Raw genomic sequence first — 230,686 nt, 5'->3', positions numbered from 1 at the left:
AAAAGCTGCAGATCATCGAAGTAGCGAAAGATGCAGCGGGCGGTCAGATCCCAGTCATTGCGGGGGTGGCCGAATTCACCACTGCGTTTGCACAGAAGATGGCGAAAGAGGCAGAGCGCGTGGGCGTCGACGGTATTATGGTGATGCCTGCGCTGGTGTATTCCTCAAAACCGCATGAAACAGCGGCCCACTTCCGCAGTGTGGCTACGGCTACCGACCTGCCTATCATGGTGTACAACAACCCGCCGATTTACAAAAACGACGTGACGCCGGATATCCTGGCGACGCTTGCCGACTGCGACAACATCGTCTGCTTCAAAGACTCCTCCGGCGATACCCGCCGTTTTATCGACCTGCGTAACTCTGTTGGCGACCGCTTTGTGCTGTTCGCTGGGCTGGATGATGTGGTGGTCGAGAGCATTGCCGTTGGGGCGGAAGGCTGGATCTCCGGAATGTCGAACGCCTTCCCGCGTGAAGGGGAGACGTTGTTCCGCCTGGCGAAACAACAGCGTTATGAGGAAGCGATGGCGCTTTACCGCTGGTTTATGCCGTTGCTGCATCTGGATGCGCGCCCGGATCTGGTGCAGTGCATCAAGCTCTGTGAAGAATTGCTGGGGCGTGGCAGCGCCATTACCCGTCCACCGCGTCTGGCGCTGGAAGGGGATACCCGTGCGCAAGTGGTGGCGATTGTTGAGAAGGCGCTGGCGACCCGTCCACAGCTGCCGGATGTTGGCCTTTAAGTAAAGGAGTGATGATGACGCTACCTCTCTCTGTTTCGGGTCAGCAGTTTATCGCCGGACGCCGCGTGGCAAGCGGTGAGGCGACGCTGCCAAGCCTGCGTGCCGCTGACGGCAAGCTGACCGGATACTATTTTTACCCGGCCTCTCATGAGGAGGCCGCCGCCGCGGCGGAGGCGGCTGACCAGGCGTTTCCTGTCTATTCACAGACAGCGCCAGACGTGCGTGCCCGCTTTCTCGACACCCTTGCCGACGAGCTGGATTTGCTCGGCGAGGATTTTTTCGCCATAGCCCACCAGGAAACGGCACTGCCGCTGGCGCGGTTACAGGGAGAGCGCACCCGTACCAGTAATCAGCTGCGCATGTTTGCCGGGGTGCTGCGTCGGGGCGATGCCTTTGGCGTACGCATTGATACCGCACTCCCTGACCGCCAGCCCCTGCCACGTCCGGATCTGCGTCAGTATCTGACCGCGCTTGGCCCGGTGGCGGTGTTCGGGGCCAGCAATTTTCCGCTGGCCTTTTCTACGGCGGGAGGCGATACCGCATCCGCGCTGGCGGCGGGTTGTCCGGTGGTGGTGAAAGCCCATCCCGGACATATGGCGACGGCGGAATTGACTGCCCAGGCGATTGTGCGTGCGGTCACGGCATCTGGCCTGCCTGCGGGCGTTTTTAACATGATTTTCGGCACCGATATTGGCGCGGATCTGGTTCGCCATCCGGCAATTCAGGCGGTGGGTTTTACCGGTTCGCTGCGCGGCGGTAAGGCGCTCTGGCAGCTGGCGCAGCAGCGTCCGCAGCCGATCCCCGTCTTTGCGGAAATGTCGGCCATTAACCCGCTGATTATTCTGCCGCAGGCTGTCGCCACGCGGGCAGAAACGCTGGCCAATGAGCTGGTGTCCTCTTTCACTTTGGGGTGTGGGCAGTTTTGTACCAAGCCGGGGCTGATCCTTGTCTTACGCGGCGAGGGTATGTCCCGCTTCACGCAGGCGCTGAAGGTCGCGGTTGACCAGGCTCCGGCACAGATCATGCTGAATGCCCCGACGCTTGCCCATTATGAAGAGGGGGTCAGCGCGCTTGAGGCACATCCGCATATTCAGCGCTTGGCAGGGTCTGATGAATCGGTTATCGGCCGCGCGCAGGCCCGGTTGTATCAGGCTCCGGCTTCGCTGCTGCTGGCACAGGATCCACTGCTACAGCAGGAGGTGTTTGGCCCGCTGGCGGTGTTGGTCGAGGTGGCCGATGAGGCGGAGTTGCAGTCCATTTTGCGCGTGATTCCGGGCCAACTGACGGCTACTGTGCACGCCGAATCTGATGATGGGCCGCTGGCGCAGCGCCTGCTGCCAGCCCTCACTGAAAAAGCGGGACGCGTTTTGTTTAACGGTTATCCAACCGGTGTCGAGGTTTGTGATGCCATGGTGCACGGTGGTCCGTGGCCTGCCACCACCGATGCTCGCGGTACCTCGGTAGGGACGCAATCCATCGACCGTTTTTTACGCCCGGTATGCCTGCAAAATGTGCCTGCCGCGCTGCTTCCGCCTGCTGTCCAGGATGACAACCCTCTGAACCTGCTGCGCCTGATTAACGGGCAGTGGACCCGGGAAGCCATTTCCCCCTCTGTTGACTGAAGGGCATGACCATGACGATTCACTCTACGCACCAAACACAGGCCCGCGTTGCTGAGGTGGGTAAATTTAAAAAGCAGCTAACGCTGACCGACCTGACGTTTATTGGGCTTGGGGCTATCTTCGGTTCCGGCTGGCTGTTTGCCGCAAGCCATGTGGCATCGATTGCCGGACCTGCGGGCATTGCCTCGTGGGTCATCGGTGGGATTGCCGTTTTGCTGTTGGGGATTGTCTATTGTGAGCTGGGCGCGGCACTGCCTCGTGCCGGGGGGATTATCCGTTATCCGGTCTTTTCCCACGGTGAGTTGATGGGGTATCTGCTTGGATTTATTACGCTGATTGCGTTTTCAAGCCTCATCTCCATAGAGATTGTTGCTGCGCGGCAGTATGCGGCAGCATGGTTCCCGATGCTGACTCAAACTGGCTCAAGCGACCCAACGCTGCTGGGATGGGTGGTGCAGTTTTTGCTGCTGTGTTTGTTCTTCGGGCTGAATTACTACAGTGTAAAAACGTTTGCCCGTTCCAATAACATCATCAGTATTCTGAAATTTTTGGTGCCGCTAGCGGTCGTTGTGACGCTATTTACCTTTTTCAAACCTGAGAACCTGCACGTTCAGGGAATTGCACCCTTTGGTATGTCGGGCGTTGAGGCTGCGATTAGCGCCGGTGGGATCATCTTCGCCTACCTGGGGTTGACGCCAATTATTTCTGTGGCGAGTGAAGTAAAGAATCCACAGCGTACCATCCCGGTGGCGCTGATTTTATCCGTGGTGCTGTCGACGATTATTTATGTGCTGTTGCAGTTGGCATTTCTTGGCAGTATTCCGACCGATATGCTGGGTGGCGGCTGGGCGGAGATCAGCAAGCAATTCTCGCTGCCGTACCGGGATATCGCCATTACGCTCGGTATGGGCTGGCTGGCGTTTATGGTGGTGTGCGACGCGATTGTCTCCCCAAGTGGTACCGGCAATATCTACATGAACGCCACGCCGCGCGTGATTTATGGTTGGGCGAAAGCAGGCACCTTCTTTAAGACGTTTACCCACATCGATAAAGAGTCTGGCATTCCGCGTCCGGCGCTGTGGCTGACCTTTGCATTGTCTATCTTCTGGACATTGCCGTTCCCGTCATGGGAACAGCTGATAAGCGTGGTGTCGGCGGCGCTGGTACTGAGCTACGCCATTGCCCCGGTCACGGCGGCGGGGCTACGCCGTAATGCACCGGATTTGCCGCGCCCATTCCGCGTGCGTGCCTTCGGGATTATCGGTCCGGTGTCGTTTGTGATTTCGGCGCTGATTGTATTCTGGTCTGGCTGGGGCACGCTGTCATGGCTGCTGGGACTGCAGATTGTGATGTTTGTCGTCTATGTGCTTTGCAAATCAAAAGTGCCGGTACACACCGTAAGTCTGGCACAGCAGGTGAAATCGTCTCTGTGGCTTATCGCCTTCTACGCGCTGATTATGCTCTTCTCCTGGCTGGGCAGTTTTGGGGGCACAGGGGTGATTGGTCATCCGTGGGATACGGTGGTGGTAGCGGTGATGTCGCTGGGAATTTACTACTGGGGTGAGCGAACCTGTCTGCCGCGGGCTAACTTTACCGGTGATGAAGAAGAGTAAAGGAGTCGGTCATGGAGATGGTAAACCTCTCGTTAACAGAGGCTTATGCGCTGGCATATAAGGTGCTGCGCGGGAACGGATTCAGTGAAGCGCATGCCGTGGCGATCGCGACAAACGTGACCCACGGTGAGCGTGATGGCTGTGCCTCGCATGGTTTGTGGCGGTTGCTGGGGATTGTGGAGACGCGACGTAAAGGAAAGGTGTCACCTGACGCTGAGCCGGTTGTCACCGATACCGCGCCGGCCATTGTGAAGGTGGACGCCGGTGGGGCATTTTCCCTGCTGGCATTCGAGCGCGCGCTTCCACTGCTGATAGAAAAGGCGCGCCACAGCGGTATTGCAGCCCTGGCGATTAACCGCTGTGTGCACTTTTCGGCGCTGTTTGCCGACGTTGAACCGCTCACGGAGGCGGGGCTGGTGGCGCTGGCGACGACGCCCAGCCATGCGTGGGTTGCTCCCGCAGGCGGGACGCAGCCGCTTTTTGGCACTAACCCGATAGCATTTGGCTGGCCGCGTGAAGAAAAATCCCCGTTTATCTTCGACATGGCCACCAGTGCGGCGGCACGGGGAGAGATCCAACTCCATCAACGGGCGGGAAAAGCGGTGCCGGAAGGGTGGGGGATTGACGGTGACGGTCAGGCCACTACCGACGCGCAGGCGATCCTCGACGGCGCGATGTTGACGTTTGGCGGGCATAAAGGGTCGGCACTGGCGGCAATGGTGGAACTGCTTGCCGGACCGCTCATCGGCGATATGACCAGCGCGGAATCGCTGGCGTGGGATAAGGGGGCTGGCGGGTTGCCCTATGGTGGCGAGCTGATTCTGGCCCTGGACCCGGCCCGCTTTCTGGGACGGGAGGCTCCGCAGCATCTGGCACGTGCCGAGAGACTCTTTGCCGATATGCAGCGGCAAGGGGCTCGTTTGCCGGGCGAGCGTCGCTATCATTCCCGTATGCGTACAACTCGTGACGGTGTGGAAATAGCCCATTCGCTGTTCAAGGATATATCTGCGTTAGTGAAATAATTATTGGCATTATCGCGATAACAGGAGGGATGATGTCCCTCCTGTTATACGTTTATATAAATAGTTACTGTGATTAGCGATGCGCAGGTGTTGGCGCACCTTCGTATCGCGCTAATAAAACCCCTGTAAATTTCCCCAGTAATCTTCGGTAAGTCCAGATATAAATAAGATGAAATAAGCGCGAATAGCGCGCTTTCGGAATAAATAGAAAACACCTTTACCCCAATAAATCCGGTATTATTCATCGCATTTATTCATTATCTTTCACACGCCTGAATATCCCCACGCTCCAGAAAACAACACCTGTCGGCATCAGACCAAAAATGCGATCTAACTCACTGAAGCAAATAGCAAACTCTGAAACAACGCTTAATTGTACGCTTTTCTTTACACTTTTGGTGATGTGAATCACAAATATAAACCCGCGAAGTGATCCGACTCTCACAAATTGGGGTGTACTCATTGAGCAATACATTATGAGAACAGCCTGGAAAGTTAAGTTTTCAGTATTTTCCCTCTCCAGTGACATGCAACGGTGAAGGGCAAATCAACACGCAAAAAAAACTCGTTGAATATGAACGGGTAAAAAAATGACGTGTGATTTGCATCACTCATATTTACAGCTTTTTAAATTATTGCCAGTGATTAATGTTGACCGGGCTATTTCCATAATCAATCAAATCTTGCATAGTGCCTCCACATTATTTCTCCCCCTGGCTCAGGAGGCGAATAGTTATATTTCATCAGACTTTATTGATGAACCAGGTATGATTTACTTCACATTAATACGTACATGACCACTGTTACTGGAGAAACAAAATGAATTATCCGGCAGAACCCTTCCGTATTAAAAGCGTTGAAACTGTATCTATGATCCCGCGTGATGAGCGCCTTAAGAAAATGCAGGAAGCGGGTTACAATACTTTCCTGTTAAATTCGAAAGATATTTATATTGACCTGCTGACCGACAGTGGCACTAACGCAATGAGCGACAAGCAGTGGGCCGGAATGATGATGGGTGATGAAGCGTACGCGGGCAGCGAAAACTTCTATCATCTGGAAAGAACCGTGCAGGAACTGTTCGGCTTTAAACATATTGTTCCGACTCACCAGGGCCGCGGCGCAGAAAACCTGTTATCGCAACTGGCTATTAAACCAGGGCAATATGTTGCCGGGAATATGTATTTCACTACCACTCGTTATCACCAGGAAAAAAATGGTGCGGTGTTTGTCGATATCGTTCGTGACGAAGCGCACGATGCCGGTCTGAATATTGCGTTTAAAGGTGATATCGATCTTCAAAAATTACAAAAACTGATTGATGAAAAAGGCGCAGAGAATATTGCGTATATCTGCCTGGCGGTGACGGTTAACCTCGCGGGCGGGCAGCCGGTCTCGATGGCGAACATGCGTGCGGTGCGTGAACTGACGGCAGCGCACGGCATTAAAGTGTTCTACGACGCTACCCGCTGCGTAGAAAACGCCTACTTTATCAAAGAGCAAGAGCAGGGATTTGAGAACAAGAGCATCGCCGAGATCGTGCATGAGATGTTCAGCTACGCCGACGGTTGTACCATGAGTGGTAAAAAAGACTGTCTGGTGAACATCGGCGGTTTCCTGTGCATGAACGATGACGAAATGTTCTCTTCTGCCAAAGAGTTAGTCGTAGTTTACGAAGGTATGCCATCCTACGGCGGCCTGGCCGGACGCGACATGGAAGCGATGGCGATTGGCCTGCGCGAAGCCATGCAGTACGAGTACATCGAGCACCGCGTGAAGCAAGTTCGCTACCTGGGCGATAAGCTGAAAGCCGCTGGCGTACCGATTGTTGAACCGGTGGGTGGTCACGCGGTATTCCTCGATGCGCGTCGCTTCTGCGAGCATCTGACGCAGGATGAGTTCCCGGCACAAAGTCTGGCCGCCAGCATCTATGTGGAAACCGGCGTGCGCAGTATGGAGCGCGGAATTATCTCTGCGGGCCGTAATAACGTGACCGGTGAACACCACAGACCGAAACTGGAAACCGTGCGTCTGACTATTCCACGCCGTGTTTATACCTACGCGCATATGGATGTCGTGGCTGACGGTATTATTAAACTTTACCAGCACAAAGAAGATATTCGCGGGCTGAAGTTTATTTACGAGCCGAAGCAGTTGCGTTTCTTTACTGCACGCTTTGATTACATCTAAAAAATAGTTATGGCCCCATCACGTGATGGGGCTTTTTTGTATTCCTTTTCCATGAACAGGAAGCCTTTGCGGTGCCCGTTACCGTGACATAACTAAAAAAAGTAAACCCTGACTCCGACATTTTTATTATCCGCATGATGTACAAATGACAGCTGTAATTATAACGAATAGTCTACAGGAACATTTATCATGGATATTAATGCCATTGAGCGACAGAGTAGTACCCCCGGACTGATTAGCGGAACCATGTTGGTTATCGCGACCGTAGTGGGTGGCGGGATGTTCTCCCTGCCGATTGCGATGGCCGGCGTATGGTTCCCCGGTGCGTCTGTTATTCTTCTGTTTATCGCCATCATGATGTTATTAACCGGTCTGATGCTGGTTGAAGTCAACCTGCATTATGGCGCCGGTGCCAGTTTTAATACCTTTACTCAGGATTTATTAGGCCGTAAGTGGAATATCGTTGTCGGTATCGCTTTCGGCTTTGTGCTGTATATTCTGACTTATGCCTATATTTCCGGATCGTCAGCGGTGATGGCGCAAACCGTGTTCAAATACAGCGGCGTGCGCTTTCCGGCGAATATCTCGGTGGTGATCGTCAGTATGCTGGTCGGCGCGATTGCCTGGTACAGCTCCTTGCTGGTCGGACGCATCACTACCGTGTTGATTATCGGTAAGTTTATCGCGTTCTTTGCTACTTTCTCCGGGCTGGTTGGTCATATTGAAGTGGCGAAACTTGTCGACAGCGTGGCGGTGGCGCTGCCCAACTCACAGTACCTGCCTTACATTCTGATGACGCTGCCGTTCTGTATTATCTCGTTTGGTTTTCACGGTAACGTGCCGAGCCTGGTCAAGCTGTATGGCAAGAGTGGGGTCTCGAATATCACGCGTTCGATTATCATCGGTACGCTGTTTGCCTTGCTGCTGTACATCTTCTGGCTGGGCGTCACGATGGGTAACATCAGCCGTTCCGCGTTCCCGCCAATTATCGCCAAAGGCGGCAATATCGACGTGTTTGTTGAGGCCATCAGCGAGCTGTTCACCAGCCGCTATATGGATTTGATCCTGACCTTCTTCGGCAACTTCGCAGTAGCCAGTTCACTGTTGGCGGCGACGCTTGGCTTGTTCGATTACATCGCCGACCTGTTTCACTTCCCGGATGACGGCATGGGCCGACTGAAAACCGCGCTGGTGACCTACTTCCCGCCAGCCGCAGTGTGCTTCTTCTTCCCGAACGGTTTTGTGCACGCGATTGGCTATGCCGGTCTGGCCTTTACCATCTGGAGCGTGATCCTGCCGCCGTTCCTGGTGAAAGCCGCGCGGAAACGTTTTCCGACCGCCAGCTATACCGCGCCCTGTAATAACACCGTGCTTAACCTGGTGATTGTCTGTGGAGCGGTTGTCTATCTGACGGTTGTTCTGGACGTATTTGGTCTGCTGCCAACGTTTCGTTAGACGGAGTCAAAATGAAAAACGTGTTGTCTGTTCAGTCGTCAGTCGTTTATGGCTATGCCGGAAATAAAGCCGCTGTGTTGCCGATGCAGCTTTCGGGGATCGATGTCTGGCCGTTTTACACCGTACAGTTTTCCAACCACACCCAGTACGGGATGTGGCAGGGCATGGCGATGCCGCACGGCGAGCTGAGCGCCATCATCAGCGGGCTGGATGACCTGCAAAAGCTGGCGCAATGCGACGCTGTGCTGTCCGGGTATCTTGGAGATAAACGTCATTGTGAAGAGGTGATGCACGCGGTCACCACCATTCGTCAGCGTAATCCGCAGGCGCTCTATTTTTGCGATCCGGTGATGGGCGACCCGCAAAAAGGCTGCATTGTCGCGCAGGGCGTAGAGTCCTTTTTTGTCGATGATGCCATTCAACTGGCCGACATCATGGGACCGAATCTCTATGAGCTGGGCGTGCTGACGGGCAGACAACTGCGTGGTTTTGACGAGGTGGTGGAAGCTGCGCAGCAGCTGGTGTCGTGGGGTGTGAAGAAGGTGCTGGTGAAGCATCTCGGCGACTGTTCGCGGGACAAACAGGCGTTTGAAATGCTGCTGGTGACGCCGGAACAGACGTTACACATTGCCCGGCCGCTGTATACCTTTACCAAAATGCCGGTGGGCGTTGGGGATCTGATTTGCAGCGTGATGCTGGCCTCACTGCTCAATGGTTATGAGGACAAGCAGGCGCTGGAGCGGACCACCAGTGTCGTCGATGCTGTGATGCGACTGACAAAAGAGCATGATTCGTATGAACTGCGGCTGATAGATGCGCGTCACCAGATAATGGATCCGCAAATTCGCTATCGGGCAGCGGTACTGTAGCGCCACGAGGGGGCTCTATGTTTCTGACATTGCTGCGGCTTCAGCATCCTCTGGTCTACCGTTTCGCGTGGCTTCGTCTGTGGGTGGCGGTGTTAAGAGCATGCGGTCTGCGTAAGAGGAAGGGGTGAGCATTTTACGCTGCTGTCGCTGCCGGATGCGGCTCGCGCCTTATCCGGCCTACAAATGAGCGTGAAACGCAGGCCTACAAATGAGTGTGAAATGTAGGCCTGATAAGCGAAGCGCCATCAGGCATAAGTGCCAGGTATTACACGCGGAAGTAGCGTGGTGGAATCAACGCGGAAAAGGCGTCGAACTTCTTCACCATCTTTTTCCAGAACAACATAACAACAATCCTCGATTTGAAACATCGGCGCTATTTTAGTCAGCGCCGACAAATCGTAAAGCCTGTCGCCTTGTTCCGTTCCTGGGACGGTGTAAACCTTTTTGGTCACTGTGTCGTCAAATACGATTGCCGCGAATTTGACGGGGTTGACAATGGCTTACGCCATAAACCAGTAATAAAAGAGACCGACTTTCAGGCCGAGGATCACAATGTAGGCGCAGCAGTATTTCATGGTGCCAGACATAATCTGGTTGGCCTGACCGTCCATTTTGGTGGCAGAAACCGCGATGGCGATGCTTTGCGGCGAAATCATTTTCCCCCCCGTAGCGCCAGAGGTATTGGCCGCCGCCAGCCAGTTAGGATCGATATGCAACTTGCTGGCAGCAATGGTTTGCAGCTTGCCGAACAGAATGTTCGAGTTGGTATCGCTGCCGGTAACGAACGTGCCCAGCGCGCCAATCACCGGGGAGAGGAAGACGTACGAGCTGCCGGTCAGATCGACAATCGACTGCGCCAGCGTGGAGATAATCCCGCTGAGGTCCATCACCGTGGCCAGCGCGACGATCGCCATAATTGCGACGATAGAGTTTTTAAGCTGGAAAATGGTTTTGATAAATACTTCCAGCATCCCGCGTGCGGACGCCCCCTGAATAAAACCGCCGATAATGGTCGCAAAGATGATCAGCATCCCTGGTGTGGTCACCCATTCAACTTTCAGTGCCATCGTTTTACCGTCAGCCAACGTGAAATGCAGCACCGAAGCCAGTTGGGACGCCGCGCCTTTTATTGTCGGGAACAGCGGCGAACACAGCAGGATAAACACAAAAATAAACAGATAGATAGAGCCAACCCGGAACAGCACTTTTGCCGAGCGCGGCGTGGTTTCGCGGGTATGGCTGACCTCAATGCGCCACTCTGGATCGGTTTTCCCTTTGCGCAGGCGACTGACCATCGCCACGGCAAACAGGCTGACCAGGCTACCGGCAAAAGCGGGTAATTCCGCGCCAAGATGAATGGCGACAAAATATTGCGGAATCAGCGTGGAAATGCCGCAAATCAACGTGATCAGAAATACGCCACGAATGGCTTTCAGGCCGCCGCCAATAATGCAGACAATCACAAACGGCAGCAGGATATTAAACAGCGCGAGCTGCAAAATAATGGTTCCGCCTAAGGTATAAACCGGCAGATTAACCTGTTCAGCCAGAATAGAAACCGGGATCCCGACCGCGCCGAATGCGGTGGGAACGGTATTCGCCACGAGAGAAGCAATCGCTGCTTTCAGCGGGTTGAATCCCAGCGCAATGAGAATGCCGATCGGAATAGCGACCGCCGTGCCATAGCCCGCTGCGGCTTCAAGAAATCCACCAAAACACCATGAAATCAGCAGCACCTGAATACGCTTATCTTCGCTAATGCTGGCGAGAATATCGCGCAAAATATCCAGTGCTTTGGTCGCTTGCATGACGTTATAACTGAAAATAGCGCCGAGGATCACAATCACGATCGGCCATAGTCCCTTCAGTGCGCCATAGCCTATCGCGGCTTTCAGATTTTGTACGGGCATTTCCCAGAATATTGCCGATAGTGCAGCGGTGAATACCAAAGAAATCAGTACGGAATAATGGATGGGCATTTTTAATTTCAGTATTAAAAATACCATAAGTAGTAAAGGAGATAGTGCCAGGGCAAACATAAAATATTCGTTCATTGCTATTCCTGATTGGTTCATTAAACCTGATTTATATTTATGGCGGGAAGGCTACATTGCTGTGTAAATAAAATATGTAAACTGAATCGCTTCAGTGAATAAAGTAATTATGATTTATGGTTTTGTAACTATTGTAATCTTTTAATTAAAATTCAATGCCAGATAAATATACTTAAGAGCAAGGTAAATACCCATAAGTGGTTATTTAATAACATTTTTAATAATGGTAGTGACGAAGGTAGTAATCATTCGAAACTATTTAATAAGGTGTTAATAACACTGTCGTTTTCAATATAAAAATGTGAGCAAGTCCGAAATAAATAAACATGGGTATTGCATATGCATGTTGATTAGGGGATTATTTGATTTTGTCATACAAATGAAAATACAAACATTTGCGATTGTCCTGATATAAGAAGAGGAGAGTCGCTATCAAAGGAAAACGATCCGTGCATCATAATGAACCCAGACATTAGTAAAACAAGCAAATACAAAAACTGGGCGTGAAATACAGCTGAATCTTTGCTTGATATCGCGATATCAAGCGCAATAAACAGAAATGAAGCAATGGAGTAGTTATTGTGAATGTAAATTTCTTTGTTACCTGCATTGGTGACGCACTGAAATCACGGATGGCACGAGACTCCGTATTGCTGCTGGAAAAACTGGGTTGTCGCGTGAATTTCCCCGAGAAGCAAGGGTGTTGCGGTCAGCCAGCCATCAACAGCGGATACATCAAAGAGGCGATCCCCGGGATGAAAAACCTGATCGCCGCGCTGGAAGACAACGACGATCCGATTATCTCCCCGGCAGGCTCCTGCACCTACGCGGTAAAAAGCTACCCGACGTATCTGGCCGATGAACCGGAATGGGCGCTGCGTGCTGAGAAAGTTTCCGCGCGTATGCAGGATCTCACCTCCTTTATCGTCAACAAACTGGGCGTGGTGGACGTTGGTGCCAGCCTGCAGGGCCGCGCTGTGTATCATCCTTCCTGTAGCTTGACCCGCAAACTGGGAGTGAAGGAAGAGCCGCTTACGCTGCTGAAAAACGTGCGCGGACTGGAGCTGTTGACGTTTGCCGATCAGGATACCTGTTGCGGCTTTGGCGGGACGTTCTCGGTCAAGATGGCCGAGATATCCGGTGAGATGGTGAAAGAGAAAGTCTTACATCTGATGGATGCAAAGCCGGAATATTTGATTGGCGCAGACGTTAGCTGCCTGCTGAACATTGGCGGCCGACTGCAACGGGAAGGCCAGCCGGTCAAAGTGATGCATATTGCTGAAGTGCTGATGAGCCGCTGAGGGGAAAGAGATGTCGATAAAAACCAGCGATGTAGAATTTAAACTGCGTATTCGTCAGCAGATAGAAGATCCGATCATGCGCAAAGCCGTGGCTAATGCGCAGGAGCGTATCGGCGCGAATCGGCAAAAAATGGTCGATGAGTTAGGCCACTGGGAAGACTGGCGCGATCGTGCCAGCCAGATCCGCGATCACGTTCTGAGCAACCTCGACGCTTACCTGTACCAACTCTCCGAGAAAGTGACGGAAAACGGCGGACACGTCTATTTCGCCAAAACCAAAGAAGACGCCACTCGCTACATTTTGCAGGTCGCGCAGAGTAAAAATGCGAAGAAGGTGGTGAAGTCCAAGTCGATGGTGACCGAAGAAATCGGCGTCAACCACGTGCTGCAGGATGCCGGAATCCAGGTGATCGAAACCGATCTCGGGGAATATATTCTGCAGTTGGATCAGGATCCGCCTTCGCACGTCGTGGTTCCGGCGATTCATAAAGATCGCTACCAGATCCGCCGCGTGCTGAACGAACGTCTGGGGTACGACGGCCCGGAAACCCCGGAAGCTATGACCTTGTTCATTCGTCAGAAGATCCGCGAGGATTTCCTCAGTGCCGAAATCGGTATTACTGGCTGTAACTTTGCCGTGGCGGAAACCGGCTCGGTGTGTCTGGTGACCAACGAAGGCAATGCGCGCATGTGCACCACGCTGCCGAAAACGCACATTGCGGTGATGGGCATGGAGCGTATCGCGCCGACCTTTGCCGAGGTGGATGTGCTGATCACCATGCTGGCGCGCAGCGCCGTGGGTGCACGTCTGACGGGCTACAACACCTGGCTGACCGGCCCGCGTGAGGCGAATAACGTTGACGGACCGGAAGAGTTCCATCTGGTGATTGTCGATAACGGTCGCTCGCAGGTGCTGGGCTCAGAGTTTCGCGATGTGCTGCGCTGCATCCGCTGCGGAGCCTGTATGAACACCTGTCCGGCGTACCGCCACATCGGCGGACATGGCTATGGCTCTATCTATCCTGGACCCATCGGCGCGGTGATTTCTCCGCTGCTCGGCGGCTATAAAGATTTTAAAGACCTGCCGTACGCCTGTTCTTTATGCACGGCCTGTGACAGCGTCTGCCCGGTGCGTATTCCGTTGTCAAAACTGATCCTGCGTCATCGCCGGGTGATGGCCGAGGAGGGCATTACGCCGAAAGCCGAGCGACGGGCGATCAAGATGTTCGCCTATGCCAATAGCCATCCGGGGCTGTGGAAAGTCGGGATGATGGCGGGCGCGCATGCGGCGAGCTGGTTTATCAATGGCGGCAAAACCCCGCTCAAGGTTGGCGCGATTGGTGACTGGATGGAGGCGCGCGATCTGCCTGATGCTGACGGCGAGAGCTTCCGTAGCTGGTTTAAGAAACATCAGGCGCAGGAGAAAAAGAATGGATAACCGTACCGCGTTTTTAAACACCATCGCCCAGGCGCTGGGTCGCCCGCTGCGCTTCGAACCGCAAGCGGATGCCGCACCGGTTAACAACTATGCCAACGAGCGCCTGACCGAGCTTAGCCCCGAGCAGCGCTGCTCTGCGTTTATCCAGTTTGCCAGCGAAGTGATGCTGGCCCGCTGCGAACTGACCAGCGAGGACCAGGCCGCAGACGCGGCGCTGCGCCTGTGCGAAGAATTGGGTCAGCAGCCTGTGGTGCTGAGCGGCGACAGCCGGCTGGTGGAGCTGGGCATCACCGAACGCTTGCAGCAGGAATGCCACGCCGTGGTCTGGGATCCGGCGCGTGGTAGCGAAAATATTACCCAGGCCGAGCAGGCGAAAGTGGGCGTGGTGTATGCCGAGTATGGCCTGACCGAGTCCGGCGGCGTGGTACTGTTTTCCGCACCAGAGCGCGGGCGCTCCCTGAGCCTGTTGCCGGAGTCCTCGATTTTCGTGCTGCGTAAAAGCACCATCCTGCCGCGCGTGGCGCAACTGGCAGAAAAGCTGCATCAGAAAGCACAGGCCGGTGAGCGTATGCCATCATGCATTAATATCATCAGTGGACCCAGCTCGACGGCGGATATTGAGCTTATCAAGGTGGTTGGGGTGCATGGCCCGGTGAAAGCGGTGTATCTGATTATTGAGGATTGTTGAGGCAGGATGGAAAACCGCTCTGGCGCTATAGGCCAGAGCGGTATCGACGTTATGCAATCATGCTGATGATCAACACGATAATCAGGCCAACCACGGAGTTTACCAGCTCCAGCAGACCCCAGGTTTTCAGCGTATCCTTCACCGACAGGTCAAAGTAGCCTTTGAACAGCCAGAACGAAGCATCGTTGATATGGGTCAGGGTGTTGGAGCCGGCCGCTGTTGCCAGCACCAGCAACGCCGGGTCGACGCCCACCAGTTGACCGGTTGCCGGGTCGAGGATCGCTGCGCTAATAATCCCCGCCGCCGTCATGGCTGAGACCACGCCCTGACCCGTTGCCAGACGAATCAGCACGGTTATCAACCACGCCATGATGTAGGGAGAAATATTGCCGTGCGACATCAGCATGCCGATGGTATCGCCGATGCCGGTATCGATAATGGTTTGCTTCAGTACGCCGCCCGCGCCGATGATCAGGATCACCATGGCGATGCTTTTCACCGCGTTTTCAAAGGCGTTCATTACCCACTGCATGTCGTGACCGCGCGCGGTACCAAACAGCACGAAGGCGACAACCATGGCGATAAACATTGCAATCGGCGAGGAGCCTAAGAAGTTGACCACTTCCCACGCCTGCGTCCCTTTCACCAGCCAGATGTTGGCGATGGTGGTGGAGATCATGATGATCGCCGGGATCAGCGGCACCAGAATAGACACGCCGAAGGACGGCAGGTTGTTCTGGTCAACCGGTACGTCGGCCTTCATGAATGACGGCGTTGGACGATCGAGGTTGCCGAGGAATTTCGGCAGGATAAGTCCGGCGCAGATCACGCTCGGAATGGTCACCAGGATACCGTAGATGTAAACCATGCCCATGTCAGCGCCGTAGGCGTTAACCAGCGCGACCGGACCCGGCTGCGGTGGGAACAGTGAGTGAGCGGTGGTGGCGGCGGCAACCGCAGGAATCGCCAGCTTGAGGAACGGGATCTTCGCTTCCGCGGCAATGACGATCACCAGCGGTGCCAGCATAATAAACGCCACTTCATAGAACATCGCCAGGCCGAAGATCAGACCAATAATGATCACCGACAGCTGCACGTAACGTAGACCGAGTCGCGCCAGTAGCGTATGGGCAATCTGATGCGCCGCGCCGGAGTCAACCATCAGCTTACCGATGACTGCCCCGAATACCACGATAATCGCCAGCTCCCCCAGCGTGCTGCCAAAACCGGATTTCATGGTATGCAGCAGTTCCATTAAATCCATTCCCGCCAGCATACCGACCGAGAGTGCCGCCAGCAGCAGAGCGACCATCGAGTTTATTTTGAATCTTAAATTGAGCACTAGCATCAGGCCGATGCCGAATACAACCCACAGAATATTGAGAACGTGCATATAACGTCTACCTTACTTTGGTTGAACTATTATGATTTTGGTTGAGATGTTACATATATTGGTCAACCTATGATGCGATGGATGTCACATTGCGTTACATGTTTACATTAATACTGGGTTGTATGGCCGTTAATTAGCGGTATGGTCAGCAGATATCGTGATTTGGTTAACCAATTTATCGCTTCAGGTTGACATGTAATACCAAAAGGAGGAATTTATGTGCCATATCGTCGAGTCCATAACGTAAACGAGGAATAAAACATGGAACAGACATGGCGCTGGTATGGTCCTAACGATCCGGTCACCTTAGCGGATGTGCGTCAGGCGGGTGCAACGGGCGTTGTCACTGCCTTGCACCATATCCCGAACGGGGAAGTGTGGACGGTTGATGAGATCCTGAAACGCAAAGCCATTATTGAGCAGGCGGGCCTGGTATGGTCGGTCGTCGAAAGCGTACCGATCCACGAAGACATTAAAACCCGTTCCGGCAACTATCAGCAGTGGATTGCCAACTACCAGCAAAGCCTGCGTAACCTGGCCGAGTGCGGCATTCGTACCGTGTGCTACAACTTTATGCCGGTTCTCGACTGGACCCGTACCGACCTGGAATACGTCCTGCCGGACGGCTCCAAAGCGCTGCGTTTCGATCAAATTGAATTTGCCGCCTTTGAGCTGCATATCCTCAAACGACCGGGCGCGGAAGCGGACTACACCGCCGAAGAGATTGCGCAGGCGAATGAACGCTTCACCACCATGAGCGAAGAAGACAAAGCACGTCTGACCCGCAATATCATCGCCGGTTTGCCGGGCGCGGAAGAGGGCTACACGCTCGACCAGTTCCGCCAGCATCTTGAACGCTATAAGGATATCGATAAAGCTGCGCTGCGTGAGAATTTTGCCGTCTTCCTGAAGGCGATTATTCCGGTAGCAGAAGAGGTCGGTGTGCGTATGGCGGTACATCCTGACGATCCGCCGCGCCCAATCCTTGGCCTGCCACGCATTGTTTCCACCGTGGAAGACATGCAGTGGATGGTCGATACGGTCAACAGCATGGCGAACGGTTTCACCATGTGTACCGGCTCCTACGGCGTTCGTGCGGATAACGACCTGGTCGACATGATCAAACAGTTTGGCCCGCGCATTTACTTCACCCATTTGCGCTCCACGCTGCGTGAAGATAACCCGAAAACCTTCCATGAAGCGGCGCATCTAAATGGCGACGTTGACATGTACGAAGTGGTGAAAGCGATCGTTGAGGAAGAACAGCGCCGTAAAGCCGAGGGCAAAGAAGATCTGATCCCTATGCGCCCGGACCACGGTCACCAGATGCTTGACGACCTGAAAAAGAAAACCAACCCAGGTTACTCCGCGATTGGTCGCCTGAAAGGCCTGGCGGAAGTGCGTGGCGTTGAGATGGCTATCCAGCGCGCTTTCTTTAGCCGCTAAAGCAGTGTTGCCGGTCGCCTGTCTGGCCGGCTTTTTTCTTTTCTCACCGTTGGTCTTTCCGACGGGATCTGGAGTTCACGATGACAACGACAATTGCCAATAGCAACCTGCCGGTTGCGCGCCCCGCATGGGACAGCTCTCGTCTGCAATCCCGCATTGTTCACCTGGGATGCGGCGCTTTTCACCGCGCGCATCAGGCGCTGTACACCCACCATCTTCTGGAAACCACCGACAGCGACTGGGGTATCTGTGAAGTTAACCTGATGCCGGGTAATGACTGCATACTGATTGAAAACCTGCGCAAGCAGCAATTGCTGTATACCGTGGCGGAAAAAGGCGCGGACAACACCGTGCTGAAAGTGATCGGCTCGATGAAAGAAGCGCTGCACCCGGAGCTTGACGGCTGTGATGGTATTTTACAGGCCATGGCACGCCCGCAGACGGCAATTGTCTCGCTGACGGTCACGGAAAAAGGCTACTGCACCGATGCTGCCAGCGGCCAGTTAGATCTCAATAACCCGCTGATTAAACACGATCTGGCAAATCCAGCCGCGCCGAAATCGGCGATTGGTTACATCGTACAGGCGCTGCATCTGCGTCGTGAGCAGGGGCTGGCGGCCTTTACCGTGATGTCCTGCGATAACGTGCGTGAAAATGGGCATGTGGCGAAAGTCGCGGTGCTGGGCCTGGCGCAGGCGCGTGACCCGCAGCTGGCGCAGTGGATTGAAGCAAACGCCACTTTCCCGTGCACCATGGTAGACCGCATTGTTCCGGCGGCAACGCCAGAAACGTTGCAGGAGATTGCCGACCAGTTGGGCGTTTACGATCCGTGCGCTATCGCCTGCGAACCGTTCCGCCAGTGGGTGATTGAAGACAACTTTGTTAACGGTCGCCCTGACTGGGACAAAGTCGGCGCACAGTTTGTTGCCGACGTAGTACCGTTTGAAATGATGAAACTGCGCATGCTCAACGGCAGCCACTCTTTCCTCGCTTATCTGGGCTATCTTGGCGGTTATGAAACCATCGCTGACACCATGACCAATCCAGCGTACCGCAAAGCGGCGTTTGCGCTGATGATGCAGGAGCAAGCGCCGACGCTGTCGATGCCGGAAGGTACCGATCTCAACGCCTACGCGACGCTGCTGATCGAGCGTTTCAGCAACCCATCTCTGCGCCACCGTACCTGGCAGATTGCGATGGACGGCAGCCAGAAACTGCCGCAGCGCCTGCTGGATCCGGTGCGTCTGCATCTGCAAAACGGCAGCGGCTGGCGTCATCTGGCACTGGGCATCGCGGGCTGGATGCGCTACACCCACGGTGTGGATGAACAGGGGCAGGTCATTGATGTTGTCGACCCAATGCAGGCCGAATTCCAGCGCATTAACCAACAGTTCCAGGGAGCCGAACGCGTGACGGCTCTGCTGGGGTTGAGCGGCATTTTTGGTCATGATCTGGCGGAAAACGCCGACTTTGTTGCGACGGTTACCGCGGCGTATCAACAGCTGTGTGAACACGGCGCACGCGAGTGCGTTGCAGCGTTAAGCGCTGACGCATAACCTCCCAGGTATGACGGGTCAATCAAAATACTAATTTGGTTGACCCGTTTTCTGTTTTTGGCTTCCCGCAAATGCTATAGTTCAGGCGAAAAAACGTTATTGGTAGGCCGGATAAGGTGTGCGCAGTCATCCAGCCTCCGGATTCTGAATTGACGCATCTGACGGACATAACACGATGAAATCAAACACTTCTCAGCAAAGACCCTATCAGGAAGTGGGTGCAATGATCCGCGATCTGATTGTCCAGACGCCGTACCTGCCTGGTGAGCGCTTGCCGCCGGAGCGTGAAATCGCCGAGAGACTCAATGTCACTCGCACGGTGGTGCGCGAAGCGTTAATCATGCTGGAAATTAAAGGTCTGGTGGACGTGCGTCGTGGCGCCGGGATCTACGTGCTCGACAATGTAGAAGCTCAGACCATCGACAGTTCGGATGTGAATCATTGCAATGATGCAGGCCCGTTTGAGCTGCTCCAGGCGCGACAGCTGCTGGAAAGCAACATCGCCGAATTTGCCGCGCTGCAGGCCACCCGCGAAGATATCGTCAAAATGCGCCAGGCGTTGCAACTGGAAGAGCGGGAGCTGGCCTCCAGCGAACCGAACGGTTCTGAAAGCGGTGACATGCAGTTCCATCTCGCTATCGCCGAGGCCACGCATAACAGCATGCTGGTGGAGCTGTTCCGCCAGTCATGGCAGTGGCGCGAGAACAACCCGATGTGGATCCAGCTTCATAGCCATCTCGATGATACCCACTATCGTAAAGAGTGGATGGGTGACCACAAACAGATCCTGGCAGCGTTAATCAAAAAGGATGCCCGCGCGGCCAAGCTGGCGATGTGGCAGCATCTGGAAAACGTCAAACAGCGCCTGCTGGAGTTTTCAAATGTTGATGACATCGACTTCGATGGCTATCTGTTTGACTCCTGGCCGCTGGATAAAGTTAACGCCTGATTTTACCACCTCTCATGCGGGCTGTTCCGGCCCGCTCGGCATTGCATAGCAACCTTTCTTTTTACGTCTTAAACCTTATGTAAAAAATGGTTTCCATAGTCTTCAGTGATCATTTTTTTCGCCGCCCTGTGTAATGTAAATTGATTTTCATCAATTAAAAACAACTTATTTTTGCTTGCGAAAAAATGCGCTATTTACCTTATTTTTACCTTTTCGTGCGTATTTTTAGACAAAACTGGTCTGTATTAAGTGAGAATCAAAGTGATTTCCGCTGCGGTTAGGGCAGGGCCGCCTGGCATAGCAGCGCATAAAAACACGTGGTTTGCGTAAAAGTAGACATTAATAACTACATGTAACCTATTGGCTGCAATGATGTTTTGACTGTATATCATTATCCATGTGAATGATTCATGCTTTTTTAATCAAATGAATAAAAACGAATATATGTAAAGTTAAAATTACACATTATTCTATAAACAAGTTATCTTTCACTTGAAATATCGTTCCATTTTTCCGCTGTTTATTAACAGTTTTATTACGATTGTGAATGTTTTTTACCGTTGACATGTTTTTACACTGACTGCATATTTCATCGCCATAAGCGTCTTATTGCGTTCAGGAGATGATGACGATGCCCTCTCGAGATTACCCTGATATCCGAAAAGCCAGGGGAACCCGATCAAAAGATATGGTTCTATTAAGTGCCCGTGTCGATACTTCTCTATGGGAATATGTTCGGACGCTGGCATTTGAAACCCGTAAAAGTAAACAAGATATTATCGCTGAGGCGTTAATGTTACATCGCTCTATTAATGAGAGCACAAGCGAAGAATCTAAGTAATTACTCTCTGTTCGGGTTTTCTTTAAAACCCAAAATTGAAATAGGTCTTGCCACTTCATTATTGCCTTTATTGGTATATTTTTTCGGTGTGTTATTGGTGTTTCCCCTTATCTGGAGGGGACTTTTTTATGTGGGCATTCCGCCTTCATAACAAAGTTGATAGCAAAATTCACAATTAAAAGTGAGTAATAACATGAAAAAGTCAGTAGTGGCATTAGCTGTAATGGCATTAGGGGTAACCTCCGTTCATGCAGCGGAAATTTATAATAAAGATGGCAACAAACTGGATCTGTACGGCAAAGTCAAAGCGGTCCACTCCTGGACTGACGGCACCGATGCTGACGGCACCTACGCACGTCTGGGTTTTCGCGGTGAGACTCAAATCAACGATCAACTGACTGGCTATGGTCAGTTTGAAAGTCAGTTTGATGCCGCTAAAGCAGAAGGTTCTCAGAATGGTGTTAATACACGTCTGGCGTTTGCTGGTCTGGATTATGGCCATGACGTTAGCTTTGACTACGGTCGTAACTACGGTATCGCTTACGACGTGGGAGCTTACACTGACACTCTCTCAGAGTTCGGCGGTGACTCCTATGAAAATACTGACCGCTTCCTTACTACACGCACTTCTGGCGTTGCAACACTCCGCACCAAAAATCTGTTTGGTGCCGTTGATGGCTTGAGCCTGGGCGCGCAATATCAGGGTCAGGATGATTCCGATAAGGATCCGACGAAACAGCACGGCAATGGCTACGGCTTCTCCCTGGGCTACGACAATATCGCTGATTCCGGCGTATCTGCCATTGCAGCCTACACCAACAGTTCTGTGACTGCTCAGCAGAAACAAAATGGTTGGGATGGCGAAAACGCAGAATTCTGGGGTGCTGGCCTGAAATATGATGCAAACGCTATCTACGTTGCGACCATGTACGGTGAATCCCATAACCTGATTCAGGATGCGGACAAAGCGCAGCACTTTGAAGCGATGGCGGCCTATGTGTTTGATTTTGGTCTGCGTCCGAACGTGGCATACGTTCATGCACGTGACAACAACAATAACGATCTGACCGAATACGTTGCGCTGGGCACAGACTACTACTTCAACAAAAACATGGTTGCTGATGTGGGTTACAAAATTAACCTGCTCGATGGCAAAGACGGCGACAATCAGGTTGTTGCGGGTCTGACCTATCAGTTCTAAGTAGTTATACTAGTACGAAAAAGGCGTCTTGGTTAAGACGCCTTTTTTACATCTGTTGGAGTTTAAACCGGCTGACTTTCTTTCATCTGTACACCGCTAAACAGCCATTGCCAGATGCCCACTTTTACCCATGCGACCACGCAGAGGATCAGATAAAAAAGCGGATTATGGGTAATGGTAATGCGCATGACTTCCATTAAATCCACATGCAAATTTCCGGCAATTGCCATATTGATAACAAAAATGGAGGCTACCGCGCTGGCCAGTAAAATAAGTATGGCATGTAACTTTGTTATCTCTGGTAACTTGCCAGAGGCCCATTGCCATAAGAATGTTGTTGATAACAGGAAGATAATAAACAATCCCAGTGCGCCAAACAGGCCAAAGTCTTTATAATCCTTTAGCGTGCCAATTAAACCCGCAAAAATAATTAACCCCAGTAGTATTTTTTTAAACCACGACATGTGCCTTTCCCGAAGATGGTGTTGATGTTGAATTAATATGTCCATTTTTACGCATTTTAAATTGAGTTTATAAATGAACAGCCGGGAATTATAAATTGTCTGGCGGGTAATTGCCGATTATTTGCGATTTATTAAATGCTGACATTTAATTGCGGACTAATCCGAATATATCTTCTTTAGACGTTAGCCGGTTATACCCTTTTTGGCGAGGCGAAACGCTGTTTGTATAATTGCGTGAGGCTGATAAGTGCCGCAATAAACAACGCGACCGCGCCGCACACCGTGGCGTTAACGATCGCCTGTGCGCCGCTTCCCAGCAGGCTGGTTAATAGCGGACCAAGTATTTGCCCAATGCCGTAAGTCAGAGTGACCAGGCCCAGCAGATTAATATTGCGCGGTACGCTTAGTTGACGGGCAAGCGGCATCACCAGTGAGGTGGTTCCCATAAACGTTGCGCCAAACCCCATGCTGCTTATCACCAGCAGCGGCAAGGAGCCGCTGGCGAGCGTCATGACCACGCAGGCGCTTTGAATCAGCAAATTCGCCGTCAGGCATTGCAATACTCCCCAGCGTCGGGCGGCCCACAGCCAGGCGAAACACCCCGGAATTATCGATATGCCGACCAGCGACCAGAGATGGGCAGTCAGCAGCGGCGAACCGGCACTTTTCGCCATCAGCGGCAGGTAGGTGGCGACAATGATGTAGCCAAATCCGGCCAGCCCGTACAGTAGAGCCAGCAGCCACCAGGACATAGGCTGATGCTCTGTTTTTACCGGGGCCGCAGCGGGGAGCACGTGGTTGCGAGATGGCAGGAGTATAACCAGTAGCACAAAGAACAGAGCCGAGGCTGCCGCTGCGCCCAGCCAGAGCGTGTGCGATGAAAGCGCAAAATGCAGACCGCTAATAACATATTCATTGCCCAGCAAAATGCCTGCGCCAACGCCGGAGAACAATGCCGCGATCACGAAGGGATGCCGGGTATGATGCAGAACGATCATTGAGCCAAAGATCATCATACCTGCACTGGCGACGCCCGCCAGAAAGCGGATCAGCATCACCAGCGCGGGCTGCGTTAAGCTTGCCATCGCCAGAATCAGCCCTGCGGTAGCGAGCGCGGACGTTAGCAGCATCGGGCGTAAGCGTGAGGGAAGATGGAAGAGCCCGAAGGAGAAGAGCAGGCTTCCCGCCAGATACCCGGCGTAGTTGGCGCTGGCAATCCAGGAGAGTTGGTCAAATGTAAATTGACCTTCCGACAGCAGTACCGGCAGCATTGGTGTATACAGAAAGCGCCCAATTCCCATACCCAGTGTTAAGACCAGCATGCCAAAAAGCGCGACGCTGATGGCATGACGATTTGAATCTGGGCTTCCCTGGGACATACGGACTCTCATTTCGCGCTGTTAGCTGATAATTGTTATATTACATGTGTAAATGATAATGAAAAGTAAAATAAAAATAAGTCCCCTGGCACGTTCAGGAAGGAGGAAAAGTGGCAAGGCAGCGCCAGTCTCCGTTTTCAAGATGGTAGATAGATTTGGTATGACCCGGAATTATCCACTCATCCTCCTTGCCAGCAACACAGTCGATGTAAATGCACAGCCCGCAGCCACCGCGTAGCTCGCGGGGAATATCTGCCACCCGAAAGCACATACCCGCAGCCTGTAGCGCTTTACGCGTTTTGATGACGCCGAGGGTAGTATGAAACAAGAACAGTGTTTCCTTCACTCACGTTTCCCCTGACGCTGACCAATTAACGCGGCCCCAATCGCCCCAGCAAACTGCGCGTCGGGATGCGTGTGTACGGGAATGCCAATGTGGCCTTCAAGCATACGAGCAAAGGCGTGACAGTGGCTTACTCCCCCGGTAAATAACAGTGGAGCCTGCCCTGAAAGCCGTCCGATGAAATTCGCGCTGCGTCGGGCCATCGCGTTGATCACACCCGCTAAAATGGTCTCCGGCGCGACACCCGCAGAGCGCAGGCTGATAACCTCTGACTCGGCAAAAACCGTGCACATGCTGGTGATGGCATGTGGTTCGACGCCAGCGGTAATCGCATCTAACTGCTCTACGCTGGCGCCGAGCGTGCGTGAGATGACTTCCAGAAATCGTCCGGTCCCAGCCGCACATTTGTCGTTCATCAAGAAATCGCTGAGGTTACCATCATCATCTAGCTGGATGACTTTACTGTCCTGACCGCCGATATCAATCACTGTGCGGGTACCGGGAGCCAGCAAGCGTGCCCCCAGTCCGTGGCAGGAAATTTCAGTGACCTGTTTGTCAGCATAATCCACGAGCTGCCGTCCGTAGCCAGTGAGGGTTAAAAATGGTCTAACGTCCAGCCCCGCCTGCAGCGTTTCCCATGCCTGCGCGATTGCTTCGGCAGGGCGAAAAGGTGTTGGGCAGAGAAAGCGACGTCTGATGACGTTCCTTTCCAGCAAAATACCTTTAGTCGCTGTGGAGCCGGAATCTATCCCTATTGAGTATGTCATCCCTGTTCCTCACAACATTTCAATGAACGCGGCGACACGAGTGCTAAGCTGGCCGATATCCGCGCTGGAGTAGTCAGTTTCAATGGCGATGTAGGGAATGTTGTGCTGTTGGCGGACGTGGCGTTTGATGGCGAGTGATTCAACGGCGTAAGTGTGGCAAGCCTGTAAAATGACATCGACGACGCCGTCAGCCTGGTACTCTTCAACCATTTGGCTGAGCATTTTCAGACGTTGATCGTTAGGGGAAATACATGAGCAGCCGATGGCGAGGTATTTATCGGTCAGCGCGTCGTAGACGTCGCCAGTTTCCTCCACACACTGTTCAGTGGCTTTCGCCCCGGTGCAGTTTTCATAGCCCACCACCCAACCGCCGTTTTCTTCAATGGCACGAACCACTTTTTCTGCCGCGCCGCCGATGGGGCAGCCGGTTATCAGTATGCGTGGACGCGACGCCAGACGTTTCCCGGCCTGCCATTCCTGATGTACCCGCTCGGCCATGCTATTAAGCTCGTCGATAAGTGCTGCTTTATCAAAGCGGAAGGTTGCACCGTAGACGACTTTCAGAATGTCACTGCCGCTGAGTGCGGGTGGGTTGAGCTGACCAACGCGGTAGAAGTTTGCCAGTGCACGACGTTCCTGGTTTTTTAGAATAACAGCTTCACGTAGCGCAGTTTCGGTAATCGGGGTGCCAAAACGGGCTTCGATTACCTGCTGCAAACGCAGGATCTCGGCTTTCCACAGCGCCCGTGAAGCCGTATCACTGGTGCTGTTGGGCAGTTGCATCACATGTACCGCTTTAAATTCAGCCATGTACTCGTACATCTTCTTTTTACCATCGCAGGTCGTTTCGCCCACCACCAGGTCAGAGAAGTAGAAGTACGGACATTTATCCGTTTTACCAAACCCGTAGCTGCTTTTGATCAGCGGACACAGGTTACGTGGCAGATCTTTTTCGGCCTCTTCAATGGTTTCATCAGAGGTTGAGCATAGCGAAACGACGACCGCACCTGCCGCCATCGCTATCTCCTGTGGCATAAAGGTGCAATAGGTTCCAACGAGCGGGATACCCTGATCTTTAAGATCCATTACGGTGAGAAAACCTTTCTGACGAGCGTCGGAGAACTGGTTGAAAATGGCGGGTAAATCGGTGATTAGCGACATGATTTTCCTTCCCCGTAACACGGGAGACAGTAAAAAGACGTCGCATTATAACCATGCAATTTATCTGGCTTTATTGATGTACAACAATTGTGCGCTTACAGATTACGACTGTAGACCCGTGAGACTTCCCCCCACGGATGATAGCCCGGCCCGTCAAAGTAAAATCCCGCTTTCTCGTATAAGCCTTCCAGGTCAGTACACAAATGAAGCCGCATAAAGCCTAACTGTCTGGCCTGCTGCGCAATATGTTCAATCAGGCGAAACGCCAGACCGTGACCACGATAGCGAGGATCGATATAGAGTGCGCATAGCCACGGCCACAGTTCGCCGCGACTGATAAAATCATTGGTGATCAATCCGGCGCAGCCAACAATGCTGTCGCCGTCCTGCAGCCAGTACCACTGCGGTAGCGGGTTCTTTGCGCCAATACAACGATGCAGTGCATCCTCGTAAACTCTCATGGAGTCTTCTGAGGCCCATTGTTGCTGAAAGTAAGCGGTGACCTCGTGCAGTTTTTCCGGTGTTTCGCGCAGGGAAAAAATGCGGATGTTCATCGTCATTGAATTTTTCTCCTTAAAAATTCGCCAGCGTCAGCAGGGAAGGAATTTGCGACAACAGATATAACACCAGCCCAATAGAACCGCCAACCAGCGTGCCGTTGACGCGGATAAACTGCAAATCTTTACCGATGTTCAGCTCGATTTGCTGCGACATATCGCGTGCATCCCAGCTTTTCACCGTGTCGCTAATGTGGCGCGTCAGGAAGGTGGCGAACTCTGGCGCTACTTTATGTGCGGCCTGCTCAAGATGCCCATTCAGTGAGGCGCGCAGGGCGCTGTCGGCTACCAACGTTTCGCCGAACCACTGCCCGGCGCTGGCGATGTGCTGCTTCACGCGGGAATCATCGGCGTTAATGTCGGTTTTCACCCACTGACGCAGGTCTGCCCACAGCTCGCCAAGATAACGGTTGAAGGCTTCATCTTCCTTCAGATAGCTTTTCAGGCTTTCGGCCCGCACGGCCATCTCCGGATCGTGTTTGAGCTTATCGATGAGCTTAAACGTGGCGCGATCGAAGGCATGGCGGATCTGATGTGCGCGATCGTGGCTGATGTCATCCAGCAAGGAGTTAACGGCATCAGACACCAGCTCGGCGCTGTGCTCGCCCAGCCATTCGGTTGGCAGGATCTTCGCTTTCAGCGGATGTTCGGTTTCCAGCCAGTGCACGACCTGTCTGGCGATAAACACTCGCGAGCTGTCGCGCTGGAGCAGGGCGATCAGTTGGGCGATCAGCGTGTCGAGCAGCACCTGATGGCGATTGTTTTTGGTCATGCTTTCCAGCATTAGCGCGCTGGTACCGGAGAGATCGACCTTGTCGATGGCCTTGTGCACCGCCCGCTTGATCAGCCGTTGAATGCGCGAGTCGTCGGTCAGTTCGAGAAAACCACTCATGATCTGCAGCAGATGCTGGCCAATACGCTGGGCGTTTTCCGGCTGGCTGAACCAGTTGCCGATCAACAGCGCCGGTTCATGGCGGCGGATCAGCGCGACCAGCGACTGGGTATCGAGAAATTTTTCCTGCACAAACTGACCGAGGTTTTCGCCGATCCGATCCTTATTGCGCGGGATAATCGCCGTGTGCTGCGAGATAAACGGGATCGGCACCCGGCGAAAAAGCGCCACCACGGCAAACCAGTCCGCCAGCGCGCCCACCATCGCCGCTTCGGCGATCGCTTTGATCCCCAGTACCCAAAAGTTAGGCGGCAGAAACAGCGTGATGACGAAGGTGGCAGCGGCAATCAGCAGCAATGAGAGCGCCAGTCGCTTGGCGCGTTTGAGTTCAGCAATTTTATTCATAGGCTTAAGGATAGAGCCAGACGGGGGGATCGCGCAAAAAATGTGGAGCGCCTCCCATTTTCAGGTGGGCTGGGCTTACTCAGGGATCCAGTTGTCCCAGGCGGGCAAGGGGCCGAGTTCCGCCACCAGAAAATCGATAAACGATCGCACCTTCGGATTGCTGTACTTGCTGGGAAAGTACAGCGCATACAGGGCGTGAGTTTCACAGGTGATAGTGCCGTCGAGCATCAGCGGCGTTATCTCTTCTTTTTGAATATGATCGCCAATCAGATAGGTGGGCAAATACGCCACTCCCTGATCTTCTAATACTGACTTCAGCAATACCAGACTGCTGTTGGCCTGGATCGGCATATGCAGTTTCAACTGATGCAGACGATCCTGTTCATCCGCCACCTTGAGCACCGGTGTGAGGCCGGGATAAACCAGACAATCATGATCCACCAGATCGCTTCGACGCTGGGGCATGCCTTTTTTGGCGAGGTAGCCGGGTGAGGCACAGTACGCCCAGCGAACAGGCACCAGCTTGCGCATCGCATAGTTTTGCGGCGGTGCGGTGGAGATGCGCAGGGCGATGTCGAAATCTGTTTCGTTCAGATTCACAAAGTTATCGTTGAGATCGATATACAGATTCACATCCGGGAACTGGGAGCGATATTTATCCACCAGGTTCACCAGCCGGGAATAACCAAACGCAATTGAGCAGGTTATGCGTAATTCACCCTGCGGGCTGTGGTAATAACCGGAAGTGGTATTCAGCGTTTCATCGAATTCTTTCAAAAGCTTATTAGCGCGGTTGAAGAGATATTGCCCGGCGTCGGTCAGGGTAATACTGCGGGTGGTGCGTTTAATTAATGTCGTGCCCAGCGTGTCTTCCATCGCAGCCAGACTTTTGCTGACCGCAGACGGCGATACGTTGAGCTGTGCCGCGGCTTCTGACAATCCTCCGCAGTCGACGATTTTAGTAAAAAACTCCAGATGCTTGAGTGAAATTGGCGTACTCATAGTTTCCTTTAATTCACAAGTGATTTGCAAAAACGGTACGAATAGGCCGTTACATTCGCGTTTTAAACATGCAACTATTGAATCACAGGAAACAACTTGCTGGCAAAATGAAAAAATAACAACTTAGGTGAGTTACGTCACAAAATAAAAGGAGGCGAAACGGAAACTCATCACATTGTGAATTTAATCTCATTAATTATTATTCTAAAGGTACCGATTATGTGGTCACGACTCGAACCCTACAAATCGTCGATTATTTTATTAGTTGCTCTGGTGATTGGCGGCTTATTAGGTATTTATGCCCCATCGTTTGCAAGTAAACTCCAGCCAATAGGCCAGATATTCTTAAACCTGTTATTTATGATTATTGTGCCGCTGGTGGGGATCAGCGTTATGTCTTCGATCGCCAGTATGACCGACCTGAAAAGGCTGGGACGCATTATGGCGATTATCTTTATTGTTTCGATCGCCATGGCCTTTATTCCAGCCGCCGGGATCGTCGCGCTGGCGCTCTGGTATAACCCGGCGCAGGGCGTCACTATCGATCTCTCGCAGTCGGTGCAGGCGGGCAGCGGTAAGATGGATTTTGTCAGTATGATCACCACCAGCGACTTTATCGGACTGTTTTCTAAGTCCAATATTCTGGCGCTGATCGTAATGGCGATCATCGCCGGTGTCGCAATTGGCCAGTCGGATCAGGCCGGTAAACGTATTGCGTCGCTGCTGGAAGACGCCAATACCGTGATCATGAAGATCGTTTCGATCATTATGAAGGTCGCGCCGATTGGTCTGGGCTGCTACTTCGCCGCCACCATGGCCAGTCAGGACTCTGCACTACTGTTAACCTTTGCCCGCGCCATCGGCCTGTTTATGGTTGCTACGCTGGTCTACTTTGTCTTTGGCTCGATTCTCTATTCGTATATTGGCGGCGGTATTCCGGCGGTCAAAGCCTTTTGGCGTAACGCGATTGAACCGTCTGCGACCGCGCTGGGTACCTGCTCTTCACTGGGGACGCTCCCGGTGACGCTGCGTGCCGGTAAGGCGATGGGGATTAACCCGGAAATCGTTGATGTCTCCATTCCGCTGCTGGTTAACCTCAACAAGGGCGGCGTGGCGATGATTGCCGCGCTAAAAATTGTCTTTATCTATTCCGTGCTGGGCATGGAATTCACCACCGAAACCTTCTTCCTGACGATGCTGATTGCGGTGCTCTCCGCCATTATCGTTGGTGGCGTGCCGGGCGGGGCGTTCCTCGGTGAAATCTTTATCGTCACCACGCTGGGCCTGCCGATGGAAGCAATCCCTATGCTGGTGGTGCTGGGCACCATTACCGATGCGCCGGCCACACTGATTAACGTTATCCATGATTTGAATGCGGCGCAGATTGTTGAACGGTTCGCTGGAAAAAAGCAGACCAACGCTGAAATAAACTCTACTGCTGCGGTGGTATAGGTTTCACACGGATTAAGAACAGGAGATGTTATGAAAGACGCAATGAAGCTTGAAACGCACCTGGTTGTTGCTGGTCGCGACAAACGCTATACCCAGGGAGCGGTGAATCCGGTTATCCAACGCGCCTCTTCACTGGTATTTGATACCGTGAAGGACAAGAAATTTGCCACCGCCAATCGCGCGAACGGCGAGCTGTTTTATGGTCGTCGCGGAACCTATACCCACTTTGCCTTCCAGAAGGCAATGAGCGAACTGGAAGGCGGCGTTGGCTGTGCGCTGTACCCATGTGGTGCTGCGGCGGTGACCAATGCGATTCTGGCGTTTGTTCAGGGTGGCGATCATATTCTGATGACGGGTGCGGCCTATGAACCAACCCAGGATTTTTGCAATAAGATCCTGAGTAAATTCAACGTGGAAACAACGTATTACGATCCGCTGATTGGTGCAGGTATCGTCGATCTTCTGCGTCCGGAAACAAAGGTTGTATTCCTTGAGTCACCAAGTTCTATCACCATGGAAGTCCAGGACGTGCCGGGGATGGTGAAGGCTATCCGCGCGGTGAATCCGGAGATTGTCATTATGATCGACAACACTTGGGCGGCGGGCGTGCTGTTCAAAGCGCTGGATTATGGCGTGGATATTTCCATTCAGGCGGGAACGAAGTACACCATCGGCCATTCGGACGCCATGCTGGGCACGGCGGTGTCGAACGCCCGTTGTTGGGATCGTTTACGCGAAAACTCCTATCTGATGGGACAAACGCTGGATGCCGATACGGCCTACAACGGCAGCCGCGGATTGCGCACCCTGGCGGTACGCCTTAAGCAGCATCAGGAGAGCAGCATCCATATTGCCCGCTGGCTGTCGGCAAGGCCGGAAGTGGCACGGGTGAATCATCCGGCATTACCGGAATGTCCGGGCCATGAGTATTTTCAGCGTGATTTTATCGGAAGCTCAGGCCTGTTCTCGTTTGTGCTGAAAAAGAGACTGACCGACGAACAGATGGCGAATTTCCTCGATAACTTCTCGCTGTTCCATATGGCCTATTCGTGGGGCGGATTTGAGTCGCTCATTCTGGCGAACCAGCCGGAAGATCTGAACAGCATTCGTCCGGCTGGAGAGGTAGATTTCAGCGGCACGCTGGTCAGGGTGCATATTGGCCTTGAGGATATCGACGACCTGATTGCCGATCTGGAAGCGGGATTTGCACGCATTGCGTAAGGTGATGTGAGCGTAGCCGGATGCGGCGCAAGCGCCTTATCCGGCCTACATAGTTGTCGTAGGCCGGATTAGCGGGCAGGTTAGTTTTCAGTGGCTAACGTCGTTGCCTCATGCTGGCGTACCCGTTTGAGTAAACCTGCCAGCGTGAACACGACAGCTATCCCTGCCGCAACCGCCAGCAGATGAAACGAAATCCTGCCGCCGTTAAACCATAACCAGCGTCCAATTTCGACAGAAACCGCCATCACCGTCAGGATCACCATATTCAACGATGCGGAAACCGTACCCTTCGGTAAGTTGTTGGAAAACAGCGTAAAGCGGAACAGCGTCGGGAAGATCATCCCAATACCAAACGCATACAGGCTGGTCCCCAGCACCGACCACAGCCAGACGTGCGGCCACAGTAAATTGCCGACAATCAGCACTGCCAGCCCGCTCAGCTGTATAGGTGCGGCCCGCCAGATGAAGCGCGGTCGGGTCGGATCTTTCACGAAACGAACCACCACCATATTGGCGACGATCACTGCGCCGAACACCGGGGCCTGTGCCCAGGCAAACTCCGATGTGGTCATGCCGCCAGCATCGATCAGAATAACCGGCGAGACCGCTACCCAGCTCATCATCGGGATATAACTTAACGACAGCGTGGCTGCGCCAAACAGGAACACCCGGTTACGGAAAACGTCGCGGAAATCACGCACTACGCCGCGGGCACTGAACGGCACCGCGCCGCGCTGGACGGTTTCCGGCATGGCTAACATTAACCCAATCAGGGCGATAAGCCCCATGACGGCAATGATGGCAAACAGGATCTTCCAGTGTACAAAGTGCATTAGCGCCGCTCCGGAGAGCGGGCCGATAACCGGTGCAACCAACACAATGGAAGTGATTATCGCCATTAACTTAATGGCCTTCGTTTGCCCAAACGCCTCCTGCACCGTGACATAGCCAACGGTCGCGATAAAGCAGATGCTGGTGCCCTGCACAAATCGGGCTACCAGAAACTGCGTCATTGAGGTAGTGAACAGCGTGGCAGCGCAGGCGAGGGTAAAGATTAACGCCCCCGCAATCAGCACGGGTCGACGGCCAATTCGGTCGGAAAGCGGCCCCAGCAGCCATTGCAGCGCCATGCCGCCCGCCAGATAGAGGCTCACCGCAGCGGGTGCCAGGCTAACATCGGCGTTGAAATCACGCACCACATTGATGATGCCTGGCTGGATTAGGTCCGTCGACAGATAGGCGGCGAAGTCATATAAAATCAATGCGACAGGAAAAAATAGCGTTGTGGCGCGTTGGGAGAAAAACGCGAGAATCCGTTGCATAAAACAGCTCCTTGTCGGGAGAAAACCCTCAACGGGAATAGCGAAATTCAATACCGTCTTTGAGACGTCAGACCGATGACAGAAAAAAGCAGACTGCAAATGTACTGAATTTCATGTAATCAAAAACGCTGTCTGCGCGAAGCGCAAACAGAAGATACGCTCACTGACGCTGGGTCAGAAAACGTAACGATTACAGGTAACAATCAGCACATCGCACCTCAGGAAGAGTAAGTTGAACGGGTAATAACCATCCGCAGTTTAATGCGGATTGGATATTAATTAAACGAGTTTATCCTGTTTATGTGCAGAAAATCGCCCTGCAAATCAGACTGCGATGCTCTGCAAAAACCGCAGAGCGATGGCACAACCGAAGATAATCAATACACCGCCAGCGATACGTTCTACCCATAATATCCCTCTGGATAACCGTCTCTGGATCTGCGGTAAACCGATGAACATCACGATCAGCAGATCCCAGCACAGCACTACGCTGGTCATCCAGATCCCGCTCATGGTTTGTTGCAGCAGCGTCACCGACGGGCCGAGCAGGGCGGTCATTAGCGCCAGATAGAACAGCGCATTTTTTGGGTTGAGCAGTGACGAACCCAATCCCAGCAGTAGCTGTTTGCCAAATCCTGGACAGGTAGACTGAGCGTCTGTTCCGGTCAGCGTTTGCGGGCGGCTGCGTACCAGCAGGCTGCCAATCCACAATAAATAAAGCGCGCCCAGCAGCTCAATAACCGTAAACAACAGGGGAAGCTGGCGCAGGATCCCCCAACCGATAATTGCCAGCAGAACATACAGCCCGTTGCCGAAAGCGATCCCCACGCACAACCCGGCGCTGCCGCGCATCCGGTATCGTGCGGCGTAACCGACCAGTAAAAAGAAGTCCGGCCCGGGGCTAAGCAATGCGACGAAATGCGCCAGTGCCAGCGCGGGAAAAGCAGAAGGAAAAAGTACAGAAAGCAGCGACATAGCGACCTCAGAGAATGAATCTGAGATCACCGTACGCCTGACGCAGCGCTAATTATTGTCTGATATTGATCGTCCCAACGCGTACTGGCGCGGTGTGGCGGCGGTGTAGCGAACAAAGGTGCGATGGAAATGGCTCTGGTCGGCAAACCCGCTCTGGTAGCCGACATCGGCAATTTCGTCTCCGGCCCGCAGCCGCTGGCGAGCATAGTCAATCCGTATGATGTTCAGATAACTTCCTGGCGTCAGCCCGGTGTCCTGCTTAAAGGTACGGATCAGCGTCTCTTTACGCATATGACACTCATGTGCCAGCTCATCGAGTGAGGGCGGCGCGAGCAGGCTGGACTGCAACCGTTCGCGCAGATACTGGCTGGTGGCGCTTAGGTTTTCTGGTGTGACCGACTGCAACGGCAGCGTGTGCAGCAATGCTTGTGCGGCATCCGTTATTTGCGCGGTTTGGCGTTGCGGCATGATCGTCACAAGGTGCATATAACGCTGGAATAATTGCGCATCGCGGATAACGGGAGCAGGCGTGCAAAGCCGCTGATGGGTGTTCTGTGCAGGCAGATTAGCAAGACACCACTGGGCATCAAGATAAAGCATATGATAGCTGCGAAACTGTCCGTTAACAGGATTACAGCTGTGAGGTGCCAGCGGCGGTATCACAATCAGATCGCCCACCTGCAGATGGTATTCCTCGCCATCGCACAGACAGCACGTTTCCCCCTCGAGAATTGCCCCAATCGAGAGCTGAGAGTGGTGATGCCGCTTATAGGCCTGCTGGCTTTGCCAGGTGCTGCGCAGTTCCAGCCACGGCAACTGCTCATCACGCCAGAACGATTGTGGAATTTCTCGGGTATGCGTCACATCGTGTCCTCCCTGAAAGTGATGATTTGTTATAGCACAGGCCGAGTGGTGAAAAAGTGGGAATGCGCATTGAGATGGTGATTCTGCATGACGTGTTCCAGACAAATGTAGACGTTACATAAGGGCGTTGTTATCCCGGAAATCGTCTCGCAAAGAGAGAAAGTTGCAGGTGAGGATGTGGTTTTCCGGCGCTACAGTCATGGCATCTTATTTTCAGGTGAAGGATCGCCATGAACAAAGCTTCCGCTTCAACACCACATGATGCGGTTTTTAAAACGTTTTTGCGCCATCCTGAGACCGCTCGGGATTTCCTACAAATACATCTTCCCGCTTCGCTGCGCGAGCTTTGCGATCTTCAGACGCTTAAACTCGAGTCAGACAGTTTTATCGAAGAGAATTTACGTGCGTACTATTCCGATGTGCTGTGGTCGGTGAAAACGACGGATGGGGATGGATATATTTATGTGGTGATTGAACACCAAAGCACACCGGATGCGCATATGGCATTCAGACTGATGCGCTATGCGGTAGCGGCCATGCAGAAACATTTAGATGCCGGGCATCAGCAGTTGCCGCTGGTGGTGCCGATGCTGTTTTATCACGGCGCTAAAAGCCCGTACCCTTATTTGCTGTGCTGGCTGGATGAGTTTGCCAACCCGAAGCTGGCTCGTCAGCTGTATGCTGCGGCGTTTCCGCTGGTGGATATTACGGTTATTCCGGATGACGAAATTGTGCAGCATCGACGTATGGCGCTGCTGGAGTTAATCCAAAAACATATCCGTCAACGCGATCTTATGGGATTGGTCGAGCAAATTGTTTCCCTGCTACTTACCGGACTGACTAATGACAGCCAGATAAAGACGCTGTTTAATTATATTTTACGAACTGGCGATGCACCTCGATTCAGTGAGTTTATTCGCGGGGTTGCCGAACGTTCACCGCAGCACAAGGAGCAATTGATGACGATCGCGGACAGATTACATGAGGCAGGACTACAAAAAGGCAGGCTGGAAGGGCTTCGAGAGGGGCGACGTGATGAGGCACTGCGTATTGCCCGCACCATGCTGGCAGATGGCATCGATATCAGCACGGTACAAAAAATCACCCGACTTTCCGCTGAAGAGATTCAGGGTTTAAGCCATTAGAGATAGCTTAAACTGCCTAATTGCCTGCCCGGAAGCGCCGGGCAGCTCGATCTACTCTATTGCCGTTTTTACCGCCTCTCCGAGCTTCTGCATTACTTCCCGATGCTTGTCGTTTGGCGGCAATGCGCAGTTGATGCGCACACAGTTGCGATACTTCCCCGATGCGGAGAACAGAGAACCCGGTGCAACCTGGATTTTGAGGCGACAGAGCTGCTTAGCGACACAGACCATATCGACCTGGAGCGGCAGCTCGACCCACAGCATAAAGCCGCCTTTCGGTCGGGTGACGCAGATCCCGCAGGGGAAGTATTCCCGTACCCAGCAGGTGTAGATCTCCATATTGCGCTGATAAATCTGGCGCATACGCCGGATATGCCGATGATAATGACCTTCGCGCACAAAGGTTGCCGCCGCCAGTTGCGTAGCGGGAACGTTAGTGCCGATGACGGCGTACTTCATGTGCAGCAGCTTGTTGTAATAGCGACCGGGCACCACCCAACCCACTCGCAGTCCGGGGGCGACGGATTTGGTAAACGAACTGCAGAGTATTACCCGACCATCGCTGTCCCAGGAGTGGATCGTGCGCGGGCGTGGGTACTCCGTTGCCAGTTCGCCATACACATCGTCTTCAAAAATAACGATGTCGTGGCGCTGGGCGAGGGCGAGCACTGCCCGCTTACGCGCATCCGGCATAATGAATCCGAGAGGGTTGTTGCAGTTGGGAACCAGCAGCACACCTTTGATCGGCCACTGATCCAGCGCCAGCTCCAGCGCTTCAACACTGATCCCGGTATCCGGATCGGTTGGGATCTCAATAACTTTGATCCCTAAGCCGCGCAGTAGCTGCATCGTGCCGTAGTAGGCTGGTGATTCAACGGCGACAATATCGCCAGGCTGGCAAACCGTTAGCAGCGCCAGCGACATTCCGCTCTGACTGCCGCTGGTGATCACAATATCGTCTGCATTGACCACCGAACCGCCGTCCAGCATCAGCCGCGCAATCTGCTGACGCAGTTCACGGCATCCGGAGATTTCATCGTAGCCCAGTATCGCGCGCAGATTATGTTGTGCCACGCGGCTGAGCTCGCGCCACAGCGGCTTCAGGCTGGGTTGATTAATATCGGGCACGCCGCTGCTAAACGGGATTATCGATTTGTCCGCATGACCTGCCAGCATATCCAGCACCTGATCCCACTGGGTTATTTCGACCGGACGCTGTACCGGGCGCGACATTGGTGGCACGGGTGGCTGCGCTTTTTGTGGCGCGACAAAATAACCGGAACGTGGTTGGGGCGTGATCAGCTGGCGCTGTTCCAGCGTCTGATACGCCTGCTGGACGGTGCTGATGCTGACCCCATGCTCCTGGCTCAGGCTGCGAACCGAGGGCAGTTTTTCGCCATGGCGATACAGCCCCTGCTCAATGCGTTCGGCCAGCAGATTGGCCAGATGTTGGTAACGCGTCATGCTGTATCCCTCATGGGTACCATACAGATTAAAAAATCAGTACAGATTGGCGTGAAAAAAGCGATGCAGAACTCTTTTTAACCAATCTGTATGTTAAATAAAAGTACTTTGTGAGTCTGTATTGTTTTAGGCCAGATCCGTGAAGATAAAGCCTCTGGCAAGGTGGGGAGGCAAGGTATGGAATTTCACGAGAATAAAGCAAAACAGCCGTTTATTGGATTTGTTCTGATCTGGCGGGCATACAAGGCGTGGCGGCTGCGAGCGCAAACGCGGCGCCTATTGCAACAGATGAGCGATGAGCGGTTGCGGGACGTCGGGCTGCGACGCGATCAGGTGGAGTAATTATTTTCTATCGACCGAGGCCGGGTGTTAGCGCATCCGGCCTCTTTTACATTCACAATATTTATCAATTCATGCTTCTGGTTAGTCCGTTTCTTGATACTTATCCTGATAAGTATTATTTTCTTTTCAGCGATGAGGGGAAGTAAGATGACTGAAGATGAACTGTTTGCCCGCCGTCCGATGGGGATGCGCATGGCAATGGTGGTGCGCCAGTGGCGGGCCATTATTGATGCCGCCATCACCGATACTGGTTTGACACAGTCAAGCTGGACGGTACTGATGCAGCTGTATCAACTGGGAGACAACGTCTCAGTCAGTGAACTGGCACAAATGCAGGGCATTGAACTGCCGCCGCTGATGCGCACCCTCTCGCAGCTGGAAAAGCAGGGCTACCTGCTGCGTTCCACATCGCCTTATGACAAACGCATCCGACTGTTAACGCTGACCGCGCAAGGCCGCTCAAGGCTTGAAGAACTTAACCGGGTGATTGAGACATACCAACATCGCGTCACCTGTACCATTCCTGAAGCAGAGCTTGCCGCCTTTAGCACGACGTTAAATCAACTCGCCTGCAATTTGCGGACAATCCGCGAAGAAGACAATCAACACTAAAAAACTATGATGACCCCAGAACAAAAATTTGCCCGTTGGGTAAGGGTGAGTATTGCCGCTTTCCTGGTAATATTCGCCTGGTTTATCGTTGCCGATATCTGGATCCCGCTGACGCCGGACTCCACGGTGATGCGTGTGGTAACGCCCGTTTCCTCACGCGTTTCCGGCTACGTCTCGCAGGTGCATGTGCATAACAATAGCCAGGTGAAGAAGGGCGATTTGCTGTACGAACTGGATCCGACGCCATTTATCAATAAGGTCGAGGCTGCGCAAATTGCCCTTGAGCAGGCGAAGCTGAGTAACCAACAGCTGGATGCGCAGATCGCCTCTGCCCGTGCCAACCTGCGCACCGCGCAATTCAACGCCCGCAACGATAAGACCACCTTAGACCGCTATCAGCGCCTGAGCGCCATGCAGAACGTGTCGCAATCCGATCTCGACAAGGTGCGTACCGCCTGGCAAACCAGCGAGCAGTCGGTGGCGGCGCTGAATGCCAGTATTCAGAACCTGCTGATCCAGCGCGGAGAGCTCGATGACAAACGTAACGTAACGCTGCAAAAATACCGTAACACGCTGGAAGAGGCGCAGCTGAACCTCGGCTGGAGCAAAGTATATGCCCAGACCGACGGTACGGTGAGTAATCTCCAGCTTAGCCCAGGGCTTTACGCCACCGCGGCCACGCCGCTGCTGGCGCTGGTCAGCCATCAGACCGATATCGTGGCCGACTTTCGCGAGAAAAGTCTGCGCCACACTCGCGTGAATACCGATGCCGCCGTGGTGTTCGATGCCTTGCCGGGCAAGGTTTTCTCTGCCCGCGTCACCAGCAGCGATGCCGGTATTCTGGCGGGTCAGGAGCAGGTTAACGGCCAGCTGTCGCAGCCGGAACAGTCCACCCGCTGGGTGCGCGATGCCCAGCGTATGCGCATTCACGTCGCGCTGAACGAACCGCTCGACACGCCGTTACCGACCGGGGCGCGCGCCACGGTACAGCTGTATAACAGCGAGGGCGTGTTCGCCCGCACCTTTGCCGGGGCACAGATCCACCTCGTCAGCTGGCTGCACTATGTCTATTAACACGCTGGCCCACGTCTTTACGCCGCACGGGAATATTGTCTACACCGCCAATGATTTTCGCCAGACCCTGCGTATCTCCGTTGCCGGGACAATCGCGCTGAGTATTTCGACCTTCTACAACGTGCAGTACGGCGTGTTCTTTGTGGTTTATCCGCTGATGCTGCTGTCGCTGGTGCCAGTATTCAACCGCCATGTGGCAACACAGTTCGTGTTCAGCGCGGCGGTGAACTGCGTTGAAATGGTGCTGATCGTCGGTTATCTTTCACAGTGGCCGCTGGTTATGACACTGGTGGTGTTCGGCCTGTATGTGATGCGTTTTCGTTTTATGAGCAAAGGACCGCTGTTTCTGCTCGGTTCGATGGGCGTGGTGTGCCAGAGTACGATGCTCAACTTTATGAGCTATCCCACCACCAACTGGCATACGCTGATGTTCTCCAATATGGAAGCCTGCGTCATGGCGGTGGCGCTGAGCGCGCTGCTGCATTATCTGATCCCGGACGTGGAACCCCGCCAGCCACCGCCGCGCATTGAGAAAGATGCCGCCCGGGTGCGCCATGAATCGCTGCTTTCCGGCACGGTGGCGACGATGATTTTTGTGGTCTTCCAGATCTGCGATTTGAGTGATTCGCTGTCGGCGCTGATGGCAGGCATTTTGATCCTGTTTCCGATGCACTACCGCGGCGCGGTGATCAGCTCGATTTGGCGCGTGGTCGGCGTGGTGCTGGCCTGCCTGTATATTCTGCTGGTACAGCTGCTTATCTATGATTTCAGCAACCATATGGTGCTGATGATGCCGCTGATTGGCCTCGGGCTGGCGTTCAGCGCCCGCCTGCACGTAATGGAAAAAGTCGGCGCGGGCGTGGGTTTTGCCAGTATCACTACTATCGGCATTATGTTTGGCCAGAACCTTCATCCGGATCAGGACCTGGTATTCAGCGATCTGTACCGCATCACCTCCGTCACCGTCGCGCTGGTGGCAACGCTCACCATGGTATTTCTGGTGCACCGGGTTTTGAACTGCTTTGCCGCGACGCGGTTTGTGATTACCGAGTGAGTGGGGGCAAGTGCCGGATGGCGGCTGCGCCTTATCCGGCCTACGGGGAAGTGCTATTTCCATGCCCGGTAAGCGTAGCGCCACCGGGCAATTCAGCAGGGGATTACTTCTTCAATCCCGCAAACGCAGCTCTGATCTCGTCTTCCGGCAGGTTAATGCCGATAAACACCAGCAGGCTGTGCGGTGTTTCGTCGCCCCACGGGCGGTCCCAGTCGGCGCTGTACAGGCGCTGGACGCCCTGGAACAGCAGGCGGTTTGGCTCACCTTCAATCCACAGCATACCTTTGTAGCGCAGCAGCTTCTCGGCGGATTCCAGCAGCAGGTTTTCCATCACTCGCGATACGTCGCTGATGTTGACCGGGTAATCCAGCTCGACGACGATCGAGGAGATATCGTTTTGCTTGTCGGCAATAAAGTGGAAGCGCGGTTTGGCGCTGACCACGTTCTCTTCCAGCATAAAACCGTTGGTGTCGAACAGCAGGGAGAGGTCGATGTCGCCATGCGTGACGGTATACACCGGGGCGCGGGCGTTGATGCGCGCCAGGCGTTCACGAAGCTTTTCGCTTTCACCTGCGACGTCGGTTTTGGTCAGCAGGATCCGGTCTGCGTAGCCTACCTGCGACTGGGCGATGGTGAACTGGTTCATCTGCTCGTCGGCATGTACCGCGTCAACCAGCGCAATTACGCCGTCCAGCAGGTAGCGTTCGCAAATCACTTCATGGGAGAAAAAGGTCTGAATAATCGGGCCGGGGTCGGCCATGCCGGTGCACTCGATCACCAGACGGTCGAAATTGATGGTGCCTTTGTCGAGGTTGTCGAGCAGGTCTAACAGTGCGTCTTCCAGTTCACTGGAGCGGGTACAGCAAATGCAGCCGTTGGTCAGGGTTTTGATCTGCGTGGCGCGATCGCCAATCAGCTGATCGTCCACCGAGACTTCGCCGAATTCGTTTTCGATAACGGCAATCTTGTAACCGTGCTGCTCGTTGAGAATATGGCGCAGCAGGGTGGTTTTACCCGCGCCAAGAAAACCGGTGAGTAGGGTAACTGCAATCGGGGTCATTCACTTCTCCTTCTAACAGCAACTGCTTCCGCCGCTACCGTAGCGGGCTTCCTGGCGCTCGCGGAAGAATTCTTCGTAGGTCATGTACGGCTTATCGGGATGGTTGGTCTTCATGTGCTCGACGTAGTTGTCGTAGTCCGGAATGCCAATCAGCATCTTCGCCGCCTGACCGAGATATTTTTTTGCCTGACCTAAAGTACCAAACATGGAACGCCCTGTTAATGAATAAAGCCGGATGGCGGCTTGCGCCTGATCCGGCCTACGTTAACTTACTTTGTAGGCCGGGAGCGCTGTGCGCCACCCGGCTTCAGGTTAGTGGTGTGAAGAGGTCTTCACGCCGCCTTCCGGCACCGGTACATACGGTGTCTCTTTATCAGAGCGACCGTTGATGGCGCGGGCTTTCTGCCAGGTACGGAACCCGTAGAAGATGATGCTGTACACCACCACCAGGAACAGAATACTCAGACCTGCGTTGGTGTAGTTGTTGACGACGATGTGGTTCATGTTGGCAATCTGCTGAGCGGTCAGTTCGCCGCCGTTAGCAATCTTCTCTTTGTACTGATTCGCCATGAAGAAGAAGCCTTCCATCTGCGGGTTGGTGCTGAACAGTTTCAGACCCAGCGCCCAGGTGGTGCAGATAAGCAGCCATACTGCCGGAACAACGGTAACCCAGATGTATTTGGTGCGCTGCATTTTAACCAGTACCACGGTGCCGAGAACCAGTGCCACGGCAGCCAGCATCTGGTTAGAGATACCGAACAGCGGCCACAGGCTCTTAACGCCGCCCAGCGGGTCAACAACGCCTTGATACAGCAGGTAACCCCACAGACCTACGCAGCCCGCAGTACCGATGATACCCGCAACCAGGGAGTCGGTTTTCTTCAGGAACGGCACGAAGTTACCCAGTAAATCCTGCAGCATAAAGCGGCCAGAACGAGTACCGGCATCCAGTGCGGTCAGGATGAACAGCGCTTCGAACAGAATACCGAAGTGGTACCAGAAGCCCATATCAGCCATCGGCAGCACTTTGTGGAACACGTGAGCGATACCAACAGCCAGCGTCGGTGCGCCACCTGCGCGGTTCAGAACGGACGGTTCACCGATGTCTTTCGCGGTTTGCAGGATCTGCTCAGGCGAAATGACGAAGCCCCAGGAGCTGACGGTCGCTGCCGCATGTGCGGTGACGTCTTTCAACTGCGCCATAATCAGCGGTGCGTTTTCGCCGCTCATTTCATGCAGGTTCGGCATGGTGATGCCAAGGCCCGCAGGCGGGGTGTTCATCGCGAAGTACAGACCTGGTTCGATGATAGACGCGGCAACCAGCGCCATAATTGCGACGAAGGATTCCATCAGCATTGCGCCGTAACCGATAAAACGCGCATCGGTTTCACAGGCCAGCAGCTTCGGTGTGGTACCGGAAGCAATCAGCGCGTGGAAGCCAGATACCGCACCACACGCGATGGTGATGAACAGGAACGGGAACAGAGCGCCTTTCCACAGCGGGCCAGTACCATCAACGTACTGCGTCATTGCCGGCATTTTCAGTTCCGGGTTGAGGATAACAATCCCCACCGCCAGACCGACGATAACGCCGATTTTCAGGAAGGTAGCCAGATAGTCGCGCGGGGCGAGGATCAGCCATACCGGCAGCAGCGCAGAGATAAATGCGTAGCCGATCAGGGTAAAGGTAATGGTGGTGTCTTTAAAGGTCAGCGCCGGGCCCCAGTACGGGTCGTGCGCAATCACGCCGCCGAAGTAGATAGAGGCAACCAGCAGCACAATACCAATCACCGACACTTCGCCCACGCGTCCCGGTCGCAGGAATCGCATGTAGATCCCCATGAACAACGCGATAGGTACGGTTGAGCAGACGGTGAACACACCCCACGGGCTTTCTGCCAGTGCTTTCACTACGATCAACGCCAGTACTGCGAGGATGATGATCATGATTAAGAAGCAGCCGAACAGCGCAATGGTTCCCGGTATCGGGCCCATCTCTTCTTTGATCATCTCACCCAGAGATGCACCGTTACGGCGGGAAGAGATAAACAGCACCATGAAGTCCTGCACCGCACCGGCCAGCACGACGCCTGCCAGCAGCCACAGCGTACCAGGCAGGTAGCCCATCTGCGCAGCCAATACCGGCCCAACCAGCGGACCTGCACCTGCGATAGCGGCAAAGTGGTGACCAAACAAGACGTTACGGTTGGTTGGAACGTAGTTCAGACCGTCATTGTTGATGACCGCCGGCGTAGCACGCGTTGGGTCAAGTTTCATCACCTTTTGGGCGATGTACAGGCTGTAGTAACGATAGGCCACCAGATAAACAGAAACTGAGGCGACCACGATCCACAGGGCACTAATGTGTTCACCCCGACGTAATGCCACTACCGAGAGGCAGAATGCACCGATGATTCCGAGAATCACCCAGGGTATGTGCTTGAATATCTTTTTCGTATCCATAGTAAAACCTGGTATCTAATTAATAATTGGCCGAAGCCGCGTGGGTTTGATCTTGTGTTTGAGGAGGTAAATTGACTGCTATGTTGGGGGGATCTTGCCAGAGAATTACGCGCGTAAAGTAAGGTAAATAAGTGAGCGGTTGTATGTCAGCTTAAGCGGTCTCAAGTGTCAGTGAGTGGTAAACTGCGGGGGGAACGGGGAAATTTATGTGATTGAGATCACTAATAAACCCGCTTAGCGCTTTGGCAGACGGCGTGGATCGACGAATCGTCGATGCTGAGATCGATTCAACTAGCACAAATTTCATAAAGTTTTCCCTTTCCAGGCCGAAAATTCTGACATCTGTCTAGCGGAAAGAGAAAACATGTTAAAACGAATGAAGATTGTTACCAGCTTACTGCTGGTATTGGCGCTATTTGGCCTTTTACAGCTCGCCTCGGGCGGCTTGTTTTTTAACTCACTTAAGAATGACAAAGAGAACTTTACCGTTCTGCAAACCATTCGCCAGCAACAGTCTGCGCTGAACGCCACCTGGGTTGAGCTGCTGCAAACGCGTAACACCCTGAACCGGGCAGGCATTCGCTACATGATGGATCAGAGCAATATCGGCAGCGGCGCGACCGTTGCCGAGCTGATGCAGGTGGCGAGTACGGCGCTGAAACTGACGGAAAAAAACTGGGCGATTTACGAGTCGCTCCCGCGCGATCCGCGCCAAAGCGAAGCCGCTTTCCAGGAGATTAACCGCACCTATGACATCTATCATGGTGCGCTGGCGGAGCTGATCCAGTTACTGGGTGACGGGAAGATCAACGCATTCTTTGATCAACCGACACAGAGCTATCAGGATGGTTTTGAGAAGCAATATATCAACTACATGCAGCAGAACGATCGCCTGTATGACATCGCGGTGGCAGATAACAACAGCTCTTACAGCCAGGCGATGTGGGTGTTGGTTTGTGTGCTGATTACCGTACTGGCGGCGATTATTGCGGTGTGGTTTGGTATCAAGCTGACCCTTATCTCTCCAATGAACCGTCTGATCGACAGCATTCGTCATATCGCCAGCGGTGACCTGGTGAAACGTATTGAAGTGGAAGGGTCCAACGAGATTGGGCAACTGGCGGAAAGCCTGCGCCATATGCAGGGTGAGCTGATGAATACCGTGGGTGACGTGCGTAACGGTGCCAACGCGATTTACAGTGGGGCCAGCGAGATTGCGATGGGCAATAACGATCTCTCCTCGCGTACCGAGCAGCAGGCTGCATCTCTGGAAGAAACCGCAGCCAGCATGGAACAGCTGACGGCGACCGTGAAGCAGAACGCCGAAAACGCGCGTCAGGCCAGCCATCTGGCGCTGAGTGCTTCTGAAACCGCGCAGAAAGGCGGCAAAGTGGTGGATAACGTGGTGCAAACCATGCGTGACATCGCGTCCAGTTCGCAGAAAATCGCCGACATTATCAGCGTCATCGACGGCATTGCCTTCCAGACTAACATTCTGGCGCTCAACGCCGCGGTAGAAGCAGCACGTGCGGGTGAGCAGGGCCGTGGATTTGCGGTGGTTGCGGGTGAAGTGCGTAACCTGGCCCAGCGTAGTGCGCAGGCCGCGCGCGAGATCAAGAGCCTGATTGAAGACTCGGTCAGCCGAGTGGATGTCGGTTCAACCCTGGTAGAAAGCGCCGGTGAAACCATGGATGAGATCGTCAATGCGGTAACCCGCGTGACTGATATCATGGGTGAAATCGCCTCTGCTTCTGATGAACAGAGCCGCGGTATTGACCAGGTGGGTCTGGCCGTTGCCGAGATGGATCGCGTGACGCAGCAGAACGCCTCGCTGGTGGAAGAATCCGCCGCCGCCGCTGCGGCGCTGGAAGAGCAGGCCAGCCGCCTGACTCAGGCCGTTGCCGTGTTCCGTATTCAGCATGACCAACAGCGCGCGCGTGACGTTGCGGCCGCTAAACCGGTTTCAACGGTCCAGCCGCGCAAAGCCGCGGTAACGGATGCCGGGGATAACTGGGAAACGTTCTAAGCCTGTGATGCCGGATGGCGCTATCGCTTATCCGGCCTACGGGAAAGTTACGTGGTTGCCGGATGGCGCTGTCGCTTATCCGGCCTACGGGGAAAGTTACGTGGTTGCCGGATGGCGCTGTCGCTTATCCGGCCTACGGGGAAAGTTACGTGGTTGCCGGATGGCGCTGTCGCTTATCCGGCCTACGGGGAAAGATACGTGGTTGCCGGATGGCGCTGTCGCTTATCCGGCCTACGGGGAAAGTTACGTGGTTGCCGGATGGCGCTATCGCTTATCCGGCCTACGGGAAAGATACGTGGTTACCGGAAATGTTACGTAGGCCCGATAAGGCGTAGCCGCCATCGGGCAATTAGCGCAACATCAGGCGCATGGCGCAGCGCGATTCAAATGCCAGTCCATGCGCCGCTTCCTCTTCTCTTTTCTGGCGCAACTTTGCAGGTAGCGTCTCGTCAGCCAGCATTTCAAATCCCAGTCGCGCGTACCATGGCGCATTCCACGGCACATCGCGGAAGGTGGTCAGCGTGAGCGACGTATAACCTTTCGCGTGCGCCTGTTCGGCAACATACTCAATCAATCTGCGGCCAATTCCTTTTCCCTGCCACTCCAGATGCAGCGACAGTTCAGCAATAAACAGCGATGACCCCAGCGTTTCGGCAACCAAAAAACCGACCGGAAGCGCATCGACCTGCGCCAGCCAGCTCATGCCAGCGGCGGCAAAAGCCTGATGCTGAGCAGCGGATAACATCTGGTCTTCAGCAATCCACGCCAGTTCGGGGATGCGTAAAAAACGTTGCCCCGCAGATCGTTCGATGGCGGGAAGAGCGGCAGTGTCTGCCAGAGTAGTGGCGCGCAAGGTGATGTTCATACGAGGAGCATAACATGCCCGATAAACGTGGTGTTATCGGGCATCTGGAGGATTAATCTTTACGCGGATCGCTGATGGGTTGGCGAACCAGGAAGATGTAGGCGAGGGCACCCACCATGGTGACGCAGCCGCAGATGATCAGCGCCAGGCGGAAAGAGTTGGTGGTATCAACAATAAAACCGGTGACGATCGGTGCGAACGAGGCGCAGATAAAGCTGGCAAAGTTCTGGATACTACCCACGGAAGCGGTCATACGTGAGGCGACGGCGACGTGGATCAGACCCCAGCACGAGGTACCTGCGAAGTGGATACAGAACAGCGCCATACCGATCAGTAACACGGCGGTCATTGACGTTGTGGCCTGCGGCACGACGAAGGTGAAGGCTGCGGAGCAGAACATCCCGGCGATAATACAAATCTTACGGCTCTTAATCGGTGCCATACCGCCTTTCACCAGCCAGTCGGTGACAAAACCGTTAATCAGCATGCCGGCTGCGCCAAACAGGAACGGGATCGCCGCCATTAATCCGGTGCTTTTTAAATCCAGGTTGTAGGAGGTTTGCAGGTAGCCCGGCAGCCAGGCCAGGTATAACCATGCAGTGTAGTTGATGCCGCTAAAGCCCAGCATCATGCCCCACATGGTACGGTTGCGGAACAGGCTGCGCCATTCGGCAAAGCTCAGCGGATCGCGGCGGGCATTGACGCTACCGGCGTTCAGGTACGCTTGTTCCGTGGCGCTCAGCTCAATTTGCTCGCGGTTGCGATACAGCATGTACCAGCCGATGGCGAGGAAAATACCCAGCACGCCAATGGTGATGAACATCCAGCGCCAGCCCATTACCAGCATCATGGCAGCCAGAATCGGCGGGCTAATGGCAACCCCGATGGTGGAGGCGGCGTTGAATAATCCCATCGGGCGGCCGCGCTCTTTGATGTTAAACCAGTCGTTGATGACCTTTACGCCGCACGGGTTCATTGGCGCTTCGCCAATCCCCATCCCGATACGCACCAACACAAACTGGGTGAAGCTGTGCACCATGCCGGACAGCGCCTGAAACAGCGACCAGAAGAACATCCCCAATCCCAGCATAATGCGCGGACCTTTGCGATCCAGCAGCGGGCCGCAGGGCAGTTGCGCAATACCGTAAGCGAGAGAGAATACCGACAGCAGCACGCCGATTTGCGTGGCGCTCAGCCCCAGTTCTTCACGAATCGTTAAGTTGGCGACAGACAGTGAGCTGCGGTCGAGGTAATTAATCACCGCAGCAAAAAATAATAAAATCATTGCTGTGGTCTGGATACGTTTAATTCGGCTACTGCGTTGCACCATGCCCTCAGGCGGAACATTAATATCCGCAGATGACGACGTGCCAAACGAAGAACTTGGGTCGAGGGTAATATTATTTTTTTCCACGCCGGACTCCTGAACCTCAATAATTTATTTTTCACACAGCAGGACTGTGCAGTATTGAAAAAATACCAGTGATGAATCAATTTGCTCATCACCGCTCACAAAAGTTTTTAATGCAGTCGACTTAGCGTGAGCATAGGCAAGAGGTATTTTTCAGGCGTTTTTATTTTTATAAAATCGTGCTCCCGGTAATGATTTACTGTTTTTTATCGGTACTTAATGCGCGACGGTACGATCCTGGTTGATGGAGCGAATCATCGATTGTTTGGCTGAATTCAAATGGTTACAGAGCGCCAGGGTGGCATCCAGGTCGCTGCGACAGATCAGCGCGCTGAGGATGGTCATATGCTCATCAATGGCAATGATGTTACGCTGCTTGAGGTCGCTCTCATCCCACTGATAGTGGAAGTGGAAAATCACGGAAATGATTTCAAGTGATTGATTAAAAAATACATTATCGGCAGCAGAGAGTAGCAAAGCATGGAACTCACGATCTAACTGCGAGAACATGCGAAAGCTGCTGCCGATGCTGTCGCGCAGGATCCGATGGCGCTCCAGCAGCGTTTTAGCCTGCAACCAACGCGGGTCATCATCGGGCAGATTGAGGAAATGCTGCAGAGAATGCGTTTCCAGCATCTCTCTGAGTTCAAACAGCTGTTCAGCATAGGCCTGATCGAATTGCTTCATGCTCCACTGACCGCGTTTTTCGTTTTTAATCAGGTTGTAACGCTCGAATTTTAAAAGATATTCCCGCACTACCACCGGGCTGACGCCTGCGGCTCTGGCAAGCTGCAGTTCGGAGAAGCTCTCGCCTGCACGCAGCTGTCGCTGGTTGATCATGGTGAAAAACGCCTGCTCAAAAATCCGGTTTTGCTCGGTCATGGAGGCGGTGGTGCAGGCAAAACCGTCGTCATGGTCGGGTTTTCGCACGATGACATAGTGGCTGCCGACCTGGGTCAGCACGCCGCACTCGCCTAAGTGGCTCAGCATATGGCGCACGGTGGTGCGGCTGATGTTGTACATCTCCGCCAGTGCGCTTTGTGAGGGGAGTGGGGAAGGGATATGACCACGCGCCATATCATCGATTATCTGGTTAATCACATTGTGGCGTAAGTTCTGCGAACGGCTCATGGCTTCTCCTTTTTATCTATTAAAACCCGATTTAAAACATTTTTATGCGCTGGAATTCACAGATTGTGTTTCTGCTTTCTCCGTCCTTTTTATTTTCGTTGATATCTGAGGCAACAAAAAAACAGGAGAGCAGAATCATGTCTACGATGAATACGTTGATTTGCCAGGAACCTAAAAAATTAGTCTGGAAAGAGCGCGAAATACCTATTCCGGGTGAGGGTGAAGCATTAATTAAAATTAAGTCGGTAGGAATTTGTGGTACTGATATTCATGCCTGGGGTGGCAATCAACCTTTTTTCAGCTACCCGCGTGTATTAGGGCATGAAATATGTGGGGAAATTGTCGGTCTGGGTAAGAATATACAGAATCTGAAAAATGGTCAGCAGGTGGCGGTTATTCCTTACGTGGCCTGCCAGCAGTGTCCGGCATGCCTGAGCGGGCGCACCAACTGCTGCGAGAAGATTTCAGTGATTGGCGTGCACCAGGATGGCGGTTTCAGTGAATATTTGTCCGTTCCGGTGACCAACCTGTTGGACGCGCAGGGGATTGACCCGCAGGCGGCGGCGCTGATTGAGCCTTACGCCATCAGCGCGCATGCGGTACGCCGGGCGGCGGTGGCTCCGGGTGAGCAGGTGCTGGTGGTCGGCGCGGGTCCGATTGGTCTGGGGGCGGCAGCGATTGCCAAAGCCGATGGCGCACAGGTGGTGGTCGCCGATACCAGTCCAGCACGCCGGGAGCACGTGTCTTCCCGGTTGGGACTCCCGGTTATCGACCCATCCGCTGAAGATTTTGATACGCAGTTGCGTGACCAGTTTGGCGGTTCGTTGGCGCAAAAGGTTATTGATGCCACGGGGAATCAGCATGCGATGAACAACACGGTGAATCTGATTCGTCATGGCGGCAGCATCGTTTTCGTTGGGCTGTTCAAAGGCGATTTGCAGTTCTCTGACCCTGAGTTCCACAAGAAAGAGACCACCATGATGGGCAGCCGCAACGCCACGCCGGAAGATTTCGCCAAAGTGGGCCGTTTGATGTCGGAAGGCAAACTTACCGCCGACATGATGCTCACGCACCGTTACGCGTTTGCCACACTGGCAGAAATCTACGAACGGGATGTGATTAACAATCGTGAACTGATTAAAGGCGTGATCACGTTCTGAGAGGGGAAATGCGATGAAGACATTGAATCGACGTGATTTTCCGGGGGCCAGCTACCCAACGCGCGTGATCCAGTTTGGTGAAGGTAACTTCCTGCGGGCGTTTGTTGACTGGCAACTGGATATCCTCAACGAGCAAACCGATCTGAACGCTGGCGTGACCATCGTTCGCCCGATCAATACCGATTTTCCGCCGTCGCTGAATACCCAGGACGGGCTGTATACCACGCTTATTCGCGGGCTAAACGAGCAGGGTGAGGCAGTGAGTGAGGCACGGCTTATCCGTTCGGTGAATAACGAAATCAACCCGTATCAGGATTTCGCGGCGTATCTGGCGCTGGCGCACAATGCGGACATCCGTTTTGTGTTTTCGAATACCACCGAAGCCGGAATTAGCTATCACGCAGCTGACCGTGTGGATGATGAGCCGCCGGTGAGTTTTCCGGCCAAGCTGACACGCCTGCTGCTGGAGCGTTTTAACCACTTTGCGGGCGCGGTGGATAAGGGCTGGGTAATTATCCCGTGCGAGCTTATCGACTATAACGGTGAGGCGCTCAAAACGCTGGTGTTGCGGTATGCGCAGGAGTGGCAGCTTCCTCCGGCATTTGCCGACTGGGTGGAGACGGCAAACACGTTCTGTTCCACGCTGGTCGACCGCATTGTCACCGGCTACCCGCGCGAAGAAGCCGCTACGCTGGAGGCTACGCTTGGCTATCACGATGCGTTTCTCGATACCGCGGAGCATTTTTACCTGTTTGTGATCCAGGGGCCGCAGTGGCTGGCAGAGGAGCTGAAGCTGGCGCAGTGTCCGCTGAATATCCGTGTGGTGAGCGATATCAAACCGTACAAAGAGCGCAAGGTCGCTATCCTCAATGGTGCGCATACGGCTCTGGTGCCGGTCGCGTGGCTGTGCGGGCTGGAGACCGTTGGCGAGGCGATGCAGGATGCTGATGTCCGCCGCTTTGTCGAGCGGGCGATTAGTGAGGAGATTATTCCGGTGTTGGATCTCCCGGCGGACGAATTGCGTGAATTTGCCGATGCGGTGAGCGGGCGTTTTCAGAACCCCTACATTCGCCACCAGTTGCTTTCCATTGCGCTTAACGGGATGACCAAATTCCGCACCCGAATTTTGCCGCAGCTGCTGGCGGGTCAGCACAATGGGCGCTGGCCCGTGCGGTTAACGTTTGCCCTCGCTGCGCTGCTGGCGTTTTATCGTGCAGAGCGCGACGGGGAACGCTATCCGATACAGGATGATGAGCAGTGGGTAAGCCTCTATGCCAGCCTGTGGCCGCGAGTTGGCAACGATTTAACGTTGCGTGAACTGGTGGATGCCGTGCTTGGCGATGCGGCACACTGGGGAGAGGATTTGACGTTGTTACCTGGGCTTGCCGGGCAGGTGACGGCCAATCTGGAGATGATTCTGGTGCAGGGTATGCGCCAGGCGGTGAACGGTCTGGAATAAGGTTGCCATGCAGCGCCCGGTGTGGTGTTGGGCGCTGTTTTTTTTCAGACAATACATTCGGTTTACGATAGGCCTGATAGGCAAAGCGCTATCAGGCCTTTCATGTTACGAACCCTGAGCCACGACTTTGATTTCAACCATCCCGATCCCCAGCTTACGCGGTGAGTGACCGAGAATATTGCCCTCGTTGGTGGCGACCGGATCGGGTGGAACAATTACCAGCGTATCGGCATCCGCCGGGTTATCAAAATGTAAGGTGGTGGTGCTGACATCATGGCCTAACACCAGCGTCTGCTCCTCGTTGCCAACGCGCACGGGGATCGGACGATTGGCATTGTCACCGAAGGCTTTCGCGGTAATGACCAGATCGAATTTCTTCGGTAGCGGGGCTTTGTACTCAATCGTTACTTCTTCGCTGAGCTGCGCATTGGACCAGCGTCCCCAGGATTCGGGGCGTGAAATGCCGCTAAACTGTTTGACCTCTTCCGGCGCGCCCGCCACGTTGAAAACGAAGCTATCTGCTTTGTAGCGAATGTCGTTATCGACAATTTTCAGCGTATCGACGTTACCTTTATAGCGCTCCATGTCGATCACCGTGTCTTTAAATACGGTTTTACTTTTCCACTTGGCTTTATCGACGTGCTGTACGATTTGTTGTCCGCCCAGTTGCCCCTGTGATACGCACCAATCGGTAGAGAGTGCCAGCTCCGGCGCCCACAGTTGCGCCATTTTGTAGCAGCGATCGACCCAGACGAAGTTATCGCGTGGGGCGAAATCTGCCAGTTGGAAGCGCAGCGGGGCCGAGTATTCGCTTTCCGGCAGCGGCTCGACGCGTTTGTCCGATACGCGCAGCAGCAGCGGCAGGCGGAAATGACTGCCGGAGAAAGAGATCATATTTTTGTCCTGGTCGACGGTGAACTCTTTCATCTCTTTCGGGAAATTCCACAGGCGAATGATATCGGGCTTCCACGCCAGCATTTTTTCTTTGATGTTCAGGAACACTTCCGAGACGGATTCGCTCGACAAGCTGCTGCGGCCAAGGCCGATAAAGTTATCGCCGCCGAGAATATCCAGTACCGTTGCGCCGTTATCCATCGTGTTACGCTTTACCGCCAGCGTGTCCTGTTGCGGTTGATCGCTGCGCAGTACGAAGAACAGGTTGTTGCGGTCCTGCTTGTTCAGATACTTCCATGCGGTGTTGTTCATCGCCAGATGATCGGAAGACACCACGATAACGGTATCTTTAAACCACGGCGATGCTTTGATTTTATTGATAAATTCGGCAATGTTTTCCTGGCTGCAGCTGACCGCGCTGAACGATTGGTTGGCCTTCCCGTCGATGTCATAACGTTTACGGTTGCAGCTACGGGAGATAAATCCATCCGGATGATGGGTATCCACGGTCAGGGTAAACAGTGAAAAACGCTGGCCCGAGCGCGAAAGCTCTTCGAATTTTTTCCACGCTTCGTCCAGCACGGTATCGTCGTAGAAGCCCCAGTCGTTACGATAGGTCGGGTCCGCTACCACGCTTTTTAACTCTTCCGCACCATACAGATGGTCAAAGCCGTGAGATTTCAGGAACACGTCTTTGCCAGCAAAGCGCAGGTTGGCACCCTGCACAAAGTAGTTCTGATAGCCGGAGTTTTTCAGGATATCGCCCAGACAAATATTGTTAGGGAAGAAACTTGAAACCGACGCAGAGGCGTTGCCTTCAAACGGCGCAAACAGCGGAATACCGCACTGGGAGGCGACCATGCCCGCGATGGTGTAATCCGTACCCGGCAGCTGCATGGTATTGCTGAAATCCAGACCTTCGTTTTTCAACGCGCCGAGTTCCGGGGTCAGATCCGGGAACGCGTCGTTATTAAAATAGGTGCGTTCGAGGCTCTCACCGTAGATATACACCAGGTTCAGCTTCGGATTGGGAATGGTTTTCGATGGCTCTTTATAATACGTCGGGAAATCCGGGTCGCCATCGCGTGACTGCGACTTCACCAGTTCGGTTATCTGGTGAAACGCCGGGCTGGCGTCAACGGAGGCCAGCGCCAGCAGCAGGGCCAGCAGACTGTAACCCACATGATGTGGATGATGGCGACGGCGGCGTAGGATCCAGCCGAGAGCGACAAAAACGGTAGTCAGCGCCAGCGCGATCCCAACGCCCGGCAGGATATATTTGCCGATGCCTGCGCCGGTCAGGCTGTTGGTCAGCGTATAGAGAACCGCGTCATTGATCCCGTCGCCGGTGAAATAGTCACTGGCATAAAGCGTGATATTCAAGACAATAAAAATCCCCAGCACCGTTAACGTGGCGGCAAACCACCAGGTGTTGCGACCCGCTTTCCAGGCATAAATCAGCACTGAAGCGAGAAACAGAGTGATGGAGATTAATTCTGACAACGGTCGATCCTCAGTAAACCGGGCAATTGCCTGGCAGGCTAATCATTTGGTGAGAGAACAATGTAATAGCGTTGTTACATTGCTGCAATTGTAGTGACATTAAATTACGTTGTTATTCAGAATTGGTTTAGATATGCGCGTTTTTGTGGAGAAATACTGTTTATTTGGAATGTGAATGTATTGTCGAAAATAAATAGATGCCGCGCAGGTTATACGCGGCATGTCGTGCGTCAGGAAATGAAGTTCATGCCCTGTTTTAACACCAGATCGCAAGCCTTGGTTTTTACCTGCTGTGCCAGTGAGCTGTTACCGATCGTGCTCAGGTTCAGCTGTTGACCATCTTTGGCGTTGAGCAGACCCTGAATACCGTCCATATAGTTGGTATCTTGTTTCTGCTCTGGCGCGCTGAGTCCCAGTTTATCCAGCACCTGGTTTTTGACGTTTTGCGCGTCGGTGACCGAGGCCAGTTTCTGTTTAGCGCAGTATTCCAGGATCCCGGCGACGTTATTCATGCTGCTGGAGGTCAAAGACTGATTGCTGCCGTTCAGCAGGCTGGTCAGGGAAGAGAGCGACGAGCTGCTTTGCGAGCCGGAGCTTTGTTTGCTCAGCTCACTGGCCGCGCTGGAGAGCGAATCCTGCCAGGAGGCGGCGAAAACGCTGGTGGAGATGAGCGTGCTGGCGGCAAGCGCACAGCACAGCAGACGTTTGGTAGTTTTCATCATTATATGCAACTCGTGTTATGCCTTTTCAGCGCAGTATAGCGCTGGCAGTCTTAGGAGTGGCCCTAATACGTTAATACTCTTTACCGGTTACCCGACTACGGTAGCTTTCCCAGTTAAAAATGACCCACAGACTGTTGCCAAGGCGCATACGATCCATCACGCGCTCACCCAGCAGCTTGTTCATTTCATCCATATTGCTGTTAGTTAACATACCGGTCGGACGTTTTGAGGACGAACGGCGATCGACAATCTGATTAATGATCACTTTTTCATAGCGGGATTCGGTCTGCATGCCGATCTCGTCGATCACCAGCAGATCCACATTGCTCAGATCGTTGAGCAGCTGTTCTTCGCTGGTTTCACGATTACTGAACGTTTCTTTCATCGCCGACATGATATCGGCCACGGTAATGATCAACACCGACTTGCCGCGCAGCAGCAGTTCGTTGCAGATGGCGGCGGCTAAATGGTTTTTGCCGGTGCCGGGTTTGCCGGAGAAGATAAAGCTGGCGATGTTGCCGTCAAACTCTTCAACATACTGGCGGGCTTTGCTCAGGGCGTTCATCTGACCTTCGCACTCTACCCGATAGTTTTCGAACGAACAGTTCTGATGCAGCGGACGGATACCGGAACGGTTGAATGTGCGCTGCATTTTCATAGCCCGGTTTTCGCGGGCCAGCGCTGCGGCACGAATTTCACCTTGCTCTTTTTGCCATGCCAGCAGTTCTTCGCCCGTTTTAAAGGCGGGCTCGACATTAGGTGGCATCATTTTTTGCAGACGTTTCATCAGGTCGCCAACGTTTTTCATCGTTATCCTCTAAAACCCGGTGGAATGTGGCTGTCAGGTTCACTGACGCTGTTCACATCGCGCTTTGGCATTCCGCCATTGCTGGCCCTTCCAATCTGAATGCTGCGCGCCAGTTTTTGCTGCCACTGAATATGGTGAAAGACTTTTCCTTCAGCCTGCCAGTAGGCAACAAATGAGGCCAGCTCTTCAGCAGTAACCGGCTCTCTCAACGCTACGCCCCATAAAGCAGCCTGACGCTGAAAATCGGCATCAGGCTGCCAGGCAGCGTACATCGCAAATTTCCCCATTGGTACGGCAACGGGAGCGGCTTGCGGCTCTTCATAAAATTGATCATCTAATGTCACATCACTTCCCGGGCGTGACAGTTTCTCCTCAAGCGCCAACAACTCAGCCAGTCTCGCAGGCGTCACCGCGTAAAACGCTGGCGCATTGTTAGCGAATACGGCTACGGCGCCACCCGCAGACTTGGCCAGCACGGCGTGGTGATCGTGTAGTAAGGCGTCAATGCTAGTGACGTCTGGCGTCAAAATTTTGCAGGGCATAATGTTTCTCAATACTGAACAACAACCGAGAAGGGGACTGCTTTTATAGTAACACAGAGAAGAAGGAGAGCAGCAGATGAGGGGGAGATTCCCCTCTCTGCAGGGCATTAAAGAAAGTGCACCGTCAAACGCGTGGGCGTTTGCGATACAGCCATAACCCTGGCACGGATAGTCCGATGGAGAGCGCGCCGACGATCGATGAGGCTTTCAGGAAATTGGTCAGCAGGGTGATCATCAGCGCTTCGCTGTAGCCAAAATGACCGATTTTTACCGCCGAGATCATGGCGGTGTAGGCGGAGATCCCAGGGAACATCGGGATCACTGCCGCAACGGTAAAAACTTTCGGATGTGCCAGATACCAACGCGACCACTGGATCCCAATGCAGCCGACCAGCAGCGACGCCATAAAGGTCGACCATTCGATATTAAACCCTGCGCTCATCATCACCATTCGCGAACCGTGGCCGAGCGCGCCGAGTAACGCACACCAGGGGAGCGCCCGATGAGGGACATTAAATACCATGGCAAAGCCTACCGCCGGGATCGCCGACAGGATCATGTCCTGCATTAACGCCAATATGAAATCGATCACGCCCATCCGCGTAGCCCCCATAAGGTCATCGACATGACTACGCCAATGCAGGTCGCCAGTGTAAGCAAACTGGCAATTGCCCAGCGGGCGAGCCCGGTATTAATGTGTCCCTTAAACATATCCGCGACGGAGTTGATCAGCGGAAAGCCCGGAACCAGCAGCAGCACGCTGGCGGCCATGGCGATGGTCGGGGTGTGGTTAAACGTCGGTAGCGTCAGCAGCAGACCAGAAATCGTTGTCGCCACAAACGCGGTGATGCAAAAGTTAATTTGCGGGTGCAAATGCCGGGACGCCAGAATCTGGCGGATATACATTGCCACCATGCTGGCGAAAAAGGTGATCACCGCACCATCCCATCCGCCGTTATTGAGCTTACAAAAGCAGGCGCAGGACAAGCCGACCATGAAGGCGACCAGCCATCTTGGATAGCGTAGCGGCTTAATCTGGCTAAAGCGTTTCTCTACCCCTTTAATATCCAGCAGTTTATGTTCCGCCAAAATGACAATGTGCTGCACTTCCGTCACGACGTGCATATTAATGCCGCGATCCTGATTTTTTCGCGTTGATGTCAGGCATTGCCCGTCTTTAATAGTGGTCAGGACGATAGCGTTAGAGGAGATGGCGCTTTCTACGCTATCCATGCCAAGTGCCAGCCCGAGGCGGGTGGATAACTCGTCAACCAGAGCGCTTTCTGCCCCATGCTGAAGTAAAAAAAGTCCGCATTGAATACATAACCGTGTAACCGTTCGCTGTGACGACTGCTCTGTTTGCATGGCTCGCTCTGACTGAAAAGGATCTCTTTGAGTGACGAATGTCTTCTTTTTATCATGAAGCGTGAGCCCGCTGGCTCTGGCTAAGATCAATCTTTGTGTCGAAAAAAGACACAGGTGATACGGTTGTGGCATCTTAACGCTCCCGTTCGCTAAGTTACGAGGGGGGAGACATGATTGAAATGTAGCGTTATTTTCCCGGATGGCAAATACGTAAGCCATGCTAACGATCTATTGTAGTTATTATAATTGTACAGATAATGTATTTATACGTAATTGTGCAATAATAGCTTAGAATTTGGCACTATTTGGATGGTGCCGTCAATACTTTTTGAAATAAATACCAAGGATAACAATTCACCCCGCTTATTGTTCGGAGTATTTTCCTGTGAGTTAAGATTATTAATCCACCCGGGAGAATTTAATTAAGTACGATTGCGGACTGGTGAGTGTGGAGGGGATATGTTGCCAGGACGCTGCAAAAACGCAATTATTATTAGTAAATCACCGATTATACAAACTGGGCTTAAAGGTATAATGCAGGGAAAGTTCTCCGATTACGAACTTACCTACTGTCGTTCTGTTGAAGAACTGACGTTATTACAGCTACGGTGTGCTGATTTGGTAATTGCTGATTTAACCGGAGACTGCAATCATCCACGTGCAGTTTGCGAACAATATTATTCTTTATTATCTCAATACCGTGATATTCACTGGGTATTTCTCGTATCTCGTATCTTTTATCCTCTGGCGGTTGAACTACTGATGTGTCCTGTCAGCTCGCTGCTCTCTGACGCCGAGCCGATTGAAAGTTTAGTGAATGTCATTCACGCGGGAAATACACGAGCAGAGAGGATAAGCAAGGCGCTGCTCTCTCCGCCTGCTATGCCGCAATTGTTAGACCATAGCGCACGATCTATCGTTCTCACTCTCTCTGAAAGAAAAGTATTGCGCCTCCTTGGGAAAGGATGGGGGATTAACCAGATTGCGGCGTTGCTGAAAAAAAGCAATAAAACAATCAGTGCCCAAAAGAATAGCGCTATGCGTCGCTTGTCGATAAATAGCAATGCAGAAATGTATGCCTGGATAAATAGTTCTCAAGGATCGCGAGAACTTAATTTACCTTCAGTTTATGGAGAAACCACGGAATGGAAAGCAGAATCATCAAAAGAAACGTTGCACTGGTAGAAAAGTGCACGATGAGCAGCGTGGGTATTAAGAGTTTATTTAATACCATGCCGGATGACCAATATAAACTTCATCTCTTTTCAAACCAGCCCGCTTTTAGCCAGGCAATGTTAAAGATGTCGTTTTCGGCAGTTATTTTTTCCCTCTCTGCAATCAGAACCGATCGAAGAGCAGGGTTGACCTATTTAACGGAGCTGGCGATAAATTATCCGCGGATTCGCCGTGTGGTGATTGCCGATGATGACGCTGAAGCGCGTTTAATTGGTTCCCTGTCCCCCTTGCCGTTAGATGGCGTTGTGAGTAAAGCTTCTTCGTTAACGGTGTTGCAGGACGCGTTATTTACGGCGTTAAGCAGCCCTGGCCGGGGAACCGAAGGCACGAAAAACCATTGGTATATTAATCAAAGCCGTATGCTCAGCCCGACAGAACGAGAAATACTGCGCTTTATGTCGAATGGTTATTCGATGCCACAGATTGCTGTTCAGCTTGAACGGAACATCAAAACCATTCGGGCACACAAATTTAATGTGATGTCCAAACTGGGGGTCAGCTCGGATGCCGGGTTATTGGATGCCGCCGACATCCTGTTGTATCTGCGTGCCGGCGAGCCAGCGCCTTTTATGCAGGCGGTTTCGTGACGGGCAACGTTGACGTGTTTCTTGCCGGGCTTGGCAGCCGGTTTAGCGCGTGAAACATTACTGACACACGTCAACCCAGGTGGCAGAAGTCAGTTCAACCATCCTTTCAGGCGTGATGCGAACCGCGCTGTGGATGGCACCTGCGGCAGGCAGCACTTCAGCGTAGTGTTTCAGAGAAACATCACAGTACACTGATATCGGTGTTTCTAATCCGAAGGGGCAAACGCCGCCAACGGGGTGCCCCGTCGCGTTCACGACCTCATCACTACTTAACATTCGGGCTTTGGCACCGAACGTACTCTTAAGCTTTTTATTATCCAGTCGGGCATCGCCTTTTGCCACGACCAGGATGATATCGTTCTTCACCTTTAGCGAAAGTGTTTTCGCTATTTGGCCAGGTTCAACGTTATGGGCTTTTGCTGCCAGATCAACGGTTGCTGTGCTCTGGTTTAATTCGATTATCTCGATATCTGGTGCATGTTGCGCCAGGAATTGGCGTACTGATTGCAAACTCATTCTTCTCTCCCTATCGCTTACAGATAGCCCTGCACAGCAGAAAACTGCAGGATGTAATTTGTCATAGGGGCAACCACACTGTAAATATTTTATTGTAACAACATAGCAACATTAGCAGTTTTTCGATCGTCTTCACAATCAAAGAAACCGGTTACAGTAACCGGTTGCAGAATGCTGAAATGACGATTAATACTGAAGTTGTCACTTCCTCTGTATCACATAATAAGAGCCATCTATGAAACTTAACTCGAAAAGCGGTAGCGCTGGTGTTCCTCCCGGCACGGTTGCGAAAAGTGGTAATGGGCTTTACGTGGTGGCGGTGTTGATGCCAGCACGGTTGCAGGGTTTTGCACAACGGGAGAACGGCTATGTCTACTAACCATGCTGTGTTTAACGTGATTTTCCGCTTTGTTGAAAATTACGTCAGCCCTGTTGCCGGGCGCATCTCTTCACAACGACATGTAATGGCCATTCGCGACGGTTTTATTTCGGCGATGCCTTTTATGATTGTAGGCTCTTTTCTGCTGGTTTTTGCCTACCCGCCTTTTTCTCCGGATACCACTTGGGGATTTGCTCGCGCGTGGCTGGATCTGGCAAAACAGTTTGAAGGCCAAATCCTCACACCGTTTGATATGACGATGGGGATTATGTCGGTCTACATATGTGCGGCTATTGCTTATAACCTGGGCAAGCACTATGTGAAGTCGCATCAGTTAGATCCGTTTATGTGTGCGATGCTATCAATCATGGCTTTTTTGCTGATTGCCGCGCCAAAAACCAAAGGCACAATGCCGGTTGATAGCCTGGGAGGAACGGGGATTTTCACCGCCATCCTGGTGGCCATTTACTGTGTTGAAATGATGCGCTTCCTGAAGGCGCACAACATCGGCATCCGTTTACCCGATCAGGTGCCGCCGATGATCAAAAACTCTTTCGATCTGCTGATCCCGGTGCTGGTGGTAGTACTGACGCTGTACCCGCTGAGTCTGGTGATACAGTCGCAGTTTGACATGCTGATCCCGCAGGCCATTATGGCCATTTTTAAACCATTGGTGTCGGCTGCAGATTCTCTCCCGGCGATACTTCTGGCGGTATTGATTGGACATCTATTGTGGTTTGCGGGTATTCACGGCGCGGCAATTGTGTCGGGAATGCTGCAAATGTTCTGGCTAACTAATCTTGGGATGAACCAGTCGGCGCTGGCGCAGGGCGCGCCGTTACCGCATATCTTTATGGAAGCGTTCTGGACGTTCTTTATTGTGGTCGGAGGGTCAGGTGCAACAATGGGGTTGGTGATTTGCTATCTGCGTAGTCGTTCGGCTCATCTACGCTCGATTGGGCGTCTGAGCGTAGTCCCCAGCATTTTTAATATTAACGAACCGGTGATTTTTGGTACGCCGATTGTCATGAACCCGGTGTTTTTTATCCCCTTCCTGCTGGCCCCGATGGTTAATGCGGTACTGGCCTGGGCGGCGATGAAACTGGATTTAATTGGGCGGGTCATTTCAGTGGTTCCCTGGACCGCACCGGCACCGGTTGGAGCTGCATGGGCATTAGGCTGGGATTATCGTGCGGCTATTCTGGTGGTGCTGTTGGCGCTGGTGTCGGCCGTGATCTACTTCCCGTTCTTTAAGGTCTACGAAAAGCAGCTATTGGCGCAGGAAAAAGAAGAGGCGCAGCGTATGGAAGAGGAAAACCAGCAGGTTGCATAAATATCTGGCGAGGGGCTACGGCTCCTCGCTTACTTCAGCGTGCAGTCTCCGCATTGCTGAACGTCAGGCAGGCGATAGCGTTGGCAGCAGGTTTTGCGTACTAACAGCCCCTCACGCGGAACAACGGTTCGCCACAGAGGGTTATCCTGACCGCAGGAGAGTTGTTTCTCAAAAAAGCAGGTCTGGCGCAGCGTGGTCAGCAGTTCCTCACCTAGCAACGGCTTCATTTCCGTTAGATACCAGTGAATTAAATATCCGGTGTTGCTCCAGATAAGCTTCGCGTTGATCTCGCCCGTCGCTTCCAGCGCCTGCACAACCGGCGTCAGCGCTGAGAGAATCAGCGTTTCCATGCGTTGTTGAGGGGACAGAGCTGTTGCCTGGTGATCCTGATGGACGTCGATCCAGAAGCAGGCCGCACGGCCCGTTTCGTGAAACTCTACGCGCATATGTTCAGGAGAGACGTCGATAGCCTCTTTTTGCGTCAGTAGGGCCACCATTAACGGAGGCATCATCAGGCCGATATACCATTGCGCCCAAAGAGAAATCAGGGGCTTATTTTCGCGGGGTAGCGTGGGTTGGTTGCGATAGATATGGTCTGAATAAACGGCCAGCAGTGAGCTAAGCGTCGCCGGTTGCGTCCATTCATGCAGCGTCATTGCACCTGGCACAGGTGTTTCGTCAAGACGAATGAAGTCCAGCAGGTGCTCGCGAGTTTTGGCTATCGTTGCGCGTACGGCAGCAGCCAGCGAGGGCATCTCTGAGGGGAGATGGCTACGCCAGATGACATCTTCAACGATCGGTGCGGAACGATAAGCCATGTCGATATAAGGATGTTAATCTTAATGATAATGATTGCTAATCCTATAATTGACATTGAGCGATGGCAAGATCTTTGTCGCCATCCCGAGCGGCAGCGCACAGAAAGCTCAGGTAGAGGGGCAGTTTACCCGCAGCTCATCGCTGACCAGGGTATTGTTACGCCCAAGATTCTTGGCCTCGTAAAGGGCTTTATCCGCTTTGGCGATAGCAGCATCAATATCCTGTTCTACCAGAGGTGCAATGCCGATACTGACGGTTACGTTGGTTGCCACGCTCTCATTAAACATGTGAGGGATTTTAAGGTCGTACACTTTCTGGCGGATACGTTCGGCGGCAGCCTGGGCCTGCTGTGGATCGACCGCAGTCAGCAAAATCATAAATTCTTCACCGCCAAAACGCGCCACCACGTCCCGGGAGCGTACGGAGTCTCGGATGGCGGCAGAAACACGGATCAACGCCTGGTCGCCCATCATATGTCCGTAATGATCGTTATAGGATTTGAAATGGTCGATATCCAGCAGCAGAACGAAGTGCCTCGAATTACTCAGAGCCAACAGCGTATCGAGCCGGTGTTGCAGCCCCCGGCGATTATACAAACCGGTTAGCGGGTCGAGCATGCTGAGCCCGTTCAGGGTTTCCCTTTCCTCCAGCAGTTTGTACATCAGTTGCTGAGCGAATCCATCGTAGCGCTTTTGTATCACATGCTGGATGGCGATACCGGCCATAGGCAGCGCCATAAAATAGAAAATCCGCAAACCATGTTCGCTGCCGTTAAGCCATAAACAAACGGCGACGGAGGGGAGTGAGTGGAGCGTAAACGCGATGATATTATTGGCAAAAGCGATAGAGCCAATAAACAGTACGCTGAGCAGCGCTATTAACAGGAAATAATAATCATTCTGACCTAGAGCGTTATATTTCAAGAATATATGTAACGCCCATAACAAGCCAAAAACGATTGAAATAAAAGGGAGATTAATTCTTTTATCCGCGTATTTCCCATGCCATACCAGCAGCAGTGTACTCATCACCAGCATCAGCAACGCCGGTACTGATAAGGCTTTGACCGCAAACAGTGGGAAAAAAAGCGTAAACAGCGCGGAGACTGCGTTGAGCAGCAGAAACAGTCGTAAAGAGAGTTGGTATTTTTTTGTGCGCAGAGTTCGCCAGGATTGTACTGTCATAGGTAAATATTGTTTGTTATCTGCAATGTACGAAGGTGTGTTGGTAAATAAAACAAATAACGAACGGGGTATCATTCGCAGAGGTTTTTATTGTTTTTAGTTGAAGAGCTAACCGGTGAGCAATTTATCACCTTGGATTATTCATGTCATCAATCGTTAAGTAAAACTCATATAATTGATAGTGCTTCACGGCTGACAAATGAGAAATTTTATCATATGATATTGGTTATCATTATCAATGTCATAGGTGAAATCATGTTGCAACGTACGCTGGGCAGTGGATGGGGTGTTCTGCTGCCGGGAATGCTGATTGCCGGGATGGCATATAGCGACCTGTCGGTCTACGTATGGAAGGTGATGATTGTATTAGGATTACTGCTGACTTCGCTCATGCTGTACCACAAACGTTTACGGCACTTTGTTTTGTTACCTTCATGCGCGGCACTGATTGGTGGCATTGTTTTGGTAATGATGAACTGGAATCAGGGATGAATAAAACAGAGAAGGAAATCGAGAGGGAAATAAGATAATTGGTGCGAGGGGGGGGACTCGAACCCCCACATCCTAAGGACACTAACACCTGAAGCTAGCGCGTCTACCAATTCCGCCACCTTCGCACAGTCATCTTATTTTTTTGATATCGCCTCGTTGGTGCGAGGGGGGGGACTCGAACCCCCACATCCTAAGGACACTAACACCTGAAGCTAGCGCGTCTACCAATTCCGCCACCTTCGCCCAGTGCGAGCAATATCAACGTGGATTATGGTGCGAGGGGGGGGACTTGAACCCCCACGTCCGAAAGGACACTAACACCTGAAGCTAGCGCGTCTACCAATTCCGCCACCTTCGCATACCATCGACACTCAAAAAGTATCGTTACCACGGGGGCGAATTCTAGAGATTTTATGCAGGGCGTCAACAGTTAATTTTCGAACTTAACGTGATTGCCGAAAAAAAAGGCGTTTCTTCGGTTTTTGGCGTTTTATGTAGGCCGGATAAGCGATAGCGCCATCCGGCGTTGCTCGGTGTCACGCCGGATGGCGGCGTAAACGCCTTATCTGGCCTACAGCCGTTAGGCTTTTTTCGCCTGGCGCGTCATCACGGTGCGATAGACCTTGAAACGTCCGGTCTGCGCGATAACTTCATGGAAGCCAAACACTTCATCCAGTACCTTCGGATAAGGCAGGAAGGCGTTCGCCACAATACGCAGTTCACCACCGCTGTTGAGATGACGCACTGCGCCACGAATCAGCGTTTGTGCGGCATCAAGGCTGGTCTGCATACCGTCGTGGAACGGCGGGTTGGAGATGATCATATCAAAACGACCCGTTACGTCAGAAAAGACGTTACTGGCGATGACGTCACCTTCAATGCCGTTGGCTGCAAGCGTTGCGCGGCTGGCTTCAACGGCGGCGGCGCTAACATCGCACAGGGTTAAGCGCACTTTCGGCGAGTGGCTGGCTAAGGCGACGGAGAGAACGCCTGCGCCACAGCCGACATCCAGCACTTTGCCTTTGGTGTGCGGCGTCAGCGTGGAGAGCAGCAGTTGGCTGCCAACATCCAGACCGTCACGGCTGAAGACGCCCGGCAGCGTTTTGATGGTCAGATTTTCTGTCTGGTATTCATCCCAGTATTTTTCTGCATCAAAGACCGGCTGTTTTTCCAGACGACCGTGGTACAGGCCACAGCGACGTGCGCTGTCGACTTTGTTTAACGGTGCGTATTCGGCAAGCATCTGCTCTGCGCTACGTACGCCGCTGCGATTCTCGCCGACAACAAAAATATCGGTGCCCACCGGTAACAGCGACAGAATGTTCATCAACTGGAACTGGGCTTCCGGCTTATTCTTCGGCCAGTAGTAGATCAGCGTATCGCTATCGGCAACGTCATCGGCCTGCGCGACGAGGCTGAAGCGGACGTTGTCGCCCATCTGGCGGTTAAGCACCTGCCAGTGGTGAAGTTGCTGGGTGTGCGCACGGTTGGCGGCGCTTTCAAAATGGGCAGGCAGGTCATCCTGCAAATCACCGGCAAACAGAATACGGCTTTGTTCGAAATCATCACTGTGGCGCAGCAAGACTTCACTTGCCGGGGTAAAAGCAGACATGGAATGCTCCTTAAATTGTACAGCGGGGGATTATAGTTGTTTGATGGCACGGATTCGACAAATTTGCTATATTTGCGCCCCTGATAGACAGGAGTGTTTCGCTATGACATCCCGACGAGACTGGCAGTTACAGCAACTGGGCATTACGCAGTGGTCGTTGCGTCGTCCTGGCGCACTGCAGGGCGAGATCGCGATTTCCATTCCTGCGCATGTCCGTTTGGTGATGGTTGCTGCACAGTTACCCGCGCTAACCGAACCGTTGATCAGCGATATTTTACGCGCATTAACCGTTAGCCCGGATCAGGTTTTACAACTGACGCCTGACCGTGTCGCCATGCTGCCGCAAGGCAGTCGCTGTAATAGCTGGCGGCTGGGAACCGAAGAGCCGCTGCTGCTGGAGGGCGCTCAGGTCGAGAGTCCTGCGTTTAATGAATTACGGGAAAACCCAGCGGCACGCGCCGCGTTATGGCAACAAATCTGCGCATATGAACACGATTTCTTCCCTCGAGCCGACTGATTTACCCGCAGCATTTCAGATTGAAAAACGCGCCCACGCTTTTCCGTGGAGTGAAAAAACATTTGCCAGCAACCAGGGCGATCGCTACCTCAATTTTCAGTTGAGGGTTGACGACGTGATGGCCGCCTTTGCAATTACGCAGGTCGTACTGGATGAAGCGACGTTGTTCAATATCGCCGTCGATCCTGACTTTCAGCGCCGGGGCCTGGGACGTGAGCTGCTGGAGCATCTGATCGATGAGCTGGAAAAGCGTGGCATTTTGACCCTGTGGCTTGAAGTGCGCGCCTCGAATGCGGCCGCTATCGCGCTGTACGAAAGCTTAGGCTTTAACGAGGCGACGATCCGTCGCAACTACTATCCAACGGCCGATGGTCACGAAGACGCCATCATCATGGCGTTGCCAATCAGCATGTAAGATAAGGTGTAATGATGAAGAAGTGGGACTGGATTTTCTTTGATGCCGACGAAACGCTGTTTACGTTTGACTCGTTTACCGGCTTACAGCGGATGTTTCTCGACTATAGCATTACCTTTACCGCTGAAGATTTTCAGGACTACCAGGCCGTGAATAAACCGCTGTGGGTGGATTACCAAAACGGCGCGATTACCTCATTACAACTGCAGCATGCCCGTTTTCAGAGCTGGGCCGAACGCCTGAAGGTTGAACCGGGCCAGCTTAATGACGCATTCATCAATGCGATGGCGGAGATCTGCTCACCGTTGCCGGGGGCAGTTTCTCTGCTCAATGCGATTCGTGATAAAACGAAAATCGGCATCATTACTAACGGTTTTACCGCGTTGCAGCAAATCCGCCTTGAGCGGACGGGGCTGCGCGACTATTTCGACCTGCTGGTGATTTCTGAGCAGGTTGGGGTGGCAAAACCCGACCCCCGTATTTTTGACCATGCGCTGGAGCAGGCGGGGAATCCGGACCGTTCTCGCGTGCTGATGGTGGGTGACACCGCAGAGTCCGATATTCTTGGCGGCATTAACGCCGGGCTATCCACCTGCTGGCTAAATACGCACCACCGCGAGCAGCCAGCGGGCATTCAGCCGACCTGGACCGTAGCGTCATTAAGCGAACTGGAGCAGCTCCTGTGTAAACACTGATTGCCTCCCCCCCGTTGATGGGTAAAATAGCCGCAATTTTTCGTATTCAACTTGCCCGGCCCGTTGCCGTGCTTACCTAAGAAGATTTGACTATGACGTTGTCTCCTTATTTGCAAGAGGTGGCCAAACGCCGCACTTTTGCCATTATTTCTCACCCGGATGCCGGTAAAACGACAATTACTGAAAAGGTACTGTTATTCGGACAGGCCATTCAGACCGCCGGTACGGTAAAAGGCCGTGGCTCCAGCCAGCATGCAAAATCTGACTGGATGGAAATGGAAAAGCAGCGTGGTATCTCCATTACCACCTCTGTGATGCAGTTTCCGTATCATGACTGCCTGGTGAACCTGCTGGACACCCCGGGGCACGAAGACTTCTCCGAAGATACCTATCGTACTCTGACGGCGGTGGACTGCTGCCTGATGGTTATCGATGCTGCAAAAGGCGTCGAAGATCGTACCCGTAAGCTGATGGAAGTTACCCGTCTGCGCGATACGCCGATCCTGACCTTTATGAACAAACTCGACCGTGACATCCGCGATCCGATGGAGCTGCTGGATGAAGTCGAGAACGAACTGAAAATCGGCTGTGCGCCAATCACCTGGCCGATTGGCTGCGGTAAGTTGTTCAAAGGTGTCTATCACCTTTATAAAGATGAAACTTACCTGTATCAGACCGGTAAAGGACACACCATTCAGGAAGTGCGTGTTGTTAAAGGTCTGAACAACCCGGAACTTGATGCTGCCGTGGGTGAAGACCTGGCGCAGCAGCTGCGCGACGAGCTGGAGCTGGTGCAGGGCGCGTCCAACGAGTTCGACCATGAGCTGTTCCTCGCGGGAGAAATCACCCCGGTCTTCTTCGGTACCGCGCTGGGTAACTTCGGCGTTGACCATATGCTGGACGGCTTAGTGGAGTGGGCGCCTGCGCCGATGCCGCGTAAAACCGACACCCGCGTCGTTGAAGCCTCAGAAGAGAAGTTCACCGGTTTCGTGTTTAAAATTCAGGCCAACATGGACCCGAAACACCGTGACCGCGTGGCGTTCATGCGTGTGGTATCCGGCAAGTATGAGAAAGGCATGAAAATGCGCCAGGTGCGCATTGGTAAAGACGTGGTGATCTCCGACGCACTCACCTTTATGGCCGGTGACCGTTCTCATGTGGAAGAAGCGTATCCGGGCGATATTCTCGGTCTGCATAACCACGGCACTATCCAGATCGGCGATACCTTTACACAGGGCGAAATGATGAAGTTCACCGGTATTCCGAACTTCGCACCGGAGCTGTTCCGTCGTATTCGCCTGAAGGATCCATTGAAGCAGAAACAGCTGCTGAAAGGGCTGGTTCAGCTGTCAGAAGAGGGCGCAGTGCAGGTATTCCGTCCGATCGCCAATAACGATTTGATCGTGGGCGCTGTCGGTGTGCTGCAGTTTGACGTGGTGGTTTCACGTCTGAAGAGCGAGTACAACGTTGAAGCGATTTATGAATCCGTCAACGTGGCGACTGCGCGCTGGGTAGAATGTTCTGACGTGAAGAAATTCGAAGAGTTTAAGCGTAAGAACGAAATTCAGCTGGCGCTGGATGGCGGCGATAACCTCACCTATATCGCACCAACCATGGTTAACCTGAATCTCACCCAGGAACGTTACCCGGACGTTCAGTTCCGTAAAACACGCGAACACTAATCGACCTTCCAGGGCACGGTATCCGCCGTGTCCTGCAACTTTTCCTGTCTTTTAAATCCCTTGCGGAATGTTCTTAAAACCTCGCGTTTTTCTTTTGTTTGCCTATTTTTTAATCAATTCTGACTGCGATCACGAAATCGTGAACTATATTTAACAATGTGATGACATAAATATCGGCGTTTAATGCTTTTTAGGCTGCCTGTTGCAGCGTCTATTGCTGATATTTATTCCACTTACAAGATTAGTTGCTGGTTCAGGCCGTGTAACGGCAGAGCATAGCTTTTAGCAAAACATACAGGAATACATCGATGACAATGACAGGACTTAAGATTTCTAAAACGCTGCTGGCCGTGATGCTGACCTCCGCTGTTGCAACGGGTTCTGCTTATGCAGAAAACGCCACGATGGATAAAGCGCAATCCGGCGTCGAAAGTGCGGGGCAGAAAGTCGATAGCTCTATGAACAAAGTCGGTAATTTCATGGATGACAGCACCATCACCGCGAAAGTAAAAGCCGCGCTGGTGGACCACGAAAGTATTAAGAGCACCGATATTTCCGTCAAAACAGATCAAAAGGTGGTGACACTAAGCGGGTTTGTTGAAAGCCAGGCACAGGCCGAAGAAGCGGTGAAAGTGGCGAAAGGCGTTGAGGGTGTGACCTCCGTTAGCGACAAACTGCACGTGCGCGATAGCAAAGACACCTCTGTAAAAGGTTATGCGGGCGATACGGCAATCACCAGTGAGGTAAAAGCCAAGCTGCTGGCCGATGATATCGTCCCTTCCCGCAAGGTGAAAGTTGAGACCATCGATGGCGTTGTGCAACTTTCAGGCACCGTCGATTCACAGGCTCAAAGCGATCGTGCTGAGAGCATCGCCAAAGCGATTGATGGCGTGAAAAGCGTCAAAAACGATCTCAAAACTCAGTAATTAGACTTAATTCGTCCTCCTGACGTTTGTCGGGAGGCGTGTTGTGCACCACACTGAAAATATCGCCGATGGGCAGCCTGAGCGCTCATATCAAGCGGTGAAATTAACTATGGTAAAGGAGAAGCATATGTTTCGATGGGGCATCATATTTCTGGTTATCGCGTTAATTGCCGCCGCACTCGGTTTTGGTGGACTGGCGGGTACTGCAGCCGGCGCAGCGAAAATTGTGTTTGTGGTGGGGATCATTCTGTTTTTGGTCAGCCTGTTTACCGGGCGTAAACGACCCTAGCCCATCCCCATTATTCTTCAAGCTACAGGTGCGTTGGCTGCGCGCGCTCACCCGAATCACTTACCAGAGTAAGCTCATCGGGACTCACGCACTTGCCGTCTTCCTGTAACTCGAATTATTTTGGGGATTAACCGTAAAGATATCTTGCTACTAAGCCAGTCCATTGGACTGGCTTTTACGGTTTTAGCGTCAGGCAATTTGCGTTACTTTGTTGCTCTATTACAAAAACAACAGGAAGGCAGAGGTGGGGCAGAGAATACCCGTCACGCTCGGTAATATTGCGCCGTTATCGTTACGTCCATTTCAACCAGGCAGTGTGGCGCTGGTGTGCGAGGGCGGGGGACAAAGAGGCATTTTCACCGCTGGCGTACTGGATGAATTCATGCGTGCGCAGTTCAATCCCTTTGATCTCTACTATGGGACGTCCGCCGGCGCGCAAAACCTTTCAGCCTATCTGTGTAACCAGCCTGGTTATGGCCGTAAAGTCATTATGCGTTACACCACCCGACGCGAATTTTTTGACCCGGTGCGCTTTGTGCGCGGGGGAAACTTAATCGATCTCGACTGGCTGGTGGATTCGACTGCGTCCCAGATGCCGCTGGCAATGGATAACGCCGAGCGTCTGTTTGCCGCAGGGAAAGCGTTTTATATGTGCGCCTGTCGGGGCGATGATTACACGCCCGGCTATTTTTCGCCGAACCGGCAAAACTGGCTCGACCTCATTCGAGCCTCCAGCGCGATTCCCGGGTTCTACCGCACAGGGGTTGTATTGGACGGTGTGAACTATCTGGATGGAGGAGTTAGCGATGCCATACCTGTGCAGGAGGCAGCGAAGCAGGGGGCAAAAACGTTGGTAGTGATTCGCACTGTACCTTCGCAAATGTACTACACCCCGCAGTGGTTCAAACGTATGGAGCGCTGGTTGGGTGAAAGTAGCCTGCAACCGTTTCTGAATCTGGTGCAGCATCATGAGACCAGCTATCGTGCTATCCAGAGTTTTATTGAGAAGCCGCCGGGCAAGCTGCGTATTTTTGAGATCTATCCGCCAAAACCACTCCATAGCATGGCGTTGGGCAGCCGTATTCCGGCACTGAGGGAAGATTACAAAACCGGACGCCTGTGCGGTCGTTACTTTCTGGCGACAGTCGGCAAACTGCTGGCGAAAAATGCGCCCTTGCCTCGTCAGACGCCGAAGATTGTGGTGCCGGGACCGGTGGTAGTTCCTCCCGCACCGGTGGCCAACGATGCCCATGTGCCAGTGGTGACCGATGCGCCTCAGGCGAACGACACGACGTTTGATAATGAGGATTTGGCGTGAGTTATCGTTTTATCGATACGCATTGTCACTTTGATTTCCCGCCGTTTACCGGCGATGAATCTGCCAGCATTCAGCGCGCGGCGGAGGTTGGTGTACAGAGCATTATCGTTCCGGCCACCCAGGCGGCGAATTTTCCCCGCGTACTGGCGTTAGCGGAAAATTATCCTCCATTGTTTGCCGCGCTTGGTCTGCATCCCATTGTTATTGAACAACATAGCGATGACTGCCTGGACCAGTTGCAACAGGAGCTGGATAAGCGCCCACAAAAGCTGGTGGCGCTAGGCGAGATTGGATTGGATCTGTATCGGGACGATCCGCAATTCGATAAGCAAGAGCGGGTGCTGGAAGCGCAGCTAAAGCTGGCGAAGCGGTATGAATTGCCGGTGATCCTGCATTCGCGGCGCACCCATGACAAGCTGGCGATGCGCTTGAAACGTCATGCTTTGCCGCGAACTGGCGTGGTGCATGGTTTTTCCGGGAGCGTGCAGCAGGCAGAGCGCTTTGTGCAACTGGGATACAAAATTGGCGTGGGAGGCACCATTACCTATCCGCGCGCCAGTAAAACCCGCGAGGTAATAGCGCAACTGCCGCTGGAATCGCTGTTGCTGGAAACCGACGCGCCGGATATGCCGCTCAACGGCTTTCAGGGGCAGCCTAACCGCCCGGAGCAGGTAGTCAGAGTCTTCGACGTCTTATGCGAACTGCGCCCGGAACCTGCGGACGTGATCGCTGACGCGCTGTATCGTAATACCACGGCGCTGTTTAACATGTGATTGGATGGCGTAGCCAGCCGACAAAAGTGTCCGCTTCGTAGACCTGATAAGCGAAGCGCATCAGGCATATTTTTGCCGGATGGCAGCTGCGCCTAATCCGGCCTACAAAAGTGTGCGCTTCGTAGGGCTGATAAGCAAAGCGCATCAGGCATAACTTCGCCGGATCGCGGCTGCGTCTTATCCGGCCTACAAAAGTGTGTGTTTCGTAGGCCTGATAAGCAAAGCGCATCAGGCATATTTTTGCCGGATGGCGGCTGCGTCTTATCCGGCCTACAAAAGTGTGTGCTTCGTAGGCCTGATAAGCAAAGCGCATCAGGCATATTTTTGCCGGATGGCGGCTGCGTCTTATCCGGCCTACAAAAGTGTGTGTTTCGTAGGCCTGATAAGCAAAGCGCATCAGGCATAACTTTTCCGGATGGCGGCTGTGTTTTTTCCGGCCTGCAAATGATGTAGCCGCATCCGGCAATCACAGGTACAGCGCCGGGAAGATCAAATTATCCACTCTGCGCTCGCGCAATCTTTGCGCCAGGTGTTCCACATCCTTCGGCGTGGCGCTCGGCCAGTCCTTCGCTTCGCCATACACCCCGTGCGCATGAAAGGCATTCAGCCGTACCGGTACGTCACCGGTGCGTTTGATAAACGCCGCCAGCGCATCGATATGCTGTAGATAATCTTCCTGACCAGGAATTACCAGTAGGCGGAGTTCCGCCAGTTTTCTCTGCCCGGACAAAAAGGTAATGCTTTGTTTAATCAGCGTGTTATCGCGGCCGGTAAGCTGCCGATGACACGTGCTGTCCCAAGCTTTTAAATCCAGCATTACGCCGTCGCACACCGGCAGCAGCTTCTGCCAGCCGGTTTCGCTCAGCATGCCGTTGCTGTCGACCATGCAGGTCAGGTGTTGCAACTGCGGATCGGTTTTTATCGCGGTAAATAGCGCCACAATAAAGGGGAGCTGGGTAGTCGCTTCACCGCCACTAACGGTTATCCCTTCGATAAACAGTGACGCTTTACGAATATGTTGCAGCACTTCATCAACGCTCATACTCTGCGCCATCGGCGTGGCCTGCTGGGGGCACATGTGCAGGCAGGTGTCACACTGCTGACACACATCGGACTGCCACCACACTTTCCCCGCGCTCAGGTTCAGCGCCTCATGCGGGCAATGCAGCACACACTCCCCGCAGTCGTTGCAGCGTCCCATCGTCCACGGATTGTGGCAATTTTTACAGCGCAGATTACATCCTTGCAGAAACAGAGCCAGACGACTGCCCGGCCCATCAACGCAGGAGAAAGGAATCAGCCTACTGACTAAAGCGCATCTGCTGTTCATGGCTAATCACGCGAGGTTGTCGTTCCAGAATGCGCGTATTGCGCGCGGCTTCTTCGCCAAGCCAGGTGGTGTTGGTTCGTGACCCTTCGGCGCGATACTTTTCCAGATCCGATAGACGCACCATGTAACCCGTAACGCGAATCAGATCGTTGCCGCTCACGTTGGCGGTAAACTCGCGCATTCCGGCTTTAAACGCCCCGAGGCACAACTGCACCAGCGCCTGAGGATTACGCTTGATGGTTTCATCCAGAGTGAGAATGTCGCTGATCCCGGCGTGATAAAACGCGTGATGTGGCGCGACGGTTTGCAGATGGGTGATCGGGTCCGGCTCATCGCCGTAAGGCAGGCGTGCCCCTGGCGTGGTGCCGATGTCAGAACTGATGCCCGACTGTGCATGCAGCATCGCGCGCTGCTTCCAGCCATATTTCACCGGGGTGTTTTCGACAAACTCAGCCAGGTAGGCGCTAATACGATAGCCGAGCTGATTGGCGAACTCATCTTTCCCATAGCGCGCATTCTGTCCCGCCTTATCGCACAGCAGGTTAACCGCCTCCGCCAGACCATACATCCCGAACATAGGCACAAAACGTTTGGGATCAATCAACCCTTCCTGCACGAGGAAGCTATTCTCAAAGAAATGTGATTTCTCATAGAGAAATTCACATCGTGAATCAATGATGGCGATTTGCTGCTGGCAGTAGTGCGGTAGGGTGCGAGTAAAGAAGTCATCGACAGAGGTGCTGCGCTCTGCGATGGCTTTCAGATTAAGCCTGACCAGCGTGCTTCCACCCCCGGCGAGCGGCAAAGAGTTGTAACAACTGACGACGCCATACTGACATTTTGTGAAAATTTTATCATTTTCAGGGCCGTTGGAAATATGCGGCTTACTGCACTCGCAGATATTTTGCGCCACGTTGAGCAGCAGATCGTCAGGTGTGATTTGCGGGTCATAAATGAATGTCAGATTAGGCGAAACCTGCTTTAACTCTGCATCTGCGCGTAAAATTGCACGGGTGACTGGTGTATCGGCGGGGCCGATATTGGCATGCATAAACGCGTCTGGCAGGGTTCTGTCGAGATAACGCCAGAAACGTTTTATTCGAATATCGATCTCGTCTTGTGTTAGAATTCTAACATACGGTTGCAGCAGGGCATCGAGCTGGCCGAGATAAACCGGCATCGACGTCACTGACGGAACATGGTGGTAAAGAATAGTGAGTAAGGATAACGCGTCATCAAGATCCCTGGCGCCTTCCAGCTCCAGCCACGATGAGCCATTGGCCAGAAAACGCGCGTAATCGGGTAAAACATAGCGCGGTTTGAACGGGGCATGACCTTCGTACATATCGCAGATTACCCCATCATCCAGCGCCTGACGTGCCTGTGCAGGCAGTTGCGGGTAAGGCAGCGCGTTTTCAGCTTCCAGCGCCAGAAAGTGGCGTTTCTGCTCAGGGCTGAGCACTGGGCTGGTCACGATTTGTTGGCAACGCTGTTGCAGCGCGAGTTCGCTTGAAGTGGGCATCGTTGATTCCTTTTTATCCCGAAGGTGTAACGCCATTGTAGAAAGCAATGCCGCCGCAACCTTTGATCCGGATGCGCCTGATGCCACCGCATCCCTTTAGAAAAGGTGATTTATTTGAAGTAGATCTCATTAGAGTAATGCAAATCTGTATGTGGTTTTCATTAACTGTGATGTATATCGAAGTGTAATAGCGAGCGGATGTTAGAATACTAACAAACTCGCAAGGTGAAATTTTATACGGCGATGCCGTTGGAGAATGTTATGACCGATTTAACAGCAAGCAGCCTGCGTGCACTGAAACTGATGGACCTGACCACCCTGAATGACGACGACACCAATGAAAAAGTGATCGCGCTGTGTCATCAGGCGAAGACCCCGGTTGGCAACACTGCCGCAATCTGTATCTATCCGCGTTTCATCCCTATTGCGCGTAAGACCCTGAAAGAGCAGGGCACGCCGGACATCCGCATTGCAACCGTAACCAACTTCCCGCATGGCAACGACGACATCGAGATTGCGCTGGCTGAAACCCGCGCGGCGATTGCTTACGGCGCAGATGAAGTTGACGTGGTGTTCCCGTACCGTGCACTGATCGCCGGTAACGAGCAGATTGGTTTCGATCTGGTTAAAGCCTGCAAAGACGCGTGTGCGGCGGCAAACGTGCTGCTGAAAGTCATCATCGAAACCGGTGAGCTGAAAGAAGAAGCACTGATTCGCAAAGCGTCTGAAATCTCCATTAAAGCCGGTGCTGATTTCATCAAAACCTCTACCGGTAAAGTGCCGGTCAATGCGACGCCGGAAAGCGCACGCATCATGATGGAAGTGATCCGCGACATGGGTGTTTCTAAAACTGTAGGTTTCAAACCGGCTGGTGGCGTGCGCACTGCAGAAGATGCACAGCAGTTCCTGGCGATTGCCGATGAACTGTTTGGCGCTGACTGGGCTGATTCTCGTCACTACCGTTTTGGCGCATCCAGCCTGCTGGCGAGCCTGCTGAAAGCGCTGGGTCACGGCGACGGCAAGAGCGCAAGCAGCTACTAAGCCTTATATTGCCGGAGCTGTAGCGACGTAGGCCGGATAAGGCGTAGCCGCCATCCGGCATTAAGACGACTGCCGGGTGGCGCGTTGCTTACCCGGCCTACAACGGCCTTCTACTCTTTTCCCCTGGGGGTTACCGTGTTTCTCGCACAAGAAATTATTCGTAAAAAACGTGATGGTCATGCGCTGAGCGATGAAGAAATTCGTTTCTTTATCAATGGTATTCGCGACAACACCATCTCTGAAGGGCAAATCGCCGCCCTGGCGATGACCATTTTCTTCCACGATATGACAATGCCTGAGCGAGTTTCGCTGACCATGGCAATGCGTGATTCAGGAACCGTGCTGGACTGGAAAAGCCTGCAGCTGAACGGCCCGATTGTGGATAAACACTCTACCGGCGGTGTAGGTGACGTAACGTCACTGATGTTAGGCCCGATGGTCGCAGCGTGCGGCGGCTATATTCCGATGATCTCCGGGCGTGGCCTGGGGCATACCGGCGGTACGCTCGATAAACTGGAAGCGATTCCTGGATTTGACATCTTCCCGGACGACGCGCGCTTCCGTGAAATTATTAAAGACGTGGGTGTGGCGATTATTGGGCAAACCAGCTCGCTCGCACCGGCGGATAAACGTTTTTATGCCACCCGCGATATTACCGCGACGGTGGATTCCATCCCGCTGATTACCGGTTCCATTCTGGCGAAAAAACTGGCGGAAGGGCTGGATGCGCTAGTGATGGATGTGAAAGTGGGCAGCGGCGCCTTTATGCCGACCTACGAGCTTTCTGAAGCTCTTGCTGAAGCGATTGTCGGTGTGGCAAACGGTGCGGGTGTACGTACCACCGCGCTGTTAACCGATATGAATCAGGTGCTGGCCTCCAGCGCAGGTAACGCGGTCGAAGTTCGCGAAGCGGTGCAGTTCCTGACCGGTGAATACCGCAATCCACGTCTGTTAGACGTCACCATGGCGCTGTGCGTGGAAATGCTGATCTCCGGTAATCTGGCGAAAGATGACGCCGAAGCCCGTGCGAAATTGCAGACCGTGCTGGACAACGGTAAAGCGGCAGAGATTTTTGGTCGCATGGTTGCGGCGCAAAAAGGCCCGACCGATTTCGTCGAAAATTATGCGAAGTACCTGCCGACGGCAATGCTCAGCAAAGCGGTATATGCTGATACCGAAGGCTTTGTCAGCGCGATGGATACCCGCGCGCTGGGGATGGCGGTCGTTTCCATGGGCGGCGGTCGTCGTCAGGCTTCGGACACCATTGATTACAGCGTTGGCTTTAGCGATATGGCGCGTCTGGGCGACAGCGTAGACGGACAACGCCCGCTGGCGGTGATCCACGCGAAAGACGAAGCCAGCTGGCAGGAAGCGGCGAAAGCGGTCAAAGCGGCAATTAGCCTTGACGATAAAGCGCCAGAAATTACACCGACAGTCTATCGTCGTATTACCGAATAACTGTATACTGATCTGATCGCTTTTTTGCGGCGCAGATGTATGGAGAACAAGATGAAACGTGCATTTATTATGGTGCTGGACTCCTTTGGTATTGGTGCGACTGAAGATGCGGATCGCTTTGGCGACGTAGGTTCAGACACTATGGGACACATTGCAGAAGCCTGTGCGAAAGGTGAGGCTGACAATGGTCGCAAAGGTCCACTGAATCTGCCTAACCTGACCCGTCTGGGCCTGGTGAAAGCTCACGAAGGTTCTACCGGTAAAATTGCTGCTGGTATGGACGGTAACGCGGAAGTGATTGGTGCCTACGCATGGGCGCATGAACTTTCTTCCGGGAAAGACACGCCGTCTGGCCACTGGGAAATCGCGGGTGTCCCGGTTCTGTTTGATTGGGGTTATTTCTCCGATCATGAAAACAGCTTCCCGCAGGAACTGCTGGATAAACTGGTAAAACGTGCCAACCTGCCAGGCTACCTCGGCAACTGCCACTCTTCCGGTACCGTGATCCTGGATCAACTGGGTGAAGAGCATATGAAAACCGGCAAGCCGATTTTCTATACCTCCGCTGACTCCGTGTTCCAGATTGCCTGCCACGAAGAGACGTTTGGCCTGGATAAACTCTACGAGCTGTGCGAAATCGCACGTGAAGAGCTGACCGAAGGTGGTTACAACATCGGTCGTGTTATCGCACGTCCGTTCATCGGTGATAAAGCCGGTAACTTCCAGCGTACCGGTAACCGTCACGACCTGGCCGTTGAGCCGCCAGCACCGACCGTGCTGCAGAAACTGGTCGACGAAAAAGACGGTCACGTGGTTTCCGTCGGTAAAATTGCGGATATCTACGCTAACTGCGGCATCACCAAAAAAGTGAAAGCCACCGGTCTGGACGCGCTGTTCGACGCCACCATCAAAGAGATGAAAGAAGCAGGTGATAAGACCATCGTCTTCACCAACTTCGTTGATTTCGACTCTTCCTGGGGACATCGTCGCGATATCGCCGGTTATGCTGCGGGCCTGGAACTGTTCGACCGCCGTCTGCCTGAGCTGATGGAGCTGGTGGGTGAAGATGACATTCTGATCCTGACCGCTGACCACGGCTGCGACCCAAGCTGGACCGGCACTGACCACACCCGTGAACACATCCCGGTACTGGTCTACGGCCCGAAAGTGAAACCAGGTTCTTTAGGTCACCGTGAAACCTTCGCGGATATTGGTCAGACGCTGGCGAGCTACTTTGGTACGTCACCGATGGACTACGGTAAAAACATGCTGTAATACCCGTTGTCTTTCGCGCTGTAGATGCGTTGACTTCATTCGCTCACCCCGGTCACATAGTGAATCTATGCTCCCGGGGATTCACGAATTCGTCGCCTTTCTACAACGCGAAATCCTTAGGGTATTTCACTGTTTTGCATACGTTTTGTAGGCCTGATAAGGCGTGGCCGCCATCAGGCAATAACAACGAAATAAGGACAAAAAATGGCAACTCCACATATTAATGCAGAAATGGGTGATTTCGCTGACGTCGTATTGATGCCGGGCGACCCGCTGCGTGCAAAGCATATTGCTGAAACTTTCCTCGAAGATGTTCGTGAAGTGAACAACGTTCGCGGCATGTTAGGTTTCACCGGTACTTACAAAGGCCGTAAGATCTCCGTTATGGGTCACGGTATGGGTATCCCGTCCTGCTCCATCTACACCAAAGAGCTGATCACCGATTTCGGCGTGAAGAAAATCATTCGCGTAGGCTCCTGCGGCGCTGTGCGTATGGACGTTAAACTGCGTGACGTGGTTATCGGTATGGGCGCTTGCACCGACTCCAAAGTTAACCGTATCCGTTTTAAAGATCATGACTTCGCTGCTATCGCTGACTTCGACATGGTGCGTAACGCGGTTGATGCGGCAAAAGCACTGGGTGTAGACGCGCGCGTGGGCAACCTGTTCTCTGCTGACCTGTTCTACTCTCCGGACGGTGAAATGTTCGACGTGATGGAAAAATACGGCGTGCTGGGCGTGGAAATGGAAGCGGCGGGCATCTACGGTGTTGCTGCGGAATTTGGTGCAAAAGCGCTGACCATCTGCACCGTTTCCGACCATATCCGTACTCACGAGCAGACCACTGCCGCTGAACGTCAGACGACCTTCAACGACATGATCAAAATCGCGCTGGAATCCGTTCTGCTGGGCGATAAAGAGTAAGGGTTGTTGTGGCCCGGTGGCGCTGCGCTGGCCGGGCCTATGGGAATGCCGCTATTAATGCCTGATGGCGATTCGCTTATCAGGCCTACAGGAGCGGTCTTGTAGGCCGGATAAGGCGCAGCCGCCATCCGGCAATTCGCCACTAATCGCTTAACGCACGGCCTTCGCCACCCACGCCGCCAGTTCACGCAGCTCGTTTTCCTGATCCGGATATTCCGTAACCAGCGCTTTGCAAGTCTGCTGTAAAACATCGGCGCGATACTGGCAGCCCTGTAGCCGCTCCGCCAGCGCTTCTAACGGCGCGGGATTGAGACTGTCGGTAAACACCTGTGTGCGCGTGATATGACCTTTTTCGACGTCGAAATGCAGCTCAACGCCACCCCAGGTGAAACGCTCGTCCAGCAGATGCGAGAAAGCAGGTGCCTGACCAAAATTCCATTCCCAACTGCTCTGGCGGGCAAAGGTTTCGGCAAAATTTGGCAGGTCCGGCGTTTTATCTGGTGAGATCACTTCCGCTTCAACGCGTTCGCCATAATGAGCAAAAAAGGCTTCCGTGATGGCCTGACAGACCTGTTCATGGGTGATGCCCGGTAACAGCTCCGTCAAATTCGCCACCCGTGAGCGGACAGAGGTGATCCCCTTTGCCGCGAGTTTCTTTTTGTCGGGATTGAGATAATTTGCCAGGCGGCTGAGATCGGCATTTAGCAGCAGCGTGCCGTGGTGGAATCCGCGATCTTTCGTTTCCCGATAAGCAGAGCCTGAAACCTTGCGATCGCCGTCTGGCGTTTTCACAACCAGATCGTTACGCCCGGAGGCATCTGCCGTCACACCCAGAGAATTCAATGCGTTGAGGACAATCGCGGTGGAAATGGTTTTGTCGTATTCCGGTTTACCGGCCATAAAGGTAAAGCAGGTATTGCCTAAGTCATGGAACACCGCGCCGCCGCCGCTGCTACGGCGGGCGAGCCGCACGTTGTCTTCCTCCATACGGCGGGTATTACACTCTTTCCACGGGTTTTGCGCCCGGCCAATCACCACCGTATCGGCGTTACGCCACAAGAACAGGACGCGCTGCGTGGCGGGCATCTGGCGAAAAATGCACTCTTCGACCGCGAGGTTAAACCACGGATCGTAAGAGTCTGAGATAAGCAGGCGTAGTGTAGTCATGGTTGATTTCCCTTCTGTTTTACAGTTTTTACTGCTTTTACTCTTTTTTCTCGTTGTCTTCTTCCTGCACCGGTTTGTTGGCGGTCAGCAGGAAAGGGGATTGCTGCCAGCGGGTACGCTTGCCTTGCAATAAGGTACGGGTGAGCACGACGCCAATCGCCAGCGCCAGCAGCAGCATCAGGCGTAAGATATTGGTGGTGTTATCTACCTGCTTCGCCTCGGTGGCGAGGGTGTGGGTATCCAGCGTCAGACGCAAATAGCCCAGCGGACCATTTTTCCCCTGAATGGGTTCGACAATCTGCTGGTTAAAATAACCCCCGGCTTTTTTGCCGTTGAGCGCCAGTCGGTCACGAACGTTGACGCTCTCGCCGGTGCGCGTAATCAGGTCTCCCTGTTCATCGTATACGCCAGCGTCCAGAATACGGCTACTTTCCGTCAGCTGTGTGAGTACCGCTTTGATGCGTTTTTCATCCGGCGTTTCGGTACGCATTAGCGGAGCAACATTTAGCGCCACCTGGCGGGCCAGCGTACGGGCCAGCTCTTCGAGCTGCGGATTACGCTGCTGCTGGTGACTTTGACTAAACCAGGATGCGCCCTGCATCAGGGCGACGAGCAGCGCAAGACAGAACAATACAATCACTGCACGATGAAGTCGGAATTTCAGTTTTGCGCGAGCCATATTCCACCTGCTGAAAATTTGAGACTTAATGTTGCCAGAAGCGCTGGTTACAGGGTAGCCTCATGCGTTATTTTCCCCTGATGATTCCGACCCGAACGATTTTACAGGAGCTTTAATGCCTAACATAACCTGGTGCGATCTACCTGAAGATGTTTCTCTGTGGCCAGGTCTGCCTCTCTCTTTAAGTGGCGATGAAGTCATGCCGCTGGACTACCACGCGGGCCGCAGTGGCTGGCTGCTGTACGGTCGTGGGCTGGATAAACAACGTTTAACGCAATACCAGAGCAAACTGGGTGCAGCGATGGTGATTGTTGCTGCCTGGTGCGTCGAGGATTATCAGGTGATTCGCCTGGCGGGTTCGTTAACGCCGCGCGCGGCAAAACTGGCGCATGATGCCAAACTGGATGTTGCCCCGTTAGGCAAAATTCCGCATCTGCGCACACCGGGTTTACTGGTGATGGACATGGACTCAACGGCAATCCAGATCGAATGCATTGATGAAATTGCTAAACTGGCTGGAACCGGTGAGATGGTTGCGGAAGTCACGGAACGCGCAATGCGCGGCGAACTGGACTTTACCGCCAGCCTGCGTAGTCGCGTGGCGACGCTGAAGGGTGCTGATGCCAATATTCTGCACCAGGTGCGCGAAACGCTACCGCTGATGCCAGGCCTGACACAACTGGTGTTAAAACTGGAGACGCTCGGCTGGAAAGTGGCTATTGCCTCTGGCGGCTTTACCTTCTTTGCCGATTACCTGCGTAATAAACTGCGTCTGACGGCGGCTGTGGCAAACGAGCTGGAGATCATGGACGGTAAATTTACCGGCAACGTGATCGGCGATATCGTCGATGCCCAGTACAAAGCCAATACCCTGACCCGCCTGGCACAAGAATATGAGATCCCGATGGCGCAGACGGTGGCGATCGGCGACGGTGCTAACGATCTGCCGATGATCAAAACGGCCGGGCTGGGTATTGCGTATCATGCTAAACCGAAAGTGAATGAAAAGACGGAGATTACTATCCGCCACGCTGACCTGATGGGCGTGTTCTGCATTCTCTCCGGCAGCATGAACCAGAAATGATTAAATTGCCTGATGGCAGGGTGTCCGTATGCCGGATAAGCGCCTGCGCCATCCGGCAAAAGCGTTAACGAAAGAGGTAAAACGTGGCCAAAGCTCCAAAACGCGCCTTTGTTTGTAATGAATGCGGGGCCGATTACCCGCGCTGGCAGGGGCAATGCAGCGCCTGTCAGGCCTGGAATACCATTACCGAGGTGCGCCTTGCCGCATCGCCAACGGTGGCGCGTAACGAGCGGCTCAGTGGCTATGCCGGGAATGCGGGCGTGGCAAAAGTGCAGAAGCTGTCTGACATCAGCCTTGAAGAACTGCCGCGTTTTTCCACTGGATTTAAAGAGTTTGACCGCGTGCTGGGCGGTGGTGTGGTACCCGGCAGCGCTATTCTGATTGGCGGTAACCCCGGCGCGGGGAAATCAACGCTGCTGCTGCAAACGCTGTGCAAGCTCGCTGAGCAGATGAAAACTCTGTACGTCACCGGTGAAGAGTCACTGCAGCAGGTGGCGATGCGTGCGCACCGGCTCGGTTTGCCGACAGCGAATCTGAATATGCTGTCGGAAACCAGTATCGAACAAATTTGCCTGATTGCCGAAGAAGAACAGCCGAAGCTGATGGTGATCGACTCCATTCAGGTAATGCACATGGCGGATATTCAGTCTTCGCCGGGCAGCGTGGCGCAGGTGCGTGAAACGGCGGCTTACCTGACGCGCTTTGCCAAAACGCGCGGCGTGGCGATTGTCATGGTCGGCCACGTCACCAAAGACGGCTCGCTGGCCGGGCCGAAGGTGCTCGAACACTGTATTGACTGTTCGGTACTGCTCGACGGTGACGCCGATTCCCGTTTCCGTACTCTGCGTAGCCATAAAAACCGCTTTGGCGCGGTGAACGAACTGGGCGTCTTTGCTATGACCGAACAGGGCCTGCGTGAAGTCAGCAACCCTTCCGCTATCTTCTTAAGCCGTGGCGACGAGGTCACCTCCGGCAGTTCGGTGATGGTGGTCTGGGAAGGTACGCGCCCGCTGCTGGTAGAGATTCAGGCGCTGGTCGATCACTCAATGATGGCGAACCCGCGTCGCGTGGCGGTCGGTCTGGAACAGAACCGTCTGGCTATTCTGCTGGCGGTGCTGCATCGTCACGGTGGCTTGCAGATGGCGGATCAGGACGTGTTCGTTAACGTAGTCGGCGGCGTAAAAGTCACCGAAACCAGCGCCGACCTGGCGTTGCTGCTGGCAATGGTTTCCAGTCTGCGCGACAGGCCGCTGCCGCAGGATTTAGTGGTCTTTGGCGAAGTGGGGCTGGCGGGCGAAATCCGTCCGGTACCCAGCGGCCAGGAGCGTATTTCGGAAGCGGCGAAGCACGGCTTTCGCCGGGCGATTGTCCCTGCCGCTAACGTACCGAAAAAAGTACCGGAAGGCATGCAGGTCTTTGGCGTTAAGAAGCTTGCGGATGCGTTAAGCGTGTTTGACGACCTATAATCAAATACCCGTACATACTGATTTTGTAGGCCTGATAAGCGAAGCGCCATCAGGCAGTGTTACGCGATTTTTCCAGCAGGAGGCTCTTGTGTCATTTGAATATCTGAAAACCGCCATAAAGCAAAAGGGCTGTACCCTGCAACAGGTGGCGGATGCCAGTGGCATGACCAAGGGATACCTAAGCCAACTGCTGAATGCCAAAATCAAAAGCCCCAGCGCGCAGAAACTGGAGGCGTTGCACCGCTTTCTCGGTCTGGAGTTTCCGCGCCAGCAGAAAAATATCGGTGTGGTATTCGGCAAGTTTTATCCGCTGCACACCGGCCATATCTATCTTATCCAGCGCGCCTGTAGTCAGGTCGATGAACTGCATATCATCATGGGTTATGACGACACGCGCGATCGCAGCCTGTTTGAAGACAGTGCCATGTCGCAACAGCCTACGGTGCCCGATCGTTTACGCTGGCTGCTGCAAACCTTTAAGTATCAGAAAAATATCCGTATTCATGCCTTCAACGAAGAAGGCATGGAGCCGTATCCGCACGGCTGGGACGTGTGGAGCAACGGGATCAAAACGTTTATGCAGGAGAAAGGGATCCAGCCAAACTGGATCTACACCTCTGAAGAATCAGATGCCCCGCAGTATCTCGAACATTTGGGGATCGAAACCGTGCTGGTGGATCCTAAGCGGACGTTCATGAGCATCAGCGGCGGGCAAATCCGTGAAAACCCGTTTCGCTACTGGGAGTATATTCCGACCGAAGTGAAGCCGTTTTTCGTGCGCACCGTGGCGATCCTCGGCGGGGAGTCGAGCGGTAAATCGACGCTGGTGAACAAGCTCGCCAATATTTTTAATACCACCAGTGCGTGGGAATACGGGCGTGATTATGTCTTCTCCCATTTGGGCGGCGATGAGATGGCGTTGCAGTATTCTGACTACGATAAAATCGCCTTAGGACAAGCGCAATACATTGACTTTGCTGTTAAGTACGCCAATAAAGTGGCGTTCATCGACACCGATTTCGTAACCACTCAGGCCTTCTGTAAAAAGTATGAAGGGCGCGAACATCCGTTTGTGCAAGCGCTTATTGATGAGTATCGCTTCGACCTTGTGATCCTGTTGGAAAACAACACCCCGTGGGTGGCGGATGGCTTACGCAGCCTTGGAAGCTCAGTTGACAGAAAAGCGTTTCAGACGCTGCTGGTCGAGATGCTGCAGGAAAACAATATCAATTTTGTGCACGTTCAGGAGCCTGACTACGACGGCCGCTTCCTGCGCTGCGTGGAGTTGGTGAAAGAGTTGATGGGCGAGCAGAGGTAGGTTTTAATGCCGGATGCGCTGCGCTTATCCGGCCTACAAGTCGCACTAACCTCGTAGGCCGGATAAGGCGTAACGCCGCCATCCGGCACTTAACGCTAATTACTTAGAAATACGCTTGTACTTAATACGTTTCGGCTCCAGCGCATCGGCGCCCAGCGTACGTTTTTTGTACTCTTCGTATTCGGTAAAGTTACCTTCGAAGAACTCAACCTTACCTTCATCCTGGTAATCCAGAATGTGGGTGGCGATACGGTCGAGGAACCAACGGTCGTGCGAGATAACCATCGCGCAGCCCGGGAATTCCAGCAGGGCGTTTTCCAGCGCGCGCAGGGTTTCGATATCCAGGTCGTTGGTTGGTTCATCGAGCAGCAGCATGTTGCCGCCAACCTGCAGCAGCTTCGCCAGGTGCAGACGACCACGCTCACCACCGGACAGCTCGCCGACGCGTTTGCCCTGATCCACACCTTTGAAGTTGAAGCGGCCCACGTAGGCACGGCTTGGCATCTCGGTGTTGCCGATTCGCATGATATCCAGCCCGCCGGAAACTTCTTCCCACACGGTTTTGCTGTTGTCCATGGCGTCACGGAACTGGTCAACGGAGGCCAGTTTGACGGTTTCACCCAGCGTGATGGTGCCGCTGTCAGGCTGTTCCTGACCGGACATCATACGGAACAGGGTAGATTTACCCGCGCCGTTCGGACCGATGATGCCGACAATTGCGCCTTTCGGTACGGAGAAACTCAGATCGTCGATCAGAACGCGATCGCCGTAGGATTTACGCAGATTGGTGACTTCAACGACTTTATCGCCCAGACGTGCCCCAGGTGGAATAAACAGTTCGTTGGTTTCGTTACGTTTCTGGTATTCGGTGTTGTTCAGCTCTTCAAAGCGTGCCAGACGGGCTTTACCCTTAGACTGACGACCTTTAGCGCCCTGACGCACCCACTCCAGCTCTTTCTCAATGGATTTACGGCGAGCCGCTTCCTGAGAAGCTTCCTGGGCCAGACGCTGATCTTTCTGTTCCAGCCAGGAAGAGTAGTTACCTTCCCACGGAATACCTTCACCACGGTCCAGCTCCAGGATCCAGCCCGCAACGTTGTCGAGGAAGTAACGGTCGTGGGTAATCGCCACTACGGTGCCTTCGAAATCGTGCAGGAAGCGTTCCAGCCACGCGACGGATTCCGCATCCAGGTGGTTGGTCGGTTCGTCGAGCAGCAGCATATCTGGTTTTTCCAGCAACAGGCGGCACAGCGCAACGCGGCGGCGTTCACCACCGGAGAGATTCTCAATTTTAGCGTCCCAGTCCGGCAGACGCAGGGCGTCAGCGGCACGCTCAAGCTGCACGTTCAGGTTATGGCCGTCGTGCGCCTGGATAATTTCTTCAAACTTGCCCTGTTGTGCGGCCAGTTTATCGAAGTCGGCGTCCGGCTCGGCGTACTTGGCGTAAACTTCATCCAGACCTTTCAGTGCACTAACCACTTCGGCAACCGCTTCTTCAACGGATTCACGAACGGTATGTTCTGGGTTCAGTTTTGGTTCCTGCGGCAGGTAACCGATTTTAATGCCTGGCTGTGGGCGAGCTTCACCTTCGATATCGGTATCAATACCGGCCATGATGCGCAGCAGGGTAGATTTACCCGCACCGTTCAGACCGAGAACACCGATTTTGGCGCCAGGGAAGAAGCTCAGTGAGATGTTTTTAAGAATATGACGTTTCGGCGGAACGACCTTGCCGACACGATGCATGGTATAAACGAATTGGGCCACGTTGGACTCGCCTCTATGTTTATCCCGTCATACTTCAAGCCGCAGATGCGTTGGCTGTGTCGTTCACCCCAGTCACGTACTTTTGTACGCTCAGGGGATTCACTTCCTCGCCGCCTTGCTGCAACTTGAATTATTTAGGGCTAATTATTGGTAAATAGTTATCAAAGGCGAAGTGTAGCCTTTTTCATTGCCCAATCCCAGCCAGCAGATCCCACTCGCAACAAAAGTAAAAAAGTGTCCGTGACGTGGCGCATTCTGCAATGTCTGGTTAGCATGAATTAATTAAGCGGCATGATGCTGCACAGACGTAACATGAGAAGAGGAAGAGCTTGTGGACAAAGCCAATCAATTTACCTGGCGCCTGCTGGCAGCCAGCGTATGTCTGCTGACGGTAAGTCAGGTGGCGCGAGCCGACTCCCTGGATGAGCAGCGCAATCGTTATGCGCAAATCAAGCAAGCCTGGGACAACCGACAGATGGATGTCGTAGAGCAGATGATGCCCGGCCTGAAGAACTATCCTCTGTACCCGTATCTGGAATATCGTCAGATCACTGACGATCTGATGAATCAGCCCACCATTACCGTTACCAATTTTGTGCGTGCCAATCCGACACTGCCCCCTGCGCGTACGCTGCAATCGCGTTTCGTGAATGAACTGGCGCGCCGCGAAGACTGGCGCGGACTGCTGGCGTTCAGCCCGGAAAAACCGGGTACCACGGAAGCGCAATGTAACTATTACTTCGCGAAATGGAGTACCGGGCAAACCGAAGAAGCCTGGCAGGGCGCGAAAGAGCTGTGGTTGACCGGGAAAAGTCAGCCGAATGCCTGTGACAAATTATTTGGCGTATGGCGCGCCTCAGGCACTCAGGATCCGCTGGCGTATCTGGAGCGTATTCGTCTGGCGATGAAAGCCGGGAATACCGGTCTGGTGACGGCGCTGGCTGGACAGATGCCCGCGCAATACCAAACCATTGCCTCTGCGATCATCTCGCTGGCCAACGATCCGAATTCGGTGATGACTTTTGCACGCACCACCGGCGCCACGGATTTCACCCGACAGATGGCGGCGGTCGCCTTTGCCAGCGTGGCGCGTCAGGATGTGGAAAACGCCCGCCTGATGATCCCGCCCCTGGTGCAGGCGCAACAGCTTAATGACGAGCAAACCCAGGAGCTACGCGATATTGTTGCCTGGCGTCTGATGGGCAATGACGTCACTGACGAGCAGGCCAAATGGCGTGATGATGCGATTATGCGCTCTAATTCCACCTCGCTTGTGGAGCGTCGCGTGCGCATGGCGCTGGGAACCGGCGATCGTCGTGGCCTGAATACCTGGCTGGCACGTCTGCCAATGGAAGCAAAAGAAAAAGACGAGTGGCGCTACTGGCAGGCTGATCTGCTGCTGGAGCGCGGACGTGATGCGGAAGCCAAAGAGATCCTGCACCAGCTCATGCAGCAGCGTGGTTTCTATCCGATGGTGGCGGCACAGCGGCTGGGCGAAGAGTACGAGCTGAAAGTGGATAAAGCGCCAGCGAACGTTGATTCTGCGCTGACTCAGGGGCCAGAAATGGCACGCGTACGCGAGCTAATGTACTGGAACATGGATAATACCGCGCGCAGTGAATGGGCGAATCTGGTTACCAGCCGTACCAAGTCCGAGCAGGCTCAGTTGGCGCGTTACGCGTTCAACAATCACTGGTGGGATCTGAGCGTTCAGGCGACGATCGCCGGTAAGCTGTGGGATCATCTGGAAGAGCGCTTCCCATTGGCCTATAAAGATCTGTTTACCCGTTACACCAGCGGCAAGGATATTCAGCCAAGCTATGCGATGGCGATAGCGCGTCAGGAAAGCGCCTGGAACCCGAAAGTGAAATCACCGGTCGGCGCCAGCGGGCTGATGCAGATTATGCCGGGCACGGCGACGCATACGGTGAAAATGTTCTCGATTCCAGGTTACAGCAGTCCGAGCCAGCTACTGGATCCTGATACCAACATCAACATTGGTACCAGCTATTTGCAGTACGTATATCAGCAATTCGGCAATAACCGCATCTTTGCGTCGGCAGCCTATAACGCCGGTCCGGGGCGCGTTCGCACCTGGCTTGGCAATAGCGCTGGCCGCATTGATGCTGTGGCGTTTGTCGAAAGTATTCCATTCTCAGAGACGCGTGGTTACGTGAAGAATGTGCTGGCTTATGATGCGTACTATCGCTATTTCCTCGGCGATAAACCGGATTTGATGAGCGACGCAGAATGGCAACGTCGTTACTGATCGTGTCGATTGTGTTATGCTATCGTACTCGTTAAAGAGTACAAAAGGGGGAAGCAAGCACGCTTCCCCCGCAACGATGGCGATATCTTATGACTCAGCAATCACCCTATTCAGCAGAGATGGCAGAACAACGTCACCAGGAGTGGTTACGTTTTGTCGATCTGCTTAAACACGCCTACGAACAAGATTTACACCTGCCACTGCTCAATTTGATGTTAACGCCGGATGAGCGTGAAGCGTTGGGCACGCGTGTGCGTATCATTGAAGAGCTGCTGCGCGGCGAGATGAGCCAGCGTGAGCTTAAAAACGAGCTCGGGGCGGGAATTGCCACTATTACGCGGGGGTCGAACAGCCTCAAATCCGCACCGGTGGATTTGCGTCAGTGGCTGGAGCAGGTGTTGCTCGGGAAACATTGATCCGCCGGATGCGGCTTTGCCTTATCCGGCCTACGATTGAACATCCGGCACAATGCTATAAATACACCGCGTTATGAAACGGGCTGAGCGCCAGAATCACCGCCTGGTGATAGACGCTTGAGCGCGTCAGCTTGCCCGCGGTAAAAACGCCGATTGCGCCTTCTTTACGGCCAATTTCATCAATACCCGCATAGTCCGACATCACCGGGCCGAGTGCTTCACCTTTACGGACTCTGTCGAGAATGACAGTAGGCAATGGCAGCGTGGCTGAACGAGCTTCACCGCGCTGAACGCCGTTATCAATCACCACCCAACTAAAGGTGGCGTCATCGTCAATTCCTGCTTCAATGGCGACCCAGAAATCAGCCTGCGGGTGCAGGCGGCGAGCGTTATCAACGCGATTTCGTGCGCCAGTGCGCGTTTCCTGGTTTCCGAAAGGTTGTTCCGGCACGCCACTCTCGACGGCGACGGGTTCAATATGGCAGGATCCTTCCCCGAAAATCTCTTCAAATGCCCGCAGAATTGCCTGAATTTTGGCAGGATTGGTGGTCGCAGAGATAACCTTGTGCATAATTAAGCTCAGTTTGAAAATTCATCGCATCGCAGTATAACGGAAAAAAAGCATGTTACAGGTATACCTTGTTCGCCATGGCGAAACGCAGTGGAACGCCGAGCGACGTATTCAAGGCCAGTCAGACAGCCCACTGACCGCTAAAGGTGAACAGCAAGCCATGCAGGTGGGAGAACGCGCCCGCTCGTTTGGTATTACGCATGTCATCAGTAGCGATCTTGGTCGTACACGACGCACCGCAGAAATCATCGCCCAGGCCTGCGGCTGTGATATCACCTATGATTCTCGTCTGCGTGAGCTGAATATGGGGGTGCTGGAAAAACGTCACATCGATACGCTGACGCCAGAGGAAGAGGGCTGGCGTCGCCAGTTGGTGAACGGCACGGTGGATGGTCGTATTCCGGAAGGGGAATCGATGCAGGAGCTGAGCGATCGCGTCAATGCGGCGCTGGCATCCTGTCTGGAGCTGCCGCCGGGAAGTCGTCCACTGCTGGTCAGCCACGGTATCGCGCTGGGTTGCCTGGTGAGCACAATTCTGGGATTACCGGCATGGGCTGAACGTCGCTTGCGTCTGCGCAACTGTTCAATTTCTCGCGTTGATTACCAGGAAAGCTTATGGCTGGCGCCGGGATGGGTCGTTGAAACGGCAGGGGACATCTCACATCTGGACGCCCCTGCGTTGGATGAACTACAGCGCTAGCGGCGAATCGGAATCAGGAATTCGCAGCGCAGGTTGATCGGGCGATCTCCCGCTTTGGCATCTTCTGCCGGGTAGTATCGCTCGATATCCTGTCCTTTACGGCGCGTCAGGTTCAGCATCGGCATGCATGTGCCGTAAACCGTCAGGATAAACTCTTGCACGCCGGTTCCCAGCCCTTCGTAGGTAAACATCACGTACTCGCCACCCTGTAACAGGATAGGCTGCGCCGACGGCACGTAGCCATTGGCCTGTTCCGGCGTCAGTGCTGTGGTGTAAAACACTTCCTGTTCGTCATCTTTTTCAATGCTCGGACGCGTTTCGTTAAGCCCGTACAGCACTGGCGGGATCGCCGGAGCCTGAGCAAGGAAGTCGCGCCAGAACTGAATACGCATTTCATGACGGAAATCTGAAATCTGTTCCAGCGAGCAGGAATAGCTTTGCGTGGTGCCGAGCAGTTGCGTATCTTCCAGGGTGACAAACTCGTGCGCAGGCATCGTAAATTCACCCAGTCGCATTGGCGGGCGAATACCGAATGCACTCCATTCCGGTGAACGGCGATACAGCGCTGGTGTCTGCGAAAATTGTTTCTTGAATGCGCGAGTAAAAGTTTGTTGAGAGTCGAAGCGATATTGCAGCGCAATATCCAAAATTGGACGCGCAGTCAGGCGCAGCGCCACTGCGGATTTCGATAAACGACGGGCGCGGATATAGGCGCCAATAGCATGGCCCGTCACGTCCTTAAACATTCTCTGCAGGTGCCACTTGGAATAGCCCGCTTTTGCCGCCACATTGTCAAGCGACAAAGGCTGATCCAGATGACCTTCCAGCCAGATTAATAGGTCGCGAATAATGCCAGCCTGATCCATAAAATATCCTCATCCTTTCAACAACGAGTACCTGACGTCAGGTATGAGGATAATAGCATTTTTTGCTGTTTTAGCATTCAGTGTTTTTTTTGCTCATAAGTGCTTTTTTCGGACATACGAAAGCGTGATTATTGTAATCCTGTGATCTGTATACATTTTATCTTAGAATGTTTAATAATTACGCAGAACAACTTTTAAGAATGGTAACAATATGAAATATAAGAGCTTAGTCATTTCCTCAATTCTGCTGATGTTGGCGCAGGTCGCCCATGCGGAGCAGATTGGATCTGTCGATACGGTGTTCAAAATGTTTGGGCCGGATCATAAAATTGTGGTCGAAGCGTTTGACGATCCGGATGTTACCAATGTGACCTGTTACGTGAGTCGTGCGAAGACCGGCGGCATCAAAGGTGGACTGGGGCTGGCGGAAGATACCTCCGATGCCGCCATCTCTTGCCAGCAGGTTGGGCCGGTAGAACTGAGCGACAGAATCAAGAACGGTAAAGCTCAAGGCGAAGTGGTATTTAAGAAACGTACCTCGCTGGTGTTTAAATCTTTACAGGTCGTGCGTTTTTACGATGCGAAACGTAATGCGCTGGCCTATCTGGCCTATTCAGATAAAGTGGTCGATGGATCGCCCAAAAATGCCATCAGCGCGGTACCCATCATGCCGTGGCGGCAATAACAAGGAAGCACAATGCAACAGCCGTTGATCTGGTTGGTTGAGGATGAGCAGGGAATCGCTGATACGCTTATCTACATGCTGCAACAAGAAGGGTTTAGCGTAGAGGCGTTTGAGCGCGGATTTCCCGTGCAGGAGAAATCTCGCCAGCAATGCCCTGATGCCATCATTCTGGATGTCGGGCTACCGGATATCAGCGGTTTTGAACTGTGCCGACGTTTACTGGAACGCCACCCGGCGTTGCCGATCCTCTTTCTGACCGCGCGCAGCGATGAAGTGGATCGCCTGTTGGGGCTGGAAATTGGCGCAGATGACTATGTTGCCAAGCCTTTCTCGCCGCGTGAGGTGTGCGCTCGTGTGCGTACGCTGCTGCGGCGGGTGCAAAAATTCTCCACGCCTTCATCGACGACACGCTGTGGGGATTTTGAACTTAATGAGCTGGCCGCGCAGATTACCTGGTTCAGCATGCCGTTGAACCTGACGCGTTATGAATTCCTGCTGCTGAAAACATTGCTGATGTCGCCGGGACGTATTTACTCTCGCCAGCAGCTGATGGATTTAGTCTGGGCAGACGCGCAGGATACCTTTGACAGAACGGTTGATACTCACATCAAAACGCTGCGCGCCAAGCTGCGGGCTATCAATCCGGAACTTTCCCCCATCAATACACATCGCGGTATGGGATACAGCCTGAGGAATTGCTGATGCGCATTGGCATGCGTTTGCTGCTCGGCTATTTTCTGATTGTCGCGGTCGCCGCCTGGTTTGTTCTGTCTATCTTTGTGCAGGAAATTAAGCCAGGCGTTCGTCGGGCGACCGAAGGTACTCTAATTGATACCGCCACGCTGCTGGCTGCACTGGCGCGTGATGACGTGCTCTCTGACTCACCGGCTAACGGCAAGCTGGCGCAGGCATTTGCGCAGCTGCATAACCGCCCATTTAATGCCAACATCAGCGGCATTAACAAAGTGCGTAATGAATACCATGTCTACATGACGGACGCGCAGGGCAAGGTGTTGTTTGATTCAGCTAACCAGGCCGTCGGTCAGGACTACTCCCGCTGGAACGATGTGTGGTTAACGCTGCGTGGGCAGTATGGCGCCCGCAGCACGCCGCAAAACCCGAACGATCCGGAAAGCTCGGTGATGTACGTTGCCGCGCCGATCGTAGACGGTGGGCGTATTATCGGCGTGCTCAGTGTCGGCAAACCAAATGCGGCGATGGCACCGGTGATTAAACGCAGTGAACGGCGAATGCTGTGGGCCAGCGCCGTATTGCTGGGCATTGCCCTGGTGATTGGCTTCGGGATGGTATGGTGGATAAACCGATCCATTGCCCGACTGGCGCGTTATGCCGACTCCGTTACCGAGAATCGCCCCGTCCCACTGCCTGATTTAGGCAGCAGCGAGTTACGCAAACTGGCGCAGGCGCTGGAAAGTATGCGTCTGAAGCTCGAAGGCAAGAACTACATTGAGCAGTATGTCTACGCGTTAACGCATGAGCTGAAAAGTCCGCTGGCGGCCATTCGTGGCGCGGCAGAGATATTGCGCGAAGGCCCGCCGCCAAACGTGGTAGCGCGTTTTACCGATAATATTCTGACGCAAAATGCGCGTATGCAGGCGCTGGTCGAAACTTTGCTGCGCCAGGCGCGACTGGAGAATCGACAGGACATTACGTTGACGGCGGTGGAGGTAGATACGCTTTTTGCTCAGCTCAAAGAGGCGCGTAGCGTGCAGCTGACGGCAAAAAACATTACGCTGACCATTCTGCCTTCATCGCTTAGCGTCGCTGCCGATCCCGCGTTACTGGAGCAGGCATTGGGGAACTTGCTCGACAACGCTATCGACTTCACGCCACAGGGCGGGACGATTACGTTGAGCGCGCATCAGCAGGAGGAGCTGGTCACATTGCAGGTTACCGACAGCGGTAGCGGGATCCCTGATTTTGCGTTGCCGCGTATTTTTGAGCGCTTCTACTCGCTGCCCCGCGAGAATGGACACAAGAGCAGCGGTTTGGGGCTGGCGTTTGTCAGTGAAGTTGCACGACTGCATGAAGGTACGGTGACATTATCTAACCGACCAGAGGGCGGTGCACAGGCCTCGTTTACGCTTCACCGTCACTTCACATAACTTCAAATTCTCCGCACATAGCTGTTCTACCTTGCTGATATTGCAAAGGAGAACGCTATGTTTAAATCACCCCTGTTTTGGAAAATCGTCACCTTAGGCGGCGCAATATTACTGCTGTTAATTCCACTGACGATGGTCAGGCAGATAATCGTTGAGCGATCGGATTATCGTGATGAAGTCGAAGATGCTATTCGTCAGAGCACCAGCGGGCCGCAAAAGATGGTCGGGCCGCTGATTGCCGTCCCGGTGACGGAACTGTATATCGAGCTGGAAGGCGACAAACAGATCCAGCGTAAGCGCAGCTATATCCATTTCTGGCTGCCGGAGTCGCTGGTGGTTGAGGGGAATCAGAACGTTGAAGCGCGTAAAATCGGTATTTACGAAGGCCAGGTCTGGCACAATGACCTCTCGGTGAAGGCTGAGTTTAACGCCGAACGCTTGCGCGATTTAAACCATCCCAATGTCAGCGTCGGCAAACCGTTTATCGTGGTTGGCGTGGGGGATGCGCGCGGGATTGGTGTGGTGCAAGCGCCGCAGGTCAATGGGGAATCGCTGGCCGTTGAGCCAGGGACGGGGCTGGATGGGGGAGCTCAAGGGATCCACATACCGCTACCTGACGCGAGCTGGGCGGAGCAAAACCTGAGCATGGTGTTGTCGTTGAATTTGAGCGGAACCGGAGATTTCTCCGTTGTTCCGGTTGGCCGTAACAGTGAAATGACTTTAACCAGCAACTGGCCGCATCCCAACTTTCTTGGGGATTTCCTCCCGGCGAAGCGCGAAATCAGCGAATCAGGATTTAAGGCCCAGTGGCAGAGCAGCTGGTTCGCGAATAACCTCGGCGAACGCTTTGATGGCGAAAAGATTGGCTGGAAGGGAATGCCTGCATTTAGCGTTGCCGTCGCCACGCCAGCGGATCAGTATCAGTTAACGGACAGGGCTACCAAGTATGCCATCCTGCTGATTGTACTGACCTTTATGTCTTTCTTCGTGCTTGAAAGTATGACCAGCCTGCGTCTGCACCCGATGCAGTATCTGCTGGTGGGGCTATCGCTGGTGATGTTTTATCTGCTGCTGCTGGCATTGTCTGAGCACATTGGGTTTACGGCGGCGTGGATTACGGCAAGCCTGGTAGGCGCGTTAATGAACGGGGTGTATCTGCAGGCGATATTACAGAGTTGGCGGAACAGTATTTTATTCACCGTGGCGCTGCTGGGGTTGGATGGGGTGATGTGGGTGCTGCTACGTTCACAGGACAGCTCTTTACTGCTGGGAACCGGCGTGCTGTTGGTCGCGTTGTGTGGCGTGATGTTCCTGACGCGTCATCTTGACTGGCACTCGCTGGCACAGCCAAAACCAAAGCCGACAGAAATTCCGGAGCCTCTGCCTGCGCAGAGTGACGAGTTTCGCTTATGGAAATAGGGCGGTGGGGAAATGAAAAACGGCGCATAATGCGCCGTTTTTTTACCTGTAAGGATTGAATTAATCCTGCAGGTCGCCGCAGAAACGGTAGCCTTCACCGTGAATGGTGGCGATGATTTCTGGCGTATCCGGCGTAGATTCGAAATGTTTACGAATGCGGCGGATAGTCACGTCAACGGTACGGTCATGCGGCTTCAGTTCGCGACCGGTCATTTTTTTCAGCAGTTCTGCGCGAGACTGGATTTTGCCCGGATTCTCACAGAAGTGAAGCATTGCACGGAATTCGCTGCGTGGCAGTTTATACTGCTCGCCGTCAGGACCAATCAGAGAGCGGCTGTTGATGTCCAGCTCCCAGCCGTTGAACTTGTAGCTTTCGACGCTACGGCGTTCTTCGCTGACAGTACCCAGGTTCATGGTACGGGACAGCAGGTTACGAGCACGGATAGTCAGTTCGCGCGGGTTAAACGGCTTGGTGATGTAATCGTCTGCGCCGATTTCGAGGCCGAGAATTTTATCGACTTCGTTATCACGGCCCGTCAGGAACATCAGCGCAACGTTAGCTTGTTCGCGAAGTTCGCGCGCTAACAGGAGGCCATTTTTCCCAGGCAGATTGATATCCATAATCACAAGGTTGATGTCATATTCAGAGAGAATCTGATGCATTTCCGCGCCATCTGTCGCTTCGAATACATCATAGCCTTCTGCTTCGAAAATGCTTTTCAACGTGTTGCGTGTTACTAACTCGTCTTCAACGATAAGAATGTGCGGGGTCTGCATGTTTGCTACCTAAATTGCCAACTAAATCGAAACAGGAAGTACAAAAGTCCCTGACCTGCCTGATGCATGCCGTAAATTAACATGATCGGCGTAACATGACTAAAGTACGTAATTGCGTTCTTGATGCACTTTCCATCAACGTCAACAACATCATTAGCTTGGTCGTGGGTAGTTTCCCTCTGGACCCGACAGTGTCAAAAACGGCTGTCATCCTAACCATTTTAACAGCAACATAACAGGCTAAGACATGCCGGACACCCAATAAAACTACGCTTCGTTGACATATATCAAGTTCAATTGTAGCACGTTAACAGTTTGATGAAATCAACGTATCCAAATGTTTGCTTTCATCACAAAATTGCAATATTACAACTAGTTGCACGAGCTAATTAATAAATGTAATGAATCCAACCAATGCGATCCATTTTAAAATAAATTATCATGGATAAACAGAGGGATATACAACTTTTGTTAACATAAAAAGCAATAGTACAGTTTGGAAATAGTTTAGCATTTTTTACCGGATGCGAAATCCTTTTTCAGTGACTTCTGTTAAAAAAATGTAAATTTGCGCTGCGTAATATGTTGACGTGCGTCACATTATTACTTGCAGACTGACCAAAAAGAGTATCGAAATGCGTTTAACAATTATTCTGGTTGCCCCTGCCAGAGCGGAAAATATTGGTGCGGCTGCCCGTGCGATGAAGACCATGGGATTCACTCAATTACGTATCGTTGACAGCGAGGCGCACCTGGAACCCGCCACGCGATGGGTCGCGCATGGATCGGGCGACATTATTGATAATATTAACGTTTTTCCAACGTTAGCCGATGCGCTTCACGACGTTGATTTTACCGTTGCGACCACCGCGCGTAGCCGGGCGAAGTTCCATTATTACGCCACCCCGGTCGAACTGGTTCCCCTGTTACAGGAGAAATCCACGTGGATGGAACATGCAGCGCTGGTGTTTGGTCGTGAAGATTCGGGGCTGACCAATGAAGAATTAGCGCTGGCAGATGTACTCACTGGTGTACCGATGGTCGCTGACTATCCTTCACTCAATTTGGGGCAGGCGGTGATGGTGTATTGCTATCAATTAGCAGGTTTAATACAACAACCGGCCAAAAACGTTGAGGTGACGGATGAGCTTCAGCTGCAGGCATTGCGCGCACGCGTTTTGCGTTTATTAGCCACGCTGAACGTTTCTGACGACATCAAGCTGACGGACTGGTTGCAACAGCGAATGGGTCTGTTGGGGCAGCGAGACACGGCAATGTTGCACCGTTTTTTACATGATATTGAAAAAAACATCACAAAATAAAATGTTGAACAATTTTTGTTGTGTAGTGTTTTGTTCTTGGTTCAAGTGGGCTCGACATGCTGTATTGGTTGAAAGTAAAAGGGCAAGCAGTTGCTCATGAACAAGTTTCGGAATGTGATCAATTTAAAAATTTATTGACTTAGGTCAGCAGATACTTTAACCCTAAAAGAATACAGGACAGATAATAAATAATTACAGAGCACACAACATCATGAAACGCATCAGCATCACCATTACTACAACCATCACCATTACCACAGGTAACGGTGCGGGCTGACGCGTACAGGAAACACAAGAAAAAGCCCGCACCTAAACAGTGCGGGCTTTTTTTTCGACCAAAGGCAATGAGGTAAACCATGCGAGTGTTGAAGTTCGGCGGTACATCAGTGGCAAATGCAGAGCGCTTTCTGCGGGTTGCCGATATTCTGGAAAGCAATGCCAGGCAGGGGCAGGTCGCGACCGTTCTCTCTGCCCCCGCAAAAATTACCAACCATCTGGTGGCAATGATTGAGAAGACCATCGGTGGTCAGGATGCTTTAGCTAATATCAGCGACGCCGAACGCATTTTCTCCGAGCTGCTGGTGGGTCTTGCCGCCGAGCAACCAGGTTTTCCGCTGGCGCAGCTCAAAGCCTTTGTTGAACAAGAATTTGCCCAGATTAAGCACGTCCTGCACGGCATCAGCCTGCTGGGACAGTGCCCGGACAGTATCAATGCCGCGCTTATCTGCCGTGGTGAAAAAATGTCGATTGCTATCATGGCCGGCCTGTTGGAAGCACGCGGGCATAACGTAACGGTCATCGACCCGGTGGAGAAATTGCTGGCTGTCGGCCATTACCTCGAATCTACCGTTGATATCGCCGAATCTACGCGCCGCATCGCCGCCAGCCGTATTCCTGCGGACCACATGATTCTGATGGCAGGGTTTACCGCTGGAAATGAAAAAGGTGAGTTAGTGGTGTTGGGGCGTAATGGCTCTGACTACTCTGCCGCCGTACTGGCCGCCTGTTTGCGTGCCGATTGTTGTGAAATCTGGACCGATGTCGACGGTGTATATACTTGCGATCCGCGTCAGGTACCCGACGCCCGACTGCTTAAGTCGATGTCTTATCAGGAAGCGATGGAGCTTTCTTACTTCGGCGCTAAAGTGCTGCACCCGCGCACCATTACCCCTATTGCCCAGTTCCAGATCCCGTGCCTGATTAAAAATACCGGCAATCCGCAAGCGCCCGGTACGCTGATCGGTGCCAGCAGTGATGACGATGATTTGCCGGTAAAAGGTATTTCTAACCTCAATAACATGGCGATGTTTAGCGTTTCCGGCCCTGGAATGAAAGGCATGGTGGGCATGGCGGCGCGCGTTTTTGCCGCCATGTCGCGTGCGGGCATCTCGGTAGTGCTGATCACCCAATCCTCTTCTGAATACAGTATCAGTTTCTGCGTCCCACAGGGCGACTGCGCGCGTGCACAACGCGCTATGCAGGATGAATTCTACCTCGAGCTGAAAGAAGGCCTGCTGGAGCCGCTGGCGGTGACTGAGCGTCTGGCCATCATCTCTGTTGTTGGTGATGGTATGCGCACCCTGCGCGGCATCTCGGCGAAGTTCTTTGCCGCGCTGGCTCGGGCGAACATCAATATTGTAGCGATCGCCCAGGGCTCGTCTGAGCGTTCTATTTCGGTGGTGGTGAATAACGATGACGCGACCACCGGCGTGCGCGTGACCCATCAGATGCTGTTCAACACCGACCAGGTGATTGAAGTGTTTGTGATTGGCGTAGGTGGCGTGGGCGGTGCACTGCTGGAGCAGCTTAAACGTCAGCAAACCTGGCTCAAAAAGAAGCATATCGATCTGCGCGTGTGCGGCGTGGCGAACTCGAAGGCTCTGCTGACCAACGTCCACGGTCTGAATCTGGAAAACTGGCAGTCGGAGCTGGAGAGCGCGAAAGAGCCTTTCAACCTTGGGCGCTTAATTCGTCTGGTGAAAGAATACCATCTGCTCAATCCGGTGATTGTCGACTGTACGTCAAGCCAGGCGGTAGCAGACCAATATGCCGACTTCTTGCGTGAAGGCTTCCACGTGGTTACACCGAACAAAAAGGCCAACACGTCGTCGATGGATTACTATCATCAGTTGCGTTTTGCCGCCGCGAAGTCTCGTCGTAAATTCCTGTACGACACCAACGTGGGCGCGGGCTTGCCGGTTATTGAAAACCTGCAAAATCTGCTCAGCGCAGGTGATGAACTGCAACGTTTTTCAGGCATCCTTTCTGGCTCACTGTCGTTTATTTTCGGCAAGCTGGATGAAGGCATGAGCTTCTCGCAGGCCACCACCCTGGCGCGTGAGATGGGCTATACCGAACCCGATCCGCGTGACGATCTTTCCGGTACGGACGTGGCGCGTAAGCTGCTGATCCTGGCCCGTGAAACTGGTCGTGAGCTGGAGCTTTCTGACATTGTCATTGAGCCGGTCCTGCCAAAAGAGTTTGATGACTCCGGTGATGTTTCCGCGTTTATGGCGAAATTGTCGCAGCTGGATGACGTCTTTGCCGCGCGCGTGGCGAAAGCCCGTGATGAGGGAAAAGTATTGCGCTATGTTGGCAATATCGAAGAGGACGGTGTTTGTCGCGTGAAAATTGATGCAGTAGATGGCAACGATCCGCTGTTTAAAGTGAAAAACGGTGAAAACGCGCTGGCGTTCTATAGCCACTATTATCAGCCGTTACCGTTGGTTCTGCGCGGATATGGCGCGGGTAACGATGTGACGGCGGCGGGCGTCTTTGCCGACCTGCTACGCACCCTTTCATGGAAGTTAGGAGTCTGACATGGTGAGAGTTTATGCCCCGGCTTCCAGTGCCAATATGAGCGTCGGGTTTGATGTGCTCGGTGCAGCGGTAACGCCGGTGGACGGTTCGCTGTTGGGTGATGTGGTGTCCGTTGAGGCGGCTGACCAGTTCAGCCTGAACAACCTTGGGCGCTTTGCCAACAAACTGCCGCCTGAGCCGCGAGAAAACATTGTCTACCAGTGCTGGGAGCGATTCTGTCAGGAGCTGGGTAAAAGCGTTCCGGTGGCGATGACGCTGGAAAAAAATATGCCGATTGGCTCCGGGTTAGGCTCCAGCGCCTGTTCCGTCGTGGCGGCGCTGGTCGCTATGAACGAACATTGCGGTAAGCCGCTCAACGATACGCGCCTGTTAGCGATAATGGGCGAACTTGAAGGGCGTATCTCCGGCAGTATTCATTACGATAACGTCGCCCCGTGCTTTTTGGGCGGTATGCAGTTAATGATTGAAGAAAACGGCATTATTAGCCAGCAGGTGCCAGGCTTTGATGAGTGGCTGTGGGTACTGGCGTATCCAGGGATTAAAGTGTCGACGGCTGAAGCGCGGGCGATTCTCCCAGCGCAGTATCGCCGTCAGGACTGTATCGCTCACGGGCGGCATCTGGCTGGATTCATCCATGCCTGCTATTCCCGTCAGCCTCTTCTGGCCGCGAAGCTGATGAAAGATGTCATTGCTGAGCCGTATCGTACCCGCTTGCTGCCAGGCTTTAGCCTGGCGCGTCAGGCGGTCGCAGAAATTGGCGCGCTGGCCAGCGGTATATCTGGGTCTGGGCCGACGCTGTTCGCTTTGTGCGATAAGCCGGATACGGCACAGCGCGTAGCAGATTGGCTGGGTAAAAATTACCTACAAAATCAGGAAGGCTTTGTTCATATTTGCCGGCTGGACACGGCGGGCGCACGGGTACTGGGATAATCAATGAAACTGTATAATCTGAAAGATCACAACGAACAGGTCAGCTTTGCACAGGCTGTTACGCAAGGACTAGGCAAGAATCAGGGATTGTTTTTTCCGCACGATCTACCGGAATTCAATCTGACAGAAGTGGATGAGATGCTGAACCAGGACTTCGTTAGCCGCAGCGCGAAGATCCTGTCCGCATTTATTGGTGATGAGATCCCTCAGGAAATTCTGGAAGAGCGCGTGCGTGCGGCATTTGCCTTTCCGGCTCCGGTTGCCCAGGTTGCCGCGGATGTCGGCTGTCTGGAACTGTTCCACGGCCCTACGCTTGCATTTAAAGACTTTGGCGGGCGCTTTATGGCGCAGATGCTGACGCACATCAGTGGCGACAAACCGGTAACGATTCTGACGGCGACCTCCGGAGACACCGGGGCGGCGGTTGCGCATGCCTTTTATGGCCTGAAAAATGTGCGCGTGGTGATCCTCTATCCGAACGGCAAGATCAGCCCATTACAGGAAAAACTGTTCTGTACGCTGGGCGGTAACATTGAAACTGTGGCGATTGATGGCGATTTTGATGCCTGCCAGGCGCTGGTGAAACAGGCGTTTGATGACGAAGAGCTGAAGGTGGCTCTGGGACTGAACTCGGCTAACTCAATTAACATCAGCCGTCTGTTGGCGCAAATCTGTTACTACTTTGAGGCTGTGGCCCAACTGCCGCAAGAGGCGCGTAATCAACTGGTGATTTCCGTTCCCAGCGGTAACTTTGGCGATCTGACCGCCGGGCTGCTGGCGAAATCACTGGGCTTGCCGGTGAAGCGTTTTATCGCGGCGACGAACGTTAACGATACGGTTCCGCGTTTCCTTGCAGAAGGTGAGTGGGCGCCGAAAGCGACCCAGGCAACGTTGTCGAATGCGATGGATGTCAGCCAGCCGAACAACTGGCCGCGCGTGGAAGAACTGTTCCGCCGTAAAATCTGGCGTCTGAATGAGCTGGGTTATGCCGCTGTTGACGATGCGACGACTCAGGACACGATGCGTGAGTTACATGAGATAGGCTACACCTCAGAACCGCATGCGGCGGTGGCTTACCGAGCGCTGCGTGACCAACTGAATCCTGGCGAGTACGGCCTGTTCCTTGGTACTGCGCATCCGGCGAAGTTTAAAGAAAGCGTTGAAGAGATTCTTGACCTGACGCTGGCGTTGCCAAAAGAACTGGCGGAACGCGCGGACCTGCCGCTGCTTTCTCATCACCTGCCAGCTGATTTTGCTGAACTGCGCAAGCTGATGATGACCCGCGGTTAACGGTTGTGCCCGCTGGCGCTTTGCATAGCGGGCCGACAAAACCTGTAGGCCGGATAAGGCGTTAGCCGTCATCCGGCCTTTTTACTATTGCTCGTGGCGTTTAAACACCAGTTCGCCGTTTCCTGATGCTTCTTCATCAAAGAAGTAGCCTTCGCTGTTAAATGCGGTCAGCTGTTCCGGCTGCGTTAAGCGGTTCTCAATAATGTAGCGACTCATCAGGCCGCGCGCTTTTTTGGCATAGAAGCTGATGACTTTAAACTTACCGTTCTTTTCGTCGAGGAAGACCGGTTTGATAAGCTCAGCGTTGAGTTTTTTCGGCTTCACGGATTTAAAATACTCATCCGAGGCGAGGTTGATCACCACACTGTCGCCTTGCGCTTCCAGCGCTTCGTTTAGTTTATCGGTGATGGTATCTCCCCAGAACTGATAGAGATCTTTACCCTTCGCATTGGCCAGACGAATGCCCATCTCCAGACGGTAAGGCTGCATCAAATCCAGCGGACGCAAAACGCCGTACAACCCGGACAGCATCCGTAAATGCTGTTGAGCGAAGTCGAAATCCGCCTCGCTGAAGGTTTCAGCCTGCAACCCTGTATAGACGTCGCCTTTAAACGCCAGAATGGCCTGACGTGCATTGTCCGGCGTGAAGTCAGGCTGCCAGTCATGGAAACGGGTGGCGTTCAGATCCGCCAGCTTGTCGCTAATCCCCATCAGCTTGCCAATCTGCGGTGCAGAGAGCTGGCGTGCCACGTGAATAAGCTGCTGAGAGTGATCCAGCAACTCGGGCAGCGTATGACGTGTCGTTGCCAGCGGGCTTTGGTAGTCGAGCGTTTTTGCAGGTGAAATCAGAATCAGCATATCCAGTCCTTGCAGGAAATTTACTGCGACTTTAGCAAAAAAAACGACTGAATTGATCGATGGTTGCGATTGCCGCGCTATTCGCGCGGCGTTTCATCCCAGCTATCGGGCGCAAGCTGTTGTCTGATATCAGGATAACGGCGCGGATCGAATTCCGGGCGCACCCCGAGTTTTCGCTGGCGCAGATAATCGCTGGCGATGGTATGGACAACCGGAGAAAGCAGAAGAATCGCCGTCAGGTTAGTAATGGCCATACAGGCCATGATGATGTCGGCAAGTTGCCAGACCAGCGGAAAACTGATTAACGTACCGCCAATGACGGTGCAAACGGTGGCAATACGTAATAACCAGATAACCCGGATGTTGTCCAGTTTCAGGAAAATGAGGTTGTTTTCCGCATAAATGTAGTTGGCGACGATAGAGCTAAAGGCAAACAGAATCACTATTAAGGCAACGAATCCGGCCCCCCATTCACCCGTCAGCGAGACCATGGCTCGTTGCAGCAACTGGATGCCTTCCATTGGCACATAAGTGGTGCCATTACCCGCCAGTAAAATGATCATTGCGCTGGCCGTACAAAGAATTAGCGTATCGCCCAATACACCAATCATTTGCACAATGCCTTGTGCTGCAGGGTGTGGCGGCCAGGATGCTGCCGAGGCGGCTGCGTTCGGGGTAGAGCCCATTCCGGCTTCATTAGAGAACATACCGCGCTGAAAACCGCTGGCAATGGCCTGGCTTAGCGTATACCCGGCTGCACCGGCCGCGGCTTCCTGCCAGCCAAAGGCGCTTTTTATGATGGTCATGATAATGCCGGGGAGCTGTCCGAAATGCCAAAGGCAGATGACGAGGCTACAACCGATCCACAGCAGCGCCATCATCGGAACAAACCATTGCATCAGGCGGGCAACGCCTTTAATGCCGCCGACGATGACCAGTAATGACACTATTGCCAGTGCGATACCGGAGAAGAGGGGAGGGATGTCAAAAGCAAAGGTCAACGCACGAGAGACTGAGTTTGCCTGCACGCTGTTAAAAATCAGGCCATAGGCAATGAGTAAAAAGATGGCAAACAGCACGCCCATCCAGCGCATGCCCAATCCACGGGCCATATACCATGCAGGACCGCCGCGAAACTGTCCCTTGCTGTCGCGCTCTTTATACAGCTGGGCAAGGGAACATTCGGCGAATGAGGTTGCCATACCAATGACCGCCGAGACCCACATCCAGAAAATGGCTCCCGCGCCGCCGGCAGCGATCGCCAACGCCACACCCGCCAGATTTCCGCTACCGACGCGCGCGGCAAGACTGGTGCACAGAGCCTGAAAAGAAGTTAAACCGCCCGGCTGCGGGCTGATGCTGTTTTTAAGACTTTTGCCAAACTGGCGAATATAGCGGAACTGCACGAACCCTGTACGCCAGGTGAACCAACATCCTGCGCCAAGCAGGAGGTAGATCATCACCGATCCCCAGAGTATTTCATTAATAAATGAGAAAAAATCAGGCATTAACATCCCTCTTGTTGATGCCGGTAAGCGCGAATAATCCCGTGTAAGCGCTACCAATTATCGACCAGTATATACCTTATAAGGTGATTGATTGCGGGAGTTTACCATAACAATGGGTATATCATTAATTGCGCATCACGAGCTGCGAGATGCGTAATCAGGGCTGAGCGGCGGGTCGGACAATCCAGGCGGTTGCGCTGAGAGTGCGTCGTGCTATCATCAGGGAAGATCGGTTACATCCCCCTAACAAGCTGTTTAAAGAGAATCGCTATCATGACGGACAAATTGACCTCCCTTCGTCAGTTCACCACAGTAGTGGCCGACACCGGAGACATCGCGGCAATGAAGCTGTATCAGCCTCAGGATGCCACAACTAACCCTTCTCTCATTCTTAACGCAGCGCAGATCCCAGAATACCGCAAGCTGATTGATGACGCTGTAGCCTGGGCTAAGCAGCAGAGCAACGACCGCGCACAGCAGATCGTCGACGCGACCGACAAACTGGCAGTAAATATCGGTCTGGAGATCCTGAAACTGGTCCCGGGCCGTATCTCTACTGAAGTTGACGCTCGTCTGTCTTACGATACCGACGCGTCCATCGCGAAAGCAAAACGTCTGATCAAAATGTACAACGATGCTGGCATCAGCAACGATCGCATTCTGATCAAACTGGCTTCAACCTGGCAGGGCATCCGTGCCGCTGAGCAGCTGGAAAAAGAAGGTATCAACTGTAACCTGACTCTGCTGTTCTCCTTCGCGCAGGCGCGCGCATGTGCAGAAGCTGGCGTATATCTGATTTCTCCGTTTGTTGGTCGTATTCTGGACTGGTACAAAGCCAACACTGACAAGAAAGAGTATGCACCGGCAGAAGATCCGGGTGTGGTTTCCGTAACGGAAATCTATGAGTACTACAAACAGCACGGTTACGAAACCGTGGTGATGGGTGCGAGCTTCCGTAACGTCGGCGAAATCATTGAGCTGGCAGGCTGCGATCGTCTGACTATTGCTCCGGCACTGCTGAAAGAACTGGCGGAAAGCGAAGGCACTATCGAACGTAAACTGTCCTTCTCTGGCGAAGTGAAAGCGCGCCCTGCACGCATCACCGAAGCTGAGTTCCTGTGGCAGCACAACCAGGATCCGATGGCTGTAGACAAACTGGCGGACGGTATCCGTAAGTTTGCTGTAGACCAGGGTAAACTGGAAAAAATGATCGGCGATCTGCTGTAATCATTAATGCGTGGCCCTGATATGGGTCACGCTACCTCTTCTGAAACCTGTCTGTCCTTCCCTTCGCAGTGTATCATTCTGTTTAACGAGACTGTTTAAACGGAATAATCATGAATACTTTACGCATTGGCCTGGTTTCCATTTCTGACCGTGCTTCCAGCGGCGTTTACCAGGATAAAGGTATCCCGGCCCTTGAAGAGTGGCTGGCATCTGCCCTTACCACCCCTTTTGAGCTGCAAACGCGACTGATCCCGGATGAACAGGCGATCATCGAACAGACCTTATGTGAGCTGGTGGATGAAATGAGCTGTCATCTGGTGCTGACTACCGGCGGAACGGGTCCGGCCCGCCGCGATGTAACGCCTGATGCCACGCTGGCCGTAGCCGACCGCCAGATGCCGGGCTTTGGCGAGCAGATGCGCCAGATAAGCCTGCACTTTGTGCCAACGGCTATTCTCTCCCGTCAGGTTGGTGTGATTCGCAAACAGGCGTTGATTCTGAATCTGCCAGGGCAGCCGAAATCGATCAAAGAAACGCTGGAAGGCGTGAAAGATGCCGACGGTAAGGTTATCGTGCCGGGTATTTTTGCAAGTGTACCGTATTGTATACAGTTACTGGATGGGCCGTATGTGGAAACCGCACCGGCTGTTGTAGCATCTTTTCGTCCTAAAAGCGCAATCCGCGATACAAACGCCTGAAAGTAGCCCGATCGTGACATAAGTGCCAATGACAGTGGAGTATTGAATTGTTTACGATATAGTAATTTTTGCTTTACATATATCGACAGACAGATTCAATAACTCCACTGACTCATGGTTTGCTATGTCACAACACACTCGACCGCTGAATCGCCAGGATTATAAAACTCTTACGCTTGCTGCCCTCGGCGGTGCGCTTGAGTTTTATGATTTCATTATCTTCGTCTTCTTTGCCGCTGTTGTTGGCGAACTCTTCTTCCCGGCAGACATTCCTGAATGGCTACGTCAGGTGCAAACCTTCGGCATTTTTGCCGCCGGATATCTGGCGCGTCCACTGGGTGGCATCATCATGGCGCACTTTGGCGATCTGGTCGGGCGTAAGAAAATGTTCACCCTGAGCATTTTGCTGATGGCGATACCGACGCTGGCGATTGGTCTTTTGCCTACCTACGCCTCAATGGGGATCCTCGCGCCGCTGCTGTTACTGATGATGCGTATTTTGCAAGGTGCTGCCATCGGCGGAGAAGTGCCGGGCGCGTGGGTGTTCGTGGCGGAGCACGTACCGGAGCGCCGCATCGGCATTGCCTGTGGCACGCTGACCGCCGGGCTGACTGTGGGGATTCTGCTGGGATCGGTGGTTGCGACGCTGGTGAATACCAGCCTGACGCAGCAGGCGGTGCATGACTACGGCTGGCGTATCCCGTTCCTGCTGGGTGGCGTGTTTGGGTTGGTGGCGATGTACCTGCGTCGCTGGTTGCAGGAAACGCCCATCTTCCTCGAAATGCAGCAGCGTAAAGCGCTGGCGCAAGAGCTACCGGTGAAGTCGGTGGTGAGCAAACATAAAAAAGCGGTGGTCATTTCCATGCTGCTGACCTGGCTGTTATCGGCCGGGATTGTGGTGGTGATCCTGATGTCGCCAGTCTGGTTGCAGAAGCAGTATGGTTTTGCACCGGCGTTGACGTTACAAGCCAACAGTGTCGCGACCATTATGCTGTGCGTCGGCTGTCTGCTGGCCGGGTTTATTGTCGACCGGGTCGGCGCCAGCAAAACCTTTATTGTCGGCAGCCTGCTGCTGGCCTGTTCAAGCTGGTTTTTCTATCATCTGACCGGCAGCCATCCTCAGCACTTGTTCTTGCTATACGGGCTGGTAGGGTTGTGCGTTGGCGTGGTGGGGGCTGTGCCTTATGTGATGGTGCGGGCGTTTCCGGCGGAGGTCCGCTTTACCGGAATCTCCTTTTCTTACAACGTGTCGTACGCCATTTTTGGTGGTCTGACACCAATCGCCGTGACGATGTTAATGAGCGTGTCGCCAATGGCTCCGGCCTGGTATGTGCTGGCGTTATCGCTGGTGGGATTAGGTCTGGGGGTTTGGCTGCGACAGGATATTTATCATCGCGATACGAGCGTGCAGGGAGAGTTACAGCGCTTGTAAGGAATATCCCCCCGTTCGGGGGGATAGCGTCAGATTAGTGCGCTTCACCAATCGGCAGGATGGTACGGCCAAACTGTTCGTTCAGCACTTCACCCATCGCCAGGTAAATGGCGCTTGCGCCACACACTAAGCCAATCCAGCCAGCAACGTGAATGATCGCTTCGTTACCTGCAATGTTGCCGACCGCCAGCAGTGCGAACAGCACTGTCAGGCTCAGGAAGACAAACTGCAACGCGCGGTTAGCTTTCAGCGTGCCGAAGAACATGAACAGTGTAAACACGCCCCACAGACCCAGGTATACGCCCAGGAACTGACCATTGGTTGCATCCGCCAGGCCCATTTTCGGCATGATTAGGATTGCAACCAGCGTCAGCCAGAACGAACCGTAGGAGGTAAAGGCGGTTAAACCGAAGGTATTGCCCTTTTTATATTCCAGCAGACCGGCAAATATTTGCGCGATACCGCCGTAGAAAATGCCCATCGCCAGAATAATAACGTCAAAGGCGAAGAAACCCGCGTTGTGCAGGTTAAGCAGAATGGTGGTCATGCCAAAGCCCATCAGGCCCAGCGGTGCCGGATTAGCCAACTTAGTGTTGCCCATAATTCCTCAAAATCATCATTGATTGAATGGTGAAATAGTTTCCCCAAATAACGATCACTGTCTTCGGGGCGCGGCATGATAATCAGGGGAGAGGGCACTGTCTATGATCTAACGAAGGGAAAATGAATTATTTTCCCTGTGATGGCCATCACGCTTATGCATGGTTGAACATTTTGCTAAGACAGACGATTTGAAGTACCACCGGGAACTGAGGGATTTGGTGGACGATCTGGTGAGAAATACCCATCGCCAGATGGCGCTGCGTCATGGGCGCGGCAGTGGTTATTCCAGTTCAAAGGCTTTCGCATCAACCGCGTGTCGGCCCCGCATGTTTTCTATGGCTTCTGAATCAAAATGTGCAGAATTAATCGTCGCCAATAACTTTCAGCGTTGCCATGTCAGAGGAGTTTACTGACTGGCCTGAGAAGGTGATTTTAGACACGCAACGTTTATTGTCGTTATCGCTATTAATAGTGATCCAATTAGTCGTTTGTCCCTCTTTAATGGATGACGGGACGTTCAGGCTTTGGCTGGAAGTGCGTACTGCTTTGAAGTAGACGGATGCGCCGTTAAGTTTAATATCACCGCGATCGGCGGTGAGCTGAATGCGCCTCACCACCCGGCAAACGGGAATTCTCAGCGTGAGGTCGTTGGTTGCATTGCGGGGCATCGCAATCATACCCAGAACTTTATGATCGTTAGCGTGCGCGGCGCTGCTCAGCAGCAGGCCCATAAGCAGGCTGGTGGAAAGGGTTAACACGGATTTCATGGAATTTCTCTTTGACGGCTGTAAAAGTGTGTGACATCAGACCATCTTACCGCCGACGGGAAACCGTTTCATGGTCGTAATATTTTCTTTTTATTACAATTTTCACATGAATGACCGTGCTGGTTTTGATTTGTTTTGTGAATTGATTTTGATTGGAAACTATTCGTTTTTTTGCCTTTCTGCCTTTTTACCTTAATTTTATCGCCACTGTGCTAAAAAAAATTTTCATGCCCCCCTTGATGACGTGGGTTACGACCCCATCTTGTAGACAACCGCAGTGGTGAGTCTGAAAAAAAACGATTCAGGGTAGTTGAAACCGCACGTTTCGCCCTTATTACAGATTCACAACCACATGATGACCGAATTTTTAGTGGAGACGTTTAGATGGGTAAAATTATTGGTATCGACCTGGGTACTACCAACTCTTGTGTAGCGATTATGGATGGCACTACTGCACGTGTGCTGGAGAACGCCGAGGGCGATCGCACCACGCCTTCTATCATTGCTTATACCCAGGATGGTGAAACTCTGGTTGGTCAGCCGGCTAAACGTCAGGCAGTGACAAACCCGCAAAACACCCTGTTTGCGATTAAACGCCTGATTGGCCGCCGCTTCCAGGACGAAGAAGTACAGCGTGATGAAGCCATCATGCCGTACAAAATCATCGGTGCTGACAACGGTGATGCATGGATTGACGTAAAAGGTCAGAAAATGGCACCGCCGCAGATTTCTGCTGAAGTGCTGAAAAAAATGAAGAAAACGGCTGAAGATTACCTGGGCGAACCGGTAACTGAAGCGGTTATCACCGTACCTGCATACTTCAACGATGCTCAGCGTCAGGCAACCAAAGATGCTGGCCGTATCGCAGGTCTGGAAGTAAAACGTATCATCAACGAACCGACCGCAGCGGCACTGGCTTACGGTCTGGATAAAGAAGTCGGCAACCGTACTATCGCGGTTTATGACCTCGGTGGTGGTACTTTCGATATCTCTATTATCGAAATCGACGAAGTTGACGGCGAAAAAACTTTCGAAGTTCTGGCAACCAACGGTGATACCCACCTGGGTGGTGAAGACTTCGACAGCCGTATGATCAACTACCTGGTTGACGAATTTAAGAAAGATCAGGGTATCGATCTGCGTAATGACCCGCTGGCGATGCAGCGTCTGAAAGAAGCCGCTGAGAAAGCGAAGATCGAACTGTCTTCCGCTCAGCAGACCGACGTGAACCTGCCGTACATTACTGCAGACGCGACTGGTCCGAAACACATGAACATCAAAGTGACCCGTGCGAAACTGGAAAGCCTGGTTGAAGACCTGGTTAACCGTTCTATCGAGCCGCTGAAAGTTGCTCTGCAGGATGCTGGTCTGTCTGTTTCCGACGTTCAGGACGTTATCCTGGTCGGTGGTCAGACTCGTATGCCGATGGTACAGAAGAAAGTTGCTGAGTTCTTCGGTAAAGAGCCGCGTAAAGACGTTAACCCGGACGAAGCAGTGGCAATCGGTGCTGCCGTTCAGGGGGGTGTATTGACTGGTGATGTGAAAGACGTGCTGCTGCTGGACGTTACCCCGCTGTCTCTGGGTATCGAAACCATGGGTGGCGTGATGACTCCACTGATCGCGAAAAACACCACTATCCCGACCAAGCACAGCCAGGTGTTCTCTACCGCTGAAGACAACCAGTCTGCGGTAACCATCCACGTGCTGCAGGGTGAACGTAAACGCGCCGCTGATAACAAAGATCTGGGTCAATTTAACCTGGATGGTATCAGCCCGGCTCCGCGCGGTATGCCGCAGATCGAAGTTACTTTTGACATCGATGCCGACGGTATCCTGCACGTTTCCGCGAAAGACAAAAACAGCGGTAAAGAGCAGAAGATCACCATCAAGGCTTCTTCTGGTCTGAACGAAGAAGAAATTCAGAAAATGGTTCGCGAAGCAGAAGCGAACGCAGAATCTGACCGTAAGTTTGAAGAGCTGGTTCAGACTCGTAACCAGGGTGACCATCTGCTGCACAGCACTCGTAAGCAGGTTGAAGAAGCAGGCGACAAACTGCCAGCTGACGACAAAACTGCCATCGAGTCTGCACTGACCGCGCTGGAAACTTCTCTGAAAGGCGAAGACAAAGCGGATATCGAAGCGAAAATGCAGGCGCTGGCACAGGTTTCCCAGAAACTGATGGAAATCGCTCAGCAGCAGCACGCACAGCAGCAGGCTGGTGCAGCAGGCGCTGATGCTTCTGCAAACAACGCTAAAGATGACGACGTTGTCGATGCCGAGTTTGAAGAAGTGAAAGACAAAAAATAATCGCCCTTTGAACGGGTAATTACTGGCACGGGCGAAGAGGTTTCCTCTCCGCCCGTGCACGCATGTTAGGGGCAGATAAAAAGAGATGGCTAAGCAAGACTATTACGAGATTTTAGGCGTTTCCAAGTCAGCGGAAGAGCGTGAAATCAAAAAGGCCTACAAGCGCCTGGCCATGAAATTTCACCCGGACCGCAACCAGGGTGATAAAGAGGCCGAAGCCAAGTTTAAAGAGATCAAAGAAGCGTACGAGATCCTGACCGATGCGCAAAAACGTGCGGCTTACGATCAGTACGGTCATGCTGCGTTTGAGCAAGGCGGCATGGGCGGCGGCGGCGGTTTTGGCGGCGGGGCTGACTTCAGCGATATCTTTGGTGACGTGTTTGGCGATATCTTTGGCGGCGGTCGTGGTCGTCAGCGCGCCTCACGTGGTGCTGATTTACGTTACAACATGGATCTCACTCTGGAAGAAGCCGTGCGTGGCGTCACCAAAGAGATCCGTATTCCGACTCTGGAAGAGTGTGACGTCTGCCACGGTAGCGGTGCGAAGGCAGGTACTCAGCCACAGACCTGCCCAACCTGTCACGGTTCTGGTCAGGTACAGATGCGTCAGGGCTTTTTTGCCGTACAGCAGACCTGTCCACACTGTCAGGGCCGCGGTACGCTGATCAAAGATCCGTGCAACAAATGCCACGGTCATGGTCGTGTTGAGAAAAGCAAAACGCTGTCCGTTAAGATCCCGGCAGGGGTTGATACCGGCGACCGCATTCGTTTAGCGGGCGAAGGTGAAGCCGGTGAACATGGTGCGCCAGCAGGTGATTTGTACGTTCAGGTGCAGGTAAAACAGCACCCAATTTTCGAACGTGAAGGCAATAACCTGTACTGCGAAGTACCGATTAACTTTGCGATGGCTGCGCTGGGCGGCGAGATTGAAGTCCCAACGCTGGACGGTCGCGTGAAGCTAAAAATTCCGGGCGAAACGCAAACTGGCAAACTTTTCCGCATGCGTGGAAAGGGCGTCAAGTCTGTACGCGGTGGCGCTCAGGGCGACCTGCTGTGCCGCGTGGTGGTTGAAACCCCAGTGGGCCTGAACGACAAGCAGAAGCAACTGCTCAAAGATCTGCAGGACAGCTTTGGCGGCCCGACCGGCGAACAAAACAGTCCGCGCTCCAAAAGTTTCTTCGACGGTGTGAAGAAGTTCTTTGACGATCTGACTCGCTAATTCGCAGTTTTATCTCGAATAAAAAGCCTGGGACTGAAAAGTCTCAGGCTTTTTTATTTCTGTTTTCCGCTCGGAAAATCTTTATCGACTTACTCTGTATAGATCGTAAAAACCGATTTATCCATCATGAATAATCTAATTTTAACGAGCTTTTTGAGGGTGTAAGATAGTATTTACGAAGTATTCACCCAATAGAGAGAATAAAAGTGAAACATCTGCATCGTTTTTTTAGTAGTGACGCCTCGGGGGGCATCATTCTGATCATCGCAGCCGTGGTCGCTATGCTGATGGCAAATATCGGGGTTACCAGTGGATGGTACCACGCCTTTTTGGAAACGCCCGTTCAACTGCGGGTTGGCGCGCTTGAGATCAACAAAAATATGCTGCTGTGGATCAACGACGCGTTGATGGCGGTGTTCTTCCTGTTGATTGGTCTGGAAGTAAAGCGCGAGTTAATGCAAGGTTCGCTGGCCAGTCTGCGTCAGGCGGCGTTCCCGATCATTGCTGCTATCGGGGGCATGATTGTCCCGGCACTGCTGTACCTGGCATTCAACTATGCCGATCCCATCACCCGTGAAGGGTGGGCGATCCCGGCGGCAACGGATATCGCTTTTGCGTTAGGTGTGCTGGCGTTGTTGGGCAGTCGTGTACCACTGGCGTTGAAAATCTTCCTGATGGCGCTGGCGATTATTGATGACCTCGGCGCTATCGTAATCATCGCACTGTTCTATACCAGCGATCTCTCGCTGCTGTCGCTGGGCGTTGCCGCGTGCGCAATCCTTGTTCTGGCAGGATTGAATCTGTGCGGAGTGAGACGCACCGGTATTTATATTCTGGTCGGCGTAGTGCTGTGGACTGCCGTACTGAAGTCTGGCGTGCATGCAACGCTGGCGGGCGTGATCGTGGGCTTCTTCATTCCATTGAAGGAAAAACACGGGCGTTCACCGGCTAAGCGACTGGAGCATGTTCTGCATCCATGGGTGGCATACCTGATCCTGCCACTGTTTGCTTTCGCCAACGCGGGCGTTTCACTGCAGGGCGTCACTATTGATGGACTGACCTCGATATTACCGCTGGGGATCATTGCGGGTTTGTTGATCGGTAAGCCGTTGGGTATCAGTCTGTTTTGCTGGCTGGCGTTACGCCTCAAGGTGGCGCAATTGCCGGAAGGAACGAATTTCCAGCAGATTATGGCGGTCGGTATTCTTTGCGGTATTGGCTTTACGATGTCGATTTTTATTGCCAGCCTGGCGTTTGGCAACGTCGATCCTGAGCTGATTAACTGGGCAAAACTGGGGATCCTGATCGGCTCCTTGTTGTCGGCAGTGATAGGTTACTGCTGGTTACGTGCCCGGTTGAACGCATCAGCCTGACGGGATAACCCTTTCGTGACAATTTTCAGGGAGAGAGTATGTCTCATATAAATTACAACCATCTGTACTACTTTTGGCATGTCTATAAAGAAGGGTCAGTGGTTGGTGCAGCAGAAGCGCTTTATCTGACACCGCAGACCATTACCGGGCAGATTAAAGCGCTTGAGGAACGCTTACAGGGAAAATTGTTTAAGCGGAAGGGGCGTGGGCTGGAGCCCAGTGAGTTAGGCGAATTGGTTTTTCGTTACGCGGATAAGATGTTCACCTTAAGCCAGGAAATGCTGGATATCGTGAACTACCGCAAAGAGTCTAATTTGCTGTTCGATGTCGGCGTGGCGGATGCGCTATCGAAGCAGTTGGTCAGCAGCGTACTGGATGCCGCTGTGGTTGAAGATGAACAAATCCATCTGCGTTGTTTTGAGTCAACGCACGAGATGCTGTTGGATCAACTCAGCCAGCATAAGCTGGATATGATTATCTCCGACTGTCCGATTGATTCTACGCAGCAGGAAGGGTTGTTCTCAGTGCGGATAGGCGAGTGCAGCGTGAGTTTTTGGTGCACCAAACCGCTGCCTGAAAAACCATTCCCGGCCTGCCTTGAGGAACGTCGGTTGCTGATCCCTGGACGTCGTTCGATGCTCGGACGTAAGCTGCTGAACTGGATCAACTCACAAGGATTGAATGTCGAAATCCTCGGCGAATTTGATGACGCTGCGCTGATGAAAGCGTTTGGGGCAACGCATAATGCTATTTTTGTTGCACCTACTCTGTATTCGCACAATTTCTATGCTGATGATTCTATTGTTGAAATTGGACGCGTAGAAAATGTGATGGAAGAGTATCACGCCATATTTGCGGAAAGAATGATCCAGCATCCGGCGGTGCAGCGTATTTGCAATGCGGACTACTCGGCATTGTTCAAGCCACAGTAGACATACTTACCGTAATACTTCCGGCTGCGGTACTCACCCGCAGCCGGTTTCATGCTATAGCCTCAATAAGCTACGATACTGCCCACCTTCGCGGATAAATACCGGAATTCTGTTCAATGGCGCGGCATAGTGCAACGTTTGCCCTCCCGAATAACTCTCGCCGGTCGTAAGATCCGTCCATGTTTCCCCTTCCGGTAGCCAGATATCACGTTCGCGCATACCTTCATGCATTACGGGGGCAATCAGCAGGTCAGGACCAAAACAGTACTGGTCAGTGATTGCCCAACTTGTTTCCTGTTCGGGGAAATCAAAAAACAGGGGGCGCATCACTGGCGTATTGTGCTTATGGGTTTCCTCCATCAGCGCTTTGATATAGGGCTTCAGTTTCTCTCGCAACGCCAGGCAACCCGTCAGTACGTCGCACACGTCCTCACCGTAGCTCCAGACTTCGTTCGGTGCACCGGTAGGACACTGGGCGATACCATCCCGGTACGGTTGTTCCGGTAAAATCTGCGGATCGCGGTTGCCGTGCAGACGCATCACCGGGCTAAATACGCCCCACTGGAACCAGCGGATCAGCAGTTCATGGAAATGTGGGTCGTGAATATTACCGCCATGAAAACCACCGATATCCGTCGTCCACCACGGTATCCCCGCGATTCCCATATTGAGTCCGGCGGCAAACTGGTTGCGTAGCGATCTAAACGAGGAGTGAATATCACCTGACCAGACCAGTGCGCCATACTTTTGACTGCCGGCCCAGGCGCAGCGTAGCAGGTTGATAACCTTGTCTTCACCATCGGCTTTCATGCCATCAAAAAAGGTTTTGGCGTACATTCGCGGGTAGATATTGCCCACTTCCAGTACCGGCCCGGCATGGTAGCGATAGTTGTCATAGTCATAAACGCTGAACTCAGGTTCGGCTTCGTCTAACCAGAATAGCTTCACGCCTTTATCATAATAGTTGCGTTTGGCTTTGCCCCAGACGTAGTCCCGCGCACCCGGATGGGTAGCATCAAAGAAAGTGGTGTTGCCGAGGAAATCCATATTGATCGGCAAGCCACGTTCCGTTTGTACCAGCCAGCCGTTTTCGCGCATCTCCCGATAGCTTTCGGTGCGGTTATCCACCGTCGGCCAGATGGAGACCATCAGCTCAATTCCCAGCGATTTCAGCTCGGCAATCATGGCATCAGGGTCGGGCCAGTCGCGCGCATCGAACATCCAGTCACCCTGATTCGGCCAGTGAAAGAAGTCGATAACGATCACCGAGATGGGCAGATTGCGGCGCTTATATTCGCGGGCAACCTCCAGCAGCTCTGCCTGCGTACGATAGCGGAGTTTGCACTGCCAGAAGCCCATGGCGTAGTCCGGCATCATCGGCGGTGTGCCGGTAGCCAGCGCGTAAGCCCGGCTAATTTCTGCCGGGGTATCGCCAGCCGTGATCCAGTAGTCCAGCTGTTCACTGACCTGTGCTTCCCATTCGGTAACGTTGTGGGCAAAGGTTACGCGCCCGACTGCCGGGTTGTTCCATAAAAATCCGTAGCCCAGACTGGAGAGCATAAACGGTACTGAGGCCTGGGAGTTACGTTGCGCCAGCTCAAGAACGCATCCTTTGAGATCCAGGTTAGCCTGTTGATACTGCCCCATACCATAAATTTTTTCCCCTTCGGTGGCTTCGAAGCGGGCTTTAAGTGAATATTTTCCACCCTGAATAGGGCGGAATTCGCGCCCTTCAAGGTTGAGTGCGCTGACGTACTGGCCGTGGGAAGATTCATCCTCGCCAATTTCGCCCCGCAGGCGCCAGAACTCCTGCAACAGAGGTTTGTGTGGATGGCGGTAAAAGGTAACTTGTCCTTTTTGATTGACGATAGCGATAATTTTGCCGTTGGTCAGCGTCGCCTGGTGGTGCTCGTAATCAATGTGGCAGTGGCTTTCTGCGACTGGCTCAGTCAATGCCCAGTCTTCATTTCTCATTACCGGCAGATGACGGCCACTGCGTACGCGCAGGCTGTTCTCGCCCCAGGGTTCAATCCATAAATAGCGATCGTTTTGCTGCCAGACCAGGCGACGCGGGTCATGTTGCATAAATGGCATGGTGGTGCCTCCCATATTTCGAGGGTGAAGGTAAAGATCGTTTTTAGTTGATGGTTTCCAGATCGTGGCGAATCTTCTCTTCCATCGCTTCGTATTTACGAAAGAAAAGTAGTGGGATCGCTGCGAGCGCGAAGAGTAGGGCGGGTGCCCAGATAAAGGCCCAGGTAATTCCCTCCAGACCCGCAGCGCTCTGGGCATGGTTGGGGACATAGCCAAAACTGTTCATGATCCAGGCAGCGAAAGCGGTACCGAGGCCACTACCCATCTTGATGCAGAAGGTGCTGCCGAAGGCGATAAGAATGCCGGTAGCCTTAATACCCGTCTTCCATGCGCCGAAGTCGACTGCGAAGCCCAGCATGGCAAACGGCATTGAGCAGGCGATACCGCTGCCGATATTGCCGAGTACCCAGGCGGCGATGAGAAAAGGAATGTTGTCCGCTGCCAGCCACATCATGATGCCGCCAAGCGTGGCGACCAGCAGACCGCCTACCCATATCCACGTTTTAGCCAGGTATTTGCTAAAGAAGGGGATAGCGATGATAAACAGGATCTGAATTGTCGCCAGGCTGTTAATCAGCGGAACCAGATCTTTGCGGTCGAGGTTGTAGGTCAGATAGTAAACAATCGTTGTGGAGCGTTGTTGTAGGGCAATCCAGAAGATCAGGTTTGCCAGCACCATCAGGATCCATGGCCAGTTGCCTTTCATTGCCGCAAAACTCTTTTTCATCGGCAATTTAGGTTCTTGTTGAATTTTATCCGTATTCATTTCTCGGATATTTTTAAAGGCGAAAAGCGTTAACGAACAGGATATTACGGCAAATATAATCGCCGTATAAATAAAACCCGCATGATCATTTCCGTTACCTAAAAAAGCAACTAACGGCAGTGCAGTCGCATTCATTAATAAAACCCCAATCTGCCCACCGGTCATTCGCCAGGAATTTAAAACCAGTCTTTCCTTAGGAGATAAGGTCATCAGGGGTAATATTGCACTGAGCGGTGTATTAAGTCCGGTAAATAGAATGCTGGCAATCATATAAGATATTGCTGCATAGATAGCTTTTCCGGTCATACTGATATCAGGAGACCAAAATGACAGGGCGCTGAATACGGCAAAAGGTAATGGCAACCATAAAAACCAGGGGCGGCATTTACCATAACGCGAACGCGTTTTATCGATGATGATCCCCCATATGGGGGCGTCTATGCCATCGACAATACGTGCCAGCAGCAGGATGACGCCTGCTACGGCGAGGCTAATACCTGCAACGTCTGTGTAGAAATATAAAATGTAAGTTGAACCGAAACAATACAGCAGATTACCCGCCACATCCAAAGAGCCGTAGCTAATACGCTGTAGTAAAGATAATGATGTTGACCCGCATGACTGGGTATCCTCAATAACAGAACTCATAATAATAACTCCGATACTGGAACGATACGCCCAGAAAAACAGCTTCTACTTTCCAAGCAAGTTTTAAATATTATTTTTATGTCGTTACTGAATTTAACCTCAGATTAAAATGAGTGAGTAAGGTGTACATGAAAAGTAGTTAACCCTACCGCAGCAATCAATTATCAAATCTTACATCAGGATTGCGTTTATTCGTTTTTGAATGAACGATGTTTCTATTTGCTAAGGTGGTCACAGTTTTTTTAATAATGAAATAAAAAAAGGAAAACAGTGAAAGAAAATAACTTTCACGTATTACGCGACGCGACTGAGGAAGGGATAGCTGAAAAAACAGGCTGGTCAGGAAGAGTGTGAACGAGCGAGAACAACATCAGTGGCTAAAGAGAAAAACGTCAGATAGCAGGCATAAAAAAACCCGCTTGCGCGGGTTTTTTCACAAAGCGACAACAAGCAGGCGATTAAGCCAGTTTGTTGATCTGTGCAGTCAGGTTTGCTTTATGACGTGCAGCTTTGTTTTTGTGGATCAGACCTTTAGCAGCCTGACGGTCCACGATTGGTTGCATTTCGTTAAATGCTTTCAGTGCAGTAGCTTTGTCGCCAGCTTCGATAGCTGCGTATACTTTCTTGATGAAAGTACGCATCATAGAGCGACGGCTAGCGTTGTGCTTGCGGGCCTTTTCAGACTGAACGGCGCGCTTCTTAGCTGATTTGATATTAGCCAAGGTCCAACTCCCAAATGTGTTCTATATGGACAATTCAAAGGCCGAGGAATATGCCCTTTTAGCCTTCTTTTGTCAATGGATTTGTGCAAATAAGCGCCGTTTAAATTGCAGCACTCGTTGCGTAGTGATGGCGCAGGATTCTACCAGCTTGCGTGGCGTGAATACAGCTTTTCCACGAGAAAAATTGCATTGGCGTGCCCATGAAGGTCTGCAATTTGTTTCATAACAATGAAAACAATCCTCTTTCTGTTTCGTAGAAACAATCGCCGGTTAACGTTGACCGCGGTACAGGGTATACTTTCACGATTTTCACTGTTTTGAGCCAGACATGAAGCTGATACGAGGCATACATAATCTCAGTCAGGCCCCGCATGGGTGTGTGCTGACTATTGGTAATTTCGACGGCGTGCACCGTGGCCACCGTGCGTTGCTGCAGGGTTTACGGGAAGAAGGGCGCAAACGCAATTTACCGGTGATGGTGATGATTTTCGAGCCGCAGCCGCTGGAGCTGTTTGCGACCGACAAGTCACCTGCGCGCCTCACTCGCCTGCGCGAAAAACTGCGTTATCTGGCGGAATGCGGCGTGGACTACGTGCTGTGCGTGCGTTTTGACAGGCGCTTTGCGGCATTAACGGCGCAGACCTTCATCAGCGATCTGCTGGTTAAGCGCCTTGGTGTACAATTTCTTGCCGTTGGTGATGATTTCCGCTTTGGCGCTAGCCGTGCGGGCGATTTCTTGTTATTACAGGAAGCGGGCGCTGAGTATGGTTTTGATATCACCAGCACCCAAACCTTCTGCGAAGGCGGTGTGCGCATTAGCAGCACCGCGGTACGTCAGGCGCTGGCAGAAGATAACCTGCAACTGGCCGAAAGCCTGCTTGGGCATCCTTTTACTATCTCAGGACGTGTCGTTCACGGTGATGAATTAGGGCGCACCATCGGTTTTCCGACGGCAAACTTACCGCTGCGTCGCCAGGTTTCTCCGGTGAAAGGGGTTTATGCGGTTGAAGTGATGGGACTGGGCGATAAACCGTTGCCCGGCGTCGCCAATATCGGCACCCGCCCGACGGTAGCAGGCGTACGCCAACAGTTGGAAGTGCATCTATTGGACGTTGTAATGGACCTGTATGGTCGCCATATAGATGTAGTACTGCGTAAAAAAATACGCAGCGAACAGCGATTTGCCTCGCTGGATGAGCTAAAAGCGCAGATTGCGCGTGATGAGTTGACTGCCCGTGAATTTTTTGGGCTAACAAAACCGGCTTAATGCCTATACGAGTTTTAAATACGGAACCGAGAATCTGATGAGTGACTATAAATCAACCCTGAATTTGCCGGAAACAGGGTTCCCGATGCGCGGCGATCTCGCCAAGCGCGAACCGGGAATGCTGGCGCGTTGGACTGATGATGACCTGTACGGCATCATTCGTGCGGCCAAAAAAGGCAAAAAAACCTTCATTCTGCATGATGGCCCTCCTTATGCGAATGGCAGCATTCATATTGGTCACTCGGTTAACAAGATTCTGAAAGACATTATCGTGAAGTCCAAAGGACTCACGGGTTATGACTCGCCTTACGTTCCGGGCTGGGACTGCCACGGTCTGCCGATCGAGCTGAAAGTAGAGCAGGAATACGGCAAACCGGGCGAGAAGTTTACCGCCGCTGAGTTCCGTGCCAAGTGCCGCGAATACGCAGCGACCCAGGTTGACGGTCAGCGTAAAGACTTTATCCGTCTTGGCGTACTGGGCGACTGGTCGCATCCGTACCTGACCATGGACTTCAAAACCGAAGCCAACATCATTCGTGCGCTGGGTAAAATCATCGGTAACGGTCACCTGCACAAAGGTGCGAAGCCGGTGCACTGGTGCGTTGACTGCCGTTCCGCGCTGGCGGAAGCGGAAGTTGAGTATTATGACAAAACCTCCCCGTCCATCGACGTGGCGTTCCACGCCGCCGATCAGGATGCGGTGAAAGCGAAATTTGGCGTTTCTGACGTCAACGGCCCGATCTCTCTGGTTATCTGGACCACTACCCCGTGGACGTTACCGGCGAACCGCGCAATCTCTCTGGCACCTGATTTTGACTATGCGCTGGTGCAGATTGACGGCCAGGCTGTGATTCTGGCGAAAGATCTGGTTGAAAGTGTTATGCAGCGTATTGGCGCGGCTGAATACACCATTCTCGGCACCGTTAAAGGCGCTGAGCTGGAACTGCTGCGCTTTACCCATCCGTTTATGGGCTTTGATGTGCCAGCTATCCTTGGCGATCACGTTACGCTGGATGCGGGTACCGGTGCGGTTCATACCGCTGGCGGTCACGGTCCGGATGACTACGTCATCAGCCAGAAATACGGTCTGGAAATCGCTAACCCGGTTGGCCCGGACGGCGCATACCTGGCGGGTACCTATCCGGATCTGGACGGCGTGAACGTCTTTAAAGCCAACGACAAAATCGTTGCGCTGCTTAGCGAAAAAGGTGCGCTGCTGCACGTTGAGAAGATGCAGCACAGCTACCCATGCTGCTGGCGTCACAAGTCACCGATCATTTTCCGCGCAACCCCACAGTGGTTCGTCAGCATGGATCAAAAAGGCCTGCGCGCACAGTCGCTGAAAGAGATCAAAGGCGTGCAGTGGATCCCGGACTGGGGCCAGGCGCGTATTGAATCGATGGTTGCTAACCGTCCTGACTGGTGTATTTCCCGTCAGCGTACGTGGGGTGTGCCGATGTCTCTGTTTGTTCACAAAGACACCGAAGAGCTGCATCCGCGCGCTATCGAACTGATGGAAGAAGTGGCTAAACGCGTTGAAGTTGACGGCATCCAGGCGTGGTGGGATCTCGATCCGAAAGATATCCTCGGCGACGAAGCTGACCAGTATGTCAAAGTCCCGGATACGCTGGACGTGTGGTTCGACTCTGGTTCAACCCACTCCTCCGTCGTAGACGTACGTCCTGAGTTTGCAGGCCATGCGGCAGATATGTATCTGGAAGGCTCTGACCAGCACCGTGGCTGGTTCATGTCATCTCTGATGATCTCCACCGCCATGAAAGGCAAAGCACCTTATCGCCAGGTACTGACCCACGGTTTCACCGTTGATGGTCAGGGCCGTAAGATGTCCAAGTCTATCGGTAACACCGTTTCTCCGCAGGATGTGATGAACAAACTGGGCGCGGATATTCTGCGTCTGTGGGTGGCTTCAACCGACTATACCGGTGAAATGGCCGTTTCTGACGAAATTCTGAAACGTGCTGCCGACAGCTATCGTCGTATCCGTAACACCGCGCGCTTCCTGCTGGCGAACCTGAACGGGTTCGATCCGGTTAAAGACATGGTGAAACCGGAAGAGATGGTGGTGCTGGACAGGTGGGCGGTAGGTTGTGCGCAAGCGGCGCAGGACGAAATCCTGAAAGCCTATGAAGCCTATGACTTCCACGAAGTGGTACAGCGCCTGATGCGCTTCTGCTCCGTCGAAATGGGTTCGTTCTACCTCGACATCATCAAAGACCGTCAGTACACCGCGAAAGCGGACAGCGTGGCGCGTCGTAGCTGCCAGACTGCGCTGTTCCATATCGCTGAAGCGCTGGTTCGTTGGATGGCGCCGATCATGTCCTTCACCGCCGATGAAATCTGGGGCTACCTGCCGGGCGATCGTGAGAAGTATGTCTTTACCGGTGAATGGTACGAAGGTCTGTTTGGCCTAGGCGAAACCGAGGCGATGAACGATGCCTTCTGGGACGAGCTGCTGAAAGTGCGTGGCGAAGTGAACAAAGTCATCGAACAGGCGCGTGCGGATAAGAAAGTCGGTGGTTCTCTGGAGGCTTCAGTCACCCTGTACGCTGAACCTGAGCTGGCGGCGAAACTGACCGCGCTGGGCGAAGAGTTGCGTTTTGTACTGCTGACCTCTGGTGCGACGGTTGCGGATTATGCAGCGGCTCCTGCTGATGCTCAGCAGAGCGAACTGCTCAAAGGTCTGAAAATCGTACTGAGCAAAGCCGAAGGTGAGAAATGCCCGCGCTGCTGGCATTACACTACCGACGTCGGCCAGGTGGCGGAACATGCAGATATCTGCGGACGCTGTGTCAGCAACATCGCCGGTGATGGCGAACAACGTAAGTTTGCCTGATGAGTAAGCCTCTTTGTTCAACAGGACTACGCTGGCTGTGGCTGGTGGTAGTCGTGCTGATTATCGATTTAGGCAGCAAATACCTGATCCTCCAGAACTTTGCTCTGGGGGATACGGTGTCGCTGTTTCCGTCGCTTAATCTGCATTACGCGCGTAACTATGGTGCGGCGTTTAGCTTCTTAGCCGACAGCGGCGGCTGGCAACGTTGGTTCTTTGCCGGCATCGCCATCGGTATTTGCGTCATCCTGATGGTGATGATGTATCGCTCGAAGGCGACGCAGAAGCTGAACAACATCGCGTATGCGTTAATCATTGGCGGTGCGCTGGGCAACTTGTTCGACCGCCTGTGGCACGGCTTCGTGGTTGATATGATTGACTTTTACGTCGGCGACTGGCATTTCGCGACCTTCAATCTGGCCGATACTGCTATCTGTATCGGCGCGGCATTGATTGTTCTCGAAGGCTTCCTGCCGTCGAAAGAGAAAAAAGCCGCATAAAAAAATGCCGGATGGCGCTATGCTAATCCGGCCTACAATATACTGCGATCCTTGTTTGCCCGGTAAGCGTATCGCCACCGGGCAAACAGGCGGCAGCAATTTTAAAGAGCAACCTGCATGTCTAAATCAGTACAGAGTAACAGTGCGGTGCTGGTGCACTTCACCCTTAAGCTCGACGATGGCTCAACCGCAGAGTCAACCCGCAATAACGGCAAGCCTGCGCTGTTTCGCCTGGGCGACGGTTCTCTGTCTGAAGGACTTGAACAACACCTGCTGGGGCTAAAAGAAGGTGATAAAACCACTTTTGCTCTGGAACCGGATGCCGCCTTTGGCGTGTCAAGTCCGGACTTAATTCAGTATTTCTCGCGTCGGGAGTTTATGGACGCGGGCGAGCCAGAAATTGGCGCTATCATGCTCTTTACCGCAATGGACGGCAGTGAGATGCCTGGCGTGATCCGCGAAATCAACGGTGATTCGATCACGGTTGATTTCAACCATCCGCTGGCCGGGCATACCGTTCATTTTGATATTGAAGTGCTGGAAGTCGAACCGGCACTGGAGGCGTAAAATGCAGATCCTGTTGGCCAACCCGCGCGGTTTTTGCGCTGGCGTAGACCGCGCTATCAGCATTGTGGAAAACGCGCTGGCTATTTATGGCGCGCCGATTTATGTCCGTCACGAGGTGGTGCATAACCGCTATGTGGTGGATAGCCTGCGCGAGCGCGGCGCTATTTTTATCGAGCAAATCAGCGAAGTGCCGGATGGCGCGATCCTGATTTTCTCCGCTCATGGCGTATCTCAGGCGGTGCGTAACGAAGCCAAAGGCCGTGACCTCACGGTTTTTGATGCGACCTGCCCGCTGGTAACGAAAGTGCATATGGAAGTTGCCCGCGCCAGTCGTCGTGGCGAAGAATCCATTCTGATTGGTCACGCCGGGCACCCGGAAGTCGAAGGCACGATGGGCCAGTACAGCAACCCGCAAGGGGGAATGTATCTGGTTGAATCACCGGATGATGTGCTGAAACTGAATGTGAAAAATGAAGGAAAATTATCCTTCATGACGCAGACAACGCTTTCCGTTGACGACACTTCTGACGTTATTGATGCGCTGCGTCAACGCTTCCCGAAAATTGTCGGGCCGCGCAAAGACGATATCTGTTATGCCACCACCAACCGTCAGGAAGCGGTTCGCGCGCTGGCGGAACAGGCTGATGTTGTGCTGGTGGTCGGCTCTAAGAACTCCTCTAACTCCAACCGTCTGGCTGAACTGGCCCAGCGAATGGGGAAAGCGGCGTATTTGATTGACGATGCGACCGACATTCAGGAAGCGTGGGTGAAAGAAGCGAAGTGTGTGGGCGTGACGGCCGGAGCCTCGGCGCCGGATATCCTGGTGCAAAACGTGATTGCTCGCCTGCAAGAGCTTGGTGGTGGGGAAGCGATCCCACTGGAAGGCCGCGAAGAGAACATCGTTTTCGAAGTGCCGAAAGAGCTGCGTGTGGATGTTCGTGAAGTAGAGTAAGTCTTTCCGGTTACGATTATGAGAAGATGCCAGACTTAACGTCTGGCATTTTTTTATGGAGAAACCATGCGCTTACCGATCATTCTTGATACCGATCCCGGCATTGATGATGCCGCCGCCATTGCCGCCGCGCTGTTTGCCCCTGAGCTGGATCTGCAACTGATGACCACGGTAGCAGGCAATGTGTCGGTGGAGAAAACCACCCGTAATGCGTTGCAACTGCTGCACTTCTGGAATGCGGATGTTCCGCTGGCGCAGGGAGCATCAATGCCGCTGGTGCGGCCACTGCGTGATGCCGCTTCCGTGCACGGCGAGTCCGGTATGGAAGGGTATGAATTTGTCGAACACGACCGCCAGGCGATGGCAAAACCCGCCTTCCAGGCGATTCGCGATGCGCTGATGCATGCCCCGCAGCCCGTGACGCTGGTGGCGATTGGCCCGCTGACCAACATTGCGCTGCTGCTGACCCATTATCCTGAATGCGTATTTAACATTCACCGTCTGGTGATTATGGGCGGCTCTGCCGGGCGCGGGAACTTCACACCCAACGCCGAGTTTAATATTGCTATCGATCCCGAGGCCGCAGCGAAAGTCTTCCAGAGTGGGCTGGAGATTGTGATGTGTGGGCTGGATGTCACTAATCAGGCTATGCTCGCCCCGGACTATCTGGCGACGCTCCCCCAACTTAACCAGACGGGGAAAATGCTGCATGCGCTGTTTAGCCATTACCGTAGCGGCAGTATGAATACGGGGCTGCGAATGCACGATCTGTGTGCCATTGCCTGGCTGGTGCGCCCGGAACTGTTTATCCTGCAGTCGTGTTTCGTGGCGGTTGAAACCCAGGGCGAATATACCTCGGGTACGACTGTAGTGGACATTGAAGGACGCTTGGGGCATCCGGCAAATGCGCAGGTTGCGCTGGATCTTGACGTTGAGGGATTCCAGCAGTGGGTGGCAGAGGTGCTGGCACTGGCCCCTTGAGGTTGTGATCCGGCCCGCAATATGCAGACAGAATTAGCAGGTTAATCGATTAATCTGCTAATCTGATCCTGTTGTTCTCCTCGGGCCGGAGACACATATGAACCTTTCTTTTATCCAGCCACCGCAGGTGGCGTGGGCAAGCGGCGCTTTGGCCGATGGCCCGTTATTGCGCAAATCTACCCGTATTCAGGATCTTACTGACGTTTTTGCCGATGAAAACGCCCGTCAGCAGTTGGCTGGCGAGCATGTCGTGTATGACGTTGAGATGCTGGATACGTCTTCCGCTGAAGGTGAACTCTACACCGGCGTTACCCATCTTTATCCTGGCCGGGTCGGCTGCGAGTATTTTATGACCCGCGGGCATTTCCATGCGCGTCGCGAACAGGGGGAAGTCTATTTTGGTCTGCGTGGCACCGGTTTGCTGCTGTTGCAAACCGAACAGGGCGACGCGAGGCTGGAAAAGGTATTCGCCGGATCCGTCCACATTATCCCCGGCTTTACCGCGCACCGGTTAATCAATACCGGGGAAGAGGTGCTGTCGGCGCTCGCCGTATGGCCAGGGATTGCGGGACATGATTATGCGGCGCTCGCCAGGGGCTTCAGAATAAGGGTCATTGAGGAAAATAAGAGGGTTCAGGCGAAGGAGGTACAGAATGGCTGACTTAGCGCATTCGTACGGCCTCGATATGACGGTTCATCATCACCCGCTTGGTTTTAGCTATGGGGATGAGGTTACCGGGCCGATGCCGGAAATTCGGCAACTCGATGACATTCGCACCTCACTGCGCGATCCGCATTGTGAGGGGCCGCAAGAGGTGTATGCCATTGCGATGGATGTGGCGCGAATGCAGGATCGCGAAGAGTTGAAAAAGCGGATGCTGTTATTTGGCGTGGTGACCTATGCGGCGGGACGGTTGGGTGAAGAGCCGGTGCGTAGTCAGGGACATATTCATCGTATCAGCCAGCACAGCGGCTGGTCCCCGCCGGAGCTGTACGAAATCTGGCAGGGAAAAGCGATAATCTATATGCAGGAGTATGTTGAGGACGACCCAGGCCGCTATTTTGCTGTAATCGCCGGACCCGGTGAGAAAGTGTTGGTACCACCCGGTTGGGGGCATGCGACCATATCCGCAGATCCGGATGTCCCGTTAACCTTTGGCGCGTGGTGCGATCGTGAATATGGTTTTGAGTACGATGCCGTGCGTGCGCATAAAGGGTTGGCGTGGTACCCGTTACTGCAGGGAAACAACGTTATCTGGCAGCATAATCCGCGTTACATTCCCGGACGACTGCAGGCCATTACGCCCCGACAATATACGGAGTTCTCGATTACTTCCGCACCTGTTTACCAGCAATTCGTTGAGGAACCGGCGCGTTTTCAATTTATCTCGCGCCCGGACAAGCATCCCGAGCTGTGGCAAAACTTTCACCCATAAAGAGCCGGGGCCATAGCCCCGGTACTGATTTTGTCTGGCCTACAAACTGAAAAACGCGGCACAGTACAGTAGGCCGGATAAGCGTACGTGCCATCCGGCAAATGACAGGCACTACCCCGCAAACAGGCCCGTGGCGACGCCGAGGGCGGCCAGTATCAACAGTAAAATCATCGCTTTCACTGGCGACACACCACGCTTGGCCATCAGATACCAGGTGCCAAGTACCACAATCAGCGGCAGTAACTGCGGGAAGATACCGTCCAGCATCTGTTGAACATGGATATTCACCCCATCCTTGGTGATAAATTCCAGCCCGGTGCCAAGTTTAACGTAACTTGCCGCCACGCCCCCCATGACAAACACGCCCAGCAGCGATAACGCTTCACGCAGACGGGCAGACTTGCTGCTCACCAGCATTTCCACCGAGCCGGAACCCATCTTGTAGCCTTTCAGGAACAGGAACCACGAGCCGGGAATAATGATTGCCAGCCAGGCAACGGTATAAAACAGCGGCCCCAGAATATTACCGCCGGCCGCCAGGGCCATACCGATGCTGAGCAGGATAGGGATCAACATGCCAGGGATCATTGAATCGCCGATCCCGGCAATAGGGCCCATCAGACCAACTTTCAGGGTATTGATGGTCTCCCCATCGATCGGCTCACCGTTCGCTTTTTTCTCTTCCAGCCCCAGTACCATGCCATTTACGATCGCGCCTATCTGGGGTTCCGTATTATAAAACGAGGCGTGGCGGCGCAGCATTTCAGTACGTTGGGCTGCGTCGGGATAGAGCTTTTTCGCCACCGGAAGCATGCTCAGGCAAAAGCCAAAAGATTCCAGACGTTCAAAGCTCATCGATGACAAGTTGTGCATCATCCATGCGCGCCAACAGCGGCGAAGATCTTTACGCGTAAGTGTACGTTCTTCCATCAGAATTCATCCTCATCATCATCGGCTACCGACTTTGCATTCGCGGCCTGCGGCGGTTCCGGTTTGTAATTGTAATGGATCAACGCCAGCAGTGAACCGACGATCACCAGCGCGACCATGTTGAGTTTTAAAAAGACGATGCAGACAAAACCGACGAGGAAGTAGATCAACATGGTGTAGTTTTTGATGATCTGCTTGAGCAAAATCGCGATCCCGACGGCGGGTAAAATGCCGCCCAGTACGTTCATCGTCGACAGAACAATTTTCGGCAAACTGTCCATAAAGCCGCTGATGTATTGCGCCCCGAAGTAGACCGCAACAAAGGTCGGAACAAAACGCAGGACAAAGTTTGTCACCTGTGGCCAGACGGCGCTGTTCAGGTAAATACCGCGTTCATCGCCCCGTTCCAGCGCCACATCTGCCCGGTGGTTCCAGAAAGAGTTCAGTACCATCATCGCGTTAAACAAAATGGTTCCGGCGATACCGATGGTGGCCGCCAGCGCGACCGCGACCTCGGGCCCTTTACCGGAAAGGATCCCTAAAGCAATTGCCGGGTAAGCGACAAAGTTGAGGTCGGCGGGCATTGAACCGCCGGGCGTGACCATCGCGATATACACCGCCTGAACCGCAACGCCAATCATGATCCCGGTTTTAATGTCGCCGAGAATAATCCCGACCAGCATTCCGGAAATCAGCGGGCGGGTGATCAGGTACCAGCCGCCGGTCAGTCCCAGCAGCCAGGGACTGCTGAGGGCGCCGAGATAGCAAAGTATGCCAATCAACGTAGCTTCGATAATCATCGTGCGCTCCTTATTTCAGCTTCTGACGTGCGTCCTGCCAGCTGTAGCAACTGGCATCAGGCACCAGGCGAAACTCAACCAAGTGCCCATGCTGCGTTAGCCAGTCAAAAGCGGCAATTTCATCCCCGTTGACCGACTGATTCGGGCCGATGGTGGTGGTATCAGCACGAGCACTCATTGGACCCACATTAATCTTGCCGTTGGCATTTTTCAGGCTGATACCCGCTTCTTCAATGCGTTTGAGCGTCACGGGGGATTTACCAATGACAAAATAACGCTTCTCGCTGGCAATGACTTTTGGCAGTTTTTCAATCGCGGTGGCCGTATCAAACAACCAGACTTTGGTGTCCTGTACAGCGCCTTTCATCACCGAAGAGAGCAGAGGGTCGGCCGCGACGGCGTCGTCTATAGCGACAATTCCGTCACAGGGCAGCTCTTTGGCCCAACGTGTCACGAGCTGCCCATGGATTACGCGGTCATCGATACGTACAAAAGAAATACTCATAGTGGTTTCCTTTAAAAATCGTCGGACTGAACGGATAAAACCGGGGCGGCTTTAATCAGCGTGGGTACCGTCAACGCCAGCAGCTCGACGGCTGCGGCATGAACGTCCGTTAAATGGCAGATCTCTTCGCTTTGTAACAACATTGGGAAATTGACTCCCGCCACAACGGCAACGGGAGGAACCGTTTGTGCAGAAAACGCATGATGGCAGGCGACATTCCACGGTGTACCGCTTTGCATGTCACACAGCACCAGAACGCCGTCAGCGTCTTTCCCGGCAATTGCGAGAACCTGAGAGAACGTCTGTTTAAACCCTTCGATACCTGACTGTTCACTCAGCGTGACGGGATAAATATGCGGTAATTCTCCGTAAACCATACGACCGCTGGCGAGAAGCGCTTCCGCCAGGGGACCATGGGTGGCAACAATAACGTTAATCATGCGCTTATCCTCTGACCCAGGCTTTAATCGTGGCGAGCTGTTGACCGATGCCTTTGCCAAACGGCGAAATGCGGTACTCCCCAACGGCGGCTGGAATGATAAAGGTCTCTGCATAGTTGACGACAAACGGGGCAAACGCGCCGCTCGGGCTTTCAACAACGGCCTGAGCTCCTTCGACCAGGTTCAGGACGTTTACGCCGCCATGGGTATGGTGAGTGACCGGTGCCGTAAACCAGTGGCGACGCGTTTCGATAAACTCGCGTTCGTGCATTCCGGTTCTTTCTTCTCGCCAACCTTCTCCTTCAGCGATAGGTTCAATACGGTTGACCAGGTTGTCGTGCACCCATTGCGTGTCACGCTGCCAGTCAATAACCTGCTGACCGTGATCCAGATGCACCGGACGCGGTAAGCCGTCTAACCCTAAGCGACCCCAGTCCCACAGTTTGAAGGTGAAAATATACGGCGTTGCGCTGATCTCCAGCACCATGGTGCCAGCTCCCGAACAGTGGACGGTTCCGGCGGGGATCAGGAAGTGATCGTGTTTATGCGCAGGGATCTGATTCACGAATCGTTCATCATCAAACGTTTTTTCACCACGCCCTGCGGCCCGGAGATCGTCGAGCATATCCTGCGGCGCGATCCCGGTTTTGGTGCCGAGATACACTACGGCATCCGGCTCGGCTTCGAGAATGTAATAGCTCTCATCCTGGGTATAGTGCATGCCAAACTGCTGCTGAATGTATTCGGTGAGCGGATGAACCTGAAAGCTCAAATTCTGGCCGCCAATAGTGTCGAGGAAATCAAAACGGATCGGGAATTCCGCGCCAAAGCGCGCGTGAACTTTTTCGCCCAGCAGGGGACGGGGACAGGTCAGCACCAGATCCTGAGAGGGGATCTCGATCCGCACGTTGCCAAAACGCAGTAACAGGCTGTTTTCCTCGGGCACGCAATCAAAACACCACGCGTAATTGGGGGCTGAGGGATCGAGATCGAAGTGTTGTTTCATCCATTGCCCGCCCCAGACGCCTGGGTCAAAGAAAGGGGCAACGCGAAACGGTTGTTGGGTGGTTTGTTGCAGACCGGCGCGTAGCGCGTCGCCGCTGACCATCGCGGGACTATTTTCTACCGTGGTATCGAGCAAATAATCGGCGCGTTTGAGTAACGGCGTTTTGTGTTTGTCGAATACCCGCCATTCAATGAAAAAAGCACGTTTGTAACGACGAAGAATATCTTCATCCTGGTTTTCCGCTCCCCAGTTACCCAGCCCGTCATGGCGCATGCGCTGCTGAATTTCCCAGCGCGGAAGGTCAGCATAAACCAGCACGTCACCCGGGTGTGCCAATACAGCGCCAGAGCCGTATACCACGACCAGCCCTTCACTAACGGCATCAATCTGTTGGCGGAGCAGGCTGAGTTTGTCGCTATCAAAAAATTCATCCAGGTGATGACAGGAAAGCACGCCGAATACGCGATCGTCGGTCAGGTTACGCGCCAGTAAATCATGCAGGGCCTGCTCATCGCGGCGGGCGGATTCAATATTCAACACCAGTGCGGCATCTAATGTCGTCACGAGCTGTTGCTCCAACTCTTCAAGCCGCACGCCCGGATAGCAATCCACGATCAATACGGTTTTGGTTGCGCCAGAAATCCTGGTGTTAATCACTGAATGGATCGACGACCAACCCTGCCAGGCGTGGTTGTCATAGCCCTGAACGTTAACCTCAGGGAATTTATTATAGGTTGTATGCATTTTCTGTCTCCGTGTTGGCTTATTTAAGATTAATCGATTAACCTTATTTTCATAGAGTGGTTAACGCGATTAACCCGCCATAATCAGAATCCCGTGCGGTGAAAAGCGCGTTAGCGTGATGTGAATCACACGTAAAAAGACAAGATTTCGGTTATTCGATTAACCTTCGTAATAAATCAGGAGAAGTCATGACAACAGTCACGTTGGCGCAGGTAGCGGAACGCGCGGGAGTCTCCACGGCAACCGTTTCAATGGTATTGCGTAACCGGGGGCGTATTTCTCAGGCCACGCGTGACCGCGTGCTCAAAGCGCTGGACGATGCCGGCTACGTTTATAATCAAACCGCCGCCAACCTGCGTAACCGGAGCAGTAATCAGGTCGGATTGTTGTTACACGATATCACTAACCCTTTTTACGGTGAGATGACGGCAGGGCTGAGCCATGAGATGGAGCGGCATGACCTGCTGCTGTTTCTGGCAAACAGCGAAGAATCAGGAGAACGGCAGCAAAAATTTGTCGACTCGTTGATGCGCAATAATGCCTGCGGCATGGTGCTCTGCGCGGCGCGCGAAACGCCGACCTCCTTCTTTGAAGCGCTGAAAAGGCGCAATATTCCCGCCATCATGGTGGTTCGTCCCCTTAGCGATCCTGATTTTGATTTTGTGGGCACTGATAACTTTCTCGGTACGCAAATGGCTACTACCCATTTAGTCAAAATGGGGCACAAGAATATTGCGTTTATTGGGGGGAGCCCAAGTTCCGGGAGCCGGGCGCAGCGTATCGGTGGATTCACCAGCACGTTGCTGGAGTACGGAATATCGCCGAATCCGGAATGGATAGTGGCGACGCAGGCCAGCCAAATTGACGGCGCAAAAGTGGCGGAGTCGCTTCTTCTGCGCTTCCCGCAAATTACCGCCGCCGTTTGTTACCAGGATATCGTGGCGCTTGGGGTCATGCAGGCATTACGTAAAATGGGGCGCGAACCTGGGCATGATTTTGCGCTGGTGGGGTTCGACGACATCACTGAAGCGGCGCTAGTTCAACCTGCGCTCACCACCGTGTCGGTGGCGGCAAAAGAGATAGGTCGCAAGGCCGGGGAACTGCTTTATAGTCGCATTCAGGGAAATGACGAACCACCGAAACGTATTATTCTGCCGCCTGCGCTGGTGGTCAGAGAATCATGTGGTTTTAGCTGATCGTCATGCCTTTTACTGATATCTCTGCCTGTTTATCATTAAATTCTAATTATCGACGTTTTCGGCTGGCGGCGCAGCGTTGTGCTGGTTAATCTGAAAACGATTTACGTAAAATTAACAAAAGAGAATAGCTATGCATGATGCACAAATCCGCGTTGCCATCGCGGGAGCCGGAGGACGCATGGGGCGTCAGTTGATTCAGGCCACTCTCGGCATGGAAGGCGTACAGCTTGGTGCGGCGTTAGAGCGCGAAGGCTCGTCCTTACTGGGAAGCGATGCCGGAGAATTAGCGGGGGCCGGAAAAACGGGCGTTACCGTGCAAAGCAGCCTTGACGCGGTGAAAGATGATTTCGATGTTTTCATCGATTTTACCCGCCCGGAAGGCACGCTGGCGCATCTGGCGTTTTGCCGCCAGCACGGTAAAGGGATGGTGATTGGCACCACCGGCTTTGATGATGCCGGTAAACAGGCTATTCGTGATGCCGCGCAGGAGATTGCGATCGTTTTCGCCGCGAACTTTAGCGTCGGCGTGAACGTTATGCTTAAGCTGCTGGAGAAGGCGGCGAAAGTGATGGGCGATTACACCGATATTGAGATTATTGAAGCTCACCACCGCCATAAAGTTGATGCGCCGTCAGGCACTGCGCTGGCGATGGGCGAGGCGATTGCCGGGGCGCTGGATAAAGATTTAAAAGAGTGTGCCGTCTATTCGCGTGAAGGTTACACCGGCGAGCGCGTACCGGGCACGATCGGTTTTGCCACGGTGCGGGCGGGGGATATCGTCGGTGAGCATACCGCGATGTTTGCTGATATTGGCGAGCGTATTGAGATCACGCATAAAGCGTCCAGCCGCATGACTTTTGCCAATGGCGCAGTGCGTTCGGCAATTTGGCTAAAATCAAAGTCAAATGGTCTTTTTGACATGAAAGATGTGCTTGATTTACGCAGTTTATAGCTTTCATTACCCTTCGTGATGTGGTTATTGTAATCATAATCATTTGATTACATAGGGCAATATTTTATTGCCCTTTTATTTTTAGCTTCTGAGTGTGATTTTTCTTTTAATTGATTATTTTTCCGTGTTTTGTTGGGTTGTTTTGTTATCTCAATGTAAATTTTGACCAAATGGTCCACTTTTTTCTCTCCTGCATTCTGTTTTTACACTCTTTGCCTGCCGCAAGCGTTTTCCACCCTGAGTTAGCTGATCTTTTTGCCTGTTAAATCGTGTGTTTTATCCCAGTGGCGCAAAATAATAATAAAAAAAGCCCTTTTGGGTAGACTTTTGTGTGAGCTATCTCTAGAATGCCGCCGTTTGCCAGAAATCCATAGGTAAGCAAATTTGCATTGATTCATGAGGTGTTAATGAATTAATATGCAAATAAAGTGAGTGAATATTCTCTGGAGGGTGTTTTGATTAAGTCAGCGCTATTGGTTCTGGAAGACGGAACCCAGTTTCACGGTCGGGCCATAGGGGCAACAGGTTCGGCGGTTGGGGAAGTCGTTTTCAATACTTCAATGACCGGTTATCAAGAAATCCTCACTGATCCTTCCTATTCCCGCCAAATCGTCACTCTTACTTATCCTCATATCGGTAATGTCGGCACCAATGAAGCCGATGCAGAATCTTCTCAGGTACATGCGCAAGGCCTGGTCATCCGCGACCTGCCGCTGATTGCCAGCAACTTCCGCGATACTGAAGACCTCTCTTCTTACCTCAAGCGCCATAACATTGTGGCGATTGCTGATATCGATACCCGTAAGCTGACGCGTTTGCTGCGTGAAAAGGGCGCACAGAACGGCTGCATCATCGCGGGCGATAACCCGGATGCGGCGCTGGCACTGGAAAAAGCAAAAGCTTTCCCAGGCCTGAACGGTATGGATCTGGCGAAAGAAGTGACCACCGCGGAGCCTTATAGTTGGACGCAGGGGAGCTGGACGCTAGCCGGTGACCTGCCGGAAGCGAAATCTGCCGATGAAATGCCGTTCCACGTTGTGGCTTACGATTTCGGCGCCAAACGTAACATTCTGCGTATGTTAGCGGACCGCGGCTGCCGCCTGACGGTTGTACCGGCGAAAACCTCAGCAGAAGACGTTCTGAAGATGAATCCGGACGGTATTTTCCTGTCCAACGGCCCTGGCGACCCGGCGCCGTGCGACTACGCAATTACCGCGATTCAGAAATTCCTCGAAACCGATATTCCGGTATTTGGCATCTGCCTCGGCCATCAGCTGCTGGCGCTGGCGAGCGGTGCGAAGACCATTAAGATGAAGTTTGGCCACCACGGCGGTAACCATCCGGTAAAAGATATTGATAACAATACCGTGATGATCACCGCACAGAACCACGGTTTTGCCGTAGATGAAGCCTCCATGCCTGCCAACCTGCGCGTGACCTACAAGTCACTGTTCGACGGCACCTTGCAGGGGATTCATCGTACCGACAAACCGGCGTTCAGCTTCCAGGGGCACCCTGAAGCGAGTCCGGGTCCGCACGACGCTGCACCGTTGTTCGACCACTTTATCGAGTTAATTGAGCAATACCGTCAGTCCGCGAAATAATCAGGAGTAAAAGAGCCATGCCAAAACGTACAGACATAAAAAGTATCCTGATTCTGGGCGCGGGTCCGATTGTTATCGGTCAGGCGTGTGAGTTTGACTATTCCGGCGCGCAGGCGTGTAAAGCCCTGCGTGAAGAGGGTTACCGCGTTATTCTGGTGAACTCCAACCCGGCAACCATCATGACCGACCCGGAAATGGCCGATGCCACTTACATCGAGCCGATTCACTGGGAAGTGGTACGCAAAATTATTGAGAAAGAACGCCCGGATGCAGTGCTGCCAACCATGGGCGGTCAGACAGCGCTGAACTGTGCGCTGGAACTGGAACGCCAGGGCGTACTGGCTGAGTTCGGCGTGACCATGATTGGTGCAACGGCGGATGCCATTGATAAAGCAGAAGACCGTCGTCGCTTCGATATCGCGATGAAGAAGATTGGTCTCGACACCGCGCGTTCAGGCATCGCTCACACCATGGAAGAAGCGCTGGCGGTTGCAGCTGACGTTGGCTTCCCGTGCATTATCCGCCCTAGCTTCACCATGGGCGGTACCGGTGGCGGTATCGCCTATAACCGCGAAGAGTTCGAAGAAATCTGCGAACGCGGTCTGGATCTTTCCCCAACCAACGAGCTGCTGATTGATGAATCACTGATTGGCTGGAAAGAGTACGAGATGGAAGTGGTGCGTGATAAAAACGACAACTGCATCATCGTCTGCTCCATCGAAAACTTCGACGCGATGGGCATCCATACCGGTGACTCCATCACCGTAGCACCTGCCCAGACGCTGACCGACAAAGAATATCAAATCATGCGTAACGCCTCGATGGCGGTACTGCGTGAAATCGGCGTAGAAACCGGCGGTTCTAACGTCCAGTTTGCGGTAAACCCGAAAAACGGTCGCCTGATTGTCATCGAGATGAACCCGCGCGTATCCCGTTCTTCTGCGCTGGCATCCAAAGCTACCGGCTTCCCGATTGCGAAAGTCGCTGCCAAGCTGGCCGTAGGTTACACCCTCGACGAACTGATGAACGACATCACCGGTGGCCGTACTCCGGCCTCGTTTGAGCCGTCCATCGACTACGTTGTGACGAAAATTCCACGCTTCAACTTCGAGAAATTCGTTGGCGCTAATGACCGTCTGACCACGCAGATGAAATCTGTCGGTGAAGTGATGGCGATTGGCCGCACCCAGCAGGAATCGCTGCAGAAAGCGCTGCGCGGTCTGGAAGTGGGCGCGACCGGCTTCGACCCGAAAGTAAGCCTCGACGATCCGGAAGCATTGACCAAAATCCGCCGCGAGCTGAAAGACGCGGGCGCTGAGCGTATCTGGTACATCGCCGATGCCTTCCGTGCTGGCCTGTCCGTCGATGGCGTGTTCAATCTGACCAACATCGACCGCTGGTTCCTGGTGCAGATTGAAGAGCTGGTACGTCTGGAAGAAAAAGTCACCGACCTTGGCATCAACGGCCTCGACGCTGACTTCCTGCGCGTACTGAAGCGCAAAGGCTTCGCCGATGCGCGTCTGGCGAAACTGGCCGGCGTTCGCGAAGCGGAAATCCGCAAACTGCGCGACCAGTACAATCTGCACCCGGTCTACAAACGCGTGGATACCTGTGCGGCAGAATTTGCCACCGACACCGCTTACATGTACTCCACCTATGAAGATGAGTGCGAAGCGAACCCGTCCGTTGACCGCGATAAAATCATGGTGCTGGGCGGTGGTCCAAACCGTATCGGTCAGGGTATTGAGTTTGACTACTGCTGCGTACACGCCTCGCTGGCGCTGCGCGAAGACGGTTACGAGACCATCATGGTCAACTGTAACCCGGAAACCGTTTCAACTGATTACGACACCTCTGACCGCCTGTACTTCGAACCGGTCACGCTGGAAGACGTACTGGAAATCGTTCGTATCGAGAAGCCGAAAGGCGTCATCGTACAGTACGGTGGACAGACCCCGCTGAAGCTGGCGCGTGCGCTGGAAGCGGCAGGTGTACCGGTTATCGGTACCAGCCCGGATGCCATCGACCGCGCGGAAGACCGCGAGCGTTTCCAGCAGGCGGTTGACCGTCTGAAGCTGAAACAACCGGCGAATGCTACCGTAACGGCTATCGAACAGGCTGTTGAGAAGGCGAAAGAGATTGGCTACCCGCTGGTAGTGCGTCCGTCGTATGTTCTCGGTGGTCGCGCGATGGAAATCGTCTACGACGAAGCCGACCTGCGTCGCTACTTCCAGACCGCAGTCAGCGTTTCTAACGATGCGCCGGTACTGCTGGACCGTTTCCTTGATGACGCGGTTGAAGTGGACGTGGACGCTATCTGCGACGGTGAAATGGTGCTGATTGGCGGCATCATGGAGCACATCGAACAGGCGGGCGTGCACTCCGGTGACTCCGCATGTTCTCTGCCTGCTTACACCCTGAGCCAGGAAATTCAGGATGTGATGCGCCAACAGGTGCAGAAACTGGCCTTCGAACTGCAGGTTCGCGGTCTGATGAACGTCCAGTTTGCGGTGAAGAATAACGAAGTTTACCTGATTGAAGTGAACCCGCGTGCGGCACGTACCGTTCCGTTCGTCTCCAAGGCAACTGGTGTACCGCTGGCGAAAGTCGCGGCGCGCGTGATGGCCGGGAAAACGCTGGCACAGCAGGGCGTAACCAAAGAAGTTATCCCGCCGTATTACTCGGTAAAAGAAGTGGTGCTGCCGTTCAACAAATTCCCGGGCGTTGACCCGCTGTTAGGGCCAGAAATGCGCTCTACCGGGGAAGTGATGGGCGTGGGCCGTACCTTCGCGGAAGCGTTCGCCAAGGCACAGCTGGGCAGCAGCTCCACCATGAAAAAACAGGGTCGTGCACTGCTCTCCGTTCGCGAAGGCGATAAAGAGCGCGTGGTTGACCTGGCAGCGAAACTGCTGAAGTTTGGCTTCGAGCTGGATGCGACGCACGGGACCGCGATTGTGCTGGGTGAAGCGGGTATCAATCCACGTCTGGTGAACAAGGTGCATGAAGGTCGTCCGCACATTCAGGACCGTATCAAGAATGGCGAGTACACCTATATCATCAACACCACCGAAGGTCGTCAGGCGATTGAAGACTCCAAGCTGATTCGCCGCAGCGCGCTGCAGTACAAAGTGCATTATGACACTACGCTGAACGGCGGTTTCGCCACAGCGATGGCGTTGAATGCCGATGCCACCGAGAAGGTAACCTCGGTGCAGGAAATGCACGCGCAGATCAAAAAGTAATAAACAAAAGGTCCGGTGAATATTGCTCTAACCGGACCTGTAATATAATTTTGAAAGGGTTTCTGTAAAGAAACCCTTTTTTTGTCTTGCGTAAGGTCATTCCTGGACAAGTCCGTTTCCGTAACCACATTTTCAATGTAATAAGCACGATATTGCTCACACTAATCAACATTCAAGTCGCATACTATCCTTTATATCCACAATTTTAATATGGCTTAGTTTTTATTAATTTGGACAGGCCGTAGCCAGATTTTTAATTTGTGAAAATGGTGTGCTTATGTGTGAAAAATATGTTGAAAGACCGCTTTATTTGTTAATTGCTGACTGGATGATGGCCGAGGATCGTTGGATCACCGCAAAGGAAATTTCCCGCCATTTTGATATCGAGCACTGCAAAGCAATTAATACGCTCTCTTATATTCTGTCGGAAGTGGGAGAAATTGTTTGTGAAGTTAAGATGATCCCTAATCAGATTGCCGGTCGAGGTTGTCAGTGCCAGCGTCTGGTGAAAGTCGTGAGTATTGACTCTCATCTCTATAGCCGACTGAATCACAATTTGCAGGAGAAAAAGGTGAGCATGGCGAAAACGCCACGCCTGTCTGCCGTTCCTCCAACAGAGCTCAACCGTGAGCAGAAATGGCAGATGATGCTCTCCAAGAGTATGCGTCGCTAATAATCAGTTTGCCTGATGGCGGCATAAACGGTGATTGACGCGTAGGCCGGATAAGCGTGAGCGCATCCGGCATCAATTACTGTGCTGATTTGGGTTTTACGTCCGTTGTGCCTTTCAGGCGTGGCCGGTTTTCTTCGACCCGCGTTAAGGGCAGTGTTTCGTGTAGACCTGTGTGGCAGCGAGTTGCAAGATCCTGATACTCTTTGGTGTTTAGCCGTTTCCAGTGCAGTTCCTGGTCCGTGACTTTACGCAATACGCGAGCGGGTGAGCCAACCAGCATCTGCCTTGCCTCTCCCTGAAATCCGGCTTTGACAAAGCTCATGGCGGCGACAATGCTCTCTTCGCCAATCGCTGCGCCGTCCATAATGACGCTGTTCATGCCGATCAGCGCATCTCTGCCCACCACGCAACCGTGCAGGATTGCGCCATGGCCGATGTGTCCGTTCTCATGCACGATGGTGTCGGTGTCGCAGTAGCCGTGCATGATGCAGCCATCCTGCAAATTAGAACCAGCCTCCAGGATCAAGCGACCATAGTCACCGCGCAATGACGCGTGCGGGCCAATATAAACTCCGGCACCCACTATGACATCGCCAATCAGCACGGCGCTGGGATGGACAAAGGCATCCGGATGTACCACCGGAATCAGGCCCTCAAAGGCGTAGTAGCTCATCGTTTTATCTCGGTTTTATTGCCGGATAAGCGAATCGCTATCCGGCATCGGCTTATTAACGACCTTTCCACACCGGGTCGCGTTTTTCGGCAAACGCCTGCGGACCTTCAAGCGCATCTTCCGAATGCAGTACAGATGGATAGTGCTTCAGCACGCCGCTGCGGATGTAGCGGTAGCCTTCTTCCACCGGCATTTCGCTGGTGGTGCGATAGATCTCTTTCAGTGCGGCGATAGCCAGCGGGGCGCTATTGACCAACTGCTGCGCCAGTTCACGCGCGCTATCCATCAGTTCGCCCTGGCTGACAACGCGGTTGACGATACCCCAACGCAGCGCTTCTTCGGCGCTCATTCGTCTGCCGGTCATCACCATTTCGTTGACGATTGCCGGTGGCAGCAGCTTAGGCAGACGCAGTACGCCGCCGCTGTCAGGCACGATCCCGAGCTTGGCTTCCGGCAGTGCGAAGCTGGCATTTTCCGCGCAGACAATAAAATCCGCTGCCAGCGCCAATTCAAAACCACCGCCAAACGCATAGCCGTTTACCGCAGCGATGACCGGCTTATCGAGATCGAAAATTTCGGTTAAACCGGCGAAGCCGCCTGGGCCAAAATCGGCATCTGGCGCTTCACCTTCAGCTGCCGCTTTTAAGTCCCAGCCTGCAGAAAAGAATTTCTCACCGCCGCCGGTGATAATCGCTACGCGTAATTCCGGGTCGTCACGAAAATTAAGAAACGCTTCACCCATGGCAAAGCTGGTTTTGGCGTCAATGGCATTGGCTTTAGGCCGGTCGAGGGTAATTTCCAGGATCGGGCCGTTACGGGTCAGATGTAATGAATCACTCATAGTTCATCTCCAGATAAATAGATTTCCCGGCAGGAGGAGTTCCTGTCGGAAGGGTTATTTCAGATTTTTTTTGATTATTTTTCCTGAACAATTGCGCGGCAGGTCGGTTCTTATCTCCATAAAAGAGGGAACCTTGAATTTCGCCATATTGTTTTCGCAGAAGCTGAAGAACTCGGCTTCGCTTAATGTTTCACCTTCATTAAGGACGATAAACGCTTTAATGGCTTCATCACGGATCGAATCTTTAATACCGACAACCACAATGTCCTGAATTTTGGGATGCGCAGAAATAATATTTTCCAGCTCGACGCAGGAGACATTTTCTCCGCCGCGTTTAATCATGTTGCAGCGCCTGTCGACGAAATAAAAATAGCCATCCTCATCCTGATAGCCCGAATCACCGGTATGCAACCAGCCCTCAGGTTCCAGCGCTTTGGCGGTAGCCTCCGGCTGCGCGTAGTACTCTTTGAAGATTGTTTTGCCCGGCACGCCTTTAATACAGATTTCGCCAATTTCTCCGGCGGGCAGGGGACGGTTATGATCGTCGCGGATTTCGGCTTCATAGCTAAATCCCACGCGGCCAATGGAGGGCCAGCGTCGTTTGTCACCGGGACGGTCGCCGATAATACCGACGATGGTTTCAGTCATACCGTAGGAGGTCAGCAGCCTGACGCCAAAGCGTTCGGTAAAATCGTCTTTTTCCTGCTCGGATAAATTGAGGTAGAACATCACTTCGCGCAGGTGATGCTGTCTGTCGGTTGGTGCAGCGGGCTGCACCATTAGCGTTCTGATCATCATCGGAATGCATTCGGTAACCGTCGCCTTATATCTATGCACCTGATTCCAGAACGCCCTGGCACTGTACTTCTCTAGCAGCACAAAGGTGCTGCCAGCGGAGAATGCGGGCATTGCGGCGGTACACTGACAGTCGATATGAAACGCGGGCATCACCGTCATGTAGACGTCATCATCGCGCAGGGCGATTTGCCAGGCAGAGTAGTAGCCTGCAAAACGCAGGTTGTAGTGGGTAATTACCACCCCTTTAGGCCGTGAGGTGGTGCCTGAGGTAAACAGAATTTCCGCCGTATCGTCAGTGGATAACGCGGGCGTATAGCACAGCGTGGCGGACTGGCGGGATTGCAGTTGGGCAAAGTGACTCACGCCGTCGTCAGCCGGAAGCTGTTCGCCAATCAGACAGATATGATTAAGCGGGGTGCTATTTTCCAGCCGTATCTGGCGGTACATAGGATAAAACTGGGCGCTGGTGACCAGCAGACTTACCTGGCTGTTTTGCAGGATCCAGGCACTTTCTTCACCCAGCAAGCGGGCATTAATCGGTACCATAATGGCGCCAATTTTTGCCAGTCCAAACCAGCAAAAAATGAATTCCGGACAGTTATCCAGATGCAATGCGACCTTATCGCCCTTGCGGATCCCTAAGGAATGGAACAGGTTTGCCGTGCGGTTAATCTCTTCATTGAGCGAGGCATAGCTAAACTGCCGAACGATTCCTTCGCAGGATTCGAAAATTAACGCCGTTTTATCTCCGTACACCCCGGCCAGGTCGTCCCACATCTGACGTAAGTTTTGTCCGCCAACGATATCCATATTGCTTTATCCACTGAAATCAGGCGTGAGCGCTAACCATCGAGGGGTCAGCGCGTCGCGTTTATTCCTCAACTCTGGCCAGGCCTTTGCCGACCAGCTCATTTATGTCTGCTTCGCTATAACCAATATTTTTCAGAATGGCGGCAGTATCCATGCCATGTGACGGCATGCCACGCCAGATTTTCCCCGGGTTGTTTTTAAATTTCGGCATGATGTTTGGCCCTTTGCAGGTGCGGCCATCCATTGTTTGCCACTGCGTAATAGATTCACGGGCAACGTACTGCGGGTTGCCTTCCAGTTCAGGAATAGTCAGCACCTTCGCGCAGGCGATGTTCAGCTCAGCAAAGCGCGCCTGGACTTCGGCGATGGTGTGCGTTGCCAGCCAGGCGTCCAGTTTCTCTTCCACAAGCGGGCCGTAAGGGCATTCCACACGATGGATAAGCTGGGTGCCTTCCGGGACTTCCGGTGTGCCAAGAATGTGGGCGAGGCCAATATCCTTGAAGCATTCGTTGATTTGCGTGATGCCGACCAGCTCCATGACGATATAGCCATCGGCGCATTTATACAGGCCGCAGCCAGCGTAATACGGGTCTTTGCCTTTGGTCATGCGTGGGCAAATTTCTCCGCCGTTGAAGTAATCCATCATGAAATACTGACCCATGCGCAGCATCACTTCGTACATAGCGATATCGATGCTTTCACCTTTACCCGTTTCGCGCACTTTGTGCAGGGCCGCCAGCGCTGCTGTCGTTGCGGTCATCCCGGAGAAGTAATCGGCGGTGTACGGGAAGGCGGGCATTGGCTGATCCACGTCGCCGTTTTGGATCAGATAGCCGCTGAACGCTTGCGCGATGGTGTTATACGCCGGAAGATTGGTGTACTCCTCGGTACCAAACTGGCCGAAGCCGGAAAGGTGGGCGATAACCAGTTTCGGGTTATGTTCCCACAGCACTTCATCGGTAATACCTCGGCGGGCAAAGGCCGGACCTTTACTGGCTTCAATGAAAATATCGGTGGTTTCCATCAGCTTCAGAAACGCTTCCCGGCCTTCATCTTTGAAAATATTCAGCGACAGGGCGTGCAGGTTACGGCGTGAGAGCTGCGGATAGTTAGGCTGTACGCGGATGGTATCGGCCCATGCGACGTTTTCAATCCAGATAACCTCAGCGCCCCATTCGGCGAACATCTGTCCGGCGAACGGACCGGCAATTTCGATCCCTGAAAAGACAACGCGTACCCCGGAAAGCGGGCCGAAGGCTGGCATTGGTAAATGATTCATCATTTTTCTCCTGGCATTTATGGGTGTCCATGTAGGCCGGATAAGGCGCTAGCGCCGCCATCCGGCATTGATTGCCTGATGGCAACGCTAAGGCGTCTTATCAGGCCTACAGGTTGCGTCGTTCTATCGGTATTGCTTGAGTACCGCACGACCCAACGTCAGGATCTGCATTTCGTCAGAACCACCAGAAACACGGTCAACGCGCAGGTCACGCCAGAAACGTGTGATGCGGTGGTTGCCCGCGATACCAACACCTCCCAGTACCTGCATGGCGGTGTCTACCACTTCAAACGCGGCGTTGGCGCAGAAGTATTTGCACATTGCTGCGTCGCCGGAGGTAATGGTGCCGTTATCCGCTTTCCATGCGGCTTCCAACAGCATGTTTTTCATGGAGTTCAGTTTGATCGCCATGTGCGCGAACTTCTCCTGGATCAGCTGGAAACGGCCGATCGTTTCGCCAAACTGCACGCGTTGGTTGGCGTAACGCGCGGCGTCTTCAAAAGCGCACATTGCCGTACCGTAGTTGGTCAGCGCGACGAGGAAGCGTTCATGGTCAAACTCTTCTTTCACACGGTTGAAGCCATTACCTTCCCGACCGAACATGTCTTTCTCGTCCAGTTCAACGTCATCAAAGGTGATTTCACAGCAGCTATCCATGCGCAGACCGAGTTTCTCCAGTTTGTTGACCTTGATACCCGCTTTGCTCATGTCAACAAACCACTCGGTATAAACAGGTTTATCCGGCGATGCACCATCTCTCGCCATCACTACGATGTACGGGGTATAGGCGCTACTGGTGATAAAGCACTTACTGCCATTAAGATAAACCTTACCATTTTTGCGTGTATAAGTGGTTTTCAGACTGCCAACATCCGATCCCGCTCCCGGTTCGGTGATAGCAGAGTTCCACATCTGCTTACCGGTGCCCTGGAACGCCATGATTTTATCAATTTGCTCTTGGGTACCTTCACGCAGAAAAGTGTTAAAACCGCCTGGTAATTGGTACAACACGTAAGTCGGTGCGCCAAGACGTCCGAGTTCCATCCAGACGGCGGCAACGGTGACAAAACCGGCTTCCAGGCCGCCGTGTTCTTCTGGGATCAACAGGCTATCGATGCCCATATCCGCCAGCGCTTTTACAAAACGCTCAGGGTAGACGCTGTCGCGATCGCACTCGGCAAAATAAGCTTCCCAGTTCTCACTGGCCATCAGTTCACGAATACCGGCGACAAACAGTTCCTGCTCGTCATTTAAGTTGAAATCCATCTTTCAGCCTCTTGATCAATTGGGTTAATAAGAATTACTTGTCTTTCCAGTGCACTTTGGCGTCTTTAATAAAGGACAGCGTCACCATGATGTTGACGAAGAACAGCGGACATCCCCCGGCGATAATTGCGGTCTGAATAGGCTTCAGCCCACCCAGCGCCAGCAGAACGATGCCGATGACGCCGACCAGAACGGACCAACCGATACGCACCAACAGCGGCGGTTCTTCACCATCACGAACTTCGCGACAGGTGGACATCGCCAGGGTGTAGGAGCAGGCGTTAATCAGCGTGACGGTGGCAATAAAGCAGAGGATAAAGAATCCCCACATGGTGGCGGTGCTGAGCGGTAAAGCAGCCCAGGTTTCGATAATGGCACGCGCCACGCCGTGTTGTTCAATCAGTTGCGGGATGTTGAGAATGTTTTTATCCATCAGCAGCAGCGTGTTGCTGCCAAGGACGGTCCACAGGATCCAGGTGGAAGCGGTCAGGCCCAGTACCATCCCGAAACACAGTTCACGTACGGTACGACCCCGAGAAATACGTGCCAGGAAGATACTCATCTGGATAGCGTAAATAACCCACCACGCCCAGTAGAAAACAGTCCAGCCCTGCGGGAAGCCGCCTTTGCCGATGGCATCGGTATAGAACAGCATGCGCGGCAGATGCATCAGCAGCATGCCGACCGAGTCGGTGAAGTAGTTCATGATGAAGCTGGCGCCGCTGACGATAAACACCCAGCCGAGCATCAGGAAGCTCAGATAACTACGTACGTCGCTGGCGATCTTGACCCCTTTTTGCAGGCCGCAGGCCACGCAAATGGCGTTCAATATGATCCAGCAGGTAATGATGATGGCGTCGAGTTGCAGCGTATGTGGAATACCGAACAGCCATTGCATACACTCGGTTACCAGCGGGGTAGCGAGACCGAGGCTGGTGCCCATCGCGAAGATCAGCGCCACCAGATAGAAGTTATCGACGATGGTGCCGAACAAGCCCTTAGCATGCTTCTCGCCAACTAACGGTACCAGCGTGGAACTGGGGCGGATAACGTCCATTTTGCGTACAAAGAAGAAGTAGGCGAACGCGACTGAAAGGAAGCTGTAGGTCGCCCACGGCAGCGGTCCCCAGTGGAACAAGCTGTACGCCAGAGCTATCTCTTTTGCGCCAACGGAGTTGGGGGCGAGAGCAAACGGCGGGGTAGAGATATAGTAGTAGATCTCGATGGAACCCCAGAACAGCACCGCGGCGGATGTACAGGAAGCGAACATCATAAAAATCCAGCTGGCGGTACTAAACTCAGGTTTTTCGTCGCCTAATTTCTTTTTCGAATACGGGCCAAAGACCAACCAGAACCAGCCGAAGAGCATGACGACCATATACCATTCGAATGCCCAACCCCAGACGTTGGTGACATAACTGAATACCGCATTAATAACGACGTTAGCGGCATCAAGATCTCTTACTGTTAACCAACAAAGTATCCCAACAATTATTAATGGCGGAAAAAAAACCTTCGGTTCAATTCCCGACTTTCTCTTTTCATTTTTCATAAGTGAATTCCAGTGTGAAAACGAAATTTATTTAGCGTGCCCGTATGTGATCGTTTGTTTATTTATTATTAATGGTTTGTTGATAACTTTTTAACCTCTGGGGCGCCTCAGTGAGTAACTCATAATGGGTATTCATTTCCGGCTATTCTGTTATCTGTGTCACACTTTCTTATGCTGGTTATTTTGTCTGAAAATACAAATAATTCCTTTATTAATCATAATGTTGATGTTGCTTTTTTAACTTTTTTAAGTGACTGACGTTCAATATTGTTGAACCAGCAAACAATATTGAAAATTTTCGTATTTGACATGTTTCTTTCAATATTGGTGAGGTGCATAACACTATTGAAAGTTACGAATATCAATGTGTGACATTTTCAATATTGGTGATTAATGTTTTATTTCCGAATTAAAGAGCGTGATATCTGTATTTAACACCGCCGATATAAATACGTTTCCTTCATGATTTCTGGAGATGCAATGAAGATAATTACTTGCTACAAATGCGTACCTGATGAGCAGGATATTGCGATTAATAATGCTGATGGAACACTCGATTTCAGCAAAGCAGATGGCAAAATCAGCCAATATGATCTGAATGCGATCGAAGCGGCTTGCCAGTTAAAACAGCAGGTGGGAGAGGCTCAGGTTGTGGCCATGAGCGTCGGCGGCAAAGCGCTGACCAATGCAAAAGGGCGCAAAGATGTGCTCTCCCGTGGCCCTGATGAACTGATTGTTGTCATTGACGATCAATTTGAACAGGCGCTGCCGCAACAAACCGCCACTGCGCTGGCTGCCGCCGCACAAAAATCAGGTTTTGATCTGCTTATTTGCGGCGACGGTTCTTCCGATCTTTATGCACAGCAGGTTGGTCTGCTGGTGGGCGAAATGCTGAACGTGCCGGCGATTAACGGCGTGAGTAAAATCCTCTCTCTTACCGACAGCACGCTGACGGTAGAGCGTGAACTGGAAGATGAAGTTGAAACCCTGAGTATCCCGCTTCCGGCGGTGATCGCGGTCTCTACCGACATCAACACCCCTCAAATCCCTTCCATGAAAGCCATTCTTGGTGCAGCGAAAAAACCGGTCCAGGTCTGGTCGTCTGCGGACATTGGGCTGAACGGCGCGCAAGCGTATTCCGAACAACAGGTTGCCGCACCGAAGCAGCGCGAGCGTCAGCGCGTTGTGATTGAAGGTGACGGTGAAGAACAGATTGCCGCGTTTGTCGAGAATCTTCGCAAAATCATTTAATTATCAGGGGATGTTATGAACAAATTTTCCAGTGTCTGGGTATTCAGCGATACCCCTTCTCGTCTGCCGGAACTGATGAATGGTGCGCAGGCTTTAGGTGAAAACGTTAACACGTTTGTGCTCAGCGATGAGGACAGCGCGGCGGCATGCCATTTAGGTGCGGATCATGTCTGGCTGCTCAGCGGCAAACCAGAAGATCGTATGGTTGAAGACTACGCCGATGCGATGGCCGAAACCATTCGTCAGCACAGCGAGGGCGGCGCGGTGCTGCTGCCGAATACGCGTCGGGGCAAGCTGTTAGCGGCAAAGCTGGGCTTTCGCTTGTCGGCTGCAGTCTCAAACGACGCCAGCGCAGTCGCGGTGCAGGACGGAAAAGCGGCGGTCAAACATATGGTCTACGGCGGCCTGGCGATGGGAGCAGAAACAATCGCTTCACCGTTTGCCGTGATCACTCTCAGTAGCGGAACGTTTGACGCGCAGCAACCGGATACCGCCCGCAGCGGCGAGGTGCACACCGTCCAGTGGCAGGCTCCGACTATCGCCGTGACCCGTACGGCAACGCAGGCGCGTCAGAGCAACAGTGTCGATCTCGACAAAGCCCGTCTGGTGGTCAGCGTGGGACGCGGTATTGGTAGCAAAGAAAATATCTCGCTGGCCGAAGCGCTGTGCCAGGCGATTGGCGCTGAGCTGGCCTGTTCACGTCCGGTGGCGGAAAACGAGAAGTGGATGGAGCACGAACGCTACGTCGGCATTTCCAACCTGATGCTCAAACCAGAACTGTACCTGGCCGTGGGGATCTCCGGGCAGATCCAACATATGGTCGGCGCCAACGGCGCGCAGACGATTTTCGCCATCAACAAAGATAAAAATGCGCCGATCTTCCAGTACGCAGATTTTGGCATCGTTGGCGATGCGCTGAAGATCCTGCCTGCGCTGACGGCTGCTCTGGCGCGTTAAACCATTCGGGCAGGGTGCGAAAGTATCCTGCCACTGACAGGAGTACGTATGTCCGAAGATATCTTTGATGCCATCATCGTGGGTGCAGGTCTGGCCGGTTCGGTTGCGGCGCTGGTGCTGGCTCGGGAAGGTGCACAGGTGCTGGTCATCGAGCGCGGCAATTCTGCTGGCGCGAAGAATGTCACCGGTGGGCGCATGTATGCACATAGCCTGGAACGCATCATTCCCGGCTTTGCTGAGCAGGCCCCCATTGAACGCATAATCACCCACGAAAAACTCGCCTTTATGACCGACAAAGGGGCGATGACCATCGACTATTGCAATGGTGAAGAGGCTGCATCGTCGCAGGTTTCTTATTCCGTCTTACGCAGCAAATTTGACGCCTGGCTGATGGAGCAGGCCGAGGAGGCGGGAGCCCAGCTTATCACCGGTATTCGGGTGGATAACGTTGTGCAGCGCGAAGGCAAAGTCGTGGGCGTGGAAGCCGACGGCGATATTCTGGAAGCCAAAGTGGTGATCCTCGCTGACGGGGTGAATTCTTTGTTGGCAGAAAAACTGGGCATGGCAAAGCGCGTTGAGGCATCGCATGTTGCCGTTGGCGTAAAAGAGCTGATCGAATTGCCAAAATCGGTGATTGAAGATCGTTTCCAGTTACAGGGGAACGAAGGTGCAGCTTGCCTGTTTGCCGGTTCTCCAACTGATGGGTTGATGGGCGGGGGCTTCCTCTATACTAATGAAACGACCCTTTCTCTGGGGCTGGTCTGCGGTCTTCATCATCTGAAAGATGCTAAAAAATCGGTCCCACAAATGCTGGAAGATTTCAAACAGCATCCGGCGGTTGCCCCACTGATCGCCGGTGGCAAGCTGGTGGAATATGCCGCGCACGTCGTACCGGAGGCCGGTATGAATATGCAGCCTGATCTGGTGGGTGACGGTGTGCTGATTGCCGGTGATGCTGCCGGAATGTGTATGAACCTCGGCTTTACCATCCGCGGTATGGATCTCGCCATATCCGCAGGCGAAGCGGCCGCGAAAACGGTGCTTTCCGCGATGAAGCGCGACGACTTCAGCAAACAGTCGCTGGGCGAATACCGTCAGCATCTCGATGATGGTCCAATGCGCGATATGCGCATGTATCAGAAGCTTCCCGCTTTCCTTGATAACCCACGCATGTTTACCGCCTATCCTGAAATGGCGGTCAGCATCGCGCGCGACCTGTTCACCGTGGATGGCTCTGCTCCGGTGCCAATGCGCAAAAAAATCCTGCGTCATGCGAAGAAAGTGGGCTTCATCAACCTGATGAAAGATGGCCTGAAAGGAGTGACCGTATTATGACATCTCCCGTCAATGTGGACGTCAAACTGGGCGTCAATAAGTTCAATGTGGATGAAGACAGCCCGCACATCATTCTCAAAACCGATCCTGATAAACAGGCGCTGGAAGTACTGATTAAAGCTTGTCCAGCCGGACTGTATAAAAAGCAGGACGACGGCAGCGTCCGTTTTGATTACGCCGGATGCCTGGAGTGCGGAACGTGCCGCATTCTCGGACTTGATACAGCGTTGGAAAAATGGGAATACCCGCGCGGGACATTTGGCGTGGAGTTTCGCTACGGCTAATAAGTACGAGGTTGTGCACCCGTAAGTCGGATAAGACGTGGTAGCGTCGCCATCCGGCAATCATGTGGCGCCAATGCCGGATGGCGGCCTAAACGCCTTATCCGGCCTACAGATGACGCTTTGCCCGTGTTGAAACAGGAAGTCGCTATGCAGCAGCCCAGGAACTTTGATGACATCAAATTTACCTCTATTCACCGCCGGATAATGCTGTGGGGAAGCGGTGGGCCATTTCTGGATGGTTATGTGCTGGTGATGATTGGCGTGGCGCTGGAACAGCTCACGCCAGCATTGAAACTGGACGCACAGTGGATTGGTCTGCTGGGCGCCGGCACGCTCGCTGGTCTGTTTGTCGGGACGTCGCTGTTTGGCTACATTTCCGATAAGGTCGGGCGGCGCAAAATGTTCATCATCGATATTATCGCCATTGGCGTGATATCGGCGGCAACCATGTTTGTTTCCTCGCCCGTTGAGCTGTTGGTGATGCGCGTGCTGATAGGCATTGTAATTGGCGCTGATTACCCGATTGCTACCTCGATGATTACCGAGTTCTCTAATACCCGCCAGCGCGCTTTCTCCATCGGTTTTATCGCCGCGATGTGGTATGTCGGCGCTACCTGTGCCGATCTGGTCGGTTACTGGCTGTATGATGTTGAGGGAGGATGGCGCTGGATGCTGGGCAGCGCGGTGATCCCCTGTATTTTGATCCTGATTGGGCGCTTTGATCTTCCTGAATCGCCGCGCTGGCTGCTGCGTAAAGGTCGGGTGAAAGAGTGTGAAGCGATGATGATCAAACTGTTCGGTGAACCGGTGGTGTTCGACGAAGAGGCACCGCAGGAGACGCGCTTCCTGCAGCTGTTTAACCGCCGTCATTTCTCGTTTGTCCTGTTTGTCGCCGCTATCTGGACCTGTCAGGTGATCCCGATGTTCGCCATTTATACCTTTGGTCCGCAGATTGTTGGACTGTTGGGGCTTGGTGCCGGGAAAAGCGCGGCGTTGGGCAATGTGGTGATAAGCCTGTGCTTTATGCTGGGGTGCATTCCACCCATGTTCTGGCTCAATAGCGCGGGCCGTCGGCCATTGTTAATTGGCAGCTTTATTATGATGACGCTGGCGCTGGCCGTGCTGGGGTTAATTCCTGATATGGGAGCGTGGCTGGTGGTGCTGGCGTTTGCCGTGTACGCCTTTTTCTCGGGGGGACCGGGAAATCTTCAGTGGCTGTACCCAAATGAACTGTTCCCTACCGACATTCGCGCATCTGCCGTCGGGGTGATTATGTCCTTAAGCCGCATTGGCACCATTGTTTCAACCTGGGCGCTGCCGGTGTTCATTACCAAATACGGGATCAGCAATGTCATGCTGATGGGCGCAGGAATTTCGCTGATTGGCCTGCTGGTGTCCATCGCTTTCGCCCCGGAAACGCGAGGTCTGACGCTGGCGCAAACCAGTCAAATGACGATTCGCAGTAAGCCCGTGACCAGAGCGAGTTATTAGGAGTGTTCTGTATTTTCCCTGCAACTCAGTCAGTTAGCCTACAGTTAACTGGGTATATCACAGAAAACAACTGAAAAGCAGGGAGAACACCATGCAAAAACATATCCTGATCACCTCAATTTTTACCGCAGCAGCACTGTTTACCGTGGCCGGTTGTTCCTCAAACCAGGCGGTTAAAACCACCGATGGTAAAACAATCGTCACTGACGGCAAACCGCAAGTCGATGATGATACTGGCCTGGTGTCGTATAAAAATGCGCAAACGGGTAAGACGGAACAGATTAACCGCGATCAGGTTAAAGATATGAGTGAACTGGATAACTAGTTCAGTTTTCTCCATTCAGCCACTCAATAATATTGACTGTTAGCCTGTGGATTAAGTGACTAAACTCACTGTTATTACAATAATGCAGTGAAACAGGCTAATCATGATCCTCATCATTTATGCGCACCCCTATCCGCAGCACTCGCATGCGAATAAGCGGATGCTTGAACAGGCAAGGACGCTGGAGGGCGTGGAGATCCGCTCGCTCTACCAGCTCTACCCCGACTTCAATATCGATATTGCCGCTGAACAGGATGCGCTGGCACGCGCTGATTTGATCATCTGGCAGCATCCGATGCAGTGGTACAGCACACCTCCATTACTCAAGCTGTGGATGGATAAAGTCCTTTCGCACGGCTGGGCGTATGGCCATGGCGGTACTGCGCTGCACGGTAAACATCTGCTGTGGGCGGTGACGACCGGCGGCGGTGAAAACCACTTCGATATTGGCTCCCATCCCGGATTTGATGTGCTTTCTCAACCCTTACAGGCGACGGCACTTTATTGTGGCCTCAAATGGCTACCGCCGTTTGCGATGCACTGTACGTTTATCTGTGATGATGAAACCCTGCAAGCGCAGGCGCGTCACTACAAACAGCGTCTGATGGAATGGCAGGAGGCACACCATGGATAGCCATACGCTGATACAGGCGCTGATTTATCTCGGATCGGCGGCACTGATTGTCCCCATCGCCGTACGGCTGGGGCTCGGGTCGGTACTGGGGTATCTCATCGCCGGGTGCATTATCGGCCCATGGGGCCTGAGGCTGGTGACGGACGCCGAATCCATCCTGCATTTTGCGGAGATCGGTGTGGTGCTGATGCTGTTTGTCATTGGTCTGGAGCTGGATCCTCAACGTTTGTGGAAACTGCGAGCCTCGGTGTTCGGCGGCGGCGCATTGCAAATGGTGGTCTGCGGAGGCCTGATTGGTGTGTTCTGTATGTTCCTCGGCCTGCGCTGGCAGGTAGCGGAGCTGATCGGCATGACGCTGGCGCTTTCCTCTACGGCTATCGCTATGCAGGCAATGAATGAACGCAACCTGATGGTTTCGCAAATGGGCCGCAGCGCGTTTGCCGTGCTGCTGTTCCAGGATATCGCTGCTATTCCACTGGTGGCGATGATCCCATTACTGGCAGCGAGTGGCGCATCAACAACGCTTGGGGCGTTTGCATTGTCTGCCCTTAAGGTAGCGGGCGCACTGGTGCTGGTGGTGCTGTTAGGTCGTTATGTCACACGTCCTGCCTTGCGTTTTGTCGCCCGTTCGGGCCTGCGGGAAGTGTTCAGTGCCGTTGCGCTGTTCCTCGTGTTTGGCTTCGGTCTGCTGTTGGAAGAGGTTGGATTGTCGATGGCGATGGGGGCATTCCTGGCCGGGGTGCTGCTGGCAAGCTCTGAGTATCGCCACGCGTTGGAAAGCGACATTGAGCCATTTAAAGGACTGCTGCTGGGGCTGTTCTTCATCGGTGTAGGGATGTCTATCGACTTTGGTACGCTGATTGATAATCCCTTGCGCATTATCATTTTGCTGGTCGGTTTCCTGGTTATCAAAACCGTCATGCTGTGGTTGATAGCGAAACCGTTGCAGGTGCCGAACAAGCAGCGTCGCTGGTTTGCCGTATTATTAGGGCAGGGCAGTGAGTTTGCCTTTGTGGTGTTTGGCGCGGCGCAAATGGCAAATGTGCTCGATCCTGACTGGGCGAAATCGCTGACGCTGGCGGTGGCGTTGTCGATGGCGGCTACACCGATTTTGCTGGTGATTTTGACGCGTCTGGAAAAATCGGCGACTGAGGAAGAGCGCGAAGCCGATGAAATCGATGAGGAGCAACCGCGGGTGATCATCGCCGGGTTTGGGCGATTTGGCCAGATAACCGGTCGTTTGCTGTTGTCGAGCGGGGTCAAAATGGTGGTTCTTGATCATGACCCGGACCATATCGAAACGCTGCGTAAATTCGGGATGAAGGTTTTCTATGGCGACGCGACCCGGATGGATCTGCTGGAGTCTGCCGGGGCGGCGAAAGCTGAAGTTATTATTAATGCCATTGACGATCCGCAAACCAGCCTGCAATTAACCGAAATGGTGAAAGAGCATTTCCCGCATCTGCAAATTATTGCCCGCGCGCGCGACGTGGATCATTACATCCGCCTGCGCCAGGCGGGCGTGGATATGCCGGAACGTGAAACCTTTGAAGGTGCACTGAAGACCGGACGTCTGGCGCTGGAAGGTCTCGGGCTAGGGCGCTATGAGGCACGTGAGCGGGCTGACGTATTCCGCCGATTCAATACCATGATGGTAGAGGAGATGGTGAAAGGGGAAAATGACGCGACTTCCCGCGCGGCCGTTTATAAACGCACCAGCGCAATGCTGAGTGAAATTATTGCGGAAGATCGTCAGCACTTATCGTTAATTCAGCGCCATGGCTGGCAAGGCACGGATGAAGGTAAGCATACGGGCGACGTCGCCGATGAGCCGGAAGTGAAACCGTCAGCATAGGGTAAAAAATGTGATGTTCTGCAAACTTTACTGCTAATTGGCTGTTTTTGAACTACTGTAATGCTGGCGTACCACCTTAAATAGGTCGGTTCGCCAGCAGAACGGAAAATTTTCCTGTTCATCCTCTTTCCGCCAGTCGACGAAAGATTGCGCTTTCCGTATAGTGGCGACAATTTTTTTGTATCCGGGAAATATTCAATGATCAGTCTGATTGCGGCGTTAGCGGTAGATCGCGTCATCGGTATGGAGAACGCCATGCCGTGGAACCTCCCTGCCGATCTCGCCTGGTTTAAACGTAATACCTTAAACAAGCCGGTTGTCATGGGACGCCACACCTGGGAATCCATCGGGCGACCGTTACCTGGGCGTAAAAATATCGTCATCAGCAGTAAGCCTGGCACCGACGATCGCGTGCAGTGGGTGAAGTCTGTGGATGAAGCAATTGCGGCCTGCGGCGATGAACCTGAAATTATGGTAATTGGCGGTGGGCGTGTGTATGAGCAGTTCCTGCCAAAAGCACAGAAACTGTATCTGACGCACATTGATGCGGAAGTGGAAGGGGATACGCATTTCCCGGACTACGAACCGGATGACTGGGAATCGGTGTTCAGTGAATTCCACGATGCCGACGCGCAAAACTCTCACAGCTACTGCTTCGAGATTCTGGAACGTCGTTAATACTGTAAGTGCCGGATGGCGGCGAAACGCCTTATCATCCAGCTAATGTAGGCCGGATAAGGTGCGAGCACCGCATCCGGCAAACGACTATCAGGCGTTGACCGCTTCGCCAGGATCCAGATTCAGATGGCGATTTGACGGCTGCACGAAGTACTGTTTGTCTTCCCAGCGCAGACAGGTGAGATCGCCTCCCCAGCAACACCCCGTATCCAGCGCGTAAATACCTTCTGGCGTGCCTTTACCCTCCAGCGATGCCCAGTGCCCGAATGCAATGCTGTATGCTTCACTGACAGGTCCAGGAATGGCAAACCAGGGCTTCAGCGGGGCAGGTGCGTCTTCTGGTGACTCTTTGCTGTACATATCCAACTGACCGTTAGGGAAGCAGTAACGCATGCGGGTAAAGGCGTTGGTAATAAAACGCAGGCGTGCCAGCCCGGTCAGTTCCGGGGTCCAGTTATTGGGCATGTCGCCGTACATCGCATCAAGGAAGAAGGGATACGAGTCGCTCGACAACACGGCTTCAACATCGCGAGCACAGTCTTTTGCCGTCTGCAGGTCCCACTGTGGGGTAATACCGGCATGCGCCATCACCAGCTTCTTCTCTTCGTCTACCTGCAACAGCGGTTGACGGCGGAGCCAGTTAAGTAATTCGTCGGCATCCGGTGCTTCGAGCAGCGATGTGACCCTGTCTTTAGGTTTATTACGACTGATACCAGCAAATACGGCCAGCAGGTGTAAATCGTGATTACCCAATACTAACCGCACGCTGTCGCCCAGTGATTTCACGTAGCGCAAAACGTCCAGCGAGCCCGGTCCACGAGCGACCAGATCGCCGGTGAGCCATAGGGTGTCTTTTTCGGAATTAAAGTCTACCTGATGCAGCAAGGCTACCAGTTCATCGTAACAACCGTGAACGTCGCCAATAAGGTATGTCGCCATAGTTATTGTTTTAATGAATGAGTGTTGGAACGGCGAGTCGGAATACGGGAATATCGATGGTAAAGGCGATGCCTTGTTCATCGATCATTTCGTAATGACCCTGCATGGTGCCCAGCGGTGTTTCAATCACCGCACCGCTGGTGTACTGGTACTCTTCGCCGGGTTCGATGTGGGGCTGGACGCCAACCACGCCTTCACCCTGAACTTCGGTTTCGCGGCCATGGCCATTAGTAATCAACCAATAACGCCCCAACAGCTGCACAGGCGCTCGCCCCAAATTGCGGATAGTTACGGTGTAAGCAAAAACGTAACGTTCATCATCAGGTGAGGATTGCGCCTCAATGTAGACGCTTTGTACCTGAATGCACACTCGGGGCGAATTGATCATGTTTAACTCTCCTTCGATGGCGCGTTTTCTGACAGATAGTTAGCCATCCGGCAGTATTGCGCGACAGAGATATTTTCCGCTCGCATCGCCGGATCAATGCCCAGCTCTGTCAGTACTTCAACGCTAAACAGGTTGCCGAGACTGTTACGTACCGTTTTACGGCGCTGATTAAACGCTTCAGTGGTAATACGGCTCAGCACACGAACATCTTTAACCGGGTACGGCATCGTCGTATGAGGGACCAGACGCACAACGGCTGAATCAACTTTAGGCGCTGGCGTAAATGCGGAAGGCGGTACTTCAAGTACCGGGATCACATTGCAGTAATACTGCGCCATGACGCTTAATCGACCATACGCTTTACTGTTTGGCCCTGCAACCAGACGATTCACCACCTCTTTTTGCAACATGAAATGCATGTCGGCAATGGCATCAGTATAGGAAAAAAGATGGAACATGAGCGGCGTGGAGATGTTGTACGGCAGGTTGCCGAATACGCGCAGCGGCTGTCCCATCGTTTGTGCCAGTTCGCCGAAGTTCATGGTCATGGCATCTTGCTGATAAATCGTCAGCTTAGGCCCTAAAAACGGGTGTGTCTGTAGGCGTGCTGCCAGATCGCGGTCGAGTTCAATGACCGTGAGCTTGTCCAGACGTTCGCCTACTGGTTCGGTCAATGCCGCCAGGCCTGGGCCGATTTCGACCATAGCCTGACCTTTCTGCGGGTTGATAGCAGAGACAATACTTTCGATCACAAACTGATCGTTGAGGAAGTTCTGCCCGAAACGTTTACGGGCTAAATGGCCCTGATGGACTCGATTATTCATTGGTATTAACAATCATTTTGATGGCGAGATTAAGCGCCGTAATAAAACTGCCGACATCTGCTTGCCCACGACCCGCGAGTTCAAGTGCGGTGCCGTGATCGACGGATGTGCGAATAAAGGGCAGGCCCAGCGTGATATTCACACCGCGACCAAATCCCTGGTATTTTAGCACGGGGAGACCCTGATCGTGGTACATTGCCAGCACGGCATCCGCGTGGTCGAGATATTTGGGCTGAAACAGCGTATCTGCGGGCAGCGGACCGTTTAATTTCATTCCCTGCGCACGCAGTTCATCGAGTACCGGAATGATGGTGTCTATCTCTTCCGTTCCCATATGTCCGCCTTCACCAGCATGCGGGTTTAGACCGCACACCAGAATATGCGGATCGGCAATGCCGAATTTGGTGCGTAAATCATGATGCAAAATGCCGATCACTTCCTGAAGCAGGGCGGGCGTAATGGCGTCGGCAACGGCTCTGAGCGGCAAATGCGTGGTTGCCAGGGCAACGCGCAGCTCTTCGGTCGCCAGCATCATAACAACTTTCTTTGCCTGTGAGCGCTCTTCAAAAAACTCGGTATGTCCGGTAAACGGGACGCCAGCGTCATTGATAACGCCCTTGTGAACCGGGCCGGTAATCAGCGCCGCAAACTCACTTTGCAGACAGCCATCGCAGGCGCGAGCCAGCGTATCCACCACATATTGCCCGTTTTCTACCGCCAACTGACCCGCGACAACAGGTGCCCGCAGCGCAATCGGTAACAGCGTCAATGTGCCTGCTGATTGCGGTCTGGCTGGGGTATCTGGAGAGTAGGGGAGGAGTGAAAGCGGTAAACCGAGCATCGCTGCCCGGTCACTGAGGAGTGCTGCATCCGCACAGACAACGAGTTCTACAGGCCACGCGCGCTGGGCGAGCTGAACCACCAGGTCCGGGCCAATCCCGGCGGGTTCGCCGGGAGTGATAACAACGCGTTGAGCACGAGTCATTAGTTGCTCAGAACTTTAACGTAAGCGCTGGCGCGCTGTTCCTGCATCCAGGTTGCTGCTTCTTCCGAGAATTTACGGTTCATCAGCATACGGTAAGCTCTGTCTTTCTGCGCTGCGTCAGTTTTATCAACGTTACGCGTATCCAGCAGTTCGATCAGATGCCAACCGAAAGAGGAGTGCACCGGGGCGCTCATCTGGCCTTTGTTAAGTTTGGTCAGCGCATCGCGGAAAGCAGGGTCGAAAATATCTGCTGCAGCCCAGCCCAGATCGCCGCCCTGGTTGGCAGAGCCTGGATCCTGAGAAAACTCTTTAGCGGCTGCCGCGAAGGTCGTTTTACCGCTCTTAATATCTGCCGCGATTTGTTCCAGCTTCAGACGCGCCTGCTGATCGGTCATGATCGGCGACGGCTTAAGCAGAATGTGGCGAGCGTGAACTTCAGTCACGGAGATGCTCTGGCTTTGGCCACGCATATCGTTGACTTTCAGGATGTGGAAGCCGACACCGGAACGAATTGGGCCAATGATATCGCCTTTTTTCGCAGTGCTTAACGCCTGGGCAAAGATACCCGGCAGCTCCTGAATACGTCCCCAGCCCATCTGGCCGCCTTTCAGCGCTTGCTGGTCAGCGGAATAAGTAATAGCCAGTTTGCCGAAATCACTACCGTTACGCGCTTCATCAACAACAGAGCGCGCCTGGCTTTCAGCCGCGTTAACCTGGTCGGACGTTGGGTTTTCTGGTAATGGGATCAGAATGTGGCTCAGGTTCAGCTCGGTGCTGGCATCGTTTTGGTTGCCTACCTGCTGCGCCAGGGCATCCACTTCCTGAGGCAGGATAGTGACGCGACGGCGAACTTCGTTGTTACGCACTTCGGAGATGGTCATCTCTTTGCGGATCTGGCTACGATAGGTTGAATAGCTTAAGCCATCCTGTGCCAGACGGCTGCGCATCTGATCCAGCGTCATGTTGTTCTGCTTGGCGATGTTGGCAATAGCCTGATCCAACTGCTCGTCAGAGATTTTCACCCCCATCTTCTGACCCATTTGCAGGAGGATTTGATCCATGATCAAACGTTCCAGGATCTGATGACGCAGCGTAGCGTCATCCGGTAATTGCTGACCTGCCTGACCTGCATTCAGTTTTACTGACTGCATTAAGCCATCGACGTCGCTTTCCAGAACGACGCCGTTATTGACGACGGCTGCAACTTTATCGACTACCTGTGGGGCAGCGAAACTGGTATTCGCGATCATGGCGATACCGAGAAGCAGCGTTTTCCAGTTCTTCATACTTTTTCCATTTCAATTAACCGCAATGCGGATTACGTTGTAAATCAATCAGATCATAAAGAGCTTTGATACGGCAAAATGTTCGAACGCAGCATTTGGTTGGTGCCGAGACCGTAGTTGGAGCTCAGACCGCGCAGTTCGATATTAAAGCCGATCGTGTTGTCATAAATCGCGTGTTGCTGGGTATTATCCCAACCGTTCAGCTTACGCTCGTAGCCGAAGCGAATGGCGTAACAGCAGGAGTTGTACTGTAAGCCCAGCATTGAATCTGCTTCTTTGTTCACGTTGGTATCGAAGTAGTAAGCGCCAACAATCGACCAACGCTCAGCAATTGGGAAGCTTGCCACCGCGCCCACCTGCGAAATCCCGTTTTTATACTGATCTGCCGTAGAGTAGTAAGACGGTAGAGTCGCCTGGATATATTCCGGGCTGGCGTAACGGTAATTCAACTGCAGCATCCGGTTTTCATCGCGACGGTATTCGATACTGCTGCTGCTGTTGGCGATACTATCCAGACGCGTGTCGTACTGGATCCCACTGCGTAAACCCCAGCGATCGGAGATACGCCAGTAGGTGTCGCCCGCCCATACCAGTGAACCCGTTTTGTCGTCATTCTCCCATTTAATGTTGTCATCGCCGGTGCGAGACTCGGTGAAATAGTAGATTTGACCCACAGAAATATTAAAACGTTCAACGGCAGCGTCATCATAAACGCGAGATGTGACCCCGGTCGTCACCTGGTTGGCAGAAGCAATACGGTCCAGACCGCCATAAGTACGGTCACGGAACAGGCCGCTGTAGTCAGATTGCAGCAAGGATGAGTCATAGTTATAGATATGACTTTGGTCGCGATACGGTACGTACAGGTACTGCGCGCGTGGCTCCAGCGTCTGGGTATAGCCCGGTGCCAGCATTTGCATGTCGCGCTCGAATACCATTTTGCCGTCAACTTTAAACTGCGGCATGACGCGGTTGGCTGACTCGTCGAGCTTGTTAACGTTACTCGGGTTGTTGTTGTACCAATCCAGATTGGTCTGCTGATAGTGTGTCGCCAGCAGCTTCGCTTCGGTATTGATACTACCCCAGTTATTCGACAACGGCAGATTGATCGTCGGTTCCAGGTGAACACGCGTTGCTTCCGGCATGTTGTCATTGGTATTGACGAAATGGACCGCCTGGCCATAAATACGGGTATCAAACGGACCAACGTCATTCTGGTAATAGTTGACGTCTAACTGCGGCTGGGCAGAGTAACTGTTACTGTTTTGTGCGTCGAAGACCTGGAACTGCTTGGTCGATACCGTAGCGTCAAAGTTTTGTACCGCGTAACCGACGCTGAATTTCTGCGTGGCGTAGCCGTCGGTACTGGAACCGTATTTATTATCGAAATCGTTAAAGTAGCTGGTGTCGCTGACCTTGGTGTAGTCGACGTTGAAACGCCACACCTGGTCCAGTACACCGGCGTGCTGCCAGTAGAACAGCCAGCGGCGTGAATTGTCATCCTTCGGATGTTCGTCCTCGTACACTTTATCGGAATTCAGATAGTCGAACTCCATCAAGCCCGCACCCGCCTGGGTGAGGTAGCGGAATTCGTTCTCCCACATGATCCCGCCACGACGGTGCATATAATGTGGCGTGATAGTGGCGTCCATATTGGGCGCAATGTTCCAGTAATACGGGAGGTAGAACTCAAAATAGTTATTGGAGGAATATTTTGCGTTCGGGATCAGGAAACCGGAACGGCGCTTATCGCCGACGGGTAACTGTAAATAAGGGCTGTAAAAGACCGGAACCGGACCCAGTTTAAAACGGGCGTTCCAGATCTCCGCGACCTGTTCTTCACGGTCGTGGATAACTTCGCTACCGACGACGCTCCAGGTATCGGAACCTGGCAGACAGGAGGTAAAGCTACCGTTTTCCAGAATGGTATAACGGTTTTCCCCACGCTGTTTCATCAGGTCGGCTTTCCCGCGCCCCTGACGGCCCACCATCTGGTAATCACCTTCCCAGATGTTGGTATCTTTGGTATTCAGATTGGACCAACCCTTTGGCCCCTTCAGAATAACCTGATTGTCGTCATAATGGACATTGCCCAACGCATCGACGGTACGTACTGGCTCCGGCTGGCCTTCAGCCTGCTTCTGATGAAGCTGTACTTCGTCGGCCTGCAGGCGGCTGTTACCCTGTGCGATATCCACGTTGCCGGTAAACACCGCGTCATCGGGATAATTCCCTTTTGCGTTGTCGGCATTGATGGTGACGGGTAACTCATTAGTCTCGCCCTGTACCAGAGGACGGTCATAGCTCGGCACGCCCAGCATACACTGTGAGGCGAGATCGGCTGCCAGGCCCTGATGGCTATAGAGGGCGCTGGCAATCATGGTGGCCAGAAGAGTGGGAATACGTTTTTTCATACGTTGTATTTATTGTTCCATCATCAGTAGCGTCGCGCGTGACAAACGGTCACAGCCTAACTTATCTCATCTTCACTTCGCTAGTATTAATCCTGCCCATTTTATACCCGCCACCTTTCAAGCTGCATCTTCGTTGTCTTCCTCGTTCACCCCAGTCACTTACATGGGTAAGCTCCAGGGGACTCACTACGTTGCCGCCTTGCTGCAACTTGAAATCCAACGGGTATAGCGTTTGTGGTGTTAGGCACGGCATTGAATGACAGGTATGATAATGCAAATTATAGGCGATGTCCCACAATTGACCGCAGCCGTAAATCGGTAAAAGCACCTTATATTGTGGGACATAGCCTGGCTGAGAGCGGAAAGATTTGGGGAGTCTATGCAGTATTGGGGAAAGATAATTGGTGTAGCCGTGGCCTTAATGATGGGCGGCGGCTTCTGGGGTGTGGTTCTGGGGCTGTTAGTTGGCCACATGTTCGACAAAGCCCGCATGCGCAAAATGGCGTGGTTTGCCAACCAACGTGAACGCCAGGCGCTGTTTTTTGCCACCACTTTTGAGGTGATGGGACATCTGACCAAATCCAAAGGTCGCGTCACGGAAGCCGATATACATATCGCCAGCCAGTTGATGGATCGGATGAATTTGCACGGTGACTCGCGAACGGCTGCACAACATGCCTTCCGGGTAGGAAAATCGGATAATTACCCATTACGTGAAAAGATGCGTCAGTTTCGCAGCGTCTGTTTTGGTCGATTCGATCTGATCCGCATGTTTCTGGAGATTCAGATCCAGGCGGCATTTGCCGATGGGTCGTTGCATCCTAACGAACGTGAAGTGCTGTATGTGATTGCTGAAGAGTTGGGGATCTCACGCACCCAATTTGATCAGTTCCTGCGCATGATGCAGGGCGGCGCACAGTTTGGCGGCGGATATCAGCAGCAGTCTGGCGGCGGTGGCTGGCAGCAGGCGCAACGCGGCCCGACGCTGGAAGACGCCTGTAATGTGCTGGGTGTGAAAACGACCGACGATGCGACCACCATCAAGCGGGCTTACCGTAAGCTGATGAGCGAGCACCATCCGGACAAACTGGTCGCGAAAGGTCTGCCGCCAGAGATGATGGAAATGGCGAAACAAAAAGCGCAGGAAATCCAAAAGGCTTACGAGCTGATTAAGGATCAAAAAGGATTCAAGTGATTGAATTGCTGGATGCGGCTAGCGCCTTATCCGGCCTACGTTAATGAATGTATGCCGGGTAAGCGAAGCGCCCCCGGCATAAATTGGCTCAGAATTTAAAAATCCGCCGGGACTTTAAACGTCATACTGTTGCCGTATTCGGGATGCGTGATGGTTAACATCTCTGCATGCAGCAACAGGCGCGGCGCTAACGCCAGAGCTTCCGGCGGAGCATAGAAGCGGTCGCCCAGGATAGGATGCCCTAAAGCCAGCATATGCACACGCAGCTGGTGGGAGCGTCCGGTAATGGGCTTGAGCACTACCCGGGCGGTGTTATCCGCCGCGAACTCCACAACTTCATACTCGGTCTGCGCCGATTTCCCGGTCTCATAACACACTTTTTGCTTTGGCCTGTTTGGCCAGTCGCAAATCAGCGGTAAATCAACCAGACCCTCGGCCGGAGCAGGATGCCCCCAGACGCGTGCGACATACTGTTTTTTCGGTTCGCGCTCGCGAAACTGGCGTTTTAGCTCGCGCTCTGCCGCTTTGGTTAGCGCGACTACAATCACGCCGCTGGTTGCCATATCCAGACGATGCACGGATTCAGCCTGCGGATAATCGCGCTGAATACGCGTCATCACGCTGTCTTTGTGCTCATCCAGACGACCTGGCACAGACAACAAGCCGCTCGGCTTGTTGACCACCATAATGTGCTCATCCTGATACAGGATGACCAGCCAGGGTTCCTGCGGCGGATTGTAGTTTTCCATCCCCATGTATGGCTCCGTTACTGATGCGTCACGACGATCAGGCGCAGGGCATCGAGACGCCAGCCCGCCTGATCCAGGCTTTCCATCACCTGCTGACGGTTGCTTTCAATTGCGCTAAGTTCGTCATCACGGATGTTCGGGTTAACGGCACGCAGCGCTTCGAGACGGGAAAGTTCTGCCGTCAGCTTCTCGTCAGCTTCTTTACGCGCTGCGTCGATCAGCGCGCGGGCTGATTTTTCCACCTGCGCTTCACCGAGTTGCAGAATGGCATGAACATCCTGCTGCACGGCGTTGACCAGTTTGCTGCCGGTGTGGCGGTTAACGGCGCTGAGCTGGCGGTTAAAGGTTTCGAACTCAACCTGTGCAGCAAGGTTATTGCCGTTTTTATCCAGCAGCATGCGTACCGGCGTTGGTGGCAGGAAGCGGTTTAGCTGCAGTTGTTTCGGCGCTTGCGCTTCAACAACATAGACCAGCTCAACCAGCAGTGTACCAACAGGTAATGCTTTGTTTTTCAACAACGAAATAGTGCTGCTTCCGGTGTCGCCGGAGAGGATCAGATCCAGACCATTGCGGATCAGCGGATGCTCCCAGGTAATGAACTGGGCATCTTCACGCGACAGGGCGACATCGCGCTCGAACGTAATGGTGCAGCCATCTTCCGGCAGCCCAGGGAAATCCGGCACCAGCATATGATCGGACGGCGTCAGTACGATCAAATTGTCGCCACGGTCATCCTGATTAATACCGACGATATCAAACAGGTTCATGGCGAAGGCGATCAGGCTGGTATCGTCGTCCTGTTCTTCAATACTCTCAGCCAACGCCAGTGCTTTTTCGCCGCCGTTAGAGTGGATCTCCAGCAGGCGATCGCGACCTTGCTCTAGCTGTGCTTTCAGCGCGTCATGCTGTTCGCGGCAGGTTTTGATCAGATCGTCAAAGCCCTCGGTATTTTCTGGTTCAGCCAGGTAGCCGATCAGATTGTTATAGACCGTGTCATAGATGGTACGGCCGGTCGGGCAGGTGTGTTCGAACGCATCCAGACCTTCGTGGTACCAGCGCACCAGCACAGATTGCGCGGTTTTTTCCAGGTACGGAACGTGAATCTGAATATCATGCGCCTGACCAATACGGTCCAGACGGCCAATACGCTGTTCCAGCAGATCCGGGTTGAACGGCAGGTCAAACATCACCAGATTGCTGGCGAACTGGAAGTTACGCCCTTCGGAGCCGATTTCAGAACACAGCATTACCTGGGCGCCGCTATCTTCTTCGCTAAACCATGCTGCGGCGCGGTCACGTTCAATGATCGACATCCCTTCATGGAATACGGCGGCGCGGATGCCTTCGCGCTCGCGCAGTACCTGCTCCAGCTGAAGCGCGGTAGTGGCTTTCGCGCAGATGACCAGCACTTTTTGTGAGCGGTGGCTGGTCAGGTAGCCCATCAGCCATTCCACGCGCGGGTCAAAGTTCCACCAGGTGCCGGTGTCGCCTTCGAATTCCTGATAAATCTGTTCCGGGTAGAGCATGTCGCGCGCCCGGTCTTCTGCACTTTTACGCGCGCCCATAATGCCGGAGACTTTAATCGCCGTCTGGTATTGGGTCGGCAGCGGCAGCTTGATGGTATGCAGCTCGCGTTTCGGGAAGCCTTTCACACCGTTACGGGTGTTACGGAACAGCACACGGCTGGTGCCATGGCGGTCCATCAGCATCGAAACCAGCTCCTGACGCGCGCTCTGGGCGTCTTCGCTGTCGCTGTTTGCCGCCTGCAATAGCGGCTCAATGTCCTGCTCGCCAATCATGTCGCCTAACATGTTCAGCTCATTGTTACTCAGCTTGTTACCAGCCAGCAGCATGGCGACGGCGTCGGCGACCGGACGATAATTTTTTTGCTCTTCAACAAACTGGGCGAAATCGTGGAAACGGCTCGGGTCCAGCAGGCGCAGGCGTGCAAAGTGACTTTCCATGCCCAGCTGCTCCGGTGTAGCGGTTAGCAGCAGGATGCCCGGCACACGTTCTGCCAGTTGTTCAATGGCCATATATTCGCGGCTGGGAGCGTCTTCGCTCCACACCAGGTGATGGGCTTCATCGACAATCAGCAGATCCCACTCGGCGTCACACAGGTGCTCCAGACGTTGTTTATTACGACGGGCAAAGTCCAGCGAGCAGATGACCAGTTGTTCGGTTTCAAACGGGTTGTAGGCGTCGTGCTGCGCTTCTGCATAACGCTCATCATCAAACAGTGCAAAACGCAGGTTGAAGCGGCGCAGCATTTCGACCAGCCACTGGTGCTGTAATGTCTCTGGGACGATGATCAGCACGCGCTCTGCGGCGCCGGACAGCAGTTGCTGATGCAGGATCATCCCGGCTTCAATGGTTTTACCTAAACCCACTTCGTCTGCCAGTAAAACGCGAGGAGCATGACGACGGCCAACATCATGGGCAATGTTAAGCTGGTGAGGAATCAGGCTGGTACGTTGGCCACGCAAACCACTCCACGGCATACGGTATTGTTCGCTCTGAAATTTACGGGCGCGATAGCGCAGAGCAAAGCGATCCATGCGGTCAATCTGGCCGGCAAACAGGCGATCTTGCGGTTTGCTGAATACCAGTTTGCTGTCGAGCAGTACTTCACGCAGCATGACACCGGTTTCTTCGGTATCCAGGCGGGTTCCGATATAGGCAAGCAGGCCGTTTTCTTCTTTTACTTCATCGACATGCAGTTGCCAGCCTTCATGGCTTGTTATCGTATCGCCAGGATTGAACATCACGCGGGTCACGGGGGAATCACTGCGCGCATACAGACGGTTTTCGCCCGTCGATGAGAAAAGTAAAGTGACGGTTCGCGCATCCATGGCGACAACAGTACCAAGTCCCAATTCGCTTTCTGTATCGCTGATCCAGCGTTGACCAAGTGTAAAAGGCATATATGTTCGGCTCTATATCTTTAATTGCAGGCAATACTCGTCATTTTCCGGGCTAATCCCCGTTATTGAGAGCATACGACCCCGCTACCAGGCTAATAAATCAGTGGTAGTGGTGTTAAATGGGTCCAGGAATGGAAAGGGCGCTATGGTACTGGATGGCGGCGGTTTCGTCACGCGTCAAAATAACCCCAGTTGTCCTGTGAGTAGTGTAGCAAAATTATCGTCAATAAAGGGAAGAATTCCCTCAGCAACAGGTTGGATCTGGCGGGTCAGATAATGCTCGTAATCGAGCGAAGATAGCTGATAATCAACAGGTTCTGGGCCATTGACCGTCCAGACATATTTTATGGTTCCGCGATTCTGATACTGCGGTGGACGCCCCAGTTTTACATTCTGCTCATCGGCAAGTCGCGCGGCACGAACGTGTGGTGGAACATTTCGCTGGTATTCGCTTAACGGGCGGCGCAGGCGCTTGCGGTACACCAGTTGTTCATCCATTTCACCGGCCATCAGACGGGCAATAGTCTCGCGAACAAACTCCTGATAAGGTTCGTTACGAAAAATTCGCAGGTATAGCTCCTGCTGAAACTGTTGGGCCAGCGGCGTCCAGTCGGTTCGTACTGTTTCCAGTCCCTTAAACACCATACGTTGCTCTGCACCGTCCTGAATCATCCCTGCATAGCGTTTTTTACTGCCGGTATCTGCACCGCGAATGGTCGGCATCAGAAAGCGACAAAAATGGGTTTCAAATTCCAGCTCCAGCGCGCTGGTCAGATTTTGTTGCTTCAGCGATTGCGCCCACCAGGTGTTGACATAGCTCACAAGTTCCCGACCAATTCGGGCTGCATCGTCTTCTGAGTGCGCCTTTTTCAGCCAGACAAAGGTGGAATCGGTATCGCCATAAATGACATCGTAACCCTGAGCCTCAATTAACGCTTTGGTCTGGCGCATGATCGCATGGCCGCGCATGGTAATGGACGAGGCCAGTCTCGGGTCGAAAAAGCGACAGGCGGTGGTGCCCAGCACGCCGTAAAATGCGTTCATGATGATTTTCAACGCCTGCGAGAGTGGCTTATTGCCGCGGCGTTTTGCTTCTTCGCGCCCGTGCCAGATCTGAGTAACGATTTCAGGCAGGCAGTGCTTTTCGCGTGAAAACCAGGCGTCAAGGAAACCTTCGGTGCTGTGTTCCGGATCCGGCTGCGCCATCCCTTCGATAAGCCCCACCGGATCGATTAAAAAAGTACGAATTATTGAGGGATACAGGCTTTTGTAATCCAGCACCAGTACGGAGTCGTACAATCCCGGGCGCGAGTCCATCACATAGCCGCCGGGACTGGCGTGCGCGGGGACTTCACCCAGATTCGGCGCCACATAACCCGCCCGGTGCATGCGCGGAAGGTAGAGGTGGCCGAAGGCGGCAACCGAACCACCGTGACGGTCGACCGGCAGACCGTTGACCGTCGAGCGCTCCAGCAGAAATGGCATGATCTCGGTTTTATGAAAAATACGCGTGACCAGCTCACAGTCTTTGAGATTGTAGGTGGCGAGCGCGGGTTTATCCTGGGCAAACCGACGGTCGATTTCGTCCATTCTGTCCCACGGATTATCAATCGACTTCCCTTCGCCAAGCAGCTCTTGCGATACCGTTTCCAGTGAAAATGACGAGAAATTCCAGAACGCGGATTTTAGCGCCTCAATACCGTCGATAATCAGGCGCCCCTTAGCCTGAGCGAAGAATACGCCGTTCTTGAAGCCATGCTCGCGCCACTCAAGCTCGCTGCTATCGCGACCAAAACGCAGGGGAATGCGGTAACGTTCGGCGTGCTTTTGCAGGACGCGTAAATCGAATTGCACGACGTTCCAGCCGATTATCACATCAGGATCGTGACGGGCAATCCAGTCATTGAGTTTTTCCAGCAACTGCGGGCGGCTTGCTACGTACTCAAGTTCAAAATCAAGCGTAGAGGCGTCGCCGTTTGCCGGGCCGAGCATATAGACAATACGCTGCCCGCAGCCTTCAAGACCGATGCAATAGAGTTCGCCGTGGCGCGTGGTTTCAATATCCAGCGATACCCATTTTAGCGGTGGTCGATAGTCAGGGTTCGGCTTCAGGCGGGCATTCACCAGCATGTCATTATGTCTGTCGCCTTCGACCCAAACAGGGGAGGTGATAAAGCGCTCCATCAGATACCGCTCAGGTGGGCGTACATCGCCCTCATAGACGGTGACTGCGTTTTCGCGCAGCAGTTTTTCCAACCGCATGAGCTGGCGATGTGAGCGGCAATACAGGCCGGAAACAGGATTGCGGTGGAAGTCTTGCAATTGCAGCGATTTCAGGCGATAGCCGTTTTCAGTGCGTAATAATGACATTACGCGAGGAACCTGACTGGTGGGAATAAACGCGACCGACTCCTGAGGCGCGAGCGTGACCTGCAGCGGCCCATCGTCTGTAGCCAGCCAGAATGAGACCTCAGTTCCCTGCGGGGTGTCCCGCCAGTGCCGGGTTAAAATAAAACCTGCTTGCGCCACGCTGCGTATCCGTCAAAAAACCAGGCATTATTATAGCCTGGTTCTGATAGATTGGCTGTGATTTTATACAGTTGTCATGCTCAGAAGAGGTTACTGCCCGAAATACGCTTTCCTGAGTAAAATAATTATTCCTACCTGACAATGTTATCTTCATATGCAATATATGAATCAAATAGCTTTGATAGGCTACAGATAGATATGTTATAGCTGGTATTTGTACATTAGTTTCCATTAATTACGTTGTTTATGTTTTAATTGTTAATTACAAGTTCGTTTTCATACTTTTTCTGTTTTTTAGGAATAGTGCTCATTTGATTTTGCTACATATTTCTCGGATTAGTAAAAAAATTATATTTTTATTTGTTTTTATTAGCTGTTAGTGTAAAACTTTCATTCGAAATGTTTGGGCCATCATCTTAAATATAATATATTTAAATAGGATTGTTATTGCTCTGAATAAGCAGTTTTAATTCAATTTCGTCGGGAAATTCTCTGTGAATATAATTTTATTTTTTCGATGGCTTGTGCATTTTTTTGTCCTTTTGATATTAATTTTGAAAAAATGGAGTTTTTATGAACGTTCTTTCCAAACATCAGCTTGGCATTAAATATCAGAACTATATGTTTGTTAACACAATGATTTCTAATCCAGCCATTAAAACTGTGAGCAAGTATATTTTATATAAAACATGGGACGGTAAGTTGTGGAATGCTGAAATTATTGAAAATGGTAGCGCTTTTTTTCACTGGCAGGGTAATGACAAAAGTAAGGGGCACAAAGATACAGTGATTAATTATCTGCTGAACGGGCAGAAGTGGCAGGCGACCATTACAGATTATGTCTTTTTCCATTGTCTGGAAGGAAATAAGGCTCATGGACACTATGATAATGTAATTGATTATATCTGTTCAAATGATTGTGTATACCAAGGTTCATTCGCCGAATATTATAGCGAATAACTATAAAGGAGCGCGTAGATTATCTGCGCGCTTATTTTTTTACTGCCCGTAATACGCTTTTGCACCGTGTTTGCGCAGGTAGTGTTTATCTAGCAGGGTTTGCTGCATATCCGGTAACTGCGGCGCGAGCTGGCGACAGAAGATCCCCATATAGGCGACTTCTTCCAGCACGATGGCGTTATGCACCGCATCTTCGGCATTTTTTCCCCAGGCAAATGGACCGTGAGAGTGCACCAGCACGCCAGGCATCTGTGCGGCGTCAATACCTTGTTTTTCAAAGGTTTCAACGATTACGTTACCGGTTTCCCATTCATATTCGCCGTTGATTTCTTCGTCGGTCATTTTGCGTGTGCAGGGAATCGAACCGTAGAAATAGTCCGCATGGGTGGTCCCCGTTGCCGGAATCGACTGACCCGCCTGTGCCCAGATGGTTGCATGGCGCGAATGGGTGTGAACAATGCCGCCAATGGTCGGGAACGCCTGATACAGCAAACGGTGTGTTGGGGTATCTGAGGAAGGTTTCTTCGTACCTTCTACAACTTCACCCGTGGCGATACTGACTACCACCATATCGTCGGCGGTCATTACGCTGTAATCGACTCCCGAAGGTTTAATCACAAACACGCCGCGCTCGCGATCGACGGCGCTGACGTTCCCCCAGGTCAGGGTGACCAGATTGTGCTTAGGCAACGCCAGATTGGCTTCCAGTACCTGACGTTTGAGATCTTCTAACATGATGCTCTCCGATGAATCTTGCCGGATGGCGCTACGCTTATCCGGCCTACAAATCGCACATTCTTGTAGGCCGGATAAGGTGTTTACGCCGTCATCCGGCAGTTGTTAACGTTTGAAGCCGTAATACACTTCGTTCCAGCGCAGCGCGTCCTTAAAGGCTGGCAGGCGGGTATCGTTATCGATCACCGCGATCTCGATATCGTGCATTTCAGCGAACTGACGCATGTCGTTCAGATCCAGCGCGTGGCTGAACACGGTGTGGTGCGCGCCACCGGCCAGGATCCAAGCTTCAGAAGCGGTTGGCAGATCCGGTTGAGCTTTCCATAGCGCGTTAGCGACAGGCAGTTTTGGCAGGGAATGCGGCGTTTGTACCGTGTCGATGCAGTTAACCAGCAGGCGATAGCGATCGCCGAGATCGATCAGGCTGGCAACCACTGCCGGGCCGGTTTTGGTGTTGAAGATCAGACGGGCAGGATCGTCTTTACCACCAATGCCGAGGTGCTGTACGTCGAGGATCGGTTTCTCTTCCACCGCGATGGACGGGCACACTTCCAGCATGTGCGAGCCGAGCACCAGATCGTTGCCTTTCTCGAAGTGGTAGGTGTAATCCTCCATAAATGAGGTGCCGCCCTGCAGACCGGTTGACATCACCTTCATGATGCGAAGCAGAGCGGCGGTTTTCCAGTCGCCTTCGCCCGCAAAACCGTAGCCTTGCTGCATCAGACGCTGTACGGCCAGACCAGGGAGCTGTTTCAGGCCGTGTAAATCTTCAAATGTGGTGGTGAAGGCGTGGAATCCGCCCTGTTCCAGGAAGCGCTTCATCCCCAGTTCAATACGGGCCGCTTCCAGGACATTCTGACGTTTTTCACCGTGGACTTGCGTCGCCGCCGTCATGGTATAGGTGCTTTCGTACTCATCGATTAGCGCGTTGATTTCACCGTCGCTAATTGCGTTCACTACCTGCACCAGATCGCCCACGGCCCAGGTGTTTACCGAGAAGCCGAACTTGATCTGCGCAGCGACTTTATCGCCATCGGTGACCGCAACTTCACGCATGTTGTCGCCAAAACGGCAGACCTTCAGATGGCGGGTATCCTGTTTGGACACGGCCTGGCGCATCCAGGAGCCAATGCGTTCGTGCGCTTGTTTATCCTGCCAGTGACCGGTGACCACGGCATGCTGCTGACGCATACGCGCGCCGATGAAGCCGAACTCACGACCGCCGTGCGCAGTCTGGTTCAGGTTCATAAAGTCCATATCAATGCTGTCCCACGGCAGGGCGGCATTGAACTGGGTGTGGAACTGCATCAGCGGCTTGTTGAGGATAGTCAGACCGTTAATCCACATTTTGGCCGGGGAGAAGGTATGCAGCCAGACCACCATCCCTGCACAGCGATCGTCGTAGTTCGCGTCACGACAGATAGCGGTAATCTCATCAGGGGAAGTGCCCAGCGGTTTTAATACCAGCTTGCAGGGCAGTTTGGCTTCAGTATTCAGTGCGTTAACGACGTGCTCGGCATGTTGGGTTACCTGACGCAGGGTTTCAGGGCCATACAGATGCTGGCTACCAATCACAAACCACACTTCATAGTTATCAAAAATCGTCATTGTCGTGTCCTTAATGTGTCAGGGGTGCCAGGTCTACCGGGGCTTGTTGCGCCGGAGCGGCAGTCGGAAGGTATTGCTGTTCAGCGCTTACTGCCCACTGCTGATAGCGGCGGTAAAGCTGTTCAAAACGTTGAGCCTGCTCTGGGCGAGGTTGCAGCGTGTTTTCCACGGCGCTTGCCATCTGCTGCTGAGCGGCAGGGATATCGGCGTGTACTTTCGCGGCAACGGCGGCGAAGATAGCCGCACCGAGTGCGCAGCACTGGTCTGAAGCGACAATCTGTAGCGGACGGTTCAGCACGTCACAGCAGGCCTGCATGATGACCGGGTTCTTGCGCGCGATACCGCCAAGCGCCATCACGTTGTTAACCGCAATGCCTTGTTCGGTGAAGGATTCCATAATGGCGCGCGCGCCAAAGGCGGTGGCGGCAATCAGGCCACCGAACAGCGCTGGCGCGTCGGTTGCCAGGTTCAGATCGGTAATCACCCCTTTCAAACGCTGGTTGGCATTGGGCGTACGGCGACCGTTGAACCAGTCGAGCACGACCGGCAGATGCTCCAGTGATGGATTTTTCGCCCAGGCTTCGGTGAGTGCAGGCAGCAGCTGTTTTTGACTGGCTTTAATCTGGGTCTGCAGTTCCGGATGCTGTGCGGCAAGCTGTTCCAGCGGCCAGCTCAGCACGCGGCTAAACCAGGCATAGATATCGCCGAATGCAGACTGACCAGCTTCGAGGCCAATAAAATTAGGCACCACGCTGCCATCAACCTGGCCGCAAATGCCTTTCACCGCACGCTCGCCAACGCTTTGCTTGTCGGCAATCAGAATGTCGCAGGTTGACGTGCCGATGACTTTTACCAGCGTGTTAGGCTGTGCACCTGCGCCGACCGCGCCCATATGGCAGTCAAAAGCGCCGCCTGCAATCACCACACTCTCCGTTAGCCCCAGACGCTGTGCCCACTCGGCGCACAGGGTGCCAACCGGCAGATCCGCGGTGAAGGTATCGGTAAACATTGGGTATTGCAGATGGCGGTTGAGGATGGGGTCGAGTTCGTCAAAGAAACTGGCTGGCGGCAGACCACCCCAGCTTTCATGCCACAGAGATTTATGCCCGGCGCTGCAGCGACCGCGACGAATATCCTGTGGGCGTACGGTGTTGGAGAGCAGGGCCGGAACCCAGTCGCATAGCTCAATCCACGAAACCGCAGCTTCGGCAACTGCGTGGTCCTGACGAGTTACATGCAGGATTTTGGCCCAGAACCATTCGCTGGAATAAATGCCGCCAATATAGCGGGAGTAATCGATCTTGCCCGGTGTATGGCACAGGCGGGTGATTTCTTCGGCTTCTTCTACTGAGGTGTGATCTTTCCACAGGACGAACATCGCATTCGGGTTTTCCGCGAACTCCGGACGCAGCGCCAGTACATTACCGTCTGCATCGATGGGTGCCGGGGTTGAGCCGGTACTGTCAACGCCAATCCCGACTACTTCCGCGCGTTGTTCTGCGCTCAGCTCGGCCAGGACGGTTTTCAGCGCCGCTTCCATGGACTCAATGTAGTCGCGCGGATGATGGCGAAACTGGTTGTTTGGGCCATCGCAATACTGCCCTTCCTGCCAACGTGGGTACCACTCAACGCTGGTGGCGATCTCTTCGCCGGTGGCACATTCCACCGCCAAAGCGCGTACTGAATCACTACCAAAATCGAGGCCAATTGCAATCGCCATCGTCTTACTCCATCCAAAAATACGGGTATGGATAAACAGTAGTGAGTAGCGATAAAAAACGTCAGGCAGGATCCGCTAATCTTATGGACTAAAATGCTGTGACATCACAAAGTGTGACGCTGTGCAAATAATCAATGTGGACATTTCTGCCGTAGTTATAGACACTTTTGTTAGCCGATTTTGACGTTGGCGTAGTACATGTTTTTTACAAAGAGCTTTTCACAAGCGGGGTTGGTGGTCCATTGCCGCAAATACAGCGGCCCGCAGGGGCGACAGCGATGATGTCTGGCGTAATATGGACAAATTGTTTCTTGGCAGGACGTAGGGAGTATTGAAATTATGGCTGAAACGCAAAACGATCCCCTGTTGCCAGGTTATTCGTTTAACGCGCATTTGGTGGCCGGATTAACCCCCATTGAGGCGAACGGATACCTGGATTTTTTTATCGACAGGCCGCTGGGTATGAAGGGTTATATCCTCAATCTCACCATCCGTGGCGAAGGGGTTATCAATAATCAGGGCAAGCAGTTTGTCTGCCGGCCTGGCGATATTCTGTTGTTTCCACCTGGAGAAATTCACCACTACGGGCGCCATCCTGATGCCAGCGAGTGGTATCACCAGTGGGTTTACTTTCGTCCGCGCGCCTACTGGCAGGAGTGGCTGACCTGGCCGGCCATTTTTGGCCAGACCGGTTTTTTCCGCCCGGATGAAGCACATCAGCCGCATTTTAACGAACTGTTTGGGCAGATAATTAACGCCGGGCAGGGAGAAGGTCGTTATTCCGAACTGCTGGCGATTAATTTACTGGAGCAGTTGTTGCTCCGACGTATGGAAGCCATCAATGAATCGCTACACCCGCCCATGGACAACCGCGTCCGCGATGCCTGCCAGTACATCAGCGATCACCTGGCGGACAGCAATTTTGATATCGCCAGCGTCGCGCAACACGTCTGCCTGTCGCCTTCCCGTTTGTCGCATCTGTTCCGTCAGCAGTTGGGGATCAGCGTATTAAGCTGGCGCGAGGACCAGCGCATCAGCCAGGCGAAGCTACTGCTGAGTACCACACGTATGCCTATCGCCACCGTGGGTCGCAATGTTGGTTTTGACGACCAGCTCTATTTCTCTCGTGTTTTCAAAAAATGTACCGGTGCCAGTCCGAGTGAGTTTCGCGCTGGATGTGAATAAAAAGTGAATGATGTATCCTGAAAGTTGTCATAACTCGCAATCTATTCAGACAATTGATGGCTTGACGAAGTTGAGAGGGGTTATCAAAATCCCTGCTTCGTAAATTTGACGGACACATTATGCAAGCATTGCTGGAACACTTTATTCTCCAGTCCGCCCTGTACTCTCTGATCGCCGTACTTCTGGTGGCTTTTTTGGAGTCGCTGGCGCTGGTTGGTCTGATTCTGCCCGGGACCGTGATGATGGCGGGGTTGGGCGCGCTGATTGGCAGCGGCGAACTGAACTTCTGGCATGCCTGGCTTGCGGGCATCGTCGGCTGCCTGTTGGGGGACTGGATCTCCTTCTGGTTGGGCTGGCGCTTTAAAAAGCCATTGCACCGTTGGTCGTTCATGAAAAAGAACAAAGCGTTGCTGGATAAAACCGAGCACGCCCTGCATCAGCACAGCATGTTTACTATTCTGGTGGGGCGTTTTGTCGGACCGACGCGCCCGCTGGTGCCGATGGTAGCAGGCATGCTGGATCTGCCTGTCGCTAAATTTATCGTCCCGAATATTATTGGCTGCGTGCTGTGGCCACCGTTCTACTTCCTGCCGGGGATCCTGGCGGGAGCGGCAATTGATATCCCTTCTGATATGCAGAGCGGGGATTTTAAATGGTTGCTGCTGGCGACGGCGGTGTTGCTCTGGGTGGGCGGCTGGTTTTGCTGGCGGCTATGGCGCAGTGGCAAAGCGGCTGTTGATCGCTTAACGGCGTATTTCCCCCGCAGCCGTTTGCTGTATCTGGCGCCGTTAACGCTCGGGATCGGCGTGGTCGCGCTGGTGGCGTTACTGCGCCATCCGCTGATGCCGGTGTATATCGACATTCTGCGTAAGGTTGTAGGTTACTGACGATACCTTTGCCGGATGGCGGCTTCGCCTTATCCGGCCTACAAAATGTGCGACCTACAGGCCGGATAAGGCGTTCACGCCGTCATCCGGCAACGCATTATGCTTTAATGCCCAATAGCGCCGAGGCGCTGGCGTTGCCGCTTAACAGATCGTCCGTTTTGCCCTGCCACGCGATGCGCCCGTCGGCGACCACAATCGAGCGGGACGCAATTCGCGCGGCATCTTCTACGCTGTGAGAAACCATCAGCAACGTCAGCTGCTTCTCGCGACAGACTTCGGCGACCAGCGTTAGCATCTCCTGGCGCAGCGCGGGATCGAGCGCTGAGAACGGTTCATCAAGCAGTAAAATAGGTTGTTCTCGCACCAGACAACGCGCCAGCGCCACGCGCTGCCGCTGCCCGCCGGAAAGCTCACCGGGGAGGCGTTCCAGCAGAGAGTCGAGTCCCATTTGTTGAGCGATGTGGTGCATTTTCTCCCGCTGCGATGTGTTCAGCTTCAATCCCGGATTCAGGCCCAGGCCGATGTTTTGCTGTACGCTCAGATGGCTGAACAGGTTATTTTCCTGAAACAACATGGAAACGGGACGGCGTGAGGGCGGCGTGGTGGTGTGATCTTCACCGTCAATCATCATGGTACCGCTGGCAGGCGTGAGAAAGCCGGCAATCAGATTCAGCAGCGTACTTTTCCCGGCGCCGCTGGGCCCGAGTACAGCTATTTGCTCACCGCGCGTGACCGACAGCGTAAAGCGCATAGGCAAATGGTGATAAAGCCATGTGATATCAATCAGTTTTAACATTTTGGCCCGGCAATTTCTCAATAACGGTAAACAGCGTAAAGCACAGGATCAGCAGTAATAACGCCGTAACCGCGCCATCCTGACTGCGATAAGAGCCAATCTGCTGATATAAATAAAACGGCAGGGTACGGAAATCCTCATTACCAAATAACGCCACTACGCCAAAATCGCCAATCGACAGGACGCAGGCAAACGCCATCGCCTGCGCCAGCGGGCGCTTCAGGGCGCGCAGTTCAACCACTTTCAGGCGCGACCATCCCTCAATGCCCAACGACTGGCACAACATACTGTAGCGCGCAGTGACGTCACGCATTGGGTTTTCCATTACCTTCAGTGCATAAGGGATCGCCATCAGCGCATTGGTAAAAATGACAATGCCGTCGGCAGATTCAGGAAGACCAATGGTGTTATTGAGCAGCAGAAAGAAGCCGGTTGCCAGCACGATGCCCGGCATGGCGAGGATCATCATGCCGCTCAACTCCAGCATCTGACCTGCCAGCAGTTGCTGTCGGGCACGAAGTTCACGACTGCTCCATAACAGCATCATAGTGAGCACGACGCATAACGCTCCTGCTGCTAATGCGATGCGCAGCGAGGTTCCCAGCGCCTGCCACAGCACTGGCTGCATCAGTACATCCAGAACATGGCGGTTTAAGCCATCGACAATCACCGCCAGCAACGGCGGCAGTAACAGCAACAGGGCAAGAATAATCAGGATTGCGTCAGCCAGTCGGCTGTGCAGGCGATCGTCGGGATCGCGCCAGCCTTGTACCAGGGTAGCACCGGGAGCAATCGCCCGGCTCAGACGTTGACTGAGGAGCACCAGCGCCAAACAACAAACCATCTGGATCAACGCCAGCATGGCTGCGCGGGCAGGATCGTAATCAAAATTCAGCGCCTGGTAGATAGCCAGCTCGATGGTGGTGGCCTGTGGCCCGCCGCCCAGCGACAGAACTGTGGCGAAGCTGGCGAAGCACAGCATAAAGATGAGTGCCGCGACGGGCAGGATCTGACGACGCAGCCACGGCCATTCAACAAAACGGAAGAAATGCCAGCCACGCATACCCAACTGAGCGGCTAACTGCCGCTGTTCGCCGGGAATATTCTCCAGCGACTGTAACAGCAGGCGGCTGGCCATCGGCAGATTGAAAAAGACATGCGCCAGCAGAATGCCCTGCAAACCGTATGGCGAAAACGTCCACTCCAGCCCGAATGTATGCCAGAGCGAGGCCAGCCAACCCTGGCGGCCGTAGACGCTAAGAATACCGAATACCGCGACCAGCACTGGCAGGATTAACGTCATCGCGCACAGGCGCAGCAGCGCCAGACGTCCTGGAAAACGGCGACGATAGAGCGCTCTGGCAAGGAAAATCGCCGGGACAACCGACAGCACAGCGGATAAAAAAGCCTGCCAGAAAGAAAAGCGCACCACGTGCCACAGGTAGTCATCTTGCCACAGCGAGAGCCATTCTCCCTGCGGGGCGTTAAACCACAGTGCCAAAAATGCGGCCAGGGCAACGGCCACCATCAGCGTGGCGGCGGTAAGCCCAGGAAACAGCCAGCCGGGAATTAACGGCTGACGGCGCGTTGCCATTCGCTAATCCATGCCTGACGTTGAGCCGCAACCTGCTGCGGCGTAAATTCCAGCGCGGTGGTCGGTTTATTCAGTTGCTCGAATCCTGGCGGTAGGGCGACTTGCGTCACGGGATACATCCAGTTGCCGGTCGGAATCGCATTCTGGAATGCCGGGGATACCATAAACTTCAGGAATTTCTCGGCCAGTTCCGGCTGCTTGCTGGCCGCGGTACGGGCGGCGACTTCCACCTGCAAATAATGGCCTTCGCTAAAGTCGGCTGCGGCGTAGTTGTCTTTTTTATCGGCGATGATGTGATAGGCCGGAGAGGTGGTGTAGCTGAGCACCAGATCGCTTTCACCTTTCAGGAACAGGCCGTAGGCTTCGCTCCAGCCCTTGGTGACGGTGACGGTTTTGGCTGCCAGTTTCTGCCACGCCTCTGGCGCTTTATCGCCATAGACTTTCTGCATCCATAGCAGCAGACCCAATCCCGGCGTGCTGGTGCGCGGATCCTGATAAATGACGCGCCATTTTTGGTCGCTCTCTACCAGTTCTTTCAGGCTTTTGGGCGGATTCTTCAGCTTGTTTTTATCATAAACGAAGGCGAAATAGCCGTAATCAAACGGAACGAAGGTATCGTTTTTCCAGCCGCCGGGTACGTTAACGGCGTCGTTTGCAACACCACTTTTGGCAAACAGTTTGGTTTGTGTGGCGGCTTCCAGAAGGTTGTTATCCAGACCCAGTACGACGTCGGCTTTGCTGTTTTTTCCTTCCATGCGCAAGCGGTTAAGCAGCGAAACGCCATCTTCCAGCGCGACCAGTTTTAGCTCGCAGTTGCAGTCAGCTTCAAAGGCTTTTTTGATTGTCGGGCCCGGGCCCCAGTCAGCTGCGAACGAGTCGTAGGTATAGACGGTCAGTACAGGTTTAGCGAAAGCAGGCGCTGCGCACAGCAGTAAAAGCGGAAGACATTTTTTAAACACTTTGCACCTCAAGAGTTGGGTGGCAAAGGACTTGAGATAAGCCTCAAATCCCTTCGCCGGCATTATCCGGATCAGGTTCGACGGGTATCTCTCAGCCCATACACTTCATCATTCACGCTGCCTCTGTGTTGGCAGCGCTCGCTCACCCCAGTCACATAGTTATCTATGCTCCTGGGGACTCACTCGCTTGCCGCCTTGATGCATCATGAATGATCTTGTGTATGTTTTTTATTTAGCACCCCGTTGAGAACGGCGTTAGTGTAATGATTTTGTTGCTCAGCAGCAATTAAGGATCCGGCGGCGCAAACCACGCCGATTTAAAATCAAACCAGCCGAGGGTATTCATGCGCAGCCCGCGCATACTGCGCTGTCCCTGAATGATCAGCCAGTGGTGGATTAATGGCACAATGGCCTTTGTGGCGAGCAACTGTTGGCACCATGCTGCCAGGCTCATTTCGCCCGTTCGCCAGCGAGCCGCATCGTTTTCCCAGTCCCGCGAGATACAGTTTTGCAGCAAAGGGACTTCGCACAAATGTGCGAACAGTGAGAAGTCCAGCGGGAGGGTAAAGTTGGCGCTGTTGAGCCAGATATCGCTGACGATTTCACCTGCATGCCATTGATCGTAGTCGATCTCCTGAATATTCAACTGTACCTGATGCTGCGCCAGCAACGTTTTCATGATCTGCGCGATAATCCGGTGTTCGATATGATCGCGATAGTAGGTGATCGTCAGCGTTTCCAGCCCGGCGGGTTTTTCACCATGGCCAGGTTTGGCGTGATGCCAGCGGGGAAGCAAACCGTAGGCGGGAAACCACAACCGCTGGTACTGTTCATCGGCGTGGCAGATTAAATTCGTTGGCGAGAGAACGCGGCTTGCCCACTCGCGAACCTCCTGGTTCGCGCCACGGTGGCTACGCGCATCAAACAACAGGTAGTAGCAGCCTTCTTCGAGGCGGCTTTCGATCGCCTTTTCATCCTCTGTTGGACCTTTTAGCGTCAACCCGCCGCCAGGCTCTTCTCCGATGTCGGGTAATACCCAAACGTTAACTTCGTCAATCAGCGCCCGGTAGCCAAAGTAATCATCAAATGCATGAATTTTCAGTTGGTTATTGGTATTGCGCATTACCGCATACGGACCGGTACCAATCGGGTGGCTGGAAAAGTTGTTTAGCGTTTCCCATTCTCGCGGCAGGATCATGGCGGGGACCTGCCCCAATAGCCAGGGAAGCCAGCGATCTGGCTGGGCCAGATGGATATCCAGCGTCCAGGCCGTGGGAGAGACGATCTGCGTGATGTGTGAGTACAGCGGCAGGGCGTTAATGCGCCTCAGCGAGGCGATAACATCTTCCATTTCCAGCTCGCGGCCATGATGAAAATGGATCCCCGGGCGCAGGAAGAATCGCCAATGCAAAGGTGAAATTTGCTGCCAGTGATGGGCAATGTCCGCTTCCAGTTCCCCATTTTCCTCATTTACCCGAATTAAGGCACTGAAAATTTGCCGGGCGATATGGGTTTCGGAGCGGCGTAATGCCGTGCCGGGGAGCAGGTTGTGCATCGGGCGATAATAGAGAACGCGCATGATATGCCGACCCTGGCGAAAGCTGCGGCCCAAGTGGGAGACCAGCATTTGCCGTACGGCCGTTTTGTCACCGACAAGCTGCACTAGTTGATCGATGCGATCCTGTTCCAGTAGGTCTTCCGCGCGCTGCTGCTGGAGCGCCAGCCCGGTATAGAGGAATGTCAGTCGCGAGCGTTTACCTCGTCCTACTTCAGCTTCCCACGTTAACCAGCCACGATCCTGCATGGTATTAAGCAGCGTACGCATATGGCGGCGCGAGCAGCTCAGCAGATCCGCCAGCTCGTTGAGCGTCGTGTCTTGCGTCTTGCCGTCACAGCATTGCCACAGACGGATGAACTGTTGTTGCAAACGACCAGAAGACATAAAAGGGGAACTCCTGCGGAAAACTCAGCAATTTTATAATCCCTATATTAAGCCAATAATAGATTCCGATGAAGCGATGAGACAACGAAGGGGTCATCTATGCGTCAGTTCTGGTTGAAGTACTTTACCGCGACAGAAAAATCGTCCTGGTTGGCTTGCCTGAGTGCCCCGCAGCGCTTAAAGATGCTCGAAGAGCTGATGCAGTGGGAGATGACATCTGACTCCTGAATTGGAAATTGCAGACATCATGTGTGACTGAGTATTGGTGTTAATCGCCGCGCCAGCAGGTATCATCTGCTGGCTTTTTTCGTTTCAGCTGCGCTTAAAAGGAAAGATATGCTCTGGATTATGACCATGGGACGGCGCCTCAACGGCGTTTACGCAGCATTTATGCTGGTCGCTTTTATGATGGGCGTGGCGGGGGCATTGCAGGCACCCACGCTGAGTCTGTTCCTGAGCCGTGAAGTCGGGGCGCAGCCATTTTGGGTCGGGCTGTTTTACACCGTCAATGCGATTGTCGGGATCGTCGTCAGCCTTGGCCTCGCGAAACGATCCGACAGCCAGGGCGATCGACGTAAGTTGATCATGTTCTGCTGCCTGATGGCAATTGGCAATGCGTTGCTGTTTGCCTTTAATCGTCACTATCTTACGCTGATCACCTGCGGTGTGCTGCTGGCCTCGCTGGCGAACACCGCCATGCCGCAGCTGTTTGCGCTGGCGCGGGAATATGCTGATAACTCCGCGCGTGAAGTGGTGATGTTTAGCTCGGTGATGCGTGCGCAGCTTTCACTGGCCTGGGTAATTGGCCCACCGCTGGCTTTTATGCTGGCGCTGAATTACGGCTTTACGGCGATGTTTTCCATTGCCGCAGGGATTTTTGCCATTAGCCTGGTGCTGATTGCGCTGATACTGCCGTCAGTTGCTCGGGTGGAGCAGCCTGTAGACGTGCCGCTGGAACAGACCGGCGGTTGGCAGGACAAAAATGTACGCATGTTGTTTATTGCCTCCACGCTGATGTGGACCTGCAACACCATGTACATCATCGATATGCCGCTGTGGATAAGCCTCGAACTGGGCTTGCCGGACAAGCTGGCCGGGATTTTAATGGGGACGGCGGCTGGACTGGAAATTCCGGCGATGATTCTTGCGGGCTATTACGTGAAGCGCTTTGGCAAACGGCGAATGATGATCGCGGCCGTCGCGGCAGGTGTGCTGTTTTATCTTGGTTTGATCTTCTTTCACAGCCGTACGGCGCTGCTGGTGCTGCAACTGTTTAACGCGGTATTTATCGGTATTATCGCCGGGATAGGCATGCTGTGGTTTCAGGATCTGATGCCCGGACGTGCGGGATCAGCGACCACATTATTTACCAACAGTATTTCAACGGGAGTCATTCTGGCAGGGGTGATTCAGGGGGCTGTTGCGCAAAGCTACGGTCACTATGCCGTCTATTGGGTGATTGCGGTGATTTCGGTGGTGACGCTGTGGATGACCGGGCGGGTGAAGGATGTTTAGTCCGGTGCAGTCCCGGCGTTGCAGTGCTCGACCGGACGACATTTCGTATTCGCTTTTGTCGTTTTTGTAGGCCGGATAAGGCGTTTACGCCGCCATCCGGCAACCTGTCCTTACGGCCTGATCGCGTTACGCTTATCAGGCCAATCCCTCTTTTTTTCATCTTGCACGTAAATGTAATGTTGATCACATAACGATCATTTTCCTCTTCCTGGATCTTCTTTTTTCTACTGTTACGCGTATACAGTTACGCGTAACAGTTATTAAAAAAGGAGTTTTTTATGAAGAACCTATTCGACCTGACCGGTAAACGCGCGCTGATTACCGGTTCCGCTCAGGGCATTGGTAACCTGCTGGCCAACGGTCTGGCGGCGCACGGTGCTGAGATTGTGATTAACGATATTACCCAGCAGCGCGCTCAGGCGGCGGCGGACAAACTGGTTGCCGAAGGCTATCGCGCCGTTGGCTATGGATTTGATGTCACCAACGGGGAAGAGGTGGCGCGCGCCATCGCGCAAATCGAAAAGGAAGTTGGGGCCATTGATATTTTAATTAACAACGCCGGAATTCAGCGTCGTTTTCCCTTCACAGAATTCCCGGAGGCTGAATGGGACAAAGTGATTGATGTAAACCAGAAATCGGTCTTTCTGGTGTCGCAGCAGGTTTCCCGCTACATGGTGCAACGCCGCCGCGGGAAGATTATTAATATCTGCTCAATGCAAAGCGAATTAGGTCGTAAAACCATTACTCCATACGCGGCGTCAAAAGGCGCGGTCAAAATGTTAACCCGTGGCATGTGCGTGGAACTGGCGGAATACAATATTCAGGTCAATGGCATTGCTCCCGGCTATTTCGCCACCGACATGACCACCGCGCTGGTCAACGATGAAGCATTCTCCGCCTGGCTGTTCCAGCGCACGCCCGCCGCTCGCTGGGGTAACCCGGAGGAGCTGATCGGCGCGGCGGTTTATCTTGCCGCGCCCGCTTCTGACTTTGTGAATGGGCATCTTCTGTTTGTGGACGGCGGCATGCTGGCCGCGGTCTGATCAATAATGGGCCGCAACGCGCGGCCTGAGCGATAAAACAATAATCCAAGGAGTGAGTATGAATATGCTCGCAAAACTGCCAGCGCGTCGCTGGTGGTATTTAATGCCGATTATTTTTATTACCTACAGCTTAGCTTATCTCGACCGCGCCAATTACGGCTTTGCCGCTGCCGCCGGTATTGAACATGACTTAGGGATTACTCAGGGAACAGCATCGTTAATTGGCGCGTTATTCTTCCTGGGCTATTTCTTTTTCCAGGTGCCGGGCGCGATGTACGCCGTTAAACATAGCGTGCGCAAAATGATTTTTTACAGCCTGATCCTTTGGGGGCTTTGTGCCGCGGCGACCGGCTTTGTCAGCAATATCCCAACGCTGATGGCGATCCGCTTTATTCTCGGCATCGTCGAAGCGGCGGTGATGCCCGCGATGCTGATTTATATCAGCAACTGGTTTACCAAAACTGAACGCTCGCGCGCCAACACCTTTTTAATTCTTGGCAACCCGGTCACAGTGCTGTGGATGTCGATAGTCTCCGGCTACCTGATTGAAGCCTGGGGCTGGCGCGAAATGTTTATTATCGAAGGTATCCCGGCGGTGATCTGGGCGTTCTGCTGGGTGATTCTGGTACGGGACAAACCGGCGGATGCGGGCTGGTTGAGCGAGCAGGAGAAACAGGCATTACAGCAGGCGATGGATCGCGAGCAGCGCGACATCAAACCAATGCGTAACTACGGTGAAGCGATGCGTTCACGCAGCGTCATTATGCTTTGCGCGGTGCATGCGCTGTGGAGCATCGGGGTGTATGGCTTCATGATGTGGATGCCGTCAATCCTCAAAAATGCAGCTCAGATGGACATTGTGGCGGTGGGCTGGCTGGCAGCGGTGCCGTATCTGGCGGCGATCTGCCTGATGCTGACCGTCTCCTGGCTGTCCGATAAGTTCCAGAACCGTAAGCTGTTTATCTGGCCGCTGCTGTTGATTGCCGCCATCGCGTTCTTTGCCTCGTGGCTGTTGGGCAACCAGTCCTTCTGGCTCTCCTACGCGCTGCTGGTTGTGGCCGCTGCCTGTATGTATGCGCCTTACGGGCCGTTCTTTGCGCTGATCCCCGAACTGCTACCGCGCAACGTCTCCGGCGTGTCGATGGGGATGATCAACAGTTTTGGCGCGTTAGGGGCATTCCTCGGCGCGTGGCTGGTGGGGTACCTCAACGGCGTGACCGGCGGGCCGGGCGTCTCCTACACCTTCATGGCGATTGCTCTGCTGGCGTCGGTGGTGCTGATGTACTGCGTTCGTGCGCAAAATGAAACCACGTCGCCGTCGGCTGAGATGGCTACGCGTTAAGGTTGAGCGAGGAGTGCAGTCGCTAACCGGCTGTGATAAGGTTCTCTGCGAGCATAATGGGCTGTTGGTCGTAGAGAACCTCATGAAAAACAATCGGATGACATTACAGGATATCGCTAATCTGGCCGGGCTGAATAAGATGACGGTCAGCCGTTATCTGCGTGACCCGAATCAGGTGTCGCAACGCAGCCGCGAATTGATTTCGAAAGTGATGGAAGAGAACAACTACATCCCCAATCGCGCCCCGGAAATTCTGCTCAACGCACGCAGCAAAACCATTGGTGTGCTGATCCCCTCGTTTCGTAATCAGATCTTTGCCGACGTGCTGGCAGGGATTGAATCCGTCACCTCGGCCTGCCAGTACCAGACGCTGATCGCCAACTACGAATATGATGCCGAGCGTGAAGAACGCGAGGTGCTGAACCTGCTCTCTTACAATATCGACGGCCTGATCCTCACGGGAAAGCTGCATACCGAGCGGATGATCCAGTACGTGCGCGCCAGCGGCGTACCGGTGGCGGAACTGATGGATATTAGCGGCCAGTATCTTGATATACAGGTTGGGTTTGATAACGAAAAAGCCGCGTTTGAAATGACGCAGGCTTTTATCGACAGCGGTAAACGCAGCATTGCTTTCTTTGGCTCGATGGATGACCCCCGAGACCTTAGCCGTTTTCGCGGCACCGAGAAAGCGCTGGCGGCGCAGGGACTGGAAGCGTACCACCTGGCGCCAAAAACTATTTCGTCGGTGGCGCTGGGCCGCAAGATGTTCCAGCAGGCGATGGCGGAAAAGCCGGATATTGACGCTATTTTCTGTACCAACGATGACCTGGCGGTTGGCGCGCTGCTGGAGTGTCAGGCACAGCAGTACGATGTGCCGGGAAAAATGGCGATTGCCGGTTTCCACGGGCTGGAAATTGGCCGTGCGCGGCTGCAAAAAATCGCCAGCGTGATTACGCCACGCTTTGAGATTGGCAAAACGGCGGCGGATATTCTGATTAAGCGTTTGAACGGGAAAGATGCGCCGGGCAGCGTCAATCTTGGCTACCAAATCTATTACGGCGATACGCTTTAGGCGAAGAGAAAGGGCTGGCCACCGTGCGGTGACCAGCGGAAGAGATTACTGCATAAACGCTGGCTGTTTGTCTTCGTACTCGGTGATGGCCGCTTCATGCTGCAGCGTCAGCCCGATGCTGTCCAGACCGTTGAGCATGCAGTGGCGGCGGAAGTCGTCGATTTTAAAGCTGTAGGACTTATCGCCTGCTTTCACCACCTGCGCTTCCAGATCCACTTCAAATTTAATGCCCGGATTGGCTTTCACCAGCGCGAACATTTCATCAACCTGCGCGTCGCTCAGGGTCACCGGCAACAGTTGGTTATTGAAACTGTTGCCGTAGAAGATGTCGGCGAAGCTTGGTGCGATCACCACTTTAAAGCCGTAATCGGTCAGTGCCCACGGCGCATGTTCGCGTGAAGAGCCGCAGCCAAAGTTTTCCCGTGCGAGCAGAATTGATGCCCCTTTATATTCCGGGAAGTTTAAAACGAACTCAGGATTCGGCTGTTGGCCCTTTTCGTCCAGGAAACGCCAGTCGTTAAACAGATGGGCGCCAAAACCGGTGCGCGTAACCTTCTGCAAAAACTGTTTAGGGATAATTGCGTCGGTATCAACGTTGGCGGCATCCAGTGGGACAACCAGGCCGGTATGCTGGGTAAATTTCTCTGCCATGGTAGTTTCCTTATTTGATGCTGCGAATGTCGGCAAAATGACCGGTAACGGCGGCAGCGGCGGCCATGGCCGGGCTGACTAAATGCGTGCGACCACCGCGGCCCTGACGACCTTCAAAATTACGGTTGCTGGTGGATGCGCAGCGTTCGCCTGGGTTCAGGCGGTCATTGTTCATCGCCAGGCACATGGAACAGCCCGGTAAACGCCATTCAAAACCGGCTTCGATAAAGATCTTATCCAGACCTTCTGCTTCCGCCTGCGCTTTCACCGGACCAGAGCCCGGCACCACCAGTGCCTGCACGCCCGGCGCAACTTTGCGCCCTTTGGCGATTTCTGCCGCGGCGCGTAAATCTTCAATACGCGAGTTGGTGCAGGAACCGATGAACACTTTATCGATAGCCACTTCCGTTAACGGAATACCCGGTTTCAGCCCCATATACGCCAGCGCTTTTTCAGCTGATGCACGCTCAACGGGATCGGTAAATGACGCCGGGTCGGGAATATTATCGTTCACCGAGATGACCTGACCTGGGTTTGTTCCCCAGGTGACCTGCGGAGCGATCTCTTCTGCCTGCAGGGTAACGACGGTATCAAACGTCGCGTTGTCGTCGGTTTTCAGGGTTTTCCAGTATGTAACCGCGTGGTCAAAATCCTCGCCCTTCGGTGCGTGTAAACGACCCTGAACATAGTTAAAGGTCGTTTCATCCGGTGCGACCAGACCCGCTTTGGCGCCCATTTCAATGGCCATGTTGCACAGGGTCATCCGGCCTTCCATGCTCAATGCACGGATGGCTTCGCCACAAAACTCAACGACATGTCCGGTACCGCCTGCGCTACCGGTTTTACCGATAATCGCCAGCACGATATCTTTTGCGGTAATGCCAGCGGCTGCTTTACCGTTGACTTCAATCTTCATGGTTTTGGCGCGCCCCTGTTTCAGGGTCTGCGTCGCCAGAACGTGTTCAACTTCAGAGGTGCCAATGCCAAATGCCAGTGCGCCGAACGCGCCGTGTGTAGCGGTGTGGGAATCGCCGCAGACGATGGTCATACCCGGCAACGTCACGCCTTGTTCTGGCCCCATCACGTGAACGATACCCTGATACGGATGGTTCAGGTCGTACAGCTCGACGCCAAATTCGTTACAGTTCTTAATCAGCTCCTGCATCTGGATGCGCGCCATCTCACCCGACGCGTTGATGTCTTTGGTTTGGGTCGAGACGTTGTGATCCATGGTGGCAAAGGTTTTAGCTGGCTGGCGCACCTGACGGCCATGCGCGCGCAGACCATCAAACGCCTGCGGAGAGGTCACTTCATGCACCAGATGCCTGTCGATGTACAACAGTGGGGTTTCGTTTTGCGCCTCAAAGACGACGTGCGCATCAAACAATTTTTCGTACAACGTTTTGGCCATGATTACACCCCTTCTGCGACGTAACGGGCAATGATGTCGCCCATTTCATCGGTACTGACTGCGGCAGCGCCACGGGCTAAGTCACCGGTGCGAATGCCTTCTTCTAATGCGCGGTTGATGGCGCTCTCAATTGCGGTTGCCGCATCATTGGCATCCAGGCTGTAGCGCAGCAGCAGCGCCAGCGACAGGATCTGGGCGATAGGGTTGGCAATATTTTTCCCGGCGATGTCCGGAGCGGAGCCGCCAGCAGGCTCGTACAAACCGAAGCCCTGCTCATTCAGGCTGGCGGACGGTAACATGCCCATTGAACCGGTGATCATGGCGCACTCATCAGACAGAATGTCACCGAACAGGTTAGAGCACAGCAACACGTCGAACTGGGATGGATCTTTAATTAATTGCATTGTCGCGTTGTCGATGTACATATGCGCCAGTTCAACGTCTGGATATTCATTAGCAATTTCATTGACAATTTCGCGCCACAGAATAGACGTTTGCAGTACGTTAGCTTTATCAATCGACGTAACTTTACGGCGACGTTTGCGAGCGGATTCAAACGCGATACGCGCAATACGTTCGATCTCGAAACGGTGATAAACCTCGGTATCAAAGGCTTTTTCATGTTGTCCGCTGCCTTCGCGGCCTTTTGGTTGACCGAAGTAAATCCCGCCAGTCAGTTCGCGTACGCACAGGATGTCGAAACCGTTCGCGGCAATATCTGCGCGCAGAGGGCAAAACGCTTCCAGCCCCTGGTAGAGCTTAGCCGGGCGCAGGTTGCTGAATAATTTGAAGTGCTTACGCAATGGCAGCAGTGCGCCACGCTCTGGCTGCTGGTTTGGCGGTAAGTTTTCCCATTTCGGGCCGCCAACGGAGCCAAACAGAATGGCGTCAGCTTGTTCACAGCCTTCAACCGTTGCAGGTGGCAGCGGCTGACCGTGGTTATCGATCGCGGCACCACCCACGTCGTAGTGGCTGGTGGTAATGCGCATGTTAAAACGGTTGCGGATTGCGTCCAGTACCTTCAGGGCTTGCGCCATCACTTCCGGGCCAATACCGTCACCCGGCAAAACAGCAATATGATAATTCTTCGACATCACACGGTTTCCTTGTTGTTCTCGTTGTTCTGAGCTTTGCGTTGCAATTCTTTTTCGACTTCTTCGGCGCGCCAGATGTTGTTCAGCACATGCACCATCGCTTTAGCAGAAGATTCGACGATATCTGTCGCCAGACCGACGCCGTGGAAACGACGACCGTTATAGTTGGCAACGATATCCACCTGACCCAGCGCATCTTTACCGTGCCCTTTGGCGGTCAGGCTGTATTTCACCAGTTCGATGTTGTACTCAGTTACACGGTTGATGGCCTGATAAATAGCATCGACCGGACCGTTACCGTTCGCCGCTTCGGCTTTGACTTCGTCACCGCAGGCCAGCTTGACGGAGGCGGTGGCGATGTCGTTTGAGCCGGACTGCACGCTGAAGTAATCCAGACGGAAATGCTCTGGTTCTTCCTGCTGTTTATTAATGAAGGCCAGCGCTTCCAGGTCGTAATCAAATACCTGACCTTTTTTATCCGCCAGTTTCAGGAATGCGTCATACAGGTTGTCCAGGCTGTATTCATTTTCTTTATATCCCATCTCATCCATACGGTGTTTCACCGCGGCGCGTCCGGAACGGGAGGTCAGGTTCAGCTGTACCTGGTTCAGACCAATGGATTCAGGCGTCATGATTTCGTAGTTTTCACGGTTTTTCAGTACGCCGTCCTGATGGATGCCGGAGGAGTGGGCAAAGGCGCCGCTACCGACAATGGCTTTGTTTGCCGGAATTGGCATGTTGCAGATTTGGCTGACTAACTGACTGGTACGCCAGATCTCCTGGTGATTGATGCGGGTCTGTACATTCAGGATATCTTTACGCACCTTGATCGCCATGATCACTTCTTCCAGTGAGCAGTTACCGGCGCGTTCGCCGATACCGTTCATCGCGCCTTCCACCTGACGCGCTCCGGCGTGAACGGCTGCCAGCGCGTTGCCGACGCCCAAACCTAAATCATCATGGGTGTGTACGGAGATGATGGCTTTATCGATATTTGGTACGCGTTCATACAGGCCAGAAATGATTGCCCCAAATTCGAAAGGCATGGTGTAACCGACGGTATCAGGGATGTTAATGGTTTTGGCACCCGCGTTAATAGCAGCTTCAACAACGCGAGCCAGATCGGCGATAGGGGTACGGCCTGCATCTTCGCAGGAGAACTCCACGTCATCGGTATAATTACGCGCACGCTTAACCATGTAGACCGCGCGCTCAATGACCTCATCCAGCGTACTGCGTAATTTCGTCGCGATGTGCATCGGCGAGGTGGCGATAAACGTATGAATACGGAAAGCTTCAGCGACTTTCAGCGATTCTGCAGCGACGTCGATATCTTTTTCTACGCAGCGGGCTAAGGCGCAAACGCGGCTGTTTTTAACCTGACGAGCAATGGTCTGAACTGACTCAAAGTCGCCCGGTGAAGAAACGGGGAAACCTACTTCCATCACGTCAACGCCCATACGCTCAAGGGCCAGCGCAATCTGCAGTTTTTCTTTCACACTCAGGCTTGCCTGTAACGCCTGTTCACCATCGCGTAAGGTGGTATCGAAAATAATGACTTGCTGGCTCATGGTTTAGGTCCTTGGTTACTTAGGGCGCCTTGCTTCGAGCATAAAAAAACCCGCGCAACGGCGCGGGTTTTTGTCTTAACTGGAGCTGACTTAATGCTGAATGTCGTCCACCAGTCTACCGCGCAATGAAGATGCGTTTAGTAGTAGTAGACCGTTAAAACGAGCAATGTAAGTCATCAATTAAGCTCCAGGCGAATGCGATATGCTTTTAGTGGTACTGGATATGAAGACTGATGTCAACCCTCACCTCTGCAAATGCCTTACTTGAGGGGAGAAGTTTCTGCAAAACTTAAGCGAATTGTGCTGAATTTTTCGGAGTACATAAAATTAATCAGTTGATGGTTGTACATACTTTTCATGGTTTGACATATTTGAGCATAATTATTTGCATTTATTGTAACGGCGAACTGAAGAAAAGGTCGCCCTTGGGATTTCATATCTTTATGATTTATCTGTTTTTATAGTAATCATGAATGGCTATGGGCAGTGTAACACCACATAATTGATAAATTAATGTTAACTTTTAATGTATTAATAATATAAACATTTAATTAAAACTTAAATACGTATTCACGATACGTATGATTGTATATTCGCCATGCTTATGGTTATATTGTTTTTGAAATTTAAACATATGAATCACCGTGCAGTGACACCTGCCACACTGCGCTCGCATTGGTCTTTTGTTCATTTAGGTTTGTACCTTTATGTTTTCCTAATTTTAATGTTTTTTCTTTTTCTCATCTTATATGTATGGTAAATCATATTAACGGAGATTATTTCTTCACTCCGTCTGGGAAAAGGGAGTTTAGAGTGACAGTGGAGTTAAATATGCCAGAAGTAAAAATAATAGATAAAACAAATATTATAGATATGGGGAAGCCACAGCTTCGCATGGTTGATCTTAATTTATTAACCGTCTTTGATGCGGTGATGCAAGAACAAAACATTACCCGTGCCGCACATACTTTGGGGATGTCCCAACCCGCTGTCAGTAATGCGGTCGCGCGCCTGAAAGTGATGTTTAATGATGAGCTTTTTGTTCGTTATGGACGCGGTATCCAGCCGACAGCAAGAGCTTTCCAGCTATTTGGTTCTGTTCGCCAGGCATTGCAATTAGTGCAAAATGAACTGCCTGGATCGGGTTTTGAGCCAGCCAGCAGCGAGCGCGTATTCAATCTTTGCGTATGCAGCCCATTGGATAATATTCTGACGTCGTTGATTTATAATCGGGTTGAGCAAGTTGCACCAAACATTCATGTCGTATTTAAATCTTCACTCAATCAAAATACAGAGCATCAATTACGTTACCAGGAAACAGAATTCGTTATTAGCTATGAAGAATTCCGTCGTCCTGAATTTACCAGTATTCCGTTATTCAATGACGAAATGGTGTTAGTCGCAAGTAAAAAGCATCCGCGCATTAGTGGTCCGTTACTGGAAAGCGATGTCTATAATGAACAGCATGCGGTGGTGTCACTTGATCGCTTCGCATCATTCAGCCAACCGTGGTATGACACACCGGATAAACAATCCTGCGTAGCTTATCAGGGCATGGCATTAATTAGCGTTCTTAATATTGTGTCGCAAACGCATTTGGTCTCTATTGCGCCGCGTTGGTTAGCAGAAGAATTTGCCGATTCTTTAGAACTACAGATCTTACCTTTACCGTTAAAATTGAACAGCCGCACATGCTATCTTTCCTGGCATGAAGCCGCGGGCCGGGATAAAGGACATCAATGGATGGAAGAGCTGTTAGTCTCCGTTTGTAAGCAGTAGCACTTGGCAGAGTAAACCGGACAATACATCCTGTTTATTCTGCTTTTGTCTTTATAACTGAAATTTTATGCTGAACTCTATTTTTTACGTCTGTCCAAAAGTGTCAAAAAATAGAGTAATTGCTGTAAGTTCCCATTTTTAAGCGATTATTTATCATACTGATTGCTTATGCTGGTTTAATTCTCCGTTTATTCGCGTCTTTCCTCCTTTTTATTCTTATTTACTCCAGTGACACCCCTTCGGAGTCAATTGCCATGCGTCATCGTCAGCGGTTAATGTGTTGTTAAACCGTAATTCATTATAAGAGTGAGGCAAGCCATGGAGATGTTGTCTGGAGCCGAGATGGTCGTCCGATCGCTCATCGATCAGGGTGTGAAGCAGGTATTCGGTTATCCCGGGGGGGCCGTTCTCGATATTTATGATGCGCTGCATACGGTCGGCGGTATTGATCATGTGCTGGTTCGCCATGAACAAGCGGCGGTACATATGGCTGATGGCCTGGCGCGTGCCACGGGAGAAGTGGGGGTCGTATTAGTTACCTCCGGACCGGGGGCGACCAACGCGATTACCGGAATCGCAACGGCTTACATGGATTCCATTCCGCTGGTGATCCTCTCCGGACAGGTCGCAACGTCGCTGATTGGCTACGATGCCTTCCAGGAGTGCGACATGGTAGGTATATCCCGCCCGGTGGTAAAACACAGCTTCCTGGTCAAACAAACGCAAGATATCCCACAGGTGCTGAAAAAAGCCTTCTGGCTGGCAGCAAGCGGTCGTCCTGGGCCGGTGGTGGTGGATTTGCCGAAGGATATTCTGAATCCGGCGAAGAAACTGCCTTATAGCTGGCCGGACTCGGTAAGTATGCGCTCGTATAATCCGACGACGACGGGGCATAAAGGACAGATCAAACGGGCGCTACAGACGCTGGTTGCGGCGAAGAAACCGGTTGTCTATGTGGGCGGTGGCGCGGTCAATGCTGCTTGCCATGAGCAGTTAGCTCAGATTGCTGAAGCGCTGAATCTGCCGGTTGTCTCCTCGCTAATGGGGTTGGGCGCGTTTCCGGCCACACATCGTCAGGCGCTGGGCATGTTAGGGATGCACGGTACCTACGAAGCGAATATGACCATGCATCATTCCGATGTGATCTTTGCTGTCGGCGTTCGCTTTGACGATCGAACGACGAATAACCTGGCAAAATACTGTCCGAATGCGACCGTGCTGCATATCGACATCGATCCGACCTCTATTTCTAAAACCGTTACTGCGGATATTCCGATTGTGGGTGATGCCCGTCTGGTGCTGGATCAAATGCTCGAACTGCTGGAGCAGGAGAAATCACAGCAGCCACTGGATGATAACCGTGACTGGTGGCAACAGATTGAGCACTGGCGCGCCCGTCAGTGTCTGAAATACGACACGCAAAGCGAAAGCATTAAGCCGCAGGCGGTGATTGAAACCATCTGGCGTCTGACGAAAGGGGAGGCGTATGTGACCTCTGACGTTGGCCAGCATCAGATGTTTGCCGCACTTTATTATCCGTTCGATAAACCGCGTCGCTGGATTAACTCAGGCGGCCTCGGCACGATGGGATTCGGTTTACCCGCGGCGTTAGGGGTGAAAATGGCGTTGCCGGATGAAACGGTAGTGTGCGTGACCGGGGATGGCAGCATTCAGATGAACATCCAGGAGCTGTCGACGGCGCTGCAGTATGAACTGCCGGTGCTGGTGCTCAACCTTAACAACCGTTATCTCGGCATGGTCAAACAATGGCAGGACATGATCTACTCCGGGCGTCACTCCCAGTCTTACATGCAGTCGCTGCCCGATTTTGTGCGCCTTGCTGAGGCTTATGGGCATATCGGTATCCAGATTAATCATCCAGATGAACTGGAGAGCAAGCTGGGTGAAGCGCTGGAGCATGTGCGTAACCATCGCCTGGTGTTTGTCGACGTCACCGTCGACGGCAGTGAGCATGTCTACCCGATGCAGATTCGTGGGGGCGGGATGGATGAAATGTGGCTAAGCAAAACGGAGAGGACCTGATTATGCGCCGGATATTATCAGTATTGCTGGAAAATGAGTCGGGTGCATTGTCGCGGGTGATTGGCCTCTTCGCCCAGCGTGGATACAACATTGAAAGCCTGACCGTCGCGCCGACCGACGACCCCACCTTATCGCGGATGACGATTCAGACGGTAGGGGATGAGAAAGTCCTTGAGCAGATCGAAAAGCAGCTCCACAAACTGGTGGATGTTCTGCGCGTTAGCGAGCTGGGGCAGGGGGCCCACGTTGAACGAGAAATCATGCTGGTGAAAATCCAGGCCAGCGGTTATGGCCGGGAGGAGGTGAAACGCAACACGGAGATTTTCCGCGGGCAAATCATCGACGTGACGCCGTCTATCTACACCGTACAACTGGCGGGCACCAGCGACAAGCTGGATGCGTTTCTGGCAACCTTGCGTGAAGTCGCCAAAATTGTGGAAGTTGCTCGTTCCGGTGTGGTGGGACTCTCCCGTGGCGATAAAATTATGCGCTAATCGTCAACCGTAGGCCTGGTAAGCAAAGCGCTATCAGGCCTCATCGTGGAGGTCATGCCGGATAGCGGCATAAACGCCTTATCCTGCCTGCAGGTAACGAACCCGCTTTCGCTGATGCTACCTGCTGCGCTTTTTTTTTTGCGAAATCAGCAGTAACCAGAGACAAAAGCGGTTGCCGCAGTCATTATTCTGCGCTTAGATGTTAAGAAGTTTAACCCATGCCATCTAAAAGGTTATGGTTTGTACATTTTACGCAAGGGGCAATTGTGAAACTGGATGAAATCGCTCGGTTGGCCGGCGTTTCGCGAACGACTGCAAGCTACGTTATTAATGGCAAAGCAAAGCAATATCGCGTAAGCGACAAAACGGTTGAAAAAGTCATGGCGGTGGTGCGTGAGCATAATTACCACCCGAATGCCGTGGCGGCCGGGCTGCGTGCTGGACGCACACGTTCTATCGGGCTGGTGATCCCGGATCTTGAGAACACAAGCTATACCCGGATCGCAAACTATCTGGAACGCCAGGCGCGTCAGCGTGGGTATCAGCTGTTGATTGCCTGCTCTGAAGATCAGCCGGATAACGAAATGCGCTGTATTGAGCATCTTTTACAGCGCCAGGTCGATGCCATTATTGTGTCGACTTCATTGCCGCCTGAGCATCCGTTCTACCAACGCTGGGCAAACAGTTCATTCCCGATTGTGGCGCTGGACCGTGCACTGGATCGCGAACATTTTACCAGCGTTGTGGGTGCGGATCAGGATGATGCGGAAATGCTGGCAGAGGAGTTACGCAAATTCCCTGCTGAAACCGTCCTCTATCTGGGCGCGCTTCCTGAATTATCCGTCAGTTTCCTGCGCGAGCAGGGTTTTCGTACCGCGTGGAAGGACGATCCGCGTGAAGTCCATTTCCTGTACGCCAACAGTTATGAGCGGGAAGCGGCTGCGCAGCTGTTTGATAAATGGCTGGAAACGCACCCAATGCCTCAGGCGTTGTTTACCACGTCGTTTGCCCTGTTGCAGGGCGTGATGGATGTGACCCTGCGTCGTGACGGGCAGCTACCGTCTGATTTAGCGATTGCGACTTTTGGCGATCACGAACTGCTCGACTTCCTGCAGTGCCCGGTACTGGCAGTGGCACAGCGCCATCGTGATGTCGCAGAACGCGTGCTGGAGATTGTACTGGCAAGTCTGGACGAACCGCGTAAACCAAAACCAGGTTTAACGCGTATACGGCGTAATCTGTACCGTCGCGGTATTCTCAGCCGTAACTAAGTTTCCTCAATTGATGACGTCGGCGGGATAAGCCCCTGACGTCTTCAATTTTTCTATTCTCAGAAATAACCGCATTATATTTAAGAATATTCTTTAGAATTATCTGAAATTCATTCTTGAAATACCCCGAATTAAAAATGCAACTATCCATTTTTGGGTTATTGATACGTAACGACGCGTTACGCTTGTATTATTTTGTTACATGCATGTATGGATTTGCCGAATTAACAAACACTTTGCTCTCGTATTGCGGCCATCTGGTGCTTTCCTCGGCTCTGCGCGGCGTACAGACCGATTAACTGGTACTGTTAACTCGCTGCATATTGTCCTAAAATGCCGCTCGCGTCGCAAACTGACACTTTATATTTTCTTTGGATGATATTCAGTTGTTTTAAACAATGATGAGTTGTTGGATTTTTTTCTTACAAATATTCATGACGTTAATTTGCTTCGTTTGCTGTACGGAATTTGTTCAACGCTGATATTAGCCGTAAACAATGGGTTTTTTGCTCCGCTAAGCGCCGCGACTTGCTTGACAAGGTTTTCCTCCGCTCCGTAAACTCCTTTAAGTGGGAATTTGTGGGATAAAGTGGTAATTGGGGGTGAGACTGGCATGTTCCGGGGAGCAACGTTAGTTAATCTCGACAGTAAAGGGCGCTTATCCGTGCCTACCCGTTATCGGGATCAACTGCTTGAGAGCGCTACCGGTCAAATGGTTTGCACCATTGACATCCATCACCCGTGCCTGCTGCTGTACCCCCTGCCTGAATGGGAAATAATCGAGCAGAAGCTATCGCGTCTGTCGAGCATGAATCCAGTTGAGCGTCGCGTACAGCGCTTATTGTTGGGTCATGCCAGCGAATGTCAGATGGATAACGCTGGTCGATTACTGATAGCACCCATTCTGCGGCAACACGCAGGGCTAACGAAAGAAGTGATGCTGGTTGGGCAGTTCAATAAGTTTGAGCTGTGGGATGAAACGACCTGGTATCAACAGGTCAAGGAAGATATCGACGCTGAGCAGTCTGTTACTGGCGCGTTGTCGGAACGATTGCAGGATTTGTCTCTATAAAATGACGGAAAATTATAAACATACAACGGTGTTGCTGGATGAAGCCGTAAACGGCCTGAATATTCGTCCAGACGGCATCTACATTGACGGGACATTTGGTCGCGGCGGTCACTCACGTCTGATCCTCTCCCAGCTTGGCGAAGAGGGACGTTTACTGGCAATCGATCGCGATCCGCAGGCTATTGCCGTTGCAAAAACGATTACCGATCCCCGTTTCTCCATCGTACATGGACCTTTCTCTGCGCTGGCTGACTATGTCGCCGAGCGTGGACTGACCGGTAAGATCGACGGGATTCTTCTCGATCTCGGCGTTTCTTCACCGCAGCTCGATGACGCAGAGCGCGGTTTCTCGTTTATGCGTGACGGTCCGTTAGATATGCGTATGGACCCAACACGCGGTCAGTCAGCGGCCGAATGGCTGCAAACCGCCGATGAAGCAGACATTGCCTGGGTGATTAAAACCTTTGGCGAAGAGCGCTTCGGCAAACGCATTGCGCGCGCCATCGTGGAGCGCAACCGCATCGAACCGATGACCCGCACCAAAGAGCTGGCGGAAGTTATTGCAGCGGCAATGCCGGTGAAAGACAAATTCAAACATCCCGCGACCCGTACCTTCCAGGCGGTGCGCATTTGGGTGAACAGTGAACTGGAGGAGATAGAGCAGGCGCTAAAAAGCTCGCTCAGCGTGCTGGCTCCAGGTGGTCGCCTTTCGATCATCAGTTTCCATTCGCTTGAAGACCGCATTGTGAAACGCTTTATGCGTGAACAAAGCCGTGGTCCTCAGGTACCGGCTGGAATACCGATGACCGAAGCGCAGATCAAAAAGCTGGGCGGCCGTGAGTTAAGAGCACTAGGCAAGATGATGCCGGGTGAAGAAGAGGTAGCTGAGAATCCTCGTGCCCGTAGTTCAGTTCTGCGTATTGCAGAGAGGACGAACGCATGATCAGCAGAGTGACAGAAGCCCTCAGCAAAGTTAAAGGATCGATAGGAAGCAACGAGCGCCATGCCTTGCCTGGCGTGATCGGTGACGATCTTTTGCGGTTTGGGAAGCTGCCACTCTGCCTGTTCATTTGCATTATTTTGACGGCGGTTACCGTCGTGACAACAGCACACCATACGCGGTTACTGACTGCGCAGCGTGAGCAGCTGGTTCTGGAGCGAGATGCGCTGGATATCGAATGGCGCAACTTGATCCTTGAGGAGAACGCGCTCGGCGACCATAGCCGTGTTGAACGGATCGCAACGGAAAAGCTGCAAATGCAGCATGTCGATCCCTCACAAGAAAATATCGTAGTACAAAAATAAGGAAAAACGCGACGCATGAAAGCAGCGGCAAAAACGCACAAACCAAAACGCCAGGAAGAACAAGCCAACTTTATCAGTTGGCGTTTTGCGTTACTGTGCGGCTGTATTTTGCTGGCACTGGGTTTTCTGCTGGGGCGCGTTGCCTGGCTGCAAATCATCGCGCCGGACATGCTGGTGCGTCAGGGGGATATGCGCTCTCTACGCGTCCAGGAAGTGTCTACATCACGCGGAATGATTACCGACCGCTCTGGTCGCCCGCTGGCGGTGAGCGTTCCGGTTAAAGCGATATGGGCCGACCCGAAAGAGGTGCATGACGCAGGCGGCGTGAGCGTTGGTGAACGCTGGAGAGCGCTGTCGACTGCGCTGAATCTCCCGCTCGACCAGCTGGCTTCCCGCATTAACGCCAACCCGAAAGGGCGCTTCATCTATCTGGCGCGTCAGGTTAACCCTGACATGGCCGACTACATCAAAAAACTGAAGCTGCCAGGTATCCACCTGCGCGAAGAATCCCGCCGTTACTATCCTTCCGGAGAAGTGACTGCTCACCTCATCGGCTTTACTAACGTCGACAGCCAGGGGATTGAAGGCGTTGAGAAGAGCTTCGACAAGTGGCTCACCGGACAACCGGGCGAACGTATTGTACGTAAAGACCGTTATGGCCGCGTCATTGAAGATATCTCCTCTACCGACAGCCAGGCGGCGCATAACCTCGCGTTGAGCATTGATGAGCGTTTACAGGCACTGGTCTACCGTGAACTGAATAACGCCGTGGCGTTCAACAAGGCGGAGTCAGGCAGTGCGGTACTGGTGGATGTAAACACCGGTGAAGTGCTGGCCATGGCCAACAGTCCGTCCTACAACCCGAACAATCTCACCGGTACGCCAAAAGACGCGATGCGTAACCGTACCATCACCGACGTTTTTGAACCGGGTTCTACCGTTAAACCGATGGTGGTGATGACCGCGCTGCAGCGTGGCGTGGTTCGCGAAAATACCGTCCTCAATACTATCCCTTACCGAATTAATGGTCACGAAATCAAAGACGTGGCGCGTTATAGCGAATTAACCCTCACCGGGGTTTTGCAGAAGTCGAGTAACGTCGGTGTTTCCAAGCTGGCGTTAGCGATGCCGTCCTCAGCGTTAGTAGATACTTACTCACGTTTTGGGCTGGGAAAAGCGACCAATTTGGGGTTGGTCGGAGAACGCAGTGGCTTATATCCTCAAAAACAACGGTGGTCTGACATAGAGAGGGCCACCTTCTCTTTCGGCTACGGGCTAATGGTAACGCCGTTACAGTTAGCGCGAGTCTATGCAACGATCGGCAGCTACGGCGTTTATCGTCCACTGTCGATTACCAAAGTAGACCCTCCTGTTCCGGGTGAGCGTATCTTCCCGGAAGATACCGTGCGTACCGTCGTGCATATGATGGAAAGCGTGGCGCTGCCGGGCGGCGGCGGCGTGAAGGCGGCGATTAAAGGCTATCGCATCGCTATTAAAACCGGTACAGCGAAAAAAGTAGGGCCGGATGGTCGCTACATCAACAAATACATTGCTTATACCGCAGGCGTTGCGCCTGCGAGTCAGCCGCGCTTCGCGCTGGTTGTTGTTATCAACGATCCGCAGGCGGGTAAATACTACGGTGGCGCCGTTTCCGCGCCGGTCTTTGGTGCCATCATGGGCGGCGTACTGCGCACCATGAACATCGAGCCGGATGCGCTGACAACGGGCGATAAAAATGAATTTGTGAATAATCAAGGCGAGGCAACAGGTGGCAGATCGTAATTTGCGCGACCTTCTTGCTCCATGGGTGCCGGGTGCACCGGAGCGAGCACTGCGGGAGATGACGCTTGACAGCCGTGTGGCTGCATCAGGCGATCTCTTTGTCGCAGTATTGGGTCATCAGGCGGACGGGCGTCGGTATATCCCGCAGGCGATAGCGCAAGGTGTGGCTGCCATTATTGCAGAAGCAAAAGATGAAGCTACTGATGGTGAAATCCGTGAAATGCATGGCGTTCCGGTCATCTATCTCAGTCAGCTTAACGAACGTTTATCTGCACTGGCGGGCCGTTTTTACCACGAGCCTTCTGAGAAAATGCGTCTGGTCGGCGTAACCGGGACTAACGGTAAAACCACCACCACCCAATTGCTGGCCCAGTGGAGCCAACTGCTTGGCGAAACCAGCGCGGTAATGGGAACAGTAGGCAATGGCCTGCTGGGCAAAGTGATCCCGACGGAAAATACTACCGGTTCAGCCGTTGATGTCCAGCATGTGCTGGCGGGGCTGGCTGCGCAGGGCGCAACGGTTGGCGCGATGGAAGTCTCTTCACACGGCCTGGTTCAGCATCGCGTGGCGGCGCTGAAGTTTGCCGCATCAGTATTTACTAACTTAAGCCGCGACCATCTCGACTACCACGGCGACATGGAACATTACGAAGCCGCGAAATGGCTGCTGTATTCCACGCACCATTGCGGTCAGGCCATCGTCAATGCGGATGATGAAGTCGGTCGTCGCTGGCTGGCGAAACTCCCTGATGCGGTTGCCGTTTCGATGGAAGACCACATCAACCCGAACTGTCATGGTCGTTGGTTAAAAGCGGTTGACGTGAAGTATCACGACAGTGGGGCAACGATTCGTTTTACCTCCTCATGGGGCGACGGCGAAATTGAAAGCCGCCTGATGGGGGCGTTTAACGTCAGCAATCTTTTGCTGGCGCTGGCAACGCTGTTGGCATTGGGCTATCCGTTAGCTGATTTACTGAAAACGGCGACACAATTGCAGCCGGTTTGCGGACGTATGGAAGTGTTCAGCGCGCCGGGTAAAACCACCGTGGTGGTTGATTACGCTCATACGCCAGATGCGCTGGAAAAAGCGCTGCAGGCGGCACGTCTGCACTGTACTGGCAAACTGTGGTGCGTCTTTGGCTGCGGCGGCGATCGCGATAAAGGCAAACGTCCGTTGATGGGCGCAATCGCCGAGCAGTTTGCAGATGTTGTCGTGGTGACTGATGACAACCCGCGTACCGAAGAGCCGCGCGCCATTATTAACGACATTCTGGCGGGTATGCTGGATGCCGGACAGGCGAAGGTGATGGAAGGGCGCGCAGAAGCCGTGACAAACGCCATTATGCAGGCGAAAGAAAACGACGTGGTGCTGGTGGCCGGGAAAGGTCACGAAGATTACCAGATCGTCGGCTCGCAGCGTCTCGACTATTCTGACCGCGTGACCGCAGCGCGTCTGCTGGGGGTTATCGCATGATTAGCGTAACGCTCAGCCAACTGGCGGAGATCCTCCGTGGCGAACTGAAAGGGGCCGATCTGACCCTTGATGCCGTAACAACCGATACGCGTAAAGTGACGCCGGGCTGCCTGTTTGTGGCGCTGAAAGGCGAACGCTTTGATGCCCATGATTTTGCAGACAAAGCGCAAGAGAGCGGGGCGGGTGCGCTGCTGGTCAGCCGCCCGTTGGACACCAACCTGCCGCAGCTGATTGTTAAAGATACGCGTTTGGCGTTTGGTGAACTGGCGGCGTGGGTTCGCGCTCAGGTTCCGGCGCGCGTTGTCGCGCTGACCGGCTCATCCGGTAAAACGTCCGTCAAAGAGATGACGGCTGCCATTCTGAGCCAGTGTGGTAACACCCTATATACCGCGGGCAATCTGAATAACGACATCGGCGTACCGATGACGCTGCTGCGCTTAACTAACGATTTCGACTATGCCGTGATTGAGCTCGGCGCCAACCATCAGGGCGAAATCGCCTGGACCGTCGGCCTGACGCGTCCGGAAGCGGCGCTGGTGAACAATCTGGCCGCCGCGCACCTGGAAGGTTTCGGCTCTCTGGCGGGCGTTGCGAAGGCAAAAGGTGAGATTTTTACCGGCCTGTCTGCGAATGGTATCGCCATTATGAATGCCGACAACAACGACTGGTTGAACTGGCAAAGCATCATCGGCGATCGCAAAGTCTGGCGCTTCTCCCCGAATGCGGCCAACAGCGACTTTTCTGCGACCAACGTTCATGTGACCTCGCATGGCACAGAATTTTCTCTGCAAACGCCGACCGGAAGCATTGATGTCCTGCTGCCGTTGCCGGGTCGCCACAATATCGCTAACGCCCTTGCGGCGGCGGCGCTTTCTATGGCGGTAGGCGCGACGCACGAGGCGATCAAAGCGGGTTTGAAGGATCTGCAAGCGGTACCGGGACGTCTGTTCCCGATTCAACTCGCAGAAAATCAGTTGCTGCTGGACGACTCCTATAACGCGAACGTCGGTTCGATGACCGCAGCGGTGCAGGTGCTGTCTGAAATGCCGGGCTATCGCGTACTGGTCGTTGGCGATATGGCAGAGCTTGGCGCAGAAAGTGAAGCATGCCATGTACAGGTAGGTGTTGCTGCGAAAGCAGCAGGTATCGACCGTGTACTGAGTACAGGAAAACTGAGTAAGGCAATTAGCGACGCCAGCGGCGTTGGCGAACATTTTGCGGATAAAAGCGCGCTGGCCGCGCATCTTAAAGCATTGATTGCAGAACATCAGGTCATGACGATTTTAGTGAAGGGTTCACGTAGTGCCGCCATGGAAGAGGTAGTACGCGCATTACAGGAGAATGGGACATGTTAGTTTGGCTGGCCGAACATTTGGTCAAATATTATTCCGGCTTTAACGTCTTTTCCTATCTGACGTTTCGCGCCATCGTCAGCCTGCTGACCGCGCTGTTCATCTCTTTGTGGATGGGCCCGCGCATGATTGCCCGCTTGCAAAAAATGTCCTTTGGACAGGTTGTACGTAACGACGGTCCTGAATCGCACTTTAGTAAACGTGGTACGCCAACCATGGGCGGGATCATGATCCTCACCGCGATTGTTATCTCCGTTCTGTTGTGGGCATATCCGTCGAACCCGTACGTATGGTGCGTGCTGGTGGTATTGATTGGCTATGGCATTATCGGTTTTGTCGATGACTATCGCAAAGTGGTGCGCAAAGATACCAAGGGGCTGATTGCCCGCTGGAAGTACTTCTGGATGTCGGTGATTGCGCTGGGTGTAGCCTTTGCGCTGTACCTCGCCGGTAAAGATACCCCGGCTACCGAGCTGGTGGTGCCGTTCTTTAAAGATGTCATGCCGCAATTGGGGCTGTTCTACGTGCTGCTGGCGTACTTCGTTATTGTGGGTACTGGCAATGCGGTAAACCTCACCGATGGCCTGGACGGTCTGGCGATTATGCCGACCGTGTTCGTGGCCGCAGGTTTTGCGCTGGTGGCATGGGCTACAGGTAACATGAACTTTGCCAACTACCTGCACATTCCCTATTTACGCCATGCCGGCGAACTGGTGATCGTCTGTACGGCGATTGTCGGTGCGGGGTTAGGCTTCCTGTGGTTTAACACCTATCCGGCGCAGGTCTTTATGGGCGACGTCGGTTCTCTGGCGCTGGGCGGCGCGCTGGGCATTATTGCCGTGCTGCTGCGTCAGGAATTCCTGCTGGTAATTATGGGCGGCGTATTTGTTGTGGAAACGCTGTCGGTCATTCTGCAGGTTGGCTCCTTTAAGCTGCGCGGACAGCGCATCTTCCGTATGGCGCCGATTCACCATCACTATGAACTGAAAGGCTGGCCGGAACCGCGCGTAATTGTGCGCTTCTGGATTATTTCGCTGATGCTGGTGCTGATTGGCCTGGCAACGCTGAAGGTACGTTAATCATGGCTGATTACCAGGGTAAAAAAGTCGTCATTATCGGTCTGGGATTGACCGGGCTGTCCTGCGTGGATTTCTTTCTGGCGCGTGGCGTGACGCCGCGTGTGATGGATACCCGCGCAACGCCACCTGGCCTGGATAAATTGCCGGAAGCGGTTGAGCGTCATGTTGGCAGCCTGAATGATGATTGGCTGCTGGCCGCCGATCTCATCGTCGCCAGCCCTGGTATTGCCCTGGCGCATCCTTCTCTGAGCGCCGCTGCTGATGTAGGGATCGAAATTGTCGGTGACATCGAGCTGTTCTGTCGTGAAGCGCAGGCGCCGATCGTCGCGATCACCGGTTCCAACGGGAAAAGCACCGTCACCACGTTGGTGGGAGAAATGGCGAAAGCGGCTGGTGTGAACGTGGGTGTTGGCGGAAATATCGGCCTGCCCGCGCTGATGTTGCTGGATGACGAACGTGAGCTGTATGTACTGGAGTTGTCGAGCTTCCAGCTGGAGACAACCTCCAGCTTACAGGCCGTAGCCGCCACCATTTTGAACGTCACTGAAGATCATATGGACAGGTATCCGTTTGGCTTGCAGCAGTACCGTGCAGCCAAACTGCGCGTCTATGAGAATGCGAAAGTGTGTGTGGTTAATGCCGATGATGCGTTGACCATGCCGATTCGCGGGGCGGATGAGCGCTGCGTGAGCTTTGGCATCAACATGGGTGACTATCATCTCAATCGTCAGCAGGGTGAAACCTGGCTGCGGGTGAAGGGCGAAAAAGTCCTGAACGTGAAAGAGATGACGCTTACCGGCCAGCATAACTATACCAACGCCCTGGCGGCGCTGGCGCTGGCGGATGCTGCGGGTCTGCCGCGGGCATCCAGCCTGAAAGCGCTGACTACCTTTACCGGTCTGGCGCATCGTTTCCAGTTGGTACTGAATCATAACGGTGTGCGTTGGATCAACGATTCAAAAGCCACCAACGTTGGCAGCACCGAAGCGGCGCTGAATGGTCTGCACGTTGACGGTACGTTGCACCTGCTGCTGGGCGGCGATGGGAAATCCGCCGACTTTACGCCGCTGCAACGCTACCTGACTGGCGACAACATTCGTCTTTACTGCTTTGGTCGCGATGGCGCACAGCTTGCTGCTCTGCGTCCTGAGGTTGCGGAACACACTGAAACCATGGAGCAGGCAATGCGTCTGCTCGCACCGCGTGTGAAGCCGGGTGATATGGTGCTGCTGTCGCCAGCCTGCGCCAGCCTTGACCAGTTCAAGAACTTTGAGCAACGCGGTGACGTCTTTACCCGTTTAGCGAAGGAGTTGGGTTGATGCGCTTCTCTCTCCCTCGTCTGAAAATGCCGCGCGTACCGGGACTGGGTGTCCTGGCGTGGATCTTCGCGGCACTTAAAGGCTGGGTGATGGCTTCGCGTGATAAAGACGCGGACAGCTTGATCATGTATGACCGCATGCTGCTGTGGCTGACTTTTGGTCTGGCAGCGATCGGTTTTGTGATGGTGACATCGGCATCGATGCCCGTAGGGCAACGCCTGGCAGGCGATCCTTTCCTGTTTGCTAAGCGTGACGCGCTGTATATCTTCCTCGCGTTCTGTCTGGCGATGGTGACGCTGCGTCTGCCGATGGAGTTCTGGCAAAAGTACAGCACGACGATGCTGATCGCCTCGATCATCATGTTGTTGATCGTGCTGGTGGTGGGGAGCTCCGTTAACGGGGCATCGCGCTGGATCGCGCTGGGTCCACTGCGTATTCAGCCTGCGGAATTCACCAAGCTGTCGCTGTTCTGTTATCTCGCTAACTACCTGGTGCGTAAAGTCGATGAAGTGCGTAACAACCTGCGCGGCTTCTTAAAACCGATGGGCGTGATTCTGGTGCTGGCAGTCTTACTGCTGGCGCAGCCTGACCTTGGTACGGTGGTGGTGCTGTTTGTCACGACGCTGGCGATGCTGTTTCTCGCTGGTGCGAAACTGTGGCAGTTCATTGCCATTATCGGCATGGGGATTTCGGCGGTGGTGCTGCTGATCCTTGCCGAACCGTATCGTATTCGCCGCGTAACCTCTTTCTGGAACCCATGGGAAGATCCGTTTGGCAGCGGCTATCAGTTAACGCAATCACTGATGGCTTTTGGTCGCGGTGAGGTTTGGGGTCAGGGGTTAGGTAATTCAGTGCAAAAACTGGAGTATTTACCGGAAGCGCACACCGACTTCATCTTTGCCATCATTGGGGAAGAGCTGGGTTATATCGGTGTGGTATTGGCGCTTTTAATGGTATTCTTCGTCGCTTTTCGCGCGATGTCGATCGGTCGCAAAGCACTGGAAATTGACCACCGTTTTTCAGGCTTTCTAGCCTGCTCCATCGGGATTTGGTTTAGCTTCCAGGCCCTGGTAAACGTCGGCGCGGCAGCAGGTATGCTGCCAACAAAAGGTCTGACGTTACCGCTGATCAGTTATGGTGGTTCCAGTTTGTTGATTATGTCGACTGCCATCATGTTTTTGTTACGTATTGATTATGAAACGCGTCTGGAAAAAGCCCAGGCGTTTACACGAGGTGCACGATGAGTGGTCAACCGAAGCGGTTAATGGTGATGGCAGGCGGTACCGGCGGGCATGTGTTCCCGGGGCTGGCGGTCGCGCATCATTTAATGGCCCAGGGCTGGCAGGTTCGTTGGCTGGGCACCGCCGATCGTATGGAAGCGGACTTAGTGCCGAAGCATGGCATTGAAATTGACTTTATTCGCATCTCCGGTTTGCGTGGCAAAGGTGTCAACGCGCTGCTTGCCGCCCCCGTGCGTATTTTTAATGCCTGGCGTCAGGCGCGCGCCATCATGAAGCAGTTTAAGCCTGATGTGGTGCTGGGGATGGGCGGCTACGTGTCCGGCCCTGGCGGTCTGGCTGCCTGGTCATTAGGCGTTCCGGTTGTACTGCATGAGCAGAACGGCATTGCGGGATTAACTAACAAGTGGCTGGCGAAGATTGCAACGAAGGTGATGCAGGCTTTTCCTGGCGCTTTCCCGAATGCGGAAGTGGTGGGTAACCCAGTACGCACCGACGTTCTGGCGCTGCCGTTGCCCGAAGCGCGTCTGGCGGGGCGTGAAGGCCCGGTTCGCGTGCTGGTCGTCGGGGGATCTCAGGGCGCACGCGTATTGAACCAGACGATGCCGCAGGTTGCCGCAAAGCTTGGTGACGCGGTGACTATCTGGCATCAGAGTGGCAAAGGCGCGCAGCAAACCGTTGAACAGGCGTATGCCGACGCGGGACAACCGCAGCACAAGGTCACTGAGTTTATTGATGATATGGCAGCTGCCTACGCGTGGGCGGATGTTGTAGTTTGTCGCTCCGGCGCGCTGACGGTAAGCGAAATTGCCGCCGCAGGTTTGCCTGCGCTGTTTGTGCCTTTCCAGCACAAAGACCGACAGCAGTACTGGAATGCGCTGCCGCTGGAGAAAGCGGGCGCCGCCAAAATTCTTGAGCAGCCGCAGTTTACTGTGGATGCCGTCGCTAACACCCTTTCCGGGTGGTCGCGAGAAACCTTATTAACCATGGCAGAACGTGCGCGCGCCGCTTCCATTCCGGATGCTACAGAGCGCGTTGCTAATGAAGTGAGCCGGGCTGCCCGGGCGTAATTGTGGTGATGCCTTTTGCATCGCATGAACTAAGAAGTTAATGGCTAAAGAATGAATACACAACAACTGGCAAAACTGCGTTCCATCGTGCCCGAAATGCGTCGCGTTCGGCACATTCACTTTGTCGGCATCGGTGGTGCTGGTATGGGCGGTATTGCCGAAGTTTTGGCCAACGAAGGTTATCAGATCAGCGGTTCTGACTTAGCGCCGAACCCGGTGACGCAGCAGTTGACGAATCTGGGCGCCACGATTTTCTTCAACCATCGCCCGGAAAACGTGCGCGATGCGAGCGTGGTGGTGGTATCCAGCGCCATTTCTGCGGATAACCCGGAAATTGTTGCGGCGCATGAAGCGCGCATTCCGGTGATCCGTCGTGCTGAAATGCTGGCGGAGTTAATGCGATTTCGTCACGGTATCGCCATTGCCGGGACGCACGGTAAAACCACGACCACAGCGATGGTCTCTAGTATCTACGCGGAAGCGGGGCTGGATCCGACGTTTGTCAACGGCGGTCTGGTGAAGGCCGCAGGCGTCCATGCGCGTCTGGGTCATAGCCGTTATTTAATTGCGGAGGCGGATGAGAGCGATGCGTCATTCCTGCATTTGCAGCCGATGGTGGCGATTGTTACCAATATCGAAGCCGATCATATGGATACCTACCATGGCGACTTCGAAAATTTAAAGCAGACGTTTATTAATTTCCTGCATAACTTGCCGTTTTATGGTCGTGCGGTGATGTGCGTTGACGACCCAGTGATCCGCGAGTTGTTGCCGCGAGTTGGTCGTCAAACCACAACCTATGGTTTCAGCGATGATGCTGATGTGCGCGTCGAAGATTACCAGCAGATTGGTCCACAAGGACACTTCACGCTGCTGCGTCAGGGGATGGCCGATTTACGCGTGACGTTGAACGCACCGGGCCGTCACAATGCGCTGAACGCGGCGGCGGCGGTAGCAGTTGCAACAGAAGAAGGCATTGAAGACGACGCAATTCTGCGCGCGCTGGAAAGTTTCCAGGGCACCGGACGACGTTTTGACTTCCTCGGCGAATTCCCACTTGAGCCGGTAAACGGTAAAACCGGGACGGCGATGCTGGTGGATGATTATGGTCATCACCCTACGGAAGTGGATGCCACGATTAAAGCTGCACGCGCGGGCTGGCCGGACAAAAATTTGGTGATGCTGTTCCAGCCGCACCGCTTTACGCGTACTCGCGATCTGTATGACGACTTTGCCAACGTGCTGACTCAGGTCGATGCGCTGTTGATGCTGGATGTGTACGCCGCGGGTGAAGCCGCGATTCCAGGAGCCGACAGTCGCTCGCTGTGCCGTACGATCCGTGGTCGCGGTAAGATCGACCCGATTCTGGTATCCGATCCGGCTCAGGTGGCAGACATGCTGGCGCCGGTATTAACCGGCAACGATCTGATTTTGGTGCAGGGCGCTGGAAATATCGGCAAAATCGCGCGTTCCTTAGCTGAAATCAAACTGAAGCCGCAAAACCCGGAGGAAGAACAACATGGCTGATAAAATCGCGGTCCTGTTAGGGGGAACCTCCGCAGAGCGTGACGTTTCGCTGAATTCCGGCGCGGCCGTACTGGCAGGGTTACGCGAAGGTGGTGTGGATGCTCATCCAATTGACCCAAAAGAGGTCGATGTCACGCTTTTGAAATCGATGGGTTTTCAAAAGGTGTTTATTGCGCTGCACGGTCGTGGTGGTGAAGATGGCACGTTGCAGGGCATGCTGGAGCTGGTTGGTCTGCCGTACACCGGTAGTGGCGTCATGGCTTCTGCGATTTCGATGGACAAACTGCGCAGCAAACTGTTGTGGCAGGGGGCTGGTTTACCGGTCGCGCCTTGGGTCGCATTGACCCGCGCTGAGTTCGAAAAAGGTCTTAGTGATGAGGTTGTTACGGAGATTTCTGCGCTAGGTTTGCCGCTGATTGTGAAGCCAAGCCGTGAAGGCTCAAGCGTAGGGATGTCAAAAGTTGAAGAAGAAAATGCTTTGCATGGTGCATTAGCATTGGCTTTTCAGCATGATGAAGAAGTACTGATCGAAAAATGGCTCAGTGGCCCGGAATTTACAGTTGCGATACTTGGTGAAGAAATTTTACCGTCAATACGTATCCAACCCGCGGGAACCTTCTATGATTATGAGGCGAAGTATCTCTCTGATGAGACACAATATTTCTGCCCTGCCGGTCTGGAAGTCGAACAAGAGGCCCGTTTACAGGAATTAGTCCTGAAAGCGTGGACCACATTGGGCTGTAAAGGTTGGGGTCGCATTGACGTCATGCTGGACAGCGATGGCCAGTTTTATCTGCTGGAAGCGAATACCTCTCCGGGTATGACCAGCCACAGTCTGGTGCCGATGGCGGCGCGTCAGGCGGGCCTGAGCTTCTCGCAGTTAGTGGTAAGAATTCTGGAGTTGGCGGACTGATATGTCGCAGGCTGCGCTGAACACGCGAAACGGTGATGAAGAAGAAGTAAACTCCTCACGCCGCAATAATGGAACGCGTCTTGCAGGAATATTGTTCCTGCTGACAGTGCTGTGCACCGTGTTTGTCAGCGGCTGGGTAGTGTTGGGATGGATGGAAGATGCGCAACGTTTGCCTTTATCGAAACTGGTGTTAACCGGCGAACGGCATTACACGCGCAATGACGATATTCGTCAGTCCATTTTGGCGCTGGGCGCTCCGGGAACCTTTATGACTCAGGATGTGAACATCATTCAGAGTCAAATTGAACGCCTCCCCTGGATTAAACAGGCGAGCGTCAGAAAGCAATGGCCCGATGAATTGAAGATTCATCTGGTTGAATATGTGCCCATTGCGCGTTGGAATGACCAACATATGGTGGATGCTGAAGGAAATACGTTCAGTGTTCCAACCGGTCGGGCCAATAAGCAGGTATTACCCATGTTGTATGGACCGGAAGGCAGCGCAAGTGAAGTGTTGCAAGGGTTCCACGATATGGGGCAGGTGCTGGCTAAGGATAGATTCACCCTGAAGGAAGCGGCGATGACCGCTCGTCGTTCCTGGCAGTTGACGCTGAATAACGATATTAAGCTGAATCTGGGCAGGGGCGATACGATAAAACGTTTGGCTCGCTTTGTGGAACTCTACCCGGTTTTACAGCAGCAGGCGCAAACCGATGGCAAACGGATTAGCTACGTTGATTTGCGTTATGACTCAGGAGCGGCAGTAGGCTGGGTTCCCTTGCCTCCTGAGGAATCTAATCAGCAACAGAATCAGGCACAGGCAGAACAACAATGATCAAGGCGACGGACAGAAAACTGGTAGTTGGACTGGAGATTGGCACCGCGAAGGTAGCCGCTTTAGTAGGGGAAGTTCTGCCCGACGGTATGGTCAATATCATTGGCGTGGGCAGTTGCCCATCGCGAGGTATGGATAAAGGCGGGGTGAATGACCTTGAGTCAGTGGTGAAGTGCGTACAGCGCGCCATTGACCAGGCTGAACTGATGGCAGATTGCCAGATTTCCTCGGTGTATCTGGCACTTTCCGGTAAACATATTAGCTGTCAAAATGAAATTGGTATGGTGCCCATTTCCGAAGAGGAAGTGACGCAGGAAGATGTGGAAAACGTGGTACATACGGCAAAATCCGTACGCGTTCGCGATGAACATCGTGTTCTGCACGTTATTCCGCAGGAATACGCCATCGACTACCAGGAAGGCATTAAAAATCCGGTCGGTCTTTCCGGCGTGCGTATGCAGGCAAAAGTCCATCTTATTACCTGCCACAACGACATGGCAAAGAACATTGTCAAAGCCGTTGAACGTTGTGGGCTGAAAGTTGACCAACTGATTTTTGCCGGGTTGGCAGCCAGTTATTCCGTGTTGACGGAAGATGAACGTGAGCTAGGTGTCTGCGTGGTGGATATTGGTGGTGGTACAATGGATATCGCCGTTTATACTGGCGGGGCGTTGCGCCACACTAAAGTTATCCCTTATGCAGGGAATGTAGTGACCAGCGATATCGCGTATGCCTTTGGTACGCCGCCAAGCGATGCTGAAGCCATCAAAGTGCGCCATGGTTGCGCGCTGGGCTCCATCGTGGGTAAAGACGAAAGCGTTGAAGTGCCAAGCGTAGGTGGTCGTCCACCGCGTAGCCTGCAACGTCAGACCCTGGCAGAGGTCATTGAGCCGCGTTATACCGAGCTGCTCAACCTGGTCAACGAAGAAATTTTGCAATTACAAGAACAGCTTCGCCAGCAGGGTGTGAAACATCATCTGGCGGCGGGGATTGTGTTAACCGGTGGCGCTGCGCAAATTGAAGGTCTTGCGGCCTGCGCACAGCGCGTGTTCCATACGCAAGTACGTATTGGCGCACCGCTGAATATCACTGGTCTGACGGATTATGCCCAGGAGCCTTATTATTCAACGGCAGTGGGGCTGCTTCACTACGGGAAAGAATCCCATTTGAGTGGTGAGGCTGAAGTAGAAAAACGCGTTACGGCATCAGTTGGCTCGTGGATCAAACGACTCAATAGCTGGCTGCGAAAAGAGTTTTAATTTTTAAAGAGACCAACGCACATTAACGGTCTCAGGCGACAGGCACAACGGAGAGAGAAACTATGTTTGAACCTATGGAACTTACCAATGACGCGGTGATTAAAGTCATCGGCGTCGGCGGCGGCGGCGGTAATGCCGTTGAACACATGGTGCGCGAGCGCATCGAAGGTGTTGAATTCTTCGCGGTGAATACCGACGCTCAGGCGTTGCGTAAAACGGCGGTTGGACAGACCATTCAGATTGGTAGTGGCATCACCAAAGGTCTGGGCGCGGGAGCAAACCCGGAAGTAGGCCGTAATGCGGCAGACGAAGATCGTGAAGCTCTGCGTGCAGCGCTTGACGGCGCAGACATGGTGTTTATCGCAGCTGGCATGGGCGGCGGTACCGGTACCGGTGCAGCGCCAGTGGTTGCTGAAGTAGCAAAAGATTTAGGTATTCTGACCGTTGCTGTCGTGACTAAGCCTTTCAACTTTGAAGGTAAGAAGCGTATGGCATTCGCGGAGCAGGGTATCACCGAGCTGTCCAAACATGTGGACTCTCTGATCACTATTCCGAATGACAAGCTGCTGAAAGTGCTGGGTCGCGGTATCTCCCTGCTGGATGCGTTTGGCGCAGCGAACGACGTGCTGAAAGGCGCAGTCCAGGGTATCGCTGAACTGATTACTCGTCCGGGCCTGATGAACGTCGACTTTGCAGACGTGCGCACCGTGATGTCCGAAATGGGCTACGCGATGATGGGTTCAGGCGTGGCAAGCGGTGAAGACCGTGCAGAAGAAGCTGCTGAAATGGCTATCTCTTCTCCGCTGCTGGAAGACATCGATCTGTCTGGTGCGCGCGGCGTGCTGGTCAACATTACTGCGGGCTTCGACCTGCGTCTGGATGAGTTCGAAACCGTCGGTAACACGATTCGTGCCTTTGCATCGGATAATGCGACCGTGGTTATCGGTACCTCTCTGGACCCGGATATGAACGACGAACTGCGCGTCACCGTTGTTGCAACTGGAATTGGTATGGACAAACGTCCTGAAATCACTCTGGTGACCAACAAGCAGGTACAGCAGCCGGTAATGGATCGTTACCAGCAGCACGGCATGGCGCCGTTGACGCAAGAGCAGAAACCGGTAGCGAAAGTGGTTAACGACAATACGCCGCAAACCACCAAAGAGCCGGATTATCTGGATATCCCAGCATTCCTGCGTAAGCAAGCTGATTAAGAATTAGCTGGAATTTGGGAATTGTGGCTCTTTGTGCTAAACTGGCCCACCGAATGTATAGTACACTTCGGTTGGATAGGTAATTTGGCGAGATTATACGATGATCAAACAAAGGACTCTTAAACGTATCGTTCAGGCGACTGGCGTCGGTTTGCATACCGGCAAAAAAGTCACCCTGACATTACGCCCTGCGCCGGCCAACACCGGGGTCATCTATCGTCGCACCGACTTGAATCCTCCGGTAGATTTCCCGGCCGATGCCAAATCTGTGCGTGATACCATGCTCTGTACGTGTCTGGTCAATGAGCATGATGTACGGATTTCAACCGTAGAGCACCTTAATGCTGCTCTGGCGGGTTTAGGTATCGATAACATCGTTATTGAAGTTAACGCACCGGAAATCCCGATCATGGATGGCAGTGCCGCTCCGTTCGTTTATCTGCTGCTTGATGCAGGTATTGAAGAACTGAGCAGCGCCAAAAAATTTGTTCGCATCAAAGAGACCGTTCGTGTCGAAGATGGCGATAAGTGGGCTGAGTTTAAGCCGTATAATGGTTTTACGTTGGATTTCACCATCGACTTTAACCATCCGGCGATCGACTCCAGCACGCAGCGCTACGCGATGAACTTCTCTGCGGATGCGTTCATGCGTCAGATCAGCCGTGCGCGTACTTTCGGCTTCATGCGTGATATCGAATATCTGCAGTCCCGCGGCCTGTGCCTGGGCGGCAGCTTCGATTGTGCCATCGTTGTTGACGATTATCGCGTATTGAACGAAGACGGCCTGCGTTTTGAAGATGAATTCGTTCGTCACAAAATGCTCGACGCGATCGGTGACTTGTTCATGTGTGGTCACAACATTATTGGTGCATTTACCGCGTATAAATCCGGTCATGCATTGAATAACAAACTGTTGCAGGCGGTCCTGGCAAAACAGGAAGCCTGGGAATATGTGACCTTCCAGGACGATGCAGAACTGCCGTTGGCGTTCAAAGCACCATCGACCGTACTGGCATAACGACATACGCTGTCGCATAAATTCGACTGGTAAATCTGGCACTCTCTCCGGCCAGGTGAACCAGTCGTTTTTTTATCTTCCGAGTGCAAACCACCTTATCTGAAGCGACTTTTTCCCCGCAGGTAGATTAAAATACCGTTCGATCGCTGCTTTCTTAAGCATATTTACCCGCGACTTGCTGTCATTACTGCTGTGGTGCGAACGCATTAATGGTAAGATTTGTGCGCAAAAAATGGTTTTGCATTTGTAACCCCAAACGCAGGGTATATCAGGTGGCAATAACGTGAGTGGAATACTGACGCGCTGGCGACAGTTAGGCAGACGGTACTTCTGGCCGCATCTCCTGTTGGGGATGGTCGCGGCTAGTTTTGGCCTGCCCGCGCTCGGTAATGCTGCTGAACCTAATACCCCCGCGAAGGCGACCGCCAGCAATCACGATCAAGGTGCTAAAGTTAACTTTAGCCAGCTTGCTTTGCTGGAAGCGACTAATCGCCGCCCAAATTTTACCGTCGATTACTGGCATCAACATGCCATTCGTACGGTTATCCGCCATCTTTCTTTTGCCATGGCGCCTCAGGCGTTGCCCGTTGCCGAAGAGCCATTGCCAATCCAGGCGCACCATCTTGCGTTACTGAATACGCTCAGCGCGATGCTGACGCAGGAAGGCACTCCGCCCGCGACAGTAAGTCGCGTGACATACGCACACTTTACCTCTCAGGCCGCGTTTAGCGTTCCGGTCTGGATCAGCCAGCTGCAGGGTATCCGCGCTGGTCCTCAACGCCTCAGCTAAAAAAGAACCTTCCAACTTATAATTTTTGACTCCGCACCGCGGGGCGTTTGAGATTTTATTATGCTAATCAAATTATTAACGAAAGTATTCGGTAGCCGTAACGAGCGTACGCTGCGTCGTATGCGTAAAGTGGTCAATGTCATCAACGCGATGGAACCGGAGATGGAAAAACTCTCCGATGATGAACTGAAAGCGAAGACCGCTGAATTCCGCGCCCGTCTGGAAAAAGGTGCCAGCGTTGAGAGCCTGATCCCGGAAGCGTTCGCCGTAGTGCGTGAAGCGAGTAAACGCGTGTTCGGTATGCGTCACTTCGACGTTCAGCTGCTGGGCGGTATGGTGCTTAACGATCGCTGCATCGCGGAAATGCGTACTGGTGAAGGTAAAACCCTTACCGCGACGCTGCCAGCCTACCTGAACGCATTAAGCGGGAAGGGCGTACACGTGGTTACCGTGAACGACTATCTGGCTCAGCGTGATGCCGAAAATAACCGCCCGCTGTTTGAATTCCTCGGCATGACCGTTGGTATCAACATGTCTGGCCTGCCTGCGCCAGCCAAGCGTGAAGCCTACAACGCCGATATTACTTACGGTACCAACAACGAATACGGCTTTGACTACCTGCGTGACAACATGGCGTTTAGTCCGGAAGAGCGTGTTCAACGTAAACTGCACTATGCGCTGGTCGATGAAGTCGACTCCATCCTGATCGATGAAGCGCGTACGCCACTGATCATTTCCGGCCCGGCTGAAGACAGCTCGGAAATGTACAAAAAAGTGAATAAAATCATCCCGCACCTGATCCGTCAGGAGAAGGAAGATTCCGACACGTTCCAGGGCGAAGGCCACTTCTCAGTTGATGAGAAAGCGCGCCAGGTTAACCTGACCGAACGTGGTCTGGTGCTGATTGAAGAGCTGCTGGTTAACGAAGGCATTATGGACGAGGGCGAGTCACTGTACTCTCCGGGCAACATTATGCTGATGCACCACGTGACTGCCGCACTGCGTGCGCACGTGCTGTTTACCCGCGACGTAGACTACATCGTGAAAGACGGCGAAGTTATCATCGTCGATGAACACACCGGTCGTACCATGCAGGGGCGCCGCTGGTCCGATGGTCTGCACCAGGCTGTTGAAGCTAAAGAAGGCGTAGAGATCCAGAACGAGAACCAGACGCTGGCATCTATTACCTTCCAGAACTACTTCCGTTTGTACGAAAAACTGGCCGGTATGACCGGTACAGCCGACACTGAAGCGTTTGAATTTAGCTCCATCTACAAACTGGATACCGTGGTTGTGCCGACCAACCGTCCGATGATCCGTAAGGATTTACCGGATCTGGTGTACATGACCGAAGCGGAAAAAATTCAGGCAATCATTGAAGATATTAAAGAGCGTACCGCAAATGGCCAGCCGGTACTGGTAGGTACTATCTCCATTGAAAAATCGGAAGTAGTGTCTAACGAGCTGAGCAAAGCGGGTATCAAACACAATGTTCTGAACGCCAAGTTCCACGCCAACGAAGCTGCAATCGTCGCCCAAGCGGGTTACCCGTCAGCCGTGACTATCGCGACGAACATGGCCGGTCGTGGTACCGATATCGTGCTGGGCGGTAGCTGGCAGGCGGAAGTTGCCGAGCTGGAAAACCCAACTCCGGAACAAATCGCGCAGATTAAAGCCGAGTGGCAGGTTCGCCATGACGCGGTATTAGCTGCCGGTGGCTTGCATATTATCGGTACCGAGCGTCACGAATCTCGCCGTATCGATAACCAGCTGCGTGGTCGTTCGGGTCGTCAGGGTGATGCGGGCTCTTCCCGTTTCTATCTGTCGATGGAAGATGCGCTGATGCGTATTTTTGCCTCTGACCGCGTGTCAGGCATGATGCGTAAACTGGGTATGAAGCCAGGTGAAGCCATTGAACACCCATGGGTGACCAAAGCAATTGCTAACGCGCAGCGTAAAGTGGAAAGCCGCAACTTCGATATTCGTAAGCAGCTGCTGGAATATGATGACGTTGCCAACGATCAGCGTCGTGCTATCTACACCCAGCGTAACGAACTGCTGGACGTAACTGACGTTAGCGAAACCATCAACAGCATCCGTGAAGATGTCTTCAAAGCAACTATTGATGCCTATATTCCGCCGCAGTCTCTGGAAGAAATGTGGGATATCCCGGGTCTGCAGGAACGTCTGAAAAACGACTTCGATCTTGAGATGCCGATTTCAGAGTGGCTGGATAAAGAGCCTGAGCTGCACGAAGAAACGCTGCGTGAACGTATCCTGGCAAACGCCATCGAAGTTTATCAGCGTAAAGAAGAAGTTGTGGGCGCGGAGATGATGCGTCACTTCGAAAAAGGCGTGATGCTGCAAACTCTCGACTCTCTGTGGAAAGAGCACCTTGCTGCGATGGACTATCTGCGTCAGGGTATCCACCTGCGTGGTTATGCGCAAAAAGATCCGAAGCAGGAATATAAGCGTGAATCCTTCTCTATGTTTGCCTCAATGCTGGAATCACTGAAATACGAAGTGATCAGCACCCTGAGCAAAGTTCAGGTGCGTATGCCTGAAGAAGTCGAAGCCATGGAGCAGCAGCGTCGTGAAGAAGCTGAGCGCTTAGCGCAGATGCAGCAGTTGAGCCATAAAGGCGACGATTCTGCCGCGGCAGAAGAGCTGGCAGCACAAACTGGCGATCGTAAAGTGGGTCGTAACGATCCGTGTCCTTGCGGCTCTGGCAAAAAATACAAACAGTGCCACGGCCGTCTGAGCTAAGAAAATAACTTACTGAAAAGGCGCAGAATTCTGCGCCTTTTTTATGGACGATAAAGATGAAAATACTGCAAATCGCCGTCGGGATTATTCGTAATCAGCAACATGAAATTTTTATCACCCAGCGTGCGGCTGATGCCCACATGGCAAATAAGCTGGAATTCCCCGGCGGGAAAATTGAAGCGGGCGAAACGCCGGAGCAGGCGCTGATTCGCGAGCTACAGGAAGAAGTGGGGATCACGCCGACTCAAAGCTCATTGTTCGAAAAGCTGGAGTATCAGTTTCCGGACAGGCATATCACTCTGTGGTTCTGGCTGGTTGAAAGCTGGGAAGGCGAGCCGTGGGGAAAAGAGGGGCAACCGGCGCAGTGGATTGCGCAAGATGCTCTGAATGCGCAGGATTTCCCGCCCGCGAATGCACCGGTCATTGAAAAGCTGATTGCTGGCTAATGGCGCTATAGGCCGGATAAGGCAACGCCACATCCGGCAAATTATGGCGGGGGCGCTACGCTTGCTCGCCCTACGTTTTAGTTCTTAGGCCTGATAAGCGCAGCGCCATCAGGCAAAACAACATAAAATGCCGGATGCGGCGTTACCTAATCCGACCCACCGTTTTAGCAGAATTACTTCTGCTCTTCACTCCAGTCGTCGCTTTCTGACAGATCACCAGAGCTTGGGATGCGTTTCTCTTCTGCGGCCCACTCTCCCAGATCGATTAACTGGCAGCGCTTGCTGCAGAATGGGCGAAACGGACTGACCTCAGCCCATACTACAGGCTTGCCGCAGGTTGGGCAGTTGACGATGGTTTGTTCAGACATGTTGACTCCTTAACAGCACGCCAGTTCAAAATCGAGGCGCTCAGGCACCTGACCATTCTCGCTATCCAGCGGCATAAAGCGGATGGCAAAACGGCTCTTATGACCAGAAATTTGCGGATAAAGCAGCGAATCAAGCGGCAGCTGCAAGCGTAGCAGATCTGCATCTTCGCCGTTGTCCTGATAAAAACCATTCAGGCTGGTTTGCTTACGAAACGGTGCTGAGTTGCGAATTAAATCCAGTACCAGCGACAGCGCCTGGTTGAGCGGATTCAGGCTGGCAAGCCAGGTTTCAACCTGCGCGTCACGATGCGACTGTGCCAGGTGTAACCAGATATGCAGAGTCGGCAGATCGAAACTGCAGCACCCGCCAGGAATACTTAAACGCTGACGTACGAGACCAATCAGACGATCTTCGCGCAGCGTCTGTCCAATACGCGGGGCAGAAATCAGAATGCTGCCTGCACTTTTTAGCTGCTGACGCAAAGAGTCGATTCTGCTTTGATCGACGCCGGGAACTTCGACCCAGGCCTGGAGTTTACGCTGCTGTCGCTCCAGTTCTTTGAGGAGTTCGGTACGGACTTCGCCGCGTTCAAATACATCCAGTAAATCTCCGATATTGCGGAAAAAATGCAGAGCGCCGGCATGGTCAGCAATAGGCAAATTAACGGAGAGCTGTTGGATTAAAAACTCAATGCGCAGCCATGTACGCATCTTCTCATTGAGAGGGTGTTCAAAAAGGACCTGGGTGTGCATTACGGTTTTTCCTGTGAGACAAACTGCGACGCGCATTGCAAATAGAGCGCGTGCAGGTGGGCGACATCCGAGGCGATGGCTTCCGGTGCGCCATTATTATCAATAACATCGTCTGCCACGGCCAGCCGCGCTTCACGCGTTGCCTGGGCAGCAAGAATTTGTTCAACATGCTCACGCGTGACGTCATCACGCTGCATGGTGCGTCTGAGCTGGGTTTCGGGGGTGACATCCACCACGAGTACGCGGTCGGCTTTTTTATACAGCGAATTTTCCACCAGCAAAGGGACAACCCATAGCAGATAAGGAGAGGTTGCTTGCTGAAACTGACGCTGGGTTTCCTGCTGAATAAGCGGATGAAGCAGAGCATTCAGCCAGCTTTTCTCCTCAGGATTGGAAAAAATGCGTTCGCGTAAAATGCGTCGCTGCAACGATCCGTCTGCGGCTATAACGTCGGAACCAAAATGTTCTTCGATCGCCTTAAGAGCAGGTGTGCCGGGTTCAACCACCTGGCGCGCAATAATATCTGCATCAATGACGTTTATTCCGAGGTCAGCGAACGCATTTGCAACGGTGCTTTTACCACTGCCAATGCCGCCGGTTAAGGCTACCGTATACCTCATAGATGCCGATCCTGGAGTTTAAGTTTGATTATCAAACAGTTAAAAGTTATGCGTGCGAAGGCGAGGCTGCTGCAGGATTAACCTACTATTCGCCAGGTAAATTTATGGGATTGTAGCGTAAAAAAAGAGAATTTCGCAGTCTTGCGCGGCATTGATTAGTGCGTATGATAGCGTCACTGGAGTTGTGAGTTTCGATTTTTCGCCATTAACCCCAGGAATCCGCACATGCGTATCGAAGAAGATCTGAAGTTAGGTTTCAAAGACGTTCTTATCCGCCCTAAGCGTTCTACTCTCAAAAGCCGTTCCGATGTTGAGCTGGAACGTCAATTTACCTTTAAGCATTCAGGTCAGACCTGGTCCGGCGTACCTATTATTGCCGCGAACATGGACACTGTCGGGACGTTTGCCATGGCAACGGCACTGGCATCCTTCGACATCCTGACCGCTGTGCACAAACACTATTCTGTTGAAGACTGGGCCGCCTTCATCGCAGAGAGCTCTGCCGATGTGCTCAAACACGTAATGGTTTCAACCGGTACGTCTGATGCAGATTTCGAAAAAACTAAACAGATTCTGGCGCTCAACCCCGCGTTGAACTTTATCTGTATTGATGTGGCCAATGGCTACTCAGAGCATTTTGTTCAGTTCGTGTCGAAAGCGCGTGAAGCATGGCCGACTAAAACGATCTGTGCGGGCAATGTGGTCACCGGTGAAATGTGTGAAGAGCTGGTGCTCTCCGGTGCTGATATTGTCAAAGTCGGCATTGGCCCAGGTTCTGTATGTACCACGCGTGTAAAAACCGGCGTTGGCTATCCACAGCTTTCTGCGGTTATTGAATGCGCCGATGCAGCCCACGGTCTGGGTGGCATGATTGTCAGCGACGGCGGCTGCACAATGCCGGGTGACGTGGCAAAAGCGTTCGGTGGCGGCGCAGACTTCGTGATGCTCGGCGGCATGCTGGCTGGTCATGAAGAAAGTGGCGGCAAAATTGTTGAAGAGAACGGTGATAAATTCATGCTGTTCTACGGTATGAGCTCTGAATCTGCCATGACGCGTCACGTAGGTGGTGTTGCACAGTATCGCGCTGCAGAAGGTAAAACTGTCAAGCTGCCACTGCGCGGCCCGGTTGATAATACCGCTCGCGATATCCTCGGCGGTTTGCGTTCTGCTTGTACCTATGTGGGCGCATCCCGTCTGAAAGAGCTGACCAAACGTACAACGTTTATTCGTGTACAGGAACAAGAAAACCGCGTTTTCAATAGCCTGTAAGAACAGCTAGTTCTGTGAAATGCCTGATGGCGTTACGCCGCCATCCGGCATTTGAATCTATCCCACCCCGCTCATCGCATCTCCCAAATGGAAAATCGGTAAATACATCGCGACGACCAGCGTACCGATGATAAGCCCCGTAATGACCAGCAACGCAGGCTCAAGTAATGCAGCCAAATTCTCAGCCTGAGCCAGGGTTTTCTCGCCATGGTGATGAGCAAGATTACGCAGCATTGCATCCAGCGAGCCGGAAGCTTCACCAGTTCTGACCAGCTGTATACACAATGGGCTGAATTCACAGCTATTTTTAAGCGCTAACCAGATCGGTTTTCCAGAGCTGATGTCCTGCTGAACCAGTGCTAAACGTTGCGACCAGAAAGGGTTAGCCAGCGTTTCGGTAACGCTCTCAAGACCCTGCAAAAAGGGAATGCCCGCATTTTGCGTTAACGCCAGAACAGTGAATATCTGCGTGAGTTTTTGCCCTCTCACCATCGGCCCTATGACCGGGAGGCTGAGCAGCAATTTCTGGCGCAGAATGAGCCAGTACGGTTTCTGCTTTATCAAATGATGTGTGGCAACTGCTACCAGGCCAAGTGCTACCGCCAGCCATCCCCATTGGCTGCTACAGTGTGCGATGGTAATAATCCACTGAGTGAGCGCCGGTAGCGGGGTGTTGAACGTCTGGTAGATAGCGGCAAACTCAGGGAGTACAAACTGCAGAATCGCAAATACGACCATCACCGCCATTGTTATGATGATGATCGGATAGCGCAGGGCTTTTTTAACTTTATCAGCAAGTTGCTGTTGTTTCTTTTGCTGGTAGGCGAGTTCAAAACAGCAGTCGTCCAGCTTACCCGTAAGTTCTCCGGTACGGATCATTGCCTGGTAAAGGGGCGGAAAAACGTGTTGCCATTGTGATAACGAGGCGGAGAGGGTTATGCCCTGTTCCATATCGTAAGCCAGCGTACGCAGTAGCGCCTGCCATTGAGTGCTGGGATGCTGTTCAGCAAGCAGAGCTAGCCCTGTTGAGAGCGTTAACCCTGCTTTTAGCAATGTCGCCAACTGGTGTATGGTTTCGGCACTTCTTGTACGGCTCCAGTGCGAGGTTTTGACACGCATACGTTTAATGCGCAGCGGCGTAATCTGTTGTTTCTCAAGAGCCAGCATCAATGACGGTCGGGTATCGGCCCATAGCGTTCCTTCCAGCGATCTACCTTCGTTGTTAATGCCTTGCCAGCGCCAAAGCTGTTTAGTGGACATGAGGCATGCCCAGTACACGAATCAGCTCTTCAAATGTCGTTAACCCTTGCTCGACGGCCTGACAGCCATTCTCGAAAAGCGTTCTCATTCCTGATTGCTGAGCATCAGATTCCACTTCGTCTACGGATGTGCCACTGGCAATACTCTGACGTAATGCCGGAGTAACAGGGAGCACTTCAAACAATGCCGTACGGCCATAAAATCCGTGATAACAATGTTTGCAGCCAGGGGCCTGCCAATTCGGTAGTGGTGTAGGCCAGACAGTTTTCGGGAGCGTGATAGGCGTACTCTGACGTTGTCGGCAATGGGGGCACAACTTTCTGACCAACCGCTGTGCAATAACGAGCGTCAGCGCGGAGGCGATCATCCAGCGTGCGACACCCATTTGTTGCAGGCGCACCAGCGTTTCACTGGTGGAATTGGTATGCAGCGTAGAAAGAACCAGATGGCCTGTTTGTGCGGCTTTAAGGGCTATTTCGGCCGTTTCGCCATCGCGGATTTCACCCACCATGATAATGTCGGGATCCTGGCGCAGCAGCGCGCGCAATACGCCCTGAAAAGTCAAACCGGCGCGTGGGTGAATTTGCGTCTGGTTGAGACCTGCGATCGGGATCTCTACCGGATCCTCCACGCTACAAAGATTCACATCCGGGGTGTTTCGGGTTTGCAGCGCACTGTACAGCGTGACCGTTTTACCGCTTCCGGTAGGCCCGGTAACCAGAATCAGCCCCTGAGGCTGCTGCAAGGCTTGCGAAAATGCGGCCAGCTGCGCGTCTTGCATTCCCAGCGCCGCGATCTCCAGTGACTGATCGACCTGATGAAGTAGCCGTAACACGACTTTTTCGCCGTAGCGACAGGGCAGGGTGGCGATGCGAAACGAGACCGGCTCTCCTGAAATCTCAACGGTAAATTGTCCGTCTTGTGGAAGCCGATGCTCGGCGATATCCAGGCTGCCTAATACTTTTAACCTTGCGGTGATGGCTATGCCCATCTCGGTCATGACTTCCGGTAACGCGTGAAGCACGCCATCTACGCGTAATCTGATTCGATAGTGATTTTCCTCGGGTTCAAAATGAATATCAGAAGCCCGTTGCGTCAGAGCGGAATGAAACGTCTGATTCAGCAAGTCTGCTGCGCTTGCGCTGCTTTTCGTGACTACTGCCGGGAGCATTTTCTGCGGTGTATGCGTGTGGCCTTCCATTTGCTGACGTGTCCAGCAGACAATGTGGATGTGTCGGGTGGTGGCAAAATGCAGCGCATCCAGCAGCTCGTGTGATGGGGCGTCTACGACGGCGATATGCACCACTTCATTGTCTGCATCCAGTAATATTGCCTGATAACGTTGGCATAGTGCCGTAAGTTGGGTGGTGTTCATCTCTGTTCCTTAGTGGGTATCGAAGCGGAAAACGTCTTCACAGGCCTGCTGCAATGCGCTGTCGTTCTGGATGACGCAGTTTCGGTTCCAGCCGGTAATGCCGTTGGCATTGTCCCAACCTGGCGTCATGGTGATGCTTAGCCCGTTCAGGCTTTCCTGCCCACTAAGGCTGACAACTCCCTTTTCAACGCTCATGGCTGAGACGTAACGGGTAGTTGTTGGAGAGGGAATACCATTCGTTCCGGCATCGCAGGTATTTGTTCCGCCATGCTCCAGTGCACAGAGCTCAACCGCCGTGCGATAGGGGACAAATGTTTGCAGCATGTCCGTCAGCGCGGCTTTGCGCAGATAGTTTTGATATGCCGGAATGCCGATGGCGCTAAGGATGGCAATAATGCCAATCACCACCATGAGTTCGATAAGCGTAAAGCCTCGTTGCTTGTTCATCGTTCGCTCCTTGAGTTTGCTGGCGCTACTTTGGCAAACCGACGGGAGGACGGCGAGAGACAAAAAACAAAACGGGAAAGCGGGTTCAGAGGATTTTTACGAAATTACAGAGTCAGACAATGTACTTGCGAAGAGACTCGAAGAAACTGCCGGGTGGTGGTGTAAATGCCGTATTCGGCTTACGGAATAAACCTGTGTAGTAGGCCCGATAAGCGAAGCGTCATCGGGCAATACAATCAGCAATTAGCGAAATCGCATGGAGAGATCGAGTGCGCGAACATGTTTGGTCAGCGCGCCAACGGAGATAAAGTCCACACCGGTTTCGGCAAATTCGCGCAGCGTTTCATGGGTGACGTTGCCCGACACTTCCAGACGCGCCTGGCCGTTGGTGCGTTTTACCGCTTCGCGCATTTGGTCAGTTTCGAAGTTATCGAGCATGATGATATCGGCCCCGGCTTTCAGCGCGTCGTCCAGTTCATCCAGGCTTTCTACTTCGACTTCAACCGGCACATCCGGGTGCAACCAGAAGGCTTTTTCGACGGCCTGACGTACCGAGCCGGAAGCAATAATGTGGTTTTCTTTAATCAGGAAGGCGTCGGACAGCCCCAAACGATGATTCGCGCCGCCGCCGCACAATACGGCGTATTTTAGCGCGGTACGCAGTCCCGGCAGGGTTTTGCGCGTATCCAGCAGTTGGGTCTTGGTTCCCGCTAACAGGTCGACGTATTTACGCACTTCACTCGCTACACCTGAAAGCGTCTGCACAAAATTCAGCGCAGTACGTTCACCGGTCAGTAAAACGCGGGAAGGGCCGTCCAGTTCAAACAGCGGCTGATTGGCCTTTATGCTGTCGCCATCTTCGACATGCCAGGTGATGTTGACATCATCGCCAGCCAGCTGAATAAAGACCTCTTCCACCCAACGTTTTCCACAAAAAACGCCATCTTCGCGGGTGATTACGGTGGCATGGGAGCGCATGTCTTCGGGTAAAAGCTGTGCGGTGATATCGTTATTGGCATCAACTTCTCCGCCTAAATCTTCACGCAGCGCCTGAGCTACAGCGGCAGGGATATCCAGATTTATGCGTTCCAACAGCGCGTCACGTCGGTAGTCAGGGTTATAGCGGCGAGGCGGCATGATAAAACTCCAAATTGCTAACGAATCATAAGGTGGAAACATGCTACCCTGAACCTGATATGAGCACCACCAATAAGGAGATTCTGCATGTTGTTAGACGAGGGCTGGCAGAGGCGCGACGCGTTCCCTCTCCGCATTACGATTGCCGCCCGGATGACGAAAACCCTTCTCTGCTGGTGGTGCATAATATCAGCCTGCCGCCCGGCGAGTTTGGCGGCCCGTGGATAGACGCGCTGTTTACGGGCACGATTGATCCCAACGCCCATCCTTATTTTGCCGGGATCGCCCATCTGCGTGTTTCGGCCCATTGTTTGATTCGCCGTGACGGTGAAATCGTGCAATATGTGCCTTTTGATAAACGCGCCTGGCATGCGGGTGTGTCGAGCTATCAAGGGCGAGAACGCTGTAATGATTTTTCAATTGGTATTGAGTTGGAAGGGACGGATACGCTGGCCTATACCGATGCGCAGTATCAGCAACTGGCTGCCGTGACGAATACTCTGATTACGCGTTATCCGGCCATTGCTAACAACATGACAGGACATTGCAATATTGCGCCCGAGCGTAAGACCGATCCCGGGCCGTCCTTTGACTGGGCAAGGTTCCGCGCCCTGGTCACCCCCTCGTCGCACAAGGAGATGACATGACGCTGTTTACAACATTATTGGTGTTGATTGTTGAACGCCTGTTTAAGCTGGGTGAGCACTGGCAGCTTGATCACCGGATTGAAGCTTTTTTCCGCCGGATTAAGCATTTTTCGATGATGCGTACGGTAGGCATGACTCTGATTGCGATGGGAGTGACGTTTCTGCTACTGCGCGCACTTCATGGGCTGTTGTTTAATGTTCCGTTGCTGGTGGCGTGGATCTTAATTGGCTTGCTGTGCATCGGTGCTGGCAAGGCGCGCCTTCACTATCACGCTTACCTGAACGCGGCTGCTCGCGATGATGCTCACGCCCGTGATGCGATGGCCAGCGAGCT

Annotated in this window: 207 protein-coding genes, 3 tRNA genes, 1 pseudogene and 1 other annotated feature (2 of these 212 running past the window's edge); of the genes and pseudogenes, 123 read left to right on the top strand and 88 right to left on the bottom strand. The window is 53.1% G+C overall.

Going from position 1 to position 230,686, the window contains the following annotated elements:
* The 7 genes from SK38_RS14615 to pdxY form a co-directional block, all read left to right on the top strand.
* Positions 1-740 carry the 3' portion of a dihydrodipicolinate synthase family protein gene (locus SK38_RS14615; RefSeq protein ID WP_003830108.1) on the top strand. 181 nt of this gene lie to the left of the window's left edge, so the window shows 740 of its 921 coding nt (coding positions 182-921); the start codon falls outside the window, past its left edge; the stop codon is at positions 738-740.
* Between the two features lie 14 nt (positions 741-754).
* Positions 755-2,362 carry an aldehyde dehydrogenase (NADP(+)) gene (locus tag SK38_RS14610; protein WP_048236209.1) on the top strand — a complete coding sequence of 536 codons (1,608 nt, stop codon included), beginning with the start codon at positions 755-757 and terminating at the stop codon, positions 2,360-2,362.
* 11 nt (positions 2,363-2,373) lie between these two features.
* Positions 2,374-3,975: an APC family permease gene (locus SK38_RS14605; protein WP_048227169.1), complete on the top strand. Its 1,602-nt coding sequence runs from the start codon at positions 2,374-2,376 to the stop codon at positions 3,973-3,975.
* Positions 3,976-3,986: 11 nt separating this feature from the next.
* Entirely contained in the window at positions 3,987-4,997 is a 1,011-nt protein-coding gene (locus SK38_RS14600) for an Ldh family oxidoreductase (protein ID WP_048236208.1), read from the top strand.
* Positions 4,998-5,816: 819 nt separating this feature from the next.
* Positions 5,817-7,187, top strand: coding sequence for a tyrosine phenol-lyase (locus tag SK38_RS14595; protein WP_008786082.1), 1,371 nt, complete (start codon positions 5,817-5,819; stop codon positions 7,185-7,187).
* A 189-nt stretch (positions 7,188-7,376) separates the two neighbouring features.
* Positions 7,377-8,642: an aromatic amino acid transporter gene (locus SK38_RS14590; protein ID WP_032942280.1), complete on the top strand. Its 1,266-nt coding sequence runs from the start codon at positions 7,377-7,379 to the stop codon at positions 8,640-8,642.
* Positions 8,643-8,653: 11 nt separating this feature from the next.
* The gene (gene pdxY, locus SK38_RS14585; protein ID WP_048236207.1) at positions 8,654-9,511 is read left to right on the top strand and encodes a pyridoxal kinase PdxY; all 858 of its coding nucleotides are present in this window, start codon (positions 8,654-8,656) and stop codon (positions 9,509-9,511) included.
* Between the two features lie 500 nt (positions 9,512-10,011).
* Here pdxY and SK38_RS14580 read toward each other — a convergent pair whose 3' ends face one another.
* Complete coding sequence (locus SK38_RS14580; RefSeq protein WP_048236206.1) at positions 10,012-11,565, bottom strand: L-lactate permease; 1,554 nt, start codon at positions 11,563-11,565, stop codon at positions 10,012-10,014.
* 581 nt (positions 11,566-12,146) lie between these two features.
* On the opposite strand from SK38_RS14580, the gene SK38_RS14575 reads away from it, so the two are divergent.
* From SK38_RS14575 to SK38_RS14565, 3 genes are read left to right on the top strand one after another with little or no spacing between them, the layout of a single operon-like run.
* Positions 12,147-12,866, top strand: a complete 720-nt coding sequence (locus SK38_RS14575; protein ID WP_001102107.1) for a (Fe-S)-binding protein — start codon at positions 12,147-12,149, stop codon at positions 12,864-12,866.
* A 10-nt stretch (positions 12,867-12,876) separates the two neighbouring features.
* Positions 12,877-14,304, top strand: a complete 1,428-nt coding sequence (locus tag SK38_RS14570; RefSeq protein ID WP_048236205.1) for a LutB/LldF family L-lactate oxidation iron-sulfur protein — start codon at positions 12,877-12,879, stop codon at positions 14,302-14,304.
* Positions 14,297-14,992 (top strand): LutC/YkgG family protein, encoded by a 696-nt coding sequence (locus tag SK38_RS14565; RefSeq protein WP_048236204.1) that lies wholly within the window; start codon positions 14,297-14,299, stop codon positions 14,990-14,992. Before SK38_RS14570 ends, SK38_RS14565 begins: the two co-directional genes overlap by 8 nt.
* A gap of 49 nt (positions 14,993-15,041) precedes the next feature.
* On the opposite strand, the gene gntP is transcribed toward SK38_RS14565, so the two are convergent.
* Positions 15,042-16,385: a gluconate permease GntP gene (gene gntP / locus SK38_RS14560; protein ID WP_003033260.1), complete on the bottom strand. Its 1,344-nt coding sequence runs from the start codon at positions 16,383-16,385 to the stop codon at positions 15,042-15,044.
* Between the two features lie 261 nt (positions 16,386-16,646).
* Here gntP and uxuA point away from each other — a divergent pair, with 261 nt between their 5' ends.
* From uxuA to SK38_RS14535, 4 genes are all read left to right on the top strand, one after another.
* Positions 16,647-17,831 (top strand): mannonate dehydratase, encoded by a 1,185-nt coding sequence (gene uxuA, locus SK38_RS14555; protein ID WP_032942283.1) that lies wholly within the window; start codon positions 16,647-16,649, stop codon positions 17,829-17,831.
* A gap of 80 nt (positions 17,832-17,911) precedes the next feature.
* The gene (locus tag SK38_RS14550) at positions 17,912-19,387 is read left to right on the top strand and encodes a fructuronate reductase (protein WP_048236203.1); all 1,476 of its coding nucleotides are present in this window, start codon (positions 17,912-17,914) and stop codon (positions 19,385-19,387) included.
* A 175-nt stretch (positions 19,388-19,562) separates the two neighbouring features.
* The gene (uxuR, locus tag SK38_RS14545) at positions 19,563-20,336 is read left to right on the top strand and encodes a Uxu operon transcriptional regulator (RefSeq protein WP_048236202.1); all 774 of its coding nucleotides are present in this window, start codon (positions 19,563-19,565) and stop codon (positions 20,334-20,336) included.
* A 1,034-nt stretch (positions 20,337-21,370) separates the two neighbouring features.
* Positions 21,371-22,378, top strand: a complete 1,008-nt coding sequence (locus SK38_RS14535) for a porin (protein ID WP_048236201.1) — start codon at positions 21,371-21,373, stop codon at positions 22,376-22,378.
* Between the two features lie 62 nt (positions 22,379-22,440).
* Here the strand turns inward: SK38_RS14535 and SK38_RS14530 are convergent, their stop codons facing one another.
* From SK38_RS14530 to SK38_RS14495, 8 genes are all read right to left on the bottom strand, one after another.
* Entirely contained in the window at positions 22,441-22,842 is a 402-nt protein-coding gene (locus SK38_RS14530) for a hypothetical protein (protein WP_048236200.1), read from the bottom strand.
* 191 nt (positions 22,843-23,033) lie between these two features.
* The gene (locus SK38_RS14525; RefSeq protein ID WP_048215022.1) at positions 23,034-24,221 is read right to left on the bottom strand and encodes an MFS transporter; all 1,188 of its coding nucleotides are present in this window, start codon (positions 24,219-24,221) and stop codon (positions 23,034-23,036) included.
* A gap of 94 nt (positions 24,222-24,315) precedes the next feature.
* Positions 24,316-24,567, bottom strand: a complete 252-nt coding sequence (locus tag SK38_RS14520; protein ID WP_048236199.1) for a putative Se/S carrier protein — start codon at positions 24,565-24,567, stop codon at positions 24,316-24,318.
* Positions 24,564-25,331: a putative 2-hydroxyacyl-CoA dehydratase activator YjiL gene (gene yjiL / locus SK38_RS14515; protein WP_048236198.1), complete on the bottom strand. Its 768-nt coding sequence runs from the start codon at positions 25,329-25,331 to the stop codon at positions 24,564-24,566. Before yjiL ends, SK38_RS14520 begins: the two co-directional genes overlap by 4 nt.
* Positions 25,332-25,340: 9 nt before the next feature.
* The gene (locus SK38_RS14510; RefSeq protein WP_048236197.1) at positions 25,341-26,492 is read right to left on the bottom strand and encodes a double-cubane-cluster-containing anaerobic reductase; all 1,152 of its coding nucleotides are present in this window, start codon (positions 26,490-26,492) and stop codon (positions 25,341-25,343) included.
* 95 nt (positions 26,493-26,587) lie between these two features.
* Complete coding sequence (locus SK38_RS14505; protein WP_048236196.1) at positions 26,588-27,052, bottom strand: GNAT family N-acetyltransferase; 465 nt, start codon at positions 27,050-27,052, stop codon at positions 26,588-26,590.
* A gap of 13 nt (positions 27,053-27,065) precedes the next feature.
* Positions 27,066-28,346, bottom strand: a complete 1,281-nt coding sequence (locus SK38_RS14500; protein ID WP_048236195.1) for a DUF445 domain-containing protein — start codon at positions 28,344-28,346, stop codon at positions 27,066-27,068.
* Between the two features lie 75 nt (positions 28,347-28,421).
* Positions 28,422-29,348 carry a LysR family transcriptional regulator gene (locus SK38_RS14495; RefSeq protein ID WP_003845596.1) on the bottom strand — a complete coding sequence of 309 codons (927 nt, stop codon included), beginning with the start codon at positions 29,346-29,348 and terminating at the stop codon, positions 28,422-28,424.
* A gap of 219 nt (positions 29,349-29,567) precedes the next feature.
* Here SK38_RS14495 and SK38_RS14490 point away from each other — a divergent pair, with 219 nt between their 5' ends.
* Positions 29,568-30,800, top strand: a complete 1,233-nt coding sequence (locus SK38_RS14490; RefSeq protein ID WP_048215020.1) for a dicarboxylate/amino acid:cation symporter — start codon at positions 29,568-29,570, stop codon at positions 30,798-30,800.
* A 30-nt stretch (positions 30,801-30,830) separates the two neighbouring features.
* Positions 30,831-32,021, top strand: a complete 1,191-nt coding sequence (metC, locus tag SK38_RS14485) for a cystathionine beta-lyase (protein ID WP_048236194.1) — start codon at positions 30,831-30,833, stop codon at positions 32,019-32,021.
* An 80-nt stretch (positions 32,022-32,101) separates the two neighbouring features.
* Here metC and mdtM read toward each other — a convergent pair whose 3' ends face one another.
* The 3 genes from mdtM to SK38_RS14470 all read right to left on the bottom strand — a co-directional run bounded on the left by mdtM (position 32,102) and on the right by SK38_RS14470 (position 35,182).
* Positions 32,102-33,343, bottom strand: a complete 1,242-nt coding sequence (gene mdtM / locus SK38_RS14480) for a multidrug efflux MFS transporter MdtM (protein WP_008786100.1) — start codon at positions 33,341-33,343, stop codon at positions 32,102-32,104.
* A 324-nt stretch (positions 33,344-33,667) separates the two neighbouring features.
* Positions 33,668-34,318 carry a LysE family translocator gene (locus SK38_RS14475; RefSeq protein WP_048236193.1) on the bottom strand — a complete coding sequence of 217 codons (651 nt, stop codon included), beginning with the start codon at positions 34,316-34,318 and terminating at the stop codon, positions 33,668-33,670.
* Between the two features lie 48 nt (positions 34,319-34,366).
* The gene (locus SK38_RS14470; RefSeq protein ID WP_048236192.1) at positions 34,367-35,182 is read right to left on the bottom strand and encodes a helix-turn-helix transcriptional regulator; all 816 of its coding nucleotides are present in this window, start codon (positions 35,180-35,182) and stop codon (positions 34,367-34,369) included.
* A 230-nt stretch (positions 35,183-35,412) separates the two neighbouring features.
* Between SK38_RS14470 and SK38_RS14465 the strand changes: the two genes are divergently transcribed.
* Entirely contained in the window at positions 35,413-36,327 is a 915-nt protein-coding gene (locus SK38_RS14465; protein ID WP_048236191.1) for an Rpn family recombination-promoting nuclease/putative transposase, read from the top strand.
* A 51-nt stretch (positions 36,328-36,378) separates the two neighbouring features.
* Here SK38_RS14465 and SK38_RS14460 read toward each other — a convergent pair whose 3' ends face one another.
* Positions 36,379-37,791, bottom strand: coding sequence for an aminotransferase-like domain-containing protein (locus SK38_RS14460; RefSeq protein WP_048236190.1), 1,413 nt, complete (start codon positions 37,789-37,791; stop codon positions 36,379-36,381).
* Positions 37,792-37,968: 177 nt separating this feature from the next.
* On the opposite strand from SK38_RS14460, the gene SK38_RS24135 reads away from it, so the two are divergent.
* The 4 genes from SK38_RS24135 (at position 37,969) to SK38_RS14445 (ending at position 40,873) form a co-directional block, all read left to right on the top strand.
* Positions 37,969-38,133 (top strand): DUF1127 domain-containing protein, encoded by a 165-nt coding sequence (locus SK38_RS24135; protein ID WP_003019180.1) that lies wholly within the window; start codon positions 37,969-37,971, stop codon positions 38,131-38,133.
* Between the two features lie 147 nt (positions 38,134-38,280).
* Positions 38,281-38,745 (top strand): MarR family winged helix-turn-helix transcriptional regulator, encoded by a 465-nt coding sequence (locus tag SK38_RS14455; protein WP_048236189.1) that lies wholly within the window; start codon positions 38,281-38,283, stop codon positions 38,743-38,745.
* A 6-nt stretch (positions 38,746-38,751) separates the two neighbouring features.
* On the top strand, positions 38,752-39,819 hold the full coding sequence (locus SK38_RS14450) for an HlyD family secretion protein (RefSeq protein WP_048236188.1): 1,068 nt from the start codon (positions 38,752-38,754) through the stop codon (positions 39,817-39,819).
* The gene (locus tag SK38_RS14445; RefSeq protein ID WP_048215011.1) at positions 39,809-40,873 is read left to right on the top strand and encodes a DUF2955 domain-containing protein; all 1,065 of its coding nucleotides are present in this window, start codon (positions 39,809-39,811) and stop codon (positions 40,871-40,873) included. Before SK38_RS14450 ends, SK38_RS14445 begins: the two co-directional genes overlap by 11 nt.
* Before the next feature lie 103 nt (positions 40,874-40,976).
* Here the strand turns inward: SK38_RS14445 and yjiA are convergent, their stop codons facing one another.
* The 3 genes from yjiA to btsT all read right to left on the bottom strand — a co-directional run bounded on the left by yjiA (position 40,977) and on the right by btsT (position 44,396).
* Entirely contained in the window at positions 40,977-41,933 is a 957-nt protein-coding gene (gene yjiA, locus SK38_RS14440; RefSeq protein ID WP_048236187.1) for a GTPase, read from the bottom strand.
* A 12-nt stretch (positions 41,934-41,945) separates the two neighbouring features.
* Complete coding sequence (locus SK38_RS14435; RefSeq protein ID WP_003830038.1) at positions 41,946-42,140, bottom strand: YbdD/YjiX family protein; 195 nt, start codon at positions 42,138-42,140, stop codon at positions 41,946-41,948.
* Positions 42,141-42,245: 105 nt separating this feature from the next.
* The gene (gene btsT, locus SK38_RS14430; protein WP_003830033.1) at positions 42,246-44,396 is read right to left on the bottom strand and encodes a pyruvate/proton symporter BtsT; all 2,151 of its coding nucleotides are present in this window, start codon (positions 44,394-44,396) and stop codon (positions 42,246-42,248) included.
* Positions 44,397-44,760: 364 nt separating this feature from the next.
* On the opposite strand from btsT, the gene tsr reads away from it, so the two are divergent.
* Together tsr and SK38_RS25020 are read left to right on the top strand one after the other, a co-directional pair.
* Entirely contained in the window at positions 44,761-46,422 is a 1,662-nt protein-coding gene (gene tsr, locus SK38_RS14425; protein ID WP_008786110.1) for a methyl-accepting chemotaxis protein, read from the top strand.
* Positions 46,394-46,741, top strand: a complete 348-nt coding sequence (locus SK38_RS25020) for a hypothetical protein (protein ID WP_156183260.1) — start codon at positions 46,394-46,396, stop codon at positions 46,739-46,741. The genes tsr and SK38_RS25020 overlap by 29 nt, the downstream gene beginning before the upstream one ends.
* 30 nt (positions 46,742-46,771) lie before the next feature.
* On the opposite strand, the gene SK38_RS14420 is transcribed toward SK38_RS25020, so the two are convergent.
* The 3 genes from SK38_RS14420 to SK38_RS14410 form a co-directional block, all read right to left on the bottom strand.
* Positions 46,772-47,287: a GNAT family N-acetyltransferase gene (locus SK38_RS14420; protein ID WP_048236186.1), complete on the bottom strand. Its 516-nt coding sequence runs from the start codon at positions 47,285-47,287 to the stop codon at positions 46,772-46,774.
* Between the two features lie 52 nt (positions 47,288-47,339).
* On the bottom strand, positions 47,340-48,701 hold the full coding sequence (locus tag SK38_RS14415; RefSeq protein WP_048215007.1) for an MFS transporter: 1,362 nt from the start codon (positions 48,699-48,701) through the stop codon (positions 47,340-47,342).
* Between the two features lie 213 nt (positions 48,702-48,914).
* Entirely contained in the window at positions 48,915-49,829 is a 915-nt protein-coding gene (locus SK38_RS14410) for a GntR family transcriptional regulator (RefSeq protein WP_048236185.1), read from the bottom strand.
* Between the two features lie 137 nt (positions 49,830-49,966).
* On the opposite strand from SK38_RS14410, the gene SK38_RS14405 reads away from it, so the two are divergent.
* A complete protein-coding gene (locus SK38_RS14405; protein ID WP_048215005.1) occupies positions 49,967-50,989 on the top strand; it encodes a zinc-binding alcohol dehydrogenase family protein in 1,023 nt (340 codons plus the stop codon).
* Between the two features lie 13 nt (positions 50,990-51,002).
* The gene (locus SK38_RS14400; RefSeq protein ID WP_048236184.1) at positions 51,003-52,448 is read left to right on the top strand and encodes a tagaturonate reductase; all 1,446 of its coding nucleotides are present in this window, start codon (positions 51,003-51,005) and stop codon (positions 52,446-52,448) included.
* 105 nt (positions 52,449-52,553) lie between these two features.
* On the opposite strand, the gene opgB is transcribed toward SK38_RS14400, so the two are convergent.
* The 6 genes from opgB to SK38_RS14370 all read right to left on the bottom strand — a co-directional run bounded on the left by opgB (position 52,554) and on the right by SK38_RS14370 (position 58,282).
* Positions 52,554-54,845: a phosphatidylglycerol--membrane-oligosaccharide glycerophosphotransferase gene (gene opgB, locus SK38_RS14395; protein WP_048236183.1), complete on the bottom strand. Its 2,292-nt coding sequence runs from the start codon at positions 54,843-54,845 to the stop codon at positions 52,554-52,556.
* 230 nt (positions 54,846-55,075) lie between these two features.
* The gene (locus SK38_RS14390) at positions 55,076-55,567 is read right to left on the bottom strand and encodes a YjjA family protein (protein ID WP_048236182.1); all 492 of its coding nucleotides are present in this window, start codon (positions 55,565-55,567) and stop codon (positions 55,076-55,078) included.
* 70 nt (positions 55,568-55,637) lie between these two features.
* Positions 55,638-56,375: a replicative helicase loader DnaC gene (gene dnaC / locus SK38_RS14385; protein WP_003019133.1), complete on the bottom strand. Its 738-nt coding sequence runs from the start codon at positions 56,373-56,375 to the stop codon at positions 55,638-55,640.
* Positions 56,376-56,377: 2 nt separating this feature from the next.
* Positions 56,378-56,917 carry a primosomal protein DnaT gene (dnaT, locus tag SK38_RS14380; RefSeq protein WP_008786116.1) on the bottom strand — a complete coding sequence of 180 codons (540 nt, stop codon included), beginning with the start codon at positions 56,915-56,917 and terminating at the stop codon, positions 56,378-56,380.
* A gap of 124 nt (positions 56,918-57,041) precedes the next feature.
* Positions 57,042-57,515 (bottom strand): threonine/serine exporter, encoded by a 474-nt coding sequence (locus tag SK38_RS14375; protein ID WP_020996241.1) that lies wholly within the window; start codon positions 57,513-57,515, stop codon positions 57,042-57,044.
* Positions 57,506-58,282: a threonine/serine exporter family protein gene (locus tag SK38_RS14370; protein ID WP_003830006.1), complete on the bottom strand. Its 777-nt coding sequence runs from the start codon at positions 58,280-58,282 to the stop codon at positions 57,506-57,508. The genes SK38_RS14375 and SK38_RS14370 overlap by 10 nt, the downstream gene beginning before the upstream one ends.
* Before the next feature lie 459 nt (positions 58,283-58,741).
* On the opposite strand from SK38_RS14370, the gene SK38_RS14365 reads away from it, so the two are divergent.
* Positions 58,742-59,467 (top strand): helix-turn-helix transcriptional regulator, encoded by a 726-nt coding sequence (locus SK38_RS14365; RefSeq protein ID WP_008786119.1) that lies wholly within the window; start codon positions 58,742-58,744, stop codon positions 59,465-59,467.
* Positions 59,428-60,105 carry a DNA-binding transcriptional activator BglJ gene (bglJ, locus tag SK38_RS14360; protein ID WP_008786120.1) on the top strand — a complete coding sequence of 226 codons (678 nt, stop codon included), beginning with the start codon at positions 59,428-59,430 and terminating at the stop codon, positions 60,103-60,105. Before SK38_RS14365 ends, bglJ begins: the two co-directional genes overlap by 40 nt.
* Before the next feature lie 57 nt (positions 60,106-60,162).
* Here bglJ and SK38_RS14355 read toward each other — a convergent pair whose 3' ends face one another.
* Positions 60,163-60,621, bottom strand: coding sequence for a YbaK/EbsC family protein (locus tag SK38_RS14355; protein WP_048236181.1), 459 nt, complete (start codon positions 60,619-60,621; stop codon positions 60,163-60,165).
* 235 nt (positions 60,622-60,856) lie between these two features.
* Between SK38_RS14355 and SK38_RS25115 the strand changes: the two genes are divergently transcribed.
* Complete coding sequence (locus SK38_RS25115; RefSeq protein ID WP_020996240.1) at positions 60,857-61,000, top strand: hypothetical protein; 144 nt, start codon at positions 60,857-60,859, stop codon at positions 60,998-61,000.
* Entirely contained in the window at positions 60,990-62,333 is a 1,344-nt protein-coding gene (locus SK38_RS14350; protein ID WP_003829998.1) for a PTS cellobiose transporter subunit IIC, read from the top strand. The genes SK38_RS25115 and SK38_RS14350 overlap by 11 nt, the downstream gene beginning before the upstream one ends.
* A 29-nt stretch (positions 62,334-62,362) precedes the next feature.
* Here the strand turns inward: SK38_RS14350 and fhuF are convergent, their stop codons facing one another.
* Together fhuF and SK38_RS14340 are read right to left on the bottom strand one after the other, a co-directional pair.
* Positions 62,363-63,151, bottom strand: coding sequence for a siderophore-iron reductase FhuF (fhuF, locus tag SK38_RS14345; RefSeq protein ID WP_048236180.1), 789 nt, complete (start codon positions 63,149-63,151; stop codon positions 62,363-62,365).
* A 108-nt stretch (positions 63,152-63,259) separates the two neighbouring features.
* Entirely contained in the window at positions 63,260-64,336 is a 1,077-nt protein-coding gene (locus tag SK38_RS14340; protein ID WP_003829994.1) for a GGDEF domain-containing protein, read from the bottom strand.
* Between the two features lie 255 nt (positions 64,337-64,591).
* On the opposite strand from SK38_RS14340, the gene SK38_RS14335 reads away from it, so the two are divergent.
* The gene (locus SK38_RS14335; RefSeq protein WP_003019100.1) at positions 64,592-64,828 is read left to right on the top strand and encodes a DUF1435 domain-containing protein; all 237 of its coding nucleotides are present in this window, start codon (positions 64,592-64,594) and stop codon (positions 64,826-64,828) included.
* A gap of 39 nt (positions 64,829-64,867) precedes the next feature.
* Here SK38_RS14335 and SK38_RS14330 read toward each other — a convergent pair.
* From SK38_RS14330 to rsmC, 4 genes are all read right to left on the bottom strand, one after another.
* Positions 64,868-64,953 (bottom strand) — tRNA-Leu (locus SK38_RS14330).
* A gap of 32 nt (positions 64,954-64,985) precedes the next feature.
* Positions 64,986-65,071 (bottom strand) — tRNA-Leu (locus SK38_RS14325).
* Positions 65,072-65,099: 28 nt separating this feature from the next.
* A tRNA-Leu gene (locus SK38_RS14320) sits at positions 65,100-65,186 on the bottom strand.
* A gap of 222 nt (positions 65,187-65,408) precedes the next feature.
* Positions 65,409-66,440 carry a 16S rRNA (guanine(1207)-N(2))-methyltransferase RsmC gene (gene rsmC, locus SK38_RS14315; protein WP_048236179.1) on the bottom strand — a complete coding sequence of 344 codons (1,032 nt, stop codon included), beginning with the start codon at positions 66,438-66,440 and terminating at the stop codon, positions 65,409-65,411.
* Between the two features lie 103 nt (positions 66,441-66,543).
* Here rsmC and holD point away from each other — a divergent pair, with 103 nt between their 5' ends.
* The 8 genes from holD (at position 66,544) to SK38_RS14280 (ending at position 73,055) form a co-directional block, all read left to right on the top strand.
* Positions 66,544-66,957: a DNA polymerase III subunit psi gene (holD, locus tag SK38_RS14310; RefSeq protein WP_003829988.1), complete on the top strand. Its 414-nt coding sequence runs from the start codon at positions 66,544-66,546 to the stop codon at positions 66,955-66,957.
* Positions 66,926-67,372 (top strand): ribosomal protein S18-alanine N-acetyltransferase, encoded by a 447-nt coding sequence (rimI, locus tag SK38_RS14305; protein ID WP_003829985.1) that lies wholly within the window; start codon positions 66,926-66,928, stop codon positions 67,370-67,372. Before holD ends, rimI begins: the two co-directional genes overlap by 32 nt.
* Positions 67,373-67,386: 14 nt before the next feature.
* Positions 67,387-68,067 (top strand): pyrimidine 5'-nucleotidase, encoded by a 681-nt coding sequence (gene yjjG / locus SK38_RS14300; RefSeq protein ID WP_008786125.1) that lies wholly within the window; start codon positions 67,387-67,389, stop codon positions 68,065-68,067.
* Positions 68,068-68,159: 92 nt separating this feature from the next.
* The gene (gene prfC / locus SK38_RS14295; protein WP_003829982.1) at positions 68,160-69,749 is read left to right on the top strand and encodes a peptide chain release factor 3; all 1,590 of its coding nucleotides are present in this window, start codon (positions 68,160-68,162) and stop codon (positions 69,747-69,749) included.
* A 308-nt stretch (positions 69,750-70,057) separates the two neighbouring features.
* A complete protein-coding gene (gene osmY, locus SK38_RS14290; RefSeq protein WP_048236178.1) occupies positions 70,058-70,675 on the top strand; it encodes a molecular chaperone OsmY in 618 nt (205 codons plus the stop codon).
* 127 nt (positions 70,676-70,802) lie between these two features.
* Positions 70,803-70,964: a DUF1328 domain-containing protein gene (locus SK38_RS24130; protein WP_003019081.1), complete on the top strand. Its 162-nt coding sequence runs from the start codon at positions 70,803-70,805 to the stop codon at positions 70,962-70,964.
* Between the two features lie 244 nt (positions 70,965-71,208).
* Positions 71,209-72,282 carry a patatin-like phospholipase family protein gene (locus SK38_RS14285; protein WP_048236177.1) on the top strand — a complete coding sequence of 358 codons (1,074 nt, stop codon included), beginning with the start codon at positions 71,209-71,211 and terminating at the stop codon, positions 72,280-72,282.
* On the top strand, positions 72,279-73,055 hold the full coding sequence (locus SK38_RS14280) for a metal-dependent hydrolase (RefSeq protein WP_048236176.1): 777 nt from the start codon (positions 72,279-72,281) through the stop codon (positions 73,053-73,055). The genes SK38_RS14285 and SK38_RS14280 overlap by 4 nt, the downstream gene beginning before the upstream one ends.
* On the opposite strand, the gene SK38_RS25015 is transcribed toward SK38_RS14280, so the two are convergent.
* Genes SK38_RS25015 through SK38_RS14270 form a run of 3 tightly spaced genes read right to left on the bottom strand, consistent with a single transcriptional unit; the run spans position 73,045 to position 75,907 of the window.
* On the bottom strand, positions 73,045-73,521 hold the full coding sequence (locus tag SK38_RS25015) for a hypothetical protein (RefSeq protein WP_156183259.1): 477 nt from the start codon (positions 73,519-73,521) through the stop codon (positions 73,045-73,047). The genes SK38_RS14280 and SK38_RS25015 overlap by 11 nt on opposite strands.
* Positions 73,522-74,385, bottom strand: a complete 864-nt coding sequence (locus SK38_RS14275; RefSeq protein ID WP_048236175.1) for a YjjW family glycine radical enzyme activase — start codon at positions 74,383-74,385, stop codon at positions 73,522-73,524. It lies immediately after the preceding gene.
* Positions 74,357-75,907 carry a YjjI family glycine radical enzyme gene (locus tag SK38_RS14270; RefSeq protein ID WP_048236174.1) on the bottom strand — a complete coding sequence of 517 codons (1,551 nt, stop codon included), beginning with the start codon at positions 75,905-75,907 and terminating at the stop codon, positions 74,357-74,359. Before SK38_RS14270 ends, SK38_RS14275 begins: the two co-directional genes overlap by 29 nt.
* Positions 75,908-76,168: 261 nt before the next feature.
* On the opposite strand from SK38_RS14270, the gene deoC reads away from it, so the two are divergent.
* From deoC to deoD, 4 genes are all read left to right on the top strand, one after another.
* On the top strand, positions 76,169-76,948 hold the full coding sequence (gene deoC, locus SK38_RS14265) for a deoxyribose-phosphate aldolase (protein ID WP_003019042.1): 780 nt from the start codon (positions 76,169-76,171) through the stop codon (positions 76,946-76,948).
* A 135-nt stretch (positions 76,949-77,083) separates the two neighbouring features.
* Positions 77,084-78,406, top strand: a complete 1,323-nt coding sequence (gene deoA / locus SK38_RS14260; RefSeq protein WP_003845626.1) for a thymidine phosphorylase — start codon at positions 77,084-77,086, stop codon at positions 78,404-78,406.
* Positions 78,407-78,457: 51 nt separating this feature from the next.
* Positions 78,458-79,681 (top strand): phosphopentomutase, encoded by a 1,224-nt coding sequence (gene deoB, locus SK38_RS14255; protein WP_003019037.1) that lies wholly within the window; start codon positions 78,458-78,460, stop codon positions 79,679-79,681.
* Positions 79,682-79,885: 204 nt separating this feature from the next.
* Positions 79,886-80,605, top strand: coding sequence for a purine-nucleoside phosphorylase (gene deoD, locus SK38_RS14250; RefSeq protein WP_000224864.1), 720 nt, complete (start codon positions 79,886-79,888; stop codon positions 80,603-80,605).
* Positions 80,606-80,755: 150 nt separating this feature from the next.
* Here deoD and lplA read toward each other — a convergent pair whose 3' ends face one another.
* Positions 80,756-81,772 carry a lipoate--protein ligase gene (gene lplA / locus SK38_RS14245; protein WP_048236173.1) on the bottom strand — a complete coding sequence of 339 codons (1,017 nt, stop codon included), beginning with the start codon at positions 81,770-81,772 and terminating at the stop codon, positions 80,756-80,758.
* A gap of 37 nt (positions 81,773-81,809) precedes the next feature.
* Positions 81,810-82,451, bottom strand: coding sequence for a YtjB family periplasmic protein (locus SK38_RS14240; protein ID WP_048236172.1), 642 nt, complete (start codon positions 82,449-82,451; stop codon positions 81,810-81,812).
* A 115-nt stretch (positions 82,452-82,566) separates the two neighbouring features.
* Here SK38_RS14240 and serB point away from each other — a divergent pair, with 115 nt between their 5' ends.
* The 3 genes from serB to nadR all read left to right on the top strand — a co-directional run bounded on the left by serB (position 82,567) and on the right by nadR (position 86,319).
* Positions 82,567-83,535 carry a phosphoserine phosphatase gene (gene serB, locus SK38_RS14235; protein WP_003829946.1) on the top strand — a complete coding sequence of 323 codons (969 nt, stop codon included), beginning with the start codon at positions 82,567-82,569 and terminating at the stop codon, positions 83,533-83,535.
* 83 nt (positions 83,536-83,618) lie between these two features.
* Positions 83,619-85,001 carry a DNA repair protein RadA gene (gene radA / locus SK38_RS14230; RefSeq protein WP_003829944.1) on the top strand — a complete coding sequence of 461 codons (1,383 nt, stop codon included), beginning with the start codon at positions 83,619-83,621 and terminating at the stop codon, positions 84,999-85,001.
* An 88-nt stretch (positions 85,002-85,089) separates the two neighbouring features.
* Entirely contained in the window at positions 85,090-86,319 is a 1,230-nt protein-coding gene (gene nadR, locus SK38_RS14225; protein ID WP_003829942.1) for a multifunctional transcriptional regulator/nicotinamide-nucleotide adenylyltransferase/ribosylnicotinamide kinase NadR, read from the top strand.
* A gap of 99 nt (positions 86,320-86,418) precedes the next feature.
* On the opposite strand, the gene ettA is transcribed toward nadR, so the two are convergent.
* Positions 86,419-88,086 carry an energy-dependent translational throttle protein EttA gene (gene ettA, locus SK38_RS14220; protein ID WP_003829940.1) on the bottom strand — a complete coding sequence of 556 codons (1,668 nt, stop codon included), beginning with the start codon at positions 88,084-88,086 and terminating at the stop codon, positions 86,419-86,421.
* Positions 88,087-88,417: 331 nt separating this feature from the next.
* Here ettA and sltY point away from each other — a divergent pair, with 331 nt between their 5' ends.
* Both sltY and trpR read left to right on the top strand, forming a co-directional pair.
* Complete coding sequence (sltY, locus tag SK38_RS14215) at positions 88,418-90,355, top strand: murein transglycosylase (RefSeq protein WP_048236171.1); 1,938 nt, start codon at positions 88,418-88,420, stop codon at positions 90,353-90,355.
* Between the two features lie 89 nt (positions 90,356-90,444).
* Positions 90,445-90,771, top strand: coding sequence for a trp operon repressor (gene trpR, locus SK38_RS14210; RefSeq protein ID WP_008786138.1), 327 nt, complete (start codon positions 90,445-90,447; stop codon positions 90,769-90,771).
* A 55-nt stretch (positions 90,772-90,826) separates the two neighbouring features.
* On the opposite strand, the gene yjjX is transcribed toward trpR, so the two are convergent.
* Positions 90,827-91,342: an inosine/xanthosine triphosphatase gene (gene yjjX / locus SK38_RS14205; protein WP_048236170.1), complete on the bottom strand. Its 516-nt coding sequence runs from the start codon at positions 91,340-91,342 to the stop codon at positions 90,827-90,829.
* A gap of 52 nt (positions 91,343-91,394) precedes the next feature.
* On the opposite strand from yjjX, the gene gpmB reads away from it, so the two are divergent.
* Positions 91,395-92,042 (top strand): 2,3-diphosphoglycerate-dependent phosphoglycerate mutase GpmB, encoded by a 648-nt coding sequence (gene gpmB, locus SK38_RS14200; RefSeq protein ID WP_003019006.1) that lies wholly within the window; start codon positions 91,395-91,397, stop codon positions 92,040-92,042.
* Here gpmB and robA read toward each other — a convergent pair.
* On the bottom strand, positions 92,039-92,908 hold the full coding sequence (gene robA / locus SK38_RS14195; RefSeq protein ID WP_003829933.1) for an MDR efflux pump AcrAB transcriptional activator RobA: 870 nt from the start codon (positions 92,906-92,908) through the stop codon (positions 92,039-92,041). The two genes, gpmB and robA, sit on opposite strands and share 4 nt — an antisense overlap.
* A gap of 211 nt (positions 92,909-93,119) precedes the next feature.
* Between robA and creA the strand changes: the two genes are divergently transcribed.
* The 4 genes from creA to creD are packed head-to-tail and all read left to right on the top strand — an operon-like array spanning position 93,120 to position 97,138.
* Positions 93,120-93,593, top strand: coding sequence for a protein CreA (gene creA, locus SK38_RS14190; protein ID WP_003018998.1), 474 nt, complete (start codon positions 93,120-93,122; stop codon positions 93,591-93,593).
* A gap of 12 nt (positions 93,594-93,605) precedes the next feature.
* Positions 93,606-94,295: a two-component system response regulator CreB gene (gene creB / locus SK38_RS14185; RefSeq protein WP_048236169.1), complete on the top strand. Its 690-nt coding sequence runs from the start codon at positions 93,606-93,608 to the stop codon at positions 94,293-94,295.
* Entirely contained in the window at positions 94,295-95,719 is a 1,425-nt protein-coding gene (gene creC / locus SK38_RS14180; protein WP_048236168.1) for a two-component system sensor histidine kinase CreC, read from the top strand. The genes creB and creC overlap by 1 nt, the downstream gene beginning before the upstream one ends.
* A gap of 57 nt (positions 95,720-95,776) precedes the next feature.
* Positions 95,777-97,138, top strand: a complete 1,362-nt coding sequence (creD, locus tag SK38_RS14175; protein WP_048236167.1) for a cell envelope integrity protein CreD — start codon at positions 95,777-95,779, stop codon at positions 97,136-97,138.
* Between the two features lie 60 nt (positions 97,139-97,198).
* On the opposite strand, the gene arcA is transcribed toward creD, so the two are convergent.
* Positions 97,199-97,915: a two-component system response regulator ArcA gene (gene arcA, locus SK38_RS14170; RefSeq protein WP_001194359.1), complete on the bottom strand. Its 717-nt coding sequence runs from the start codon at positions 97,913-97,915 to the stop codon at positions 97,199-97,201.
* 95 nt (positions 97,916-98,010) lie between these two features.
* Between arcA and yjjY the strand changes: the two genes are divergently transcribed.
* From yjjY to thrC, 6 genes are all read left to right on the top strand, one after another.
* On the top strand, positions 98,011-98,151 hold the full coding sequence (gene yjjY, locus SK38_RS25010) for a YjjY family protein (RefSeq protein WP_042998021.1): 141 nt from the start codon (positions 98,011-98,013) through the stop codon (positions 98,149-98,151).
* 399 nt (positions 98,152-98,550) lie between these two features.
* Entirely contained in the window at positions 98,551-99,237 is a 687-nt protein-coding gene (locus SK38_RS14165) for a tRNA/rRNA methyltransferase (protein ID WP_003829762.1), read from the top strand.
* Between the two features lie 206 nt (positions 99,238-99,443).
* Positions 99,444-99,570 (top strand) — a sequence feature (Thr leader region).
* Positions 99,449-99,514 carry a thr operon leader peptide gene (thrL, locus tag SK38_RS24120; protein ID WP_032337689.1) on the top strand — a complete coding sequence of 22 codons (66 nt, stop codon included), beginning with the start codon at positions 99,449-99,451 and terminating at the stop codon, positions 99,512-99,514. It overlaps the preceding feature by 66 nt.
* 23 nt (positions 99,571-99,593) lie before the next feature.
* The gene (gene thrA, locus SK38_RS14155; protein WP_003829761.1) at positions 99,594-102,056 is read left to right on the top strand and encodes a bifunctional aspartate kinase/homoserine dehydrogenase I; all 2,463 of its coding nucleotides are present in this window, start codon (positions 99,594-99,596) and stop codon (positions 102,054-102,056) included.
* A 1-nt stretch (position 102,057) separates the two neighbouring features.
* Positions 102,058-102,987 (top strand): homoserine kinase, encoded by a 930-nt coding sequence (gene thrB / locus SK38_RS14150; protein WP_048236166.1) that lies wholly within the window; start codon positions 102,058-102,060, stop codon positions 102,985-102,987.
* A 3-nt stretch (positions 102,988-102,990) separates the two neighbouring features.
* Positions 102,991-104,277: a threonine synthase gene (gene thrC, locus SK38_RS14145; protein WP_008786145.1), complete on the top strand. Its 1,287-nt coding sequence runs from the start codon at positions 102,991-102,993 to the stop codon at positions 104,275-104,277.
* Between the two features lie 84 nt (positions 104,278-104,361).
* Here the strand turns inward: thrC and yaaA are convergent, their stop codons facing one another.
* Complete coding sequence (yaaA, locus tag SK38_RS14140; RefSeq protein ID WP_032942329.1) at positions 104,362-105,135, bottom strand: peroxide stress protein YaaA; 774 nt, start codon at positions 105,133-105,135, stop codon at positions 104,362-104,364.
* A 77-nt stretch (positions 105,136-105,212) separates the two neighbouring features.
* Positions 105,213-106,643 (bottom strand): alanine/glycine:cation symporter family protein, encoded by a 1,431-nt coding sequence (locus SK38_RS14135; RefSeq protein WP_020996236.1) that lies wholly within the window; start codon positions 106,641-106,643, stop codon positions 105,213-105,215.
* A gap of 273 nt (positions 106,644-106,916) precedes the next feature.
* Here SK38_RS14135 and tal point away from each other — a divergent pair, with 273 nt between their 5' ends.
* The 3 genes from tal to SK38_RS14120 all read left to right on the top strand — a co-directional run bounded on the left by tal (position 106,917) and on the right by SK38_RS14120 (position 110,000).
* A complete protein-coding gene (tal, locus tag SK38_RS14130; RefSeq protein WP_003829752.1) occupies positions 106,917-107,870 on the top strand; it encodes a transaldolase in 954 nt (317 codons plus the stop codon).
* A gap of 110 nt (positions 107,871-107,980) precedes the next feature.
* Positions 107,981-108,568 carry a molybdopterin adenylyltransferase gene (gene mog, locus SK38_RS14125; RefSeq protein ID WP_003018973.1) on the top strand — a complete coding sequence of 196 codons (588 nt, stop codon included), beginning with the start codon at positions 107,981-107,983 and terminating at the stop codon, positions 108,566-108,568.
* Positions 108,569-108,692: 124 nt separating this feature from the next.
* Positions 108,693-110,000: an MFS transporter gene (locus tag SK38_RS14120; RefSeq protein ID WP_048236165.1), complete on the top strand. Its 1,308-nt coding sequence runs from the start codon at positions 108,693-108,695 to the stop codon at positions 109,998-110,000.
* Positions 110,001-110,034: 34 nt separating this feature from the next.
* On the opposite strand, the gene satP is transcribed toward SK38_RS14120, so the two are convergent.
* A complete protein-coding gene (satP, locus tag SK38_RS14115; RefSeq protein WP_003829744.1) occupies positions 110,035-110,601 on the bottom strand; it encodes an acetate uptake transporter in 567 nt (188 codons plus the stop codon).
* A gap of 364 nt (positions 110,602-110,965) precedes the next feature.
* Positions 110,966-111,370 carry a DUF2541 family protein gene (locus tag SK38_RS14110; protein ID WP_048236164.1) on the bottom strand — a complete coding sequence of 135 codons (405 nt, stop codon included), beginning with the start codon at positions 111,368-111,370 and terminating at the stop codon, positions 110,966-110,968.
* A 384-nt stretch (positions 111,371-111,754) separates the two neighbouring features.
* Here SK38_RS14110 and dnaK point away from each other — a divergent pair, with 384 nt between their 5' ends.
* From dnaK to nhaR, 4 genes are all read left to right on the top strand, one after another.
* Positions 111,755-113,677: a molecular chaperone DnaK gene (gene dnaK / locus SK38_RS14105; RefSeq protein WP_003829739.1), complete on the top strand. Its 1,923-nt coding sequence runs from the start codon at positions 111,755-111,757 to the stop codon at positions 113,675-113,677.
* Positions 113,678-113,762: 85 nt separating this feature from the next.
* A complete protein-coding gene (gene dnaJ / locus SK38_RS14100) occupies positions 113,763-114,896 on the top strand; it encodes a molecular chaperone DnaJ (RefSeq protein WP_003829737.1) in 1,134 nt (377 codons plus the stop codon).
* 206 nt (positions 114,897-115,102) lie between these two features.
* On the top strand, positions 115,103-116,269 hold the full coding sequence (gene nhaA / locus SK38_RS14095) for a Na+/H+ antiporter NhaA (protein ID WP_008786152.1): 1,167 nt from the start codon (positions 115,103-115,105) through the stop codon (positions 116,267-116,269).
* Positions 116,270-116,307: 38 nt separating this feature from the next.
* Positions 116,308-117,201, top strand: coding sequence for a transcriptional activator NhaR (nhaR, locus tag SK38_RS14090; protein WP_032942332.1), 894 nt, complete (start codon positions 116,308-116,310; stop codon positions 117,199-117,201).
* Positions 117,202-117,255: 54 nt separating this feature from the next.
* Here nhaR and SK38_RS14085 read toward each other — a convergent pair whose 3' ends face one another.
* The 3 genes from SK38_RS14085 to rpsT form a co-directional block, all read right to left on the bottom strand.
* Complete coding sequence (locus SK38_RS14085) at positions 117,256-119,295, bottom strand: glycoside hydrolase family 31 protein (protein ID WP_048236163.1); 2,040 nt, start codon at positions 119,293-119,295, stop codon at positions 117,256-117,258.
* 43 nt (positions 119,296-119,338) lie between these two features.
* Entirely contained in the window at positions 119,339-120,709 is a 1,371-nt protein-coding gene (locus SK38_RS14080) for an MFS transporter (RefSeq protein WP_048236162.1), read from the bottom strand.
* A gap of 458 nt (positions 120,710-121,167) precedes the next feature.
* The gene (gene rpsT / locus SK38_RS14075) at positions 121,168-121,431 is read right to left on the bottom strand and encodes a 30S ribosomal protein S20 (RefSeq protein ID WP_003018940.1); all 264 of its coding nucleotides are present in this window, start codon (positions 121,429-121,431) and stop codon (positions 121,168-121,170) included.
* 105 nt (positions 121,432-121,536) lie between these two features.
* Between rpsT and SK38_RS25220 the strand changes: the two are divergent.
* The 9 genes and pseudogenes from SK38_RS25220 to SK38_RS14035 all read left to right on the top strand — a co-directional run bounded on the left by SK38_RS25220 (position 121,537) and on the right by SK38_RS14035 (position 129,985).
* Positions 121,537-121,752, top strand: a pseudogene (locus SK38_RS25220) (DUF2575 domain-containing protein).
* Between the two features lie 7 nt (positions 121,753-121,759).
* A complete protein-coding gene (gene ribF / locus SK38_RS14070) occupies positions 121,760-122,698 on the top strand; it encodes a bifunctional riboflavin kinase/FAD synthetase (RefSeq protein WP_003829725.1) in 939 nt (312 codons plus the stop codon).
* A gap of 37 nt (positions 122,699-122,735) precedes the next feature.
* Positions 122,736-125,552 carry an isoleucine--tRNA ligase gene (gene ileS, locus SK38_RS14065; protein ID WP_048236161.1) on the top strand — a complete coding sequence of 939 codons (2,817 nt, stop codon included), beginning with the start codon at positions 122,736-122,738 and terminating at the stop codon, positions 125,550-125,552.
* Positions 125,552-126,049: a signal peptidase II gene (gene lspA, locus SK38_RS14060; protein ID WP_003018932.1), complete on the top strand. Its 498-nt coding sequence runs from the start codon at positions 125,552-125,554 to the stop codon at positions 126,047-126,049. Before ileS ends, lspA begins: the two co-directional genes overlap by 1 nt.
* A 117-nt stretch (positions 126,050-126,166) precedes the next feature.
* A complete protein-coding gene (gene fkpB / locus SK38_RS14055; protein ID WP_003018929.1) occupies positions 126,167-126,616 on the top strand; it encodes an FKBP-type peptidyl-prolyl cis-trans isomerase in 450 nt (149 codons plus the stop codon).
* Position 126,617: 1 nt separating this feature from the next.
* Positions 126,618-127,568 carry a 4-hydroxy-3-methylbut-2-enyl diphosphate reductase gene (gene ispH, locus SK38_RS14050; RefSeq protein ID WP_003018925.1) on the top strand — a complete coding sequence of 317 codons (951 nt, stop codon included), beginning with the start codon at positions 126,618-126,620 and terminating at the stop codon, positions 127,566-127,568.
* A 66-nt stretch (positions 127,569-127,634) separates the two neighbouring features.
* Positions 127,635-128,549 carry a ribonucleoside hydrolase RihC gene (gene rihC, locus SK38_RS14045; protein ID WP_048236160.1) on the top strand — a complete coding sequence of 305 codons (915 nt, stop codon included), beginning with the start codon at positions 127,635-127,637 and terminating at the stop codon, positions 128,547-128,549.
* A 97-nt stretch (positions 128,550-128,646) separates the two neighbouring features.
* Positions 128,647-129,210 (top strand): glucose-6-phosphate isomerase family protein, encoded by a 564-nt coding sequence (locus tag SK38_RS14040; protein WP_048214973.1) that lies wholly within the window; start codon positions 128,647-128,649, stop codon positions 129,208-129,210.
* The gene (locus SK38_RS14035; protein WP_048236159.1) at positions 129,203-129,985 is read left to right on the top strand and encodes a glucose-6-phosphate isomerase family protein; all 783 of its coding nucleotides are present in this window, start codon (positions 129,203-129,205) and stop codon (positions 129,983-129,985) included. The genes SK38_RS14040 and SK38_RS14035 overlap by 8 nt, the downstream gene beginning before the upstream one ends.
* 111 nt (positions 129,986-130,096) lie before the next feature.
* Here the strand turns inward: SK38_RS14035 and SK38_RS14030 are convergent, their stop codons facing one another.
* From SK38_RS14030 to SK38_RS14010, 5 genes are read right to left on the bottom strand one after another with little or no spacing between them, the layout of a single operon-like run.
* Entirely contained in the window at positions 130,097-130,915 is an 819-nt protein-coding gene (locus SK38_RS14030) for a PTS system mannose/fructose/sorbose family transporter subunit IID (protein ID WP_016151643.1), read from the bottom strand.
* Entirely contained in the window at positions 130,915-131,715 is an 801-nt protein-coding gene (locus SK38_RS14025) for a PTS mannose/fructose/sorbose/N-acetylgalactosamine transporter subunit IIC (RefSeq protein WP_048236158.1), read from the bottom strand. The genes SK38_RS14030 and SK38_RS14025 overlap by 1 nt, the downstream gene beginning before the upstream one ends.
* Positions 131,716-131,725: 10 nt before the next feature.
* A complete protein-coding gene (locus SK38_RS14020) occupies positions 131,726-132,220 on the bottom strand; it encodes a PTS sugar transporter subunit IIB (RefSeq protein ID WP_003837349.1) in 495 nt (164 codons plus the stop codon).
* 11 nt (positions 132,221-132,231) lie between these two features.
* Positions 132,232-132,660: a PTS sugar transporter subunit IIA gene (locus tag SK38_RS14015; protein ID WP_048236157.1), complete on the bottom strand. Its 429-nt coding sequence runs from the start codon at positions 132,658-132,660 to the stop codon at positions 132,232-132,234.
* A 4-nt stretch (positions 132,661-132,664) separates the two neighbouring features.
* Positions 132,665-134,410 (bottom strand): class I mannose-6-phosphate isomerase, encoded by a 1,746-nt coding sequence (locus tag SK38_RS14010; RefSeq protein ID WP_048236156.1) that lies wholly within the window; start codon positions 134,408-134,410, stop codon positions 132,665-132,667.
* 188 nt (positions 134,411-134,598) lie between these two features.
* Between SK38_RS14010 and SK38_RS14005 the strand changes: the two genes are divergently transcribed.
* From SK38_RS14005 to caiF, 5 genes are all read left to right on the top strand, one after another.
* Positions 134,599-135,606: a LacI family DNA-binding transcriptional regulator gene (locus SK38_RS14005; RefSeq protein WP_048214968.1), complete on the top strand. Its 1,008-nt coding sequence runs from the start codon at positions 134,599-134,601 to the stop codon at positions 135,604-135,606.
* 133 nt (positions 135,607-135,739) lie between these two features.
* Positions 135,740-136,561, top strand: coding sequence for a 4-hydroxy-tetrahydrodipicolinate reductase (gene dapB / locus SK38_RS14000; protein WP_048227117.1), 822 nt, complete (start codon positions 135,740-135,742; stop codon positions 136,559-136,561).
* Positions 136,562-137,016: 455 nt separating this feature from the next.
* Positions 137,017-138,165, top strand: a complete 1,149-nt coding sequence (carA, locus tag SK38_RS13995; protein WP_048236155.1) for a glutamine-hydrolyzing carbamoyl-phosphate synthase small subunit — start codon at positions 137,017-137,019, stop codon at positions 138,163-138,165.
* 17 nt (positions 138,166-138,182) lie between these two features.
* Positions 138,183-141,407, top strand: coding sequence for a carbamoyl-phosphate synthase large subunit (carB, locus tag SK38_RS13990; RefSeq protein ID WP_003829707.1), 3,225 nt, complete (start codon positions 138,183-138,185; stop codon positions 141,405-141,407).
* A 277-nt stretch (positions 141,408-141,684) separates the two neighbouring features.
* Positions 141,685-142,080 (top strand): carnitine metabolism transcriptional regulator CaiF, encoded by a 396-nt coding sequence (caiF, locus tag SK38_RS13985; RefSeq protein WP_003829705.1) that lies wholly within the window; start codon positions 141,685-141,687, stop codon positions 142,078-142,080.
* Between the two features lie 76 nt (positions 142,081-142,156).
* Here caiF and caiE read toward each other — a convergent pair whose 3' ends face one another.
* From caiE to caiT, 6 genes are all read right to left on the bottom strand, one after another.
* Positions 142,157-142,753, bottom strand: a complete 597-nt coding sequence (gene caiE / locus SK38_RS13980) for a carnitine operon protein CaiE (RefSeq protein ID WP_048236154.1) — start codon at positions 142,751-142,753, stop codon at positions 142,157-142,159.
* A 55-nt stretch (positions 142,754-142,808) separates the two neighbouring features.
* The gene (gene caiD, locus SK38_RS13975) at positions 142,809-143,594 is read right to left on the bottom strand and encodes a crotonobetainyl-CoA hydratase (RefSeq protein WP_032942338.1); all 786 of its coding nucleotides are present in this window, start codon (positions 143,592-143,594) and stop codon (positions 142,809-142,811) included.
* 54 nt (positions 143,595-143,648) lie between these two features.
* A complete protein-coding gene (gene caiC, locus SK38_RS13970) occupies positions 143,649-145,202 on the bottom strand; it encodes a crotonobetaine/carnitine-CoA ligase (protein WP_048236153.1) in 1,554 nt (517 codons plus the stop codon).
* 61 nt (positions 145,203-145,263) lie between these two features.
* Positions 145,264-146,481, bottom strand: coding sequence for an L-carnitine CoA-transferase (gene caiB, locus SK38_RS13965; RefSeq protein ID WP_003018901.1), 1,218 nt, complete (start codon positions 146,479-146,481; stop codon positions 145,264-145,266).
* Positions 146,482-146,604: 123 nt separating this feature from the next.
* On the bottom strand, positions 146,605-147,747 hold the full coding sequence (gene caiA / locus SK38_RS13960; protein WP_003018898.1) for a crotonobetainyl-CoA dehydrogenase: 1,143 nt from the start codon (positions 147,745-147,747) through the stop codon (positions 146,605-146,607).
* Positions 147,748-147,781: 34 nt separating this feature from the next.
* A complete protein-coding gene (gene caiT / locus SK38_RS13955; RefSeq protein ID WP_003829695.1) occupies positions 147,782-149,299 on the bottom strand; it encodes an L-carnitine/gamma-butyrobetaine antiporter in 1,518 nt (505 codons plus the stop codon).
* A gap of 480 nt (positions 149,300-149,779) precedes the next feature.
* Here caiT and SK38_RS13950 point away from each other — a divergent pair, with 480 nt between their 5' ends.
* The 9 genes from SK38_RS13950 (at position 149,780) to folA (ending at position 158,109) form a co-directional block, all read left to right on the top strand.
* Positions 149,780-150,550: an electron transfer flavoprotein FixA gene (locus SK38_RS13950; protein ID WP_032942343.1), complete on the top strand. Its 771-nt coding sequence runs from the start codon at positions 149,780-149,782 to the stop codon at positions 150,548-150,550.
* A gap of 15 nt (positions 150,551-150,565) precedes the next feature.
* Complete coding sequence (locus tag SK38_RS13945; protein WP_008786167.1) at positions 150,566-151,507, top strand: electron transfer flavoprotein subunit alpha/FixB family protein; 942 nt, start codon at positions 150,566-150,568, stop codon at positions 151,505-151,507.
* Between the two features lie 48 nt (positions 151,508-151,555).
* On the top strand, positions 151,556-152,842 hold the full coding sequence (locus SK38_RS13940) for an FAD-dependent oxidoreductase (protein WP_048236152.1): 1,287 nt from the start codon (positions 151,556-151,558) through the stop codon (positions 152,840-152,842).
* Complete coding sequence (fixX, locus tag SK38_RS13935; protein WP_000203736.1) at positions 152,839-153,126, top strand: ferredoxin-like protein FixX; 288 nt, start codon at positions 152,839-152,841, stop codon at positions 153,124-153,126. Before SK38_RS13940 ends, fixX begins: the two co-directional genes overlap by 4 nt.
* 147 nt (positions 153,127-153,273) lie before the next feature.
* Positions 153,274-154,617, top strand: a complete 1,344-nt coding sequence (locus SK38_RS13930; protein ID WP_048236151.1) for an MFS transporter — start codon at positions 153,274-153,276, stop codon at positions 154,615-154,617.
* 91 nt (positions 154,618-154,708) lie between these two features.
* Positions 154,709-154,942 carry a YgdI/YgdR family lipoprotein gene (locus SK38_RS13925; protein ID WP_003018880.1) on the top strand — a complete coding sequence of 78 codons (234 nt, stop codon included), beginning with the start codon at positions 154,709-154,711 and terminating at the stop codon, positions 154,940-154,942.
* A gap of 103 nt (positions 154,943-155,045) precedes the next feature.
* Positions 155,046-155,576, top strand: a complete 531-nt coding sequence (kefF, locus tag SK38_RS13920) for a glutathione-regulated potassium-efflux system oxidoreductase KefF (RefSeq protein ID WP_003829618.1) — start codon at positions 155,046-155,048, stop codon at positions 155,574-155,576.
* Positions 155,569-157,431 carry a glutathione-regulated potassium-efflux system protein KefC gene (gene kefC / locus SK38_RS13915; protein WP_003829616.1) on the top strand — a complete coding sequence of 621 codons (1,863 nt, stop codon included), beginning with the start codon at positions 155,569-155,571 and terminating at the stop codon, positions 157,429-157,431. Before kefF ends, kefC begins: the two co-directional genes overlap by 8 nt.
* Positions 157,432-157,629: 198 nt before the next feature.
* Entirely contained in the window at positions 157,630-158,109 is a 480-nt protein-coding gene (gene folA / locus SK38_RS13910) for a type 3 dihydrofolate reductase (protein ID WP_003018873.1), read from the top strand.
* A gap of 90 nt (positions 158,110-158,199) precedes the next feature.
* Here the strand turns inward: folA and apaH are convergent, their stop codons facing one another.
* From apaH to lptD, 6 genes are read right to left on the bottom strand one after another with little or no spacing between them, the layout of a single operon-like run.
* Positions 158,200-159,048 carry a bis(5'-nucleosyl)-tetraphosphatase (symmetrical) ApaH gene (gene apaH, locus SK38_RS13905; protein WP_003829612.1) on the bottom strand — a complete coding sequence of 283 codons (849 nt, stop codon included), beginning with the start codon at positions 159,046-159,048 and terminating at the stop codon, positions 158,200-158,202.
* Positions 159,049-159,058: 10 nt separating this feature from the next.
* A complete protein-coding gene (gene apaG, locus SK38_RS13900; RefSeq protein WP_003018867.1) occupies positions 159,059-159,436 on the bottom strand; it encodes a Co2+/Mg2+ efflux protein ApaG in 378 nt (125 codons plus the stop codon).
* A gap of 2 nt (positions 159,437-159,438) precedes the next feature.
* Positions 159,439-160,260 (bottom strand): 16S rRNA (adenine(1518)-N(6)/adenine(1519)-N(6))-dimethyltransferase RsmA, encoded by an 822-nt coding sequence (rsmA, locus tag SK38_RS13895; RefSeq protein ID WP_003829609.1) that lies wholly within the window; start codon positions 160,258-160,260, stop codon positions 159,439-159,441.
* A complete protein-coding gene (pdxA, locus tag SK38_RS13890) occupies positions 160,253-161,245 on the bottom strand; it encodes a 4-hydroxythreonine-4-phosphate dehydrogenase PdxA (protein WP_048214960.1) in 993 nt (330 codons plus the stop codon). The genes rsmA and pdxA overlap by 8 nt, the downstream gene beginning before the upstream one ends.
* Complete coding sequence (gene surA, locus SK38_RS13885; protein ID WP_003829603.1) at positions 161,245-162,531, bottom strand: peptidylprolyl isomerase SurA; 1,287 nt, start codon at positions 162,529-162,531, stop codon at positions 161,245-161,247. The genes pdxA and surA overlap by 1 nt, the downstream gene beginning before the upstream one ends.
* Before the next feature lie 53 nt (positions 162,532-162,584).
* Entirely contained in the window at positions 162,585-164,945 is a 2,361-nt protein-coding gene (gene lptD, locus SK38_RS13880; protein ID WP_048236150.1) for an LPS assembly protein LptD, read from the bottom strand.
* 379 nt (positions 164,946-165,324) lie between these two features.
* On the opposite strand from lptD, the gene djlA reads away from it, so the two are divergent.
* Entirely contained in the window at positions 165,325-166,140 is an 816-nt protein-coding gene (gene djlA / locus SK38_RS13875) for a co-chaperone DjlA (protein ID WP_008786173.1), read from the top strand.
* A gap of 95 nt (positions 166,141-166,235) precedes the next feature.
* Here the strand turns inward: djlA and rluA are convergent, their stop codons facing one another.
* The 3 genes from rluA to polB form a co-directional block, all read right to left on the bottom strand.
* Positions 166,236-166,895, bottom strand: a complete 660-nt coding sequence (rluA, locus tag SK38_RS13870; protein WP_003018849.1) for a bifunctional tRNA pseudouridine(32) synthase/23S rRNA pseudouridine(746) synthase RluA — start codon at positions 166,893-166,895, stop codon at positions 166,236-166,238.
* An 11-nt stretch (positions 166,896-166,906) separates the two neighbouring features.
* Positions 166,907-169,813 carry an RNA polymerase-associated protein RapA gene (gene rapA, locus SK38_RS13865; RefSeq protein WP_048236149.1) on the bottom strand — a complete coding sequence of 969 codons (2,907 nt, stop codon included), beginning with the start codon at positions 169,811-169,813 and terminating at the stop codon, positions 166,907-166,909.
* Between the two features lie 177 nt (positions 169,814-169,990).
* On the bottom strand, positions 169,991-172,342 hold the full coding sequence (gene polB / locus SK38_RS13860; protein WP_048236148.1) for a DNA polymerase II: 2,352 nt from the start codon (positions 172,340-172,342) through the stop codon (positions 169,991-169,993).
* A 573-nt stretch (positions 172,343-172,915) separates the two neighbouring features.
* On the opposite strand from polB, the gene SK38_RS13855 reads away from it, so the two are divergent.
* Positions 172,916-173,302, top strand: a complete 387-nt coding sequence (locus tag SK38_RS13855; protein ID WP_048236147.1) for a DUF4751 family protein — start codon at positions 172,916-172,918, stop codon at positions 173,300-173,302.
* Between the two features lie 39 nt (positions 173,303-173,341).
* Here the strand turns inward: SK38_RS13855 and araD are convergent, their stop codons facing one another.
* From araD to araB, 3 genes are all read right to left on the bottom strand, one after another.
* A complete protein-coding gene (araD, locus tag SK38_RS13850; protein WP_048214955.1) occupies positions 173,342-174,037 on the bottom strand; it encodes an L-ribulose-5-phosphate 4-epimerase in 696 nt (231 codons plus the stop codon).
* A 105-nt stretch (positions 174,038-174,142) separates the two neighbouring features.
* Positions 174,143-175,645, bottom strand: coding sequence for an L-arabinose isomerase (araA, locus tag SK38_RS13845; protein ID WP_003829590.1), 1,503 nt, complete (start codon positions 175,643-175,645; stop codon positions 174,143-174,145).
* A 10-nt stretch (positions 175,646-175,655) separates the two neighbouring features.
* Positions 175,656-177,365 carry a ribulokinase gene (gene araB, locus SK38_RS13840; protein ID WP_048236146.1) on the bottom strand — a complete coding sequence of 570 codons (1,710 nt, stop codon included), beginning with the start codon at positions 177,363-177,365 and terminating at the stop codon, positions 175,656-175,658.
* 339 nt (positions 177,366-177,704) lie between these two features.
* Between araB and araC the strand changes: the two genes are divergently transcribed.
* Together araC and SK38_RS13830 are read left to right on the top strand one after the other, a co-directional pair.
* Positions 177,705-178,550, top strand: coding sequence for an arabinose operon transcriptional regulator AraC (araC, locus tag SK38_RS13835; RefSeq protein ID WP_003829586.1), 846 nt, complete (start codon positions 177,705-177,707; stop codon positions 178,548-178,550).
* A gap of 119 nt (positions 178,551-178,669) precedes the next feature.
* Complete coding sequence (locus SK38_RS13830) at positions 178,670-179,437, top strand: DedA family protein (RefSeq protein WP_003829584.1); 768 nt, start codon at positions 178,670-178,672, stop codon at positions 179,435-179,437.
* Positions 179,438-179,534: 97 nt separating this feature from the next.
* Here SK38_RS13830 and thiQ read toward each other — a convergent pair whose 3' ends face one another.
* From thiQ to sgrR, 4 genes are all read right to left on the bottom strand, one after another.
* Positions 179,535-180,233 (bottom strand): thiamine ABC transporter ATP-binding protein ThiQ, encoded by a 699-nt coding sequence (gene thiQ / locus SK38_RS13825; protein ID WP_032942352.1) that lies wholly within the window; start codon positions 180,231-180,233, stop codon positions 179,535-179,537.
* A complete protein-coding gene (gene thiP, locus SK38_RS13820) occupies positions 180,217-181,827 on the bottom strand; it encodes a thiamine/thiamine pyrophosphate ABC transporter permease ThiP (protein ID WP_048236145.1) in 1,611 nt (536 codons plus the stop codon). The genes thiQ and thiP overlap by 17 nt, the downstream gene beginning before the upstream one ends.
* A complete protein-coding gene (thiB, locus tag SK38_RS13815) occupies positions 181,803-182,786 on the bottom strand; it encodes a thiamine ABC transporter substrate binding subunit (RefSeq protein WP_048236144.1) in 984 nt (327 codons plus the stop codon). The genes thiP and thiB overlap by 25 nt, the downstream gene beginning before the upstream one ends.
* 286 nt (positions 182,787-183,072) lie before the next feature.
* The gene (gene sgrR / locus SK38_RS13810) at positions 183,073-184,728 is read right to left on the bottom strand and encodes an HTH-type transcriptional regulator SgrR (RefSeq protein ID WP_048214950.1); all 1,656 of its coding nucleotides are present in this window, start codon (positions 184,726-184,728) and stop codon (positions 183,073-183,075) included.
* Positions 184,729-184,827: 99 nt separating this feature from the next.
* On the opposite strand from sgrR, the gene sgrT reads away from it, so the two are divergent.
* The 5 genes from sgrT to idnR all read left to right on the top strand — a co-directional run bounded on the left by sgrT (position 184,828) and on the right by idnR (position 189,703).
* Positions 184,828-184,956, top strand: coding sequence for a glucose uptake inhibitor SgrT (gene sgrT, locus SK38_RS13805; protein WP_020996233.1), 129 nt, complete (start codon positions 184,828-184,830; stop codon positions 184,954-184,956).
* 108 nt (positions 184,957-185,064) lie between these two features.
* Positions 185,065-186,243 carry a sugar efflux transporter gene (locus tag SK38_RS13800; RefSeq protein WP_003829576.1) on the top strand — a complete coding sequence of 393 codons (1,179 nt, stop codon included), beginning with the start codon at positions 185,065-185,067 and terminating at the stop codon, positions 186,241-186,243.
* 278 nt (positions 186,244-186,521) lie between these two features.
* Positions 186,522-187,286, top strand: a complete 765-nt coding sequence (gene idnO, locus SK38_RS13795; RefSeq protein ID WP_008786186.1) for a gluconate 5-dehydrogenase — start codon at positions 186,522-186,524, stop codon at positions 187,284-187,286.
* Between the two features lie 58 nt (positions 187,287-187,344).
* Positions 187,345-188,628, top strand: coding sequence for an MFS transporter (locus SK38_RS13790; protein ID WP_003829574.1), 1,284 nt, complete (start codon positions 187,345-187,347; stop codon positions 188,626-188,628).
* An 82-nt stretch (positions 188,629-188,710) separates the two neighbouring features.
* Positions 188,711-189,703 carry a DNA-binding transcriptional regulator IdnR gene (gene idnR / locus SK38_RS13785; protein WP_032944294.1) on the top strand — a complete coding sequence of 331 codons (993 nt, stop codon included), beginning with the start codon at positions 188,711-188,713 and terminating at the stop codon, positions 189,701-189,703.
* Between the two features lie 45 nt (positions 189,704-189,748).
* On the opposite strand, the gene leuD is transcribed toward idnR, so the two are convergent.
* The 5 genes from leuD to leuL all read right to left on the bottom strand — a co-directional run bounded on the left by leuD (position 189,749) and on the right by leuL (position 194,607).
* Positions 189,749-190,354, bottom strand: a complete 606-nt coding sequence (gene leuD, locus SK38_RS13780) for a 3-isopropylmalate dehydratase small subunit (protein WP_003829572.1) — start codon at positions 190,352-190,354, stop codon at positions 189,749-189,751.
* Positions 190,355-190,364: 10 nt separating this feature from the next.
* The gene (gene leuC, locus SK38_RS13775) at positions 190,365-191,765 is read right to left on the bottom strand and encodes a 3-isopropylmalate dehydratase large subunit (protein WP_008786189.1); all 1,401 of its coding nucleotides are present in this window, start codon (positions 191,763-191,765) and stop codon (positions 190,365-190,367) included.
* 2 nt (positions 191,766-191,767) lie between these two features.
* A complete protein-coding gene (leuB, locus tag SK38_RS13770) occupies positions 191,768-192,859 on the bottom strand; it encodes a 3-isopropylmalate dehydrogenase (protein WP_003829570.1) in 1,092 nt (363 codons plus the stop codon).
* Positions 192,859-194,430 carry a 2-isopropylmalate synthase gene (gene leuA, locus SK38_RS13765; RefSeq protein ID WP_008786191.1) on the bottom strand — a complete coding sequence of 524 codons (1,572 nt, stop codon included), beginning with the start codon at positions 194,428-194,430 and terminating at the stop codon, positions 192,859-192,861. Before leuA ends, leuB begins: the two co-directional genes overlap by 1 nt.
* Before the next feature lie 90 nt (positions 194,431-194,520).
* Positions 194,521-194,607, bottom strand: coding sequence for a leu operon leader peptide (leuL, locus tag SK38_RS25005; protein ID WP_048998978.1), 87 nt, complete (start codon positions 194,605-194,607; stop codon positions 194,521-194,523).
* A 654-nt stretch (positions 194,608-195,261) separates the two neighbouring features.
* Here leuL and leuO point away from each other — a divergent pair.
* From leuO to mutT, 23 genes are all read left to right on the top strand, one after another.
* Positions 195,262-196,209 (top strand): transcriptional regulator LeuO, encoded by a 948-nt coding sequence (gene leuO, locus SK38_RS13760; RefSeq protein ID WP_020996231.1) that lies wholly within the window; start codon positions 195,262-195,264, stop codon positions 196,207-196,209.
* A gap of 318 nt (positions 196,210-196,527) precedes the next feature.
* The gene (ilvI, locus tag SK38_RS13755; protein WP_075553054.1) at positions 196,528-198,252 is read left to right on the top strand and encodes an acetolactate synthase 3 large subunit; all 1,725 of its coding nucleotides are present in this window, start codon (positions 196,528-196,530) and stop codon (positions 198,250-198,252) included.
* A gap of 2 nt (positions 198,253-198,254) precedes the next feature.
* The gene (gene ilvN / locus SK38_RS13750; RefSeq protein ID WP_003829566.1) at positions 198,255-198,746 is read left to right on the top strand and encodes an acetolactate synthase small subunit; all 492 of its coding nucleotides are present in this window, start codon (positions 198,255-198,257) and stop codon (positions 198,744-198,746) included.
* A gap of 266 nt (positions 198,747-199,012) precedes the next feature.
* Positions 199,013-200,017 (top strand): catabolite repressor/activator, encoded by a 1,005-nt coding sequence (cra, locus tag SK38_RS13745; RefSeq protein WP_003018794.1) that lies wholly within the window; start codon positions 199,013-199,015, stop codon positions 200,015-200,017.
* A gap of 613 nt (positions 200,018-200,630) precedes the next feature.
* Positions 200,631-201,089, top strand: a complete 459-nt coding sequence (mraZ, locus tag SK38_RS13740; RefSeq protein WP_003018792.1) for a division/cell wall cluster transcriptional repressor MraZ — start codon at positions 200,631-200,633, stop codon at positions 201,087-201,089.
* Position 201,090: 1 nt separating this feature from the next.
* Positions 201,091-202,032, top strand: a complete 942-nt coding sequence (gene rsmH, locus SK38_RS13735) for a 16S rRNA (cytosine(1402)-N(4))-methyltransferase RsmH (protein ID WP_003018789.1) — start codon at positions 201,091-201,093, stop codon at positions 202,030-202,032.
* Positions 202,029-202,394 (top strand): cell division protein FtsL, encoded by a 366-nt coding sequence (gene ftsL, locus SK38_RS13730; protein WP_000625651.1) that lies wholly within the window; start codon positions 202,029-202,031, stop codon positions 202,392-202,394. The genes rsmH and ftsL overlap by 4 nt, the downstream gene beginning before the upstream one ends.
* 15 nt (positions 202,395-202,409) lie before the next feature.
* Positions 202,410-204,176 carry a peptidoglycan glycosyltransferase FtsI gene (gene ftsI / locus SK38_RS13725; protein WP_003829538.1) on the top strand — a complete coding sequence of 589 codons (1,767 nt, stop codon included), beginning with the start codon at positions 202,410-202,412 and terminating at the stop codon, positions 204,174-204,176.
* Positions 204,163-205,650 carry a UDP-N-acetylmuramoyl-L-alanyl-D-glutamate--2,6-diaminopimelate ligase gene (gene murE / locus SK38_RS13720; RefSeq protein ID WP_008786196.1) on the top strand — a complete coding sequence of 496 codons (1,488 nt, stop codon included), beginning with the start codon at positions 204,163-204,165 and terminating at the stop codon, positions 205,648-205,650. Before ftsI ends, murE begins: the two co-directional genes overlap by 14 nt.
* Positions 205,647-207,005 (top strand): UDP-N-acetylmuramoyl-tripeptide--D-alanyl-D-alanine ligase, encoded by a 1,359-nt coding sequence (gene murF, locus SK38_RS13715; protein ID WP_048236142.1) that lies wholly within the window; start codon positions 205,647-205,649, stop codon positions 207,003-207,005. Before murE ends, murF begins: the two co-directional genes overlap by 4 nt.
* Entirely contained in the window at positions 206,999-208,081 is a 1,083-nt protein-coding gene (gene mraY / locus SK38_RS13710; protein ID WP_003018774.1) for a phospho-N-acetylmuramoyl-pentapeptide-transferase, read from the top strand. The genes murF and mraY overlap by 7 nt, the downstream gene beginning before the upstream one ends.
* A 2-nt stretch (positions 208,082-208,083) precedes the next feature.
* Positions 208,084-209,400, top strand: coding sequence for a UDP-N-acetylmuramoyl-L-alanine--D-glutamate ligase (gene murD, locus SK38_RS13705; RefSeq protein ID WP_048236141.1), 1,317 nt, complete (start codon positions 208,084-208,086; stop codon positions 209,398-209,400).
* Positions 209,400-210,644 carry a cell division protein FtsW gene (ftsW, locus tag SK38_RS13700; RefSeq protein WP_003829529.1) on the top strand — a complete coding sequence of 415 codons (1,245 nt, stop codon included), beginning with the start codon at positions 209,400-209,402 and terminating at the stop codon, positions 210,642-210,644. Before murD ends, ftsW begins: the two co-directional genes overlap by 1 nt.
* A complete protein-coding gene (gene murG, locus SK38_RS13695; RefSeq protein WP_048236140.1) occupies positions 210,641-211,708 on the top strand; it encodes an undecaprenyldiphospho-muramoylpentapeptide beta-N-acetylglucosaminyltransferase in 1,068 nt (355 codons plus the stop codon). Before ftsW ends, murG begins: the two co-directional genes overlap by 4 nt.
* Before the next feature lie 51 nt (positions 211,709-211,759).
* A complete protein-coding gene (murC, locus tag SK38_RS13690; RefSeq protein WP_048236139.1) occupies positions 211,760-213,235 on the top strand; it encodes a UDP-N-acetylmuramate--L-alanine ligase in 1,476 nt (491 codons plus the stop codon).
* Positions 213,228-214,148 (top strand): D-alanine--D-alanine ligase, encoded by a 921-nt coding sequence (locus tag SK38_RS13685; RefSeq protein ID WP_048214939.1) that lies wholly within the window; start codon positions 213,228-213,230, stop codon positions 214,146-214,148. Before murC ends, SK38_RS13685 begins: the two co-directional genes overlap by 8 nt.
* Before the next feature lies 1 nt (position 214,149).
* Positions 214,150-214,983: a cell division protein FtsQ gene (gene ftsQ / locus SK38_RS13680; RefSeq protein WP_048236138.1), complete on the top strand. Its 834-nt coding sequence runs from the start codon at positions 214,150-214,152 to the stop codon at positions 214,981-214,983.
* Positions 214,980-216,242 carry a cell division protein FtsA gene (gene ftsA / locus SK38_RS13675; RefSeq protein ID WP_003018755.1) on the top strand — a complete coding sequence of 421 codons (1,263 nt, stop codon included), beginning with the start codon at positions 214,980-214,982 and terminating at the stop codon, positions 216,240-216,242. The genes ftsQ and ftsA overlap by 4 nt, the downstream gene beginning before the upstream one ends.
* A gap of 62 nt (positions 216,243-216,304) precedes the next feature.
* A complete protein-coding gene (gene ftsZ / locus SK38_RS13670) occupies positions 216,305-217,456 on the top strand; it encodes a cell division protein FtsZ (RefSeq protein WP_003018753.1) in 1,152 nt (383 codons plus the stop codon).
* Positions 217,457-217,556: 100 nt separating this feature from the next.
* Positions 217,557-218,474 (top strand): UDP-3-O-acyl-N-acetylglucosamine deacetylase, encoded by a 918-nt coding sequence (gene lpxC / locus SK38_RS13665; RefSeq protein WP_006686706.1) that lies wholly within the window; start codon positions 217,557-217,559, stop codon positions 218,472-218,474.
* A 283-nt stretch (positions 218,475-218,757) separates the two neighbouring features.
* Positions 218,758-219,264, top strand: a complete 507-nt coding sequence (gene secM, locus SK38_RS13660; protein WP_003829520.1) for a secA translation cis-regulator SecM — start codon at positions 218,758-218,760, stop codon at positions 219,262-219,264.
* Between the two features lie 60 nt (positions 219,265-219,324).
* Entirely contained in the window at positions 219,325-222,030 is a 2,706-nt protein-coding gene (secA, locus tag SK38_RS13655) for a preprotein translocase subunit SecA (protein ID WP_003829517.1), read from the top strand.
* A gap of 56 nt (positions 222,031-222,086) precedes the next feature.
* On the top strand, positions 222,087-222,476 hold the full coding sequence (gene mutT / locus SK38_RS13650; RefSeq protein ID WP_008786200.1) for an 8-oxo-dGTP diphosphatase MutT: 390 nt from the start codon (positions 222,087-222,089) through the stop codon (positions 222,474-222,476).
* A 173-nt stretch (positions 222,477-222,649) separates the two neighbouring features.
* Here the strand turns inward: mutT and yacG are convergent, their stop codons facing one another.
* From yacG to coaE, 3 genes are read right to left on the bottom strand one after another with little or no spacing between them, the layout of a single operon-like run.
* Complete coding sequence (gene yacG, locus SK38_RS13645) at positions 222,650-222,844, bottom strand: DNA gyrase inhibitor YacG (RefSeq protein ID WP_003018740.1); 195 nt, start codon at positions 222,842-222,844, stop codon at positions 222,650-222,652.
* A gap of 9 nt (positions 222,845-222,853) precedes the next feature.
* Positions 222,854-223,597: a cell division protein ZapD gene (gene zapD / locus SK38_RS13640; protein WP_003829513.1), complete on the bottom strand. Its 744-nt coding sequence runs from the start codon at positions 223,595-223,597 to the stop codon at positions 222,854-222,856.
* The gene (gene coaE, locus SK38_RS13635) at positions 223,597-224,217 is read right to left on the bottom strand and encodes a dephospho-CoA kinase (protein ID WP_048236137.1); all 621 of its coding nucleotides are present in this window, start codon (positions 224,215-224,217) and stop codon (positions 223,597-223,599) included. Before coaE ends, zapD begins: the two co-directional genes overlap by 1 nt.
* A gap of 225 nt (positions 224,218-224,442) precedes the next feature.
* On the opposite strand from coaE, the gene SK38_RS13630 reads away from it, so the two are divergent.
* A complete protein-coding gene (locus SK38_RS13630; RefSeq protein WP_048236136.1) occupies positions 224,443-225,486 on the top strand; it encodes a GMP reductase in 1,044 nt (347 codons plus the stop codon).
* A 57-nt stretch (positions 225,487-225,543) separates the two neighbouring features.
* Here SK38_RS13630 and hofC read toward each other — a convergent pair whose 3' ends face one another.
* The 4 genes from hofC to nadC form a co-directional block, all read right to left on the bottom strand.
* Complete coding sequence (hofC, locus tag SK38_RS13625; protein ID WP_048236135.1) at positions 225,544-226,746, bottom strand: protein transport protein HofC; 1,203 nt, start codon at positions 226,744-226,746, stop codon at positions 225,544-225,546.
* The gene (gene gspE, locus SK38_RS13620; protein ID WP_048236134.1) at positions 226,736-228,121 is read right to left on the bottom strand and encodes a type II secretion system protein GspE; all 1,386 of its coding nucleotides are present in this window, start codon (positions 228,119-228,121) and stop codon (positions 226,736-226,738) included. Before gspE ends, hofC begins: the two co-directional genes overlap by 11 nt.
* 9 nt (positions 228,122-228,130) lie before the next feature.
* Entirely contained in the window at positions 228,131-228,568 is a 438-nt protein-coding gene (gene ppdD, locus SK38_RS13615) for a prepilin peptidase-dependent pilin (protein WP_032942370.1), read from the bottom strand.
* Positions 228,569-228,811: 243 nt separating this feature from the next.
* Positions 228,812-229,705 carry a carboxylating nicotinate-nucleotide diphosphorylase gene (gene nadC / locus SK38_RS13610; RefSeq protein WP_003837454.1) on the bottom strand — a complete coding sequence of 298 codons (894 nt, stop codon included), beginning with the start codon at positions 229,703-229,705 and terminating at the stop codon, positions 228,812-228,814.
* 59 nt (positions 229,706-229,764) lie between these two features.
* Here nadC and ampD point away from each other — a divergent pair, with 59 nt between their 5' ends.
* Together ampD and ampE are read left to right on the top strand one after the other, a co-directional pair.
* Positions 229,765-230,352, top strand: a complete 588-nt coding sequence (ampD, locus tag SK38_RS13605; RefSeq protein ID WP_048236133.1) for a 1,6-anhydro-N-acetylmuramyl-L-alanine amidase AmpD — start codon at positions 229,765-229,767, stop codon at positions 230,350-230,352.
* Positions 230,349-230,686, top strand: partial view of a beta-lactamase regulator AmpE gene (gene ampE, locus SK38_RS13600; RefSeq protein WP_048236132.1) — the 5' end (the start) only. It continues 517 nt past the right edge of the window; the window shows 338 of its 855 coding nt (coding positions 1-338); it begins with the start codon at positions 230,349-230,351; its stop codon lies off the right edge, out of view. Before ampD ends, ampE begins: the two co-directional genes overlap by 4 nt.

It is taken from the genome of Citrobacter sp. MGH110, assembly GCF_001037515.1.
Classification (GTDB): Bacteria; Pseudomonadota; Gammaproteobacteria; order Enterobacterales; family Enterobacteriaceae; genus Citrobacter; species Citrobacter portucalensis.
This window is presented reverse-complemented; position numbering and strand designations above follow the sequence as displayed.

Excerpts from the sequence above, each read along its gene's own strand:
- SK38_RS14610 (WP_048236209.1), top strand. The coding sequence starts at position 755 with ATGACGCTACCTCTCTCTGTTTCGGGTCAGCAGTTTATCGCCGGACGC.
- SK38_RS14605 (WP_048227169.1), top strand. The coding sequence starts at position 2,374 with ATGACGATTCACTCTACGCACCAAACACAGGCCCGCGTTGCTGAGGTG.
- SK38_RS14600 (WP_048236208.1), top strand. The coding sequence starts at position 3,987 with ATGGAGATGGTAAACCTCTCGTTAACAGAGGCTTATGCGCTGGCATAT.
- SK38_RS14595 (WP_008786082.1), top strand. The coding sequence starts at position 5,817 with ATGAATTATCCGGCAGAACCCTTCCGTATTAAAAGCGTTGAAACTGTA.
- SK38_RS14590 (WP_032942280.1), top strand. The coding sequence starts at position 7,377 with ATGGATATTAATGCCATTGAGCGACAGAGTAGTACCCCCGGACTGATT.
- pdxY (WP_048236207.1), top strand. The coding sequence starts at position 8,654 with ATGAAAAACGTGTTGTCTGTTCAGTCGTCAGTCGTTTATGGCTATGCC.
- SK38_RS14580 (WP_048236206.1), bottom strand. The coding sequence starts at position 11,565 with ATGAACGAATATTTTATGTTTGCCCTGGCACTATCTCCTTTACTACTT.
- SK38_RS14570 (WP_048236205.1), top strand. The coding sequence starts at position 12,877 with ATGTCGATAAAAACCAGCGATGTAGAATTTAAACTGCGTATTCGTCAG.
- SK38_RS14565 (WP_048236204.1), top strand. The coding sequence starts at position 14,297 with ATGGATAACCGTACCGCGTTTTTAAACACCATCGCCCAGGCGCTGGGT.
- gntP (WP_003033260.1), bottom strand. The coding sequence starts at position 16,385 with ATGCACGTTCTCAATATTCTGTGGGTTGTATTCGGCATCGGCCTGATG.
- uxuA (WP_032942283.1), top strand. The coding sequence starts at position 16,647 with ATGGAACAGACATGGCGCTGGTATGGTCCTAACGATCCGGTCACCTTA.
- SK38_RS14550 (WP_048236203.1), top strand. The coding sequence starts at position 17,912 with ATGACAACGACAATTGCCAATAGCAACCTGCCGGTTGCGCGCCCCGCA.
- uxuR (WP_048236202.1), top strand. The coding sequence starts at position 19,563 with ATGAAATCAAACACTTCTCAGCAAAGACCCTATCAGGAAGTGGGTGCA.
- SK38_RS14535 (WP_048236201.1), top strand. The coding sequence starts at position 21,371 with ATGAAAAAGTCAGTAGTGGCATTAGCTGTAATGGCATTAGGGGTAACC.
- SK38_RS14530 (WP_048236200.1), bottom strand. The coding sequence starts at position 22,842 with ATGTCGTGGTTTAAAAAAATACTACTGGGGTTAATTATTTTTGCGGGT.
- SK38_RS14525 (WP_048215022.1), bottom strand. The coding sequence starts at position 24,221 with ATGTCCCAGGGAAGCCCAGATTCAAATCGTCATGCCATCAGCGTCGCG.
- yjiL (WP_048236198.1), bottom strand. The coding sequence starts at position 25,331 with ATGACATACTCAATAGGGATAGATTCCGGCTCCACAGCGACTAAAGGT.
- SK38_RS14510 (WP_048236197.1), bottom strand. The coding sequence starts at position 26,492 with ATGTCGCTAATCACCGATTTACCCGCCATTTTCAACCAGTTCTCCGAC.
- SK38_RS14505 (WP_048236196.1), bottom strand. The coding sequence starts at position 27,052 with ATGACGATGAACATCCGCATTTTTTCCCTGCGCGAAACACCGGAAAAA.
- SK38_RS14500 (WP_048236195.1), bottom strand. The coding sequence starts at position 28,346 with ATGAATAAAATTGCTGAACTCAAACGCGCCAAGCGACTGGCGCTCTCA.
- SK38_RS14495 (WP_003845596.1), bottom strand. The coding sequence starts at position 29,348 with ATGAGTACGCCAATTTCACTCAAGCATCTGGAGTTTTTTACTAAAATC.
- SK38_RS14490 (WP_048215020.1), top strand. The coding sequence starts at position 29,568 with ATGTGGTCACGACTCGAACCCTACAAATCGTCGATTATTTTATTAGTT.
- metC (WP_048236194.1), top strand. The coding sequence starts at position 30,831 with ATGAAAGACGCAATGAAGCTTGAAACGCACCTGGTTGTTGCTGGTCGC.
- mdtM (WP_008786100.1), bottom strand. The coding sequence starts at position 33,343 with ATGCAACGGATTCTCGCGTTTTTCTCCCAACGCGCCACAACGCTATTT.
- SK38_RS14475 (WP_048236193.1), bottom strand. The coding sequence starts at position 34,318 with ATGTCGCTGCTTTCTGTACTTTTTCCTTCTGCTTTTCCCGCGCTGGCA.
- SK38_RS14465 (WP_048236191.1), top strand. The coding sequence starts at position 35,413 with ATGAACAAAGCTTCCGCTTCAACACCACATGATGCGGTTTTTAAAACG.
- SK38_RS14460 (WP_048236190.1), bottom strand. The coding sequence starts at position 37,791 with ATGACGCGTTACCAACATCTGGCCAATCTGCTGGCCGAACGCATTGAG.
- SK38_RS24135 (WP_003019180.1), top strand. The coding sequence starts at position 37,969 with ATGGAATTTCACGAGAATAAAGCAAAACAGCCGTTTATTGGATTTGTT.
- SK38_RS14455 (WP_048236189.1), top strand. The coding sequence starts at position 38,281 with ATGACTGAAGATGAACTGTTTGCCCGCCGTCCGATGGGGATGCGCATG.
- SK38_RS14450 (WP_048236188.1), top strand. The coding sequence starts at position 38,752 with ATGATGACCCCAGAACAAAAATTTGCCCGTTGGGTAAGGGTGAGTATT.
- SK38_RS14445 (WP_048215011.1), top strand. The coding sequence starts at position 39,809 with ATGTCTATTAACACGCTGGCCCACGTCTTTACGCCGCACGGGAATATT.
- yjiA (WP_048236187.1), bottom strand. The coding sequence starts at position 41,933 with ATGACCCCGATTGCAGTTACCCTACTCACCGGTTTTCTTGGCGCGGGT.
- SK38_RS14435 (WP_003830038.1), bottom strand. The coding sequence starts at position 42,140 with ATGTTTGGTACTTTAGGTCAGGCAAAAAAATATCTCGGTCAGGCGGCG.
- btsT (WP_003830033.1), bottom strand. The coding sequence starts at position 44,396 with ATGGATACGAAAAAGATATTCAAGCACATACCCTGGGTGATTCTCGGA.
- tsr (WP_008786110.1), top strand. The coding sequence starts at position 44,761 with ATGTTAAAACGAATGAAGATTGTTACCAGCTTACTGCTGGTATTGGCG.
- SK38_RS25020 (WP_156183260.1), top strand. The coding sequence starts at position 46,394 with ATGCCGGGGATAACTGGGAAACGTTCTAAGCCTGTGATGCCGGATGGC.
- SK38_RS14420 (WP_048236186.1), bottom strand. The coding sequence starts at position 47,287 with ATGAACATCACCTTGCGCGCCACTACTCTGGCAGACACTGCCGCTCTT.
- SK38_RS14410 (WP_048236185.1), bottom strand. The coding sequence starts at position 49,829 with ATGAGCCGTTCGCAGAACTTACGCCACAATGTGATTAACCAGATAATC.
- SK38_RS14405 (WP_048215005.1), top strand. The coding sequence starts at position 49,967 with ATGTCTACGATGAATACGTTGATTTGCCAGGAACCTAAAAAATTAGTC.
- SK38_RS14400 (WP_048236184.1), top strand. The coding sequence starts at position 51,003 with ATGAAGACATTGAATCGACGTGATTTTCCGGGGGCCAGCTACCCAACG.
- SK38_RS14390 (WP_048236182.1), bottom strand. The coding sequence starts at position 55,567 with ATGATGAAAACTACCAAACGTCTGCTGTGCTGTGCGCTTGCCGCCAGC.
- dnaC (WP_003019133.1), bottom strand. The coding sequence starts at position 56,375 with ATGAAAAACGTTGGCGACCTGATGAAACGTCTGCAAAAAATGATGCCA.
- dnaT (WP_008786116.1), bottom strand. The coding sequence starts at position 56,917 with ATGCCCTGCAAAATTTTGACGCCAGACGTCACTAGCATTGACGCCTTA.
- SK38_RS14375 (WP_020996241.1), bottom strand. The coding sequence starts at position 57,515 with ATGGGCGTGATCGATTTCATATTGGCGTTAATGCAGGACATGATCCTG.
- SK38_RS14370 (WP_003830006.1), bottom strand. The coding sequence starts at position 58,282 with ATGCAAACAGAGCAGTCGTCACAGCGAACGGTTACACGGTTATGTATT.
- SK38_RS14365 (WP_008786119.1), top strand. The coding sequence starts at position 58,742 with ATGTTGCCAGGACGCTGCAAAAACGCAATTATTATTAGTAAATCACCG.
- bglJ (WP_008786120.1), top strand. The coding sequence starts at position 59,428 with ATGGAAAGCAGAATCATCAAAAGAAACGTTGCACTGGTAGAAAAGTGC.
- SK38_RS14355 (WP_048236181.1), bottom strand. The coding sequence starts at position 60,621 with ATGAGTTTGCAATCAGTACGCCAATTCCTGGCGCAACATGCACCAGAT.
- SK38_RS25115 (WP_020996240.1), top strand. The coding sequence starts at position 60,857 with ATGAAACTTAACTCGAAAAGCGGTAGCGCTGGTGTTCCTCCCGGCACG.
- SK38_RS14350 (WP_003829998.1), top strand. The coding sequence starts at position 60,990 with ATGTCTACTAACCATGCTGTGTTTAACGTGATTTTCCGCTTTGTTGAA.
- fhuF (WP_048236180.1), bottom strand. The coding sequence starts at position 63,151 with ATGGCTTATCGTTCCGCACCGATCGTTGAAGATGTCATCTGGCGTAGC.
- SK38_RS14340 (WP_003829994.1), bottom strand. The coding sequence starts at position 64,336 with ATGACAGTACAATCCTGGCGAACTCTGCGCACAAAAAAATACCAACTC.
- SK38_RS14335 (WP_003019100.1), top strand. The coding sequence starts at position 64,592 with ATGTTGCAACGTACGCTGGGCAGTGGATGGGGTGTTCTGCTGCCGGGA.
- rsmC (WP_048236179.1), bottom strand. The coding sequence starts at position 66,440 with ATGTCTGCTTTTACCCCGGCAAGTGAAGTCTTGCTGCGCCACAGTGAT.
- holD (WP_003829988.1), top strand. The coding sequence starts at position 66,544 with ATGACATCCCGACGAGACTGGCAGTTACAGCAACTGGGCATTACGCAG.
- rimI (WP_003829985.1), top strand. The coding sequence starts at position 66,926 with ATGAACACGATTTCTTCCCTCGAGCCGACTGATTTACCCGCAGCATTT.
- yjjG (WP_008786125.1), top strand. The coding sequence starts at position 67,387 with ATGAAGAAGTGGGACTGGATTTTCTTTGATGCCGACGAAACGCTGTTT.
- prfC (WP_003829982.1), top strand. The coding sequence starts at position 68,160 with ATGACGTTGTCTCCTTATTTGCAAGAGGTGGCCAAACGCCGCACTTTT.
- osmY (WP_048236178.1), top strand. The coding sequence starts at position 70,058 with ATGACAATGACAGGACTTAAGATTTCTAAAACGCTGCTGGCCGTGATG.
- SK38_RS24130 (WP_003019081.1), top strand. The coding sequence starts at position 70,803 with ATGTTTCGATGGGGCATCATATTTCTGGTTATCGCGTTAATTGCCGCC.
- SK38_RS14275 (WP_048236175.1), bottom strand. The coding sequence starts at position 74,385 with ATGAACAGCAGATGCGCTTTAGTCAGTAGGCTGATTCCTTTCTCCTGC.
- SK38_RS14270 (WP_048236174.1), bottom strand. The coding sequence starts at position 75,907 with ATGCCCACTTCAAGCGAACTCGCGCTGCAACAGCGTTGCCAACAAATC.
- deoC (WP_003019042.1), top strand. The coding sequence starts at position 76,169 with ATGACCGATTTAACAGCAAGCAGCCTGCGTGCACTGAAACTGATGGAC.
- deoB (WP_003019037.1), top strand. The coding sequence starts at position 78,458 with ATGAAACGTGCATTTATTATGGTGCTGGACTCCTTTGGTATTGGTGCG.
- deoD (WP_000224864.1), top strand. The coding sequence starts at position 79,886 with ATGGCAACTCCACATATTAATGCAGAAATGGGTGATTTCGCTGACGTC.
- lplA (WP_048236173.1), bottom strand. The coding sequence starts at position 81,772 with ATGACTACACTACGCCTGCTTATCTCAGACTCTTACGATCCGTGGTTT.
- SK38_RS14240 (WP_048236172.1), bottom strand. The coding sequence starts at position 82,451 with ATGGCTCGCGCAAAACTGAAATTCCGACTTCATCGTGCAGTGATTGTA.
- serB (WP_003829946.1), top strand. The coding sequence starts at position 82,567 with ATGCCTAACATAACCTGGTGCGATCTACCTGAAGATGTTTCTCTGTGG.
- trpR (WP_008786138.1), top strand. The coding sequence starts at position 90,445 with ATGACTCAGCAATCACCCTATTCAGCAGAGATGGCAGAACAACGTCAC.
- yjjX (WP_048236170.1), bottom strand. The coding sequence starts at position 91,342 with ATGCACAAGGTTATCTCTGCGACCACCAATCCTGCCAAAATTCAGGCA.
- gpmB (WP_003019006.1), top strand. The coding sequence starts at position 91,395 with ATGTTACAGGTATACCTTGTTCGCCATGGCGAAACGCAGTGGAACGCC.
- robA (WP_003829933.1), bottom strand. The coding sequence starts at position 92,908 with ATGGATCAGGCTGGCATTATTCGCGACCTATTAATCTGGCTGGAAGGT.
- creA (WP_003018998.1), top strand. The coding sequence starts at position 93,120 with ATGAAATATAAGAGCTTAGTCATTTCCTCAATTCTGCTGATGTTGGCG.
- creB (WP_048236169.1), top strand. The coding sequence starts at position 93,606 with ATGCAACAGCCGTTGATCTGGTTGGTTGAGGATGAGCAGGGAATCGCT.
- creC (WP_048236168.1), top strand. The coding sequence starts at position 94,295 with ATGCGCATTGGCATGCGTTTGCTGCTCGGCTATTTTCTGATTGTCGCG.
- creD (WP_048236167.1), top strand. The coding sequence starts at position 95,777 with ATGTTTAAATCACCCCTGTTTTGGAAAATCGTCACCTTAGGCGGCGCA.
- arcA (WP_001194359.1), bottom strand. The coding sequence starts at position 97,915 with ATGCAGACCCCGCACATTCTTATCGTTGAAGACGAGTTAGTAACACGC.
- yjjY (WP_042998021.1), top strand. The coding sequence starts at position 98,011 with ATGACTAAAGTACGTAATTGCGTTCTTGATGCACTTTCCATCAACGTC.
- SK38_RS14165 (WP_003829762.1), top strand. The coding sequence starts at position 98,551 with ATGCGTTTAACAATTATTCTGGTTGCCCCTGCCAGAGCGGAAAATATT.
- thrA (WP_003829761.1), top strand. The coding sequence starts at position 99,594 with ATGCGAGTGTTGAAGTTCGGCGGTACATCAGTGGCAAATGCAGAGCGC.
- thrB (WP_048236166.1), top strand. The coding sequence starts at position 102,058 with ATGGTGAGAGTTTATGCCCCGGCTTCCAGTGCCAATATGAGCGTCGGG.
- thrC (WP_008786145.1), top strand. The coding sequence starts at position 102,991 with ATGAAACTGTATAATCTGAAAGATCACAACGAACAGGTCAGCTTTGCA.
- yaaA (WP_032942329.1), bottom strand. The coding sequence starts at position 105,135 with ATGCTGATTCTGATTTCACCTGCAAAAACGCTCGACTACCAAAGCCCG.
- SK38_RS14135 (WP_020996236.1), bottom strand. The coding sequence starts at position 106,643 with ATGCCTGATTTTTTCTCATTTATTAATGAAATACTCTGGGGATCGGTG.
- tal (WP_003829752.1), top strand. The coding sequence starts at position 106,917 with ATGACGGACAAATTGACCTCCCTTCGTCAGTTCACCACAGTAGTGGCC.
- mog (WP_003018973.1), top strand. The coding sequence starts at position 107,981 with ATGAATACTTTACGCATTGGCCTGGTTTCCATTTCTGACCGTGCTTCC.
- SK38_RS14120 (WP_048236165.1), top strand. The coding sequence starts at position 108,693 with ATGTCACAACACACTCGACCGCTGAATCGCCAGGATTATAAAACTCTT.
- satP (WP_003829744.1), bottom strand. The coding sequence starts at position 110,601 with ATGGGCAACACTAAGTTGGCTAATCCGGCACCGCTGGGCCTGATGGGC.
- SK38_RS14110 (WP_048236164.1), bottom strand. The coding sequence starts at position 111,370 with ATGAAATCCGTGTTAACCCTTTCCACCAGCCTGCTTATGGGCCTGCTG.
- dnaK (WP_003829739.1), top strand. The coding sequence starts at position 111,755 with ATGGGTAAAATTATTGGTATCGACCTGGGTACTACCAACTCTTGTGTA.
- dnaJ (WP_003829737.1), top strand. The coding sequence starts at position 113,763 with ATGGCTAAGCAAGACTATTACGAGATTTTAGGCGTTTCCAAGTCAGCG.
- nhaR (WP_032942332.1), top strand. The coding sequence starts at position 116,308 with ATGTCTCATATAAATTACAACCATCTGTACTACTTTTGGCATGTCTAT.
- SK38_RS14085 (WP_048236163.1), bottom strand. The coding sequence starts at position 119,295 with ATGCCATTTATGCAACATGACCCGCGTCGCCTGGTCTGGCAGCAAAAC.
- SK38_RS14080 (WP_048236162.1), bottom strand. The coding sequence starts at position 120,709 with ATGAGTTCTGTTATTGAGGATACCCAGTCATGCGGGTCAACATCATTA.
- ribF (WP_003829725.1), top strand. The coding sequence starts at position 121,760 with ATGAAGCTGATACGAGGCATACATAATCTCAGTCAGGCCCCGCATGGG.
- ileS (WP_048236161.1), top strand. The coding sequence starts at position 122,736 with ATGAGTGACTATAAATCAACCCTGAATTTGCCGGAAACAGGGTTCCCG.
- lspA (WP_003018932.1), top strand. The coding sequence starts at position 125,552 with ATGAGTAAGCCTCTTTGTTCAACAGGACTACGCTGGCTGTGGCTGGTG.
- fkpB (WP_003018929.1), top strand. The coding sequence starts at position 126,167 with ATGTCTAAATCAGTACAGAGTAACAGTGCGGTGCTGGTGCACTTCACC.
- ispH (WP_003018925.1), top strand. The coding sequence starts at position 126,618 with ATGCAGATCCTGTTGGCCAACCCGCGCGGTTTTTGCGCTGGCGTAGAC.
- rihC (WP_048236160.1), top strand. The coding sequence starts at position 127,635 with ATGCGCTTACCGATCATTCTTGATACCGATCCCGGCATTGATGATGCC.
- SK38_RS14040 (WP_048214973.1), top strand. The coding sequence starts at position 128,647 with ATGAACCTTTCTTTTATCCAGCCACCGCAGGTGGCGTGGGCAAGCGGC.
- SK38_RS14035 (WP_048236159.1), top strand. The coding sequence starts at position 129,203 with ATGGCTGACTTAGCGCATTCGTACGGCCTCGATATGACGGTTCATCAT.
- SK38_RS14030 (WP_016151643.1), bottom strand. The coding sequence starts at position 130,915 with ATGGAAGAACGTACACTTACGCGTAAAGATCTTCGCCGCTGTTGGCGC.
- SK38_RS14025 (WP_048236158.1), bottom strand. The coding sequence starts at position 131,715 with ATGATTATCGAAGCTACGTTGATTGGCATACTTTGCTATCTCGGCGCC.
- SK38_RS14020 (WP_003837349.1), bottom strand. The coding sequence starts at position 132,220 with ATGAGTATTTCTTTTGTACGTATCGATGACCGCGTAATCCATGGGCAG.
- SK38_RS14015 (WP_048236157.1), bottom strand. The coding sequence starts at position 132,660 with ATGATTAACGTTATTGTTGCCACCCATGGTCCCCTGGCGGAAGCGCTT.
- SK38_RS14010 (WP_048236156.1), bottom strand. The coding sequence starts at position 134,410 with ATGCATACAACCTATAATAAATTCCCTGAGGTTAACGTTCAGGGCTAT.
- SK38_RS14005 (WP_048214968.1), top strand. The coding sequence starts at position 134,599 with ATGACAACAGTCACGTTGGCGCAGGTAGCGGAACGCGCGGGAGTCTCC.
- dapB (WP_048227117.1), top strand. The coding sequence starts at position 135,740 with ATGCATGATGCACAAATCCGCGTTGCCATCGCGGGAGCCGGAGGACGC.
- carB (WP_003829707.1), top strand. The coding sequence starts at position 138,183 with ATGCCAAAACGTACAGACATAAAAAGTATCCTGATTCTGGGCGCGGGT.
- caiF (WP_003829705.1), top strand. The coding sequence starts at position 141,685 with ATGTGTGAAAAATATGTTGAAAGACCGCTTTATTTGTTAATTGCTGAC.
- caiE (WP_048236154.1), bottom strand. The coding sequence starts at position 142,753 with ATGAGCTACTACGCCTTTGAGGGCCTGATTCCGGTGGTACATCCGGAT.
- caiD (WP_032942338.1), bottom strand. The coding sequence starts at position 143,594 with ATGAGTGATTCATTACATCTGACCCGTAACGGCCCGATCCTGGAAATT.
- caiC (WP_048236153.1), bottom strand. The coding sequence starts at position 145,202 with ATGGATATCGTTGGCGGACAAAACTTACGTCAGATGTGGGACGACCTG.
- caiB (WP_003018901.1), bottom strand. The coding sequence starts at position 146,481 with ATGAATCATTTACCAATGCCAGCCTTCGGCCCGCTTTCCGGGGTACGC.
- caiA (WP_003018898.1), bottom strand. The coding sequence starts at position 147,747 with ATGGATTTCAACTTAAATGACGAGCAGGAACTGTTTGTCGCCGGTATT.
- caiT (WP_003829695.1), bottom strand. The coding sequence starts at position 149,299 with ATGAAAAATGAAAAGAGAAAGTCGGGAATTGAACCGAAGGTTTTTTTT.
- SK38_RS13950 (WP_032942343.1), top strand. The coding sequence starts at position 149,780 with ATGAAGATAATTACTTGCTACAAATGCGTACCTGATGAGCAGGATATT.
- SK38_RS13945 (WP_008786167.1), top strand. The coding sequence starts at position 150,566 with ATGAACAAATTTTCCAGTGTCTGGGTATTCAGCGATACCCCTTCTCGT.
- SK38_RS13940 (WP_048236152.1), top strand. The coding sequence starts at position 151,556 with ATGTCCGAAGATATCTTTGATGCCATCATCGTGGGTGCAGGTCTGGCC.
- fixX (WP_000203736.1), top strand. The coding sequence starts at position 152,839 with ATGACATCTCCCGTCAATGTGGACGTCAAACTGGGCGTCAATAAGTTC.
- SK38_RS13930 (WP_048236151.1), top strand. The coding sequence starts at position 153,274 with ATGCAGCAGCCCAGGAACTTTGATGACATCAAATTTACCTCTATTCAC.
- SK38_RS13925 (WP_003018880.1), top strand. The coding sequence starts at position 154,709 with ATGCAAAAACATATCCTGATCACCTCAATTTTTACCGCAGCAGCACTG.
- kefF (WP_003829618.1), top strand. The coding sequence starts at position 155,046 with ATGATCCTCATCATTTATGCGCACCCCTATCCGCAGCACTCGCATGCG.
- kefC (WP_003829616.1), top strand. The coding sequence starts at position 155,569 with ATGGATAGCCATACGCTGATACAGGCGCTGATTTATCTCGGATCGGCG.
- folA (WP_003018873.1), top strand. The coding sequence starts at position 157,630 with ATGATCAGTCTGATTGCGGCGTTAGCGGTAGATCGCGTCATCGGTATG.
- apaH (WP_003829612.1), bottom strand. The coding sequence starts at position 159,048 with ATGGCGACATACCTTATTGGCGACGTTCACGGTTGTTACGATGAACTG.
- apaG (WP_003018867.1), bottom strand. The coding sequence starts at position 159,436 with ATGATCAATTCGCCCCGAGTGTGCATTCAGGTACAAAGCGTCTACATT.
- rsmA (WP_003829609.1), bottom strand. The coding sequence starts at position 160,260 with ATGAATAATCGAGTCCATCAGGGCCATTTAGCCCGTAAACGTTTCGGG.
- pdxA (WP_048214960.1), bottom strand. The coding sequence starts at position 161,245 with ATGACTCGTGCTCAACGCGTTGTTATCACTCCCGGCGAACCCGCCGGG.
- surA (WP_003829603.1), bottom strand. The coding sequence starts at position 162,531 with ATGAAGAACTGGAAAACGCTGCTTCTCGGTATCGCCATGATCGCGAAT.
- lptD (WP_048236150.1), bottom strand. The coding sequence starts at position 164,945 with ATGAAAAAACGTATTCCCACTCTTCTGGCCACCATGATTGCCAGCGCC.
- djlA (WP_008786173.1), top strand. The coding sequence starts at position 165,325 with ATGCAGTATTGGGGAAAGATAATTGGTGTAGCCGTGGCCTTAATGATG.
- rluA (WP_003018849.1), bottom strand. The coding sequence starts at position 166,895 with ATGGGGATGGAAAACTACAATCCGCCGCAGGAACCCTGGCTGGTCATC.
- rapA (WP_048236149.1), bottom strand. The coding sequence starts at position 169,813 with ATGCCTTTTACACTTGGTCAACGCTGGATCAGCGATACAGAAAGCGAA.
- SK38_RS13855 (WP_048236147.1), top strand. The coding sequence starts at position 172,916 with ATGAACGTTCTTTCCAAACATCAGCTTGGCATTAAATATCAGAACTAT.
- araD (WP_048214955.1), bottom strand. The coding sequence starts at position 174,037 with ATGTTAGAAGATCTCAAACGTCAGGTACTGGAAGCCAATCTGGCGTTG.
- araA (WP_003829590.1), bottom strand. The coding sequence starts at position 175,645 with ATGACGATTTTTGATAACTATGAAGTGTGGTTTGTGATTGGTAGCCAG.
- araB (WP_048236146.1), bottom strand. The coding sequence starts at position 177,365 with ATGGCGATTGCAATTGGCCTCGATTTTGGTAGTGATTCAGTACGCGCT.
- araC (WP_003829586.1), top strand. The coding sequence starts at position 177,705 with ATGGCTGAAACGCAAAACGATCCCCTGTTGCCAGGTTATTCGTTTAAC.
- SK38_RS13830 (WP_003829584.1), top strand. The coding sequence starts at position 178,670 with ATGCAAGCATTGCTGGAACACTTTATTCTCCAGTCCGCCCTGTACTCT.
- thiQ (WP_032942352.1), bottom strand. The coding sequence starts at position 180,233 with ATGTTAAAACTGATTGATATCACATGGCTTTATCACCATTTGCCTATG.
- thiP (WP_048236145.1), bottom strand. The coding sequence starts at position 181,827 with ATGGCAACGCGCCGTCAGCCGTTAATTCCCGGCTGGCTGTTTCCTGGG.
- sgrR (WP_048214950.1), bottom strand. The coding sequence starts at position 184,728 with ATGTCTTCTGGTCGTTTGCAACAACAGTTCATCCGTCTGTGGCAATGC.
- sgrT (WP_020996233.1), top strand. The coding sequence starts at position 184,828 with ATGCGTCAGTTCTGGTTGAAGTACTTTACCGCGACAGAAAAATCGTCC.
- SK38_RS13800 (WP_003829576.1), top strand. The coding sequence starts at position 185,065 with ATGCTCTGGATTATGACCATGGGACGGCGCCTCAACGGCGTTTACGCA.
- idnO (WP_008786186.1), top strand. The coding sequence starts at position 186,522 with ATGAAGAACCTATTCGACCTGACCGGTAAACGCGCGCTGATTACCGGT.
- SK38_RS13790 (WP_003829574.1), top strand. The coding sequence starts at position 187,345 with ATGAATATGCTCGCAAAACTGCCAGCGCGTCGCTGGTGGTATTTAATG.
- idnR (WP_032944294.1), top strand. The coding sequence starts at position 188,711 with ATGAAAAACAATCGGATGACATTACAGGATATCGCTAATCTGGCCGGG.
- leuD (WP_003829572.1), bottom strand. The coding sequence starts at position 190,354 with ATGGCAGAGAAATTTACCCAGCATACCGGCCTGGTTGTCCCACTGGAT.
- leuC (WP_008786189.1), bottom strand. The coding sequence starts at position 191,765 with ATGGCCAAAACGTTGTACGAAAAATTGTTTGATGCGCACGTCGTCTTT.
- leuB (WP_003829570.1), bottom strand. The coding sequence starts at position 192,859 with ATGTCGAAGAATTATCATATTGCTGTTTTGCCGGGTGACGGTATTGGC.
- leuA (WP_008786191.1), bottom strand. The coding sequence starts at position 194,430 with ATGAGCCAGCAAGTCATTATTTTCGATACCACCTTACGCGATGGTGAA.
- leuL (WP_048998978.1), bottom strand. The coding sequence starts at position 194,607 with ATGACTTACATTGCTCGTTTTAACGGTCTACTACTACTAAACGCATCT.
- leuO (WP_020996231.1), top strand. The coding sequence starts at position 195,262 with ATGCCAGAAGTAAAAATAATAGATAAAACAAATATTATAGATATGGGG.
- ilvI (WP_075553054.1), top strand. The coding sequence starts at position 196,528 with ATGGAGATGTTGTCTGGAGCCGAGATGGTCGTCCGATCGCTCATCGAT.
- ilvN (WP_003829566.1), top strand. The coding sequence starts at position 198,255 with ATGCGCCGGATATTATCAGTATTGCTGGAAAATGAGTCGGGTGCATTG.
- mraZ (WP_003018792.1), top strand. The coding sequence starts at position 200,631 with ATGTTCCGGGGAGCAACGTTAGTTAATCTCGACAGTAAAGGGCGCTTA.
- rsmH (WP_003018789.1), top strand. The coding sequence starts at position 201,091 with ATGACGGAAAATTATAAACATACAACGGTGTTGCTGGATGAAGCCGTA.
- ftsL (WP_000625651.1), top strand. The coding sequence starts at position 202,029 with ATGATCAGCAGAGTGACAGAAGCCCTCAGCAAAGTTAAAGGATCGATA.
- ftsI (WP_003829538.1), top strand. The coding sequence starts at position 202,410 with ATGAAAGCAGCGGCAAAAACGCACAAACCAAAACGCCAGGAAGAACAA.
- murF (WP_048236142.1), top strand. The coding sequence starts at position 205,647 with ATGATTAGCGTAACGCTCAGCCAACTGGCGGAGATCCTCCGTGGCGAA.
- mraY (WP_003018774.1), top strand. The coding sequence starts at position 206,999 with ATGTTAGTTTGGCTGGCCGAACATTTGGTCAAATATTATTCCGGCTTT.
- murD (WP_048236141.1), top strand. The coding sequence starts at position 208,084 with ATGGCTGATTACCAGGGTAAAAAAGTCGTCATTATCGGTCTGGGATTG.
- ftsW (WP_003829529.1), top strand. The coding sequence starts at position 209,400 with ATGCGCTTCTCTCTCCCTCGTCTGAAAATGCCGCGCGTACCGGGACTG.
- murG (WP_048236140.1), top strand. The coding sequence starts at position 210,641 with ATGAGTGGTCAACCGAAGCGGTTAATGGTGATGGCAGGCGGTACCGGC.
- murC (WP_048236139.1), top strand. The coding sequence starts at position 211,760 with ATGAATACACAACAACTGGCAAAACTGCGTTCCATCGTGCCCGAAATG.
- SK38_RS13685 (WP_048214939.1), top strand. The coding sequence starts at position 213,228 with ATGGCTGATAAAATCGCGGTCCTGTTAGGGGGAACCTCCGCAGAGCGT.
- ftsQ (WP_048236138.1), top strand. The coding sequence starts at position 214,150 with ATGTCGCAGGCTGCGCTGAACACGCGAAACGGTGATGAAGAAGAAGTA.
- ftsA (WP_003018755.1), top strand. The coding sequence starts at position 214,980 with ATGATCAAGGCGACGGACAGAAAACTGGTAGTTGGACTGGAGATTGGC.
- ftsZ (WP_003018753.1), top strand. The coding sequence starts at position 216,305 with ATGTTTGAACCTATGGAACTTACCAATGACGCGGTGATTAAAGTCATC.
- lpxC (WP_006686706.1), top strand. The coding sequence starts at position 217,557 with ATGATCAAACAAAGGACTCTTAAACGTATCGTTCAGGCGACTGGCGTC.
- secA (WP_003829517.1), top strand. The coding sequence starts at position 219,325 with ATGCTAATCAAATTATTAACGAAAGTATTCGGTAGCCGTAACGAGCGT.
- mutT (WP_008786200.1), top strand. The coding sequence starts at position 222,087 with ATGAAAATACTGCAAATCGCCGTCGGGATTATTCGTAATCAGCAACAT.
- yacG (WP_003018740.1), bottom strand. The coding sequence starts at position 222,844 with ATGTCTGAACAAACCATCGTCAACTGCCCAACCTGCGGCAAGCCTGTA.
- zapD (WP_003829513.1), bottom strand. The coding sequence starts at position 223,597 with ATGCACACCCAGGTCCTTTTTGAACACCCTCTCAATGAGAAGATGCGT.
- coaE (WP_048236137.1), bottom strand. The coding sequence starts at position 224,217 with ATGAGGTATACGGTAGCCTTAACCGGCGGCATTGGCAGTGGTAAAAGC.
- SK38_RS13630 (WP_048236136.1), top strand. The coding sequence starts at position 224,443 with ATGCGTATCGAAGAAGATCTGAAGTTAGGTTTCAAAGACGTTCTTATC.
- hofC (WP_048236135.1), bottom strand. The coding sequence starts at position 226,746 with ATGTCCACTAAACAGCTTTGGCGCTGGCAAGGCATTAACAACGAAGGT.
- gspE (WP_048236134.1), bottom strand. The coding sequence starts at position 228,121 with ATGAACACCACCCAACTTACGGCACTATGCCAACGTTATCAGGCAATA.
- ppdD (WP_032942370.1), bottom strand. The coding sequence starts at position 228,568 with ATGAACAAGCAACGAGGCTTTACGCTTATCGAACTCATGGTGGTGATT.
- nadC (WP_003837454.1), bottom strand. The coding sequence starts at position 229,705 with ATGCCGCCTCGCCGCTATAACCCTGACTACCGACGTGACGCGCTGTTG.
- ampD (WP_048236133.1), top strand. The coding sequence starts at position 229,765 with ATGAGCACCACCAATAAGGAGATTCTGCATGTTGTTAGACGAGGGCTG.